The 228,854-nt window shown below is 72.5% G+C and carries 210 protein-coding genes, 1 tRNA gene and 1 pseudogene (2 of these 212 running past the window's edge); 142 read left to right on the top strand and 70 right to left on the bottom strand.

What is annotated here, in order from left to right:
* From JOD46_RS08255 to JOD46_RS08275, 5 genes are all read left to right on the top strand, one after another.
* Positions 1-4: the final stretch of a hypothetical protein gene (locus JOD46_RS08255; protein ID WP_204393266.1), read on the top strand. The gene continues 146 nt to the left of window position 1, outside the view; only the last 4 of its 150 coding nucleotides appear in the window; its start codon lies off the left edge, out of view; its stop codon occupies positions 2-4.
* 82 nt (positions 5-86) lie between these two features.
* Positions 87-1,055 carry a UDP-glucose 4-epimerase GalE gene (gene galE / locus JOD46_RS08260; RefSeq protein WP_204393268.1) on the top strand — a complete coding sequence of 323 codons (969 nt, stop codon included), beginning with the start codon at positions 87-89 and terminating at the stop codon, positions 1,053-1,055.
* A 163-nt stretch (positions 1,056-1,218) separates the two neighbouring features.
* Entirely contained in the window at positions 1,219-1,539 is a 321-nt protein-coding gene (locus JOD46_RS08265; RefSeq protein ID WP_204393270.1) for a WhiB family transcriptional regulator, read from the top strand.
* A 91-nt stretch (positions 1,540-1,630) separates the two neighbouring features.
* A complete protein-coding gene (locus tag JOD46_RS08270) occupies positions 1,631-4,648 on the top strand; it encodes a glycosyltransferase (protein ID WP_204393272.1) in 3,018 nt (1,005 codons plus the stop codon).
* Positions 4,632-6,068, top strand: a complete 1,437-nt coding sequence (locus tag JOD46_RS08275) for a DUF5719 family protein (protein WP_204393274.1) — start codon at positions 4,632-4,634, stop codon at positions 6,066-6,068. Before JOD46_RS08270 ends, JOD46_RS08275 begins: the two co-directional genes overlap by 17 nt.
* 10 nt (positions 6,069-6,078) lie before the next feature.
* Here the strand turns inward: JOD46_RS08275 and JOD46_RS08280 are convergent, their stop codons facing one another.
* The gene (locus JOD46_RS08280) at positions 6,079-6,447 is read right to left on the bottom strand and encodes a metallopeptidase family protein (RefSeq protein WP_239562649.1); all 369 of its coding nucleotides are present in this window, start codon (positions 6,445-6,447) and stop codon (positions 6,079-6,081) included.
* A 120-nt stretch (positions 6,448-6,567) separates the two neighbouring features.
* Here JOD46_RS08280 and JOD46_RS08285 point away from each other — a divergent pair, with 120 nt between their 5' ends.
* Genes JOD46_RS08285 through ahcY form a run of 3 tightly spaced genes read left to right on the top strand, consistent with a single transcriptional unit; the run spans position 6,568 to position 9,735 of the window.
* Positions 6,568-6,783, top strand: a complete 216-nt coding sequence (locus JOD46_RS08285) for a DUF3499 family protein (RefSeq protein ID WP_239562651.1) — start codon at positions 6,568-6,570, stop codon at positions 6,781-6,783.
* A complete protein-coding gene (locus JOD46_RS08290) occupies positions 6,780-8,216 on the top strand; it encodes a phosphomannomutase/phosphoglucomutase (RefSeq protein WP_204393280.1) in 1,437 nt (478 codons plus the stop codon). Before JOD46_RS08285 ends, JOD46_RS08290 begins: the two co-directional genes overlap by 4 nt.
* A 31-nt stretch (positions 8,217-8,247) precedes the next feature.
* Positions 8,248-9,735, top strand: coding sequence for an adenosylhomocysteinase (gene ahcY / locus JOD46_RS08295; RefSeq protein ID WP_204393281.1), 1,488 nt, complete (start codon positions 8,248-8,250; stop codon positions 9,733-9,735).
* 47 nt (positions 9,736-9,782) lie between these two features.
* On the opposite strand, the gene JOD46_RS08300 is transcribed toward ahcY, so the two are convergent.
* Positions 9,783-10,625 (bottom strand): RDD family protein, encoded by an 843-nt coding sequence (locus JOD46_RS08300; protein WP_204393283.1) that lies wholly within the window; start codon positions 10,623-10,625, stop codon positions 9,783-9,785.
* Between the two features lie 17 nt (positions 10,626-10,642).
* Here JOD46_RS08300 and JOD46_RS08305 point away from each other — a divergent pair, with 17 nt between their 5' ends.
* The gene (locus tag JOD46_RS08305; protein WP_204393285.1) at positions 10,643-11,638 is read left to right on the top strand and encodes a stage II sporulation protein M; all 996 of its coding nucleotides are present in this window, start codon (positions 10,643-10,645) and stop codon (positions 11,636-11,638) included.
* Positions 11,639-11,695: 57 nt separating this feature from the next.
* Here JOD46_RS08305 and JOD46_RS08310 read toward each other — a convergent pair whose 3' ends face one another.
* The 6 genes from JOD46_RS08310 to JOD46_RS08335 all read right to left on the bottom strand — a co-directional run bounded on the left by JOD46_RS08310 (position 11,696) and on the right by JOD46_RS08335 (position 18,064).
* Positions 11,696-12,475, bottom strand: coding sequence for an aquaporin (locus tag JOD46_RS08310; RefSeq protein WP_204393287.1), 780 nt, complete (start codon positions 12,473-12,475; stop codon positions 11,696-11,698).
* A 137-nt stretch (positions 12,476-12,612) separates the two neighbouring features.
* The gene (locus JOD46_RS08315; protein ID WP_204393289.1) at positions 12,613-13,947 is read right to left on the bottom strand and encodes a DUF58 domain-containing protein; all 1,335 of its coding nucleotides are present in this window, start codon (positions 13,945-13,947) and stop codon (positions 12,613-12,615) included.
* Between the two features lies 1 nt (position 13,948).
* Positions 13,949-14,920: an AAA family ATPase gene (locus JOD46_RS08320; RefSeq protein WP_204393291.1), complete on the bottom strand. Its 972-nt coding sequence runs from the start codon at positions 14,918-14,920 to the stop codon at positions 13,949-13,951.
* Positions 14,917-16,194, bottom strand: coding sequence for a DUF4350 domain-containing protein (locus tag JOD46_RS08325; protein ID WP_204393293.1), 1,278 nt, complete (start codon positions 16,192-16,194; stop codon positions 14,917-14,919). The genes JOD46_RS08320 and JOD46_RS08325 overlap by 4 nt, the downstream gene beginning before the upstream one ends.
* Positions 16,191-16,871: a DUF4129 domain-containing protein gene (locus JOD46_RS08330; protein WP_307834964.1), complete on the bottom strand. Its 681-nt coding sequence runs from the start codon at positions 16,869-16,871 to the stop codon at positions 16,191-16,193. Before JOD46_RS08330 ends, JOD46_RS08325 begins: the two co-directional genes overlap by 4 nt.
* Positions 16,862-18,064, bottom strand: coding sequence for a DUF7847 domain-containing protein (locus JOD46_RS08335; RefSeq protein ID WP_204393295.1), 1,203 nt, complete (start codon positions 18,062-18,064; stop codon positions 16,862-16,864). The genes JOD46_RS08330 and JOD46_RS08335 overlap by 10 nt, the downstream gene beginning before the upstream one ends.
* A gap of 126 nt (positions 18,065-18,190) precedes the next feature.
* Here JOD46_RS08335 and mtrA point away from each other — a divergent pair, with 126 nt between their 5' ends.
* The 6 genes from mtrA to secA all read left to right on the top strand — a co-directional run bounded on the left by mtrA (position 18,191) and on the right by secA (position 26,892).
* On the top strand, positions 18,191-18,871 hold the full coding sequence (gene mtrA, locus JOD46_RS08340) for an MtrAB system response regulator MtrA (RefSeq protein WP_204393297.1): 681 nt from the start codon (positions 18,191-18,193) through the stop codon (positions 18,869-18,871).
* A gap of 13 nt (positions 18,872-18,884) precedes the next feature.
* Entirely contained in the window at positions 18,885-20,588 is a 1,704-nt protein-coding gene (gene mtrB, locus JOD46_RS08345) for an MtrAB system histidine kinase MtrB (protein WP_204393299.1), read from the top strand.
* Positions 20,581-22,296 (top strand): LpqB family beta-propeller domain-containing protein, encoded by a 1,716-nt coding sequence (locus JOD46_RS08350; protein ID WP_204393300.1) that lies wholly within the window; start codon positions 20,581-20,583, stop codon positions 22,294-22,296. Before mtrB ends, JOD46_RS08350 begins: the two co-directional genes overlap by 8 nt.
* Before the next feature lie 123 nt (positions 22,297-22,419).
* Positions 22,420-23,100 carry a ComF family protein gene (locus JOD46_RS08355; RefSeq protein WP_307834965.1) on the top strand — a complete coding sequence of 227 codons (681 nt, stop codon included), beginning with the start codon at positions 22,420-22,422 and terminating at the stop codon, positions 23,098-23,100.
* 104 nt (positions 23,101-23,204) lie between these two features.
* Entirely contained in the window at positions 23,205-23,915 is a 711-nt protein-coding gene (gene hpf / locus JOD46_RS08360) for a ribosome hibernation-promoting factor, HPF/YfiA family (RefSeq protein ID WP_204393302.1), read from the top strand.
* Between the two features lie 169 nt (positions 23,916-24,084).
* Positions 24,085-26,892 (top strand): preprotein translocase subunit SecA, encoded by a 2,808-nt coding sequence (gene secA / locus JOD46_RS08365; RefSeq protein ID WP_204393304.1) that lies wholly within the window; start codon positions 24,085-24,087, stop codon positions 26,890-26,892.
* A 55-nt stretch (positions 26,893-26,947) separates the two neighbouring features.
* On the opposite strand, the gene JOD46_RS08370 is transcribed toward secA, so the two are convergent.
* Positions 26,948-28,204, bottom strand: a complete 1,257-nt coding sequence (locus tag JOD46_RS08370; RefSeq protein WP_204393306.1) for an adenylate/guanylate cyclase domain-containing protein — start codon at positions 28,202-28,204, stop codon at positions 26,948-26,950.
* Positions 28,205-28,255: 51 nt separating this feature from the next.
* Positions 28,256-28,708, bottom strand: a complete 453-nt coding sequence (locus JOD46_RS08375; protein ID WP_239562653.1) for an Rv3235 family protein — start codon at positions 28,706-28,708, stop codon at positions 28,256-28,258.
* A gap of 791 nt (positions 28,709-29,499) precedes the next feature.
* Between JOD46_RS08375 and JOD46_RS08380 the strand changes: the two genes are divergently transcribed.
* From JOD46_RS08380 to JOD46_RS08390, 3 genes are all read left to right on the top strand, one after another.
* Positions 29,500-30,459: a helix-turn-helix transcriptional regulator gene (locus tag JOD46_RS08380; protein WP_204393308.1), complete on the top strand. Its 960-nt coding sequence runs from the start codon at positions 29,500-29,502 to the stop codon at positions 30,457-30,459.
* Between the two features lie 1,478 nt (positions 30,460-31,937).
* Positions 31,938-32,306, top strand: a complete 369-nt coding sequence (locus JOD46_RS08385; protein ID WP_204393310.1) for a hypothetical protein — start codon at positions 31,938-31,940, stop codon at positions 32,304-32,306.
* Positions 32,303-32,731: a hypothetical protein gene (locus tag JOD46_RS08390; protein ID WP_204393312.1), complete on the top strand. Its 429-nt coding sequence runs from the start codon at positions 32,303-32,305 to the stop codon at positions 32,729-32,731. The genes JOD46_RS08385 and JOD46_RS08390 overlap by 4 nt, the downstream gene beginning before the upstream one ends.
* 458 nt (positions 32,732-33,189) lie before the next feature.
* Here JOD46_RS08390 and JOD46_RS08395 read toward each other — a convergent pair whose 3' ends face one another.
* The 3 genes from JOD46_RS08395 to JOD46_RS08405 form a co-directional block, all read right to left on the bottom strand.
* Positions 33,190-33,567, bottom strand: a complete 378-nt coding sequence (locus JOD46_RS08395) for a DUF2510 domain-containing protein (RefSeq protein WP_204393314.1) — start codon at positions 33,565-33,567, stop codon at positions 33,190-33,192.
* 212 nt (positions 33,568-33,779) lie between these two features.
* Positions 33,780-33,959, bottom strand: a complete 180-nt coding sequence (locus JOD46_RS08400; RefSeq protein ID WP_204393316.1) for a hypothetical protein — start codon at positions 33,957-33,959, stop codon at positions 33,780-33,782.
* 40 nt (positions 33,960-33,999) lie between these two features.
* Positions 34,000-34,281 carry a hypothetical protein gene (locus JOD46_RS08405; RefSeq protein ID WP_204393318.1) on the bottom strand — a complete coding sequence of 94 codons (282 nt, stop codon included), beginning with the start codon at positions 34,279-34,281 and terminating at the stop codon, positions 34,000-34,002.
* A gap of 121 nt (positions 34,282-34,402) precedes the next feature.
* Here JOD46_RS08405 and JOD46_RS08410 point away from each other — a divergent pair, with 121 nt between their 5' ends.
* The 4 genes from JOD46_RS08410 (at position 34,403) to JOD46_RS08425 (ending at position 37,164) form a co-directional block, all read left to right on the top strand.
* A complete protein-coding gene (locus JOD46_RS08410) occupies positions 34,403-35,155 on the top strand; it encodes a DUF3800 domain-containing protein (RefSeq protein ID WP_239562656.1) in 753 nt (250 codons plus the stop codon).
* Positions 35,156-35,355: 200 nt separating this feature from the next.
* A complete protein-coding gene (locus JOD46_RS08415; protein WP_204393320.1) occupies positions 35,356-35,559 on the top strand; it encodes a hypothetical protein in 204 nt (67 codons plus the stop codon).
* A gap of 9 nt (positions 35,560-35,568) precedes the next feature.
* The gene (locus tag JOD46_RS08420; RefSeq protein ID WP_204393321.1) at positions 35,569-36,042 is read left to right on the top strand and encodes a hypothetical protein; all 474 of its coding nucleotides are present in this window, start codon (positions 35,569-35,571) and stop codon (positions 36,040-36,042) included.
* A gap of 279 nt (positions 36,043-36,321) precedes the next feature.
* Entirely contained in the window at positions 36,322-37,164 is an 843-nt protein-coding gene (locus JOD46_RS08425) for a hypothetical protein (protein ID WP_204393323.1), read from the top strand.
* A 137-nt stretch (positions 37,165-37,301) separates the two neighbouring features.
* Here JOD46_RS08425 and JOD46_RS08430 read toward each other — a convergent pair whose 3' ends face one another.
* Positions 37,302-37,850 carry a hypothetical protein gene (locus tag JOD46_RS08430; RefSeq protein WP_204393325.1) on the bottom strand — a complete coding sequence of 183 codons (549 nt, stop codon included), beginning with the start codon at positions 37,848-37,850 and terminating at the stop codon, positions 37,302-37,304.
* A gap of 123 nt (positions 37,851-37,973) precedes the next feature.
* Positions 37,974-38,339, bottom strand: coding sequence for a helix-turn-helix domain-containing protein (locus JOD46_RS08435; protein ID WP_204393327.1), 366 nt, complete (start codon positions 38,337-38,339; stop codon positions 37,974-37,976).
* Between the two features lie 448 nt (positions 38,340-38,787).
* Between JOD46_RS08435 and JOD46_RS08440 the strand changes: the two genes are divergently transcribed.
* Positions 38,788-39,027 carry a hypothetical protein gene (locus JOD46_RS08440; RefSeq protein WP_204393329.1) on the top strand — a complete coding sequence of 80 codons (240 nt, stop codon included), beginning with the start codon at positions 38,788-38,790 and terminating at the stop codon, positions 39,025-39,027.
* Positions 39,028-39,106: 79 nt separating this feature from the next.
* On the opposite strand, the gene JOD46_RS08445 is transcribed toward JOD46_RS08440, so the two are convergent.
* On the bottom strand, positions 39,107-39,400 hold the full coding sequence (locus tag JOD46_RS08445) for a helix-turn-helix domain-containing protein (protein ID WP_204393331.1): 294 nt from the start codon (positions 39,398-39,400) through the stop codon (positions 39,107-39,109).
* Between the two features lie 551 nt (positions 39,401-39,951).
* On the opposite strand from JOD46_RS08445, the gene JOD46_RS08450 reads away from it, so the two are divergent.
* A complete protein-coding gene (locus tag JOD46_RS08450; protein ID WP_204393333.1) occupies positions 39,952-42,447 on the top strand; it encodes a DEAD/DEAH box helicase in 2,496 nt (831 codons plus the stop codon).
* 211 nt (positions 42,448-42,658) lie between these two features.
* On the opposite strand, the gene JOD46_RS08455 is transcribed toward JOD46_RS08450, so the two are convergent.
* Entirely contained in the window at positions 42,659-43,615 is a 957-nt protein-coding gene (locus tag JOD46_RS08455) for a type II toxin-antitoxin system HipA family toxin (RefSeq protein WP_239562658.1), read from the bottom strand.
* Positions 43,616-43,886: 271 nt separating this feature from the next.
* Complete coding sequence (locus tag JOD46_RS08460; protein WP_204393337.1) at positions 43,887-44,228, bottom strand: helix-turn-helix transcriptional regulator; 342 nt, start codon at positions 44,226-44,228, stop codon at positions 43,887-43,889.
* A 435-nt stretch (positions 44,229-44,663) separates the two neighbouring features.
* Between JOD46_RS08460 and JOD46_RS08465 the strand changes: the two genes are divergently transcribed.
* Positions 44,664-46,157, top strand: a complete 1,494-nt coding sequence (locus JOD46_RS08465; protein WP_204393339.1) for a sensor histidine kinase — start codon at positions 44,664-44,666, stop codon at positions 46,155-46,157.
* 170 nt (positions 46,158-46,327) lie between these two features.
* Here JOD46_RS08465 and JOD46_RS08470 read toward each other — a convergent pair whose 3' ends face one another.
* Positions 46,328-46,576: a WhiB family transcriptional regulator gene (locus tag JOD46_RS08470; protein WP_055859573.1), complete on the bottom strand. Its 249-nt coding sequence runs from the start codon at positions 46,574-46,576 to the stop codon at positions 46,328-46,330.
* Between the two features lie 289 nt (positions 46,577-46,865).
* On the opposite strand from JOD46_RS08470, the gene JOD46_RS08475 reads away from it, so the two are divergent.
* Positions 46,866-47,240: a hypothetical protein gene (locus JOD46_RS08475; RefSeq protein ID WP_307834966.1), complete on the top strand. Its 375-nt coding sequence runs from the start codon at positions 46,866-46,868 to the stop codon at positions 47,238-47,240.
* Positions 47,241-47,247: 7 nt separating this feature from the next.
* Here the strand turns inward: JOD46_RS08475 and bcp are convergent, their stop codons facing one another.
* Genes bcp through aroA form a run of 3 tightly spaced genes read right to left on the bottom strand, consistent with a single transcriptional unit; the run spans position 47,248 to position 50,149 of the window.
* Complete coding sequence (gene bcp / locus JOD46_RS08480; protein ID WP_204393341.1) at positions 47,248-47,721, bottom strand: thioredoxin-dependent thiol peroxidase; 474 nt, start codon at positions 47,719-47,721, stop codon at positions 47,248-47,250.
* A gap of 23 nt (positions 47,722-47,744) precedes the next feature.
* Positions 47,745-48,782, bottom strand: coding sequence for a ribosome small subunit-dependent GTPase A (gene rsgA / locus JOD46_RS08485; RefSeq protein ID WP_204393343.1), 1,038 nt, complete (start codon positions 48,780-48,782; stop codon positions 47,745-47,747).
* On the bottom strand, positions 48,779-50,149 hold the full coding sequence (gene aroA / locus JOD46_RS08490; RefSeq protein ID WP_204393345.1) for a 3-phosphoshikimate 1-carboxyvinyltransferase: 1,371 nt from the start codon (positions 50,147-50,149) through the stop codon (positions 48,779-48,781). The genes rsgA and aroA overlap by 4 nt, the downstream gene beginning before the upstream one ends.
* A 110-nt stretch (positions 50,150-50,259) precedes the next feature.
* On the opposite strand from aroA, the gene JOD46_RS08495 reads away from it, so the two are divergent.
* From JOD46_RS08495 to JOD46_RS08505, 3 genes are all read left to right on the top strand, one after another.
* Positions 50,260-50,907, top strand: a complete 648-nt coding sequence (locus tag JOD46_RS08495; RefSeq protein WP_204393347.1) for a sigma-70 family RNA polymerase sigma factor — start codon at positions 50,260-50,262, stop codon at positions 50,905-50,907.
* The gene (locus JOD46_RS08500) at positions 50,904-51,161 is read left to right on the top strand and encodes a zf-HC2 domain-containing protein (protein ID WP_204393349.1); all 258 of its coding nucleotides are present in this window, start codon (positions 50,904-50,906) and stop codon (positions 51,159-51,161) included. The genes JOD46_RS08495 and JOD46_RS08500 overlap by 4 nt, the downstream gene beginning before the upstream one ends.
* An 85-nt stretch (positions 51,162-51,246) precedes the next feature.
* A complete protein-coding gene (locus JOD46_RS08505; protein WP_204393351.1) occupies positions 51,247-53,619 on the top strand; it encodes an MMPL family transporter in 2,373 nt (790 codons plus the stop codon).
* A gap of 149 nt (positions 53,620-53,768) precedes the next feature.
* On the opposite strand, the gene JOD46_RS08510 is transcribed toward JOD46_RS08505, so the two are convergent.
* Positions 53,769-57,608 (bottom strand): multifunctional oxoglutarate decarboxylase/oxoglutarate dehydrogenase thiamine pyrophosphate-binding subunit/dihydrolipoyllysine-residue succinyltransferase subunit, encoded by a 3,840-nt coding sequence (locus JOD46_RS08510; protein WP_204393354.1) that lies wholly within the window; start codon positions 57,606-57,608, stop codon positions 53,769-53,771.
* Positions 57,609-57,742: 134 nt separating this feature from the next.
* Between JOD46_RS08510 and guaB1 the strand changes: the two genes are divergently transcribed.
* The 5 genes from guaB1 (at position 57,743) to JOD46_RS08535 (ending at position 63,191) form a co-directional block, all read left to right on the top strand.
* Positions 57,743-59,182 carry a GMP reductase gene (guaB1, locus tag JOD46_RS08515; protein WP_204393356.1) on the top strand — a complete coding sequence of 480 codons (1,440 nt, stop codon included), beginning with the start codon at positions 57,743-57,745 and terminating at the stop codon, positions 59,180-59,182.
* Between the two features lie 70 nt (positions 59,183-59,252).
* Positions 59,253-59,717 (top strand): ArsR/SmtB family transcription factor, encoded by a 465-nt coding sequence (locus JOD46_RS08520; protein ID WP_204393358.1) that lies wholly within the window; start codon positions 59,253-59,255, stop codon positions 59,715-59,717.
* A 628-nt stretch (positions 59,718-60,345) separates the two neighbouring features.
* A complete protein-coding gene (locus JOD46_RS08525; RefSeq protein ID WP_204393360.1) occupies positions 60,346-61,677 on the top strand; it encodes a hemolysin family protein in 1,332 nt (443 codons plus the stop codon).
* Complete coding sequence (locus JOD46_RS08530) at positions 61,674-62,711, top strand: hemolysin family protein (protein ID WP_204393362.1); 1,038 nt, start codon at positions 61,674-61,676, stop codon at positions 62,709-62,711. Before JOD46_RS08525 ends, JOD46_RS08530 begins: the two co-directional genes overlap by 4 nt.
* A 57-nt stretch (positions 62,712-62,768) precedes the next feature.
* A complete protein-coding gene (locus tag JOD46_RS08535) occupies positions 62,769-63,191 on the top strand; it encodes a VOC family protein (protein WP_204393364.1) in 423 nt (140 codons plus the stop codon).
* 12 nt (positions 63,192-63,203) lie between these two features.
* On the opposite strand, the gene JOD46_RS08540 is transcribed toward JOD46_RS08535, so the two are convergent.
* A complete protein-coding gene (locus tag JOD46_RS08540) occupies positions 63,204-64,328 on the bottom strand; it encodes an NADH:flavin oxidoreductase/NADH oxidase (RefSeq protein ID WP_307834967.1) in 1,125 nt (374 codons plus the stop codon).
* Positions 64,325-64,960 carry an HAD family hydrolase gene (locus tag JOD46_RS08545; protein WP_204393366.1) on the bottom strand — a complete coding sequence of 212 codons (636 nt, stop codon included), beginning with the start codon at positions 64,958-64,960 and terminating at the stop codon, positions 64,325-64,327. The genes JOD46_RS08540 and JOD46_RS08545 overlap by 4 nt, the downstream gene beginning before the upstream one ends.
* Before the next feature lie 23 nt (positions 64,961-64,983).
* On the opposite strand from JOD46_RS08545, the gene JOD46_RS08550 reads away from it, so the two are divergent.
* The 4 genes from JOD46_RS08550 to JOD46_RS08565 all read left to right on the top strand — a co-directional run bounded on the left by JOD46_RS08550 (position 64,984) and on the right by JOD46_RS08565 (position 68,865).
* Positions 64,984-65,856 carry an ADP-dependent NAD(P)H-hydrate dehydratase gene (locus JOD46_RS08550; RefSeq protein WP_204393368.1) on the top strand — a complete coding sequence of 291 codons (873 nt, stop codon included), beginning with the start codon at positions 64,984-64,986 and terminating at the stop codon, positions 65,854-65,856.
* A 23-nt stretch (positions 65,857-65,879) separates the two neighbouring features.
* Complete coding sequence (locus tag JOD46_RS08555; RefSeq protein ID WP_204393370.1) at positions 65,880-67,154, top strand: glycosyltransferase 87 family protein; 1,275 nt, start codon at positions 65,880-65,882, stop codon at positions 67,152-67,154.
* A 38-nt stretch (positions 67,155-67,192) separates the two neighbouring features.
* Positions 67,193-67,501: a thiamine-binding protein gene (locus tag JOD46_RS08560; RefSeq protein WP_204393372.1), complete on the top strand. Its 309-nt coding sequence runs from the start codon at positions 67,193-67,195 to the stop codon at positions 67,499-67,501.
* A gap of 89 nt (positions 67,502-67,590) precedes the next feature.
* Positions 67,591-68,865: an MFS transporter gene (locus JOD46_RS08565; protein WP_307834968.1), complete on the top strand. Its 1,275-nt coding sequence runs from the start codon at positions 67,591-67,593 to the stop codon at positions 68,863-68,865.
* 12 nt (positions 68,866-68,877) lie between these two features.
* On the opposite strand, the gene JOD46_RS08570 is transcribed toward JOD46_RS08565, so the two are convergent.
* From JOD46_RS08570 to JOD46_RS08590, 6 genes are all read right to left on the bottom strand, one after another.
* Positions 68,878-69,531: a response regulator gene (locus JOD46_RS08570; protein ID WP_307834969.1), complete on the bottom strand. Its 654-nt coding sequence runs from the start codon at positions 69,529-69,531 to the stop codon at positions 68,878-68,880.
* A gap of 1 nt (position 69,532) precedes the next feature.
* A complete protein-coding gene (locus tag JOD46_RS18550; protein ID WP_239562660.1) occupies positions 69,533-70,840 on the bottom strand; it encodes a hypothetical protein in 1,308 nt (435 codons plus the stop codon).
* Positions 70,837-72,000, bottom strand: coding sequence for a sensor histidine kinase (locus tag JOD46_RS08575; protein ID WP_204393376.1), 1,164 nt, complete (start codon positions 71,998-72,000; stop codon positions 70,837-70,839). The genes JOD46_RS18550 and JOD46_RS08575 overlap by 4 nt, the downstream gene beginning before the upstream one ends.
* A gap of 142 nt (positions 72,001-72,142) precedes the next feature.
* Positions 72,143-73,351 (bottom strand): homoserine O-acetyltransferase MetX, encoded by a 1,209-nt coding sequence (metX, locus tag JOD46_RS08580; protein WP_204393378.1) that lies wholly within the window; start codon positions 73,349-73,351, stop codon positions 72,143-72,145.
* A 134-nt stretch (positions 73,352-73,485) separates the two neighbouring features.
* A complete protein-coding gene (locus JOD46_RS08585; protein WP_204393380.1) occupies positions 73,486-74,811 on the bottom strand; it encodes a bifunctional o-acetylhomoserine/o-acetylserine sulfhydrylase in 1,326 nt (441 codons plus the stop codon).
* A 97-nt stretch (positions 74,812-74,908) separates the two neighbouring features.
* A complete protein-coding gene (locus JOD46_RS08590; protein ID WP_204393382.1) occupies positions 74,909-76,048 on the bottom strand; it encodes an acyltransferase family protein in 1,140 nt (379 codons plus the stop codon).
* A gap of 68 nt (positions 76,049-76,116) precedes the next feature.
* Between JOD46_RS08590 and JOD46_RS08595 the strand changes: the two genes are divergently transcribed.
* The 12 genes from JOD46_RS08595 to JOD46_RS08650 all read left to right on the top strand — a co-directional run bounded on the left by JOD46_RS08595 (position 76,117) and on the right by JOD46_RS08650 (position 86,777).
* Entirely contained in the window at positions 76,117-76,905 is a 789-nt protein-coding gene (locus JOD46_RS08595; RefSeq protein ID WP_204393384.1) for an SDR family oxidoreductase, read from the top strand.
* A complete protein-coding gene (locus JOD46_RS08600) occupies positions 76,902-77,696 on the top strand; it encodes a potassium channel family protein (RefSeq protein ID WP_204393386.1) in 795 nt (264 codons plus the stop codon). Before JOD46_RS08595 ends, JOD46_RS08600 begins: the two co-directional genes overlap by 4 nt.
* 10 nt (positions 77,697-77,706) lie before the next feature.
* Positions 77,707-78,228 carry a phosphoribosyltransferase gene (locus tag JOD46_RS08605; protein WP_204393388.1) on the top strand — a complete coding sequence of 174 codons (522 nt, stop codon included), beginning with the start codon at positions 77,707-77,709 and terminating at the stop codon, positions 78,226-78,228.
* On the top strand, positions 78,225-78,947 hold the full coding sequence (locus JOD46_RS08610; RefSeq protein WP_204393390.1) for a type 1 glutamine amidotransferase family protein: 723 nt from the start codon (positions 78,225-78,227) through the stop codon (positions 78,945-78,947). The genes JOD46_RS08605 and JOD46_RS08610 overlap by 4 nt, the downstream gene beginning before the upstream one ends.
* On the top strand, positions 78,947-79,639 hold the full coding sequence (locus JOD46_RS08615; protein WP_204393392.1) for a uracil-DNA glycosylase: 693 nt from the start codon (positions 78,947-78,949) through the stop codon (positions 79,637-79,639). Before JOD46_RS08610 ends, JOD46_RS08615 begins: the two co-directional genes overlap by 1 nt.
* A gap of 47 nt (positions 79,640-79,686) precedes the next feature.
* On the top strand, positions 79,687-80,265 hold the full coding sequence (locus JOD46_RS08620) for a GNAT family N-acetyltransferase (RefSeq protein WP_204393394.1): 579 nt from the start codon (positions 79,687-79,689) through the stop codon (positions 80,263-80,265).
* Positions 80,266-80,292: 27 nt separating this feature from the next.
* On the top strand, positions 80,293-81,720 hold the full coding sequence (locus JOD46_RS08625) for an amidase (protein ID WP_204393396.1): 1,428 nt from the start codon (positions 80,293-80,295) through the stop codon (positions 81,718-81,720).
* 46 nt (positions 81,721-81,766) lie between these two features.
* Positions 81,767-82,741 carry a siderophore-interacting protein gene (locus JOD46_RS08630; protein ID WP_204393398.1) on the top strand — a complete coding sequence of 325 codons (975 nt, stop codon included), beginning with the start codon at positions 81,767-81,769 and terminating at the stop codon, positions 82,739-82,741.
* Positions 82,738-83,799 (top strand): FecCD family ABC transporter permease, encoded by a 1,062-nt coding sequence (locus JOD46_RS08635; RefSeq protein ID WP_307834970.1) that lies wholly within the window; start codon positions 82,738-82,740, stop codon positions 83,797-83,799. The genes JOD46_RS08630 and JOD46_RS08635 overlap by 4 nt, the downstream gene beginning before the upstream one ends.
* Positions 83,796-84,836: a FecCD family ABC transporter permease gene (locus JOD46_RS08640; protein ID WP_204393400.1), complete on the top strand. Its 1,041-nt coding sequence runs from the start codon at positions 83,796-83,798 to the stop codon at positions 84,834-84,836. The genes JOD46_RS08635 and JOD46_RS08640 overlap by 4 nt, the downstream gene beginning before the upstream one ends.
* Entirely contained in the window at positions 84,833-85,654 is an 822-nt protein-coding gene (locus tag JOD46_RS08645) for an ABC transporter ATP-binding protein (protein ID WP_204393402.1), read from the top strand. Before JOD46_RS08640 ends, JOD46_RS08645 begins: the two co-directional genes overlap by 4 nt.
* A gap of 82 nt (positions 85,655-85,736) precedes the next feature.
* On the top strand, positions 85,737-86,777 hold the full coding sequence (locus JOD46_RS08650; protein WP_204393404.1) for an iron-siderophore ABC transporter substrate-binding protein: 1,041 nt from the start codon (positions 85,737-85,739) through the stop codon (positions 86,775-86,777).
* A gap of 24 nt (positions 86,778-86,801) precedes the next feature.
* On the opposite strand, the gene JOD46_RS08655 is transcribed toward JOD46_RS08650, so the two are convergent.
* The 8 genes from JOD46_RS08655 to JOD46_RS08690 form a co-directional block, all read right to left on the bottom strand.
* The gene (locus JOD46_RS08655; protein ID WP_204396435.1) at positions 86,802-87,209 is read right to left on the bottom strand and encodes a Fe-S oxidoreductase; all 408 of its coding nucleotides are present in this window, start codon (positions 87,207-87,209) and stop codon (positions 86,802-86,804) included.
* A gap of 5 nt (positions 87,210-87,214) precedes the next feature.
* The gene (locus JOD46_RS08660; RefSeq protein ID WP_204393406.1) at positions 87,215-88,678 is read right to left on the bottom strand and encodes a dihydrolipoyl dehydrogenase family protein; all 1,464 of its coding nucleotides are present in this window, start codon (positions 88,676-88,678) and stop codon (positions 87,215-87,217) included.
* Between the two features lie 54 nt (positions 88,679-88,732).
* A complete protein-coding gene (locus JOD46_RS08665) occupies positions 88,733-89,575 on the bottom strand; it encodes an arginase family protein (RefSeq protein ID WP_204393408.1) in 843 nt (280 codons plus the stop codon).
* A gap of 47 nt (positions 89,576-89,622) precedes the next feature.
* Positions 89,623-90,237, bottom strand: a complete 615-nt coding sequence (locus tag JOD46_RS19005; RefSeq protein WP_372432312.1) for a J domain-containing protein — start codon at positions 90,235-90,237, stop codon at positions 89,623-89,625.
* A gap of 78 nt (positions 90,238-90,315) precedes the next feature.
* Positions 90,316-91,062, bottom strand: coding sequence for a PspA/IM30 family protein (locus JOD46_RS08675; protein ID WP_204393410.1), 747 nt, complete (start codon positions 91,060-91,062; stop codon positions 90,316-90,318).
* Positions 91,063-91,114: 52 nt separating this feature from the next.
* On the bottom strand, positions 91,115-93,088 hold the full coding sequence (locus tag JOD46_RS08680) for a TPM domain-containing protein (protein WP_307834971.1): 1,974 nt from the start codon (positions 93,086-93,088) through the stop codon (positions 91,115-91,117).
* 187 nt (positions 93,089-93,275) lie between these two features.
* Positions 93,276-93,348: transfer RNA gene (locus JOD46_RS08685), tRNA-Arg, on the bottom strand.
* A gap of 56 nt (positions 93,349-93,404) precedes the next feature.
* Entirely contained in the window at positions 93,405-94,028 is a 624-nt protein-coding gene (locus JOD46_RS08690; RefSeq protein ID WP_204393414.1) for an iron ABC transporter ATP-binding protein, read from the bottom strand.
* A 39-nt stretch (positions 94,029-94,067) separates the two neighbouring features.
* Between JOD46_RS08690 and JOD46_RS08695 the strand changes: the two genes are divergently transcribed.
* From JOD46_RS08695 to JOD46_RS08735, 9 genes are all read left to right on the top strand, one after another.
* Positions 94,068-95,741: an arginine--tRNA ligase gene (locus JOD46_RS08695; RefSeq protein ID WP_204393416.1), complete on the top strand. Its 1,674-nt coding sequence runs from the start codon at positions 94,068-94,070 to the stop codon at positions 95,739-95,741.
* Between the two features lie 11 nt (positions 95,742-95,752).
* Positions 95,753-96,559 carry an LmeA family phospholipid-binding protein gene (locus JOD46_RS08700; protein WP_204393418.1) on the top strand — a complete coding sequence of 269 codons (807 nt, stop codon included), beginning with the start codon at positions 95,753-95,755 and terminating at the stop codon, positions 96,557-96,559.
* Positions 96,560-96,727: 168 nt separating this feature from the next.
* Positions 96,728-98,143: a diaminopimelate decarboxylase gene (gene lysA / locus JOD46_RS08705; protein WP_204393420.1), complete on the top strand. Its 1,416-nt coding sequence runs from the start codon at positions 96,728-96,730 to the stop codon at positions 98,141-98,143.
* Positions 98,140-99,450 (top strand): homoserine dehydrogenase, encoded by a 1,311-nt coding sequence (locus JOD46_RS08710; RefSeq protein WP_204393422.1) that lies wholly within the window; start codon positions 98,140-98,142, stop codon positions 99,448-99,450. Before lysA ends, JOD46_RS08710 begins: the two co-directional genes overlap by 4 nt.
* Positions 99,447-100,544, top strand: coding sequence for a threonine synthase (gene thrC, locus JOD46_RS08715; RefSeq protein WP_204393424.1), 1,098 nt, complete (start codon positions 99,447-99,449; stop codon positions 100,542-100,544). The genes JOD46_RS08710 and thrC overlap by 4 nt, the downstream gene beginning before the upstream one ends.
* Positions 100,541-101,503: a homoserine kinase gene (gene thrB, locus JOD46_RS08720; protein ID WP_204393426.1), complete on the top strand. Its 963-nt coding sequence runs from the start codon at positions 100,541-100,543 to the stop codon at positions 101,501-101,503. The genes thrC and thrB overlap by 4 nt, the downstream gene beginning before the upstream one ends.
* 308 nt (positions 101,504-101,811) lie before the next feature.
* On the top strand, positions 101,812-103,968 hold the full coding sequence (rho, locus tag JOD46_RS08725; RefSeq protein ID WP_239563535.1) for a transcription termination factor Rho: 2,157 nt from the start codon (positions 101,812-101,814) through the stop codon (positions 103,966-103,968).
* 3 nt (positions 103,969-103,971) lie between these two features.
* Positions 103,972-105,048, top strand: a complete 1,077-nt coding sequence (gene prfA, locus JOD46_RS08730; protein ID WP_204393427.1) for a peptide chain release factor 1 — start codon at positions 103,972-103,974, stop codon at positions 105,046-105,048.
* Positions 105,045-105,539: a GNAT family N-acetyltransferase gene (locus tag JOD46_RS08735; protein ID WP_307834973.1), complete on the top strand. Its 495-nt coding sequence runs from the start codon at positions 105,045-105,047 to the stop codon at positions 105,537-105,539. The genes prfA and JOD46_RS08735 overlap by 4 nt, the downstream gene beginning before the upstream one ends.
* Positions 105,540-105,579: 40 nt before the next feature.
* On the opposite strand, the gene epsC is transcribed toward JOD46_RS08735, so the two are convergent.
* Positions 105,580-106,173 (bottom strand): serine O-acetyltransferase EpsC, encoded by a 594-nt coding sequence (epsC, locus tag JOD46_RS08740; RefSeq protein ID WP_204393429.1) that lies wholly within the window; start codon positions 106,171-106,173, stop codon positions 105,580-105,582.
* A 31-nt stretch (positions 106,174-106,204) separates the two neighbouring features.
* Complete coding sequence (cysK, locus tag JOD46_RS08745) at positions 106,205-107,140, bottom strand: cysteine synthase A (RefSeq protein WP_204393431.1); 936 nt, start codon at positions 107,138-107,140, stop codon at positions 106,205-106,207.
* 86 nt (positions 107,141-107,226) lie between these two features.
* On the opposite strand from cysK, the gene prmC reads away from it, so the two are divergent.
* Complete coding sequence (gene prmC, locus JOD46_RS08750; protein ID WP_204393433.1) at positions 107,227-108,111, top strand: peptide chain release factor N(5)-glutamine methyltransferase; 885 nt, start codon at positions 107,227-107,229, stop codon at positions 108,109-108,111.
* Positions 108,112-108,132: 21 nt separating this feature from the next.
* Here prmC and JOD46_RS08755 read toward each other — a convergent pair whose 3' ends face one another.
* Positions 108,133-109,065 carry a TetR/AcrR family transcriptional regulator gene (locus JOD46_RS08755; RefSeq protein ID WP_204393435.1) on the bottom strand — a complete coding sequence of 311 codons (933 nt, stop codon included), beginning with the start codon at positions 109,063-109,065 and terminating at the stop codon, positions 108,133-108,135.
* A 110-nt stretch (positions 109,066-109,175) separates the two neighbouring features.
* On the opposite strand from JOD46_RS08755, the gene JOD46_RS08760 reads away from it, so the two are divergent.
* The 15 genes from JOD46_RS08760 (at position 109,176) to JOD46_RS08830 (ending at position 122,109) form a co-directional block, all read left to right on the top strand.
* Complete coding sequence (locus tag JOD46_RS08760) at positions 109,176-110,099, top strand: ATP-binding cassette domain-containing protein (protein WP_239562662.1); 924 nt, start codon at positions 109,176-109,178, stop codon at positions 110,097-110,099.
* On the top strand, positions 110,096-110,923 hold the full coding sequence (locus tag JOD46_RS08765; protein WP_204393439.1) for an ABC transporter permease: 828 nt from the start codon (positions 110,096-110,098) through the stop codon (positions 110,921-110,923). Before JOD46_RS08760 ends, JOD46_RS08765 begins: the two co-directional genes overlap by 4 nt.
* 101 nt (positions 110,924-111,024) lie before the next feature.
* Positions 111,025-111,864: an L-threonylcarbamoyladenylate synthase gene (locus tag JOD46_RS08770; protein WP_204393441.1), complete on the top strand. Its 840-nt coding sequence runs from the start codon at positions 111,025-111,027 to the stop codon at positions 111,862-111,864.
* Positions 111,861-113,138, top strand: coding sequence for an MraY family glycosyltransferase (locus tag JOD46_RS08775; RefSeq protein WP_204393443.1), 1,278 nt, complete (start codon positions 111,861-111,863; stop codon positions 113,136-113,138). Before JOD46_RS08770 ends, JOD46_RS08775 begins: the two co-directional genes overlap by 4 nt.
* Positions 113,135-113,614 carry a Cg1360 family ATP-synthase-associated protein gene (locus JOD46_RS08780; RefSeq protein WP_204393445.1) on the top strand — a complete coding sequence of 160 codons (480 nt, stop codon included), beginning with the start codon at positions 113,135-113,137 and terminating at the stop codon, positions 113,612-113,614. Before JOD46_RS08775 ends, JOD46_RS08780 begins: the two co-directional genes overlap by 4 nt.
* A 240-nt stretch (positions 113,615-113,854) precedes the next feature.
* Positions 113,855-114,652, top strand: coding sequence for a F0F1 ATP synthase subunit A (gene atpB, locus JOD46_RS08785; protein WP_307834974.1), 798 nt, complete (start codon positions 113,855-113,857; stop codon positions 114,650-114,652).
* Positions 114,653-114,698: 46 nt separating this feature from the next.
* A complete protein-coding gene (gene atpE / locus JOD46_RS08790; RefSeq protein WP_022888426.1) occupies positions 114,699-114,932 on the top strand; it encodes an ATP synthase F0 subunit C in 234 nt (77 codons plus the stop codon).
* A gap of 28 nt (positions 114,933-114,960) precedes the next feature.
* Entirely contained in the window at positions 114,961-115,530 is a 570-nt protein-coding gene (locus JOD46_RS08795) for a F0F1 ATP synthase subunit B (protein ID WP_204393449.1), read from the top strand.
* A 3-nt stretch (positions 115,531-115,533) separates the two neighbouring features.
* A complete protein-coding gene (locus JOD46_RS08800) occupies positions 115,534-116,325 on the top strand; it encodes a F0F1 ATP synthase subunit delta (protein ID WP_204393451.1) in 792 nt (263 codons plus the stop codon).
* 60 nt (positions 116,326-116,385) lie between these two features.
* Positions 116,386-118,023: a F0F1 ATP synthase subunit alpha gene (atpA, locus tag JOD46_RS08805; protein WP_204393453.1), complete on the top strand. Its 1,638-nt coding sequence runs from the start codon at positions 116,386-116,388 to the stop codon at positions 118,021-118,023.
* 90 nt (positions 118,024-118,113) lie between these two features.
* Positions 118,114-119,022 carry a F0F1 ATP synthase subunit gamma gene (locus JOD46_RS08810; RefSeq protein ID WP_204393455.1) on the top strand — a complete coding sequence of 303 codons (909 nt, stop codon included), beginning with the start codon at positions 118,114-118,116 and terminating at the stop codon, positions 119,020-119,022.
* A gap of 28 nt (positions 119,023-119,050) precedes the next feature.
* Positions 119,051-120,508 carry a F0F1 ATP synthase subunit beta gene (gene atpD, locus JOD46_RS08815; protein ID WP_204393457.1) on the top strand — a complete coding sequence of 486 codons (1,458 nt, stop codon included), beginning with the start codon at positions 119,051-119,053 and terminating at the stop codon, positions 120,506-120,508.
* A 2-nt stretch (positions 120,509-120,510) separates the two neighbouring features.
* Complete coding sequence (locus JOD46_RS08820) at positions 120,511-120,771, top strand: F0F1 ATP synthase subunit epsilon (protein ID WP_204393459.1); 261 nt, start codon at positions 120,511-120,513, stop codon at positions 120,769-120,771.
* Positions 120,772-120,781: 10 nt separating this feature from the next.
* A complete protein-coding gene (locus JOD46_RS08825) occupies positions 120,782-121,354 on the top strand; it encodes a P-loop nucleotide/nucleoside kinase family protein (RefSeq protein ID WP_204393461.1) in 573 nt (190 codons plus the stop codon).
* Complete coding sequence (locus tag JOD46_RS08830; protein ID WP_204393463.1) at positions 121,354-122,109, top strand: YaaA family protein; 756 nt, start codon at positions 121,354-121,356, stop codon at positions 122,107-122,109. The genes JOD46_RS08825 and JOD46_RS08830 overlap by 1 nt, the downstream gene beginning before the upstream one ends.
* A 14-nt stretch (positions 122,110-122,123) precedes the next feature.
* Here JOD46_RS08830 and JOD46_RS08835 read toward each other — a convergent pair whose 3' ends face one another.
* Together JOD46_RS08835 and JOD46_RS08840 are read right to left on the bottom strand one after the other, a co-directional pair.
* The gene (locus JOD46_RS08835) at positions 122,124-122,738 is read right to left on the bottom strand and encodes a DNA-3-methyladenine glycosylase I (RefSeq protein WP_307834975.1); all 615 of its coding nucleotides are present in this window, start codon (positions 122,736-122,738) and stop codon (positions 122,124-122,126) included.
* On the bottom strand, positions 122,735-123,226 hold the full coding sequence (locus JOD46_RS08840; protein ID WP_204393465.1) for a methylated-DNA--[protein]-cysteine S-methyltransferase: 492 nt from the start codon (positions 123,224-123,226) through the stop codon (positions 122,735-122,737). Before JOD46_RS08840 ends, JOD46_RS08835 begins: the two co-directional genes overlap by 4 nt.
* 188 nt (positions 123,227-123,414) lie before the next feature.
* On the opposite strand from JOD46_RS08840, the gene JOD46_RS08845 reads away from it, so the two are divergent.
* On the top strand, positions 123,415-124,599 hold the full coding sequence (locus JOD46_RS08845; RefSeq protein ID WP_204393467.1) for a DUF4192 family protein: 1,185 nt from the start codon (positions 123,415-123,417) through the stop codon (positions 124,597-124,599).
* A gap of 84 nt (positions 124,600-124,683) precedes the next feature.
* Here JOD46_RS08845 and JOD46_RS08850 read toward each other — a convergent pair whose 3' ends face one another.
* Entirely contained in the window at positions 124,684-126,156 is a 1,473-nt protein-coding gene (locus JOD46_RS08850) for an aspartate aminotransferase family protein (protein ID WP_204393469.1), read from the bottom strand.
* 28 nt (positions 126,157-126,184) lie between these two features.
* The gene (locus JOD46_RS08855) at positions 126,185-126,667 is read right to left on the bottom strand and encodes an Lrp/AsnC family transcriptional regulator (protein WP_204393471.1); all 483 of its coding nucleotides are present in this window, start codon (positions 126,665-126,667) and stop codon (positions 126,185-126,187) included.
* Positions 126,668-126,867: 200 nt separating this feature from the next.
* Here JOD46_RS08855 and JOD46_RS08860 point away from each other — a divergent pair, with 200 nt between their 5' ends.
* From JOD46_RS08860 to JOD46_RS08925, 14 genes are all read left to right on the top strand, one after another.
* Positions 126,868-128,298: an aminobutyraldehyde dehydrogenase gene (locus JOD46_RS08860; RefSeq protein WP_204393473.1), complete on the top strand. Its 1,431-nt coding sequence runs from the start codon at positions 126,868-126,870 to the stop codon at positions 128,296-128,298.
* 33 nt (positions 128,299-128,331) lie between these two features.
* Positions 128,332-129,480 carry an FHA domain-containing protein gene (locus tag JOD46_RS08865; RefSeq protein WP_204393475.1) on the top strand — a complete coding sequence of 383 codons (1,149 nt, stop codon included), beginning with the start codon at positions 128,332-128,334 and terminating at the stop codon, positions 129,478-129,480.
* 7 nt (positions 129,481-129,487) lie between these two features.
* Positions 129,488-130,309: a PP2C family protein-serine/threonine phosphatase gene (locus JOD46_RS08870; RefSeq protein ID WP_307834976.1), complete on the top strand. Its 822-nt coding sequence runs from the start codon at positions 129,488-129,490 to the stop codon at positions 130,307-130,309.
* 109 nt (positions 130,310-130,418) lie between these two features.
* On the top strand, positions 130,419-131,831 hold the full coding sequence (locus tag JOD46_RS08875) for a serine/threonine-protein kinase (protein WP_204393477.1): 1,413 nt from the start codon (positions 130,419-130,421) through the stop codon (positions 131,829-131,831).
* The gene (locus JOD46_RS08880; protein WP_204393479.1) at positions 131,831-137,704 is read left to right on the top strand and encodes an Ig-like domain-containing protein; all 5,874 of its coding nucleotides are present in this window, start codon (positions 131,831-131,833) and stop codon (positions 137,702-137,704) included. The genes JOD46_RS08875 and JOD46_RS08880 overlap by 1 nt, the downstream gene beginning before the upstream one ends.
* A 35-nt stretch (positions 137,705-137,739) precedes the next feature.
* A complete protein-coding gene (locus tag JOD46_RS08885; protein WP_204393481.1) occupies positions 137,740-138,711 on the top strand; it encodes an AAA family ATPase in 972 nt (323 codons plus the stop codon).
* Positions 138,708-140,030, top strand: a complete 1,323-nt coding sequence (locus JOD46_RS18925; RefSeq protein ID WP_204393483.1) for a DUF58 domain-containing protein — start codon at positions 138,708-138,710, stop codon at positions 140,028-140,030. Before JOD46_RS08885 ends, JOD46_RS18925 begins: the two co-directional genes overlap by 4 nt.
* Positions 140,027-142,369, top strand: coding sequence for a transglutaminase TgpA family protein (locus tag JOD46_RS08895; RefSeq protein WP_204393485.1), 2,343 nt, complete (start codon positions 140,027-140,029; stop codon positions 142,367-142,369). The genes JOD46_RS18925 and JOD46_RS08895 overlap by 4 nt, the downstream gene beginning before the upstream one ends.
* Before the next feature lie 23 nt (positions 142,370-142,392).
* Positions 142,393-142,998: a hypothetical protein gene (locus tag JOD46_RS08900; protein ID WP_204393487.1), complete on the top strand. Its 606-nt coding sequence runs from the start codon at positions 142,393-142,395 to the stop codon at positions 142,996-142,998.
* A 101-nt stretch (positions 142,999-143,099) separates the two neighbouring features.
* The gene (locus JOD46_RS08905) at positions 143,100-146,078 is read left to right on the top strand and encodes an FtsK/SpoIIIE domain-containing protein (protein WP_204393489.1); all 2,979 of its coding nucleotides are present in this window, start codon (positions 143,100-143,102) and stop codon (positions 146,076-146,078) included.
* A 127-nt stretch (positions 146,079-146,205) separates the two neighbouring features.
* Positions 146,206-147,420 (top strand): ABC transporter substrate-binding protein, encoded by a 1,215-nt coding sequence (locus JOD46_RS08910; protein ID WP_307834977.1) that lies wholly within the window; start codon positions 146,206-146,208, stop codon positions 147,418-147,420.
* Complete coding sequence (locus JOD46_RS08915; RefSeq protein WP_204393491.1) at positions 147,420-148,619, top strand: ABC transporter ATP-binding protein; 1,200 nt, start codon at positions 147,420-147,422, stop codon at positions 148,617-148,619. Before JOD46_RS08910 ends, JOD46_RS08915 begins: the two co-directional genes overlap by 1 nt.
* Before the next feature lie 3 nt (positions 148,620-148,622).
* Complete coding sequence (locus tag JOD46_RS08920) at positions 148,623-149,534, top strand: ABC transporter permease (RefSeq protein ID WP_204393493.1); 912 nt, start codon at positions 148,623-148,625, stop codon at positions 149,532-149,534.
* Positions 149,535-149,629: 95 nt separating this feature from the next.
* Positions 149,630-150,433 carry an ABC transporter permease gene (locus tag JOD46_RS08925; protein ID WP_204396449.1) on the top strand — a complete coding sequence of 268 codons (804 nt, stop codon included), beginning with the start codon at positions 149,630-149,632 and terminating at the stop codon, positions 150,431-150,433.
* Between the two features lie 69 nt (positions 150,434-150,502).
* Here JOD46_RS08925 and JOD46_RS08930 read toward each other — a convergent pair whose 3' ends face one another.
* Positions 150,503-151,492, bottom strand: coding sequence for an asparaginase (locus JOD46_RS08930; RefSeq protein WP_204393495.1), 990 nt, complete (start codon positions 151,490-151,492; stop codon positions 150,503-150,505).
* Between the two features lie 2 nt (positions 151,493-151,494).
* On the bottom strand, positions 151,495-152,883 hold the full coding sequence (gene gabT, locus JOD46_RS08935; protein ID WP_204393497.1) for a 4-aminobutyrate--2-oxoglutarate transaminase: 1,389 nt from the start codon (positions 152,881-152,883) through the stop codon (positions 151,495-151,497).
* 88 nt (positions 152,884-152,971) lie between these two features.
* Between gabT and JOD46_RS08940 the strand changes: the two genes are divergently transcribed.
* Positions 152,972-153,523, top strand: a complete 552-nt coding sequence (locus tag JOD46_RS08940) for an OsmC family protein (protein ID WP_204393499.1) — start codon at positions 152,972-152,974, stop codon at positions 153,521-153,523.
* On the opposite strand, the gene JOD46_RS08945 is transcribed toward JOD46_RS08940, so the two are convergent.
* Positions 153,454-154,377, bottom strand: coding sequence for a hypothetical protein (locus JOD46_RS08945; RefSeq protein WP_204393501.1), 924 nt, complete (start codon positions 154,375-154,377; stop codon positions 153,454-153,456). The two genes, JOD46_RS08940 and JOD46_RS08945, sit on opposite strands and share 70 nt — an antisense overlap.
* A 41-nt stretch (positions 154,378-154,418) precedes the next feature.
* Positions 154,419-155,180, bottom strand: coding sequence for a lysophospholipid acyltransferase family protein (locus tag JOD46_RS08950; protein WP_372432328.1), 762 nt, complete (start codon positions 155,178-155,180; stop codon positions 154,419-154,421).
* A gap of 88 nt (positions 155,181-155,268) precedes the next feature.
* Here JOD46_RS08950 and JOD46_RS08955 point away from each other — a divergent pair, with 88 nt between their 5' ends.
* The 6 genes from JOD46_RS08955 to JOD46_RS08980 all read left to right on the top strand — a co-directional run bounded on the left by JOD46_RS08955 (position 155,269) and on the right by JOD46_RS08980 (position 160,764).
* Positions 155,269-155,910: a 4'-phosphopantetheinyl transferase family protein gene (locus tag JOD46_RS08955; protein WP_204393503.1), complete on the top strand. Its 642-nt coding sequence runs from the start codon at positions 155,269-155,271 to the stop codon at positions 155,908-155,910.
* Positions 155,911-155,942: 32 nt separating this feature from the next.
* Entirely contained in the window at positions 155,943-157,028 is a 1,086-nt protein-coding gene (gene dxr, locus JOD46_RS08960; protein WP_204393505.1) for a 1-deoxy-D-xylulose-5-phosphate reductoisomerase, read from the top strand.
* Positions 157,029-157,104: 76 nt separating this feature from the next.
* On the top strand, positions 157,105-158,430 hold the full coding sequence (locus tag JOD46_RS08965; RefSeq protein WP_204393507.1) for a M50 family metallopeptidase: 1,326 nt from the start codon (positions 157,105-157,107) through the stop codon (positions 158,428-158,430).
* An 84-nt stretch (positions 158,431-158,514) separates the two neighbouring features.
* The gene (locus tag JOD46_RS08970; protein WP_204393509.1) at positions 158,515-159,681 is read left to right on the top strand and encodes a sensor histidine kinase; all 1,167 of its coding nucleotides are present in this window, start codon (positions 158,515-158,517) and stop codon (positions 159,679-159,681) included.
* Positions 159,678-160,340, top strand: a complete 663-nt coding sequence (locus JOD46_RS08975; protein WP_204393511.1) for a response regulator — start codon at positions 159,678-159,680, stop codon at positions 160,338-160,340. The genes JOD46_RS08970 and JOD46_RS08975 overlap by 4 nt, the downstream gene beginning before the upstream one ends.
* Positions 160,341-160,467: 127 nt before the next feature.
* Positions 160,468-160,764, top strand: a complete 297-nt coding sequence (locus JOD46_RS08980) for an SHOCT domain-containing protein (protein ID WP_204393513.1) — start codon at positions 160,468-160,470, stop codon at positions 160,762-160,764.
* 72 nt (positions 160,765-160,836) lie between these two features.
* Here JOD46_RS08980 and JOD46_RS08985 read toward each other — a convergent pair whose 3' ends face one another.
* Both JOD46_RS08985 and JOD46_RS08990 read right to left on the bottom strand, forming a co-directional pair.
* Entirely contained in the window at positions 160,837-162,075 is a 1,239-nt protein-coding gene (locus JOD46_RS08985) for a low temperature requirement protein A (RefSeq protein WP_204393515.1), read from the bottom strand.
* 25 nt (positions 162,076-162,100) lie between these two features.
* Positions 162,101-163,285, bottom strand: coding sequence for an acetyl-CoA C-acetyltransferase (locus JOD46_RS08990; protein ID WP_204393517.1), 1,185 nt, complete (start codon positions 163,283-163,285; stop codon positions 162,101-162,103).
* Positions 163,286-163,438: 153 nt separating this feature from the next.
* Here JOD46_RS08990 and JOD46_RS08995 point away from each other — a divergent pair, with 153 nt between their 5' ends.
* The 17 genes from JOD46_RS08995 to JOD46_RS09075 all read left to right on the top strand — a co-directional run bounded on the left by JOD46_RS08995 (position 163,439) and on the right by JOD46_RS09075 (position 180,816).
* Positions 163,439-164,641, top strand: coding sequence for a substrate-binding domain-containing protein (locus tag JOD46_RS08995; protein WP_204393519.1), 1,203 nt, complete (start codon positions 163,439-163,441; stop codon positions 164,639-164,641).
* 36 nt (positions 164,642-164,677) lie between these two features.
* Complete coding sequence (locus tag JOD46_RS09000; RefSeq protein WP_204393521.1) at positions 164,678-165,433, top strand: ABC transporter ATP-binding protein; 756 nt, start codon at positions 164,678-164,680, stop codon at positions 165,431-165,433.
* The gene (locus JOD46_RS09005) at positions 165,430-166,161 is read left to right on the top strand and encodes an ABC transporter ATP-binding protein (RefSeq protein ID WP_204393523.1); all 732 of its coding nucleotides are present in this window, start codon (positions 165,430-165,432) and stop codon (positions 166,159-166,161) included. The genes JOD46_RS09000 and JOD46_RS09005 overlap by 4 nt, the downstream gene beginning before the upstream one ends.
* A complete protein-coding gene (locus JOD46_RS09010; RefSeq protein WP_204393525.1) occupies positions 166,161-167,036 on the top strand; it encodes a branched-chain amino acid ABC transporter permease in 876 nt (291 codons plus the stop codon). The genes JOD46_RS09005 and JOD46_RS09010 overlap by 1 nt, the downstream gene beginning before the upstream one ends.
* A gap of 5 nt (positions 167,037-167,041) precedes the next feature.
* Complete coding sequence (locus tag JOD46_RS09015; protein WP_204396453.1) at positions 167,042-168,130, top strand: branched-chain amino acid ABC transporter permease; 1,089 nt, start codon at positions 167,042-167,044, stop codon at positions 168,128-168,130.
* The gene (locus JOD46_RS09020) at positions 168,123-169,688 is read left to right on the top strand and encodes a class I adenylate-forming enzyme family protein (RefSeq protein WP_204393527.1); all 1,566 of its coding nucleotides are present in this window, start codon (positions 168,123-168,125) and stop codon (positions 169,686-169,688) included. Before JOD46_RS09015 ends, JOD46_RS09020 begins: the two co-directional genes overlap by 8 nt.
* Positions 169,685-170,311 (top strand): TetR/AcrR family transcriptional regulator, encoded by a 627-nt coding sequence (locus JOD46_RS09025; protein ID WP_204393529.1) that lies wholly within the window; start codon positions 169,685-169,687, stop codon positions 170,309-170,311. Before JOD46_RS09020 ends, JOD46_RS09025 begins: the two co-directional genes overlap by 4 nt.
* Positions 170,308-171,072: a 3-hydroxybutyrate dehydrogenase gene (locus tag JOD46_RS09030; protein ID WP_204393530.1), complete on the top strand. Its 765-nt coding sequence runs from the start codon at positions 170,308-170,310 to the stop codon at positions 171,070-171,072. Before JOD46_RS09025 ends, JOD46_RS09030 begins: the two co-directional genes overlap by 4 nt.
* Positions 171,069-172,001 carry an alpha/beta hydrolase gene (locus JOD46_RS09035; protein ID WP_239562664.1) on the top strand — a complete coding sequence of 311 codons (933 nt, stop codon included), beginning with the start codon at positions 171,069-171,071 and terminating at the stop codon, positions 171,999-172,001. The genes JOD46_RS09030 and JOD46_RS09035 overlap by 4 nt, the downstream gene beginning before the upstream one ends.
* Complete coding sequence (locus tag JOD46_RS09040; RefSeq protein WP_204393534.1) at positions 171,998-172,789, top strand: CoA transferase subunit A; 792 nt, start codon at positions 171,998-172,000, stop codon at positions 172,787-172,789. Before JOD46_RS09035 ends, JOD46_RS09040 begins: the two co-directional genes overlap by 4 nt.
* A gap of 2 nt (positions 172,790-172,791) precedes the next feature.
* Positions 172,792-173,442 carry a CoA transferase subunit B gene (locus JOD46_RS09045; RefSeq protein WP_204393536.1) on the top strand — a complete coding sequence of 217 codons (651 nt, stop codon included), beginning with the start codon at positions 172,792-172,794 and terminating at the stop codon, positions 173,440-173,442.
* Positions 173,439-174,521 carry an alpha/beta hydrolase gene (locus JOD46_RS09050; protein WP_204393538.1) on the top strand — a complete coding sequence of 361 codons (1,083 nt, stop codon included), beginning with the start codon at positions 173,439-173,441 and terminating at the stop codon, positions 174,519-174,521. The genes JOD46_RS09045 and JOD46_RS09050 overlap by 4 nt, the downstream gene beginning before the upstream one ends.
* Positions 174,522-174,722: 201 nt before the next feature.
* On the top strand, positions 174,723-175,790 hold the full coding sequence (locus tag JOD46_RS09055; protein WP_204393540.1) for a YihY/virulence factor BrkB family protein: 1,068 nt from the start codon (positions 174,723-174,725) through the stop codon (positions 175,788-175,790).
* A gap of 257 nt (positions 175,791-176,047) precedes the next feature.
* Positions 176,048-176,635, top strand: a complete 588-nt coding sequence (locus JOD46_RS09060) for a hypothetical protein (RefSeq protein ID WP_204393542.1) — start codon at positions 176,048-176,050, stop codon at positions 176,633-176,635.
* A 94-nt stretch (positions 176,636-176,729) separates the two neighbouring features.
* Positions 176,730-177,860 (top strand): flavodoxin-dependent (E)-4-hydroxy-3-methylbut-2-enyl-diphosphate synthase, encoded by a 1,131-nt coding sequence (gene ispG / locus JOD46_RS09065; RefSeq protein ID WP_204396455.1) that lies wholly within the window; start codon positions 176,730-176,732, stop codon positions 177,858-177,860.
* Between the two features lie 10 nt (positions 177,861-177,870).
* Positions 177,871-179,007 carry a glycosyltransferase gene (locus JOD46_RS18930; protein ID WP_204393544.1) on the top strand — a complete coding sequence of 379 codons (1,137 nt, stop codon included), beginning with the start codon at positions 177,871-177,873 and terminating at the stop codon, positions 179,005-179,007.
* A gap of 42 nt (positions 179,008-179,049) precedes the next feature.
* On the top strand, positions 179,050-180,816 hold the full coding sequence (locus JOD46_RS09075; protein WP_204393546.1) for a proline--tRNA ligase: 1,767 nt from the start codon (positions 179,050-179,052) through the stop codon (positions 180,814-180,816).
* Between the two features lie 73 nt (positions 180,817-180,889).
* Here JOD46_RS09075 and JOD46_RS09080 read toward each other — a convergent pair whose 3' ends face one another.
* The 4 genes and pseudogenes from JOD46_RS09080 to JOD46_RS09095 all read right to left on the bottom strand — a co-directional run bounded on the left by JOD46_RS09080 (position 180,890) and on the right by JOD46_RS09095 (position 185,143).
* A complete protein-coding gene (locus JOD46_RS09080; protein ID WP_204393548.1) occupies positions 180,890-181,699 on the bottom strand; it encodes a DUF1206 domain-containing protein in 810 nt (269 codons plus the stop codon).
* Between the two features lie 112 nt (positions 181,700-181,811).
* Positions 181,812-183,315: pseudogene (locus tag JOD46_RS09085) on the bottom strand (alanine/glycine:cation symporter family protein).
* Between the two features lie 92 nt (positions 183,316-183,407).
* Positions 183,408-184,541: a glycosyltransferase gene (locus tag JOD46_RS09090; RefSeq protein WP_204393550.1), complete on the bottom strand. Its 1,134-nt coding sequence runs from the start codon at positions 184,539-184,541 to the stop codon at positions 183,408-183,410.
* Positions 184,542-184,552: 11 nt separating this feature from the next.
* On the bottom strand, positions 184,553-185,143 hold the full coding sequence (locus JOD46_RS09095) for a TetR/AcrR family transcriptional regulator (protein WP_204393552.1): 591 nt from the start codon (positions 185,141-185,143) through the stop codon (positions 184,553-184,555).
* Positions 185,144-185,297: 154 nt separating this feature from the next.
* On the opposite strand from JOD46_RS09095, the gene nusA reads away from it, so the two are divergent.
* The 4 genes from nusA to rbfA all read left to right on the top strand — a co-directional run bounded on the left by nusA (position 185,298) and on the right by rbfA (position 189,958).
* On the top strand, positions 185,298-186,296 hold the full coding sequence (gene nusA / locus JOD46_RS09100; RefSeq protein WP_204393553.1) for a transcription termination factor NusA: 999 nt from the start codon (positions 185,298-185,300) through the stop codon (positions 186,294-186,296).
* A gap of 54 nt (positions 186,297-186,350) precedes the next feature.
* Positions 186,351-186,596 (top strand): YlxR family protein, encoded by a 246-nt coding sequence (locus JOD46_RS09105; RefSeq protein WP_204393555.1) that lies wholly within the window; start codon positions 186,351-186,353, stop codon positions 186,594-186,596.
* A gap of 85 nt (positions 186,597-186,681) precedes the next feature.
* Positions 186,682-189,441, top strand: a complete 2,760-nt coding sequence (gene infB, locus JOD46_RS09110) for a translation initiation factor IF-2 (protein WP_204393557.1) — start codon at positions 186,682-186,684, stop codon at positions 189,439-189,441.
* A 55-nt stretch (positions 189,442-189,496) separates the two neighbouring features.
* A complete protein-coding gene (rbfA, locus tag JOD46_RS09115; protein WP_204393559.1) occupies positions 189,497-189,958 on the top strand; it encodes a 30S ribosome-binding factor RbfA in 462 nt (153 codons plus the stop codon).
* Positions 189,959-189,977: 19 nt separating this feature from the next.
* On the opposite strand, the gene JOD46_RS09120 is transcribed toward rbfA, so the two are convergent.
* Complete coding sequence (locus JOD46_RS09120) at positions 189,978-190,907, bottom strand: LysR family transcriptional regulator (protein ID WP_307834978.1); 930 nt, start codon at positions 190,905-190,907, stop codon at positions 189,978-189,980.
* Between the two features lie 130 nt (positions 190,908-191,037).
* Here JOD46_RS09120 and JOD46_RS09125 point away from each other — a divergent pair, with 130 nt between their 5' ends.
* The 3 genes from JOD46_RS09125 to JOD46_RS18935 all read left to right on the top strand — a co-directional run bounded on the left by JOD46_RS09125 (position 191,038) and on the right by JOD46_RS18935 (position 195,623).
* On the top strand, positions 191,038-192,408 hold the full coding sequence (locus JOD46_RS09125; RefSeq protein WP_204393563.1) for an MFS transporter: 1,371 nt from the start codon (positions 191,038-191,040) through the stop codon (positions 192,406-192,408).
* Positions 192,409-192,516: 108 nt separating this feature from the next.
* Positions 192,517-194,220, top strand: a complete 1,704-nt coding sequence (locus JOD46_RS18800; protein WP_204393565.1) for an NAD(P)/FAD-dependent oxidoreductase — start codon at positions 192,517-192,519, stop codon at positions 194,218-194,220.
* Positions 194,217-195,623: an adenylate/guanylate cyclase domain-containing protein gene (locus JOD46_RS18935; RefSeq protein WP_204393567.1), complete on the top strand. Its 1,407-nt coding sequence runs from the start codon at positions 194,217-194,219 to the stop codon at positions 195,621-195,623. Before JOD46_RS18800 ends, JOD46_RS18935 begins: the two co-directional genes overlap by 4 nt.
* A 12-nt stretch (positions 195,624-195,635) precedes the next feature.
* On the opposite strand, the gene JOD46_RS09140 is transcribed toward JOD46_RS18935, so the two are convergent.
* Positions 195,636-196,529, bottom strand: coding sequence for an HhH-GPD family protein (locus JOD46_RS09140; protein WP_307834979.1), 894 nt, complete (start codon positions 196,527-196,529; stop codon positions 195,636-195,638).
* Between the two features lie 89 nt (positions 196,530-196,618).
* Here JOD46_RS09140 and JOD46_RS09145 point away from each other — a divergent pair, with 89 nt between their 5' ends.
* Positions 196,619-197,224 (top strand): nucleoside/nucleotide kinase family protein, encoded by a 606-nt coding sequence (locus tag JOD46_RS09145; RefSeq protein WP_204393569.1) that lies wholly within the window; start codon positions 196,619-196,621, stop codon positions 197,222-197,224.
* On the opposite strand, the gene JOD46_RS09150 is transcribed toward JOD46_RS09145, so the two are convergent.
* Positions 197,221-198,225, bottom strand: coding sequence for a ketopantoate reductase family protein (locus tag JOD46_RS09150; RefSeq protein ID WP_204393571.1), 1,005 nt, complete (start codon positions 198,223-198,225; stop codon positions 197,221-197,223). The two genes, JOD46_RS09145 and JOD46_RS09150, sit on opposite strands and share 4 nt — an antisense overlap.
* 58 nt (positions 198,226-198,283) lie before the next feature.
* On the opposite strand from JOD46_RS09150, the gene truB reads away from it, so the two are divergent.
* Genes truB through JOD46_RS09170 form a run of 4 tightly spaced genes read left to right on the top strand, consistent with a single transcriptional unit; the run spans position 198,284 to position 200,956 of the window.
* The gene (gene truB, locus JOD46_RS09155) at positions 198,284-199,192 is read left to right on the top strand and encodes a tRNA pseudouridine(55) synthase TruB (RefSeq protein WP_372432340.1); all 909 of its coding nucleotides are present in this window, start codon (positions 198,284-198,286) and stop codon (positions 199,190-199,192) included.
* Positions 199,189-199,557: a hypothetical protein gene (locus JOD46_RS09160; RefSeq protein WP_204393573.1), complete on the top strand. Its 369-nt coding sequence runs from the start codon at positions 199,189-199,191 to the stop codon at positions 199,555-199,557. The genes truB and JOD46_RS09160 overlap by 4 nt, the downstream gene beginning before the upstream one ends.
* Before the next feature lie 26 nt (positions 199,558-199,583).
* A complete protein-coding gene (locus JOD46_RS09165; RefSeq protein WP_204393575.1) occupies positions 199,584-200,030 on the top strand; it encodes a hypothetical protein in 447 nt (148 codons plus the stop codon).
* Positions 200,027-200,956 carry a bifunctional riboflavin kinase/FAD synthetase gene (locus tag JOD46_RS09170; protein WP_204393577.1) on the top strand — a complete coding sequence of 310 codons (930 nt, stop codon included), beginning with the start codon at positions 200,027-200,029 and terminating at the stop codon, positions 200,954-200,956. Before JOD46_RS09165 ends, JOD46_RS09170 begins: the two co-directional genes overlap by 4 nt.
* Positions 200,957-200,974: 18 nt before the next feature.
* On the opposite strand, the gene JOD46_RS09175 is transcribed toward JOD46_RS09170, so the two are convergent.
* Complete coding sequence (locus JOD46_RS09175; RefSeq protein ID WP_204393579.1) at positions 200,975-201,658, bottom strand: hypothetical protein; 684 nt, start codon at positions 201,656-201,658, stop codon at positions 200,975-200,977.
* Positions 201,659-201,677: 19 nt separating this feature from the next.
* Between JOD46_RS09175 and JOD46_RS09180 the strand changes: the two genes are divergently transcribed.
* On the top strand, positions 201,678-202,895 hold the full coding sequence (locus JOD46_RS09180) for an MFS transporter (RefSeq protein ID WP_204396461.1): 1,218 nt from the start codon (positions 201,678-201,680) through the stop codon (positions 202,893-202,895).
* 25 nt (positions 202,896-202,920) lie between these two features.
* On the opposite strand, the gene JOD46_RS09185 is transcribed toward JOD46_RS09180, so the two are convergent.
* Complete coding sequence (locus tag JOD46_RS09185; protein ID WP_204393581.1) at positions 202,921-204,363, bottom strand: MFS transporter; 1,443 nt, start codon at positions 204,361-204,363, stop codon at positions 202,921-202,923.
* Positions 204,364-204,445: 82 nt separating this feature from the next.
* Here JOD46_RS09185 and JOD46_RS09190 point away from each other — a divergent pair, with 82 nt between their 5' ends.
* The 7 genes from JOD46_RS09190 (at position 204,446) to JOD46_RS09220 (ending at position 212,192) form a co-directional block, all read left to right on the top strand.
* A complete protein-coding gene (locus tag JOD46_RS09190; protein ID WP_204393583.1) occupies positions 204,446-205,042 on the top strand; it encodes a TetR/AcrR family transcriptional regulator in 597 nt (198 codons plus the stop codon).
* Positions 205,043-205,164: 122 nt separating this feature from the next.
* The gene (locus JOD46_RS09195; RefSeq protein WP_204393585.1) at positions 205,165-206,109 is read left to right on the top strand and encodes a sugar-binding transcriptional regulator; all 945 of its coding nucleotides are present in this window, start codon (positions 205,165-205,167) and stop codon (positions 206,107-206,109) included.
* 54 nt (positions 206,110-206,163) lie between these two features.
* Positions 206,164-207,171: a deoxyribose-phosphate aldolase gene (gene deoC / locus JOD46_RS09200; RefSeq protein ID WP_204393587.1), complete on the top strand. Its 1,008-nt coding sequence runs from the start codon at positions 206,164-206,166 to the stop codon at positions 207,169-207,171.
* 17 nt (positions 207,172-207,188) lie between these two features.
* The gene (locus tag JOD46_RS09205) at positions 207,189-208,748 is read left to right on the top strand and encodes an aldehyde dehydrogenase family protein (RefSeq protein WP_204393589.1); all 1,560 of its coding nucleotides are present in this window, start codon (positions 207,189-207,191) and stop codon (positions 208,746-208,748) included.
* Entirely contained in the window at positions 208,745-209,605 is an 861-nt protein-coding gene (locus tag JOD46_RS09210) for an aldehyde dehydrogenase family protein (RefSeq protein ID WP_204393591.1), read from the top strand. Before JOD46_RS09205 ends, JOD46_RS09210 begins: the two co-directional genes overlap by 4 nt.
* Positions 209,606-209,684: 79 nt before the next feature.
* Positions 209,685-211,178 carry an SDR family oxidoreductase gene (locus JOD46_RS09215; RefSeq protein WP_204393593.1) on the top strand — a complete coding sequence of 498 codons (1,494 nt, stop codon included), beginning with the start codon at positions 209,685-209,687 and terminating at the stop codon, positions 211,176-211,178.
* A 156-nt stretch (positions 211,179-211,334) separates the two neighbouring features.
* Entirely contained in the window at positions 211,335-212,192 is an 858-nt protein-coding gene (locus JOD46_RS09220) for a glycerophosphodiester phosphodiesterase (protein WP_204393595.1), read from the top strand.
* A gap of 13 nt (positions 212,193-212,205) precedes the next feature.
* On the opposite strand, the gene JOD46_RS09225 is transcribed toward JOD46_RS09220, so the two are convergent.
* Together JOD46_RS09225 and JOD46_RS09230 are read right to left on the bottom strand one after the other, a co-directional pair.
* Positions 212,206-212,757, bottom strand: coding sequence for an O-acetyl-ADP-ribose deacetylase (locus JOD46_RS09225; RefSeq protein ID WP_204393597.1), 552 nt, complete (start codon positions 212,755-212,757; stop codon positions 212,206-212,208).
* A 3-nt stretch (positions 212,758-212,760) separates the two neighbouring features.
* Entirely contained in the window at positions 212,761-213,039 is a 279-nt protein-coding gene (locus JOD46_RS09230) for a metal-sensitive transcriptional regulator (RefSeq protein WP_204393599.1), read from the bottom strand.
* A 125-nt stretch (positions 213,040-213,164) separates the two neighbouring features.
* Here JOD46_RS09230 and JOD46_RS09235 point away from each other — a divergent pair, with 125 nt between their 5' ends.
* Positions 213,165-215,072 carry a DUF2207 family protein gene (locus JOD46_RS09235; RefSeq protein WP_204393601.1) on the top strand — a complete coding sequence of 636 codons (1,908 nt, stop codon included), beginning with the start codon at positions 213,165-213,167 and terminating at the stop codon, positions 215,070-215,072.
* A 45-nt stretch (positions 215,073-215,117) separates the two neighbouring features.
* Here the strand turns inward: JOD46_RS09235 and JOD46_RS09240 are convergent, their stop codons facing one another.
* Positions 215,118-215,324 (bottom strand): hypothetical protein, encoded by a 207-nt coding sequence (locus tag JOD46_RS09240; RefSeq protein ID WP_204393603.1) that lies wholly within the window; start codon positions 215,322-215,324, stop codon positions 215,118-215,120.
* 269 nt (positions 215,325-215,593) lie between these two features.
* Here JOD46_RS09240 and JOD46_RS09245 point away from each other — a divergent pair, with 269 nt between their 5' ends.
* The 6 genes from JOD46_RS09245 (at position 215,594) to JOD46_RS09270 (ending at position 222,554) form a co-directional block, all read left to right on the top strand.
* Positions 215,594-217,717, top strand: coding sequence for a DEAD/DEAH box helicase (locus JOD46_RS09245; protein WP_204393605.1), 2,124 nt, complete (start codon positions 215,594-215,596; stop codon positions 217,715-217,717).
* 152 nt (positions 217,718-217,869) lie between these two features.
* Positions 217,870-218,901 carry a 6-phosphofructokinase gene (locus JOD46_RS09250; RefSeq protein ID WP_204393607.1) on the top strand — a complete coding sequence of 344 codons (1,032 nt, stop codon included), beginning with the start codon at positions 217,870-217,872 and terminating at the stop codon, positions 218,899-218,901.
* Positions 218,902-218,905: 4 nt separating this feature from the next.
* Entirely contained in the window at positions 218,906-219,427 is a 522-nt protein-coding gene (locus tag JOD46_RS09255; RefSeq protein ID WP_204393609.1) for an 8-oxo-dGTP diphosphatase, read from the top strand.
* An 83-nt stretch (positions 219,428-219,510) separates the two neighbouring features.
* Positions 219,511-220,689: an inorganic phosphate transporter gene (locus JOD46_RS09260; protein WP_204393611.1), complete on the top strand. Its 1,179-nt coding sequence runs from the start codon at positions 219,511-219,513 to the stop codon at positions 220,687-220,689.
* Positions 220,686-221,027: a peptidase gene (locus JOD46_RS09265; protein WP_204393613.1), complete on the top strand. Its 342-nt coding sequence runs from the start codon at positions 220,686-220,688 to the stop codon at positions 221,025-221,027. The genes JOD46_RS09260 and JOD46_RS09265 overlap by 4 nt, the downstream gene beginning before the upstream one ends.
* Before the next feature lie 15 nt (positions 221,028-221,042).
* Positions 221,043-222,554: an NCS2 family permease gene (locus JOD46_RS09270; protein WP_204393614.1), complete on the top strand. Its 1,512-nt coding sequence runs from the start codon at positions 221,043-221,045 to the stop codon at positions 222,552-222,554.
* On the opposite strand, the gene JOD46_RS09275 is transcribed toward JOD46_RS09270, so the two are convergent.
* Positions 222,541-223,881 (bottom strand): uracil-xanthine permease family protein, encoded by a 1,341-nt coding sequence (locus JOD46_RS09275; RefSeq protein WP_204393616.1) that lies wholly within the window; start codon positions 223,879-223,881, stop codon positions 222,541-222,543. The two genes, JOD46_RS09270 and JOD46_RS09275, sit on opposite strands and share 14 nt — an antisense overlap.
* 156 nt (positions 223,882-224,037) lie before the next feature.
* On the opposite strand from JOD46_RS09275, the gene JOD46_RS09280 reads away from it, so the two are divergent.
* The gene (locus JOD46_RS09280) at positions 224,038-224,352 is read left to right on the top strand and encodes a hypothetical protein (protein WP_239562666.1); all 315 of its coding nucleotides are present in this window, start codon (positions 224,038-224,040) and stop codon (positions 224,350-224,352) included.
* A gap of 49 nt (positions 224,353-224,401) precedes the next feature.
* Here JOD46_RS09280 and JOD46_RS09285 read toward each other — a convergent pair whose 3' ends face one another.
* The 5 genes in view from JOD46_RS09285 to JOD46_RS09305 are tightly spaced (at most 15 nt apart) and all read right to left on the bottom strand, a layout consistent with a single transcriptional unit that may run on beyond the window.
* Positions 224,402-225,226, bottom strand: a complete 825-nt coding sequence (locus JOD46_RS09285; RefSeq protein ID WP_204393618.1) for a FadR/GntR family transcriptional regulator — start codon at positions 225,224-225,226, stop codon at positions 224,402-224,404.
* Between the two features lie 9 nt (positions 225,227-225,235).
* Entirely contained in the window at positions 225,236-226,027 is a 792-nt protein-coding gene (locus tag JOD46_RS09290) for a 3-oxoacyl-ACP reductase (protein ID WP_204393620.1), read from the bottom strand.
* Positions 226,028-226,042: 15 nt separating this feature from the next.
* Entirely contained in the window at positions 226,043-227,404 is a 1,362-nt protein-coding gene (locus JOD46_RS09295) for an aldehyde dehydrogenase family protein (protein ID WP_204393622.1), read from the bottom strand.
* Complete coding sequence (locus JOD46_RS09300; protein ID WP_204393624.1) at positions 227,401-228,204, bottom strand: gamma-glutamyl-gamma-aminobutyrate hydrolase family protein; 804 nt, start codon at positions 228,202-228,204, stop codon at positions 227,401-227,403. The genes JOD46_RS09295 and JOD46_RS09300 overlap by 4 nt, the downstream gene beginning before the upstream one ends.
* On the bottom strand, positions 228,185-228,854 hold the 3' portion of the coding sequence (locus JOD46_RS09305) for a glutamine synthetase family protein (protein WP_204393626.1). It continues 698 nt past the right edge of the window; the window shows 670 of its 1,368 coding nt (coding positions 699-1,368); its start codon lies beyond the right edge, outside the window — the gene reads right to left on this strand; the stop codon is at positions 228,185-228,187. The genes JOD46_RS09300 and JOD46_RS09305 overlap by 20 nt, the downstream gene beginning before the upstream one ends.

Here is a 228,854-nt window from a genome sequence, read left to right on the forward strand (position 1 = left end):
CTGACCGCGTCATCCGACGGGCCCGACCCGTGCCCGCCCGCTAGCATCGTCCCGACGCCGGACGCACCGGCGGCGGAAGGCGGAGCATGAGCTGGCTGGTCACCGGGGGAGCCGGATACATCGGGTCCCACGTCGTGCGGGCGTTCCGCGCGCAGGGCATCGACACCGTCGTCGTCGACGACCTCTCGTCGGGCCGGCGGGCGTTCGTGCCCGAGGGCGTCCCCTTCGTGGAGGGCTCGATCCTCGACGGCTCGCTGCTCGAACGGGCCATGGCCGAGCACGACGTGGTCGGCGTGGTGCACCTGGCCGGCTTCAAGTACGCGGGCGTCTCGGTGCAGCGGCCCCTGCACACCTACCAGCAGAACGTGACCGGCACCGCGACGCTGCTCGGCGCGATGGAGGCGACGCGCGTGGACCGCATCGTCTTCTCCTCGAGCGCGGCGGTCTACGGCACGCCCGACGTCGACCTCGTCACCGAGGACACGCCCAAGCACCCCGAGTCGCCCTACGGCGAGTCGAAGCTCATCGGCGAATGGCTGCTCGCCGACCAGGGCCGCGCGACCGGCCTGCGGCACACGTCGCTGCGCTACTTCAACGTGGTCGGCTCCGGCACCGACGAGGTGTTCGACCCGAGTCCCCACAACCTGTTCCCGCTCGTGTTCGACGCGCTCCTGGCCGGGCGCACACCGCGCATCAACGGCGTCGACTACCCGACGCCCGACGGCACGTGCGTCCGCGACTACATCCACGTCGCCGACCTCGCCGACGCGCACGTCGCGGCGGCCCGGCGCCTCGATGCGGCGGAGCCGCTCGAGGCCGTGTACAACCTGGGCTCGGGCGACGGCGTCTCCGTCGGCGAGATCATGCGCGAGGTGGCCGAGGTCACGGGCATCGACTTCCGGCCCGAGCACGGTCCCCGGCGCGAGGGCGATCCGGCCCGCATCGTCGCGTCGGGCGAGCTCGCGGCGCGCGACCTCGACTGGCGCATGCGCCACAGCCTGTCCGAGATGGTCGCCAGCGCCTGGGCCGCCCGCCGCGCGGCATCCGGCGACTGAGCGTCACGAGTGGGACACGCCGCCAGCGTGTCGCGCGCGCGCCGAAGCCTCGACGGCGTATTGAGGGTTTACGATTCGCGACTTGACTTCCACCGAATTACACCGATGTAATTGGTCAAGACACACCCCTCGGGGATGTCGGTACAACTGGGTGGGAGACGATATGGGCAAGCCTGAATATCGTTCTGGGGTACCTGAGGATTGGTTCGTCGACCCCGTGAGGCTCGGCGTACCGGGGGTTCGCGGGGTCGCAGACGACGACAACCAACTGGCGTGGCAGAGCGATGCGCTCTGCGCGCAGACCGATCCCGAGGCGTTCTTCCCCGAGAAGGGCGGATCGACGCGCGATGCCAAGCGCATCTGCACGGGGTGCGAGGTTCGCGCCGAGTGCCTCGAGTACGCGCTCTCGAACGACGAGCGCTTCGGCATCTGGGGCGGTCTCTCCGAGCGTGAGCGCCGCAAGCTCCGCCGCCAGGCGGGCTGAGCACGGCGCGTCCGCGTTCGCGGCGGGCGCGATTCGAGGCACGCCCGGCCGGTGACGGATGCGGCGCGCGACGCCGCCTATGCTGGCCCCGATGTTCCCTGGAGTCACCGCCGTCCTCGTCGTTCAGCACGGCGGCGACCGTCTCGCGGCCACGCTGACGGCACTGCGCGAGCAGCGCCGTCCGGCGGACGCGCTGGCGGTCGTGCTCATGCGCAGCGACGAGGCCACCCGTGCGCTCGTCGAGGCCGCGCAACCCGACCACGTCGTGCGTCTCGAATCGGTGCGGCCCTTCGGCGAGGCGGTCCTCGCCGTGGAGTCGGCGCTGCCGGCGCCCGCCTCCGACGACGAGTCCATCTGGTTGCTCACCGAGGACAGCGCGCCGGAGCCGGGCGCGCTGGAGGCGCTCGCCGCGACGCTGACCACGGCGCCCTCGGCCGGCGTGGTCGCGCCGAAGCTCGTCGCCTGGGACGATCCATCCCGGATCCTCCGCTTCGGGCGATCCGTCACGCGCTCGGGTCGCAGCCTCCCGGTCGTCGAGGACGAACTCGACCAGGGCCAGCACGACGACCTCTCCGATGTGATGGGGGCCGACCCCGTCGGGATGCTCGTGCGCCGGACCCTGTGGCGACGCCTCGGCGGCCTCGACCCGGCGCTCCCGGTGCTCGACGACGGGCTCGACCTCGGCATGCGGGCCCGGCTCGCGGGCTACCGTGTCGTCGCCGTGCCCGCCGCGCGCGTGAGGTACGCCGACGGCGGCGTCGCGGGCCAGGGATCGCTGCCGGGCGGTCGTGCAGCGCGTCGCCGCGCGCGCGAGGCCCGGGCGGCGCGCCTGCACCGCCGGCTCGTGAGCGCTCCCGCACCGCTCGTGCCCCTCCACTGGGTCGCCTTCCTCCCGCTCGCCGTCGTGCGCTCGATCCGGCACCTGCTCGTGAAGACGCCCGGCCTGATCCCCGGCGAGTTCCGCGCCGCGGTCGAGGTGATGGCCACGCCCGGCCGCGTGGTCCGGTCCCGTCGCCGCGTCGCCGAGGCGCGCTCCGCGCGATGGTCCTCGCTCGCGCCACTGCGCATCCGCGGCGACGAGGTCCGCCTCCGACGGCAGCAGGCGGCCGAGGCGCGCCGCCAGCGAGCAAGCGGCCGGGCCGAGGAGCTCAGGTTCCTGCAGACCGGCGGCGGATGGGTGCTGCTCGCCGGCGTCGCGGCCTCCGTGGCGGTGTTCGCTCCACTCGCCGCGTCCGGAGGGATCGCGGGCGGCGGCCTGCTCCCGCTCTCGGACGAGGTGGCATCGCTCTGGCGGAACGCCGCCGCGGGCTGGCGCGACGTCGCCGGCGGCTTCGAGGGTGCGGCCGACCCGTTCGCCGGTGTGCTCGCCGTGCTCGGCAGCCTCTCGTTCTGGAACCCCTCCGCGGCGTTGCTCGGACTCTGGCTCGTCGCCATCCCGCTCGCCGCGCTCGGCGGGTGGTTCGCGGCGGCGCGGCTGACCGAGCGGGCCTCGCTCCGGGTGCTGGGCGGCATCGCGTGGGCTGCCGCTCCGCCGCTGCTCGAGGCGCTCGCGGCCGGGCGGCCCGGCCCCGTGCTCGCGCACCTCCTCCTGCCGTGGCTCGTCGTCCTGATGTTCGCGGCCGCGACCTCGTGGGCCGCGGCCGCAGGCGCGTCGCTCGTGTTCGCGGTCGTCGTGGCGTGCGCCCCGAGCCTCGCCCCCGCGCTCCTCGCCGGCTGGGTGCTCGCACTCGCGGTGAGCGGGCGTGCCGCCGTCCGCCTGGCGGGCGTCCCGCTCCCGGCGCTCGCGCTCTTCCTGCCCCTCGTCGTCCAGCAGTGGGGGCGCGGCACACCGCTCGCGCTCCTCGCCGACCCGGGACTCCCGCAGTGGTCGGCGGCGCCCTCGCCCGTGCAGGCCGCACTCGGCCAGGCGTCGGACGCGTGGGGACGGTGGGACGACATGCTCGGCGGCGCGATCGGCGAGATCGTGCCCGTCCCGCTGCTGCTCGCGATCCTGCTCGCGCCGCTCCTGGTCACGGCGCTGACCGTCGTCGCGGCGCCGCGGTTCCGCTCGGGCCTCGCCGCCCTCGGGCTCGCCGCGCTCGGCTACGCGACCGCGGTGCTCGTGAGCGGGCTCTCCCTCTCCGTCGCCGGCGACCGCGCCGTGCCGGTGTGGGCCGGCGCCGGGCTCAGCCTGATGTGGCTGGGCATCACGGGCGCGGCCGTGCTCGCGCTCGACGGTCTCCGCCGCGGCGCCGCCGCCGTCGCTGCGGCGATCGCGGTGCTCCTCCTCGCCGCCGTGGCCCCGTCGGTCCTCCTGATCGCCGTCGGGCGCACGCCGGTCGGGCCTGCGGCCGAGCGCACGCTCCCCGCCTTCGTCGAGGCCGAGGCGGCCACCGACCCACGGGTCGGGACGCTCCGCCTCGACCCGACGGCGGGCGGCGGCCTCCGCGCCACGATCGAGCGCGGCACCGGCGCGACCCTCGACATCCAGTCCACGCTCGCCGCGACCCGGCCGGAGCTCACGTCGACGACCGACGAGATCGCCGATCTCGCCGGCAACCTCGCGTCCCGCAGCGGATACGACGCCACCGAGGCGGTGGAACGGTTCGGCCTGTCCTTCGTGCTCGTCGGGCCGGCCCCCGAGGACGCGCGCGCGGCCGCGATCGAGCAGCGGGCGGTCGCCGCGCTCGACGGCAACGCCCAGGTCGTGCCGGTGGGCGACACCGGCTTCGGTCCGCTCTGGCGCTTCGTCGACGCCCGCCCGGACGCGCCGGGTGCGCAGATCCCGCCGGCCGGCCCGGTGGCGGGCTGGATCGTCGCCGGCCAGCTGGTCGTCCTCGGCTCGGCCCTGCTGCTCTCCATCCCGACCGGCGGCGGACGCGAACCCGACCGGCGCCCGCCGTCGGAGCGCCGCCGGCGTCGTCGCCGGCCGGCGGCGGCGCCGGCCGCGGCGGGCGATCCGGCCGCCACGAGCGCGACGGACGATGCCGACGAGGCGGCCGAGGCGGCCGAGGCGGCCCAGGCGGCCCAGGCGGACGCCGCGGCCGAGCCGGTCCCCGTTCCCGCGGGACGCGGCCCGCGAACCGACGCCGAGTCGAACGGAGGTGATCGCGATGCGCGTGAAGCGTGAGGTCCTCGTGGGGATCGGCCGCGCCGCGGCCGTCCTCGTCGCGGCGGCGGCTGCGGCAGGGCTCCTCGCCGCCGCCGTCGTCGTCCCTCGTCCCGGTGCCGCCACCGAGGTGCCCTCGACCATCGTCCAGCCGGCGGAGAGCCGGCAGCTCCGCGTGTGCCCCGGCCCGTTGCTCGAGCTCGCGGAGGACGCCGCGTCCGCCACCGCCGCGACTTCGTTCGGCCCGCCGACCGTCGCGATCGCCGCCGAACCCGCCGACGCGGTGGTCGAGCAGGCACCCGTCGCCGCGCCCGACAACAGCGCCGCCGACTCCGACGGCGGCCCGGTCTCGATCGCCGCGGAGCCGGGAGCCGTCGACGCGGGGATGCTCGCGGGTGCCCAGTCGCAGGAGGCCGACGCCGCGTCGGTGCGCGGACTGGCCGTCGCCGCGTGCGCCGAGCCGGCCGCGGAGTCCTGGCTCGTCGCGGGTGCGACCGACGTCGGCCGGTCGGGACTCGTGCTGCTCGCGAACCCCGGAAGCGTCCCGTCGACGGTGGACGTGCGGGTCATCGGCGAGTCCGGACCGGTCGACGCGCCGGGCGGGATCGGCGTTGTCGTGCCGCCCGGCACGCAGCGCGCCGTCTCGCTCGCGGGCCTGGCCCCGAACGTGCGCTCGACGGTGGTCCACGTGACGAGCACCGGCAGCCCCATCGCCGCCGCACTGCAGCACTCGGTGGTGCTGGGCCTCGAGCCCGCGGGTGTCGAGCTGTCCACGCCGGTCGCGCCGCCGGCCGTGGCCCAGGTGATCCCGGGCCTGGTCATCGCGGATCGACGCGGAATCGCCCCCCAGGAGGATCACGCCGAGGGCGACGACCATCCCGCGGTCCGCCTGCTGGCCACCGAATCCGCCACGCCCGTCGCGATCGAGCTCCGCGACGCGAGCGGCACGATCGTGTCGCGGATCGAGGCCGAGCTCGAGGCGGGTCGCGCCGTCGACATCCCCCTCGGCACCCTCGACCCGGGCGCGTACACCGCGCTCGTCACCGCGGACTCGCCCGTGGTCGCCGCCGCTCGTGCAACGGTGCTCGGCGAGGGCGACGACCCCGTCGTGGCCGACCTCGCGTGGACGGCCGCGAGTGCGCCGCTCCTCGACGGCGCGGCGCTCGCCGTGCCGCCCGGCCCCCAGCCGGTGCTGCACCTCGCGAATGCGGGCGACGTCGACGCGGTCGCGACCGTGGCCGTCGACGGCGATGCCCGGGAGGTCGCGGTGCCGGCCGGCGGAGCGGCATCCCTCGACCTCCGATCCGACGCGCGGGTGGTGCTCACCGGGGTCGAGGGGCTGTACGGATCGGTCTCCTTCAGCGGCGACGCCGAGCTCTCGTCGATGCCGATCTCGCCGCCCGGGCCGCTCGACGCGCCCGTGCGGGTCTACCCGCAGTGAGGCGGGGCCCTCAGAAGTGCCGGTAGCGGCCGGGCGCCAGCTCCCAGGGGTCGCGGCCGAGGAAGTCGGCGACGGCGCGGAACACGCAGCTCTCGATCAGGAGCTTCTCATCCTTCTCCTCGCCCTCCTGCGTGCGGAGGAAGCGCACGATGGGCAGGCGGAAGAACACGATGCGGCGCTCGTCGTGATCGACCTTCCAGCGGTCGACGTGGTCGTCGTGGATCGCCTCGGCGGGCGCGTCGACGACCTGGAAGGTCACGTGCTCGAGCTCGGGCCACAGCCCGCGGAGGTACGCGGCGGTCGAGGCGACCGTCATGTCGAACTCCTCGATGCGCGTGCGCAGGGGCTCGAGGTGCGGCCCGGTCACGGGCGAGCGCATGCCCCGACCGTGGCGATCCCGGGCGAGGCGCCGGGGTGAGGCGGGCGTCGCGGCGACACGGCGGGAACGGCGCATGACCTCCACTGTAGCGGGGCGGCGGATCGCTAGTCTGGGGTGGCCATGAGACGTTGTTCGCGCACCGCATGCACCGCTGAGGCGGTCGCGACCCTCACGTACGACTACGCCGACTCGCTGGCCGTCCTCGGTCCGCTCTCGTACGCACGCGAGCCGCATTCGTACGACCTCTGCGCCCGCCACGCCGAGCGCACGAGCGCTCCGAGAGGCTGGCAGATCATTCGGCACGTGACCCTCGGTGAAGTAGGCTTCAGCGCATGAATCCCCCCCTCCTTCCCGGCGCTCGCGCGCGCCTCGAGACCATCGTGAAGGCCTACGACGTCCGCGGCATCGTGGGCGAGGGCCTGACCGACGAGGTCGTCGAGGCGCTGGGTGCGGCGTTCGCCGACGAGGTGGATGCCGCGGGCGGTCGCATCGTCGTCGGCCACGACATGCGGGATTCCTCGCCGCGCTTCGCCGAGGCGTTCGCGCGCGGCGTCACGGCGCGCGGCGCCGACGTCGTGGCGATCGGGCTCTGCTCGACCGACGAGAGCTACTTCGCGTCGGGCTCGCTGCACGCCCCGGCGGCGATGTTCACGGCCAGCCACAACCCGGCCGCGTACAACGGCATCAAGTTCTCGCGCGCCGGAGCGCAGGGCATCTCGCTCGACACGGGGCTCGCCGCCATCCGCGACCGGGCCGGGGACTACCTCGACGCGGGCGGGGTCACGGGCGTCGGGCAGCCCGGATCGGTCGGGCGCGTCGACGTGCTCGCCGACTACGCCCGCCACCTCCGCTCGCTCGTCGACCTCGGCGGCATCCGGCCGCTCAAGATCGTCGTCGACGCGGGCAACGGGATGGGCGGGCTCACCGTGCCGGCCGTGCTGGGCGAGGCCGCCGGGCTGCCCGCGCTGCCGCTCGAGATCGTGCCGATGTACTTCGAGCTCGACGGCACCTTCCCCAACCACGAGGCCAACCCGCTCGACCCGGCGAACCTCGTCGACCTCCAGCGCGCGGTGCTCGAGCACGGCGCCGACCTCGGCCTCGCGTTCGACGGGGACGCCGACCGCTGCTTCGTCGTCGACGAGCGCGGTGCGGCGGTGGATCCGTCGGCCGTCGCCGCGATCGTGGCGCTGCGCGAGATCGCGCGCGTGCGAGCGCTCGGCGAGCAGGAGCCGACCGTGATCCACAACCTGATCACCTCGCGCTTCGTGCCCGAGACGATCGAGGCGGCCGGCGCGGTCGCCGTGCGCACGCGCGTCGGGCACTCGCTGATCAAGGACCGGATGGCCGAGACCGGTGCCGTCTTCGGCGGCGAGCACTCCGCCCACTACTACTTCCGCGACTTCTGGGGCGCCGACAACGGCATGCTCGCGGCGATGCACGTCCTCGCCGAGTTCGGCGCCCAGGCGGCGCCGCTCTCGCAGCTCGCCGCGCGCTTCACGCCCTACTCGCTCTCGGGCGAGGTGAACTCGACCGTCGAGGACGTCCCGGCCGCGTACACCCGGATCGTCGAGGCCTTCACGGGTCGGGCCGAGTTCGACGAGCTCGACGGGCTCACGGCCACCGGGCTCACGTCGGGCGACGAGCCGTTCTGGTGGTTCAACGTGCGCCCGTCGAACACCGAGCCGCTGCTGCGCCTGAACGTCGAGGGCGAGGATGCCGCGACGATGGCGGCGATCCGCGACGAGGTGCTCGCGCTCATCCGCGCGTAGTGCCGCGGGGGCGGGTGCGAGAATGGAGCCCATGACCCTCGCCACCTCGACCGCGACATCCGCTCTGCCCTTCAAGGTCGCCGACCTCTCGCTCGCCGAGGCCGGGCGCCACCAGCTCCGCCTCGCCGAGAACGAGATGCCGGGCCTGATGGCGCTGCGCGCCGAGTTCGGCGAGTCCAAGCCGCTCGTGGGCGCCCGCATCGCCGGGAGCCTGCACATGACGGTGCAGACCGCGGTGCTCATCGAGACGCTCGTGGCGCTCGGCGCGCAGGTGCGCTGGGCGAGCTGCAACATCTTCTCGACGCAGGACGAGGCGGCCGCGGCGGTCGTCGTCGGGCCCGACGGCACGGTCGACGAGCCGAGCGGGGTGCCCGTGTTCGCGTGGAAGGGCGAGACGCTCGAGGAGTACTGGTGGTGCACCGACCGGATCTTCGACTGGTCGGCCGAGGCCGAGGCGGCGGGGGCCGACTGGATCGGGCCGAACCTGATCCTCGACGACGGCGGCGACGCCACGCTGCTCGTCCACCGCGGCCGCGAGTTCGAGGCCGCGGGCGCCGTGCCGCCGGCGACGGATGACGCGTCGGCCGAGTACCGCGTCGTGCTCGACACGCTCCGCCGGTCGCTCGAGCGCTCGACCGACCGGTGGACCCGGATCGCCGCCGACCTCACGGGCGTCACCGAGGAGACGACGACGGGCGTGCACCGCCTGTACGAGCTGCACGCCGCGGGCGAGCTGCTCTTCCCGGCGATCAACGTCAACGACTCGGTCACGAAGTCGAAGTTCGACAACAAGTACGGCATCCGTCACTCGCTGCCCGACGGCCTCAACCGCGCCACCGACGTGCTGATCGGCGGCAAGGTCGCGTTCGTCGCGGGCTACGGCGACGTCGGCAAGGGCGCGGCCGAGGCGCTGCGCGGCCAGGGCGCACGCGTCATCGTCTCCGAGATCGACCCGATCAACGCGCTCCAGGCGGCCATGGACGGCTACCAGGTCTCGCGCCTCGAGTCGGTCATCGGCGAGATCGACCTCCTCGTCACGGGAACCGGCAACAAGGACGTCGTGCGCGTCGAGCATCTGCTCGGGCTCAAGCACCTCGCGATCGTCGCGAACGTCGGCCACTTCGACAACGAGATCGACATGGCCGGGCTCGAGTCGCTCGAGGGCGCCGAGCGCGTCGAGATCAAGCCGCAGGTGCACGAGTGGCGCCTGCCGAACGGCCGCAGCGTGCTCGTGCTCTCCGAGGGGCGCCTGATGAACCTCGGCAACGCCACCGGGCATCCCTCGTTCGTGATGTCGAACTCGTTCACCAACCAGGTGCTCGCGCAGCTCGAGCTGTGGACCCGGCCCGACGCCTACCCCGTCGGCGTCTACGTGCTGCCCAAGCACCTCGACGAGAAGGTCGCGCGCCTGCACCTCGACGCGCTCGGCGTCGAGCTGACCGAGCTCACGCCCGAGCAGGCGGCCTACATCGGCGTGCCGGTCGAGGGACCGTACAAGGTCGACCACTACCGGTACTGAGCCGGGACGAGCGGATGCCGCGGCGGTCGCGCCGCGCGGCATCCGCCCTATCGATCGGGGAACCCGTTCGGCCGTGCGTCGAGGACCGGCTCGAGCGCGCGCATCCGCCGCTCCTGCAACGCGAGCGAGGTGAGGTCGCGGTCGCGTCGCATCGCCGCGACGCCCGCGAGCAGCAGCTCGGGGTCGCCCGCGGGCACGGGTGAGACGTAGGGCGCCACCTCGGCGACGAGACGCTCGGCGACGCGGCGCCGGCTCGCTGGCGCGAGGTGCGGGGCGTTGCGGAAGAACGCCGCCACCCGCCGTGCGACGGGATCGGGCAGGCGCCCGACGTCGGCGATCGTCGCCCAGGCGGCGAGCGGCGCGGGCACGCCGAACGTCTGCGGCGCGTATCGCGGCACGCGCTCGACCTGCGCGTGCGTGCCCGCGAGCAGGTCGCCGAGGCGCTTGGAGTCGGGGTTGAGGAAGCCCACGAGCACCGCGAGGCCGCCGAAGGTCATCCAGATCTCCAGCACGCCGGTGAGCGCGCGGATGAACGCGTGGCGGACGCCGATCGCGCCGCCGTCGTCGCGCACCACCCGGAGGCCCATCGCGAGCTTGCCGAGGGAGCGCCCACGCGACGCGGTCTCGACCGCGGTCGGCAGCACCACGATGCATCCGACGACGAGCGAGATGCCCACGGCGCGCAGCGCGGCCTCGTCGAGGTCGAGTCCGGCGACGGCGAGGAACACGCCGACGCCGAGCACCACCGTCGCGGCGACGTCGATCGCCGCGCCGCCCGCGCGCATGACGGCGCTCGCGGGCCGGATGTCGAGCGCGACGGCCTCACCGGTGACCAGGGACTCGTCGTCGACACGGCCGGCGGGCGGGGCGGAGGCGGACGCGTCGGCCATGGCTAGTATTCAAGCAGATGGACCTCGACGCCCTCGCGACCGCCCGACACGATGACTGGGAGCGCCTCGACGCGCTCGCGCGCGCCCCGCGCCTCGACGGCGCCGCGGCCGACGAGCTCATCGAGCGGTACCAGGCCGGCGCCTCCGACCTCTCGCTCGTGCAGGCGACGGCCGGCTCGACGGCGCTCGGCGACCGCCTCTCGGTCTCGCTCGCGCGCGCCCGGCTGCGCTTCACGGGTGCCCCCGAGAACCCGCTGCGCCGGCTCGGGCACTTCGCGCTGGTCGGCTTTCCGGCGGCGCTGTACCGGGTGCGGTGGCTGACCCTCGCCGTCGCGGTCGCCACGTTCGCGGTCGCCGCGCTGTACGCGCTCTGGGTCGCCGGCGATCCGCGCGTGCTCGCGAACCTCGGATCCGAGGAGGAGCTGCGGGCCCTCGCCGAACAGGGGTTCGTCGAGTACTACTCCGAGAACCCGGCCGCCTCGTTCGCGGGGTCGGTGTGGACCAACAACGCGTGGATCGCCGCGCAGTGCGTCGCGTTCGGCATCACCGGGGTGTGGGTGCCGTACGTGGTGCTGCAGAACGCCCAGAACCTCGGCGTGACGGCCGCGATCATGTTCGCCTACGACGAGGCCGACACCTTCTTCCTCTACATCGCCCCGCACGGCCTGCTCGAGCTCACGTGCGTGTTCGTCGCGGCGGCCGCAGGGCTGCGCATCTTCTGGGCGTGGGTCGCCCCGGGGCCGCGCACCCGGGGCGCGGCGCTCGCCGAGGATGCGCGGGCGCTGTTCTCGGTGGCGATCGGGCTGGTGTTCTTCCTGCTCGTCGCGGGCCTCATCGAGGGATTCGTGACGCCCGCGCCGTGGCCGTGGCCGGTCAAGATCGGCATCGGGGCGCTCGCGCTCGCGTGGCTACTCGTCTGGATGCTCGTGCTCGGCCGCCGCGCGGCGCGTGCGGGGGAGACCGGCGACCTCGCGCAGTTCGACACGGGCGCCCGGCGGGTGGCCGCCGGATGACGACGGCAGCGGATGCCCGCGAGGGCACCCGCCGCCGATGATCGCGACGAGGACGCGTCAGGCCGCGACCTCGACCTCCGGGTTCGCGGCGCCCACGATGCGCGCGGGGCGCTCGAAGACCGCGCGGTAGACGAGGGCCGCGATGGCGGCGCCGGCGATCGGCGCGACGATCGAGCCCCACAGCTGGCCGAGCGCCTCGCCGCCGCCGAAGACCGCGGTCGCGATCGAACGGGCGGGGTTGAACGACGCGTTCGAGACGGGGATCGCCACGAGCGCGATCGCGGTCAGCGTGAGCCCGATCGCGAGCGGGGCGAAGCCGGCGGCAGCGCGAGCCGAGGTGACGCCGAGGATCACGAAGACGAACACGGCCGTCGCGATCGTCTCGACGAGCAGGAACGAGCCGAGCCCGAAGCCGGCGGGGGAGAGGGCGTCCCATCCGGTCGAGACCGAGCGGAACGCGAGCGCCTCGAAGAGCGGACCGCCCGAGAGGATGCCGAGCAGCGCGGCCGCGGCGAGCACGCCGCCGACGACCTGCGCGCCCACGTAGCCGGGCAGCTCGCGCCAGGCGAAGCGGCCCGCGACCGCCAGGCCGACGCTCACGGCCGGGTTGAAGTGGCCGCCTGAGATCGCGCCGAACGCGTAGGCGCTCACGAGCACCGAGAGGCCGAGCGCGAGCGCGACGCCGAGGAATCCGACGTTGAGGTTGCCCTCCCCGCCGCCGAATCCGGCGGAGTAGAGCGCGGTGCCGATGACGCCGAAGACGAGGATGAACGTGCCGATGAGCTCGGCGAGGAGCTTCTGCAGGGTGCTGGGCGTGGACGCGGGCGCGTCGGACATGGATGTTCCTTTCGAATGTGGAGGACGGCGCCACGCCCCCCTGACGGGCGCCGGTCCGACCATATCGACGCCGCGGTCGGCACGCCCACTTCCCGAGGAACCTTCGCGTCATGCGGCGTCCGCGGGGAGCACGCGGGTCAGAGCTGCCCGGCCGCCTTGAGCTCGAGGTAGCGGTCGGCGACCGCCGGCGGCAGCTCGAGGGGGCTCGCGCTGACCGTCGAGGCCCCGAGATGCCGGATGGCGGCCGCCACCCGATCGGCGTCGAGCCGCGACCGCTCCGCGGCCGCGGCCGCGTAGACCTCGGCGAGGTCGCCCCGCCGCGCGACCGCGTCGGCGAGCGACGGGTCGGCGACGGACGCGACGACCACGCGGTGCCGCGCGGTCAGCTGCGGCAGCACCGAGAGCAGCCCGCGTGCGCTGCCGGGCGAGTCCGCCGCGGTGAGGAGCACGATGAGCGCGCGCCGGCTCGTGACGCCGCGCACCTGGGCCGGCAGGGCGGCCCAGTCGGCCTCGATGAGCTCGGCCTCGATGCCCGCCATCGCGTCGACCATGCGAGCGAGCAGGTCGGGCCCGCTCGCGCCGTGCACGCGGCCGCGCAGGCGCCGATCCCAGGCGAGGAAGTCGACCCGGTCGCCTGCGTGCGAGGCGAGCGCGGCGAGCAGCAGCGCCGTCTCGAATGACGTGTCGAGCCGCGGCTCGTCGCCGACCCGAGCGGCGGCGGTGCGCGAGGTGTCGACGACGATCACGATCCGCCGGTCGCGCTCGGGCCGCCAGGTGCGCACCATGAGGCGCGTCGAGCCGTACGACTCGGGATCGGCGCGGCGCGCGGTCGCCCGCCAGTCGATCGAGCGCACGTCGTCGCCGCGCACGTACTCGCGCAGCGAGTCGAACTCGGTGCCCTGCCCGCGGATCAGGATCGGCGTGCGCCCGTCGAGCTCGCGCAGCCGCGTGAGCCGTGCGGGCAGGTGCGCACGCGAGTGGAACGGCGGCAGCACGCGCAGCCGCCCCGGTGCCGCGAGGGTGGCCTGCCGCGCCCAGAGCCCGAGCGGTCCGAACGAGCGCACGGTCACGGCCTCGGTGCGGCGGTCGCCGCGCCGGGTCGGCGTGAGCCGCAGCGCGAAGCGGCGCCCCTCGCCGGGCGGCACGTCGACCGCCGTGCGATTGGGGCCGTGCACGCCCGACGACGGCACCCACCCGTCGCGCACGACGGCGCGGAGCCGTCGCGGGCCGAGGTTGCGCACGACGAGCTCGGAGGTCGCCGTCTCGCCGAGCCGCAGCCGGGCGGGCAGCTCGCGGTCGAGCGCGAGCCGGCGCGGCGACGCCGCGAACGCCAGGTCGACGGCGCCCAGCGCGATCGCGAGCGCGAGCCATCCGCCCATCACCGCCCACGCCGTGCCCGCGTCGGCGCCGAGCAGCACGACGGGCACGACGCCGAGGGCGAGGAGGAGCGTGAACCGGCCGGTGAGCGTCATCTCAGAGCGGCACCTGCACCTGCTGCACGATCGAGCGCAGCACCTGGTCGACGGCGACGCCCTCGAGCTCCGCCTCGGGGCGCAGTTGCACGCGGTGGCGCCACGCGGGCAGGAGCATCGCCTGCACGTGGTCGGGCGTGACCTTCTCGAACCCGGTGAGCCACGCCCACGCCTTCGACGCCGCGAGCAGGCCGGCCGCGGCGCGCGGGCTGACGCCGAGCCGCATCGACGGGCTTCGACGGGTCGCGCGCGCGAGGTCGACGACGTACGCGAGCAGGTCGTCGGCGATCCCGACCCGGCCGACCGCGGCGCGCGCCGCGGCGAGCTCGGCCGCGCCCAGCACGGGTTCGACGCCCGCGGCCGCGAGGTCGTGCGGGTCGAAGCCGTTGGCGTGCCGGCGGAGCATCGTCACCTCGGCGTCGCGCTCGGGCACGTCGAGCACGAGCTTCAGCAGGAACCGGTCGAGCTGCGCCTCGGGGAGGGCGTAGGTGCCCTCGTACTCGATGGGGTTCTGGGTCGCGGCCACGAGGAACGGGTCGGGCAGCGGCCGCGTCACGCCGTCGACCGAGACCTGGCGCTCCTCCATGGCCTCGAGGAGGGCCGACTGGGTCTTCGGCGGGGTCCGGTTGATCTCGTCGGCGAGCAGGAGGTTGGTGAAGACCGGCCCCTCGCGGAACGCGAACTCGCCCGTGCGCGGGTCGTAGGCGAGCGAGCCCGTGACGTCGCCCGGCATGAGGTCGGGCGTGAACTGCACGCGCCGGGTCTCGAGGCGCAGCGTCCGGCTCAGCGTGCGCACGAGCAGCGTCTTCGCGACCCCGGGGACGCCCTCGAGCAGCACGTGCCCGTTGGCGAGCAGCGCGATGATGAGCCCGGTCACGGCCCCGTCCTGGCCGACGACGGCCTTGCCGACCTCGATGCGGACGCGGTCGAGGGCCTGGCGCAGCGGCGCGTCGTCGTGCTGGGGATCGGTCATGGTCGCCTTCCTGTCGGGTCGGGTTCGGTCGGGCTCGGGCGGAGCGCATCGCGCACCGCCCGCTCGAGGTCGTCGAGGTCGCGCGCGAGGCCGACCAGTTCGCGGTCGCCCGCCGGGAGCGCGTCGACGAGCACGGCGCGGACGGATGGCGCGGGCCGGCCGGTCGCGTCGGCGATGCCGGCCACGACGGCGTCGACGTGGGCGGAGCGCGGCAGTCGCAGCAGCTCCGTCAGCCGCCGGATCGCGCCCATGCGCAGCTGGTCGAGGGCTCGCAGTCGCGCCGACGACCGCGCGTAGAGGCGTGCGCGGCCCTCGCCGGTCTCGGCGGCGGGTACGTGCACGGGCAGGTCCTCGACGACGAGCGGGCCGAAGCGGCGCCCGCGCCAGACGCCGGCGGCGACGACGGCGAGCCCGAGCAGCACGGCGACGGGGCTCACCCATCCCGGTGTCAGCTCGGCGAGCGTGGGGGCACCCGAGGCGTCGACGTCGGCCGGGCCGGGCAGGTACCAGGCCAGCTCGTCGCGTGCCCCGAGCAGGCCGATCGCGAGCGCGGCGTTGCCCGCCTCATCGATGGTCTCGTTGGCGAAGACGGCCTCGGACGCGACGAGCGCGACCTCGGCGCCGTCGGGGGAGGGGCCCGAGACGACCGCGAACGCGTCGCCCTCGGCGAAGCAGCCCGCGAATCCGGATGCCGCGGCGTCGTCGTCGACCGTGAGCAGCGCCTGGCCCTCCGAGAGCGAGCCCGCGCTCCGTGCCGCGGGGAGCTCGCACGCCGCGCGGTCGATCGGGCCGCCGGCGGCGCCCGCGAGGCGGACGCCGGGGGCGAGCACCTCGAGCGCGGCGAAGTCGGGCCGAGCGACCACCAGCAGGTCGGCGGCGGCCGCCAGGCCGGCCACGCGCTCGCGATCGAGCAGGCCGGCCTCGTCGTAGAGGAAGACGGTCGCGCCGCGTGCGGCGGCGCGCTCGGCCTCGGCGAGCGTGCGCACGCTGCGCACCTCGACGCCCTGCGCGGAGAGCACGCGAACGAGCGCCTGCGCGCCCCCGGGCGCGGGGTTGTCGGCGCCCAGCGCGACGCCGGGAGGGCGCACGAGCCCTTGGATGAGCGCGAGCACGAGGCCGCCGAGCACGAGCGCGAGGGCGATCACGATCCACGCGCGCCGACGGCGGACGAGCGCGCGGACCCCCGGGGTGAGCGATCGGTTGGCGACGGGCGCGTCCGCGCCGCCGTCCGCGGGCCTCCGCTCGACGCGCTCCGCCGGGGGCGCCGCCGTCATGCGCCGTCCCCGGCGACGGCGGCCGCCGCGAGCCGGTCGTCCTGGACGGGCCGAGCCGCCATGATCTCCTCGTCGAGCGCGAGGAGGCGCCGGTGGGCCTCCTCCGACCCCGCCCGGGCGAGGTACCGGACGCCGTCGAAGTCGGCGGCGGCCGACTCGAGCGGCCCGGCCAGTGCGGGGAAGGCGCGGGACGCCGCATCCGCCATGCCGTGCGCGGTCGTGCCGGGGTGCACCCGGAGGAGCTCGCGCTCGACGAGGCCGCGCACGAGGGCCCGGAACCGCTCCTCGATCGCGAGCGGCCAGTCGCCGGCTCGTGCGGCGGCCGCGGCCGCCGCACGCAGCGTCGCGGCGTCGCGCACGTCGCCGTCGTCGAACAGCGGCGCCGCGGGCGCGGCGCGATGCCGGAGGCGCGGGAGGCCGAAGACGAGCAGCGCCACCACGACGAGCACCACCACGACCAGCACCACGAGCAGCCACAGGGCCGGCGCGGGCAGGCCGCCCGCTCCGGCGAACAGGCTCGCGATCCAGTCGCGCACCGCCTGCGCGGCGAGGTCGAACGCGGTCGGCTCGGCCGCCCGGTACTCGGGCTTGGCGAGCTCGTCGAGCACCCAGCGCCGTGCCTCGGGCGCGTCGGGATCGAGGGGCGGGTCGAGCCGCAGCAGGTCGCTCAGGACCACGTCGCCGCCGAGGCGCCGGCCTGCGGCGGGAGGTAGGGGTCGGCGACCGGCAGGCCCGACTCGCGTGCCTCCACGTGGCGCTCGAGCTCGAGGTCGAGGCCCTCGGTGCGCATGCGCAGGTCGATGTAGATGACGGCGATCAGCGCGGCCTGCACGACCGACGTGATCGCCCCGATCAGCACCGACAGCACGAGCGTCGCGACGGTGGTGGCGATCGAGATGCCCAGGTACGTGTCGCCCGCCGTCGGGTCGATGATCATCGCGAGGATGGTGCCGAGGAAGGACACGGGCTGCACGACCACCTGCGCCGCGGCCGAGAGGATGAGGCCGACCAGCAGGATCAGCCCGAACGTGCGCCAGAAGCTGCCGTTGGTCAGCGACCACGACCGGCGCATCGCGGTCGTGATGCCCGCGCGCTCGAGCACGATGGCGCTCGGCACGAGCGCGAGCTTGGTGCCGAGCCAGGCGCCGAGCACCGCGAGCCCGAGGAGGATCGCGAGTGCGAGCAGCACGACGACCACCACCGTCGCGGGATCGGGGAACAGGATCGCGACGGCGACGACGCCGCCGACGACGAGCGCGAAGACGGCGCCGACGACGACCCCCACCAGCAGCGTCCAGCCGATGAGCGGCCAGATGCGCGCGGCCGCGCGGCGCCACAGCGCGCCGAACGTGAGCCGTTCGCCGAGCGTACCGCTCGCGACCTCGACGACCATGACGCCCTGGAGGAAGGCGCCGGCGACGAGCGACACCGCGATGGGCACGATCGAGAGCAGCACGACCCATCCGACCGCGCCCGACAGGATGGCGTCGAGGTCGGCGGCGTCGGCGTTCTCGATGCGGCCGAAGATCCACACGAACAGCGGCACGAAGAGCGCCGCGCTCGCGATCGCCGAGGCGAGCTGCACCACGAGCCCGGTGCCGAACACCGGCGCCGGATTGCGTCGCAGCGTCCGGAACGGGGCCCACAGCAGCGTGCCGAAGCCCATCGGCCGCAGCGGCAGGAGGCCGGGCCGAGGCGGCGGGGTCCAGCCCTGGGGCCCTGCGCCGATCGGCGCGTGAGCGGGGCTCGGCGGCCCGTACTGCGGCGTGCCGTACTGCGGCGGCGCGGCGGGCGGCAGCGGGGGCGTGGCGGCTCCCGGCGGGAGCGGCGGCGGCACGGGCTGCACCCAGTCGTGATCGGACACCTGCATGTGCTCCTTCCGGGATGCCCCCATGCTGCCACAGGCCTCCCTCGGCGTCTCCCGGGCGCGAGCGACTACGCTGGTGGGCACTGGTTTCCGGTCCGGCACGCGCCGGCCATGACGGAGAAACAACGGATGACGCCACGCGTACTCGTCGTCGACGACGACACGGCCCTCGCCGAGATGATCGGGATCGTGCTGCGCACCGAGGGGTTCGACCCGGCGTTCTGCGCCGACGGCGCGGGCGCGCTCGCCGCATTCCGCGAGAGCCGTCCCGACCTCGTGCTGCTCGACCTGATGCTGCCCGGGATGGACGGCATCGAGGTGTGCGGCCGGATCCGCGCGGAGTCGGGTACGCCCATCATCATGCTGACGGCCAAGGGCGACACCGCCGACGTGGTGCGGGGGCTCGAGTCGGGCGCCGACGACTACATGGTCAAGCCGTTCAACCCCAAGGAGCTCGTCGCGCGGATCCGGACGCGCCTGCGTCCCGCGCCCGAGTCGGCGGTCGAGACCATCGCGATCGGCGACCTCGAGATCGACGCGGCCGGCCACGAGGTGCGCCGCGGCGACCAGCGCATCAACCTCACGCCCCTCGAGTTCGACCTGCTGCTCACCCTGGCCTCCAAGCCGCAGCAGGTCTTCACGCGCGAGATGCTCCTCGAGCAGGTCTGGGGCTACCACTACAAGGCCGACACGCGGCTCGTGAACGTCCACGTGCAGCGGCTGCGCGCCAAGGTCGAGCACGACCCCGACAACCCGCGCATCGTCATGACCGTGCGCGGCGTCGGGTACCGCGCGGGCGCGACGACCTGAGGCGGGCCGTGCGATGACGGCGGCGGCGACTCCGGCGGTCCCGGCGGTCCCGGCGACCCCGGCGACGCGGGCCGCGGGGTGGCTGCGGGGTCGCGCTCGTCGGCTCGGCACGTACTGGCGCCGGTCGCTGCAGTTCCGCACGGTGCTCATCACGCTGGTGCTCTCGAGCCTCGCGATCCTCGTCATCGGCTTCACCATCTCGTTCACGGTCGCCTCGAACCTCTTCCAGGCGCAGGTCCAGCGCTCGCTCGTCTCGTCGGCGACCGCGACCGCCGCCGCGAACGGCATCCTGGCCTCGTCGGATGCCACGGACCGCGCGTCGGTGCGGGCCGTCACGAACTCCGCGATCCAGACGATCGCCGGCGTCTCGGGGAGCGGGGACATCGCCCTGTTCCGCACGCCCGACACGACGCCGACCTCGATCGCCCCGCCCGACTTCCTCAGTCGCGACCTCGGCGGCGGCCGCATCTCCGAGGAGCTGCGCACGCGCGTGCAGGACAACCCGGGCGCGCAGTTCTGGCAGTCGGTCGAGCTGCCCAACGAGGATGGCGACCTCGTGCCGGGCATCGTGGTGGGCAGCGATCTGGTGATCCCGGGCGCGGGGCGCTACGAGGTGTACATCGGGTACGAGCTCGCCGCGGCCGCCCAGACCCTCTCGTTCATGCAGCTCACGGGGGCGATCGGCGCGGTCGCCCTGATCGCCATGCTGAGCGCGATCACGCTGATCGTGGTGCGCTGGGTGATCGAGCCGATCCAGGCGGTCTCCGCGACGAGCCGTCGCCTCGCCGCCGGCGACCTCGGCGTGCGCCTGCCCGTGCGCGGCGAGGACGAGCTCGCCGCGCTCGCGGCGTCGTTCAACGGCATGGCCGACTCGCTGCAGGCCCGCATCCGGGAACTGGCCGAGCTCTCGGTCATGCAGCAGCGGTTCGTGTCGGATGTCTCGCACGAGCTGCGCACGCCGCTGACCACGATCCGGCTCGCCGGCGACGTGCTGTACGGCCAGCGGGAGGACTTCGCGCCCGCGACCGCTCGCACGGTCGAGTTGCTGAGCGCCCAGACCGAGCGGTTCGAGAACCTGCTCGCCGACCTGCTCGAGATCAGCCGCTACGACGCCGGTTCGGTCGAGCTCGAGACCGAGCCGACGAACCTCGTGCACCTCGCGGGCGAGACGATCGAGTCGATGCACGGGCTCGCGCTCGAGCGCGGCAGCGAGCTGCGGCTCGACGCGCCGGGAGGGCACCTCGACGCCGACGTCGATCCGCGTCGCATCCGCCGCATCATCCGCAACCTCGTCGGCAACGCCATCGAGCACGGCGAGGGCCGCCCGATCATCGTCTCGGTCGACAGCAACGCGGTCGCGATCGCCCTGTCGGTCCGCGACTACGGGCTCGGCATGTCCGAGGAGGAGACGGCACGCGTGTTCGACCGGTTCTGGCGGGCCGATCCGAGCCGGCGCCGCACGCTCGGCGGCACCGGCCTCGGCCTGGCCATCTCGCTGGAGGACGCCGTGGTGCACGGCGGGACGCTCGACGTGTGGTCCTCGCCCGGACACGGATCGGTGTTCCGGCTCACCCTGCCGCGCCGGCGCGGCGGCACGGTGGGCGAGATGGACTCGCCGCTCGCGCTCGAGCCGCTCGATCCCGAGGCGGCCGGGCCCACCGCGCCGGAGCTCCACCGCGCCGACGCGTCCGCCATCGAGGAGGTGCGTGATGCGTGACCGGATGCCGCGGGCGACCCGGGCGACCCGCAGCGGTCTGGCCGTGCTCGCCGCCGGCCTGCTCGCGCTCGCCGCGGGCTGCGCGTCGATCCCCACCAGCGGAGCGGTCAACCCCGGGCTCGCCGACGCGCCCGACCAGACGGTGGACCTCGACGTGTTCGCGCGCGGGCCCCAGGACGGCGCGAACCAGCAGCAGATCCTCGACGGCTTCATCGACGCGGCAGCCAGCCCGAGCGGCAATTACGAGGTCGCCAGGCAGTTCCTGACCGACGCGTTCGCCGACGAGTGGACCGCGGCCGATGCGGGCGTGACGATCGACGTGCTCGCCGACCGCTCCTTCACGCCCGTCGCCGACGACGTCATCCGCGCGCAGGCCGTGCCCGCCGCGAACCTGGCCGAGAACGGCCAGTACCTCGAGTCGTCCTCGACCGCCCCGCTGCAGCTGGAATACCGCTTCGAGCAGGTCGACGGCGAGTGGCGCATCTCGAGTGCGCCCGACGGCGTGCTCATCGACGAGACCAACTTCGAGCTCGCCTACCGCCAGTACACGCTCGCGTTCTTCGACCCCCAGTTCCGGTTCGTCGTGCCCGACGCGCGGTGGTTCGCGGGCCGCGAGTCGGCGCAGACCAGCATCGTGCGTGCGCTGCTCGCCGGGCCGGCCGACTGGCTCGCGCCGGGCGTCGCCTCGGCGTTCCCCGAGGACCTCACGCTCGATCCGGCCACCGTCCCGGTCAGCGACGGCGTCGCCCAGGTCTCGCTCTCCGGCGCCGCCTTCGACAACCTCAGGACCGTCCAGCTCATGCAGTACCAGCTCGAGCAGAGCCTGCAGGGCGTGCGCAACGTCGACCGGGTGCAGCTCTCGTTGAACGGCGTCGCGCAGGAGGCGCCCGACCTGGCCGACCGGCCCGAGACCGCGCCGCGGATCGATCCGCGCCCCGTCGTCTCCGACGGGTCGACGTTCGGATACCTGTCGACGGCGGGCGACGAGGTCCTGCCGATCGAGGGCCTGACCGACCAGGTCATCGGGCTCCAGCCGACCGGCGCGGCGGTCGGGCCGGGGGGCACCACCGCCGCGGTGCTCGCCCCGGACGGCGTGTGGCTCGCCGACGCCGATGCCGGCGCCGTCCAGCTCGATCCCCGGAGCGGCCTCATCACGCCGGCGTTCGACGTCGACGGCATCGTGTGGTCGGTTCCCGGGAATGCGCCCGACGAGCTCGTGTGGTTCCCGTCCGAGGGCGGGGACGGCACCCAGATCGCCGTGCCGTGGACCGCCTCGCGCATCGTCGCCCTCGAGGTCTCGCGCGACGGCACGCGCCTGGTCGCCCTGCTCGTCGACGGCGGACGAACGCGCGTGGTCGCGGCCGCCGTCCAGCGCGACGAGAACGGGCTGCCGATCGCGCTCGGGGGCGACGCGCTCGAGGTCGCCGACACCGCGGCGGCCGCGATCGACGTGGCCTGGCTCGACGCGGGCACGGTCGGCACGCTGACCCAGTCCGCCGGCGGGGAGCCGCGCCTCGCCCTGCAGGAGCTCGGCGCGCCGTCCGAGCCGGGAGAGGCGCCGGCGGGCGCCGTCCAGATCGACGGCGCGAACAGCCTCCGCGACCTCCGCGTGCTGACGGCCGACGGCGAGCTCGTGACGCGTGCCGGCGTCGGCTGGCAGGTGCAGGCGCGCGACGTGCGCTTCGTCGCGACGCAGTCGACCGACTGACGCGTCGCGGGGCCGGCGAGCCGGATCGCGACCGGTCCTCGACAGTCGTCCGCCGGCGCGAGCCGTCCGGTGCCGGAGACCGCGTCCGGCGATGCGGCCCGTGCCTGCGCGAGCATCGGACCCGTGACGACGACGGGTTCCGCTGCGGGCGTGCTGCGCGAGGCGCTGCTCGACGCGCTCGCGCTCGTGCTGCCCGTGGCGTGCGCCGGGTGCGGCGCGCCCGATCGCTCGGTGTGCGGGGCCTGTCGCGCCGCGCTCGAGCCTGCGGCGGCACCGGTCGAGCGCCCCGGGATCCGGGCGTGGGCCGGGCTGTCGTACGCCGGGGCGGCGGCCCGCGCCATCCGCTCGTTCAAGGACGACGGGCGCACGGATGCCGCGCCCGCCCTCGCGCCCGCCCTACGCGCCGCGCTGGCCGCCGCGTGCGCCGAGCCGGTCCGCCCCGGCCGGCTCGAGGTCGCGGTCGTGCCCTCGACCGCGGCGGCGCGGCGTGCGCGGGGGTACGACCCGGTGCGGCTGCTCGTCCGCCATGCCGGCTTCAGATCGGCGAACGTGCTGCGGGCGCTCGACCGCGCCGACCAGGCCGGACTCGGACGGGCCGAGCGCCGGGCGAACGCGGCGCGCTCGCTGACGGCGGTGCGTCCCCTCTCCGGGGGCCGCTTCGTGCTCGTCGACGACGTCGTGACGACCGGATCGACCCTCGCCGACGCGGTCCGCGCCATCCGTTCCGCGGGCGGCGACGTCGCCGCGATCGCGGTCCTCGCGCAGACCCCGCTCCGGGTTCCCGAGCATCACCTGAACGGGTGACGAACGGCCCGTGACATCCGGCACCCCGGGGGCTACGGTGTCAGGACAGGCGTGGTCCAACCACCCTCTACCCGGGTGACACGCCGGTGGAGATGGAGGTCCTCATGGAACTGAACATCGTCGGACGCAACCTGGAAGTGACCGATCGATTCCGCGCCTACGCGGCCGAGAAGGCAGAGAAGGTCTCCCACCTGTCCGACCGTGCCATCTCACTCGATGTGAAGGTGAGCCGTCACAACGAGAAGAACGGCAACTCCGGGCTCGACCGGGTCGAGCTCACCCTCGTCGGCAAGGGCCCCGTGGTCCGCGCCGAGGCCGACGGGGCCGACAAGTACGCGGCGTTCGACGTCGCGCTCGGGCGACTGCTCGAACGCGTCCGCCGCGCGAAGGACCGCCGCAAGGTCCACCGCGGCGGCAACCGGCGCCCGACCTCGCTGCGCGAGGCGACCGACGCCGGGTTCAGCGACGTCGGCGTCCAGGCGGCCGACGTCGAGATCCTCGAGAAGGTCCGCACGGGGAACATCCCGATCGTGACCGGCGAGGCGCACGAGACCGAGGAGGCGGAGGCGTACTCGCCCGTGGTCATCCGCCGCAAGGTCTTCGCCGCCACCCCCATGACGGTCGACGACGCGCTCTACCACATGGAGCTCGTCGGACACGACTTCTACCTCTTCATCGATTCCGAGACCCACCGGCCGAGCGTGGTCTACCGCCGCAAGGGCTGGGACTACGGGCTGATCGGGCTCGACGAGCACGCCGAGGCCGACGCGACGAGCGAGACCGCGAGCGCGTCGCTCGCCCGCAGCGGCGCCTGATCGCCGCGAACGGCCGGTCCCGGCCGGGCGCACCGCCCGGCCGGGACCGACGCCCAGACTGCTGCCCACTAGCATGGCTATGATGACCGTCTGCACAGGCGGATCCTCCGGCGTGCGCGGGTGCCCCACCCCGACGTCGCACGCCTGAACGACAACGGGAGAGCAGTTCGTGGCTTCGATTCTGGAAAAGGTCCTCCGCGTCGGCGAGGGCCGGACGCTCCGGCGGCTCGAGAACTACGCCGCCGCGATCAACGCGCTCGAGGACGACTTCCGGGCGCTGTCCGACGACGAGCTCAAGCACGAGACCGTCGAGCTCCGCGAGCGGTACGGCAACGGCGAGTCGCTCGACGACCTCCTGCCCGAGGCGTTCGCGGCGGTGCGCGAGGCGAGCCGCCGCACGCTCGGCCTCCGGCACTTCGACGTGCAGCTGATGGGCGGCGCGGCGCTGCACCTCGGCAACATCGCCGAGATGAAGACCGGTGAGGGCAAGACCCTCGTGGCGACGACGGCCGCGTACCTGAACGCCCTGACCAGCCGCGGCGTGCACGTCGTCACGGTCAACGACTTCCTCGCGAGCTACCAGTCCGAGCTCATGGGCCGCGTCTACCGCGCCCTCGGCATGACGACCGGATGCATCGTCGCGGGCCAGACGCCCGCGGTCCGCCGCGAGCAGTACGCCGCCGACATCACCTACGGCACGAACAACGAGTTCGGCTTCGACTACCTCCGCGACAACATGGCCTGGCAGTCCGCCGACATGGTCCAGCGCGGCCACTACTTCGCGATCGTCGACGAGGTGGACTCGATCCTCATCGACGAGGCCCGCACGCCGCTGATCATCTCCGGCCCCGCCTCGGGCGAGGCGAACCGCTGGTTCACCGAGTTCGCGAGCCTCGCCAAGCGCCTCGTGCCCGGCGAGGACTACGAGGTCGACGAGAAGAAGCGCACCGTCGGCGTGCTCGAGCCCGGCATCGAGAAGGTCGAGGACTACCTCGGCATCGACAACCTGTACGAGTCGGCCAACACGCCGCTCATCTCGTTCCTCAACAACTCGATCAAGGCCAGGGCCCTGTTCAAGCGCGACAAGGACTACGTCGTGATGAACGGCGAGGTGCTCATCGTCGACGAGCACACCGGCCGCATCCTCGTGGGCCGCCGTTACAACGAGGGCATCCACCAGGCCATCGAGGCCAAGGAGGGCGTGCAGGTCAAGGCCGAGAACCAGACCCTCGCGACGGTCACGCTGCAGAACTACTTCCGCCTCTACGACAAGCTCTCGGGCATGACGGGCACCGCCGAGACCGAGGCGGCCGAGTTCATGTCGACGTACAAGCTCGGCGTCGTGCCGATCCCGACGAACAAGCCCATGGTCCGCAAGGACCAGCCCGACCTCGTCTACAAGAACGAGGAGGCGAAGTTCGCGCAGGTCGTCGAGGACATCGTCGAGCGCCACAAGCACGGCCAGCCCGTCCTCGTGGGCACCACCAGCGTGGAGAAGAGCGAGTACCTCTCGCGCCTGCTCGCGAAGAAGGGCGTGCGGCACGAGGTGCTCAACGCCAAGAATCACGCACGCGAGGCCGCGATCGTCGCGCAGGCGGGCCGGCTCGGCGCCGTCACCGTCGCGACCAACATGGCCGGCCGCGGCACCGACATCATGCTCGGCGGCAACGCGGAGTTCCTCGCCGTGCAGCGGATGCACGAGCGCGGCCTCAGCCCCGTCGACACGCCCGAGGAGTACGAGGCGGCGTGGGACGCCGTCTTCGAGCAGACCAAGGCCGAGACGGCCAAGGAGGCCGACAAGGTCCTCGCCGCGGGCGGGCTCTACGTGCTCGGCACCGAGCGGCACGAGTCGCGCCGCATCGACAACCAGCTCCGCGGCCGCTCGGGCCGTCAGGGCGACCCCGGCGAGAGCCGCTTCTACCTGTCGCTGACCGACGACCTCATGCGGCTCTTCAACGCGGGCGCCGCCGAGAGCCTCATGTCGCGCGGCGTGCCCGACGACGTGGCCATCGAGTCGAAGGTCGTCACGCGCGCCATCCGCTCGGCGCAGTCGCAGGTCGAGGCGCGCAACGCCGAGATCCGCAAGAACGTGCTCAAGTACGACGACGTCCTGAACCGCCAGCGCGAGGCGATCTACTCCGACCGCCGTCACATCCTCGAGGGCGACGACCTGCACGACCGCGTGCAGACCTTCCTCGAGCAGGTCATCGACGAGGTCCTCGACGAGCACACGGCCGACGGCAACCCCGACGAGTGGGACTTCGACGCGCTGTGGGCCGAGCTGAAGACGCTCTACCCGATCGGCATCACGATCGACGAGGTCGTGGCCGAGGCCGGCGAGAAGGGCCGGATCAACCGCGACTTCGTGCGCCGCGAGATCCTCTCCGACGCGAAGCTCGCGTACCAGCGCCGCGAACAGCAGCTCGGCAGCCCCGCCATGCGCGAGCTCGAGCGACGTGTCGTGCTCTCGGTGATCGACCGGCGCTGGCGCGACCACCTGTACGAGATGGACTACCTCAAGGACGGCATCGGCCTGCGCGCGATGGCCCAGCGCGACCCGCTGGTCGAGTACCAGCGCGAGGGCTACGCGATGTTCCAGCAGATGATGGGCTCGATCCGCGAGGAGACGATCGGCTTCCTCTTCAACCTCGAGGTCGAGGTCGCGCCGCAGGCCGGCGTGGCCGGCCCGCGCATCGAGGCGAAGGGGCTCGCTCGTCCGAGCACGCCCGCCGAGAAGCTCAGCTACACCGCGCCGAGCGATGCGGGCGGCGTCGAGGTGCGCAACCAGCGCGGGCAGGTGCAGCAGGCGGCCACGCAGCGCGCGCGTCGCGCGGTCGCGCAGGCGCAGCAGCCCCAGCAGCTCCCGCAGCAGGGCCAGCAGCCCGCCGCGCGCGGGGCGTTCGGCCAGCGGCCCGAGGGCGCCGCGCCCGCGCCCGCCAACCGGGCCGAGCGCCGCGCGCAGGACCGCAAGCGCTGAGCCACCCCTCGCGAGACGCACGACGGCCCGGGCATCGCCCGGGCCGTCGTGCGTCTCACGCGTCGTCGCGAGGCCCGTCGAGGAACCACGTGCGCATCGTGCCCATCCCCTTCACCTCGATGGTGCCGCGGGCGTGCATCGCGAAGACGCCGGCGAGTTGCTCGGCGACCGGGTCGGTGAGCTGGATCGACCCGTCCGGCGCGGTCGACTCCATGCGGCTCGCGGCGTTCACCGTGTCGCCGTAGACGTCCCACAGGAAGCGCGACTCGCCGATCACGCCCGCGACGATCGGCCCCGTGGCGATGCCGATCCGGAGCACGATGCCGCGCCGCCCGCCGATCGCGGAGGACGCGGCGATGGCGCGCAGCCCGAGCGCGAAGTCGGCGAGCGCGCGGAGGTCGCCCGCCTGATCCGGGCCGCCGGTGATCGCCAGGTACGCATCGCCGATCGTCTTGACCTTCGTGACGCCGAGCCGGGCCGCGAGCACGTCGAACGCGCCGAGCATCCGGTTGAGGTCGTGCACGAGCCGGTCGGCCGTGAGGGTCTCCGAGAGGCTGGTGAAGTCGACGATGTCGGCGACCAGCACGCCCACGCCGTCGTAGCGGTCGGCGATCGGATGCTCCCCGGCGACGAGGCGTTCGGCGATCGGTCCGGGGAGGACGTTGCGCAGGATGCGGTCGGAGCGGTCGCGCTCGTCGGCGAGGGCCGCCGCGAGCCGGTCGCGCGAACGGACGTAGGCGCGCATCGCCAGGAACATGATGATCGACACCGAGACGATGTTGATCGCGAAGAACATCGTCACGACCCAGGCGTCGATGGCGGGCGCGCGCGACTGCAGGACCCCCTCGAAGGGTGCGAGCCCGATGACGATCGCGACGAACGCCGCGAACACGAGGGCCGGCCGCCGCACGCTGCTGAACGACAGCGCGCCGACCGGCGCCGCCAGTGCGAAGAGGACCACGGCGCTGCTGTTGGCGAAGCCGCCGAGGGCCACGTGCACGAGTGGCGGCAGCGTCAGGAACATCGCGGTCTGCGAGAACCGGAACCAGCGGTCGTCGCGCGTGGCGCGCAGGTGCACGAGGCCGATGATCGAAGCGACGATGTAGACGGTCGGGATGGCCGCGGCGACCGGGAGGCCGATCGCGTAGTAGAACGCCGTCCACGGCGTGATGACCACGAGCGTGAAGACGGCCGTGCGGGTCAGGACGGACTTCTCCATCCGACGGCGGTCATCGTCGCCCGCTGCGTATCCGATCGAGCCGACGGTCGCCACGAGGTCGGAGACGCGGGCCGGCACCGCGAAGCGCTCCATCGCACGAGCGTACTGGGTGCGGCGCGCCGGGCGGGGTCCGGCGCGCGAGGGTCACAGCACGCTGATGACGCTCGCCCGCCAGCGCTCGTCGAGGCCTTCGAGCCGGATGGCGACCGCGCGCGACCTGGCCCGCTGGTGGACCATCACCACGGCCTCGACGATGCCGTCGGCGGGCTCGCCCATCACGATGCGGCCGACCGTGAAGGCCGGGCGCTGCGCGACGACGCCCTTGACCCGCCGTGCACGGGCAGCCAGCACGACGCGCTTGCCGAGGTTGCGGTAGACGTCGTCGGTCACCCAGCGCGCGAGCTGCTCGAGGTCGCGGGCGCCGGCGAGGACCTCGATGACGCAGTGCGTGAGGTTGCGCAGCAGCGGCTCGGGATCGGGCAGCTCGGCACGGCCGGAGCGGCGGCGGGCGAACTCGTCGTCGTCGAAGTCGAGTCGCCGCGCGGACGTTCCGAGGATCGCGGTGCGAGGCGGCGCGCTCTGCTGGCGTGCGGTCATGACGGCTCCAGTAGGGTGGGGCGGTCGTCGTGCTGCGACGACATCGTGCCCCCTGTTCGGGGGCCTGCGGGGGTCTTGAGTGAACCGTAGGGGCCCGGGCGGCGGGGTGTCAAGGAAATCCCAGCCATTGGCCAATGAGCGGTTCGGGTAGAGCACCATTCCAGACGCTCATGGCCCCCCGCTAGTCATCGATTGGCCACCAATCCCGGTCGCGATTCGATTGTCCAATCCAGACGGGTCCGTCCGAAGTACGGATCTCAATATGGCCGTTTGGTCCGGCGGACTCCACTGCGCGCAGTAGGTACTGAACGTCTGCCTCTGTTCCCTCGAGCGTGGAACCGTTGGAGAGCTTGATGTGCGCCATGGGGCGCACGGTACTCCTAAATGAGATACCAAAGTGGATCAAGAGCGTATCCGAGGAGGGCGAACGCTGCCACCACGATGAGCAGGACCCCAGATCGGCACTCCCCATCCGCCAGGCATTCCGCGGCTCCCCCCGCGGGGTTGACGGCCGCCGCCAGCAGGTGAATCATCCGAATAGGGGACGGACAGGCGTAGAGCACCGACGAGCACTCGCGTACTAGAACAGCAGCTCACCGAATGGGACGCCGAAGCGGGTCAGGGGGAACCGCGTGCCAATTAGTCTTGCTGCGTATGCCGACGCCGTAGAGCACGTGTACGTTGCCGCAACTGACCCTGATGCCTGGCCATCGGCTATGGAGGCGGTCCGGACGGGGTTCGACGCGCTAGTCGTCGCGTTCCTGGCGGCCGCCCCGGGCCATCGTCCTATCGTGGCGAATGCGGGGTTGCCCGCCGAGGCGATCGCGAGCTATGAGGCGTACTACGGGCGCTTGGATCATGTCGCACGCCATTTTCAACTACCTGGGACGGGGATCGACGTCGCGCTTCCAGCCGATGCGTTCGTGGGATGGGAGGACCGCCACCGCAGTGAGTTCTTCCACGACTGGGCCGAACCGATCGGCATGGGCGTGTTCATCGCAGGAACAGCTTTCTGGCGTAAAGATGCCGTCAACTGGCTGGCGGTCGTTGGTCGACCCGACCAGTCGTCGATCACCGACAACGACAGCATCCGGGCGTTTCGCGGTCTGTTGCCCCACATCCGCAGGGCGGCTGACCTCCACACTCGACTGGACGAGGCCGCGGCGCGCTTCGCCGGCGCGGCAGACGCCTTGTCGCGATTCCCGCACGCAGTCGCGCTGATCGGCGACGGCGGGAGGTTGTCGTACACGAATCCCGCCGGAGAGGCGCTGTTTGCGACACGCGACGGGCTATGGATTGACCGCGGCGGCGTCTTGCACGCTCAACGGTCGAGTGACGAAGCAGCCTTGCGCAGATTGATCTTGCTGGCCACCCGGGGCAACGACCTGGGTGTGCGATCGGGAGGACGCATCGTGATAGCCCGCGAGGCGTGCGGGCTCCCGTTGCTGCTGTTCGTCGTTCCGACCGGCAGAGAGAACAGCGTTTCCTCCGCAATTGTGGTTGGGATCGCCGCCGAGAAGCCCTCGACGGTATCGGTCACCGCGCTGCAGGAGTTGTTCGGCCTTACGCGCGCGGAGGCCGAAACCGCGCGACGAGTGGTGCGCGGCCTCGGTCTGCAGCACGCCGCAGAAGACGCTGGCGTCACACTTTCGACCGTCAGGGCTCAGTTGCAGCGCGTCTTCGAGAAAACCGGCACCCACCGGCAAGCGGAACTGGTCAGTCTCGTCGACTCTCTGCAGCTTCGTATCTGACCGCCTCAATTCGCCGCGACGAGGGGCGGCGAACGCCTGCCGCCGGCATCGCGCTCACGAGCCGGCGTGAGAACTTCATCCATTCATACGATGAGATACCCGTCGTTCCGGCACAGCATCAGAAGACGCCTCCGCGAAGTTGAACGGAGACCTAATTCATACGCTACCGATCTTGATCATGGGGGAAGATTGTGGAAGCTAAGACGATACGCGTCGTCTGGAGTTCGGCGTCGTCCGGCTGGAAGAACTTCAACTGGGATGGAGTAATCACGGCGAACTCCGTGGTCCATATCTCGGCAAGCGAGCTTGTCTTTCCAGGGAAGACTTTCAATCCGATCGGAACTTTCCGACACAGGGGCGAGGCACCCATTTGGGTGAAGAACGTCCGACCGCATGGTCCAAACCCAGGTGATTCGATCACTGGCGGCGTCGAGTTTTATTTGGTGGTGGAGTGGGGCAAGCCCTTGACTGTCGCGACCGATATCACAGTGCTGGGTGATCCGGACGACGTGGTCACCGTCTAGGCCGCATTGATGAATGCGGAGGGGCATCGCGACCTATTTCGACGGACCCGACAAATGGCTTGCCATTTCCGGCGACGGAATTCTTGTCGAGCGATCACCCGATTTGCTCGTAGTTGCCCCCGCCGCGGTGGGACAGCTCGATCAACCCGGGTTCGACTGGAGTCCGGCCGCGAGGGCGGGTGGGCATCCCCAGATTGGGGTGCACTCGGCTCCATGCGCTGGGACCCAAGAATGGCGGCATGCGGCGAGTCTGCTCAGGTATCAGGCGAGTGCCCGCTCGGACTTATTCCTCCGACGACACGCGCTCCGAAACATGCTCATGCCGTGATGTTCGGTGATGTCGGGATGTCACCCAAAATGGTCACACGGCGCGGGTTTCTGCGAGGGCGCCAACCCCGTACCGTTTGAGGAACGAATCCAGGGAGGGGGGAACCCGTGATCGATTTTCCGGTCGCGCTCCCCGTTGGAGTTCGCACATCATGCGACTTGCCGCGCAAGACCGGGAAGTTCCAGCACACTTGGCTCGATACGGACGTTCCCGAGCACGTTGACGAGCATGCGAAGCTCGTCAATGGAGATCTTCATCCCCGGCTGAAGAAGCGAGAGCACCTTGACGCCCTAGGCCAGCTTCGCTCGTTGAAGACGCGTGCGGCGCGAGGCCAGCTTCCAGTCAGCCGCGACAACACTGGACGGGCTCGCATCATGCAGAGCGTCCCGTACTTGCTCGAACTTCGTCCCGCGTTCAATCAGGGCAATCCTCCACCCCGACTGATACGTCTGTATTATGCAGAACCAGCCCAGGTTCAGGGAGCCCTGCTACCACTGGTACTGAGCACGAAGCCGAACGGTCCTGACCCACTCGGCGAGCAGAACGCGTCCCTTCAGGATGCGAAGGCGCGCAGCAGGCTCTGGCTGCTGACGCGGCAGTCATCACGAGCGACGAGGAGATAGCGCATGGGAGAGATGTACCGCGCGCGCGGAGTCTTCGACGACGAGAAGATTGCGCTGGCTGCCTCGAACTATGAGGCGCAGGAGTGGCTCGTTCGCGAGCTAGGTAAGGCCTTTCAGATGAGCCGGCTCTCCGTTGAGGAACTCGCCAGCGAGCTCGAACTTGAGCCAACGGAGGCCAGGGAATGGCTGGACGGCGAGGTTGATCTGACCCTGACTGAGCTACGGCACCTCGCCAACGCGATTGACGCACATGTCACGTACCGCGTCGGCGCACTCAAGACGCTCTACTCTGACAGGTTGCGCGAGGTCGAGAGTGACGCCCCTTGGATTGCTACCGCTCCTTGGGGCAAGGCGGAGTACATCGACGCATGAGCGATCACCCCGTCAAGTTCGGCGTCTCGCTCCACAGAATCGAACTTCACGCTGGTCCGCTACCCGATGAGGACCATTTCCAGTGGTCGCTCTGGACTCAGGCGGGTGCTGGCGACTCGGTTCTGGTGTGGGGCTATGTCCGCCGAGGAGCTCAGACCGGCTTCGGCCAAGCGCAGAGTTTCGGGGTGGTGCTGGATAGGACTTGGACCGAGATTTCCGCTTCGGAGGAGTCCAGAGCAGAGTTCAGCGAATGGGTAGCAGCCTACGCGTCAGAGCTTCTCTGGGATGCAGCGCGTCGGGCGCTTCAGGCACAGGCGGCACTGATGGACTTCCAGTTCGACCTCGACGTGCTCGCACCACCAGTCGAGCTTGAGTTCAGGGCCGAGCTCGAGAGCCCGTCGGTTGCGGCCGACGCCAGAAGATGATCTGAGGTTCGTAGTCACGCCACTGGAGAGCAGACGCGTCATCGCGGCGAGCGTCGCATTCTTTGAGCTCTGCTCACCATCCCGAGCGATGGCGCGAAAGATGTAGCGCGCCCCGAGGCTAGGACGACCCGGAGAAGGCGCGAGCCTTGACTCGGCGCTGAACCCCGCGGCCACGGCTAGGGCATGTCTGGCAAGTCCTAGACCCCGATGGCTTCTGCGAGACGGCTGCGCATCGCGTCATGCTCATCTTGTGACTCCCAGGGGTGACCCGGGTCCGCCCACTACCGCCGCAAGCAGATTGCCCTTTCCCTCATCCGGCTGCTTGCGGCCTTCGTCACGCTTGCTGTCGCGGACGATCCGAAGTGGTAGTCGCTCGCCGGGCATCTCGCGACCGCTTGCGAAGCGAGTGATGGGCTGCAGGTAAGTCGCCCACGACGCCGTGATCGCTTCGAAGGAAGTCACGCGAGGAAGAACGCAAGGGTCGCCGTGATGCCGGCTAACACCAGGCCATTCAGCACGAAACCAACGATCCAGGATGCACGTGCCACGGCAGAGTCTCGGTGCGACTGGACAGCGCCGCCGACCGCAAGTCCGAGGCCGACAAGCGCCGAGCCGATGGCCATCAGTGGGACCGGGACCAGGAACGAGGCGCCGGCGATCATCCCAGCTAGCACTGAGAAGGCACCGAAGATTCCGTTTCGCGTTCTCCTGGGCGATGCCGTTTGCTGCACTTGCGGAGCCCGCGGACCCCACGAGTCCCCGTCCCACCAGCGCTGCTGAGTCGGATCGTACGGGTCCGGGTACCAGCCCGCGGGCGCGGTCAGCTGCTCGCTCATGGGCGGAGTCTAACCGCGCTGTTGCGGCGGTGTCTCGGGGCTGTCCCGGAGGCATTGCACGAGATGCGCTGCGACCCAAGATCGCGTGAATCGTCCCCCATCGGCTTGGTGGTGCCTTATTTCGCAAGAGCTTTGGTTGGACCGTCCATCCGACGATGTCCGCACCGAATCACGCTCTAGTAGTCCAAAGCGGAGGCGGCATCGTGAACCGCTCAGTCCTCGACGAGTCGCCAGACCCGACCGCGGTTCGCCTGGCCGATCCTCACTTCACCGTCCGCGGTATTCAGCGTGACGTGCCCGTTCGGAACCGAGTCGATCACGTTCAAGATGTACTGCAGCTCCTCGGCGGTCAGCTGAACGATGTCGCCGTTGGCGAGTTCGATGTGCGCCATGCGCCCAAAGGTACTCCCGGCATCAGAGCCGGCGCGCTCGTCACGTCCCCAGGACGTACCCCCTCCCACCGTTCGGGGCACCGCCCGGCGCATGCGCGCGCACGAACGCCCCGTGTACAGCCTCGAGCGCGGCCCGCAGCGTCCGGTACCGGCCGATGAGATGCTCCCCGAGCTCGGCGACGTATCCCACCTCAGGGCCGACGCGCACGATGCGCACGCGGCCGTAGTCGCGGCCTACGGAGTCCACGAGCGTCCAGACACCCGGCTCACGCTCGTCGGCGGCGAGGAACGGGTGCCAGCGCGGACGATACTCAACGGCCAACCGGCTCGTGCTCCTCTCGTGAGGCGCGCCGGCCCACGCGAGTTCAGTCCATGCTACGAGCGCTGTGCGCATCGCCGCGAGCCGGACGGCGGTGTCAGGGGGCCCGCCTACGATTGTGGTGATGCTCTACGCGTACATCGACGAGACGGGCGACCGGGGGCTGGCCGGCAAGCCCGGATCCAGCCCTATCTTCGGTATGGCAGCGATCCTCCTGACGGAGGAGTCGGCTCGTGCTGTGCGCGCCGCTGTGAAGCAGCTGCGTGTTGAGTTCCGCGTCCCCGATGGCGTTGTGATGTCGTGGAAGGAGCACCTCAAGACGCATGCAAGGCGCATGCGGGCCGGGCAGGTTCTGAGCGCCATACCGGACGTATGCCTGATCTACGTGTACTGCCAGAAGGATGCCGTCACTGGGCGGTACGTGCAGGATCGGGAACTGTTCTACAACTATGTCGCCCTGAAGATGTACAAGAGCATCCTTTGGGCGGCTCGGGCCTGGAAGGGGCCCAATGAGCGAGTCAACACGCGCTTCGGCCATGTGCGAGGCCACGACCACAGGTCGACGGAGGAATACTTCCGTGCGCAGCGTCGGTACGAACGAACTGTCCCGTGGCACATGGAGAACGGGCTGCGGTGGGTGTCGGCCGACAGGTTTCTCGAGAGTCAGGCGGCAGATCTGTATGGCGGTTTTCTCCGGTCGGCGGTGTGGCCCGACGAGTTCGGCAACGTCGAGGGGCGGTTCATCCGCGATGTGTGGCATCAGATTCGCCGGGGGAATGGTAACTGTCCCGTGCCGCTGGGCCTCATGTCGATGCCTACGAACGAGCTTGTGAAGCAGTTTGAGTGGTATGAGTGTCCACACTGTGAGGCGGCATGACAAAGGCCCGGTGGGGCCTCCAAGGGCCGATCCACTTAAGGAGTGCGGTGGCAGCACCGCTGGCGATCCTTGGCAGGCTCCACTAGGCCCGTCCCGTATACGTTAACACCCCTCGCCCACATTCGTCTGTACCCAGCTCGGGTGGGCTCTCACCGCGAGGCCGCGCGGTGTCATCTCACCACCGTCGATAGAGTGCCCCCATGAGCGAACTCGAGAACATGACGCGAGCCGAAGCCCTTCAAGCCGCTGCGGACAGCTTCCTCCACGCCGAACGAGTTTGCCTCGATGCCTCGAGCGATGCCGCACCCCGGGATGGAGCGCTCTTCTACATGTCGGATGCGCTCGGCTCCATCGCCTACGGCCTGAAGATCCTGACCGCGGCGATCGCGAGCGAGGATCGCTAGTCTCCGTTCATGGAAGCCGCTGCGCTCTGGATCTCGTTTGTCTCCGCCGCCGCGACTATCGCGGCCGCCGTCATCGCTTGGTTCGCGCGCGCGGATTCTGTAAGGGCGGGCAACGATGCGCAGGCGGCGTCGGCGCGCGCGGCGCAGGCAACTGAGCAGATGGCGCAGATTCAGTCCCGGATCTTCGATGGACCGCCGTGGGAAGTCGAATGGTTCGGAGGTGACTCGTATCTGCTCACCAACAACAGTCCAGTTGACGCCCACGACGTCCGCATCGACGGATACCCCGACGATGTCGTACTTCAGGTGGGCGAGGACCTGCCATGGGAAATCGGAGCGAAAAGCGCCGTGAAGTTCATGTTCTCGGCGAGCATGGGCCATGGCTTCGTGCGGGATGTCATCGTCACGTGGCAACGGGAGGGATCCGACGATCGCCTCACGTGGCGGCACCCGATTCCTCCGAGACTGGCGTCTCCTCGCTGAACCGGTCGCTTCCCGGCACATTCCGTTCCTGGGCGCGGGGACCGTCGGCCAGCCGAACTCTATGCGCTGTGACCGGAGATTGGCAGCGCTCGCGAAAACCGCCGAATCACGCCATATTTTGCGGGAGCGCGGGTTCGGATCGTGCATCGGATGATCCGCGCACGGAATCATGCTCGAAGTTCGGGGCACACTAGCTTCAACGCGCACCGCAGCTGTGTGCCGAAGAGGTGCTCCGGGCGCTCGTAGCCTCGCCTCGTACGATCCCGTTACGATCAGCGGGTGCACAGCGAATCGGGGCCAGAGACGACACCTGAACAAGAAGAAGCGCACGCGGCTTGGATTGAACGGCTTGCGCGCGCGCTAACGTTCGGTGAACCGATTCGTGAGATGAGTGCGGACGTTGTCGCTCAGCTCGAAGCACACGTGGCCGCGAAGAAACCTGCTCGAGCGCGTGAGGAAATCGGCGCACCGCTCGGGCAGTTTCTTCTTGAGTTCACCCAGCTGGACGAAGCGATCAGCGTGGTGCTGGCCACGCTGCTGAATCGACATGAGCCCGACAAAGTTATCCGGGTCGTTCGCCAGATGACCACAAGTCAGAAGCTCGATGCTATGGAAGGCGCCTTTCCCGACACATGGGAAGACGGTCGAGACATCATTCGCCGTATCCGCGAGCTCAACACCTATCGGAACGTTGTGGCGCACGGGACGTTCACGACGTTCCGTGTTGAACGGGATCAGCTCTTAGTGGGTCAGTGGTTCGCCATCTGGCGGCGAGGCAAGCAGCACTGGGTACATACAAGTGCCGGCGAGCTCGATCATCGCCGCTGGGAGGTGAATTTCGCCGCCGCCGTGCTGTACACGCTCGTGCTGGTGCTGATTGAACCGGAGGCCAGCCTCGAGGACGTGGACTTGTTCCGTGTCGTCGGCGTCGCGATTGCAACCATGCCGCCAGCAGATCATGCCAAGGACAACCCTCTTCGCGCGGTATTCATGTTCGACTGGTTTACGCCAACGAAGGCGTACATGGATGCTCTTGATTCCGGGGCTAGCGATCTGGGACGGCCCAGCCCCAGTGAAGGCATACGTCAAGAACTGCGGAAGCGTGGCAGGACGCCACGGTAGGAGCGTGCGCGCAGGGGCGAATGGATCAGTTCGTCCGGCCTCCCGGAATCGGGGCGAAGAAACTAGCCGCTATGGCATGGTGCGACCCGTGCCCCGGCCACTGAATGAATTGAGGCTCGGTCCTTCCGGCGCCGCTCCTATTCTTGCGGGCGCCGCTCGTCGGGCTCCAGACTCGCGTACGCCGTCACCGAACCGTTCTTGTTTACCCTGAACTCGTCCCGCGCGACGGCAAGCCAGATCCCGTGAGTGTCAAGGTCGGGCATGCTGATCAGCTGGAACAAGATCGGGATGCGATGCCACAGCCGGTTGAGCCTCTCGAGCACTGACATAAACTCGGCTTCGTTCAAGGGGGCATCGCCTGGCATCTTGCGATCACCGCCGCTGGGAACGGCGGTCTCCTCGTCGACGAGCCACATCCAACGACGCAAGAGCAGCGCCCGGGCGTCCGAGAGAGTGGCTTCAGTGGCTGCGACCAATCCCAGCAGGTCGTCGCGCAGATCGGGTCGGGCCGAGGCGCGGACTAGATCAGGTACATCAGACAGCGGCGGCGGCTCCTCGGACATTGTCAGATGTGCAGCCCCATCACGGAGCGCTCCTTCGCACAGCGTCACCTTGTGATGAATTGCTCCGGTCAGATACAGGAGGCGTTCTGCAGAGGAAAGGCAACTGGGCAGCTCGATGGTCATGCGCTGCACGCTATCCCACCCCAACCACATGCCGATCGGTCGTCCAAACCACTCAGCTGCAGAATCGCGGTAGTCCGGTCCTCGGGCGCGCCTTCGGCCGAATCTGTCAGGCGTCGGGCTTAGTCACTCGGCGGCAGCAGCACGGCGCAGCATCTCGCGGGCGAGTTCGAGATCGGAGAAGTCGCGGAGCGAGGGCTGCGTCATCGGTATGGATGCTTCGTCCGCCGTCAGATAACCGGCCGCTATGAGTGCCTCGACCGGGTTCCGGTTGTACGCACGGGCAATGGTCACAACCTGGCGCGGATCGGGGACGCTATATCCGCTCTTCCAACGGCTGATGGCGGATTCAGAGCTGCCCGTCTTGAGCGCGACTTCACGGCCGGAGTCTCGGCCTGCGACGGCGCGAACGTACTCGGCCCACGAGTGCTGACCCGCGGAACCGTAAGGCTCCGGGAGCCAGCCCGCGGGCGCGTTTAACTGCTCGCTCATGCGCAGATCCTAGGCGCGGAGCAAGGGACGCGCCCCCGGGCTGTCCCGGAGGCGCGTCCGCAGCCATGCGCTGGGACCCGGGATTGTATATTCGGCCTCGATCCCGGTGAACAGGCCGCTTGTTCCGGCACGGCGAGCATGAATGTGCATCCGAGGACCTCGAATCGCAGCTCGACATCGAGCAGCAGCACGAGGAGCGCGCGCTCGCGCTCGAGACCGATCGCCTGCGGATAGCGCGTCTGGCCCCGCCCGGCCGGCTGTCGGCGATCGCGTCGTCCGCCGGCGACACCGAGAGCGTGCGCGTGGAACTGGTTGGCGGTCCCGTGGCCGACCTCCGGCCGGTGTCGTCCGGTCGGGCCCGGCGAAGCGGCCGCCTCGGCGAGACCCGCGGTGGCCCCGCTTCGGCGCGCGCCGTGCAGTGCATCATCGCGATCAGGCGATGGCGGCGGTGTTCCCTGGACGGCACCAACTTGAGTCGAGCCTCCTCGTGCGGCCCGAGTCGACGGCCGGACCGACCGAGCGCATCGGCCTCGCGCTCGCGCTCGCGCTGCGCGATCTCGGCCGACGACGCCTCGGCGTGGAGGCCGCGACGCTGTACGGCCACGTCACGGCACCATCGACCGACTCGGACTGGACCACCTCGACCTGGCGCTGCACAGGCCCGGCGTGCCACGGCGCTATCGTGTGACGTCGTTGGCTACCGGCTGATTCCGTTCGAACGCGTCGTCCGCGTCTGGTTCCAGTGATGGTCCGCAGAATGCGCGGCGTCAGTCGACGGGGCGAAGGCCACCGGCGCGCGCACCAGAGAGCTCGACGACGTTCGCGAAGTCTCCCTGGTGCCACGCCGAGTAGCGGCGCGTGGCCTCGTACTGCTCGTCGATCCAAACCTCGAGCTGAGTGCGCTCGATGCGCCACGGCCCGCGCTCGCCCACCCGGATCGCAGGCAGCTCGCCGGAACGGATGAGCCCGTGCACGGCCTCGATGTCGACGGCGAGCACCTCCGCCGCATCGGCGACGGTGAGGAAGCGGCCGATCGCATCGCCTGGGCCGTGTTCGATCATCACTCGATTATCGGCCCGGCCGATGGTGCCCGGAGGCGATGTGGATAACTTCACGGCACTCTCTCGGAGTGCCTCCACCATGGTTTGCGACAGACCCCCGAGACGAGGCGGTCATGGCGGTTCGGGGTGCGCAACGCGACCCGGGGGAGCGCGGTCGGATCCATGCTCATGATGGGCATCGTTCTTGTGGGATTTCAGCGCCCAACAAAAGTACCGAGGTGCTTGTCGCTGCCGAGGCCTCACGCCCAGAACAGGCGTCGCGTCGACCGATATGCATGTCGAGCGCGCCGGCCTCGGCGGTCCCGCAGCTTAGTGCGCGCGCCGTGGTACATTTTCAGGCTCCCAGACGGGCGATCGACCTCGTCGTTTCGGCGAATGAACATGCCGGCCGGCGCGCCAGAAAGCTGGCCACTACGCCCGATCCTGTTCCCCGGCCTGACGAACTGAGGCATCCAGATCGCCTCAATCTCGTGTTGGCTGTGTTCTTCCGAGAGAATGAGTCCGCGTGTCGTTCGCGCAAGCATCGACGGCGGCCGCAGACGGGGTGAGGGATGGTCGACTTTGGGGCGATGCTCGCGGACGCCAAGCGAGAGGCGCCCATCGAGCCGCGCGAATTGCACAGTCAGTTGAAGAAGCTGCCTGGATATGGGTATCTCCGCGATGTGCAGGCGCAGGTGCTCACAGCGTGGCATGCGCGCAGGGATGAACGCGACATCGTGATAAAGGTCAATACTGGCGGCGGGAAGACCATCGACGGGCTGATCATTCTGCAGAGCTACATCAACGAAGGCCTGGGCCCGGCGCTGTACGTCGCCCCGAGCAAGTACTTGGTCAAGCAGGTGATCGCCGAAGCCCAGAACCTGGGGCTCGCTGTCACGCAAAACGTGGACGGCGCGCAGTACCTCAACAGTGAAGCGATCGGCGTGATCAACGCCTACGAACTGGTCAACGGCCGCACAAAGTTCTCCGACCGTCGCACCTCCCGCGCTCCCGCTCCGATCGGCGCAGTCGTGGTCGACGACGCGCATGCGGCGATCGCTACCACCCGCAAGCAACTCTCGGTGACGATCGCACGGAGCAATCCCGTGTTCACAGAACTGATGGACCTATTCGCGGAAGACTTGAAGACGCAGTCCGCAGACGCATACCTTGATGTGCGCGACGACCGACGCGGGACACCGATCCGCGTCCCTTTCTGGGCGTGGAGGAACCGACTCGATCAGGCACGCAGCATTCTCCGCACGCAGACGGGTAAAGACCAGCCGCTGTACTTCGACTGGCCCGCGATCGCGGACGTGCTCGAACTGTGCCGCGTCGTGTTCAGCAACCAGGAGATGACGATCACTCCGCATTGCCCGCCAATCGAGAACATCACATCATTCGTTGCGGCGCAGCGACGCGTCTTCCTCACCGCCACGCTGGCCGATGACAGCGTCCTTGTCAGCGACTTCGGCGCCGTTGCGGCCAGCGTGGATCGTCCGATCACCCCGGTCACCGCAGGGGATATCGGCGAGCGAATGATCCTCGCACCGCAGGAAATCAACCCCGCCCTCGCTGCAGACGACATCCGGAGCGCGATCGTTGGTCTGAGCCGGGAGTACAACACTGTTGTACTCGTGCCCAGCGAGAGGTGGGCCGCCGTCTGGGCCCCTAACGCGGCCGCCGTCGCCATCGGCGAGGCGGTCGAGCCAGCGATCGAAAGGCTGCGAACCGAGCCGCACGTCGGCCTGGTCGTTCTCGTGAACCGGTACGACGGCATTGACCTGCCCGACGATGCGTGCCGTGTCCTGGTGCTTGACGGGCTTCCCGAGGCATTCAGCCCCGAGGAACGGTTAGACGCGATGCTGCGTATGGGACTCTCGGGAATCGATGACCGGCAGGTGCAGCGCATTGAGCAGGGCATTGGACGCGGCGTTCGCAGCAACGAAGATCACTGTGTCGTCTTCCTCATCGGTCCGCGACTGGCGCAGCTTACTGTCGACCCACGGACGCTGCCGCGATTCAGCCCGGCCACACAAGCGCAGCTCGCGCTTTCCCGGCAAGTCGCGACCCAGATGGACAATCTGCCCATGTCCGGCATCGTGCGAACCGCCAGACAAGCGCTCGAGCGCGACGAGAACTGGATCGCACTCGCGCTGCAGTCGCTGCGGAACATCCCGCCGCAGCCTGGCCACGTGTCGACGTCGGCCATAGCCCGCCGGAACGCGTTCGTTGCCGCCAGCACGGGCGATGCCGGCCGAGCGTGTTCGATTCTGCAGACCGCGATCGACGGCGAGGAAGATATCGCCACGGTAGGAACTCTGCTGGAGCTTCAGGCGACCTACCGCGACGCGTTGGACCCTCAGTTGGCTCAGCAGACACTCGCTTTGGCTCGCGCGAAGAACACGTACGTTACTAAGCCCTTGACAGGCCTGACATACACACCCCTCGTCGAACGGGCGCCGCAGACGGAGAGGTGCCTAGAGCGCCTCGCGAGTGCGTTCTCGACACCTGCGGCATTGCGACTCGAGTTCGAGTCGATCGTCGAAGACTTGGTGTTCGACGAACTCAGGACAGAAGAGTTCGAGGAAGCAATGCGCCGCGCCGCGCTCTACATCGGGTTGGGCTCGCAGCGCCCGGAACATGATGTGAACGTAGGACCGGACAACCTGTGGGCGCTAGGCGAGAACCGGTACTGGGTCATCGAAGCCAAGACTGGCGCTCAGAGTCCGGCCATCGGCAAGCGTGACATGGCGCAACTTTCACAATCGATGGTGTGGTTCGGGCAGCGATACGACCCGCAGGCAGTGGCTGTGCCGGTCATGGTCCACCGCTCGATCCTGGCGTACGCGAATGCGACCCCCCACAGCGGAATGAAGGTGATGACCGAACGAGGGCTCGGTGAGTTCGCCGCATCCTTGAGAGCGTTCGCTGCCGCTGTTGCAGATGCGGGATGGACGAATGCCGAGACGGTCGGGCGACTCCTGGCTGGCCACAACCTAAGCGCTGATGCGCTTCCGACCTTTCTGATGGACCAGCGCGGCGTCTACAACAAGGGCGGCGTGTAGGGCGCGATCGCGCCAGACTTCTCGCCCGCTTGTCCCGCCCGACCGTGTCCAGCGTGCCGCCCTGGCCATTGCGCCGGCATGCTCGGTCGCCGGTTGGCTGTCGACTCCGAGTTAACCCTCATGCCCAGCTCTGATGCTCCGATCCACGACGGGCTCGACGTCGAGGACCGGATGTCTACAACCCGAACTGCTGGACTCGAGCCTCAACTCGTCACAGCGGCTGCGGCTCGTACTCGAAGAACGCTGCCCTGGGCAAAACCTGCTTCGCGCGCAGCGTCCGCTTGTCTGCCGCGCTCAGGCGTGCGATTTCAGCGGCATCGTCCCAGTTTTCGCTGATGCTCGATACAAGCTGGTCGACGATGTCTCGACCTTCTGCTGCGTTAAGTCCGTAGGTCTCGGACTCACCGACGAGGGCGGCGAAGTTAGACACCTTCGCGCCACCGTCGCCTCGCCCGAAAGCCATCGCCTGTTCAAATGTGTCGCCGGACCGCTGCCCGGGTGCGAGATCGTAGGCGGGCGTCAGTTCCAGATGTGTTCCGTCCCAGAACGCCGCGTGATTGCGAGCATGGTCGTCGTTGTTGCTTATGGCGATGTTCATCGCTATGCGGCGGAACAGCTCGGGTCCTGGCCGCGTCGCGTCTTTCGCATACAGACGAAGCACGTCGAGGATCTGCGGGTATGACACGTACCGGGCGTACATCTCGTCGGTCTGCGCCATGGTCAGGCCGGAGACGACGTGGCGTCTACCGCCGCGGCCGTCTCGGTCGAACCGTCTGACCAGAAGAACTTCCTTGCCGAGAGAGGGCACGACTCTGCTGTCGGGGACGTTCATGCCAGCCCGGCGGGCGAGCTCAAGCATCGTCCCTTCGGCGTTGACCGCAGAGAACACGCGGTCGTCCGAGGATGAGAACTTCGCCAGCCATTCGCTGCCGTCCCTGTCCGTCAGGGTCGCCTTTGGACGGGCACCGCCAAGGCTCGTGCCATGAATCATGGCGGCATCGAGGCCAGGGGACAGTTCGCCGCCTTCGTCGAGGATGATCGCTGCTTCGTGCAGTTCATCGAGGGTCGCCGAGTCATCCCGGGAGACATAATCCTTACGGCTGACTTGGAAGTCCAACGCTCCGAAGCGGTTCGAGCTGGAGCTGAGCATGTAGTCGAGCTCGCTCAAGGAGTTCGGAGCGGCACCACTGCGGCGTTCGATGACACCGCGACCCCACCTGTCTGGGCTTCCGTCTCTAAGCACGCCCGCGATGGTCAGTCCGTCCACAGGCTCCTGGACCCCTGGGCGCAGCGGAAGCTCCGGGGCAAACAGGCTGATGGCGTCCGGTCGGGCCCGGTAACTCAGCCCGTAAATGAAGGTAAAGAGTGGTCCCGCCTTATCTACCCTCCCGGCGACCACTGGCTCGGAGTGGCCCGGCAGCCAAGTCCACACGTAGAGCTCAGAAGTCGTCATTGGTGCTTCCGCTCCTTGGCTGGCGTACACGGCTTGGAAGTAGGGCGAGCATCTCCTCGCCACGTTGACGACGGATCGCGATCTCGGACCGGTCTTCTACTCCGAAGATGGGAACGCCGACGAGGTCGGCGAGGTCCATCATCGTACCGACCGCCGTCCCACGGTTGCCGGCTTCAGCGGAGAGCACTGTCTGCTCCGAGACATTCGCCCGGGCAGCGAGATCCCTAGCCGTCCATGCTCGGCTAATACGACCCTGCCTGATGAGTTGGCCCCATACGGTGAGCGCATCTTGGACGTGGGGTCGTAATGGCACGCTACGCTTGGCCATCAGTTGCTCCTTTAAACATGTTTAAACGCCCTTAGGCATGTTTTATTATATCCACACTGCGTTGAGTTTCGACTTCGACTTGGTACACCAACTGGGCCAGGGCGCCGGACCATCTTGTTGGTCGACGTGATCGTCACGTGCGCGCGAGAGCCCTCGGCATCGAGGCGCACACCCAGATGCGACAAACGCTCCGTCGGTTCGCGGGTCTGTCCGACGGATGCCGCGATCCTCGCGGTTCGCACGCTCCGCGATGTCGCACCTCGCTCGCGGCTCCGCCCGGCGTTCTGCGACTACGACGACGAGCGGACCCTCCCCGTCCCCGAGCCGCGCCGCCGTCGCGCGTGCATCGACTCGTGGCGTCGCCGGTCAGCGGCCGCCTGAGCCCGAGGTGGCCGGCCGAGCGGCCCAGGCCGCGCAGGTCGCTACGCTTGACGGGTGTCGACCCTCAGTGACCTCGTCCTCGCCCAGGGGCGCAGCAGCCAGGCCGACGTCGACTGGCTGCACATGCTCGTCGGCGACCTCCAGCTGCTCGCCGACCTCGCCTTCGCCGACATCGTGCTGTGGGTGCCGTCCGGCGACGACGACTTCGTCGCCGTCGCGCATTCGCGACCGTCGAGCGCCGCGACGCTCTTCTACCGCGACTTCGTCGGGCAGGCGATCCGGGCGGAGTGGAAGGGCCTCGTCTCGCAGGCGTTCGAGGGTGGCGCCATCGTCGACTCGTCGGCGCCCGACTGGTACGAGGAGATGCCCACGCGCGTGCGCGCGGTGCCGGTCATGCGCCGGCTCTCGGTCACGGGCACCGAGCTCGCGCCCGAGCCGGTCGCGGTGATCACCCGGCACACGAACCTCGGCTCGACCCGCACGCCGAGCCGTCAGGAGCTCACGTTCAACGACTGCGCCGGCGAGCTGTTCCAGATGATCGCCTCCGGCGACTTCCCCGACCTCGGTGCGCCGACCGGGCCGCGCCGCGGTGCGCCGCGCGCCTCCGACGGCCTGATCCGCCTCGACGTCGACGGCATCACGACCTTCGCGAGCCCGAACGCGCTGTCGGCGTTCAACCGCATGGGCTTCGACGACGAGCTCGAGGGCGAGTCGCTCGCGGATGTCGCCTCCCGCCTGCTGTCGGGCAAGCTCGTCGTCGACGAGTCCCTCCCGCTGGTCGTGACCGGGCGTGCGCCGTGGCGCACCGACGTCGAGTCGCGCGGGGTGACGGTGACGCTGCGCGCCATCCCGATCCGTCGTCGCGGCGAGCGGATCGGCGCCATGGTGCTCACGCGCGACGTGACCGAGCTGCGCCACCAGGAGCAGGAGCTCATCACCAAGGACGCGACGATCCGCGAGATCCACCATCGCGTGAAGAACAACCTGCAGACGGTCGCGTCGCTGCTGCGCATCCAGGCGCGTCGCACGCACTCCGACGAGGCCCGCGAGGCGCTCACGCAGGCCATGCGACGCGTCGGCGCGATCGCGGTCGTGCACGACACGCTCTCCGAGGGCCTCAGCCAGAACGTCGACTTCGACCAGGTGTTCGACCGCGCCCTGCTGCTGGTCGCCGAGGTCGCGGCGGCGCACAACACGACGGCGCACCCGAAGAAGTCCGGGACGTTCGGCGTGCTGCCGAGCGAGTACGCGACCCCGCTCGCGCTCGCGCTGACCGAGCTGGTCACCAACGCGGTCGAGCACGGGCTCGCCGGACAGGAGGGCGACGTCGAGGTGATCGCCGGCCGTTCCGACTCGGTGCTCACCGTGCAGGTGCGCGACACCGGGTCGGGGTTGCCCGAGGGTCGGGTCGGCGAGGGGCTCGGCACGCAGATCGTGCGCACGCTCATCCAGGGCGAGCTCGGCGGCACCATCGACTGGCACACCGTCGTCGGCAGCGGCACGGAGGTCACGATCGAGGTGCCGCTGCGCTGGATCACGGCGTCCTGATCGCCGCCGCCGCATGCCGCGCGGCGGCCGCCCCGGCGGCACGAGAAACGGCACCCGCGTGATCGCGGGTGCCGTTTCCGTTCGGGTGCTGCGGGGAGTCCGCGCGTTCCGTGGGTCCCGGGGGACGGACGGCGGGCGGCCGGAGCCGCGTCGCGCGGTGGCGCGTCGGCTCAGCCGGCGCGGCGGGCGCGAGCGGCACGGCGCTTCAGGGCGCGTCGCTCGTCCTCGCTGAGGCCTCCCCAGACGCCCGAGTCCTGGCCGGTCTCGAGGGCGTACTGGAGGCAGATCTCCGTGACGGTGCATCGGGCGCAGACAGCCTTCGCCTTCTCGATCTGGTCGACGGCCGGACCGGTGTTGCCCACGGGGAAGAAGAGTTCCGGGTCGGCGGTGAGGCAGGCGGCTTTGTCACGCCAGTCCATGTAGATGCTCCTTGTGTTGTCGGTTCGCAGCGGACGCACGCGTGCGCCGCCGGAAACCGGCGAGTGCTGCAGGGGGAAAGCCGAATCTCGGGAAGTAGGATCGGGGAAGCGATCGGCTCACGTCCCTGTGAGCATCAATTCGGCCTCGTAAATGGTCGCATAGGCATGGAAGCGAATCAAGAGTGCACTTCGGGAGATCACTGTGAATCGGCGGCCCGGACCGGGCCCTGACGGGGCGGTCGAGCGGCCCGGAGACGCGCCCCCCGCCGGCGGCCTGCGCGCGGCGCTCGTGACCGTGACCGCCCTGCTCTTCGCCGAGGCGGGGGCGCTCATCGCCGTGCTCGTGTGGCTGGTCGTCGACCTGCTCGTGATGCGTCCGTCCTCGTTCGCGACGGCGATCGCGCTCATCGTCCTCGTCGCGATCGGCGCCGCGTGGGTCACGGCGGTCGCCGTGGCATCCGTGCGACGGGCGCCGTGGTCGCGCGCCGCGGCGATCGTGTGGCAGGTGCTGCAGCTGTCGGTGGCCGTGGGCGCGTTCCAGGGCCTGTTCGCCCGCCCCGACCTCGGGTGGGCGCTGCTCGTCCCGGCGGTGACCGTCATCGGCCTGCTGCTCTGGCCGCCGGTCCGCGAGGCGTTCTCGCGCCCCGAGGACCGGGCGGCCTGACCGGCGGCTATGCCAGCCCGAGCTCCTTGCGGATGCGCGCGACGTGGCCCGTCGCCTTGACGTTGTACATGGGCGTCGCGATGCGCCCCTCCTCGTCGATGACGAAGGTCGAGCGGATGGCGCCGGTCACGGTCTTGCCGTAGAGCTGCTTCTCGCCCCACGCGCCGTAGGCCTGCTGCACCGCGAGGTCGGTGTCGGAGAGCAGCGGGAAGTTCAGGCCGTCGCGCTCCGCGAACGTCTTGAGCGTCGCCACGTCGTCCTTCGAGACCCCGACGACGCGCACGCCGGCGGCCGCGAAGGAGTTGAGGTTGTCCCGGAAGTCGCACGCCTCGGTGGTGCAGCCGGGGGTCATGGCCGCGGGGTAGAAGTACAGCACCACCTTCTGTCCGCGCAGCGAGGACAGCGTCACGGGCGTGCCGTCCTGGTCGGGGAGGGTGAAGTCGGGGGCGAGGTCGCCGGCGGCGAGTCGAGCGTCGGTCATGCCTCGATCGTAGACCGCGCCGGTCAGGCGAACGTCGCGAGCAGGCGCTGCAGCGAGTCCAGCCGCACCCGGCCCGCCTCGCCGAGCTCGCCGGCCTCGACCGCCTCGATGATGGCGCAGTCCGGGGAGTCGGGCAGGTGGGTGCATCCGCGCGGGCAGTCCTCGGCGACCGCGGCGAGGTCGGCGAACGCGCCGAGGATGTTGGCCGGATCGACGTGCCCGAGCCCGAACGACCGCACGCCGGGCGTGTCGATGACCCATCCCGTGCGATCGCCGTCGCGGAGCCGGAGCGACACCGTCGAGGACGAAGTGTGCCGACCCCGGCCGGTGACCACGTTGACGTGCCCGGTGGCGCGGTTGGCGTCGGGGACGAGCGCGTTCACGAGCGTCGACTTGCCGACACCGGAATGGCCGACGAAGACCGTCCGGTGGCCGACGAGCCGGTCGGTGATCTCGGCCAGCGGCATGTCGTCGGCACGGCTGAGGATGACGGGCAGCTCGAGCCCCGCGAAGTTGGCGAGGAAGGGACCGGGGTCGGCCAGGTCGGTCTTGGTCACGCACACGATCGGCGCGATGCCGGCGTCGTACGCCGCGACCAGGTACCGGTCGACCAGGCGCACGCGAGGCTCGGGATTGGCCGCCGCGATGACGATGAGCATCTGGTCGGCGTTGGCGACGATGACGCGCTCGACCGCGTCGGTGTCGTCGGCGCTGCGGCGGAGCAGCGTGGTGCGCTCCTGGACGCGGACGATGCGCGCGAGCGTGCCCTCCTCGCCGGAGGTGTCGCCGACGAGGTCGACCCGGTCGCCGGTCACGACGGACTTCCGGCGCAGCTCGCTCGCGCGCGCCGCCGTGATCTCCCGCTCGTCGGGCCCGCCCTCGTCGACGAGCACGGCGTACCGGCCGCGGTCGACGCCGAGCACGACGCCGGTCAGGGCGTCGGCGTGCTCGGGACGCACCTTCGTGCGGGGACGGCTGCCGCGTCGGTTGGGGCGAATGCGGACGTCGGACTCGTCGTACTCGGGCTCGTCCTCGTCGTCCTCCGTCTCCCACCAGCTCATCCGAGCATCTGCTCCCAGAGCTCGGTGAACTGCGGCAGGGTCTTCGAGGTCGAGCCGACGTCGTCGACCACGACCCCGTCGACCGCGAGTCCGACGATCGCGCCGGACGTGGCCATGCGGTGATCGGCATACGCCTTCCACTCGCCGCCGTGCAACGGAGCGGGCTCGATGCGCAGGCCGTCCTCGAGCTCGGTCACGCGGCCGCCGAGGCCGTTGAGCTCCGCGGCGAGCGCGGCGAGGCGGTCGGTCTCGTGATGGCGGATGTGCCCGATGCCCGTGAACTCGCTCGGCCCGTCGGCGAACGCCGCGAGCGCGACGAGGTTCGGCACGAGCTCGCCCGCCTCCGAGAGATCCAGGTCGACCCCGCGGATGCCGCGGCTCCCGTCGGCCTCCAGCTCGGGCGCGTGCACCGTGAGGCGGTCGCCCTCGCGTTCGACGCGCGCCCCGAAGCGGGGAAGGAGCTCGGCCAGCCGGGCGCCGACCTGCGTGGTCTCGTCGGGCCATCCGGAGATCGTCACCGAGCCGCCGGCGACGAGCGCCGCGACGAGGAAGGGCGCCGCGTTCGAGAGGTCGGGCTCGATGTCGACGTCTCGCGCCGCGATGGGGCCCGGCGCGACGCGCCAGCGCCCGACGGCCGGCTGCTCGACCGCGACGCCACGACGCGCGAGCGTGTCGATGGTCATCTCGATGTGCGGCAGGCTCGGCAGTCGCTCGCCCGTGTGCGAGAGGTCGAGCCCGCGTTCGAAGCGCGGCGCCGAGAGCAGCAGGCCCGACACGAACTGGCTCGACGCCGAGGCGTCGATCGCGAGCTCGCCGCCCTCGACCCGCCCGAAGCCGTGCACCGTGAAGGGCAGCGTGCCGCGGCCGTCGTCATCGAGGTCGACCCCGATGCCGCGCAGGCCGTCGATGACGCCGCGCATGGGCCGGCGGTAGGCGGCCTCGTCGCCGTCGAACGTGGTCGGTCCGAGCGCCAGCGCGGCGACCGGCGGGAGGAAGCGCATCACGGTCCCGGCGAGGCCGCAGTCGATCGTCGTGGAGCCGAGCAGTTCGTCGGCCGGCGTCACGCGGAGGTCGTCGCCGAACCCGCCGTCGCCGGGGATCCGCTCGAAGCCCGTGCCGAGCTGCCGCAGGCCCTCGACCATGAGCTCGCTGTCGCGCGACCACAGCGGCGCGCGCAGCACCGACGGGCCGTCGGCCAGCGCGGCGAGCACGAGCTCGCGGTTCGTCAGCGACTTCGAGCCCGGCAGTGCGAGACGCGCCGCGAGGGGCGCGCGGGCGAGGGGCGCGCGCCATCCGCCGTCGCCCTCCACGGGGCGCTGGTCGCCGTACGGATCGAACTCCGGCGCGGAATACCTCGAGATCTGCATCGGTTACCAACAGTAGCGTCCGGCGAACGTGGAAGGAGATGGTGCGCGTGTCCGTTGCGGTGCTCGAACCCCCGGCTCTCACGCAGGCCGACGATCTAGGATGGCCCGTGATGACCGGCGATGAGACTGCGACCCCGGCCGAGGCGACTCGGTCCGACGACGAGACGCGCGACCTGGGTGCGCTGTTCGAGGAGCAGGCGCTGCCGTTCATCGACCAGCTGTACGGCGCGGCCCTCCGGATGACGAAGAATCCCGCCGACGCGCAGGACCTCGTGCAGGAGACGTTCGTCAAGGCCTACGCGGCGTTCGGCTCGTTCACGCAGGGCACGAACCTCAAGGCGTGGCTCTACCGAATCCTCACCAACACCTTCATCAACACCTACCGCAAGAAGCAGCGGGAGCCCTACCAGGGCACGATCGACGACCTGGAGGACTGGCAGCTCGGCGGCGCCGAGTCCACCACGGCGACCTCCAGCCGCTCGGCCGAGGCCGAGGCGATCGACCACCTGCCCGACTCGGCGGTCAAGGAGGCGCTGCAGGCGCTGCCCGAGGACTTCCGCCTCGCCGTGTACTTCGCCGACGTCGAGGGATTCTCCTACCAGGAGATCGCCGACATGATGAACACCCCCATCGGGACCGTGATGAGCCGCCTGCACCGTGGCCGGCGACTGCTGCGCGAGTCCCTCGCCGACTACGCCCGCGAGCGCGGCTTCGCCGCAGCGCAGCCGGCAGCCCGATCGACCAGGAGCACGAAATGACCGACTGCGGCTGCGAGAAGGCCAAGGCCGAACTCGAGGAGTACCTGCACAACGAGCTGTGCCGAGAGGATGCCGCCGACATCCGCGAGCACATGGACCACTGCGACGACTGCCGCGCCGAGATGCGGGTCGGTGTCGCGATCACGGAGGTCGTGCAGCGGGCCTGCCGGGAGAGCGCGCCCGAGGAACTGCGCGCCATCGTGCTCACGCGGATCCGAACCATCCAGTCGGGCCACGGCGCACTCGTCGACTGACCCGTCCGCGGCCCCGCCGGGCCTTTCGAGTTCCGAACTTTCGATTGACGCGGGCGGCGTCCCCCGCCTCGTAGCGTCGAGCACGATGAACACGAATGCCGCCACCAGACGGAGCACCGGGCGCGTCCCGGCCTGGCTCCGCGTCCTGATCCCCACCGTCCTGATCCTCGTCTGGTTCGCCCTGTTCGGCGCGGGCGGGGCGGCGTTCGGCACGCTCTCCGACGTGCAGCAGAACGACCAGGCCTCCTTCCTGCCGGCCTCGGCCGAGGCCACCGAGGTGAACGAGCTGCAGGAGGGCTTCCGCGACACCGACGCCGTGCCCGCGATCGTCATCGTCGCCACCGACGACGGCACCGACCTGACGGCCGCGCAGCTCGACGACGTCGAGGCGCTCCGCGCCGACCTGCTCGGGCTCGACGGCGTGATCGCCGACGAGAGCTCTCCCGTCATCCCCTCCGACGACGGCGAGGCGGCGCAGTTCGTCGCGTCGATCGCGCCCGGCGACGGCGAGGAGTCCGGCGCCGGCGCGACGGTCGAGGCGATGCGCGCCGCGATCGAGGAGAATCCGATCGAGGGCACGACGGCGGCCGTCACCGGACCCGCCGGGTTCACCGCCGACCTCACCGAGGCGTTCGCGGGTATCGACGGGCTCCTGCTCCTGGTGGCCCTCGCGGCCGTGCTCGTGATCCTCATCGTCGTGTACCGGTCGCCGCTGCTGCCGATCATCGTGCTGTTCACGAGCCTGACCGCGCTGACCGCCTCGGTGTTCACCGTCGTGCAGCTCGCCAAGGCCGGCCTGCTGCTCCTCTCGGGCCAGACGCAGGGGATCCTGTTCATCCTGGTCATCGGCGCCGCCACCGACTACGCCCTGCTCTACATCGCGCGCTACCGCGAGGCGCTGACCCAGCACGAGCGCAAGTGGGATGCCACCTGGGCCGCGCTCAAGGGCTCGTGGGAGCCGATCGCCGCCTCGGCGGGCACGGTCATCGTGGGCCTGCTGATCCTGCTCGCGAGCGAGCTGAACTCGAACAAGATCCTCGGACCGGTCGCGGCAATCGGCATCGTGTTCGCGCTCCTCGCGGCGCTCACCCTCCTGCCGGCGCTGCTGCTCTGGGCCGGGCGGGTCGCGTTCTGGCCGCGCCGGCCGGCACGCCCCGCGGCCGCGCCCGCGGTCGCCGCGGACGACGCCGCGCCGGGTGCCGAGCACGGCCGGCACGCCACCGTCGTCGACCCGTCGACCACGGGCGAGCGCGGCCTCTGGGGCGCCATCGGCCGACTCGTCGGTCGCCGTCCGCGCGTCGTCTGGATCCTCTCGACCCTGCTGCTGGGCGTCATGGCGTTCGGGCTCGTCCGGCTCGACGCCGACGGCGTGCCGGCGAGCGAGTTCGTGCTGGGCGAGTCGCAGGCGCGTGACGGTCAGGCCCTCGTGAGCGAGCACTTCCCGGGCGGATCGGGCACGCCGGCCGTGATCATCGGCCCGGAGGGCGAGCTGCAGGCCATGGCGGACGTCGCCCTCGCGACGCCCGGCGTGGACTCGGTCGCCGTGCTCTCGGCGGACTCGCCGGCCGGCAGCGCACCGGTCACCGAGGACGGCATCCAGGCGTTCGGCCCTCCCGGGACCCCCGCGCCGGAGCCGACCGTCGTCGACGGCGCGGTGCTCCTGCAGGCGACCCTCGACGATCCGTCCGATTCGGCGGAGGCCGAGGCCACGGTCGTCGACCTGCGCGAGCGGCTCGACGAGGTCGGCGAGGAGGTGCTCGTCGGCGGTCCGACCGCGGTCGCGCTCGACACGAACGAGGCCGCGGTCGCCGACCAGCGGCTGATCATCCCGCTGGTGCTGCTCGCGATCCTCGTCATCCTGATGCTGCTCCTGCGCGCGATCGTGGCGCCGATCCTGCTCATCGCGAGCGTGGTGCTCTCGTTCGCCGCCGCCCTCGGCGTCTCGGCCCTCGTCTTCGAGTTCGTCTTCGGGTTCCCCGGAGCGGACCCCTCGGTGCCGCTCTTCGGGTTCGTGTTCCTCGTCGCACTCGGCGTTGACTACAACATCTTCTTGATGACGCGCGTGCGGGAGGAGTCCGCCGCGCACGGCACGCGCGAGGGCATCCTGCGCGGCCTCCGGCTCACGGGCGGCGTGATCACCTCGGCGGGCCTCGTGCTCGCGGCCACGTTCGCGGCGCTGGGCGTGCTGCCGATCCTGTTCCTCGCGCAGATCTCCTTCATCGTCGCGTTCGGCGTGCTGCTCGACACGTTCCTCGTCCGGACCCTGCTGGTCCCGGCCGCCGCGTACGACATCGGCCGCGCCATCTGGTGGCCGAGCCGGCTCGCCCGCCAGGAGCGCGAGCACGGTGCGCACGCCGCGGCCGCGTCGGCCGACGCGCCCTCGCAGGGCGACGGACCCGGCGCCGGCGACGATGAGGCCGAGCCCTCCGAGGACCGGGAGCCGGTGACCACCGGCTGAGACCGGCCGGGCGCGGCGGAGCCCACGGCCGCGCCCGGTCCCGCACCCGGCCCTCTCGGGCCCGGGAGCGTGGGAAACGCGACGAGCGGATGCCCCGTGGGGGAGGCATCCGCTCGTCGTCTGCTGCGCCGCGCGATGCGGCGCTGGGGTTACACCGTCAGCGCGCGGCGGACCAGGTCGGCCTGCTCGATCGCGTGGCGCTTGGCCGAACCGGTCGCGGGCGACGCGGCCGCGGGCCGTGCCACGACGCGCACCTCGCGCGGGCCGAGCTTGTTCGTCTCGATGACGAAGAACGGCCAGGCGCCCTGGTTCTCCGGCTCCTCCTGCGCCCACACCAGCTCGGCGTTCGGGTAGGAGTCGGCGACCGCCTTGAGCTCGGCGGCGGGCAGCGGGTAGTACTGCTCGAGGCGCACGACCGCGATCTCGGGGTTGGGGTTCTTCTCGAGCTCGGCGATCAGGTCGTAGTAGAACTTGCCGGCGAGGAAGACCACGCGCTTGACGGCCTGCTTGTCGGTGATCCGCGCATCGTCGATCACCGGCTCGAACCGGCCCTGCGTGAAGTCGCCGACCTCGCTGGTCGCGCCGCGCAGCCGCAGCATCGCCTTCGGCGTGAACACCACGAGCGGACGGCGGGGTCGCGCGTACGCCTGGCGACGCAGCAGGTGGAAGTACGACGCCGGGGTCGACGGGCGCGCGACGGTCATGTTGTCCTCGGCGCACAGCTGGAGGTAGCGCTCGATGCGCGCGCTCGAGTGGTCGGGGCCCTGGCCCTCGTAGCCGTGGGGGAGCAGGAGCACCACGCTCGAGCGCTGGCCCCACTTCTGCTCGGCCGACGAGATGAACTCGTCGATGATGGTCTGCGCGCCGTTGGCGAAGTCGCCGAACTGCGCCTCCCACATCACGAGCGCGTCGGCGCGCTCGACCGAGTAGCCGTACTCGAAGCCCATCGCGGCGTACTCGCTGAGCAGCGAGTCGTAGATCCAGAACCGCGCCTGCTGGTCGGAGAGGTTCTGCAGCGGCAGCCACTCCTGGCCGTTCACGCGGTCGTGGAGCACGGCGTGGCGCTGCACGAAGGTGCCGCGGCGAGCATCCTGGCCGACGAGGCGCACCGGGGTGCCCTCGAGCAGGAGCGAGCCGAGCGCGAGCAGCTCGCCGAAGCCCCAGTCGATCTTGCCGTTGCGGCTCATGTCGACCCGCTTGGCCATCAACTGCTGGATCTTCGGGTGCACGGTGAAGCCGGAGGGCTTGTTGTTGAACGCGTCGCCGATCGCGTGGACGACCTCGGTCGACACGCCGGTCGTCTCGAGCTCGCCCGAGGCGACCTCGGGCGCGCGCGTCGACTCGGTCGCGCCGACCACCGGGATCGCGCCGGTCTGCACCGCGTGGGTCTCCGCGAAGGCGCGCTCGAGGCGGTCCTGGAAGTCGCGGTGCGCGTTCTCGTACTCCTCCTCGGTGATGTCGCCGCGTCCGACGAGCGCCTCGGTGTAGAGCTTGCGCACCGAGCGCTTCGCCTCGATGAGGTTGTACATGAGCGGCTGCGTCATCGACGGGTCGTCGCCCTCGTTGTGGCCGCGGCGGCGATAGCAGACGAGGTCGATGACGACGTCGCGCTTGAACTCCTGGCGGTACCGGAAGGCCAGCTCGGCGACCCGCACGACCGCTTCGGGGTCGTCGCCGTTCACGTGGAAGATCGGAGCCTGGATGGCCTTCGCGACATCCGTCGAGTAGATCGACGAGCGCGCGTCGCCGGGCACGGTCGTGAAGCCGACCTGGTTGTTCACCACGAGGTGGATGGTGCCGCCCGTGCGGTACGCCCGCAGCTGCGACATCTGCATCGTCTCGACCACGACGCCCTGGCCGGCCATGGCCGCATCGCCGTGGATGAGGATCGGGAGGGTCGAGAAGGTGCCGATCGGCTTGCGGTCCTGCTTGGCGCGGACGATGCCCTCGAGCACGCCGTCGACCGCCTCGAGGTGCGATGGGTTCGCGGCGAGGGTCACGGGCACCTGCTGCCCGTCGTCGGCCGTGAAGACGCCCTCGGTGCCGAGGTGGTACTTCACGTCGCCCGAGCCCGAGAAGTTCTTGGTGTCCTGGGTGCCCTCGAACTCGCGGAAGACCTGGCCGTACGTCTTGCCCGCGATGTTGGTGAGCACGTTGAGGCGGCCGCGGTGGGCCATGCCGATGGCGACCTCGTCGAGGCCCTCCTTCGCGGCGCCCTGCAGCACCTCGTCGAGCAGCGCGATCATCGACTCGCCGCCCTCGAGGCTGAAGCGCTTCTGCCCGACGTACTTGGTCTGCAGGAACGTCTCGAACGCCTCGGCCTCGTTGAGCTTGCCGAGGATGCGCATCTGCTCGTCGTGCGTGGGCTTCTCGTACTTGCGCTCGACCTGCTGCTGGATCCAGCGGCGCTGCACCGGGTCCTGGATGTGCATGTACTCGATGCCGATCGTGCGGCAGTACGAGTCGCGCAGGACGCCGAGGATGTCGCGCAGCAGTGCCGTGCGCTTGTCGCCGAAGCCGCCGGTGACGAACTCCCGGTCGAGGTCCCAGAAGGTCAGGCCGTGGCTCTCGATGTCGAGGTCGGGGTGCGAGCGCTGGACGTACTCGAGCGGGTCGGTGTCGGCCATCATGTGGCCGCGCACGCGGAACGAGTTGATGAGCTCCTGCACGCGCGCGGTCTTGTCGATCGCGCTGGCGATGTCGACGGAGATGTCGTGGTTCCACTTGATGGGCTCGTACGGCAGGCGGAGCGCCGCGAAGAGGTCCTGGTAGAAGTTCCGCTCGCCGATGAGCAGCTCGTGCACCTTCTTCAGGAACTCGCCCGAGCCGGCGCCCTGGATGACGCGGTGGTCGTAGGTCGAGGTGAGCGTGATGGTCTTGCCGATCGCGAGGTTCGCGAGGGTCTTCTCGCTCGCGCCCTGGAACTCGGCCGGGTACTCGAGGGCGCCCGCGCCGATGATGCAGCCCTGGCCCTTCATGAGTCGCGGCACGGAGTGGACCGTGCCGATGCCGCCCGGGTTGGTCAGCGACACCGTCGCGCCCTTGAAGTCCTCGGCGGTGAGCTTGTTGGTGCGGGCCCGGCTGACCAGATCCTCGTAGGCGGCGAGGTACTCGTTGAAGGTCATGGTCTCGGCGCGCTTGATGGCGGGCACGAGCAGGGCCCGGGTGCCGTCGGGCTTCGGGATGTCGATCGCGATGCCGAGTCCGATGTGCGCGGGCTTGACGAGGCTCGGCTTGCCGTCGACCTCGGCGTAGTACACGTTCTGGCTCGGGAACTCCTTGAGCGCCTGGATGAGCGCCCACCCGATGAGGTGCGTGAACGACACCTTGCCACCGCGCGTGCGGCGCAGGTGGTTGTTGATGACGATCCGGTTGTCGATCATCAGCTTGGCCGGGATGGTGCGCACGCTCGTCGCCGTGGGGACCGCGAGCGACGCGTCCATGTTCGCGGCGAGGGTCTTCGGCAGCCCCTTGAGGGTCACGACCTCGTCCTCGCGCTCGCCGCCCTCGGCCTTGGGCTGGGGGCTCGTGACGGGGACGTCGGCGGGCACGGGCGCGGTGCGCGGGGCGACCGACGTGGTGCGCGCCTCGGGCGCCTGGCCGATCACGGCGCTCGGCGCGGTGGCGGGGTGCGAGGTGGCGGGCGGCGCGGGCGCGGCGGGTGCCTGCGCCGGTGCGGCGGCCTCGGCTGCCGGCGCGGCGGGCGCCGCGAGCGGGGCGCTCGGGGCGCTCGGGGCCGCGGCGGCCGCGGTCTCGTTCGCGGCGCGGAGCAGCTCGGCCTCGTCGGGCATCGGCGCCGGCGCGGGCGGAGCGGTTGCCTCACCGGTGCGCACCTGGCGGTAGTGCTCGAGCACCGGTCGCCAGGTCTCGTCGACGGATTGCGGGTCGGCGAGGAATCGCTCGTACATCTCGTCCACGAGCCACTCGTTGGCTCCGAACTCCGCCGACGTCGTCTCGTCGGACCCCGACCCGGTCAATTGGCTCGACACAGCCTCTCGCCCACTCTCTCCGTTGATGGTTGCTCACCTTGGCGGCGTGGCGCGCGCAGCACGTCGCGGAACGCCCTCACAAGCCTAAACCCGTTCCGGGGAGAGCCGGGACCGCGCACGGTAGCGTGAACGGCATGCAGTTCTACCGCACGACGCCCCGGCACGATCTCACGTACTCCGACGTCTTCCTCGTGCCGAGCCGGTCGGGCGTGTCGAGCCGGCTCGACGTGTCGCTCGCGCCCGACGACGGGTCGGGCGCCTCGATCCCGATCGTCTCGGCGAACATGAACTCCGTCACAGGCCCCCGGCTCGCGGCGACGCTCGCGCGCCGTGGCGGGATCGGCGTGCTCCCGCAGGACCTCCCGCTGCAGGAGCTCGACGACGCCATCCGCTGGGTCAAGTCGCGGCCGGCCCGGTTCGACGTGCCGCACGCGTTCTCCGTCGACCAGACCGCGGCCGACGCCCTCGAGGTGCTCCCGCCGGTCGAGGGGCACGGCATCGTGCTGCACGACGACGACGGGCGGTACGCGGGCACGATCCCCGCGGCGCGACTGGCGACCGCGCTGCCCGACGCGCGGCTCGGCGACCTGGTGCACGGCGCCATCCCGTCGCTGGACGCCGACGACGTCGACACGCCGCGCCGGGCGTTCGACCTGATGGTCGATGCCGGGATCGACTTCGCGCCCGTGCTCGAGCACGGACGCGTGATCGGCACCCTGAGCCGGCGGAGCGCGCTGCGGGGCACGGTGTCCGAGCCGAACACGGATGCCTCGGGCCGGCTGCGGGTCGCGGCGGCCGTCGGCATCAACGGCGACGTCGCGGCGAAGGCGCGCGCGCTGGCGGCCGCCGGCGTCGACATGATCGTGGTCGACACCGCGCACGGGCACCAGGAGGGGATGATCCGGGCGGTGCGCACGGTCAGGGCGGCGGGTCTCGGCATCCCGATCGTCGCGGGCAACATCGTCACCGCCGACGCGGTCGCCGACCTCGTCGAGGCCGGCGCCGACGTGCTGAAGGTCGGCGTCGGACCCGGTGCGATGTGCACCACGCGCATGATGACGGCGGTCGGCCGGCCGCAGTTCTCGGCGGTGCTCGAGACGTCCGAGGCCGCCCGCGAGGCGGGCGCGGCCGTGTGGGCCGACGGCGGCGTGCGGTACCCGCGCGACGTGGCGCTCGCGCTCGCGGCGGGCGCGGCATCCGTCATGATCGGCTCGTGGTTCGCGGGCACGATCGAGGCCCCGGGCACGCTGCGCCGCGACGCCGACGGCCGGGTCTACAAGGAGAGCTGGGGCATGGCCTCGACCAAGGCGGTCAAGGAGCGGTTCGGACGCCTGTCGGCATACGAGCTCGCGCGCAAGGAGCTCTTCGCCGAGGGGATCTCGTCGTCGGCGATCTACCTCGACCCGCTGCGTCCGTCCCTCGAGGACCTGCTCGACATGATCACCTCGGGCGTGCGCAGCTCGTTCACCTATGCGGGCGCGCGCACGGTCCCGGAGTTCCGGGAGCGTGCGCTCGTCGGCATCCAGTCGGCCGCGGGCTACGAGGAGGGCAAGGCGCTCCCGGTCAGCTGGTGAGCGCGGCCGCCCGATCCCTGGCTGTGGACGGATGCCGCAGCACCGCGAGTCCGCTGGCTACGCTCGCCGCATGACGCAGCCGGTCCATCCATTCGCCATCCTGGCCGACCCCGTTCGGCGTCGCATCGTGGAGATCCTCGCGGTCGGCGAGCATTCCGCCGGAACGCTGGGCGACGTGGTCGCGACCGAGCACGGCATCTCGGCCAGCGCGGTCTCGCATCACCTGCGGACGCTTCGCGACCACGGCGCCGTGTTCTCGACCGTGGATCCCGTCGAGCCGCGGTCGCGCACCTACCGGCTCAGCCAGGAGTTCCTCGCCCTCCTCGACGATGAGGTCGAGCGGCTGTTCCGGCTCTGGGACCACCGGTACGGGACGACGGAGCGACGCGCGCCGCTGGTGGACCCGCCGCGGTCGCGCCCCTCCCGGCCGCACCGATTCGGCGTCGCCGCCGAGCGACGCGCCGAGGAGCGCGCGGTCGCGTGGGGTCGCCGGGACCACACGCCGGTCGCTGCCGATCCGCGATCCGTGCGCTGACGAGGCGGCGTTCGACCGCGCTCGGCGTGCCGAGAACGTTTCCAGTTCGCTCGTCTGAAGCCTCCCTCATTTGAGGCCCCGCTCAACCGGCGGTGCTTCGGCCGGGTTGCCCTGGGCGATCGACGCGGCGGGCCTCATTTGAGGCCCCGCTCAAGCGGCTGTGCTTCGGCCGGGTTGCCCTGGGTGATCGACGCGGCGGGCCTCATTTGAGGCTGCGCTCATCTCGCCGGGGGTGGCTGGGGCGGTGCCGTTCGGGGCGGCTGGCCTCATTTGAGGCGGCGTTCATGCGGTGGGCACTCGGGGGTGGGTTGGCGGGAGGGCGCTCGGTGCCGGGCCTCATTTGAGGCCGGGTTCAGACGAGCGAACTGGAAACAGTCGCCGCGGAGGATACGGGTGAGGCGGGGCGGCCGGGGCGGGGCGAGGCGGGGAGGTGACGCGAGGGGGGCGAGGCGGGGAAGGAGGCTGGGGTGAGGCGAACGACGCCACGGCGTCGCCACGGGTGACGAGGGTGTGACGGCTCGGCGGTGGAGCGGCAACCGCCGTTATACTGGATCGACCATGGATGATCCTCCCTCTGCGACCACCCCCGGCCATAGACCCTCGCCCGTGACCGAACGGGATGGTGCGGATGTCTGAGTGGATCCTCCTCGGCATCGGGCTCATCCTCACGATCGGCACGGGCTTGTTCGTTGCGAGCGAGTTCGCGCTCGTGAACCTCGATCGATCCGACCTCGAAGCCCGGCGCGCCAAGGGCGAGACCCGGCTCGGTCTCACGATCGAGGCGCTGAAGATCACCTCGACGCACCTGTCGAGCGCGCAGCTCGGCATCACGCTCACCACGCTGCTGACCGGCTACACGATGGAGCCGGCGATCTCGTCGCTGCTCGCCGACCCGCTTCGCGCGCTCGGGCTCCCCGACGGCGCCATCCGGCCGGTGGGCGCGATCACCGCGATGATCGTCGCGACGTTGCTCTCGATGATCATCGGCGAGCTCGTGCCGAAGAACTTCGCGCTCGCCCTGCCGCTCGCGACGGCGAAGATCGTGATGCCGTTCCAGACCGCCTTCACGTGGGTGTTCCGCCCCGCCATCGCCGTGCTCAACGGCAGCGCGAACGGGCTGCTGCGCGCGTTCGGCATCGAGCCGAAGGAGGAGCTCTCCGGCGCGCGATCGGCCGAGGAGCTCTCCTCGCTCGTGCGCCGCTCCGCGAGCGCGGGTGTCCTGGAAGAGGACACCGCGACCCTGCTCGGCCGCACCCTGCGCTTCTCCGAGCACGACGCGTCCGATGTCATGACGCCGCGCCCGCGCGTCGCGGCCGTGCAGCGCACCGAGCCGGCCGAGGCGGTCATCGAGCTCGCACGCCAGACCGGGTTCTCGCGCTTCCCCGTCTACGACGAGGACCTGGACGACGTCGTGGGGCTCGTCCACGTCAAGCAGGCCGTCGCGGTCCCCCGCGAGAAGCGCGGCGACGTGCCCGCGTCGGCGCTGCAGAGCGAGGCGCTCCGCGTGCCCGAGACGATCAAGCTCGATTCGCTGCTCGGCGAGCTGCGCGGTCGCGGCTACCAGATGGCGGTCGTGGTCGACGAGTACGGGGGCACGGCGGGCGTCGCGACCCTCGAGGACCTCGTCGAGGAACTCGTGGGCGAGGTCTCGGACGAGCACGACCGCACGCGCGCGGGGGTCGTCCGCCGCGGCGAGTTCGTGAGCTTCCCCGGCATCCTCCGGCCCGACGAGCTGCTGGATCGCACGGGCATCCGGGTGCCCGAGGGCGGCGCGTACGAGACGGTCGCCGGGTTCGTCATGGCGGCCCTCGGTCGCATCCCGGCCGTGGGCGACGAGGTCGAGGTCGAGGGCGGCCGGTTCCGCGTCCAGCGCATGGACGGCCGGCGCATCGACCGGATCCAGTTCACGCCCGCGACCGCGCGGACGCATGCCGACGTCGTGACGGAGGTCGAGCGATGAGCGACTGGGTCGGACTCGCCTGGCTGTTCGTGCTGCTGGCCGGCAACGCGTTCTTCGTCGGCGCGGAATTCGCCGTCATCTCGGCACGCCGGTCGCAGATCGAGCCGCTCGCGGAGAAGGGCCGGCGCAGCGCGAAGACCGCGCTCTGGGCGATGGAGCACGCGACGCTCATGCTCGCGATGAGCCAGCTCGGCATCACGATCTGCTCGCTGCTGATCCTGACCGTCTCGGAGCCCGCCATCCATCACCTCCTCGAGGCGCCGCTGCAGCTGACCGGGTGGTCCGAGGAGGTCGTGTCGACGATCGCGTTCGTGATCGCGCTCCTGCTGGTCTCCTACCTGCACGTCGTGCTCGGCGAGATGGTGCCCAAGAACCTCTCGTTCTCGCTGCCCGACCGTGCGGTGCTCGTGCTCGCGCCGCCGCTCGTGTTCATCGCCCGCGTCTTCCGACCGGTGATCGTGGCGCTCAACGCGACCGCGAACGGCGTGCTGCGGCTCTTCGGCGTGGAACCCAAGAGCGAGGCCACCTCGACGTACACGCTCGAGGAGGTGCAGACGATCGTCGACCAGTCGCGTCGCGAGGGCGTGCTGCACGACGCGAGCGGGACGCTGTCGGCCGCGTTCGAGTTCACGACGAAGCGCGTGAGCGACGTCGCGGTGCCGATGTCCGAGCTCGTGTGCCTGCCGGCGGATGCCACGCCGGGCGACGTCGAGCGCGCGGTCGCGCGCCGCGGCTTCTCGCGGTACGTGCTCGCGGGCGAGGACGGCGAGCCCGACGGCTACGTGCACCTCAAGGACGTCATCGACCTCGACGACGACGAGTTCGACGACCCGCTCCCGCCCAAGCGCATCCGCCGCCTCGTGTCGATCTTCGCCGGCACCGACCTCGAGGACGCGCTCGCGACCATGCGCCGCCAGGGTGCGCACGTGGCGCGGGCGTTCGACGACCAGGGTCGCACGACGGGCGTGATCTTCCTCGAGGACATCATCGAGGAGCTCGTGGGCGAGGTCGAGGACGCCACCCGGAGGGGGTAGCGCGGCGGGGCGGCGGGCGGCGTAGACTGCGCCCGTCAAGGAAGCTGAGGTGAACTCATGTTCGAGAACTCCATCGCGATGGCCTCGCTCGCCGCCTCCGATCAGGCGCGTGCCCGGACGTTCTGGAAGGACGTGTTCGGGCTCGACCCGGTGCGCAGCGACCTGGGAGGCGACTTCTACGTGATCGGCGGCACCGCCGTCCTCGTCTACGAGTCCCAGTTCGCCGGTACGAACAAGGCGACGGCGTTCTCGATCATGACCGACGATCTCGACCGCGACATGGCCGCACTCCGTGCGAAGGGCATCGTCTTCCACGACTACGACCTGCCGGGGATCAAGACCGAGAACGGCGTCGTGGAGATGGACGGCGAGCGCGGCGCGTGGTTCGACGACAGCGAGGGCAACATCATCTCGATCGCCCAGCCGACCGGCATGTCGATGGACGAGGCCAAGTCCATGCTCGCCGCCGTCCGGACCTGAGGCGACCCCGGGCTACCACTCGCCGTCGTTGAGCGCCGGCCGCGCGCGGAGGTACTGCAGCGGCCACATCGACGTGTCGGCGCCGAGTTCGTGCGCCGCGCGCATCGCGAAGTGCGGGTCGCGCATCATCGCCTTGCCGAACATCACCGCGTCGGCGGCACCGGATGCCACGAGCTCCTCGGCCTGCGCGGGCGTCGTGATCCGCCCCACCGCGGAGACCGACACGCCCGCGCGCCCGCCGACGAACTCGGCGTGCGCGGCCTGGTACGCCGGTCCGACGGGGATCCGCACGTCGCGGACGAGGCCGCCGGTGGAGATGTCGAAGAAGTCGGCCCCGAGCTCGGCGGCGCAGCGTGCGACCGTCGCGGTCTGCTCCTCGTCCCACCCGCCGGGTGCCCAGTCGGTGGCCGAGAACCGGACGAACAGCGGCATCCGCTCGCCGATCTCGGCGCGCACGGCGCGCACGATCTCGAGCAGCAGGCGAGCGCGGTTCTCGAGCGGCCCGCCCCAGCGGTCCTCGCGGAGGTTCGACAGCGGCGAGAGGAACTCGTGCACCAGGTAGCCGTGCGCGGCGTGCACCTCGACGAGGTCGAAGCCGGAGGCGACCGCCCGCCGCGCCGCGAGGCGGAACGCCTCGATGATCGCGAGGATGCCGTCCTCGTCGAGTGCGACCGGTTCGCGCAGGCCCTCGAACGCGATCGCCGACGGCGCGAGCGTGCTCCATCCGCCCTCCTCGAGGGGCTGCGAACCCGGTCGGCGCAGGTGCTCCTGCCACACCGAGGCCTTGCGGCCGGCGTGCGCGAGCTGGATTCCGGATGCCGCGCCCTGCGATCGGATGAAGCGCGTGATGCGCGCCCAGGCCTCCGCCTGCCGGTCGTTCCAGAGGCCCGTGTCGTGGTCGGAGATGCGGCCCTCGGGCGTGACCGCGGTCGCCTCGGCGATCACGAGCCCGGCGCCGCCCGCCGCCATCGCGCCGAGGTGCACGAGGTGCCAGTCGTGGGGCACGCCGTCGAGCTCGGTCACCGAGTACTGGCAGAGCGGCGGCACCCAGACCCGGTTGCGGATCTCGAGGCCGCGGATCGTGATCGGCCGGAACAGGGCGGGCGTCTCGGGCGCGGACGAGGATTCGGCGCTCACGCGGCGAGCTCCCGCAGCCACGCCTCGAGGCCCGCCGCATGCGTGAACACGTGCCCGTCGCCCCCGACCGCCCGCGCACCCTCGACGTTCACGGCCTTGTTGTCGACGAACAGGAACTCGGACGGCGAGATGCCGAGCTCGGCCATGACGTGGCCGTAGATCTCGGCGCCCGGCTTGACCATGCCGAGCTCGCCGCTGACGAACACGCGCTCGAACAGCGGCGCGAAGGACCCGTGCCGGAGCCACCCCCCGAAGTCGGCGCCCGCGTTCGAGAGCAGCGCCATCCGCGTGCCGCCGTCGTGCAGGGCGTGCAGCACGGCCAGCGTGGCGGGGTCGACGCTCAGCCAGCTGCGATGGTCGATCGCCCACAGCTCGTGCAGGTCGATGGCGGTCCAGGCCGTGCCGAGGTCGTCGGCGACGCGGCGCCAGTACGCCGCGATCGACAGCGTGCCCCGGTCGAGGTCGTCGCGATGCGCCCAGTACGCCGGCCAGAACGACTCGGGGTCGGCGCCGGCGCGGGCGAGGAGCGTGGCGCGATCCGCCTCGGAGGGCGCGTGCGAGATGACCTCGCCGTAGTCGAACACCACCAGGCGCGGGGACAGGCTGATCGGCGCGGAACTCGTCGGGGGCATGCTCTTCAACCTATCGTTGGGTCATGGCAACGGGGACGTGGCGGGAGTGGACCGCCGACGACGCATCCGAGTGGCTCAGCGCTCCGAGCGCCGACGACGACAAGTACCGCCGCGGCGTGCTCGGCGTGATCACGGGCTCGCCCGACTTCCCGGGCGCGGCGGTGCTCGGTGTCGAGGCGGCCCACCGGACGGGGGTCGGGATGGTGCGCTTCACCGGTCCGCGCGCCGTGCGCCAGGCCGTGCTCGCCGCGCGACCGGAGACCGTCGGCGTGCCCGGGCGCGTGCAGGCCTGGCTGCTGGGCTCGGGGATGGACACCGACCACCGGTCGTTCCTGCTCGCCGGCGACCTCCAGCACGCCCTCGCGTCGGGCGAGCCGACCGTGCTCGATGCCGGTGGGCTCGACCTCGTCGGGAGCCACACCGCCCCGACCGTCATCACGCCGCATGCGCGGGAGCTCGCCCGGCTGCTGAACGACCGCGACATCGACGCCACGGTCGAGGAGGTCGAGGCCGATCCGGCCGGATGGGCCGCCCGCGCCGCCGAGGAACTGCGCGTCGCGGTGCTGCTCAAGGGTGCCGTCACCCACGTCTGCGACCCGGACGGCACGCGCCTCACGGTGACGGCGTCGACCCACTGGCTGGCCAGCGCCGGCACGGGAGACGTGCTCGGCGGGATCGTCGGTGCCCTCGCGGCGACGCACCACGAGCGGCTCGCGACCCACGCGACGGCGATCACGTACCTCGCCGCGACGGCCGCGTTCGTCCACTCCGAGGCCGCGCGCCGTGCGAGCGAGGCGTGGGAGGGCGGCCCCGTCACGGCGATGGACGTCGCGCACGCCATCCCGCCCGTCATCGGCCGCCTGCTGCGCGGCGAGGCCCGATCCCCGCGTCCGTGACGGACCGGCCGGGTTCGGACCCGATGGCGGAGGACGTCGTCGACGCGGTCGATGGCCGGCGCCGGCCCGCTCGGCTGCGCCGGGCGCTCGGCGGACGCGGGGCGCTCTGGGCGGCGTTCGCCGTGGTGCACGTGGCGCTGGTGGCAATCAACCTGTCGGGCGCCGGCAACGCGCTCGGCGACGTGACCCTCGTGTACCGCGTGTGGGCCGAGACCGCGCAGCACGGCTGGGTGCGCATGGGCATCGACGTGCCCTGGGTGTACCCGATCCTCGCGTTCGCGCCCATGACCGCCGCGCTCGCCTTCGGCTCCGAGTGGTACGGAGCGACGTGGCTCGGCCTCGTGACCGTGCTCGACGCGATCGCGTTCGGCGTGCTGCTCGGCTCCGGGACGCTCTCGCGCCGCCGTCGCGCCGCCGCGTGGTGGTGGGTCGCGTTCCTCGTCCTCCTCGGGCCGATCGCACTCGGCCGCATCGATGCGGTGACGGTGCCGTTCGCCGTCGTCGGACTGCTGTGGGCGGCGGGGCGCCCGCGCGTCGCGGCAGCGCTGCTCACCATCGGGGCGTGGATCAAGGTCTGGCCGGCCGCGCTGGTGGCCGCGCTCGTGGTGGCCTCGCGCCGCCGCGGCGAGGTCGTCATCGTCGCGGCGGCGCTCACGGCCGGGATCCTCGGCGTGAGCGTGCTCGCGGGCTCGGGCGGAAACGCGCTCGGGTTCGTCGCCGAGCAGGCGGGCCGCGGGCTGCAGGTCGAGTCGCCCTTCGCGGTGCCGTGGCTGTGGTGGATCGTCGGGGGGACGAGGGAGGCGACGATCGCCTACGACCGCGACATCCTGACGTTCCAGATCGAGGGTCCGGGGGCGGACGCCGCGGCCGCCCTCACGACGCCGGTGATGGCGCTCGGCGCGGTGCTCGTCCTCGTGGCGGGCCTCCGCGCGGCGCGGCGCGGCGCGCACCTCGTCGCGCTCCTCCCGCCGCTCGCGCTCGCGTTCACCACGGTGCTCATCGTGGCCAACAAGGTCGGTTCGCCGCAGTTCGTCACGTGGCTGGCCGCGCCCGTGATCCTGGGGATCGTGCTCGGGGGCGGCCGTCACCTGGTGCCGGCGGGCCTCGCGCTCGCGATCGCGGTGCTCACCCAGGTGATCTACCCGTACTGGTACGGCTGGCTGCTGATCGCCAACCCGGGGTTCGTGGTGGTCCTCACGGTCAAGGTGGTGCTGCTGGTGCTCCTCCTCCTGTGGGCGGTGCGCGCGGTGTGGCAGGCTGGTTCTGCGCGCACGCCGTCGGACGAGTCCGCGGCCTAGCGGGCTGCGCGGCGCGCGTCGCGTGGGAGGAGGAACCCATGCTGGTCGCGTTCTCGGTCGCTCCGAGCGGAACGGGTCGCACGGACGGTTCGGTGCACGATGCGGTCGCCGAGGCCGTGCGGATCGTCCGGGAGTCGGGGCTTCCGAACCGGACGACGTCGATGTTCACCGAGATCGAGGGGGAGTGGGACGAGGTCTTCGCGGTGATCCGCGAGGCGTGCGAGGCGGTCGGCGACTACGGGTCGCGCGTGTCCCTCGTGCTCAAGGCCGACATCCGTCCGGGCTTCACGAACGAGCTGGAGGGCAAGGTCGACCGGCTCGAGGCCGCGCTCGAGAACGACGGCTGACACCGCCGGGGCGCCGGGTGGGTCCCGCCCGGCGCCGCGAGGGGTCGCGGCGATTCTCGAATCGATTCGATCCGTGGCATGATCGAACGGTGACCCACGCTCCCGACGGGCCGACGACGCTGTCGCCGGCCCGCATCCGTCTCGCCCTCATCGCCCTCGCGATGGGCGGCTTCGGCATCGGCGCGACCGAGTTCGTCGCGATGGGCCTGCTGCCCGACATGGCGGTCGACCTGCTGCCCGGGCTCGCGGCCGAGTCGGCCGACGCCGCGAACGCGGCGGCGGGCTGGATCATCTCGGCCTACGCGCTCGGCGTCGTGGTCGGCGCCCCGACGATCGCCGCGGCCGCCGCGCGGTGGCCCCGCAAGCGGCTGCTGCTCGCCCTCCTCGCGGCGTTCAGCCTCGGCACTATCGCGTCGGCGCTGCTGCCCACCTTCGAACTCGTGGTCGCCGCGCGCTTCGTCGCCGCGCTCCCGCACGGCGCCTACTTCGGCATCGCCTCGCTCGTCGCGGCGAACCTCATGGGTCCCGGCAAGCGCGCCCGCGGCGTGGCGCTCGTGCTCTCCGGCCTCACCATCGCGAACGTCGTCGGCGTGCCCCTGATCACCTGGCTCGGCCAGCAGGCCGGATGGCGCGTGGCCTACCTCGCGGTCGCGGGCATCTTCGTCGCGACCTTCCTCGCCGTGCTCGCCGCCGTGCCCTGGCAGCCGGGCGACCCGTCGGCGACCATGGTGCGCGAGCTGCGGATCTTCACGCGCGTCCAGGCGTGGTTCGCCCTCGCGATCGGCGCCATCGGGTTCGGCGGCCTGTTCGCGGTGTACAGCTACGTCGCGCCGCTCGCGACCGAGGTCACCGGGCTGCCCGCGTCGCTCGTGCCGCTCATCCTCGTGGTGTTCGGCCTCGGCATGACGATCGGCAACCTCGTCGGCGGGCGCCTCGCCGACTGGAGCGTCCGCCGATCGATGCACCTGTTCTTCGCCACGCTCGCCGGGGCGCTCGTGCTCACGGCGCTCACCGCGCAGCATCCGCTCGGCCTCGCCTCGGGGGTGTTCCTGGTCGGGGCCTCCTCGGCGGCGCTCTCGCCGACCATCCAGGCGCGCCTCATGGACGTCGCGCGCGACAGCCAGTCGATCGCCGCGGCGCTGAACCACTCGGCCCTGAACATCGGCAACAGCCTCGGCGCGATGGTCGGCGGGATCGTCATCGCCGCGGGGCTCGGCTACGTCGCCCCGGTGTGGGTCGGACTGCTCTTCACGATCGCGGGCAGCGCGCTCGCGGTGGCGACGTTCGCCCTCGATCGCGCGCGGCAGCGCCGCGGCATCCCGCTGCCGTCGGTCACCGGCGCCATCGGGGCCGTCGGGGACTGACGCCCGGCCGCGTCACTCCGACTGCAACAGGATCCCGTCGGCGATCGCGCGCTTGCGCAGCGCGACCTTCGTGCCGACGTCGTACCCCGCGAGGCGGTACTTCTCGCGGATGCGCTTGAGGTAGCTCTTCGCGGTCTCCTCCGAGATCCCGAGCTGGAACGCGACCGCCTTCACGGGCTGGCCCGCGCCGTACAGCGCCATCACCCGGCGTTCCTGCGCGCTCAGCCGCGGGGCGGCGCCGTCCCCGTCGAGCGCGTCCTCGAGCTCGCGGCTGAGGTACGACTCGCCGCGCTGCGCGGCGCGGATGGCCTCGACGATCGTCTCGACGGGTTCCGACTTCACGAGGTATCCGAGCGCGCCCGCGCCGAGCGCCTCGCGCACCACGGCGGGCTCGGAGTAGGTGCTCATCAGCATCGTGCGCACGCCCGCCGACTTCAGCGTCGACAGCTTGATGGAGATCGGGATGTTGTCGCGCAGGTCGAGGTCGAGCAGGACCACGTCGACGGGGAACTCGGGGTGCGCGAGCAGCTCGGACCACGACGGCACGGCCGCCACGAGCTCGACGTCGGACGCCGCCCCCCGCAACCACTCGGAGAGCGCACCCAGCAGCATGCGATGGTCGTCGACGATCGCGAGCCGGATGCGCGGCAGTTCGGTTTCGGGCACGTCATGCTCCCCTCGGGTAGGCGGCGCTGGGCGGCGCCGAGGTGCCTCCACGGACCGTGGGCTCGATCCGGCAGTCGACGTCGACCCGGAAGCCGTCGGGCTCCAGGGCGACCTCGTGTCCTCCGACACTATCGAGTGACTCCCACGTCGCGGCGTCGACCTTCCGCGCCGGGATGCCGGAGACCTCGAATCTGATGGCGACACGGGCGGCATCGGCGAGCGTGCGCGGCGGCTCTTCGACGTCGTCGGCCTCGGCGTCGCGGCAGGTGACCCTGACCTCGAGCGGCGGCTCGGTCGACGTGCGCCGGCGCTGGCCGGCGATGAGCCAGACGGCGAGCAGCAGCCCGTCGCGCTGCGACGGCGAGAGCAGCCCGGCGAGCCCGTTCGGGTCGTCCACCGTGACGCGGCGGCTGAGGTACGCGGACTCGGTGACCGCGTGGCGCAGCCACGTGTCGGTGCGGCCCTCGATGAGGCGGATGCGCAGGCGGGCCGCGAGCTGGCCCGCCCGTTCGGCGTCCTCGGGCGGCAGCGGGATGGCGATCCGACCCGACCCGACGTCGTCGAGCAGCGACTCGGCGTCGTAGTCGAGCTCCGCGAGCTCCTCCGAGGCTCGCATGCCGACGGCCGACCGGGGCGTGGCCACGGTGGACTGGACGAGCGAGAGGTCGAGCTCGCGGCCCACGAGCCGTCGGAACCCGCGGACCGCGACGGTCACGAGCACCACGGGCACCACGGCGCTCGCCGCGACGGCCAGCCCCACGACGGTCGTCGTCCCGGCCTCGGGAGCCTGCAGCAGCGCCGCGACGGCCAGCACCCCGGCGATGGCCGAGGCGGCGGCGACCGGTGAGCGCGTCTCGCGCAGGGCCGCGACCGGCATGAGCACCGCGGCGGCCGCGGGTGCGGCGGTGGGCGTGATCCCGAGCGGCAGCTGCGGCGCGGTCGCGGCGACGTCGAGCGAGACCGGCACGGCCAGCCCGACCAGCAGCCCCACGAGGACGCCGTCGGAGACCTGGCTGATGCCGCGCGTGGCGACGACCGCGACGATCGTGACGACCGCGAGCGCGATCCACGCCGGCACGGGGCTCGAGCCCGGCGGGTAGGTCGCCGCGAGGCCGATGGCATGCACGAGGTGCGCGAGGACGATCGCGGCTGCGGCGAGGCCGACGCCGGTCGCCAGGCGGCGCCCGCCGTGCGCGCTCCGGATGTCCTCGGCGGCGCGGGCCGAGCGCGTCGGCCGGCGGAACTGGCTCTCGTGCGTGGTGTCGCGCGCCGCCTCGTCCTCCGCGGCGGAGCGTCGGAGCAGGTTCACGGCTTGGGCACCTCCAGCATCACGGTGGTGCCCGAGCCCGGCGAGCTGAACACCCGGGCCCGGCCGCCGACGGCGTGCAGCCGGCCGACGACCGACTCGGCGAATCCGAGTCGGGCCGGGTCGACGGACGTCGGCTCGAATCCGGCGCCCTGGTCGGTGACCATGGCCCGGACGGTGCGCTCGTCGTCGGTGATCGTGACATCGGCCTCGTGCACGCCCGAGTGCCGCCGCACGTTCTCGAGGCACTCGCCGAGTGCGCCGAGCAGCGCGTCGAGCGTGTCCCGGGGCAGCACGAGCTGGCCGGCCCCGTGCCAGTTGACGTCGAGGCCCATCCGCGCGAATCGCTTGCGCACGGACTCGAACGTCGTGCCGAGGCCGCCGGCGCCCGCCGTGGATTCCGGGGAGAAGATCACGCTCGAACCGTTGTCGAGCGGAGCGCCGAGGCGCAGCTGCTTGAGCAGCCGCGCGTCGTCGCCGGCCTGCTGGCGCAGGGCGCTCGCACCGACGCCCACGCCCGAGTGGGCGAGCAGGCTGAGGGTCGCGAGCACGGTGTCGTGCAGCACGCGCGCGTCCTGGCGCTGCTGCGCCTCGGACTCGCTCGCGAGCCGCTCGGCCTCGTGCGCGCGCCCGACCTCGTCGATGCGGTCGGCGGCGCGCTGGATCGCCCGGGCGAGCCAGACGCCGGTCGCGGTGCAGGCGATCCAGCCCGCGAGGGCCGCCACGAGCACGAGCCCCATGTCGGCCCCGGTGGTCGCCGAGATGCCGATCGCGCCCAGCACGCCGGTCGCGGAGCCGATCATGAGCGCCGGGCCGCTGGGCCGGACGATCATCGGGATGGCGATCGCGGGGGTGGTGAGCGCGGCGGTGACGGCCATCGCCGTGGCCGCCGCGGGATCGACGACCGGATCGAGCCCGATCGCGAGCAGGAGCGCGACGGCCGCCAGGATCGTGGCGAGGGTCGGCAGCAGCGCGCCGCGCGAGGTCGCCACGACCGCGAGGACGATCACGAGCAGGTCGAGCGCGACGACGAGCGAGAAGCGGTCGGCGTCGAGCGCGCCGGGCACCACGAGGCAGGCGAGTGCGATGATCGCGCCGGTCAGGCTCCCGGCGCGCGCGAGACGTCGCAGCAGCCGGTCGCGTTCCTTGTCGATGCGACGCATGCCACCCCCTCCTGTGACGTCCGTTCGCACGGCGCTCCCACGCCGTCCCCTCGAAGATAACGCAGGAGGCCCCCCATACGTGGGCCATCGGTCCCGAAACGGACCATCCGGGCCGGAACGTCCGGCGCCGCGCCCCATCCGCTCACTCGGCGAGCAGGTGCGCGAGCGCCTCGCCGACCGCCTCGTCCTCGATGAGGAACGCGTCGTGGCCGTAGTCCGAGCGGAGCACCACCGGCTCGGAGCCGTGGGAGCTGCGGCGCAGGTGCCGGGCGATCTCGCGCTGCCCCTCGAGCGGGAAGTAGCGATCGCTGTCGATGCCGAGCACGAGGCTCCGGGCCGTGATGCGCCCGAGCGCCGCCGCGACGCCGCCCCGGCCACGGCCGATGTCGTGCGAGTTCATCGCCTCGGTGAGCACGAGGTAGCTGTTGGCGTCGAACCGGCGCGTGAACTTGTTGCCGTGGAAGTCGAGGTACGACTCGACCGCGAAGCGGCCGCCGCCGCCGAGCGGGTCGAGGCCGGACTGCCAGCTGCGCTCGAACCGGTGGTTCAGCTCGGCGGGCGTGCGGTAGTTCAGCATCGCCATGCGGCGGGCGAGCGAGAGCCCGCGCGTGGGGCCGTCGCCGTCGGGCGCGTCGTAGTAGGCGCCGCCGCGGAACGCGGGATCGCTCCGCACGGCCTCGAGCTGGACGGAGTTGAGGGCGATCTGGTCGGCGGTCGTGGCGGGCGGGGCGGCGAGCACCGCGATCCGCTCGACCGCGTCGGGCGCCGTGATCGCCCACTCGAGCACGTGCATCGCGCCCATCGAGCCGCCGACGACGGCGGCGAAGCGGTCGATCCCCACGCTGCGGGCGAACGCCAGCTGCGCGGCGACCTGGTCGCGGATCGTCAGGAAGGGGAACCGTGCGCCCCACTCGACGCCGTCGGACGCGAGCGAGGACGGCCCCGTCGAGCCCTGGCAGCCGCCGAGCACGTTGGGCGCGATCACGAACCAGCGGTCGGTGTCGATCGCGCGGCCCGGCCCGACGACGCCCGGCCACCAGCCGGGACTCGGATGCGCCGGGCCCGCAGGCCCGAGCACGTGGCTGTCGCCCGTCAGCGCGTGCAGCACGAGGATCGCGTTGTCGCGCGTGGGGGAGAGCTCGCCCCACGACTCGTACGCGATGCGCACGTCGGGCAGGGTCTGTCCGGACTCGAGCGCGAGGTCGCCGATGCGCTCGAAGCGGCGGTCGCCGACGGGGTCGCCCTCGCGCCACGCGCCGGTCGCAGGTGCCCGGCCCGCGAGCTGGTGGGCGGCGCGCGCCTCGGGCACGATGCTCGCCGGCACCGTCTCCGAGATCGTCTGCCAGTCCATGCCTCGATTCTCCCGGACGTGCGGCCCGTCGCGTCGACTGTTACGCCCGGCCCGTGCCGTCGCGCGTCGCGCCCCGGAGACGACGGATGCCGCGTCCCGGGCGGGACGCGGCATCCGGTCGGTGTCAGGCGCGGTCAGACGCGCGCGGCCTCGGTGGCCCGGCGGGCGGCGGCCAGTCCGGCCTCGAGGTCGGCCTTGAGGTCGTCGACGTTCTCGATGCCGACCGAGAGGCGGACGAGTCCGGGCGTGACGCCCGTCGTCAGCTGCTGCTCGGGCGTGAGCTGCGAGTGCGTCGTCGAGGCGGGGTGGATGACCAGCGAGCGCACGTCGCCGATGTTGGCCAGGTGGCTGAACAGCGAGAGGTTGTCGACCAGCGCGCGGCCGGCGTCCACGCCGCCCTTGAGCTCGAACGAGAGCACCGCGCCGACGCCCTTGGGCGCGTAGGTGTTGGCCGCCGCATACCAGGGGCTCGAGGGCAGGCCCGAGTAGTTCACGTGCGCGACATCGGGGTGGGAGTCGAGCCACTCGGCGATCTCCTGCGCGTTCTGCACGTGGCGCTCGATGCGCAGCGAGAGCGTCTCGATGCCCTGGATGAGCTGCCAGGCGCTCGCCGGCGCGATCGAGGCGCCGAGATCGCGCAGCAGCTGCACGCGCGCCTTGATGACGTACGCGAGCGCGTCGCCCACCGCGGCCGTGTAGCTCGCACCGTGGTACGAGGGGTCGGGCTCGGTCAGGCCCGGGAACTTCTCGACGTTCTTCGACCACTCGAACCGGCCGCCGTCGACGATGACGCCGCCGATCACGGTGCCGTGGCCGCCGAGGAACTTCGTGGCCGAGTGGATCACGATGTCGGCGCCGTGCTCGAACGGGCGGATGAGGTACGGCGTCGCGATCGTGTTGTCGACGATGAGCGGGATGCCGTTCTCGTGGGCGATGCCCGACACGAGCCCGATGTCGAGCACGTTGATCTTCGGGTTGCCGATCGTCTCGGCGAAGAACAGCTTGGTGTTGGGGCGCACCGCGCGGCGCCACTCGTCGGCGTCGTCCTGGTTCTCGACGAACGTGGTCTCGATGCCGAGCTTGGCGAGCGTGTACTTGAAGAGGTTGTACGTGCCGCCGTAGATCGAGCTCGACGAGACGATGTGGTCGCCGGCCTGCGCGATGTTGAGCACCGCGAAGGTCTCGGCCGCCTGGCCCGACGCGACGAGGAGGGCGCCGCTGCCGCCCTCGAGCGCGGCGAGGCGCTCCTCCACCACGGCCTGCGTGGGGTTCATGATGCGCGTGTAGATGTTGCCGAACTCGGCCAGCGCGAAGAGGTTCTGCGCGTGCTCGGCGGAGTCGAACACGTACGACGTGGTCTGGTAGATCGGGGTGGCGCGAGCCTTGGTCACGGGGTCGGGCGCAGCGCCCGAGTGCACCTGCTTCGTCTCGAAGCGCCAGTCGGCGGCGTGGTCGGCCATGGAGGACTCCTTCGGGGTCGGGAATGCGGCCCCGCCGCATCCGTCGCCCACCGTACGGGCAGTCGATCAGGCGATCAACGGATGCCGCAACACGGCGTCATGCGCCCGGGTCCCGCGGCGCAGGGGGCGGCGGGAGCGCCTCGGGCGGCAGCACGATCGTGCCGGTCGCCGTCATCGGCTCGGGCCGGAACAGCCATCGCGCGCGCGGCTCGACGAGCGGCCGGAACACGCGCCGCACGGGCTTGAGCGAGAGCACGATCGACACGAGCACGCAGAACGCGATCATGGCCGGCAGCATCCACCACGGCTGGGCGCCCTCGAGCATCGGCGTCTCGCGGAAGGGGAAGAGCACGAACGAGTGCAGCAGGTAGATGTACATGGTCGCGCTGCCGAACGCCGTGAACCAGGTCGTGCGGCGCGGCATGAGGATCAGGAACGCGACGGCCAGCAGCATCGCGAGTAGCAGCAGGAAGAGCCGGATGGCGCCCGACCAGGGCTCGTCGTAGCCGATCGCCTCGTAGGACTCGTCGTAGAGCATGAAGCGCCGCAGCTTCAGGTCGCGCCACGTCTCGATCGCGAGCGGCATGACCGCGAGCAGCGCGGCGAACAGGGCGATCGCGCCGGCGCGCCAGCGCCAGGCGACCGCCGTGGTCAGGTCGAGCCACCGGTCGGTGAGCCGCCACTGCCGCAGCTTCCAGCCGAACACGAAGAACGGCAGCATGCCGAACGTGCGCGAGAGGGCGAGCGTCGAGTCGATCTCGGTCGTGTAGCCGGCGCCGATCGAGATCGCGATCGCGATGAGCAGCGGAAAGCGCAGCAGCACGAGGTAGGGCAGCGCGATCCGCCAGATCGCCAGCGCGATGAGGAACCACAGGGTCCACGACGCGGTCGTGTAGTCGAGCACGAACTCCCCGCCGAGCAGGAACCGGATGACGGTCCAGATGGTCTCGAAGATGAGGTAGGGGAAGACAATGTCGGTGAGGATCTGGCGCATCGCGCGTGCGTTCGGCGGCCCGGACTTGGCGAAGTAGCCCGAGACGGTGACGAACACCGCGACGTGGAACGAGTAGATGAACAGGTAGACGCTGTAGGCCGCGTCGTCCTCGCCGATGAGCGGCAGGATGCCGTGCCCGATGACCACGAGCGTGATGGCGATCCACCGCGCGTTGTCCCACAGGGGCACGCGGCGCTTGCGGTGCGGCGGCCGGGGTGCTCGTTCCTGGGGCGTCGGCAGCATCCGCCCATTCTCCCGCACGCCGGGACGTCCGGCACATCCGCGTGGGCCGAGCGGTGGAGAATGTCCGCATGGACGGCATGCGCGCGGTGGTCACGGGAGCGAGTTCGGGCATCGGCGCGGCGACGGTGCGGGGGCTGCGAGCGGCCGGATGGGACGTGCTCGCCGTCGCGCGGCGCGAGGACCGGCTCGCGGCGCTCGCCGCGGAGACCGGCGCGACCACGTTCGTCGCCGACGTGACGAGCGACGCGGACGTCGCGGCGCTGCGCGACCACGTCGCCCGCTCGGGCGGCGCGCACGCGCTCGTGAACAACGCCGGCGGTGCGAAGGGGCTCGCGTCAGTCGAGGAGTCCGAGCTCGACGACTGGGCGTGGATGTTCGAGGTGAACGTGCTCGGCGTCAAGCGCGTGACGAGCGCGCTGCTGCCCCTGCTGCGGCGCGGCGCGCAGGAGCGCGGCGTCGCCGACATCGTCAACGTCACCTCCATCGCCGGGCATGTCGCCTACGTGGGCGGCGGCGGGTACAACGCGGCCAAGTTCGCGGCGCACGCGCTCACCGAGGTGCTGCGGCTCGAACTCAACGGCGAGCCGATCCGCGTGATCGAGGTCGCGCCCGGGATGGTGCGGACCGACGAGTTCGCGCTCGTGCGGTTCGGCGGCGACCGGGCGAGGGCCGACGCGGTCTACGAGGGCGTGCCCGAGCCGCTCGTCGCGGAGGACATCGCCGGCGTCATCGTCGACGCCGTCTCGAAGCCGCCCCACGTCGACCTCGACCTCATCGTCGTCAAGCCGGTCGCGCAGGCGGCGCCGTACCGGCTGGCGAAGGGGCCGCTCGCCGTCAGGCCGGCGGACCGCTCGTGAGGCGATGGGCCGTCGGCGCCGAGGGGCGCCGGGAACGGTGGGTCGAGGCGACGTCGCGGCTGCTCGCGGTGCTCGGCGTGCTCTTCGTGGTGTCGTACGTCGTGTTCGTGCTCTGGGTCGACCGGCCGCGCTGGGTCGATCCGATCCTCTGGGTCTTCCTGGCCGCCGGATGGGTCGCCTTCGTGACCGACGTCATCGTGCAGGTGTCCCTCACGCCGCGCGGCCAGCGGTGGCGCTGGGTGTGGCGCCATCCGGTCCAGGTGCTCTCGGCGCTGCTGCCGCTCTTCCGCGCCCTGCGCGTGGTCTCGCTCGTCCAGCAGCTGCCGGTCCTCGAACGCCGGACCACAGGTGCGGTGCGGGCGAGGTTCGTGTCCGAGGCGCTCACGTACGCGCTCGTGTTCGTGTTCTTCATCGCGCTCGTGACCTATCACGTCGAGCGCGACGCGCCCGGCGCGACGATCGTGACCTTCGGCGACGCTCTCTGGTGGGCGTGCGTGACGCTCGCCACCGTGGGGTACGGCGACATGGTCCCCGTGACGGTGCCGGGCCGGATCTACGCGGTCCTGCTCATGGCCGGCGGCGTGGCGATCCTCGGCACCGCGTCGGCGGCGCTCGTGTCGGTGCTGAACGAGCGCCTCCAGTCGGCGCGGCGCGCCGCCGGATCGCCGCCGCCGTTGGCCGAGCGCCCGGGCCTGGTCGACGACGCGTCGGGCCGGGCCGCCGAGGGGCTGCACGAGACCGGCCCGGGCGCGGCGGACGTCGGCGACGCCGAGGGCCCACGGACGCCCTAGCCTTGAGCGCATGACCTTCGACGCGAACGACGCGGCCGTCGACGACGGGATCCGCCGCGAGATCCTCACCTGGGACGACTTCTCCGACGCCGCACGGAGCCTCGCGGGCGACGTGCTCCGCTCGGGCTTCGCCCCCGACGTGGTGATCGCGATCGCCCGCGGCGGACTGCTCCTGGCCGGTGCGGTCGCCTACGCGCTCGGCACGAAGTCGTGCGGTTCGATCAATGTCGAGTTCTACACCGGCGTCGACCAGCGGCTGCCCGAGCCGGTGCTGCACCCGCCGATGCTCGACGCGCCGGCGCTCGGCGGCAAGCGCGTGCTGCTCGTCGACGACGTCTCCGACTCGGGCCGCACGCTCGCGAAGGTCGTCGACCTGCTCGGCGAGGCCGGCGCCGAGGTCCGGAGCGCGACGCTCTACGTCAAGCCCCGCACGGTGCTCGTGCCCGACTTCGCCTACCGCGAGACCGACGACTGGATCGTCTTCCCGTGGTCGGCGCTGCCGCCCGTGCGCATCGAGGAGGCGGCGCGATGAGCGTGCACCTCGTGGGCGGCGGCTGGAGCGCCGAGCACGCGGCATCCGTCTACGGGCCCTTCCTCGCCGAGGCCGCGGCCGAGTCCGGCCGTGACGGGCTCGAGCGTCCCCGCATCGCGGTGCTGCTCGTCGCGCCCGACGACGAGGCCGCCGGGCTCGCCGGCCGCTGGCGCGCGGCGCTCGCGTCGGTCGCCGACGTCGACGCGGCGATCACGGTCGTGCCCGAGGACGGGGGCTTCGACGCGGCGGCGCTCGCCGGAGCGCACGGCGTGCTGGTCGGCGGCGGCCTGACGCCCGCCTACCGCCGCGCGGTCGAGCCGATCGCGGGCGAGCTGCGCCGGCTCGTCGCATCCGGGCGGCCCTACCTGGGCTTCTCGGCCGGCGCCGCGATCGCGTCCGACACCGCGCTGCTCGGCGGGTGGCGCATCGGCGGCGTGCGCGTGGCGCCCGAGGAGACCGCCGAGGACCTCGACGAGGTGACCGTCGAGGCCGGCATCGGACTCATCGACCTGACGGTCGACTGCCACGCCGCCCAGTGGGGCACGCTGACCCGGCTCATCGCCGCGACCGAGGCCCGCCTCGTCGACGGCGGCATCGCGATCGACGAGGACACGCTGTTCTCGATCGGCACGAGCGGGCTGCGGGTCGCGGGCGCCGGCAACGTCTGGAGCGTCACCGCCGAGGACGACGGGGTGTCGGTGCGGAGCATCGCCGGCTGATGGCGCGCACCCTGCCCGAGCTCGCCGAGGCGGGCCTCATCGACGCGTCGTGGGCCGAGGCGCTCGTGCCCGTGGCCCCCGACATCGCCCGCATGGGCGAATTCCTCCGGTCCGAGGTCGCCGACGGCCGCCCGTACCTGCCCGCGGGCGACCGCGTGCTGCGCGCGTTCCGCCAGCCCGTCGGCGAGGTGCGGGTGCTCATCGTCGGGCAGGACCCCTACCCGACGCCCGGGCACCCGATCGGCCTGTCGTTCGCGGTCGAGGAGCACGTGCGTCCCATCCCGCGGAGCCTCGCGAACATCTACCGCGAGCTCGCGGACGACCTCGGCATCGCGCCGCCTGTGCACGGCGACCTCGGCGCGTGGAGCCGCAGCGGCGTCATGCTCCTGAACCGGGTGCTCACGGTGCGGCCGGGCGAGCCCGCGTCGCATCGCGGCATCGGCTGGGAGCGCGTGACCGACCACGCGATCCGCACGCTCGTCGCCCGCGGCGGGCCGCTCGTGGCGATCCTGTGGGGCCGCGACGCGCAATCGCTGCGACCGTTGCTCGGCGACGTGCCGCGCATCGAGTCGGTGCACCCGAGCCCGCTCTCCGCGAGCCGCGGGTTCTTCGGCTCCCGGCCGTTCAGCCGCGCGAACGAGCTGCTGGCCGAGCAGGGCGGGCGGCCCGTCGACTGGTCGATCCCCGGCTGAGCGGGCCGCGACATCCGCTCGCAACACGGCGCGCGTAGCATGGCGGGATGCTCGAGGAGGAATACCAGCAACGGCGGGAGCTGCCGCGGCACCTGCGCCGGACCGAACCCGAGGAACCGCCGTTCGCCTTCGAGATCCGCCCCGCCCGAGCCGCCGACCTGCCCGCGGTGCGCGAGATCTACAACTACTACGTCGCGAACTCCACGGTGACCTTCGACGAGGACGCCATGACCCTGCGCGAGTGGAAGCAGAAGTTCGCGCAGCTCGAGAAGCTGGGCCTGCCCTTCCTCGTGGCCGAGTCGCCGTCCGGCCAGCTGCTCGGGTACGCGCTCGTGGCGCCGTGGAAGCCCAAGCGCGCCTACCGGTTCACCGTCGAGGACTCGATCTACCTCGGCCCCGCGGCATCCGGCAAGGGACTCGGCCGCGCGCTGCTCGGCGCGCTCATCGACGCCTCGAAGGCCGCCGGCCTGAAGGAGATGCTCGCGGTCATCGCCGACCAGGGCGCCGACGCCTCGATCGCGCTGCACGAGAAGTTCGGGTTCAAGGAGATCGGGCGCATGGGCCGAGTGGGGTTCAAGTTCGACCGCTGGCTCGGCACCGTGCTGCTGCAGAAGACGCTGAAGTAGCGGATGCCGCGGGCATAGGCTCGTGGCGTGGTCGACGACCTGCACGAGTACACCGCCCTCGAACTCCACCAGTTGCTGCAGCGCGGCGACGTCACGCCCGAGGAGGCGACCGAGCACTACCTCGGGCGGATCGAGCGCCTCGATCCCGTCATCGGCGCGTTCGCGCACGTGACGCCCGACGCGGCGCGCGAACGGGCACGGCTCGTCGCCCGCGAGGTGCCGCATGCGGCGCCGCTCTGGGGCATGCCGCTGGCCGACAAGGACCTCCATCCCCGCGCGGGCGTGCCGACGGCCTTCGGCTCGCGCGTGCACGACGCGCACGTGCCCGACGCGTCCGACGACCTCGTCGCGGCGCTCGACGCCGCCGGCGCCGTGAGCCTCGGCAAGACCGCGACGCCCGAGTTCGGACTGCCCTCGTACACCGAGCCGCTCGCCGGGCGCCCCGCGCGCAACCCGTGGGACCTTTCGCTCGGTGCGGGCGGGTCGAGCGGCGGCGCAGCCGCGGCCGTGGCGGCGGGCCTGCTGCCGTTCGCTCCGGGCAGCGACGGCGGCGGCTCGATCCGCATCCCGGCCGCGTCGTGCGGCCTCGTGGGGGTCAAGCCCTCGCGCGGGCGCGTGCCGTCGGGGTCGGGGCTCGGCGGGCTCGCGGGCCTCGGCGTCGTCGGGCCGCTCGCGCGGACGGTCGCCGATGCGGCGCTGCTGCTCGACGGCATGATCGCACCGCTCGGGTACCCGGCGTCGCACCCGTTCGCGGTGCGCGCGCCGGGGGAGGACGGCCCGTACCTCGGCGCGGCGATCCGGGGCGAGGGTCGGTTCCAGGTGGGCGTGCTGCGGGACACGCCGTGGGACTCGTTCACCGACATCCGGGTCGATCCGGCCGCGGAGGACGCGCTCACGGCCGCGCTCGGGCTGCTCGACCGGCTCGGCCACGGCGTCGAGGAGATCGCCGCGTCGCCCGAGCCGGGATACCCCGCCGCGTTCCGGACGATCTGGCAGGCCGGCGCCGCGACGATCGAGGTGCCCGAGGGCCGGAACCACCTGCTCGAGCCGCTCACGCGGTGGCTCATGGGCCGGGGGCGGGAGCGCTCGGCGTCCGAGCTCGCGTCGGCGCTCTCGTGGCTCGCCGAGTTCGAGCGGCGCACCATCGCGCGCTTCGCCGCCTTCGACGCCGTGCTGACGCCGGCCCTCGCGCTGACGCCGCGGCCGGTCGGCTGGTACGACGCCGAGGACGGCGAGGAGAACTTCGCGCAGCAGGTGCGGTTCACGCCGTTCACGTCGTTCGTCAACGTGGCCGGGCTTCCGGCGATCGTGCTGCCCGTGCACGACACGGCCGAGGGGCTTCCCATGGGCGTGCAGCTGATCGGGCGGCCCGGCGGCGAGGCGATGCTGTTCGCCCTGGCCGCGCAGCTCGAGCGGGTCGCGAGGCGCGGACGGCGGCGACCGCCGGTCTGGTGAGCGGATGGCACGGTCGCGCCCGTGCGCCGTGTGCAAGACTTAGGTAATGCTTACCTCACCTGCCGCGACCGCGACCGCCGCGGCACGCCCGCGCCCCGCGTACCGATCGTTCCGCGCGACCGTGCGGCGCTTGCGACGGCTCACCCCGCACTTCACGCGGGTGACCTTCGGCGGCGAGGAGCTCGCCGGGTTCGGCACGGCCGGCCTCGACCAGCGCCTCAAGGTCGTGCTGCCGCTGCCCGGCACGGGGTTCGACGACTTCCCGGGGGGCGAGGACTGGTACGGCACGTGGCGCGAGCTGCCCGCCGAGCGGCGCAACCCCTTCCGCACCTACACGATCCGAGCGGTGCGCCCCGAGCTGCGCGAGGTCGACGTCGACTTCGTCGCGCACGGCGACGCCGGTCCGGGCTCGGCCTGGGCGTCCCGCGCCCGCCCCGGCGACGAGGTCGTGCTCGTGGGGCCCGACGAGCTGAGCGAGGGCCGCACGATCGGCATCGACTGGCGGCCGGGCGAGGTCGAGATCGTCCTGCTCGCGGGTGACGAGACCGCGGCTCCCGCGATCTGCGCGATCCTCGAGTCGCTGCCCGCCGACGCGTCCGGTGCGGCGATCATCGAGGTCCCGGGTGCCGACGACGTGCTCGAGGTGCGCGCGCCGGCGGGCGTCGAGGTGCGCTGGCTCCCGCGCACGCCCGACCAGGTCCACGGCGAGCGGCTCGTCCCCGCCGTGCGCGACTGGGTCGCCGGCACCTGCCGGTCGCGCGACGGTGCCGACCCCGCGGACGCGGCCGCCGGGATCGCGAGCCGCCCGCTCGCCGAGCTCGAGGCCGCGGCCGACGCCGACGGCGTCCTGTGGGACGTGCCCGAGGGCACGAGTCTCGACGGCGACTGCTACGCGTGGCTCGCGGGCGAGGCGTCCGTCATCACGGCGCTGCGCCGCTTCCTCGTCCGCGACGCCGGACTCGACCGCCGCCGGGTCGCGTTCATGGGGTACTGGCGGCGGGGCCGAGCCGAGCTCGCGTGAGCTCCCCGACGATCGCCCGCGCCGGCGGAACGGCCGCGCCGTCGCCCGTGCGCGGCCCGGCCCCGTCGAGGTCGCGCGGCGCGCGCGCCGTCGCCGTGCTCGCGGGGGCCGCGGTCGTGCTCGCCGTCGTCGTCGTCGCGAGCCTCGCGCTGGGCGTGCGCGCGATCGACCCCGCCGAGGTGTGGCAGGCGCTCGTCGCGCCCGATCCCGCGGATGCCGACCAGGCGGTGGTCCTGCAGCTGCGGGTGCCCCGGACGGTCGTCGGCCTCGCCGCCGGTCTCGCCCTGGGCCTGGCCGGCACGCTCATCCAGGGCGTGACGCGCAACCCGATCGCCGATCCGGGCCTGCTCGGGGTCAACTCGGGGGCCTCGCTCGCGGTCGTGCTCTGCATCTCGCTGCTCGGGATCGCCTCGCCGCTCGGCTTCGTCTGGTTCGCGTTCGCGGGCGCCGCGGCGGCCGCGGCGGTCGTCTTCGCGATCGGCGGCGCGCAGCCCGTGCGGCTCGCGCTCGTCGGGGCCGCACTCACGGCGCTGCTCACGCCGCTCATCGCGCTCGTGCTGCTGCGCGACACCGAGGCGTTCACCCAGTACCGGTTCTGGGCGGTCGGCTCGCTCACGGGTCGCGACCTCTCGACCGTCGCCGCGCTGTGGCCGTTCCTCGTCGCGGGGGTCATGCTCGCGGTCGCCCTCGCGCATCGCCTGAACCTGCTCGCGCTCGGCGACGACGTCGCCGCGGCGCTCGGCCAGCGCGTCGGCGTCACGCGCGTGACGGCGGGCATCGCGATCGTCCTGCTGTGCGGCACGGCGGTGGCGCTCGCGGGGCCGATCGCGCTCGTCGGCCTCGTGGTGCCCCACGCTGCGCGGCGGCTCGTCGGCAGCGACTACCGGTGGATCACCGCCCTCGCCGTGCTCCTCGGCCCGATCATGCTGCTCGCCGCCGACGTGATCGGCCGGCTCGTGGTGCCCAACGCGGAACTCGAGGCCGGCGTCGTGGCCGCCTTCCTCGGCGCACCCGTGCTCGTCGCGATCGCCCGCAGCCGACGGGTGGCGGGGCTGTGACGGCCGCGACGTTCTCGGGCGCCGACCGCGTCGCGGAGCTCCGCCGGGCCGACCGCCGCCGCCGCTCGCTCGTCGTCGCGGCGGGCGCGGCCGTCGCGGCCGCGATCGCGCTCGCCGCGCTGTCGCTCGGCGCCGCGGGCGTGAGCCCCGACCGCGTGGTCGGGGTGCTCCTCGGCGGCGGCGACCGGCTCGACCGGTTCGTCGTGCTCGACCTCCGGCTGCCGCGCATCGTCGCGGCCCTCGCGGTCGGGGTCGCCTTCGCACTGGCCGGCGCGGTGTTCCAGTCGACGCTGCGCAACCCGCTCGCGAGTCCCGACATCCTCGGCATCTCGTCGGGCGCGAGCCTCGGCGCGGTCTGGGCGATCCTCGGGCTCGGCGCGGGGGGCGCGGCCGTCGCGGGACTCGCGTTCGGCGGCGGGCTCGCGGTCGCGTTCGTCATCTGGGTCGCCGCGTGGCGGCAGGGACTGCACGGCGCCCGGTTCGTGCTCGTGGGCGTCGGCATGGCGTACCTCTGCGGCTCCACGGTCGCGTGGCTGCTCGCCCGATCCGAGGTCCGGGAGGCGCAGACCGCCCTGCACTGGACGGTCGGCAGCGTCGCCGATGTGCGCGGCGACGCGCTCGCGATCCTCGTCGCCGGGACCGCGGTGTGCGCGATCGCGCTGGCCGTCGCCGCCCGCGCGCTGCGGCCGCTCGCGCTCGGCGACGACCACGCGTCGGCGCTCGGGGTCGGCGCGGATGCCGCGCGCGTGGTGCTGCTCGTCGTCGCCGTCGCGCTCGTCGCCCTCGCGACCTCGGTCGCCGGGCCGGTGGCGTTCGTGGCGTTGATCGCCCCCGCGATCGCCAGGCGGCTCGTGGGCGGCGGGGGAGCGGCGATCGCCGCGGCCGGGGTGGCCGGCGCGGTGCTCACCCTCACCGCCGACGTCATCGGCCAGTTCGCGGTGCCGGGCTTCACGGCGCCGCTCGGCATCGTGACCGGCGTCATCGGCGCCCCGTACCTGCTGTGGCTGCTCGCCCGGACCGAGAGGACGCGCTCGTGAGCTCACTCCCCGTTCCCGAGGCCCGCACCGCCGGGCTCGCCGCCGAGGGCGTGAGCCTCGGCTACGACGGCCGCCGCGTGATCGAGGGCCTCGACCTGGTGGTGCCCGCGGGTCGGATCACCGCGATCGTCGGCCCGAACGCGTGCGGCAAGTCGACGCTCCTGCGCGGGCTCGCCCGGCTGCACCCGCTCGACGGGGGGCGCGTCACCCTCGACGGTCGCGACGTGTCGCGGATGCCGCGCCGCGACCTCGCACGCCGCGTGGGGGTGCTGCCGCAGTCCTCCGTCGCGCCCGACGGGGTGCGGGTCGCCGACCTCGTGGGGCGTGGGCGGTACCCGCACCAGGGGTGGTTCGGCCGCCACTCCAGTGACGACGACGAGGTGGTCGCCGAGGCGCTCGCGGCAACGGGGGTCGCCGACCTCGCCGACCGTCTCGTGGAGGAGCTGTCGGGCGGCCAGCGCCAGCGGGTGTGGATCGCCATGGTCCTCGCCCAGCAGACCGACGTGGTGCTCCTCGACGAGCCGACCACGTTCCTCGACGTGGCGCACCAGCTCGAGCTGCTCGACCTGCTCACGACGCTCAACCGCGAGCGGGGGACCACGGTGGTCATGGTGCTCCACGAGCTGAACCTCGCGGCGCGCTACGCGGACCACCTCGTCGTCATGTCAGGAGGGCGCATCGTCGCTGAGGGCGGGCCCGATCGGGTGCTCACCGAGGCGATCGTCCGCGAGGCGTTCGGGCTCGAGGCCCGGGTCATCGCCGACCCGGTCTCGGGCGGCCCGATGGTGGTGCCGATCGGCCGGTTCCACGCCGGGTGAACGGCGGCGTCACCGAGCCGCACCGAGACAGAAACATAGGTTAGGCTAACCTTAATTGCCCCAACCTCCCGAGGAGTCCTCCGTGCGTCTTCGACGTCCCCTCACCGCCCTTACCGCCCTCGCCGGCGCCGCCGTCACCGCGATCGCGCTGGCCGCCTGCGCGACCCCCGCCGCCGACCCCGCCGCGGACGCCCTTGCGTCCGGTTCGGCTGGGGGATTCCCGGTCACGATCGAGCACGCCTTCGGCGAGACCGTCATCGAGCAGGCGCCCGAGCGCGTCGCGACCTGGGGCTGGGGCTCCACCGAGGCCGCCGTCGCGGTCGGCGTCTACCCGGTCGCCATTGCCGAGCAGGCCTGGACGGTCGGCGAGGGCAACTACCTGCCGTGGGTCGAGGCCGCCTACGAGGAGGCCGGCGAGGACCTGCCCGCGCTCATCAGCGACCCGGAGGGCGGCGCGACCGTGCCCTACGAGGAGTTCATCCAGGCCGAACCCGACCTGATCCTCGCGCCCTACTCGGGCCTCACCGAGGAGCAGTACGACACGCTCTCCGAGATCGCGCCCGTCGTCGCCTACCCCGCGGCGCCGTGGACCACGCCGTGGGACGAGACCATCGAGATCACCGCCGAGGCGCTCGGCCGTGCCGGCGAGGGCGAGGCCGTGCTGCAGCGGATCTCCGCCGGGCTCGCCGAGCAGGCCGCGGCGCACCCCGACTTCGCGGGGACGACCTTCGCCGGCGTGTGGGACGGCGACGGCTTCGTCTTCGTCTACACCCCGGCCGACTCGCGCATCGAGGTCCTCACCGAGCTCGGGCTCGAGGTCGCGCCGAGCGTCTCCGAGCTCGACACGAGCGACGGCGGCTTCTACTACGAGCTCAGCTACGAGCAGCTGGACCGGCTCGACGCCGACGTCATCGTCAGCTACCACAGCACGACGGAGGAGGCGGCCGCCTTCCTCGCGAAGCCCGAGCTGCAGGCGATCCCCGCGGTCGCCGCGGGCCGGGTCGCCCAGGTCTCCGACCCCGTGACCGTCTCGTCGGTCTCGCCCCCCACCGCGCTCAGCTTCGACTGGCGGGGCGGGCTCCCCGCCCTCGTCGACGCGATCGCGGGCGTCGTCGAGCAGTGACGGCGGCCCGACGGCTCGACGTCGTCAGGCGGATGCCGCGTCGCGGCCCGGGCGCGCAGCGCGCCCGGGCCGCCGCACGTATCCGCCCGCCTCGAGCCCGGCCTCGATCTCGAACCGGTTCTGCAACGGGTCGAATCCCGACATCCAGTACAGGAACGGGAAGAGCATGCCGTAGCGCCGCCACTGCTCCCGGTGGACGGCCTCGTGGCCGAGCACGCGGTCGGACGCGTTGCGGTCGGTGAGGTAGCAGCCGCCGACGCACGACCCGCCGCGGCCGAACGTCCACGCCGGCATGCCGCGGAACACGATGAGGCCGCGACGCCGCTCGATCCGCCCGCGGCTCCACAGGAAGCCCCACGCGAATCCCACCGCGGTCGCCCACCAGTAGCCCGCGCGGCTGATGGGGGAGTCGGTGAGCCGGATGCGCACCATCCGGCTCACGCGCGGGCCTCCGGGCGGCCGTCGGCCTCGAGCAGGCGCAGCCAGATCTCGCTGAGGGTCGGGAATGCCGGCACCGCGTGCCAGAGCCGCCGCACGGGCACCTCGCCGACGATCGCGACGGTCGCCTGGTGCACGAGCTCGGCGACGCCCTGGCCGACGAAGGTCGCACCGACGAGCACGTCGCGCTCATCGTCGATCACCAGGCGCGCGCGGCCCTCGACGCCGTCCGCGAGGATCCACGCACCGGTCACGCTCGAGAACGGGGCGTCGGCCACGCGGACCGCGATCCCCGCCGCCTCGGCCGCGGCCGCGGTGAGCCCGACGGCGCCGACCTCGGGGTCGCCGAACACGATGCTCGGCACCGCCGTGCGATCCGCGGTCGCGACATGCACGCCGTACCGCCCGTCGTCGACGGGTCGCCCGAGCGCGCGGGCCCCGATCACGTCGCCGGCGGCGCGCGCCTGGTACTTGCCCTGGTGCGTGAACGTCGCCCGTCCGGTCACATCGCCGACCGCGTACAGCCACGGCGGCGCGTCGCCCTCGGCCGGCGCGACGACCGTCGCGACGAGCGTGTCGTCGACCTCGATCGAGGCTCCGGGCTCGAGGCCCACCGTCTCGACGCCGATGCCCGTGGTGCGCGCGCGGCGGCCGGTCGCGACGAGCACCTCGTCGGCCGTCACCGTCGTGCCGTCGTCGAGCTCGATCGACACCTCACCCGCGCCGTCACCCGCACGCTCGACGCGGACCAGGGTCGCTCCGAGTCGCACGGTCGCGCCGAGCGCCCGGAGCCCCGCCACGACCGCCTCGCCCGCGAAGTCCTCCATGCCGCGCAGCATCGTGCCGCGCGCGAGCACCGTGACCTCGGCGCCGAACCCCGCGTACGCGGCGGCCATCTCGGCGGCCACGACGCCGCCGCCGATCACCGCGAGCCGGGCCGGCACGGCCTGCGCGCTCGTCGCGTCGCGACTCGTCCACGGCGACGCCGCCGCGAGGCCGGGGAGGTCGGGGACGACGGGGTCCGAACCCGTGCACACGGCGACCGCGTGGCGCGCCACGAGCACCTCCTCGGCGCCGCCGCCCGCCGGCGACACGACCACGCGTCGCTCGCCGTCGAGGCGCCCGTGCCCGCGCACCAGGTCGATGCCGACGCTCGCGAGCCAATCCTGCCCGTTCCGATCGCTCCAGTCGGACACCATCGCGTTGCGCCGGGCGAGCGTCGCGGCCACGTCGAGCTCGCCGGTCGCGGCCTCAGCCGCACCCGGCACCCGCTGCGCCGCCCGCAGCGCCGAGCCGCTGCGCAGCAGCGTCTTCGACGGCACGCAGGCCCAGTACGAGCACTCGCCGCCGACGAGCTCGTGCTCGACGACCACGACCTCGAGGCCCGCGGCCCGCGCGCGGTCGGCGACGTTCTCGCCGACCGGTCCGGCGCCCAGCACCACGACGTCGACCTCCCGCACCATCCCGGCTCCTTCCCGGCGCGGGCGCAGCCCGGCCACCGCCAGCCTACGAGCGCCTCACGCGGTCCCGGACGTGAGCGCGCCGACCAGCCGGAGGATCGTCGGCAGGTCGTCGATCGCGGCATCCGCCGAGGACGGCGCGAAGCCCGCGATCGAGGCGCCGGCGAGGGGGAACTCGGCGACCACCGCGCGCACCAGCGCGCCCACCGCGTCGGGCTGCGCGCCGAACGGCAACGGGTAGGACAATCCCGAGATCGCGGACGGATCCAGTACGTCGAGGTCGACGTGCACGTAGACGCGACTCGCGCCCGTGGCGCGGATCGCGTCGAGCGCCGGGCCGGGGTCGGCGAGCTCGTCGACGCCGAGCACCCGCATCCGCTCGGCGTCGATGAACGCCTGCTCGCCGTCGTCGACCTCGCGCACGCCCGCCAGCACGATACGGGACGCGGGCACCCGGCCGTCGCCGTCGAGCGCGAGGCCCTCGGCGCCGTCACCCGCGATCGCGCGCAGCACCATGCCGTTGAAGGCGCCCGAAGGGCTGCTCTCGGGCGTGTTGAGGTCGGGATGCGCATCGAGCCAGAGGACCGCGAGGTCGCCCGGGTGCGCTGCCGATGCCGCCGCGACGGGAGCGAGCGCGACGCCGCAGTCGCCGCCGATCACGATGGGCGTGCCGTTCGCCGAGGCCAGCACCTCCGCCGTGCGTTCTCGCACGCGCCGCACCGCGCTGTACCGGTGCACCCCGGTGCCGAGCGCGTCGCCCGCCTCCACGGGCACCTCGACGAGCACGGTCGCGGACGAGGGCAGGTCGCCGTGGATCGCGAGGGCCCCGTCGGCGTGGCTCATGGCGCGCGCCGAGACGGAGCCCTGCCACTCGGGAACGACGAGGAAGGTGGCCGGCATGACTCCCAGTATGTTCCCCGGGGCCGCGCCGCGCGACCGCACGGGCGCTACTGGTCGGGGAAGCGCACGAGCCCGGCCTGGACGGCCAGCCCGACGCTCGCGACGGCCATGAAGCCGAGCCCGAGCAGGCCCGCGACCGTGGTCGAGGCGATCACGGCGGCGCCGCTCAGCACGAGCAGCACGAGCGTGGTCCGCCACACCCACGACCGTCGCGTGAGCGAGGTCGCGAGGGCGAAGCTGACGAGCAGGGCCAGTCGAAGCCAGAGGTCGAGCGGCGTCAGGATCGGGCCGGTCGCGGTCGAGAGCGCCGCGCCCGCGAGGAGCAGGAGGGCCCACGCCCCGAACACCCACCAGCTGAACCGCGGCACGGGCGTGGGGCGGGGCGCCGCGCCATCCGCGGCCGGCCGCTCGACCACGACGCGCCCGGATGCCGGGGCCGGACGGTTCGCGAACGCGACGAGCACCTCGCGCGCGTGCGCCACCTGGATGAACCGTGCCGCAGCCGCCGTCGACTCCTCGACGGGTCGGCCCACGTACCGGTCGGGATGCAGCTCGCGGGCGAGTCGCCGGTAGGCGCGATCGATGTCGGCGAGCTCGGCGTCGCGCGCGACCCCGAGCACAGCGGCGGCCTCGTCAGGGGACATGTGCGGCGGGCGCGCCACGACGACTCCTTCCCATGCCGAGCCGTCGAACGGTGCGGATGCCGCGGCGCTCGGCCCCGCCGCATCCGCCCCGTCGCATCAGGAACCGGAGATCTGGCCCTGGGCGGGCGAGGATCCGCCGGCCTTCAGCGCGGCGAGCCGCGCCTCGACCTCGGTCAGCTCGCCGAGGTCGTCGAGCTCGTTGAACTGCGCGTCGAGGCTCGACGCGGCGATCTCCGCCTGACCGCGGGCCTTGGCCTCCTCGCGGCGGATCTTGTCCTCGAACCGCCCGATCTCGCTCGTCGGGTCGAGCACGTCGATCGACTTGACGGCCGCGTGCACCTGCTGCTGCGCCTCGGCGGTCTTCGCGCGCGCGATCAGCTCGCTGCGCTTGTTCTGCAGGTCGACGAGCTTCTGCTTCATGCCGTTCAGGCCGTCCTTGAGCTTGGCCACGACCTCGGTCTGCGCGGCGATCTGCGGCTCGGCCGCCTTCGCCTCGTTCTCGGACGAGATCTGGCGGCTCAAGGCGACCTTCGCGAGGTTGTCGAACTTGTCGGCGCCGGCCGTGTCGCCCGCGGTGCGGAGCTCGTCGGCCTTGCGGCTCGCGGCGAGCGCCTTGTCGCCCCACTCGCGCGCGGCCTCCACGTCCTCGCGGTGGTCGTCCTCGAGCAGGCGCAGGTTGCCGATCGTCTCGGCGATCGCGGCTTCGGCGTCGGAGATCGAGTTCGTGAAGTCGCGCACCATCTGGTCGAGCATGACCTGCGGGTCCTCCGCCTGGTCGATGAGCGCGTTGACGTTGGCCCGCAGCAGCTGCGAGATGCGGCCGAAGATGGACTGCTTGGTCATCCTGTTTCTCCTTCGTGTGATGGTCGATGCTCGTCCGATGCGATGGTCCGGTTCAGAAGCGGCCCCCGCTCCCGCGCCGGCCGCGCGTGCCCGAGCCTCCGAAGCTGCCCGGCGAGAAGCCGCCGCCGAAGCCGCCGCCACGCCGGCCGCCACCGCCGCCGAACATGCCGCCCCCGCCTCCGCCGCCCCCACCGAGGACCGAGTTGATGAGGATGCCGCCGAGGACGGCGCCCATGATGTCGCCGCCGCCCCCGCCGGATCGGGGCTGCGGGCCGCCGAACCCGCCGTATCCGGCGCCGAACCCGCCGACGTCCTGCTGGGCGAGGCTCATGGCCTGCCCGGCGAGCTGCTCGGCGCGCTGCGCCGAGGCGAGGGCCCGCGCCGGGTCGGCGGGGGCGAGCGACTGCGCCTCGACGAGCAGCCGGCCGGCCTCGGCGAGCCGCGTGCGCGCCTCCGAGCCGACCGCGCCGCGGCGCGCGACCAGGTAGTCCTCCGCGGCCTGCACCTGCGCGCGTGCCGACAGCAACGTGCGATCGAGCTCGGCGCGCGCGCGCTGGGCGGCGATCTGCGCGTTCCGCGCGCCCTGCACCGCCTGGTCGATCTCGGCGTTGACGCGGTCGAGGCGGGCCTTGAGCTCGAGCGGCGACCGCCCCGGCCGGGCGAGTTCGGCGCGGATGGCGGTCGCCTCCGCCTCGACGCGATCCGCGAGCGCGGCGAGGTTCGCATCCTGCAGGCCGCGTGCCGTGCGCACATCGGTGTCGAGGTCGTCGACGCCTGCGGCGATCGCCCGGTCGCCCGCGGCGAGGTCGGCGGCGAGCCGGTCGATCGCGGTCGCGAGCAGCTTCGCCTGGTCGGCGGCCTCCTCGGCCGCCCGGATCTCCACGGCCGCCGCGCTCGTCTCGCCGCGGCCGAGCGCAGCGCGTGCCTGCTCGACGGCATCGCGTGCGAACGCGATCCGCGTGCGGGCCTGTTCCGGGTTGTCGGCGACGGCCGCGAGGGCGCCCGCGCCGTACTGCGTGCCCAGCGTCTGGAGGCGCTGCGCGGCCGGCGCGACCGCGGCCTCGGCGTCCTGCGCGAGCTGCTCGGCGCGCGCGAGGGCCTCGGGCGCGTTCTGCTCGAGCGCGCGCAACTGGTCGAAGCGGTCGGCCTGTTCGTCGAGGAGCCGGTCGGCCTCGCCGGTCAGCGCGAGGATGCGCTCGTACCATTCGCGTTGCTGGGCCTCCGTGTCGGGCTCGTGGTCGTCGAGCCGCTGCTGCACGCTGAAGGCCTCGCGGACCTTCGCCTTCGCCGTCTCGAGCGCGGCGCGGAAGTCCGCCGTCGCCTCCTCGCCGTACGCCGCGACGGCGAAGCCGAGCTCCTCGTCGCTGGTCCTCAACGCGTCATCGGCCTCCACGAGCGCGGTGCCGACCCGGCGGCGCAGCTCCTCGACGGGCACGGGCGGGGGTCCGGCCGGCGCCCCGGGGGTCCCGGTCACGGCCTTCCGGCGACGACGCGCGAGCAGCACCGCCGCGACCACGATCGCGGCGATGCCGATGAGCACGAACCAGATCCAGCCGAACCCGCCGCCACCGGCCCCCGCGCCGCCGCCGAGCGCGTCGGCGGCCGCGATGGCCGCGCCGGCCCAGTCGCCGTCGCGCAGCTTCGGCTCGACCACCTGCAGCGCGATCCGGTCGACGTCGGCCGCGGAGAGCGAGGCATCCTCCGCGGCGGAGAGGTAGTACGCGCGGCCGTCGATGGCGACGGCGAGCAGGTAGTCCTCGCTGCCCATGTTGTTCGCGTTGGCGGTGTCGGTCGCCCACGACGCTGCGTCGGCCGGGTTCGTGAACTCGTCGACGTACGCCACGAAGAGCTGACGGCCCGTGTCGTCGGCGGTGGCCCGGATCGCGGCCTCGACGTCGGCGACCTCGCCGTCGCTGAGCGCGCCGACGGTGTCGACCACCGGGCTCGCGCCGAACGACACGGGATCCTCGGCGTGCGCGACCTGCGGCAGCGCGACGAGCGCGAGCCCGAGCGCCACGGCCGTCACGATCGAACCCCTGCGTACCGACCGCATCTGCCCCGTCGCCTCCCCCTCGGACCGGATGTCTGGAGTCTATGGGGGCGCCGGAGAGCCCGTCCACGCTTTCACAGCGTGCATCCAGTCGCGGTGTCGGCGCCGGAGACGGAACGAGCCGGGCCCTCAGCTGGCTGAGTGGACCCGGCTCTTCACGACGTGCCCCCGGAGGGATTCGAACCCCCGACCTACGGTACCGGAAACCGGCGCTCTATCCCCTGAGCTACGGAGGCGCACAGCCAGCAACACTACCACCTGAGCGCGCCGCCCGATCACGCCCGCGAGGGCGTCAGCGCGCGGGCAGGTTCTCGAGCACCGAGGCGATGACGGCCTGCGCGTCGCCCGGTTCGACGAGCGCGGGGGACTCGACGACGACCCAGTAGTCGCCCGTGAAGACCTGCGCCTGGCCGACGCCGCCCGCGAGGAGGAAGAAGCCCTCGACCTCGGGCGGCGTGCCGTAGGTCGGCACCGCGTTGCTGTCCATCGCCGCGTGCCCGACCTGCAGGGCGAAGGCCTTCGGCGGCAGGGTCGCCACGGCGACCTCGAGCAGGTCGCCGCTCGTCTGGTTGGACCACCCGCACGCGGTGCCCTGGGCATCGGCGACCTCGAGGACCAGCTCGCCCGACGGCTCGTAACCCGGCGCGGCGCCGAAGTTCGGATTGAACGCGTACGCCTGGTCGGGCGTCAGGACGGCATCGCACGCCACGTCGAACGGGATCGGCTCCTCCGTCGGCTCGGGCGTCGGGACCGCCGAGGCGGACGCGTCGGGCCCGGCCGTGCCGGAGGGCGCGGAGGCGCCATCCGTCGGAACCGGCGTCGCATTCGGCGCGCACGCGGCGAGCAGCAGCGCGGCGGCGACCGCGGTGAGCGCGACCGCGCAGGGGCGGAGGGCGGGGGAGTTCGGGCGCGGCATGCCGCACACCCTACCAACGGCGCCGGATAGGATCTTCGAGTGACTCCCGCCGATCTCTCGCGTGCCCTGTACGACCTCGTCATCGACCTGGTCGCCCGACGCCGCGAGACGGGCGAGGAGGTCGAGTTCGAGCTGGCGCCCGAGGCGATCACGCTCGAACGGCCGAAGCTGCGCGAGCACGGCGATTGGGCCTCGAGCATCGCGATGCGCATCGCCAAGCCGCTCGGGACCAACCCGCGCGCGCTCGCAACGGAGCTCGCCGCCGGCCTCGCGGAGGTCGACGGCGTCGCGAGCGCCGAGGTGGCGGGCCCCGGCTTCATCAACATCCGCCTGGATGCCGCGGCCGCCGGCGCGCTCGCGAAGACGATCGTCGACCTCGGCGAGGCGTACGGGAGCGGCGACACCCTCGCGGGCCGCGTGATCAACCTGGAGTTCGTCTCGGCGAACCCGACGGGCCCGCTGCACATCGGCCACACGCGGTGGGCCGCGCTCGGCGACTCGATCGGCCGCGTGCTGCGCGCGGCGGGCGCGAAGGTCGCCAACGAGTACTACATCAACGACGCCGGCAACCAGATGGACAACTTCGGTGCGTCCGTGCTCGCGGCGGCGAAGGGCGAGCCGACGCCCGAGAACGGCTACCCAGGGCAGTACATCGCCGACCTCGCCGCTCGCGTGCTCGAGCGCGAGCCGCACCTGCTCGAGCTCGACGACGAGGTCGCGCTGCACACCGCGCGCGAGATCGCGTACGAGCTGCAGCTCGGCGAGATCCGCGAGTCGCTCGAGCGCTTCAACGTGCACTTCGACGTGTGGACGAGCGAGCGCACGCTGCACGCGAAGGACGACGACGGCGTGTCCGCGATCGACGCGGCCGTCGAGCGGCTGCGCGCGCAGGGCCACGTGTACGACCAGGACGACGCGGTGTGGGTGCGCACGACCGACTTCGGCGACGACAAGGACCGCGTGATCCGTCGTGGCAACGGCGTCTACACCTACTTCGCGGCCGATGCCGCGTACTACCTCGACAAGGGCGACCGCGGCTTCGAGCACAAGATCTACCTCCTCGGCGCCGACCACCACGGCTACGTCCACCGCCTCAAGGCCCTCGCGGGCGCCGCGGGGGACGACCCCGAGAAGGATGTCGAGGTGCTCATCGGCCAGCTCGTGAGCATCAACGGCGCGAAGCTGTCCAAGCGCGCCGGCAACATCATCGAGCTCGACGACCTGCAGGCCTGGCTCGGCACGGACGCGCTGCGGTACACCCTCGCGCGGTACCCGGCCGACTCGCCGCTGACCATCGACCCCGAGATCCTGCGCCGACGCACGAACGACAACCCGGTCTTCTACGTGCAGTACGCGCACGCGCGCACCGCCGCCGTCGCGCGCAACGCCCACGCCTCGGGCGTCGACCGCTCGTCCTTCGCGCCCGAGCTGCTCGAGCACGAGACCGAGTCGGCGCTGCTCGGAGCGCTCCAGGAGTTCCCGCGCATCGTCGGCCAGTCCGCCGAGCTGCGCGAACCGCACCGCGTCGCGCGCTACATCGAGGAGCTCGCCGGGCTGTACCACCGCTGGTACGACAACTGCCGGGTGCTGCCGCTCGGCGACGAGCCCGTGGGCGACCTGCACCGCACGCGCCTCTGGCTGAACGACGCGACCGGCCAGGTGATCCGCAACGGCCTGCACCTGCTCGGCGTGTCGGCGCCCGAGCGCATGTAACCTTCCCACCCATGGCCGCATCCGACGCCGAGACCGTCCGCATCGAGCCGCTCGCCGAGCCCGCTGGCCCGCGTCGCCGCACGTCGGGCGGCACGCGAACGCTCATCGTCGTCGGCATGGTCCTCGTGGTGCTCGCCGGGCTGGTCCTCCTGACCGAGACGGTGGGCCGCAGCATCGCCGAGCGCAACATCGCCGCCTCGATCGAGCAGGGCCTGCCCGAGGGGGTCGAGGGTCAGGTCGACGTCCAGATCCACGGCGTCTCCGCGCTGTGGCAGGTGCTCAGGGGCAGCATGGACGAGATCGTGGCCACCGCGCCCGAGCTCGACGTGCACGGCGTCCCGGTCGACGTGACCGTGACCGCGCACGGCGTGCCGCGCGCCCAGGGCGGCGACGTCGCCCGCGCCGAGGTCGTGGCGAGCGTCGACGAGGCCGCGATCGACGCCATCGCCGAGTCGCAGGGCGTGCCCGGCGGGCTCGAGCTGGGCGACGGCACGGTCGCGTACAGCGACGAGGTCGAGTTCCTCGGCATCCCGATCGGCTTCACGATCACCGCCGAGCCCGAGGCGGCCGGCGACCGCGTGCTGCTCACCCCGGTCGGCGCCGACATCCGCGCCGGCGGCGGCAGCATCGACGCCTCCGGGCTGGTCGACCGGCTGCTCGGCGGCGACCCGCTGCCCATCTGCGTCGCCGACCGGCTGCCCGAGGGCGTCGAGGTGTCCGGGCTCGACGTCACGACCGACGGCGCGACCGTCCGGCTCGAGGCGACCGACGTGCCCCTCGCCGAGGAGACGCTCGCCACCACGGGCACCTGCGACTGAGTCATCCGCGCGTCATCGGCGCGTCCGTCGATTCGGCCCGCGCGGTCGCGCTCGGTAGACTCGCCGGGTACCGCCCCACAAGGGCGGCCCGCACCGAGGCTTCAGGAACCGATCCGGGTTCGCTCGCCGTCCGAGTGATCCGTCGTTCCATCGTCCCGTGAGGTTCCCGTGTCATCCAGCGCACCCGTCCCCGTGCGTCCGGGCGCGCCCGACGACGCGAACGCGCTCGCGCCGCACGTGTGGCCCGAAGGTGCGCACCGCGACGCGGCCGGTCGGCTCGTGGTCGGCGGGCTCGACGCCGCCGCGCTCGCCGCCCGCTTCGGAACGCCGCTCTACGTCGTCGACGAGCGCGTCGCCCGCGCCCGCGCGGTCCGAGTCCGATCGGCGTTCGAGTCCGCCGCGGCCTCGATCGGTACCACGGCGACCGTCTACTACGCCGGCAAGGCGTTCCTCTCCGGCGCGATCGTGCGATGGATGAGCGCCGAGGGCCTCTCCATCGACGTGGCGACCGGCGGCGAGCTCGCCGTCGCGCTCGCCGCGGGCGCCGATCCCGCTCGCATCGGCTTCCACGGCAACAACAAGTCGGTCCGCGAGATCGACCGCGCGGTCGACGCCGGCGTCGGGACGATCATCCTCGACAGCGAGATCGAGGTCGGGCGCGTGGCCGAGGCCGCCGCCCGCGCCCGCCGCGTCCAGCGCGTGCGACTGCGCGTGAACTCCGGCGTGCACGCGTCGACCCACGACTTCCTGGCCACCGCGCACGAGGACCAGAAGTTCGGCGTGCCGCTGGCCGACGCGGTCCGCGTAGTGCGCGACATCCGCTCGCGCCCGTCGCTCGACTTCGTGGGCCTGCACTGCCACATCGGCTCGCAGATCTTCGACGCGGCCGGGTTCGCGGAGTCGGCCGAGCGGCTGCTCGCCGTGCACGCCGAGCTCGCGGCATCCGCACCCGTGCCCGAGCTGAACCTCGGCGGCGGGTTCGGCATCGCCTACACCGAGGCCGACGACCCCCGGCCCATCGAGGTCATCGCCGACGGCATCGCGACCGCCGTTGCCGACGCGTGCCGCCGCCAGGGCGTGCCCGTGCCGAGGCTCGCGTTCGAACCCGGGCGATCGATCATCGGGCCGGCTGGCATCACGCTTTACACCGTCGGCACCGTCAAGGCCGTGCCGACCGACGACGGATGGCGCCACTACGTCTCGGTCGACGGCGGCATGAGCGACAACATCCGCACCGCGCTGTACGGCGCGCAGTACACCGTGCGCCTCGCCTCGCGCGTCTCCGAGGCGCCGCCCGCCCTCGTGCGCGTCGTCGGCAAGCACTGCGAGTCGGGCGACATCGTCGTCGACCACGGCTGGCTCCCGCACGACGTCGCCCCCGGCGACCTCCTCGCGGTCGCCGCGACCGGTGCGTACTGCTGGTCGCTCGCCTCGAACTACAACCACGTGCCCCGACCGCCGGTCGTGGCCGTGTCCGACGGCGTCGCGTGCGTGATCGTGCGCGGCGAGACCGAGGAGGACCTCCTCGCCCGCGACGCCTCGCTCGACGACCACGACGATGACGCACGGGGAGCCACCGCATGATCGAATACCGCTCCATCCGGGTCGCCCTGCTCGGGGCCGGCTCCGTCGGCTCGCAGGTCGCCCGGCTCCTGCTCGAGCACGGCGACGAGCTCGCCAACCGCATCGGCGCCCGCCTCGAGCTGGCCGGCATCGCGGTGCGCGACCTCGACGCGCGACGCGACGTCGACCTGCCGCGCGAACTGCTCACGACCGATGCCGAGTCGCTCATCCTGGGCGCCGACATCGTGATCGAGCTCATGGGCGGCCTCGAGCCCGCTCGCACCCTCGTGCTGAAGGCCATCGCCTCCGGCGCCGACGTCGTGACGGGCAACAAGGCGCTCCTGGCCACGCACGGCCCCGAGCTCTTCGCGGCGGCGCAGCAGGTCGGCGCGCAGCTCTCCTACGAGGCGGCCGTCGGCGGCGCCATCCCGATCATCCGACCCCTCCGCGACAGCCTCGCCGGCGACCGCATCGAGCGGATCCTCGGCATCGTCAACGGCACCACGAACTTCATCCTCGACCGCATGGACACCACCGGCGCCTCGCTCGAGGACGCGCTCGCGACCGCGACCGAGCTCGGCTACGCCGAGGCCGACCCGACGGCCGACATCGGCGGCTACGACGCCGCGCAGAAGGCCGCGATCCTCGCGAGCCTCGCGTTCCACACGAGCGTGCCCGTCGAGGCCGTGCACCGCGAGGGCATCACCGGCGTCACCGCGGCGCAGGTCGAGTCGGCCAAGCGCGCGGGCTACGTCGTGAAGCTGCTCGCCATCTGCGAGCGCCTGACCGACCCCGAGACGGGGGAGGAGGGCGTCTCCGCGCGGGTCTACCCGGCGATGGTGCACCGCAGCCACCCGCTCGCCGCCGTGCACGGCGCCAACAACGCGGTGTTCGTCGAGGCGGCCGCGGCCGGCCCGCTCATGTTCTACGGCGCGGGCGCGGGCGGCGTGCAGACCGCCTCGGCCGTGCTCGGCGACCTCGTCGCGATCGCACGCCGGCACGTGCTCGGCGGTCCCGGCACCGCCGAGTCCACGCACGCCGAGCTCCCGGTGCTCGACATCGGACGGATCACGACGCGCTACGCCATCACGATCGAGGCCGCCGACGAACCCGGCGTCCTCGCGACCATCGCGCACGTCTTCGCCGACCACGGGGTCAGCGTCGGCGAGCTCGAGCAGACCATCAACGACGAGACGGGGCGGGCTACGCTGGTGATCGGCACCCACGAGGCGCGTGAGTCCGCGCTCGCCGAGACGGTGCGCGCACTCGCCGACAGCCCCGTCGTGACCTCCGTCGCATCAGTCATCCGAGTCGAAGGAGCAGAGTGAACCAGCAGGCAACGAAGGCGCCGTCCCGGCAGTGGCGCGGCGTCATCCGCGAGTACGCCGACCGGCTCGACGTGACGGATGCCACGCCCGTCGTGACCCTCGGCGAAGGCGGCACGCCGCTGCTTCCCGCACCCGCACTCTCGCGGCGCACCGGCGCCGACGTGTGGGTGAAGTTCGAGGGCATGAACCCCACGGGCTCGTTCAAGGACCGCGGCATGACCATGGCCGTCACCAAGGCGGTCGAGCGCGGCGCCGAGGTCGTCATCTGCGCCTCCACGGGCAACACGTCCGCGTCGGCGGCGGCGTACGCCACGCACGCGGGCATCACGGCCGCCGTGCTCGTGCCCGAGGGCAAGATCGCCATGGGCAAGCTCAGCCAGGCCATCGCGCACGACGCCCGCCTCATCCAGATCCAGGGCAACTTCGACGACTGCCTCGACATCGCGCGCGACCTCGCCGAGAACTACCCCGTGCACCTGGTCAACTCGGTCAACAACGACCGCATCGAGGGCCAGAAGACCGCGGCGTTCGAAGTCGTCGAGGTCCTCGGCGACGCACCCGACTTCCACTTCATCCCGGTCGGCAACGCCGGCAACTACACCGCCTACACGCGCGGCTACCGCGAGGACATCGCCGCGGGCAACGCCACGCGCCTGCCGCGGATGTTCGGCTTCCAGGCCGCCGGCTCGGCGCCGCTCGTGCGCGGCGAGGTCGTCCGGCACCCCGAGACCATCGCGAGCGCCATCCGGATCGGCAACCCGGCGTCGTGGCACCTCGCGCTCGAGGCGCGCGACCTGACCGACGGGTACTTCGGCGCCATCGAGGACGACAAGATCCTCGAGGCCCAGCGCATCCTCTCGGCCGAGGTCGGCATCTTCGTCGAGCCCGCTTCGGCGATCAGCGTCGCGGGCCTGCTGGAGCGCTCGGCCGCCGGCCAGGTGCCCAAGGGCGCGCGCGTGGTGCTCACGGTCACCGGCCACGGGCTCAAGGACCCGCAGTGGGCGCTCCGCCTGCCCGACGGCTCCGAGGTGCAGCCGACGGTCGTCCCCGCCGACGTGGCGCACGTCGCCGAGGTGCTGGGGCTCGGCTCATGAGCGCGGCGGCCGCCGAGGCGGCCACGGCGTCGGCGCCCTCGCTCACCGGACGCCGCGTGCACGTGAAGGTGCCCGCGACGTCGGCCAACCTCGGCCCCGGCTTCGACACGCTCGGCCTCGCGCTCGCCAAGTACGACGAGCTCGACGTCGAGGTCATCCCCGAGGGCCTCGAGATCGAGGTGCACGGCGTCGGCGAGGGCGAGGTGCCGCTCGACGAGTCCCACCTCGTGGTGCGCGCCATCGCGCACGCGTTCGCGCACCACGGCCTCGAGCGGCCGCCGCTGCGGCTCGTCGCGCACAACGCGATCCCGCACGGCCGCGGGCTCGGCTCGTCGGGCGCGGCCATCGTCGCCGGCGTCATGGCGGCGAAGGGGCTGCTCGAGCCCGAGATCGAGATCTCGCCCGACGAGCTGCTCGAGCTCGCCACCGAGCTCGAGGGGCATCCCGACAACGTCGCGCCGGCCCTCTTCGGCGGCCTCACGATCGCATGGGTCACGCCCGAGGGGCCGCGCCACAAGAAGCTCATGGTCCACCGCGGGGTGTCGCCGCTCGTCCTCGTGCCCGAGCACGAGATGTCGACGGCGCTCGCGCGGAGCCTGCAGCCCAGCTCGGTGCCGCACGCCGACGCCGTGTTCAACGTCTCGCGCTCGGCACTGCTGGTCGCCGCGCTCATCCAGAGCCCCGAGCTGCTGCTCGCCGCGACGGAGGACAAGCTGCACCAGAACTACCGCGCCGAGGCGATGCCCGAGACCGACCGCCTGATCCGCGTGCTCCGCGCGGCCGGGCACCCAGCCGTCGTGTCCGGCGCCGGTCCGTCGATCCTCGTGCTCGCGAGCGATCCGAGCGAGCGGGCCGACGCCATCCGTCTGGTCGAGGAGTCCGCCGACACCGCCTGGCAGGCGCTGCCGCTCGCGGTCGACTTCCTCGGCGCCACCGTCCAGCCCGTCAACGCGGGCTGAGGCCGGGCCGTCATCCCGCTCCCCGCCGCCAGCGCGGCGTGGCGCGTGGCGGGAGGGCCCTCGCCCGAGTGCTAGACTGGTCGCGCACCCGGCCGGTGCAGCGTTCGCGCCCCAGCCGCATCGTGCGATTCCCGGCATTTCATGCTTTCGCCCACCGCGCAGGTCTGCGCCCCGTGCGCAGCACCTCAACGTGCGCGACCCAGCTCTCCTCGGCCAACCCCATGCCTGGCGAGGGGAAAGGACTGAACCCAGTGACCAACGCAACCGACCACGCCGAGGGCGTGGCCAGCCGCGCCCGCCTGACCGCGATGAAGGTCGCCGAGCTCCAGGAGCTCGCCGCCTCGCTCGGCATCGCCGGCGCATCGAAGCGTCGAAAAGGAGAACTCGTGGAGCTGATCTCCACCCACGCCGACGGCTCCGCCACGCTCGAGCTCGACGAGGTCGTCGACGCCGCTGCGCCCGCCGAGGCCCTCGTGATCGAGGAGCCCGCAGCGCCCGCCGCCGAGGCGCCCGCCGCGACCGAGGCGCCCGCCGAGGCGGAGACCGCCGAGGCGGAGACCGCCGTGGAGGAGCCGGTCGCCGCGCCGGTCGAGCCCGCCGCGGGCGCGCAGCCCGAGGCATCCGCCGACGCCGTGGCGGGCACCGACGCCCCGGCCACGACGCAGCGCGAGCCGCTCCGTCGCGGACGCCAGCCGCGTCGCGCGACGAGCGCCACCACCGCGGCGCAGCACGCCAACGCGGGCCTCACGGGCATCGAGCTCGCGCCGGCCGCGTCCGGCGAGACCGCCGACGCGGCCCGCGAAGCCGCTCGTGCCGCGGTGCGCGAGGAACTCGCCGCCGCCACGGGCGAGGCCCGTCCGGGCCAGCGAGCCGAGGCGGAGACCGCGACCGAGGCGGAGGCGGAGGGCGCCGCCGCCGAGCAGCCCGCGACCGAGCCGCGCCAGGGACGCAGCCGCAACCGCGGCCGTCGCGGCGGAGACCGCGGTGAGCGTGGCGAGGCCCAGAAGGCCGAGCAGGGCGGCGAGCGCCAGGGCGGACGACGCACCGAGGAGCCGGCCGAGGCCGACCGCCAGGGCCAGGGCGAGCCCGACAAGGGCCGCCAGGAGCAGGGCGGCCGCGGCCAGCAGGCTCGCGGCGAGCAGGGTCGGGGCGAGCAGGGCCGGGGCGAGCAGGGCCGCGGCGAGCAGCCGCAGGCCGAGGGCGAGGGCGGCCGTCGCAACCGCTACCGCGACCGCAAGCGCCGCGGCCAGGGCGCGACCGACGAGATCGAGCCCGAGATCCTCGACGACGACGTCCTGATCCCGATCGCGGGCATCCTCGACGTGCTCGACAACTACGCCTTCGTGCGCACCACGGGCTACCTCCCCGGCCCGAGCGACGTCTACGTCTCGCTCGGCCAGGTGAAGAAGTACCACCTGCGCAAGGGCGATGCGGTCGTCGGCGCGATCAAGCAGCCGCGCGAGGGCGAGGGCAACAGCCGCCAGAAGTACAACGCGCTGGTCAAGATCGACTCGGTCAACGGCCAGACCGCCGAGGAGGCCGCCGCGCGCATCGAGTTCGGCAAGCTCACGCCGCTCTACCCGCAGGAGCGCCTGCGCATGGAGACCGAGCCCACCAAGCTCACCCAGCGCATCATCGACCTCATCGCGCCGATCGGCAAGGGCCAGCGCGGCCTGATCGTCTCGCCGCCCAAGGCCGGCAAGACCATCGTGCTCCAGCAGATCGCGAACGCGATCGCCATCAACAACCCCGAGGTCCACCTCATGGTCGTGCTCGTCGACGAGCGCCCCGAAGAGGTCACCGACATGCAGCGGACCGTGAAGGGCGAGGTCATCGCCTCGACCTTCGACCGTCCGGCCGAGGACCACACCACGGTCGCCGAACTCGCGATCGAGCGCGCGAAGCGCCTCGTCGAGCTCGGCCACGACGTGGTCGTGCTCCTCGACTCGATCACGCGCCTCGGTCGCGCCTACAACCTCGCCGCACCGGCATCCGGTCGCGTGCTCTCGGGCGGTGTCGACGCGTCGGCGCTCTACCCGCCGAAGCGCTTCTTCGGCGCCGCGCGCAACATCGAGAACGGCGGGTCGCTCACGATCCTCGCCACGGCGCTCGTCGAGACCGGGTCGAAGATGGACGAGGTGATCTTCGAGGAGTTCAAGGGCACCGGCAACTCCGAGCTGCGCCTGTCGCGCCAGCTCGCCGACAAGCGGATCTTCCCGGCGGTCGACGTCAACGCGTCGTCGACGCGTCGCGAGGAGATGCTGCTCTCGCCCGACGAGGTCAAGATCACCTGGAAGCTCCGTCGCGCGCTCGCGGGGCTCGAGCCGCAGCAGGCCCTCGAGGCCGTGCTCGGGCGCCTCCGCGAGACGCAGTCGAACACTGAGTTCCTGCTGCTGATGCAGAAGGCCTCACCGGTCGGCGGCAACGGCAACGGGCACGGTCACGACGCCGACCACCACCGCTGATCGATGTTCGAGTCCGTCCAGGCACTCATCGCCGAGCACGCGGCGCTCCAGGAGGAGCTGGCCGACCCGGCGCTGCACGCCGACGCCGCGCGCGCGAAGCGCGTGAACCGTCGCTACGCGGAGCTCAGCCGGATCGTCGCGGCCGACACGGCCTGGCGGCAGGCGCAGGACGACCTCGACGCGGCGCGTGAGCTCGCGAAGGAGGACGAAGCGTTCGCCGAGGAGGTGCCCGCCCTCGAGGCGCAGCTCGCGGAAGCGCAGGAGAAGCTGCGGCGCCTCCTGATCCCGCGCGATCCCGACGACGGCCGTGACGTGATCATGGAGATCAAGGGCGGCGAGGGCGGCGCCGAGAGCGCCCTGTTCGCGGCCGACCTGCTGCGCATGTACATCCAGTACGCGCAGTCGAAGGGCTGGAAGACCGAGCTGCTCGAGTCCGACGAGTCCGACCTCGGCGGGTACAAGAACGTGCAGGTCGCGATCAAGTCGAACGCGACCGACCCGTCGCAGGGCGTCTGGGCGCACCTGAAGTACGAGGGCGGTGTGCACCGCGTGCAGCGCGTGCCGGTCACCGAGACGCAGGGCCGGATCCACACCTCCACGACGGGCGTGCTCGTCTTCCCGGAGGTCGACGAGCCGGAGGAGGTCGAGATCAACCAGAACGACCTCAAGATCGACGTGTACCGCTCCTCGGGCCCCGGCGGACAGTCCGTCAACACGACCGACTCGGCCGTGCGCATCACGCACGTGCCGACCGGCATCGTCGTGGCGATGCAGAACGAGAAGTCGCAGCTGCAGAACCGCGAGGCGGCCATGCGCGTGCTGCGCGCCCGGCTCCTCGCACGCCAGCAGGAGGAGCTCGCGGCGGCCGCGTCCGACGCGCGCAAGTCGCAGATCCGCACGATGGACCGCTCCGAGCGCATCCGCACGTACAACTTCCCCGAGAACCGGATCGCGGACCACCGGACCGGCTACAAGGCGTACAACCTCGACCAGGTCATGAACGGCGCGCTCGACCCGATCATCGAGTCGGCCGTCACCGCCGACGAGGAGGCGCGGCTCGCCGATCTCGGCGACCAGTGAGCGAGACCGTCGTCCGGCCCATCCGGGATGAGGACTGGCCGGCGGTCTTCGCGATCGTCGACGAGGTGGTTCGCGAGGGCGAGACGTATGCCTACCCGCTCGAGCTCGACTCGGCGGGGGCGCGCGAGCTCTGGGTGGAGTCCCCTCCCGGCCTGACGGTGGTCGCCGAGCGCGGCGGACGGATCGTCGGGACCGCGAAGATGGGGCCGAACCGGCCCGGTCGGGGCGACCACATCGGCACGGCGTCGTTCATGGTCGCCTCCGACGCACGCGGCGCCGGCGTCGGGCGCGTGCTCGGCCAGTGGGTCGTCGACTGGCACCGCCGCGCCGGCTTCGAGGGGATCCAGTTCAACGCGGTCGTGGCGTCGAACGATCCGGCGGTCCGGCTGTGGCGATCGCTCGGATTCGAGGTCGTGGGCACGGTGCCGGGCGCGTTCCGGTCGAAGCGGCACGGCCGCGTGGGTCTGCACGTCATGTTCCTCGCGCTCTGATCGTCTGATGCGCCCGGTTGCCGGGCCGACGGCCGCGCGGTCAGATGTGCCAGTCGCCGTGCCAGTCGTGCTCGCCGCGCGCCGCGGCGGCCGTGGCGGGCGAGAGCGGCTTCGCGACGGCGGGCACGCCGACGAGCAGCGAGTTCGGCGGCGCGCCGCGCGTGACCACGGCGTTCGCTCCGATCGCGCTCCCGGCGCCGATCTCGATGTCGCCGAGCACCTTGGCACCCGCTCCGACGGTCACGCCGTCGCCGAGCGTCGGATGGCGCTTCGCCCCCCTCGGCGCGCCTCGCGGCGCCTTCCCGCCCAGCGTGACGCCGTGGTACAGCATCACGTCGTCGCCGACGACCGCCGTCTCGCCGATCACGACGCCCATGCCGTGGTCGATGAAGAACCGGCGCCCGATGGTCGCGCCGGGATGGATCTCGATGCCGGTGAGGAAGCGCGTGAGCTGCGAGACGAGCCGTGCGGGCAGCCGCAGCAGGGGCACCTGCCACATGCGATGCGCGAGGCGGTAGGCCCAGATGGCGTGCAGCCCCGAGTAGGCGAGGACCACCTCGATGCGGCTGCGCGCGGCGGGGTCGTGGGAGCGCGCCGTCGCGATGTCTTCCCTCAGCGTGCCGATGAATCCCACCCGTCCAGTCAAGCAGATGCGACGGGCGGGCTCAGTCGAGCAGGTCCTCGTACAGCACGGTCGAGAGGTACCGCTCGCCGTAGCTCGCGGCGATCACGACGATGGTCTTGCCGGCGTTCTCGGGGCGCTGCGCGAGCTGCGTCGCGGCGTACACGGTCGCGCCCGACGAGATGCCGCCGAGGATGCCCTCCTCGACGCCCAGGCGGCGCGCGGTGGCGACGGCCTGCTCGATGTTGACGTCGATGATCTCGTCGTAGACCTCCCGGTCGAGGATGGCGGGCACGAAGTTCGCGCCGATGCCCTGGATCTTGTGCGGGCCGGGCTGGCCGCCGTTGAGGATCGGGGACTCGAGCGGCTCGACGCCGACGACCTGGACCCCGGGCTTGCGCTCCTTGAGGACCTGGCCGACTCCGGAGAGCGTGCCGCCCGTGCCGATGCCGGAGACGAAGATGTCGACGCCGCCGTCGGTGTCGTTCCACACCTCCTCGGCGGTGGTCCGGCGGTGGATCTCGACGTTGGCCTGGTTCTCGAACTGGCGGGCGAGCACGGCGCCGGGCGTCTCGGACGCGATCTGCTCGGCGCGCGCGACCGCGCCCTTCATGCCCTCGGAGCCGGGCGTGAGCACGAGCTCGGCGCCGTAGGCGCGCAGCAGGGCGCGGCGCTCCTTCGACATGGTCTCGGGCATCGCGATGACGACCCGGTAGCCGCGGGCCGCGCCGATCATCGCGAGCGCGATGCCGGTGTTGCCGCTCGTGCCCTCGACGATGGTGCCGCCGGGCTTCAGCGAGCCGTCGGCCTCGGCGGCGTCGACGATGCCGATGCCGAGGCGGTCCTTGACGCTGGCCGACGGGTTGTAGAACTCGAGCTTGGCGTAGACCGTGGCCGCCGCGCCGTCGGTCACCTTGTTGAGCTTGACGAGCGGAGTGCGCCCGAAGACCTCGGTGATGTTCTCGTAGACCTGAGCCATGGTGCTCCCTCTCGTGACGCGGCGTCGTGCCGCGAACCAGCTTACGGAGGCTGGGAACCGCGGGGGAGTGCGTTACATTCCTTTGCGTGAATGCACCGCCCGCCGACGCCTCGTCGCGCCCCATCCGCGAGGTCCGCGACGACGTCGTCCGAACCCTGTCGGCGGCGGGCGTTCCCGATGCCGAGGTCGACGCCGACCTGCTCGTCGGTCATGTGCTGGGCCTCTCGCGGGGCGGCGTGCACGCGAAGCTGGTGGTCGGCGCCGACGTTCCGGCGGCGCAGGTCGCGGAGCTCGACGCGCTCGTCGCGCGCCGCGCCCGGCGCGAGCCGCTGCAGCACCTCACGGGTCGCGCGGCCTTCTGCTCGCTCGACCTCGCCGTGGGTCCGGGCGTGTTCGTGCCGCGCCCTGAGACCGAACTGCTCGCCCAGCTCGCGATCGACGCGCTGCGTGCGGCGGCCGAGCCCGAGCCCGTCGCGCTCGACCTGGGCTCGGGCAGCGGGGCGATCGCGCTGGCCATGGCGACCGAGGTGCCGCACGCCCGCGTCTGGGCGGTCGAGAACTCGCCCGAGGCGTTCCCGTGGACCCGTCGGAACGTCGAGGAGGTCGGTGCGCCGAACCTCGAGCTGGTGTTCGGCGACCTGGCCGACGCGCTGCCCGAACTCGACGGCCGCGCCGCGGTCGTCGCGTCGAACCCGCCGTACATCCCGGCCGGCGCCATCCCGCGCGACCCCGAGGTGCGCCTCTACGATCCCGAGCACGCGCTGTACGGCGGCGAGGACGGCCTCGACGTGGTCCGCGTGCTCTCCCGACGCGCGCTCGCGCTGCTGCATCCCGGCGGTGCGCTCATGATCGAGCACGGCGAATCGCAGTCGGCCGACATCGCGTCGCTGCTCGCGGCCGACGGATGGCACGCGGTCGCCCACCACCGCGACCTCACGGGGCGGGATCGGGTGACGACCGCGCGACGCTAGCCCGCGGCATCCGCTCGATGCTCAGCGGTCGTCGCGCCGGTGCCGCTCGACCGCCTCGCGCCGCGCCTGGCGCTCGACCTTGCGGGCGTCGCGCAAGCGCTTCTCGGCCTCGCGCACGGCCTTGCGCGCCTCGCGCACGCGCTTGTCGGCGGTGACCTCGGGGGCTTCGCGCGGGGTGGCGGATGCGTCGGCGGGGGCGCCCGCGGCGCGCTCGGCCATGTGCACCGCGACACCGTCGAAGACGCGCTCGAGCCCGAAGGCGAACGGGTCGTCGCCGTCGGCGAACACCCCGGCGTCGACCGCGCGGCGGAGGGCCGGGAACTCCTCGGCGGTGACGAACGCGGCGAGCATCGCGGACCGGCCGTCGTCGATCGCCTGGGTCTCGATGCCCGCCGCGTGGGCCGCGACCTCGTACGAGCGCTCGATGGTGCTCTGCCACTGGAGCTGGCCGGTCACGAGGAGGATCACGGCGACGCGCTCGCCCTGGTCGAGGGGCGTGCTCGAGAGCGCCTCGAGCATCGCGTCCATCCAGGCGAGGTTGTTGGGCGTGACGGGCGTGCCCTGGATGGGGATGTCGAGCAGCCAGGGGTGTCGTCGGTGCACCTCGAGCTGGGCATGGCCGATCGCGCGGAGCCGGCCCCGCCAGTCGGAGGGGTCGAGGGCGGGGTCGGGTTCGGGGGGCAGTCCGATGCCCTGTTCCTGCATGAGCACGAGCAGGTCGTCCTTCGCGGTGACGTACCGGTACAGCGACATGGTCGTGTAGCCGAGCGACTGCGCGACCCGGCTCATGGAGACCGCCGCGAGACCCTCCGCGTCGGCGATCTCGACGGCGGCGTCGACGATGCGCTCGATGCTCATCTCGCGCTTGGGTCCGCGCTGGGGGCTGGCGGCGACACCCCAGGCCAGGGCGACGCCTCGCGGCAGCTCGGGTTCGACGGGGGTCTCGGCGGTCATCCGGCTCCAATCGGCGGAAATGCTTGCGCCCAGTCTAGAACTGTGTATTACTTAAACCGCTGTCGACGGCATACACAGTTTAGACCATACGCAGAATGAAAGGCACGACCATGACCCTCGCGATCGACGCGCGCGGGATCGCCAAGCGATTCCGCGAGGTCGAGGTCCTCGACGGCCTCGACCTCGCCGTCGAGACCGGCAGCGTGTTCGCCCTCCTCGGGCCGAACGGCGCCGGCAAGACGACCACGATCAACATCCTCACCACGCTCGTCCGACCCGACGCCGGCACCGCCTCGGTCGCGGGCGTCGACCCGCTCCACGACCCCGACGGCGTCCGCGCCCGGATCAGCCTCACGGGCCAGTCGGCCGCGGTCGACGAGGTGCTTACGGGCCGGGAGAACCTCGTCATGCTCGGGCGGCTCTCCGGCCTGGGTGGCCGCGCCGCCGCCGCGCGCGCCGACGAGCTGCTCGAGCGATTCGACCTCGCGGATGCCGCCGGCCGACGCGTCGGCGCCTACTCGGGGGGCATGCGCCGCCGGCTCGACCTGGCGCTCAGCCTCGTCGTGCCGACGCGCGTGATCTTCCTCGACGAGCCGACCACCGGACTCGACACCCGCAGCCGGCAGGAGCTCTGGCGGATCATCCGGGAGGTCGCCGATGCGGGCGCGACGGTGTTCCTCACGACCCAGTACCTCGAAGAGGCCGACCGGCTCGCCGACCGCATCGCGGTCCTCGACCGTGGTCGGGTCGCCGCGGAGGGCACCGCGTCCGAGCTGAAGGCGCGCGTCGGCGGCGACGTCGTCGAGCTCCTCGGCCCGGAGGACGACGTGCTCGCCGAGCTGCCGACCGACGGCACCGTGCACGGCCTGCGCGCGGCCGTGGACGAGCTCGACCGGCTCGCGGCATCCGCCGTCGCCGGCGCCCGCGTCGCCGTCCGGCGTCCGAGCCTCGACGACGTCTTCCTCGCCATCACCGCTCGTCCCGCGGCACCCGCGCGCGGGGCCGAGCTCATCGCATCGAAGGAGCGGCCATGACCGCGACCACCACCACCACCGCATCCGACCGGGACCCGGCGGCGCTCGTCGCCCTGCGCTCGCGCCCCGCCGGGCTGACCGCCGAGGCGGTCCTCGTCCGGCGGAGCATCACGCATGCGCTCCGCGACGCCGAGGCGCTCACGATGGCGGTCATCCTGCCCACGATGCTCATGCTGCTGTTCACGTTCGTGTTCGGCGGCGCGCTCGACCCGTCCGGCGGCTACGTCGACTACGTCGTGCCCGGCATCATCCTGCTCTGCGCGGGCTTCGGCGCGAGCTCGACGGCGCTCTACGTCGCCCGCGACATGACCACGGGCATCATCGACCGGTTCCGGACCATGCCGATGCGCGCGAGCGCGGTGCTCACGGGCCACGTCGCGGCGAGCGTCCTGCGGAACCTCTTCGCGACCGGCGTCGTCGTCGGCGTGGCCCTCCTCGTCGGGTTCCGGCCGACGGCCGACGCGATCGAGTGGGTTGCGGCAGGCGCGCTGATCGCGCTCTACATCCTCGCGATCACCGCGCTCTTCGCCGCGATCGGGCTCGCGGCGTCGAGCCCCGAGGCGGCGAACGCGTACGGCTTCATCCTGCTCTTCCTGCCGTACCTCTCGAGCGCGTTCGTGCCGGTGGAGACGCTGCCCGACTGGCTCTCGTGGTTCGCCGAGCACCAGCCGATCACGCCGATCATCGAGGCCATCCGGAGCCTCCTCATGGGCACGCCCATGGGCGATTCCGGCTGGTTGGCGATCGGATGGTGCGTGCTCGTGATCGCCGTCGCGGCCGCGTGGGGGACGTGGCTGTTCCGTCGCAAGGCGGGCCGTCGCTGACGCGGGCGGCCACGACGAGCGGATGCCGCGGGGTCGCCGCACCCCGCGGCATCCGTCATGCCCAGCCCCGAGACGTCCGCCACGTCTAGAATCGAGCGGTCATGACTGTCATCCACGACTGCTCGGTCGAGTCCGAGCTCCTCGCCGGCATGCGCCTGGCTCGTCGCGCCATCGGCAGCGGCGAGCTCGTCGTCATCCCCACCGACACCGTCTACGGCCTCGCCGCCGACGCGTTCAGCCCCGCCGCCGTCCAGCGGCTCCTCGATGCCAAGGGCCGTGAGCGCACGTCGCCGCCGCCCGTGCTCGTCCCCGGCATCCCCACGCTCGACGCACTCGCCGTCGAGGTACCCGAGGCCGTGCGCGCGCTCGTCGCGGCGTTCTGGCCGGGCGGGCTCACGGTGATCCTGCGCGCGCAGCCCTCGCTCCAGTGGGACCTCGGGGAGACCCGCGGCACGGTCGCGCTGCGCATGCCCGACCACCGCATCGCGCTCGAGCTGCTCTCCGAGACCGGCCCGCTCGCGGCGTCGTCGGCGAACCTCTCCGGCATGCCGTCGGCGACGACCGCGCAGGCCGCGGCCGACATGCTCGGCGACCGCGTCTCGGTCTACCTCGACGGCGGGCCCGCGGGCAGCGGCTACGAGGCGATCGGCGAGCGGCCGGGCGACACGTCGTCGACGATCGTCGACGCCACGGGCCTCGACGCCGACGGCACCGGCACGCTGCGCATCGTCCGTGCCGGCGTGATCTCGCGCGAGCGGATCGCCGAGGTCGTGGGGGAGGAGCTGCTCGCGCCGGCCGCGCCGCCCGCCTCGGCGGTGGACGCCGGCGCCGGACGCGACGCCGACGCGGCGTCCGTGCCCGCCGACGCGCCCACCCGAGCCGGCGAAGCGGCGACCGGATCCGCCGACACGCCCGACCGGACGGACGCCGCCGCCTCATGACCCTGTTCGTCGCCCTCGCGCTCGTCGCCGCGGTCGTGACGTTCGTCGGTTCGGTCGTCGTCTGGAAGCTGAGCCTGCGGTACCGGCTCTACCCGAAGATCCGCGAGCGCGACGTGCACACGCGGCCGACGCCGCGCCTGGGCGGCATCGCGATGTTCGTCGGCGTGCTCGTCGCGGTCGCCGCCGGGGCGTGGATCTCCTCGCTGGGGATCGACCGGTTCGCGAACCTGCAGATCGTCTTCCAGGACCGGTGGCAGGTGCTCTCGATCCTGGCCGCAGCGGGACTCATCGTCGCGATGGGCGTCGCCGACGACATCTGGGAGCTGGACTGGATCACCAAGCTCGCGGGCCAGTTCATCGCCGCGGGCATGATCGCCTGGCAGGGCGTCTCGATCGTGTCGCTGCCCATCGGCGGACCGGACGGCGGCATCACCGTCGGATCGTCGTGGATGAGCGCGACCATCACGGTGTTCACGATCGTGCTCGTCATGAACGCGATCAACTTCATCGACGGCCTCGACGGACTCGTCGCCGGCGTCGCGCTCATCTCGAGCGGCGTGTTCTACCTGTACTCCTACCTGCTCGTGCAGCAGACCTCGCCGACGAACTACTTCAACCTCGCCTCGCTGCTCGCCGTGCTCGTCGTCGGCGCGTGCGCCGGGTTCCTGCCGCTGAACTGGCATCCCGCGAAGCTGTTCATGGGCGATGCGGGCGCGCTGCTGGTGGGCCTGCTCATGGCGACCTCGGCCATCGCGGTCACGGGCCAGGTCGACCCGTCGCTGCTCGGCACCGACGAGCTGTTCCCGGCGTTCATCCCGATCATCATCCCGTTCGCGGTGCTGGTGATCCCGCTGCTCGACTTCGGGCTCGCGGTGATCCGGCGACTGCGAGCGGGCAAGTCGCCGTTCGCGGCCGACCGCAAGCACCTGCACCACCGCCTGCTCGACATGGGCCACTCGCACCTCCACGCGGTGCTCATCTTCTACGGCTGGACCGCGGTCGCCTCGTTCGGGTGCCTGCTCGCGTTCGTCTTCCCCGTGTACTTCGGCATCGACTCGAGCTGGGCGTTCCTGGTCCTCGGCGTCGGCTTCGTGATCCTCGCGGCGCTCACCCTCGCACCGCTCGGCCGCCGCAAGCGCCAGACCGTGGCCGCCGAGGCCGACGCCGCGACCGCGCCGTACGCGCCGGGGCTCGACGAGCTCGCCGGCGCCGTGTCCGCGCCCGCCACCGACCGACCGGCCACGCCGGACGAGCACCCGACAGGAGCCCGATGACCGCCGCACCGCGCGATCCCGCCGACCGTACGCCCACCTCGAACCCGGTGCTGCGCCGAGCGCTCGCCTGGGGCGGCGTGCTCGCCGCCGGGATCGCCGTCGTCGGGGGGATCGTGGGCTTCGCCGTCGCCGGCGCCGAGGGGCTCGTGAGCGCCCTGCTCGGCACCCTCATCGCGGTCGTGTTCATGGGCATCACGGCGGCGAGCATCCTGCTGGCGAACCGCTTCGCCGGCTCCGACCTGTTCGTCGGCGCGTTCTTCGGCATCGTGCTCGGCGGATGGCTGCTGAAGTTCATCCTCTTCATCGTGCTCGTGGTGCTGCTGCGCGGCGCCGACTGGCTCGACCCGGTGGTGCTCTTCCTCGCGATCGTCGCCGGCGTGATCGGATCCCTCGTCGTGGACGTGCTCGTCGTCGCCCGATCGCGCCTTCCCTACGCGAGCGATACGCAGCTGCCGCCCCCGCCCTCCCACGACTGAGCGCGGCCGCGGCGGCGCCATCCGGAGGACCGTCATGCGCCGATCGGCATGCACCCCGGTCGTGGCGCACTTCTACACGCCGTAGCGATTCGGCGGAGGCCCGACTTCTTGCTAGAGTGGGGGAGATCCCCCACGGTTCCGCCCTGCTCCGGCATGTGCGTCGGGCCGTGTTCCATGTTCGTCGACGCGAGAGCTCCGCTCCACGCCCCGAAACAGGAGATAGCGCTGCTAGCTAACGCTGTGAACCTGCTGGTTCCGACCGCAACCGATGATGGTGAGTTCCACGGGCCGTCGATCGAGGAGTTCTTCCCCGGCCCGCTCCTGTTCGAGGGCACCGACTTCGAGATCAACCGCATCATCCTGGTGCGGTTCGTCGCAGTCGTCGCGCTCCTCCTGGTCTTCTGGCTCGGCACGCGCCGCATGCGCGTCGTCCCGGGCCGCTTCCAGAGCCTCGTCGAGATGGGCCTCGACCTCGTCCGCGTCAACATCGCCGACGACCTGCTCGGCAAGAAGGACGGCAAGCGGTTCCTGCCGATCCTGACCACGATGTTCTTCCTGATCCTCTTCATGAACATCACGGGCGTCATCCCGGGCCTGAACATCGCCGGCACGTCGGTCATCGGCGTCCCGCTCGTGCTCGCGATCGTCTCGTACGTCACCTTCATCTACGCGGGCATCAAGCAGAGCCCCGGCAACTTCTTCAAGAACTCCCTCTTCCCGTCGGGCGTTCCGTGGCCGGTGTACATCATCGTCACGCCCATCGAGCTGATCTCGACCTTCATCATCCGCCCCGTCACGCTGACGCTGCGACTCATGATGAACATGATCGTCGGGCACCTCCTGCTCGTGCTCTTCTTCGCGGCGACGCAGTTCTTCGTCTTCACGCTCGGCGGCTGGTACACCCTGCTCGGCGCGGGCACGTTGGCCTTCGGCCTCGTGTTCACGCTGTTCGAGGTGCTGGTCGCCGTCCTGCAGGCCTACGTCTTCACGCTCCTCACCGCGGTCTACATCCAGCTCGCGGTGGCGGAGGAGCACTGAGCCCGGGCATCCGCCCGAAGCGAACCCCAAGAAAGGAAACCCCAACGTGGACGCAACCACCGTTCTCGCTGAGATCAACGGCAACATCGCGACGGTCGGCTACGGCCTCGCCGCCATCGGCCCGGCCATCGGCGTGGGCATCGTCGTCGGCAAGACCATCGAGGGCGTGGCCCGCCAGCCCGAGCTCGCCGGCCGCCTCCAGGTCCTGATGTGGATCGGCATCGCCTTCACCGAGGCGCTCGCCTTCATCGGTATCGCGACCTACTTCATCTTCGTCTGATCCCCCCGTCCCAACTGAGGAGGCCAACGTGCTTCACGCACTCCTGAGTGCTGCAACGGAGGGCGGCGAGGAGACTCCGAACCCGGTCCTCCCGGCGACCTACGACATCGTCTGGTCGGCGGTCTGCTTCGTCATCATCCTCGTCTTCTTCTGGCGGTACGTGCTGCCGCGCATGCAGAAGCTGCTCGACGAGCGTGCCGAGGCGATCGAGGGCAACATCGCGAAGGCCGACGAGGCCCAGCGCAAGGCCGAGGCCGCTCTCGAGGAGTACACCGCCCAGCTCGCCGACGCGCGCGCCGAGGCGGGTCGCATCCGCGAGACCGCCCGCGAGGACGGCAAGAAGATCGTCGCCGAGGCCAAGGAGCAGGCCACGACCGAGGCCGCCCGCGTGACCGCGAGCGCGCAGGCGCAGATCGAGGCGGAGCGCCAGTCGGCGCTCGTCTCGCTGCGCTCCGAGGTCGGCACCATCGCGATCGACCTCGCGTCGGGCGTGGTGGGCGAGACCCTCTCCGACGACGCCAAGGCGAAGGCCGTGGTCGACCGCTTCCTCGCCGACCTCGAGGCGTCCGAGCAGGCCGCCGCAGGGGGGAAGAAGTAGCCCATGGGCAGCGCAACGAGAGGGGCCCTGGCCGGCACGCGAGCCGAGCTCGCGGCGCTCGGCCGAGCCGAGCTCCCGGTGGCCGGCGACCTCCTCGCCGCGACCCGGGTGATCGCCCAGACGCCCCACCTGCGCACCGCGCTCACCGACAACGAGGCCGAGCCGGCCCAGAAGCGCGCGCTCCTCGAGCGCGTCTTCGGCGGCAGGGTCGCGCCTGAGGCGGTGGCGCTGCTCGCGAGCGCGGCGTCGCAGCGGTGGTCCTCGGCCGCCGACTTCCTAGACGGACTCGAGGAGCTGGGCCTCCGCGTGGCGGCGGACGCCGCCGGCGACGCCGAGGTCGACGCCGAGCTGTACGCGTTCCAGCGCACCGTCGCCTCCGACGCCGAGCTCGAGCTCGCGCTCGGGTCGAAGCTCGGATCGACCGACGCCAAGGTGAAGCTGGTCGATCGCCTGCTCGGCCCCGTCGCCTCGCCCGCGACCGTCCTCGTCGTCCGGCACCTGGTGCAGTCGCCCCGGGGCCGCCGCATCGGCGGCATGCTCCGCGAGGCGGCGTCCGTGGTCGCCGACCAGCGCGGGTTCGACGTCGCGACCGTGACGTCCGCCGTGCCCCTGGGCGCCGACCAGATCGCCCGCCTCGAGCAGACGCTCGGGGCACGGGCCGGCCGCCGCATCCGCTTCGACTCCATCGTCGACCCGTCGGTCCTCGGCGGCGTGCGGGTGCAGGTCGGCGACGACGTCATCGACGGCAGCGTCGCCAGCCGCCTCAACGACCTGAGGCAGAAGCTCGCCGGCTGACGCCGGCCGACCACGACCGGCGTCCCGCGCCGCGACATCCCAGTAGCTAAGGAAATGGCAATGGCAGAACTCTCCATCAGCCCCGACGAGATCCGTTCGGCTCTCTCGGAGTTCGCCCGCGAATACGAGCCGGGCGCGGCGCAGAAGACCGAGGTCGGCTACGTGACCGACGCCGCCGACGGCATCGCCCACGTCGAGGGCCTGCCCTCGGTCATGGCGAACGAGCTCGTCCGCTTCGCGGACGGCACGCTCGGCCTCGCGCTGAACCTCGACGAGGACGAGATCGGTGTCGTCGTGCTCGGCGAGTTCACCGGCATCGAGGAGGGCATGGAGGTGACCCGCACGGGCGAGGTCCTCTCGGTGCCCGTCGGCGAGGGCTACCTCGGCCGCGTCGTCGACCCGCTCGGCAACGCGATCGACGGCCTCGGCGAGATCGCGACCGAGGGCCGCCGCGCCCTCGAGCTCCAGGCGCCGGGCGTCATGCAGCGCAAGTCGGTGCACGAGCCGCTCCAGACCGGCATCAAGGCCATCGACGCGATGATCCCGGTCGGCCGCGGCCAGCGCCAGCTCATCATCGGCGACCGCCAGACCGGCAAGACGGCGATCGCGATCGACACGATCATCAACCAGAAGGCCAATTGGGAGTCGGGCGACCCGACCAAGCAGGTCCGCTGCATCTACGTCGCGATCGGCCAGAAGGGCTCGACCATCGCCTCGGTGAAGGGCGCCCTCGAGGATGCCGGCGCGATGGAGTACACGACCATCGTCGCGGCCCCCGCGTCCGACCCGGCGGGCTTCAAGTACCTGGCCCCCTACACCGGCTCGGCCATCGGCCAGCACTGGATGTACGCCGGCAAGCACGTCCTGATCATCTTCGACGACCTGTCGAAGCAGGCCGAGGCCTACCGCGCCGTGTCGCTGCTGCTGCGCCGCCCGCCGGGCCGTGAGGCCTACCCCGGTGACGTCTTCTACCTGCACTCGCGGCTGCTCGAGCGCTGCGCGAAGCTCTCCGACGAGCTGGGCGCGGGCTCGATGACCGGCCTGCCGATCATCGAGACCAAGGCGAACGACGTCTCGGCGTACATCCCGACCAACGTGATCTCGATCACCGACGGCCAGATCTTCCTCCAGTCCGACCTGTTCAACGCCAACCAGCGTCCGGCGGTCGACGTGGGCATCTCGGTCTCGCGAGTCGGCGGCGACGCGCAGGTGAAGTCGATCAAGAAGGTCTCGGGGACGCTCAAGCTCGAGCTCGCCCAGTACCGCTCGCTCGAGGCGTTCGCGATGTTCGCGTCCGACCTCGACGCGGCGAGCCGTCGCCAGCTCGAGCGCGGCGCGCGCCTGACCGAGCTGCTCAAGCAGCCGCAGTACTCGCCGTACCCCGTCGAGGAGCAGGTCGTCTCGATCTGGGCCGGCACCAACGGCAAGCTCGACGAGGTTCCCGTCGAGGACATCCTGCGCTTCGAGCGCGAGTTCCTCGACTACCTCGGCCGCAACACCACGGTGCTCTCCGAGCTGCGCGACACCAATGTCCTCTCCGACGAGACCGTGGCGACGCTCGAGTCCGAGGTCGACAAGTTCAAGCTCGAGTTCCAGACCGGCGAGGGCAAGCCGCTCGCGTCGGTGGGCAAGGAGCAGTTCGAGGCCATCGGCGAGGACGAGGTCGTGCAGGAGAAGATCGTCAAGGGCCGCCGCTAGCCATTCCTCCGTCCCCCGGGGCTCACGGGGAACCGCGAACGCGGACGAACCGGGAGCCTCGGGGACAGGAAGCCAGGACACAGGAGAAACATGGGAGCGCAGCTTCGGGTCTACCGCCAGAAGATCAAGTCGGCGCAGACGACCAAGAAGATCACGCGAGCGATGGAGCTCATCTCCGCGTCGCGGATCCAGAAGGCGCAGGCACGCGTCGCCGCGTCCACGCCGTACTCCGACGCGATCACGCGCGCGGTCTCGGCCGTGGCGAGCTACTCGAACGTCTCGCACGTGCTGACGACCGAGCCCGAGCGCATCGACCGCGCGGCGATCGTGATCTTCACATCCGACCGCGGCCTCGCGGGCGCGTTCAACTCGCAGGTCCTCCGCGAGGCGGAAGAGCTCGCCGAGCTCCTGCGCAGCCAGGGCAAGCAGGTCGTGTACTTCCTCGTCGGCCGCAAGTCGGTGGGCTACTTCTCGTTCCGTCGCCGCGACTACGAGCGCAGCTGGATCGGCGGGACGGACAACCCCGAGTTCGACACGGCCAAGGAGATCGCGGACGCGGTGCTCGAGGCGTTCCTGCGCGACTCGGCCGACGGCGGCGTCGACGAGATCCACATCGTCTACAACCGGTTCGTGAGCCGCATCACGCAGGTGCCGGTCGTCACCCGCCTCCTCCCGCTCGAGGTCGTCGAGGCCGAAGCCGAGGCCGCGCCGTCGGGCCGTGCCGAGGTGTTCCCGCTGTACGAGTTCGAGCCCGACGCCGAGACCGTCCTCGACGGGCTGCTGCCCGTCTACATCGAGAGCCGGATCTTCAACGCCATGCTGCAGTCGGCCGCCGCGAAGCACGCGGCCACGCAGAAGGCCATGAAGTCGGCGACCGACAACGCCGACAAGCTGATCACCGACTACACGCGCCTGGCCAACGAGGCGCGCCAGTCCGAGATCACGCAGCAGATCGCTGAAATCGTGGGTGGAGCGGACGCGCTCTCCTCCTCCAAGTAGCTACAGATTCATCCAGAAGGAAGAGAACATGACTGACACCGCCACCGCGCCAGTCCAGAGCCAGTCGGGTTCCGTCGGCCGCATCGCCCGCGTGACCGGCCCGGTCGTCGACATCGAGTTCCCGCACGACTCGATCCCCGAGATCTACAACGCGCTCACGACCACGATCACCATCGGGGACGAGAGCTCGGCGCTGACGCTCGAGGTCGCGCAGCACCTCGGCGACGACCTCGTCCGTGCGATCGCGCTCAAGCCCACCGACGGGCTCGTGCGCGGCCAGGAGGTGCACGACACCGGCGCGCCGATCTCGGTGCCCGTCGGCGACGTGACCAAGGGCAAGGTGTTCAACGTCATCGGCGAGGTGCTGAACGCCGAGCCGGGCGAGCAGATCGAGGTCACCGAGCGCTGGCCGATCCACCGCAAGCCGCCGAAGTTCGACCAGCTCGAGTCGAAGACCCAGCTCTTCGAGACCGGCATCAAGGTCATCGACCTGCTCACCCCCTACGTGCAGGGTGGCAAGATCGGCCTCTTCGGCGGTGCGGGCGTCGGCAAGACCGTCCTCATCCAGGAGATGATCCAGCGCGTCGCGCAGGACCACGGCGGCGTGTCGGTGTTCGCCGGCGTCGGCGAGCGCACGCGTGAGGGCAACGACCTCATCCACGAGATGGAGGAGGCCGGCGTCTTCGACAAGACCGCCCTGGTCTTCGGCCAGATGGACGAGCCGCCCGGGACGCGTCTGCGCGTCGCCCTGTCGGCCCTGACGATGGCGGAGTACTTCCGCGACGTGCAGAAGCAGGACGTGCTGCTCTTCATCGACAACATCTTCCGCTTCACGCAGGCGGGTTCCGAGGTGTCGACGCTGCTGGGCCGCATGCCCTCCGCGGTGGGCTACCAGCCGAACCTCGCCGACGAGATGGGCATCCTGCAGGAGCGCATCACCTCGACGCGCGGCCACTCGATCACCTCGCTGCAGGCGATCTACGTGCCGGCCGACGACTACACCGACCCGGCGCCCGCGACCACGTTCGCGCACCTCGACGCGACCACCGAGCTCTCGCGTGAGATCGCCTCGAAGGGCCTCTACCCGGCGGTCGACCCGCTGACCTCGACGTCGCGGATCCTCGACCCCCGGTACCTGGGCGAGGACCACTACCGCGTGGCCACCACGGTCAAGCAGATCCTCCAGAAGAACAAGGAGCTGCAGGAGATCATCGCCATCCTCGGTGTCGACGAGCTCTCCGAAGAGGACAAGATCACGGTGTCGCGTGCGCGCCGCATCCAGCAGTTCCTCTCGCAGAACACCTACATGGCCAAGAAGTTCACGGGCGTCGAGGGTTCGACCGTACCGCTGAAGGACACGATCGAGTCGTTCGACGCGATCGCGCGCGGCGACTTCGACCACGTCGCCGAGCAGGCCTTCTTCAACGTCGGCCCGATCTCCGACGTCGAGGAGAAGTGGGCGAAGATCCAGAAGGAGAACGGCTGATCATGGCCGCCCTCAACGTGAGCGTCGTCTCGGCCGACCAGGAGGTCTGGTCGGGCGAGGCGTCAATGGTGGTGGCGCGCACGGTCGAAGGCGAGATCGGCATCCTGCCGGGTCACGAGCCGATGCTCGCCATCCTCGCCGGCGGCGAGGTGCGGGTCACCCTCCCGGGCGGTGAGAAGATCACCGCGAACGCGGAGGATGGCTTCCTCTCGGTCCAGTCCGATTCCGTCCAGGTCGTGGCCTCGCGGGCCGCACTCGCCTGAGAGGTCGCGGATGCCGGGGGAGCAGCCGTTCGACCGCCAGTTCGGTGACCTGAGCGTCACCCAGCTCATCGTCATGGCCGGGCTGCCGGGCGCGGGCAAGTCGACGATCGGTGAGATCGTCGGTGCCCGGCTCGGCGCCACGGTCGTGTCGGTCGACCCGATCGAGTCCGCGATCCTGCGTGCGGGGATCGACGCCGATCAGCCCACCGGGCTGGCCGCGTACCTCGTGGCGGAGCAGATCGCGCAGAAGGAGCTCGAATCGGGCCGGACCGTGATCGTGGACGCCGTGAACGCGGCCGAATCGGCACGACTCCAGTGGCGCGACCTCGCCGAACGCACCGAGGTGGGGCTCCGGGTGATCGAGGTCGTGTGCTCCGATGCGCGGCTGCATCGTCAGCGGCTCGAGAAGCGCGAGCGCAGGCTGCCGCATCTCGACGAGACGACGTGGCGCGCGGTCGAGCAGAGCCTCGACGGCTACGCGCCGTGGTCGGGACCGTCGTCGGCGCTCCCGCGCGTGACCATCGACAGCATCCAGCCCCTCGGCGTCAACGTCGAGGCCGCGCTGGCGTTCATCGCGTCGTAGTGCTGCTGCTGCTCCCGCCCTCCGAGACCAAGCGTGACGGAGGCGACGCCGCCGCGCTCGCGCTCGAACGGCTCGCGTTCCCGCGCCTCGGCGGGCATCGCGCGGCGGCGATCGAGGCCGTCGTGGCGCTCGCGGCGGACGCCGAGGCGATGATGCGCTCGCTCAAGCTGGGCCCGCGCCAGGCGGCCGAGGTCGAGCGGAACCGCCGGCTGCTCGAATCACCGACCCTGCCCGCACTGGACCGGTACACCGGCGTGCTCTACGACGCGCTCGACTCGTCGAGCCTCGACGCACGGTCGCGAGCCTACGCGGCCCGTCACGTGGCCGTGCACTCGGCACTGTTCGGGCTCGTGGGCTCGATGGACCCCATCCCCGCATACCGGCTCTCGCATGACTCGCGCCTGCCGGGACTGCGCCTGAAGCAGCTCTGGCGGGAGCCCGTCGCCGCCGAGCTCGTCGACGTCGGGGGTCTCATCGTCGACCTCCGTTCGGAGGGCTACGTCGAACTCGGTCCGGCCCCGCGGGGACGCGACGCCGTCTTCGTGCGCGTGGTCTCGGTCGACGAGGGCGGCCGGCGCCGTGCGCTGAACCACTTCAACAAGCGGGCGAAAGGGCTCTTCACGCGCGCGCTGCTCAAGGACCGACCAGAGCTCGCCGACCGCGACGATCTCCTCGCGTGGGCGCGGACGAGTGGGTTCCGGCTCGACGTCGGGGCGCCCGACTCGCCCGCGCACGAGCTCGAGCTCGTGGCCTGATCCCGGTCCGCCCCTCAGGCGACCGCGGACGCCGTGGTTCGCGCGGACCCGGAGCGGAAGCACGCCGCGAGATGGTCGTCGACCATGCCGGTCGACTGCATGAGAGCGTACATCGTAGTCGGCCCGACGAAACGGAAGCCACGGGCGCGCAGCGCCCGGCTCATCGCGGTCGATTCGGGTGTCGTGGCCGGTACCTCGGTGAAGGACACGGGCGCGCTCGTGCGCGGCTCGGGCGCGAAGCCCCAGAGCAGCTCGTCGAGGGGGACGTCGAGCGCGAGCGTGGCGCGCGCGTTGGCGATGGTCGCCTCGATCTTGCCGCGGTGGCGGATGATGCGCGCATCGGCGAGCAGTCGCTCGACGTCGGCGCCGTCCATGGCGGCGACGCGCTCGGGATCGAACCCGTGGAAGACTTCGCGGAACGCGGGCCGACGCCGGAGGATCGTGATCCACGAGAGGCCGGCCTGGAAGCCCTCGAGGCACAGCTTCTCGTAGAGGCGCACCGGATCGCGGAGGGGCGTGCCCCATTCCTCATCGTGGTACCTGCGGTACTCGGGGTCGGACGCGCCCCAGGCGCAGCGTGCGAGTCCGTCGTCGCCGACCACGACCTCGGGGTGCGCGGGCCCGCTCACGCGGCGAATCCGATGCGCTCGTGCGCCAGCAGCCAGAGCTTGGTGGGGATGCCCTCGCCGCCCGAGTACCCGGTGATCCGCCCGTCGGAGGCGAGGACCCGGTGGCAGCCGACGATGATCGGCACGGGGTTGGCGCCGACCGCGCCGCCGATCGCGCGGGCCGAACCGGGCCGGCCCACGGCGGCGGCGAGGCGGCCGTACGAGGTCGCCTCGCCCCACCCGAGTCGGACGAGCTCGGCCCACACGGCCTGCTGGAACGCGGTGCCCGTCAGGCGCACCGGGACGTCGAAGGCGGTTCGCGTGCCGGCGAAGTACTCCGCGAGCTGATCGCGTGCGGAGACGAGCACCGCGTTGGGGCGCTCGGGCAGGTCGTCATGGGGGAGGGCGCCCTCGCGCTCGATCGAGAGCGCGGTCAGCTGCTCCTCGTCGGCGAGGAGTTCGATGCGGCCGACGGGGCTGTCGAGCCGGAGGAGGTACGGGGAGGTCATGCTTAGAGGGTAGCCGCGTCCCCCGTCAACGACTGGCGGGAATCGGACACCGCGGAATGTCGGCGCGAGAGCGCGGCTGTAGAGGACGAGTGGCGAGACTGCTCCCCAACATCCGCCCACCGGCGACCGAGTTCCCCGAACGCAGCACGGCGGGCCGGGACGTGCACGGCGACCGTCAGGCTGCCGGCATGACGACAATCATCCGCGCCCATGCGGCGCACGACTTCCTGGCCCTCGTGCCCACACTCGTCGGGTATCAGCCCTCCCGGTCGCTGCTGTGCGTGGCGTTCGAGGGCAACCGCACCGCGGGCGTCCTCCGGCATGACCTCCCGACCGATGCGCCCGGTCGCGAGGCCGTCGTCGCGGCCGTCGTCGGCACCCTGTGCCGCATGTCGCGAGCCGACGCCGTGGTGCCGATCGTGTACGCCGACGCCGCCTTCGCCGACCACGGCATGCCGGAACGCGAGCTCCTGGCCGACGTCGTGCGTCGTGCCGAGGACGCCGGCTTCCTGGTGCGCGACGCCCTCTGCGTCGCCGCCGACGGCTGGGGTTCCCTGCTCGACGACGCGCTGCCGCCGGGCGGACGAGCCCTCGCCCTCATCGAGGAGAGCACGGTCGCGCGGCATCCGGAGGCCCTGCGCGACCCGGCCGACTCACCCGCTGCGCTCGTGCGGATCCCGCCGGCCGATCCCGCGCTCGCCGCACGGATCGCCGACGTGCTGGCGAGTCTCCGGCCAGCGGCGCCCGAACCGCACGAGGGCGACGACGGCGGCGGCGAGGCCGCGCCCTCGATGGAGGCGCTCGCCGCGCTCGACCCGGTCATCGGGGATGCGCTCGACCCGTTCGTCGCCGCGGAGCTGCTCGCGAGGGGCGACGCCGGCCGGCGTCCCGAGATGCTCGCCTGGCTCGTGCACCTCGCCGCGTGCCCGCCGTTCCGCGATGCGCTCATGCTGCAGGTGGCCTTCGGCGCCGTGGTCGGCGAGCTCGCCTTCGAAGCCGGCGGGCGGGCGGTCGACCGGGGTACGGGCGCCGGCGAAACGGAGCCGACCGACGAGGAGGGCGCGGAGACGACGGATGAGTTCCTCGCGCGGCTCCTCATGGGCCGTGCGGAAGCGCGGCCCGATGTCGGCCGGGTCGAGCGCGCGATCGAGACGCTCGCGGTCGCCGTCGCCAACGCACCCGACCCCGACCGGGCCGGAGCGCTGTGCGTGCTCGGATGGCTCGCCTGGGCCGTCGGCCGGGGCTCGTCGGCCGGGGCGCTCATCGAGCGCGCGCTCCACGCCGATCCCCGGCACACCATGGCCGGGCTCCTGCACGCGTACGTGGGCTCGGGCGCCCTGCCCGACTGGGCGTTCGGCCCGTCCGTCCGATGATCTCGGACGCGACGGCGAACGACGACGGCCGGGACGGGACGTCGGATGCGACATCCCGCCCCGGCCGGGCGGAGCAGCGTCGGGTCAGACGCGCGCGGGCACCAGCAGGTGCTCGCCGCCGTGACGGTGACCCGTGAAGCGCGACGCACGGTCGGCGGCCTCGGTGAGCACGCCGCGCAGGATCTGCTCGATCTCCTGGAACTCCGGCACGCCGATCGTCAGCGGCGGCGCGAGCTGGATGACGGGGTCGCCGCGGTCGTCGGCGCGGCAGTACAGGCCCGCGTCGAACAGCGCCTTCGAGAGGAAGCCGCGAAGCAGCTCCTCGGACTCCTCGTCATTGAAGGTCTCGCGGGTCGCCCGGTCCTTCACCAGCTCGATGCCGAAGAAGTACCCGTCGCCGCGGACGTCGCCCACGATCGGGATGTCGAGCAGCTTCTCGAGCTCGGCACGGAACAGCGGCGAGTTCTCGCGGACCCGCTCGTTCAGGCCCTCCTCCTCGAAGATGTTCAGGTTCTCGAGCGCGACGGCCGCCGAGACGGGGTGCCCGCCGAACGTGTACCCGTGGTAGAACGACGTCGTCCCCGTCTTGAACGGCTCGTAGATCTTCTCGGAGATGATCGTGGCGCCGATGGGGGAGTAGCCCGAGGTCATGCCCTTCGCGCAGGTGATCATGTCGGGCACGTAGCCGTAGGCGTCGCACGCGAACATGTGGCCGATGCGGCCGAAGGCGCAGATCACCTCGTCGGAGACGAGCAGCACGTCGTACTGGTCGCAGATCTCGCGCACGCGCTGGAAGTAGCCGGGAGGGGGCGGGAAGCAGCCGCCCGAGTTCTGCACCGGCTCGAGGAAGACCGCGGCGACCGTCTCGGGGCCCTCGAACAGGATCATCTCCTCGATCCGGTTCGCCGCCCAGAGGCCGAACGCCTCGAGGTCGTCGGCCGGCGCGCCGACGTCGGCGGCACGGTAGAAGTTGGTGTTCGGCACGCGGAACCCGCCGGGGGTGAGCGGCTCGAACATCTGCTTCATGGCCGGGATGCCCGTGATGGCCAGCGCGCCCTGCGGGGTGCCGTGGTAGGCCACCGCGCGCGAGATGACCTTGTGCTTCGTGGGCTGGCCCTTGAGCTTCCAGTAGTACTTGGCGAGCTTGAAGGCGGTCTCGACCGCCTCGCCGCCGCCCGTCGAGAAGAACACGCGGTTCAGGTCGCCGGGCGCGTAGCCGGCCAGGCGGTCGGCGAGCTCGATCGCCGCGGGGTGCGCGTACGACCAGATCGGGAAGAAGGCCAGCTCCTCGGCCTGCTTGGCCGCGACCTCGGCGAGGCGGCGGCGGCCGTGACCGGCGTTGACCACGAAGAGCCCCGACAGGCCGTCGAAGTACTCCCGCCCGTGGATGTCGTAGATGTGGTGTCCCTGACCGCGGGTGATGATCGGGACGCCGTGCTCCTCCATCGTGGACTGCCGCGCGAAGTGCATCCAGAGGTGGTCCTTCGCCTTCTGCTGCAGGGCGGCGTCGTCGAAGCCGGCCGTGCCGAGGCCCGGCGCTGCGTCGAGGGTGGTCATGGGGGATCTCCTTCCGGGCGGCCCGCGATCAGCGGGTGCCCCAGTTGTAGAACTGCTTCTGCAGCTTCAGGTAGACGAACGTCTCGGTGGTCTGCACGCCCGCGAGCGCGCGGATGCGCGAGTTGAGCAGCGTGATGAGCTGCTCGTCGTTCTCGCACACGACTTCGGCCATGAGGTCGAAGCTGCCGGCGGTGAGCACCACGTAGTCGATCTCCGGGATGTTCGCGAGCTCCTCCGCGAGCACCCGGGTGTCGCCCGTGGCACGGATGCCGATCATCGCCTGGCGCGTGAACCCGAGCTGCATCGGATCGGTCACGGCCACGATCTGCATGACGCCCGCCTCGGTGAGGCGCTGCACGCGCTGGCGCACGGCCGCCTCGCTGAGGCCGACCGCCTTGCCGATGTCGGCGTACGAGCGGCGCCCGTCGGCCTGGAGCTGCTCGATGATCGCCTTGGAGACGTCGTCGAGTTGCACCGGCCGGTGGTTCGCCGGACGGGAAGCGTTCGTCATGCGCTCGATCATGACAGTCGGCTACCACAAAGACAAGTGATTCCGTCGATTCGCAGCCGAATCGCAACGGATTCCATCGTGAAGGCCTTCCGTTGCGGTGCAGGCTGTGCGACCATGGTCGCCACCTGTGCCGCGTGCCGCCCCGCCGCGCCGACCGTTCGTCGCGAGCCGCGGCATCCCCCCGACCTCCGAGGAGCACCGTGACCGAGACCCTGCGCAACTTCATCGACGGCCGCTTCGTCGACGCTCGCGGCGACGAGGCGATCGACCTCGTCGACCCCGCCACCGAGGAGGTCTACGGTCGTGAACCCATCTCGACCGCGGCCGACATCGACGACGCCTATGCCGCCGCCGCGACCGCCTTCGCGTCGTGGGGGCAGACCACGCCCGCCGAGCGCCAGCTCGCGCTCTTCCGCATCGCCGACGCGATGGAGGAACGGGCCGAGGAGTTCGCCGACCTCGAATCGCAGGACACCGGGAAGCCGCGAGCGAGCCTCGTCGCCGACGAGATCCTCCAGTCCGTCGACCAGCTCCGCTTCTTCGCGGGCGCCGCGCGCAACCTCGAGGGCCGCTCGGCCGGTGAGTACCTCGCCGGGCACACCTCGTTCGTGCGGCGCGAGCCGATCGGCGTCATCGGTCAGGTCGCCCCCTGGAACTACCCGCTCAACATGGCCGTCTGGAAGGTGGCCCCGGCGATCGCGGCCGGCAACACCGTGGTGCTCAAGCCCTCCGACACGACGCCGCTCTCGACGCTGAAGCTCGCCGAGGTCGCCGCCGAGTTCCTGCCGGCGGGCGTCCTCAACGTCGTCACGGGCGATCGCGCGACCGGTGCGGCGCTCCTGCAGCACGCGACGCCGCAGATGGTGGCCATCACCGGCTCGGTCCGCGCGGGCATGGAGGTCGCGCGCGCCGCGGCCGCCGACCTCAAGCGCGTGCACCTCGAGCTCGGCGGCAAGGCGCCCGCGATCGTCTTCGACGACGTGGACCTCGCCGCAGCGGCGGAGGGCATCGTCTCCGCGGCCTACTTCAACGCCGGCCAGGACTGCACGGCCGCCACGCGCGTGCTCGTGCACGAGTCGGTGCACGACGAGCTCGTCGGCGCGCTCGTCGAGGCGGCCCGCGCGAACGCCCGGACCGGTGCACCCCGCGAGGAGGGCGTCTTCTACGGTCCGCTGAACAACGCGACCCAGCTCGCGAACGTGTCGGGCGTGATCGACCGGCTCCCCGACCACGCCGAGATCGCCACGGGCGGTCGCCGGCAGGGCGACCGCGGCTACTTCTGGGAGGCCACCGTGGTCACGGGCCTCCGCCAGGACGACGAGGCCGTGCAGCGCGAGATCTTCGGGCCCGTCCTCACGGTGCAGTCCTTCCGCGAGGAGGGCGAGGCGCTCGCGATGGCGAACGGCGTCGACTACGCCCTCGCCGCATCCGTGTGGACCCGCGACCACGGCCGCGCGATGCGGTTCGCGAAGCACCTCGACTTCGGCTGCGTCTGGATCAACACGCACATCCCGTTCGTCTCGGACATGCCGCACGGCGGGTTCAAGCACTCGGGATACGGCAAGGACCTCTCGCAGTACGGATTCGAGGACTACACCCGGATCAAGCACGTCATGAGCTCCCTCGGCTGACCCTGCGCCTGCGGTGGTGCCAGACTGGACGGCATGGTGGTCGGAGCGGTGCGCAGCAGGGTCGAACCGGATGCGCCGCAGTGGGACGCCGTCGTCGGCGAGCGCTTCATCGCCGCCGTCGCCGCGCCGGCCCGCGACCGCGTGCTGACCGCGCTGGCGGAGGCGGCCGCGACGGACGCGCTCGAACTCGAGGATCTCGTCGCGCGCATCCCCATCGGACCGCAGGGCGCCGACGACTTCGCACTCGTGTGGTGGCCGGAGTCGGGCGATCCGGTCACCGCGATCGTCCGCGGCGACGCGGTGATCGACCTCGCGTCGCCCGGCGGCGCCCGCCGGTTCGACTCGCGCGGCATCAGCCCGTGGCACCTCGCCGAGTTCACCGCGGTGACGCGCCTGCGCATCGCCGGGTCGGCGTCCTCGCTCGAGGCGGTGCGCCAGGCGGGGCTCCGCGGCGATGCGGTGCCGTCGCGCCGCGCGTCGTTCCGCACCGCCGCCGTCGAGTGGTCGTGGCGCGAGATGCCGTCCGGTCCGGGGCCGGTCGCGGGCGACCCCGACGCCGACACCGTGCTCGACGCGCATCCGCCGTCGGGCGGGCCGCGCCCGGGTGCCGCCGACGCGCGGCCGGGGTCAGGTCCTGCCACCGTGCCCATCGACGTCGTCGTCGGCGACACCATCCGGTACACCCGGGGCGATGCCGCCGACGCCGACACCGTCCTGTCGGCGGCGCTGCGAGCGGATGGCGCGGGCTCGGCGATCGCCGGCTACGACCCCGGCGGCGCCGCCCGTCCCGCGACGGACGGGCCGTCGCGCCGTTCGGGCGCCGCGCTCCGCGACGCCGTGCGCTTCCGCGTCGACGGAGGCGAGCCTCGGCCGATCGCGGAGCCCGTCTACGTCGGGCGGAACCCGAGCGCACCGCGCGTGACCCCGGGCCCGGTGACGCTCGTCCGCGTCGGGTCGCCGGCCGGCGTCGTCTCATCGACCCACCTCGAGCTGCGCGTCGAAGGCCGTCGCCTCGTCGCGACGGACCTGCGCTCGACGAACGGCACCGTCGTGCGCTCGGCCGCGGGCGTGCGCCGCCTGCGCCCGGGGGAGTCCATCGTCGTCACGCCCGGGACGACGCTGCAACTCGGAGGGGATACGATCGTCGAGATCCTCCCCGCCCTCGGAGGCGTCGACGCATGACCGGACAGTGGGGGACCAGGTGACGCAGATCGGCAACGGCAACAGCCGGCACCGCGTGGACCTGCCGGACGGCACCGAGGTCACGCTCTCGTGGGCCGCGGCCACCGACACGGGGCTGCGACGTGCGGTCAACGAAGACAGCTTCGTGGCCCAGGCGCCGCTGTTCGCCGTCGCCGACGGCATGGGCGGCCACGCCGCGGGCGACTTCGCGAGCGCTGCCGTCGTCACCCGGCTCGCGGAGCACGGCGGCAAGCCCGCGATCGGCACGGCCGACATCGACTCGGCGCTCCGGCTGGCCGTGCAGGACATGGGCCGCGGCGCCGGCGTGACCGATGAGGGCAGCGGCACGACCGTCACCGGTGTGGCGCTCGGCGTGATCGGCGACGAACCCGCCTGGATCGTCTTCAACATCGGCGACTCGCGCGTCTACCGCCTGGTGGGTGGGGTGCTCGAGCAGCTCACCGTCGACCACTCGATCGTGCAGGAGCTCGTCGACGCCGGCCAGATCACGCGCGAGGAGGCCGACACCCACCCCCACTCGAACGTGATCACGCGCGCGGTGGGGTTCCACGAGGCGCCGATCCCCGACTACCGGGCGATCGCGCTCGAGGAGGGGATGCGCCTGCTCGTGTGCTCCGACGGCCTCACCAAGGAGCTGACCTCATACGGCATCCGGCACTTCCTCATCTCCGGCCGCAGGCCCGAGCAGGCGGTCCGGCAGCTCGTGGAGGCGGCCGTGGGCAACGGCGGCCGCGACAACGTGACCGTCGTGGTCGTCGACGTGCTCCGCGTCGTCCGTCCCGGACGAGCGGACGCCGCCGAAGCGTGATCGCGCCGCCGGTGTGCGCGGCATCCGGCGACCCTACAATTGGGGGCGATGCACCCGGCGCCACCGGGACCCGAGCGGTGCGCCGCACCACGAGGACGCTGGGAGGAACGTGTCGAGGCGACTGCCGTCAACGCCGCCGAACCTGCCCGGCTTCTCGTTCATCCGCGTGCTCGGATCGGGCGGATTCGCCGACGTGTTCCTCTACGAGCAGAACATGCCCCGCCGGCTGGTCGCGGTCAAGGTGCTGCTGGCCGAGGTGGTCAACGACGAGGTCCGGCAGATGTTCCAGGCCGAGGCGAACCTCATGGCGCAGCTGTCGAGCCATCCGTCGATCCTGACCGTGTATCAGGCGAGCGTCGCGGCCGACGGCCGCCCGTACCTCGTCATGGAGTACTGCTCGGCGACGCTCGGGCAGCGTTACCGCGCCGTGCAGCTGCCCATCGCCGAGGTGCTCTCGATCGGCGTGCGCATCGCGAGCGCGGTCGAGACCGCGCACCGCCAGGGCGTGCTGCACCGCGACATCAAGCCCTCCAACATCCTGACGACCGCCTACGGGCACCCCGTGCTCTCCGACTTCGGGATCGCCTCGACCCTGGGGCAGGCCGAGTCCAGCGAGGCGGTCGGGCTGTCGGTGCCGTGGTCGGCGCCCGAGGTGCTGCTCGACGAGGTCGCGGGCACCGTGGCGAGCGAGGTGTGGTCGCTCGGCGCCACCGTCTACTCGCTGCTGGCCGGACGCAGTCCCTTCGAGGTGCCCGGCGGTGACAACGGCACGATGGCGCTCGTCGGGCGCATCGAGAAGGCGCGCGTGCCGGCGACCGGCCGCGCCGACGTGCCGGCGAGCCTCGAGGCGGTGCTCGCGCGCGCCATGTCGAAGCGTCCGTCGGCGCGGCAGGCCAGTGCGCTCGAGTTCATCCGGGACCTGCAGGCGGTCGAGGAGGAGCTCGCGCTGCCGCAGACCCCGCTCGAGGTGGCGATGGACGACTGGGCCATCGCGACCGCCGTCGACCTCGACGAGCGCACGCGCATCGGGGCGGGATCGACGGTCGGGACCCCGTCCTCGCGTCGACGCCGGCGCCGTGCGGGCCTCGCGCCCGGCGCCTCGACCGCGACGGCCGACCCGCACTCGCGCGGCTCGGCCTCGGGCCGCGGGCGCGGAGCGCCGCCCACGACCCGTCGCCTGCTCATCGGCGTCGGCGTGGCGGCCGCCGTGTTCGTCGCGCTGGTGGTCGCCGGGCTGCTCACGGTCGTGCGCGGGGCGGGCGCCATCCCGGTCGTCTCGGACGTCGAGGCGGTCTCCGACGGCGACGCCGTGGTCTTCGAGTGGGACGACCCGGCCGGCCTGCGACAGGGCGACACCTACGTCGTGACCGTCGACGGCCGCGAGTGGCCGCCGCAACGCGAGTCGAGCCTGTCCGTGCCGACCGACGGCGCCGCGCGGATGTGCGCGACCGTCACCGTGGCGCGCGAGGGCAAGTCGGGCCGGCCGAGCGCCGAGCGCTGCGAAGAGGTCGAGGCGCGGTGATGGACGTCCGGTCGCTCTGGCGCCGCCGCCGGTCCGCGCTGATCACCGGCGCGTCGATCGTCGCCGTCGTCGGCCTCGTGACCGGCGTCGCCGTGGCATCCGGCGGGTACACCGCGCAGCGGGTCGACCTCGGCGACGCCGCCGTCTGGGTCGCCAACGACGGGCGGCAGTCGGTCGGCCGCGCGAACACCGCGGTGCTCGAACTGAACTCGGTCGTCGAGACCGGCGGCACGCGCGCCGAGGTCGTGCAGCAGGGCGGCACGGTGCTCGTGCTCGACCGCGGGCGCGCGAGCGTCGGGATCGTCGACCCCGCGACCTCGACCGTGGTCGACACCGTCGCGATGCCGCCCGAAGAGCCCGCCGTCGCGCTCGCGGGCGACCGCGTCGTGGTCACCTCGGACGGCGGGCTGTGGGTGCAGCCGGTCGCGGAATTCGCCGACTTCGACAGCGATGAGGATCCCGCCCTGTCCTTCGGCACGGGCTCGGTGGTCTCGGTCGACGAGTCCGGCCGGATCTTCGCGTTCACGCCGACGACCGGCGTGGTCTCGCGCGCGTCGGCATCCGACCCCGACTCGCTCGCCGGGACCTGGCAGCTCGAGCCGCTCGACGACGGCGCCGAGGCGCAGGTCACCTCGGTCGGCGGCCGCTGGGCGGTGCTCGACCGGCGCGCCGGCGTGCTGCGCCTCGAGGGACGCACGGTCGAGCTCGCCGGTCTCGTCGGCGACCCGGGTTCGGCGGTGCTCCAGCAGGCGTCCGCCGACGGAGACCGGGTGGCCGTCGCGACCCGGTCCGGCCTGGTCGAGGTGCCGCTCGACGGGTCCGACCCGATCGTGCGCTTCCGCGACGCCTCCGGTACGCCGGCCGTCCCGGTGCGGCACGACGGCTGCCTGCACGCGGCGTGGGGGGATGGCACGGCGTGGCGGGCATGCGGCGGCGATGCCGGCGAATCGCACGAGCTCGCGCAGTGGGTGCGCGGAGCGGCCCTCGCGTTCCTCGCCAACGGCGACGCGGTGGTGCTCAACGACCGGCGCACCGGGCGCAGCTGGGCCGCCTCGGAGGACTACGGTCTCATCGACAACTGGGCCGACCTCCTCGCGATCGAGCGCGACGACCAGACCGTCGAGCAGAACGACCCCGATACGCCGCCGACCATCGAGAAGAGCCAGGTCGCCCCCGTCGCGGTCGACGACGAGTTCGGCGCCAGGCCCGGACGGGCGACCCTCCTGCCCGTGCTGCTGAACGACTACGACGCCAACGGCGACGTGCTCGTGGTCTCGGCGGTCGACGGCGACCTGCCGGCCGAGGCCGACGTCGACCTCGTCGCGAATCGCCAGCAGGTGCAGCTCACGCTCCCGGACGACGCGACGGGTGCGTTCGCGGTCCGCTACACCATCGACGACGGCCGCGGCGGCACCGCCCAGGCGGTCGTCTCGGTGACGGTCCGCGCGCCCGAGGAGAACTCCCCGCCCCAGCAGGTGCGCGCTGCGCGCTCGGTCGTCGAGGTGAAGGGGCGCGTCTCGGTGCCCGTGCTCGGGGAGTGGGTCGATCCCGACGGGGACCCCGTGTTCCTTCGCTCCGCCGGCGTGGACGAGCCGGACACCGTCACCTCGACCGCCGACGGCATCGTGGTGTTCGACGAGCGCGGGGGCGAGGGCGCGGAGCGGCCGGTGTCGCTCGTCGTCTCCGACGGTCGCGACGACGGCGCCGGCCTCCTGACGGTGTCGGTTCGCGCGCCCGGCGAGGCGCCGCTCGTGGCCGACGCGTTCGTCGCGCTCGCGACCGTCGGCGAGGAGATCGCGCTCGAGCCGCTCCGGCACGTCCGGGGCGGCTCCGGCGAGGCCCGGCTGACGGCCGTGCCCGCGAAGCCCGAGGCGCGCATCACGCCCGACTTCGACGGCGGCACCTTCCGGTTCGTGGGCGAGGCCGTGCGCACGCATTACCTGGAGTACACGGTGACCGACGGCGCCCAGACCGCGACCGGCCGCGTGCGCGTCGAGGTCTCGGCGCCCCCCGAGCGCGACACGACGCCCATCACGGTGCCGCACACGGCGTTCCTGCGGGCGGGCCATCCGACCGAGGTCGACGTGCTCGCCACCGACATCGACCCGACCGGCGGCGTGCTCGTGATCACCGAGACGGGTTCGGAGCCCGACGACTCGGGCGTCCGGGTCGAGATCGTCGAGCACCGGGTGCTGCGCGTGACGCTCACGAAGCCCCTCGAGACTGGCTCGGCCACGTTCGGCTACCGCGTGAGCAACGGGCTGGGCGACGCCGAGGGCGAGGTCACGGTGGTCGAGGTGCCCGAGCCCGACCAGCACCAGCCGCCGGTGGCCGTGGCCGACAGCGCCTCGGCGCGCACGGGCGATGTCATCGACATCCCGGTGCTCGACAACGACAGCCATCCCGACGGCGACCCGCTGACGCTCGCGGCCGAGCTCGTCGAGGCGCCGGCAGCGGGCCTGCTCTTCCCGTCGGGCGATCGCCTCCGCTACCAGGCGCCGGAGCAGCCGGGCGAGTTCGAGGCCGTGTACCGCGTCGAGGGGCCGGACGGCCAGTTCGCGACCGCGACGGTGCGCATCGCCGTGCGCGAGGCCGACGTCGCGACGAACGCCCCGCCGGTTCCGCGCACGGCGACCGCGCGCGTGCTCTCGGGCGACACCGTGCGCATCCCCATCCCGCTCGGCGGCACCGACCCCGACGGCGACTCCGTGCAGCTGCTCGGCCAGGAGTCCAACCCCGAGCGCGGCTCGGTCGTCGCGCGCGGAGCCGACTGGCTCGAGTACCAGGCCGGCGACTACTCGGCGGGCACCGACACCTTCTCCTACGCCGTGGTCGACGCGCTCGGCGCTCGCGCCACCGGGACGGTGCGGGTCGGCGTCGCGCCCGGCGCGGACGGCGCGCGCCTTCCGGTCGCGGTCGAGGACGTCGTCACCGTGCGACCGGGACGGACCCTCGCGGTGCGCGTGCTCGAGAACGACTCCGACCCCGACGGCTCGGCGCTCACGCTCGAGAGCGTCGAACCGGTCTCCGACGGCGTGAGCGCGGAGGTCGACGGGCAGGTCGTCGTCGTCCGCGTGCCCGATCGGGCCGGCGAGTTCGGGTTCATCTACACGATCGAGAACACCCGGCTCGGCACCGCCTCGGCGTTCCTCCGCGTGGTCGCCGACCCCGAGGCCCCGCTCGCCCGCCCCGAGGCCGCCGACGTCGTGCTGAGCCTCAGCGACGTCCTCGACGAGGAACGCGTCGACGTCGACGTGCTCGACGGCGTCTTCATCGCCGACGCCGACGCGCGCGAGGCGGACGTCGGGCTCGTCGACGGCTACGACGACGGCGCCCGCGTCATGGGCGACGGGTCGGTCTCGGTCGAGGTGCAGGACCGCCGCCGCATCGTGCCGTTCTCGGTCGGGCACCCCGACGATCCGCAGGTGCGCACGTTCGCGTTCATCTGGGTCCCGGGGCGCGACGACGCCCTGCCGCAACTGCGCCGCGATGCGCCCGAGGTGCGGGTGACGACCGGCGAGGAGGTCGTGCTCGACCTGGCGGACTACGTGGTGGCGGCATCGGGCCGGCCGGTGCGGCTGACGGATGCGGCGACCGTCCGCGCGTCGCACGCCGACGGGAGCGACCTCGTGGTCGACGAGGACACCATCCGGTACCGCAGCGAGGAGGGCTACTTCGGTCCCGCATCGATCTCGTTCACCGTCACGGACGGCGAGTCGCCCGACGATCCCGAGGCCCGCACGGGCACCATCGTCATCCCGATCGACGTACGCCCGGAGCCGGGCCAGCCCCCGACGTTCACCGGGGGCGTCATCGACTTCGAGCCCGGGCAGTCCCGCGCGATCGACCTCGAGCGGCTGACCAGCCGTCCCGACGAGGGCGGGCCCGACCTGCGGTTCCGCGTGGTCGGCGAGGTGCCCGACGGGTTCGAGGTCGTCCTCGACGGCGACGAGCTGCGCGTGCGCACGGCCGAGTCCACCCCGCAGGGCACGCGAGCGTCGGTCACGATCGGCGTCGTCGCCGGCGACGTCGAGGGCGTGCCGGGGCGGATCGAACTCCGGGTCGTCCCGTCGACCCGCCCGATCGCGCAGCCCGCACCGGATGTCGCGGTCGCGCCGCGCGGCCGGACCACGACCGTGGACGTGCTCGCCAACGACGCCGCGGGCAACCCGTTCCCCGGCACCCCGCTGCGAGTCGTGGGCGTGCGCGGCCTCGATGCCGGGAGCCTGCCCGCGGGCGTGTCGATCGTCCCGAGCGCCGACCGGTCGCAGCTCGCGGTGACCGTCTCCGCCGGCGCCCAGCCCGTGAACACCACCGTCCAGTACCAGGTCGCGGATGCCACCGGCGACCCCAGCCGCTACGCGTGGGGCTCGGTGACCATCTCGGTCCAGGACCGTCCCGACCCGGTCGCCGACGCCCGGATGACGGCCTTCCGCGACGGCGCGGTCGACGTCGCCTTCGCCGCCGGCGCGGCGAACAACTCGCCGATCGAGGGCTACCGCATCTCGCTGCTCGACGCCTCGAGCGGCGAGGAGGTGGGCGCGACCGACTGCGCCGCGACGACGTGCACCGTCCCGACGCCCGGCAACGGGCCCGGCGCCGCCGTCGAGGTCCGCATCCAGGCGCGCAACGGCATCGGCCTCTCCGACCCGGTGAAGCTGGCCGGACCGGTCTGGTCCGACGTGATCCCGCCGGCCCCGGCGGGCCTGGTCGCCCTGCCCCTCGACGGCCGCCTCCGCGTGGAGTGGCAGCCCTCGCCGACCGGATCGGGCAGCCCCGTCCAGTCGTACGTCGTCACGGTCGCCGGCTCGCCCGTCGAGGTGCCCGCGTCGCGCGCGTGCACCGCGTCGCTCTGCTCCGTGGAGTCGCAGGAGCTGGCGAACGGCAGCGCGGTCGAGGTCGTCGTGAGCGCCCGGAACGGCGCGTTCCCCGCACTGGCCGTGTGGACCGACGCCCGCACGAGCGGGACGCCCTTCGGCGCGCCGTTCGCCGGCGACATCGCGGTCTCCGCCGATGCCGCGGCGGGCTCGGTCGTCGTCTCGTGGTCGCCGTTCGACGGCAACGGCGATCCCGTCGCGGGCTACTTCGTCGAGCGCCTCGTCGAGGGCGAGTCGTCGGTGCCGACCGGCGCCCAAGCCTGTTCGGTCACGTCGCCGGCGCCCGGCACGGTCGTCGCGCCGTCCGTCGGCGGGACGGTCGCCGAGGTGGTCCGCGTCGGACCGGACGCCGCGAGCGTGCAGTTCTCGGGCACCGTCACCGAATCGGCCCGCTACTCCTTCATCGTCTGGGGATTCAACCGCGCGGGCTGCGTCCACACGGATGTCGCGAGCACCGTCGTCCGCCCGGCGCCCGGCGCGACCGGCGCCGTCAGCAGCGACATGGCCTGGCTGAACGCCGAGACCTGGGACCGCTACATCGACAACGTCGACGCGGGCACCCGACGCCTGCAGATCATCGCCATCGACGCCGGCGGCGCGCGGATCGGCTCGCCCAAGGACTTCAACGGCTCCGGATGGCTGCGACAGCTCCTGGCGCGGCCGTTCGGCGAGACCGCCCGGTTCCAGGTCCGCGCCTGCACGGTCTGGGGCTCCTGCGGTCCCTGGTCGGAGACCATGCCGACGGGGGAGTCGCCGACCCTGACGTTCGCAGTGCCGGGCCGGGCGTACGACGACGCGACGGCCACCTGGTCGTGGACGGCCGACCCGGCGAACAACGGGCTGCCCGCGGCCTACCGGTGCGGCGTCGACGGCGACCGCGTCGGCCGGGCCGCGCAGTCCGCGACCTCGTGCCAGATCCCGGGCGCCAAGTCGGGCGACCGGGTCTGGTTGGATGTCGAGGTAGCCGGCGTGACGGCGAGATTCGAGTCGCGATGAGCACGGGCCCAGACGGCACCGGGGGAGGAGCACGCATGACCATGACTCCGGAGGACGCGACCCGATTCGCCGCGAACCTCGACCGGCTCGTGGGTGCCGTCGAGGAGGTGCTGCTCGGCAAGAACCGCGTCATCCGCCTCGCCTTCACCGCGCTGCTCAGCGAGGGGCACCTGCTGCTCGAGGACGTCCCGGGCACCGGCAAGACCTCCCTGGCCCGGGCCATGGCCCAGTCGGTGGCGGGCACGAGCAACCGCGTGCAGTTCACGCCCGACCTCCTGCCCGGCGACATCACGGGCGTCTCCGTCTACGACCAGCGCACGGGCGCGTTCGAGTTCCATCCCGGTCCGGTGTTCGCCAACATCGTGCTCGCCGACGAGATCAACCGCGCGAGCCCCAAGACGCAGTCGGCACTGCTCGAGGTCATGGAGGAGGGACAGGTCACCGTCGACGGGCAGAGCCACCCCGTGGGCCGCCCGTTCATGGTCATCGCCACCCAGAACCCGGTCGAACAGGCCGGAACCTACCGGCTGCCCGAGGCGCAGCTCGACCGGTTCCTCATGCGCACCTCGATCGGCTACCCCGACCACGCGTCGACGATCCGCATCCTCGAGGGCACCGACCAGCGCGCCCACGACCAGCAGATCGAGCCGCGGCTGCGCGCCGACGAGATCGTCGAGATGGCCGGCCTGGCCCGCACCGTCTACGTCGATCCGACCATCCACGACTACGTCTCGCGCCTCGTCGACGCCACGCGCACCGCGCGCGAGGTGCGCCTCGGCGTGAGCGTGCGCGGCGCGCTCGCGCTCGTGCGCGCGGCCAAGACGCATGCGGCCGGCCGCGGCCGCCATTACGTGGTGCCCGACGATGTCAAGGCGCTCGCCGAGCCCGTGCTGGCGCATCGGCTGATCCTCGATCCCGAGGCGGAGTTCGACGGCGTGACCGCCTCCAACCTGATCGCCCAGGTGCTGATCGAGACGCCGCCACCCTCCGCGAGGCAGGCGGGGTGACCTTCCAGACCCGATCGACGATCCCCGAGGAGGCGGCCAAGGAGGGCCTGCTCGCGGTCGTCATCGCGCGCGCGGTCGTCGCCGGGCGGGCCGCGGCATCCGTCGCCGACCGATGGACCTCGGCGGTGCGCGCCGTCGTCACGCCACTCGGCTGGGGGGTCGTCGCGGGCGCCGTGGCGAGCCTCATCCTCGGCTACGGATGGGGATGGGGCGAGCTCGTCGTCATCGGGTGGGGTCTGGCGTTCCTCGTCGCGCTCGCATCGGCGTGGCTCGCCGGACGAGGCGCCGGCAGCCTCGAGCTCACGCTCCCGGTCGACCGGGTCGCGGTCGGCGAGGCGGCCGAGGCGAGCCTCGTCGCGCACAACGCCGGTCGCCGGCGGTTCGCGGCGGCGCGCCTCGAGCTGCCGGTCGGCACCCGGGTGCTCACGCGAATGATCCCCGCGCTGCCCCGCGGCGGAACCTTCGACGAGCGCGTCGCGATCCCGACGGAGCGGCGCGGCGTCGTGCCCGTCGGCCCCGTCCGGACGGTCCGCGCCGACCCCCTCGGGCTGATGCGCCGCGAGATCGTCTGGTCCGACGTCCGCACCCTGCACGTGCACCCCCGCACGATCGCCGTGTCACCGCTGACCACCGGCTTCCTGCGCGACCTCGAGGGCAGCCCGACGCGCGACCTCACGGTCAGCGACATCGCCTTCCACGCCCTGCGCGAGTACCAGCCGGGAGACGACCGTCGCTTCATCCACTGGCGCAGCTCGGCCAAGACCGGCACGTTCATGGTCCGCCAGTTCGAGGAGACCCGCCGCAGCCGCCTGATGGTGCTGCTCGACCTCGCCGGCGACGGCTACGAGGACCCGGACGACTTCGAACTGGCCGTGAGCACGGCCGCATCGCTCGGCGCACGCGCCATCCGGGACGCCCGCACGCTCAGCTTCGTCACCTCCGCCCCGGCACGCGCCGCCGGCGGAGCGACACGCGCCGCGATGCGCGAACTGCCCACGGCGTCGCGCGATCGCCTGCTCGACGCGCTGTGCCTCGTCGAGGCCGACGAACGGGCGACCGGGCTCGCCGAGACCGTGCGCGCCGCGGCCGAGTCGGTGACCGGCGTGTCGCTGGCCTTCGTGGTGACCGGCGGTGCTCGCGCCCTGCCCGACCTGCGCGCGGCGGCCGCGCGCCTCCCGCTCGGCGTCGAGGGCATCGTGGTGCGGTGCACGCACGAGGGCGAGGCCGCTGGGCGCGCGGTCGGCGGCCTGTCGGTGTTCGACATCGGCTACCTCGACGACCTGCGCTCGATGCTCGCCCGGACGGCGTCGGTCGCATGAGCGGCGCGCCGGACCCGCGCCGCGCGCCGGGATCGACGGTGCGGATGCTGCGCACCCGCCCGAACGGCCTGCGCGGTCGCAGCCCGCTCTCCGTGGCGCTCTCGGTGGTCATGGTCGCGGTGCTGTGCCTCGCGGCGATGATCCCGTGGTGGCCGATCTACGAGAGTCCGGCGTTCGTCGTCGCGGCGGTCGTCGCGGTCCTCGCCGGGTGCGCGATCGGGCTGCTCGGCGCGGCGTTCTCGTGGCCGTCGTGGGCCGTCGCGTCCGGCGTCGTGGGCGCCTTCCTCGTCCTCGGCGTGCCGTTCGCCGTCCCCACCCGCGCCTACCTCGGCGCGCTGCCCACCGCCGAGGGGCTCGTCGAACTCGTGGCCGCCACCGCCCTCTCGTGGAAGCAGCTGGTCACCATCACCGTCCCGGTCGGGTCGTACCAGGCGCTGCTCGTGCCGCCGTTCCTGCTCGGCCTGGTCGCCGGGGCCGTCGCAGTCACCATCGCGCTCCGCACGCGTCACGCGGCCGCCGCGATCCTCCCGCCCGCGGTCGTGCTCGTCGCGGGCATCGCGCTCGGCGTCGTGCACGACGACCTCGCGATCGAGGCCGGGCTCGCCTTCCTCCTCGCCGCGATCGCGTGGCTCGTCCGCGTGGCCATCGCCGAACGGCGTCGGGCCGCGGTCGACCGCCCGGTGGACGCCGCCCTGATCGACGCACGCCGCATCGTCGCGGCATCGGCGCTGACGGCGGTCGCACTGGCGGGGGCGACGGCCGCCGCCGTGGCGGTCCCGCCCGGACCGCGCGAGGTCGTGCGCGCGGAGCTGCAGCCGCCGTTCGAGCCGAACGACTACGACTCCCCGCTCGCCGGGTTCCGCTCGGCCTTCGACCCGCAGGCGGCCGCCGACGAGATGCTCCGCGTGCGGGGCCTGCCCGATGGCGCGGGCATCCGCGTGGCGACGCTCGACACGTACGACGGCGTCGTGTACTCGGTCGGCGGCGGGGACGGTGCCGCGGGCTCGGGCCAGTTCGTGCGCCTGCCGTACCGCCTCGACCAGTCGGCCACCCCCGGCGAAGGCGTCCGCCTCGACGTCGAGGTGCTCGGCTACGACGACGTCTGGGTCCCGGGGGTGGGGCGGCTCGAGGAGATCCGGTTCCGCGGGGCGCGGAGCTCCACGCTGACGGAGCAGTTCTACTACAACGACGTGACCGGAACGGGCGGGGTGCGCTCCGGACTGCAACGCGGCGACGGCTACGCGGCCGATTCCGTGGCCTCGCTCGAGCCGGTCGACCTCGCCGGGCTGAGCCCCGGCGGGGCCGTGCTGCCCGAGGCGCCGGACCTGCCCGAGGAGCTCGCCCGGCTCCTCGACGAGTGGGCGCCGGCCTCCGACTCGCAGGGCGAACGGCTCGCCGCCGTGATCGCCGGCTTCCATCGCGAGGGCTACGTCAGCCACGGGCTCGAGGACGAGGAACCCAGCCGCTCGGGTCACGCGCTGGACCGTCTGGCCGAGTTCGCGACCGTCAAGCCCATGGTGGGCGATGGCGAGCAGTACGCGGTGGCGGCCGCGCTCATGGCCCGGAGCATCGGATTCCCGGCCCGCGTCGTGGTGGGCTACCTCCCGCCGCGCGACGCCGAACCCGGCGACGGCGGCGTGCGGGTGTTCCGCAGCGGCGATCTGCAGGCCTGGATCGAGGTGCAGTCCGACCAGGGCGATTGGGTCCAGGTGGACCCGAACCCGGAGCGCCGCGAGATCCCGGAACGGCAGCCGGACGAGCCGACGGTCGTGTCGCGTCCGCAGTCCGCGCTGCCCCCGCCCGACGACCCCACGCCCGTGGACGACCTGGCCGCGGAACCCGACCCCGGCGCGGACGACCCGGACGATGCCGACGGATGGCTGCTCGCCCTCCTCGACGCGCTCCGCATCGCGGGGATCGTCCTGGCCGTCGTGGCATTGGTCGCGAGCCCCTTCATCGCGATCGTCGTCGCCAAGGCGCGGCGCCGTCGGCTCCGACGCCGTGCGGGCACGCCGGTGGAGCGCATCGAGGGCGGATGGCAGGAGTTCACCGACACCGCGAAGGACTACGGGTACCCGATCCTGCCGACCGCGACGCGCGCCGAGCAGGCCGCCACCGTGGGCGGACTGGCCCCCGCCGTGCTCGCCGCGGTCGTCGACCGCGCGGTGTTCGCACCCGACGGACCCGACACCGGCGACGACGAGCGCGTCTGGACGGCCGTCGACGAGCTCCAGCGGCGCCTCGCGGAACCTCGGTCGTGGCGCGAACGGCTTCGCGCCGCCGTCTCGCTCGGGTCGCTCGGAGGGTACGCTGGCTCGCGGAAGGGAGCCGGAACGTGAACTGCCGGATCTGCGGTGCAGCGTTGCCCGACGGCGCGATGTTCTGCGGCGAGTGCGGCAGCTCGACCTCGGCGACGCCCGAGTCGCGCCGGCCGGTCGATCCCCGTCCCGGCGATACCTACGTCCTGCACCGCTCCGAGAGCGGGGTCATCAGCGTGCCGCTGGATGGGGTCGCTCCCGTCGAGGCGGCCATCGCCGAGCCGGTCGCAGCCGAGCCGCTCATCGCCGAGGCGCCCATCGCCGAGCCTCCGGCACCGACCGCCGGAGGCGCTCCGTCGGGTCCGCCCCACGGCGAGGACGCGACGCCGAGGTTCGTCCTGACGTTCACGACCGGGGAGGTCGTGACCGTGTCGGGAACGGGGCTCATCGGGCGACGCCCGATGCCGCAGCCGGGGGAGGCCTTCACCCACCTCGTGCAGATCGTCGACCGGGGCCTGTCCGTCTCGAAGACCCACGTCGAGTTCGGCGAGCACGAGGGCGCGCTCTGGATCGCCGACCGGTTCTCGTCCAACGGCACGGTCCTGCGCCGCCCGGGCGAGGACGGCCTGCGCTGCGAGCCCGGCAGGCGGGTGCTCGCACCGCGGGGGAGCCGGGTCGAGATCGGCGAGCAGGCCTTCACCGTCGCCTGACCCCTCGGCATCGGTCCTCCACAGCCGGCTCGGGCCGCCCGAAGTCCACCATCTCGTGCCGGAGTCCCCCGTGCATGACGCCGGGGTGGTGCGCTCGGGACGTGCCCGAACCCGTCGTCGCCGCCGGCTCCCCGCCCCTGACCCTCCCGCCGAGCCCGCCGGAGCCCGCGCGCCCCGGGTTCCCGTGGATCGCGTCGATCGCGCCCGTCGCGGGCGCGGTCGTCGTCTGGGCCGTCACGGGCTCCGCGTTCGCGCTGCTGTTCGCGGCGCTCGGTCCGCTCGTCGCGATCGCGACCATGCTCGATGCGCGGCGGCACGGTGCTCGCGCGCGGCGTGCGGCGCTCGCCGCGCGGTCGGACGCGCTCGAACGCCTGCGCGCCCAGGTCGTGGATCGCCACGGGCTCGAACGCGAGGCCGCGTGGCGCAGCACGCCCAGTGCGAGGGAGGCGATCCTGCGCGCGGTGCCCGCGTGGCGCCACCCGGTTCCCCGACGCGTCGTGGTCGGTCGCGGGACGCGTCCGAGCGGCCTCCGCATCGACGGGGTCGCGACCGACGAGCACGATGCCGCGGTGCTCCGCGAGGCGGCGCGGCTGGACGACGCGCCGGTCGCCGTCGAGGCGGGCGAGGGCATCGGCTTCGTCGGTCCGGCCCACCTCGCCCGGGCCGCGGCCCGCGCGGCGGTCGTCCAGTGCGCCGACGCCGCCGCACCCGGCTCGCTCGCGGTCCTCCTCCCGGCCACCGGGTGGGAGTGCCTGGCCGCGCTGCCCCACCGGAGCGACGACGCCGGAGCGTCCACTGCGGTCCTCGCCGTCGTCGAGGCGGATCCCGCCCGCGAGGTCGGCGGTCGCGCCGCCTCGGCCTCGCCGCCCGCCGGCGCGATCGTGATCGCGGTGGCCGGGCACCCCGGTGCGTTGCCGCCCGGCCCCAGCGCGATCGTCCGGGTCGACGGGCCCCGGTCGGGCGCGCTGCACCCCGCGGGGGGTGCGCACGTCGAGCTGAGGCCTGAACTGCTCTCCGCCGCCGAGGCCGCGACGTGGGCCGAGGGTCTGGATCGCGCGGCGCGCCGGGCGGGCCTGGCATCCCCCGAGCGGGAACTGCCCGAGCGGGTGGCACTCGAGTCCCTCGAGGCCGAGCCGCCGGCGGAGCGGCCCGATCGTTCCGGGCTCCGCGTCGCCGTCGGCGAATGCGGCCAGGGTCGGTTCGAGCTCGACCTCGCCGCGGGGCCCCATGCGCTCGTCGCCGGCACGACCGGAAGCGGCAAGAGCGAGTTCCTGCTCGCGTGGATGACGGCGCTCGCGCTCGCGTACGGCCCCGAACGCGTCGCGTTCCTGCTCGTCGACTTCAAGGGCGGCGCGGCGTTCGAGCCGATCGCCGCACTTCGCCACGTCACGGGCATCGTCACCGACCTCGACGAGCACGAGGCCGCGCGCGCCGTCGCGAGCATCCGGGCCGAGCTGCGGCGGCGCGAGCACGTGCTCCGGGCGGCCGGGGCGCGCGACGTGTCCGTGCTCGACGACGGCATCGAGCTGCCGCGCCTCGTCGTTGTCGTCGACGAGTTCCAGGCGATGGTCGAGCGCTTCCCCGAACTCGGCGACGTGATCGGCGATGTCGCCGCTCGCGGCCGCTCGCTGGGCGTGCACCTGGTCCTGGCGTCGCAGCGCCCCAACGGCGTGGTCCGGGAGCAGGTGACCGCCAACTGCGGGATCCGGATCTCGTTGCGGGTGCTCCAGCGCGCCGACAGCCTCGCCGTCGTCGGGACGGACGGCGCATCGCGCATCCCGCCCGGCCGACCCGGACGCGCGGTCGGCGACCGAGGCGACGGATGCCCGGTGACCTTCCAGTCCGCGCTCGCCGGCGCTGCCGTCATCGAGGAGGCGCGGCGCCGTCACGCCGGGGCGTCGCCGCCGCGCCGGCCGTGGCTCGACCCCTTGCCCCGCATGGTCGGGCTGGATTCCCTCGAGGAGGTGCTCGCCCACGGCCGGCGCCGGGCCACGCCGTCGATCCCGCCGGTGGCGTCGTCGGTCGGGGCATCCGCCGGTGCGTGGCACGGCGGGCTGGCACTCGGCGTGGCCGACGACCCCGACCGGCAGCGGCGCGTCCGCGCCGAATGGCACCCTGGGCACGACGGACCGCTCGCGGTGCTCGGGGCGCCGGGCTCGGGTCGCTCGGCGCTGCTCGAGGCGCTCGCGGCGCAGGTCGCCGCCGTCGCGGGCGACGACGCCGTGCTGCGCCTCGAGGGACCGCGCAGCCGACGATGGGATGCGATCTCGTCGCTCCGCGACGCCGCGGGCCCCTCGCGCCGGCCCGCGCTGGTGGTGATCGACGATCTCGACACGGCGTTCTCGTCGTGGCCCGACGAGCACCGGTTCGCGGCCCTCGCCGGCCTCGAGCACCTGCTGCGGTCGTCGCGCGGCACCGGGGTCGCCGTCGTGGCCTCCGCCGCGCGTCTCGCGGGGCTCGGGGCGGGACTGCGCGACGCGTTCACCGCGACCGCGCTGCTCCGGCACGCATCCCGGGCCGACCTGATCCATGCCGGGGGAGCGGGCGAGCTGTGGCACGCCGAGGCGCCTGCCGGCGCGGGCCAGTGGCGCGGACTGCGCACCCAGTTCCTGCATGCCGCACCGGCCGCGCGCGACCACGGCGACGGTCCCGCGCCGCTCGACCTCGCCGGGCATCCCCTCGTCGCGGTGGCGTCCGCGACGCCGGCCGCCGACGCCGCCGTCCTGTCGTCCAGGTGGCCGGCCGCCACGCTCGTGCGGCTCGGGTCGACGCCGGACGCGGCGGCGGAGGCATCGGCCGCGATCGACGCCTCGCGCGTCGGCGGCCCGCAGCGCATCCTGGTGGGCGATGCCGATGCCTGGGCCGCCAACTGGTCCCTGACAGCCGCGGCGCGTTCCGCGGCGACGATCGTGGTCCACGGCGGCACGGCCGAGTTCCGCGCGCTCGCGCGCGGAACGGGGCTGCCGCCGTTGCTCGACGACCACTCCGCCCAGTGCTGGATCGGCCGACCGGAGGACCCCGTCGCACGACGTCGGTGGTTGGCGGCGGATTCGACGGATTCCGTTCGTCAGGCGCCCTGAACAGTGCGGATTCCGTGCGTAGCGTTCGCAGAAATTAACGATTCGGACATCAACTCGTGATTTCCGCCACGCAGTGTGTCATCATCTTCGCACCCCTGCACGTGCAGCACATCGATAGGAGCCCTTCGTGAGCAGCCGACCCCTTCCCCAGGACCCCATCGTCCGCGCGCTGATCGCGCAGGCCCGCCAGGCGCAGATGACCCGCCGCGGCCTGCTCGCCGGCGCCGGCGCCGGCGCCTCCGCGCTGGCGCTCGCGGCGTGCTCGACCGGTGGCGGCCAGGCCAAGCCGACCGCCGCGGCCGACAAGTCCTCGACCGACAAGACCCTCAACTGGGCGAACTGGGCCGCGTACATCGACGAGGATGACGCCGGCAACTACCCCACGCTCGTCGCCTTCGAGGAGGAGACCGGCATCAAGGTCAACTACGAGGTGGCCGTCGACGACAACAACACCTACTACGGCAAGGTCAAGGACCAGCTCGCGCTCGGCCAGGACATCGGCGCCGACACGGTCTGCCTCACCGACTGGATGGTCTCGCGCTGGATCCGCCTCGGCTACACGCAGGAGCTCGACCACGCGAACATCCCGAACATCACGAACCTCACCCCCTCGCTCGAGAACCCCGACTTCGACCCGGGTCGCAAGTTCTCCCTGCCCTGGCAGGGCGGCTTCGCCGGCATCTGCTGGAACGTCGAGAAGGTCCCCGGCGGCCTGAAGTCCGTCGAAGACCTCTGGAACCCCGAGCTGAAGGGCCGCATCGGCGTGCTGTCGGAGATGCGCGACACGATGGGCCTCATCATGCTGCAGAACGGCGTCGACATCTCGGGCGACTGGGGCGACGCGGAGTACGACGCGGCCATCGAGATCCTCGACGAGCAGGTCGCCAACGGCCAGATCCGCAACATCAAGGGCAACTCGTACCTCGAGGACCTCAAGAGCGAGGACACGCTCGCGGCGATCTGCTGGTCGGGCGACATCACGGTGATCAACGCCGAGGCGGGCGACAAGTGGCAGTTCGCCATCCCCGACGCCGGCGGCACGCTGTGGAACGACAACTTCCTCATCCCGATCGGCTCGCCGCGCAAGACCAACGCCGAGACGCTCATCAACTACTACTACGAGCCCGAGGTCGCGGCCGAGGTCGCCGCGTGGGTGAACTACATCACCCCGGTCGTCGGCGCCAAGGAGGCCGCCGCCGCGATCGATCCCGAGCTCGCCGACAACCAGCTGATCTTCCCCGACGAGGAGACGCTCTCGCAGGCGCACATCTTCCGCGCGCTGTCGGGCGCCGAGGAGCAGAAGTACCAGGCGCAGTTCCAGCAGATCCTCCTGGGTTCGTGATGTCGGGTCGTGAATTCGCCGAACGCGGCGCCGACCTCGAACTGGTCGGCATCCAGAAGCGCTTCCCGGGCTTCACCGCCATCGAGGAGCTCGACCTGACGATCCCGGCGGGATCGTTCTTCGCGCTGCTGGGGCCCTCGGGCTGCGGCAAGACGACCACCCTGCGTCTCGTCGCCGGGCTCGAGGAGCCCACGAAGGGCCGCATCCTCATCGGCGGGAAGGACGTGACCGACACCAAGGCGCATCAGCGCCCGGTCAACACGGTGTTCCAGAGCTACGCCCTCTTCCCGCACATGTCGATCATCGAGAACGTCGCCTTCGGCCTGAAGCGCCGCAAGATGGACGACCCGATGGGCAAGGCGCACGAGGCCCTCCGCCTGGTCGAGCTCGACCACCTGGCGCAGCGGCGCCCTGCGCAGCTGTCCGGTGGACAGCAGCAGCGCGTCGCGCTCGCCCGCGCGATCGTGAACCGCCCGGCACTGCTCCTCCTCGACGAGCCGCTCGGCGCGCTCGACCTGAAGCTGCGCCGGCAGATGCAGCTCGAGCTCAAGACGATCCAAGAGGAGGTCGGCCTGACCTTCCTGCACGTCACGCACGATCAGGAGGAGGCCATGACCATGGCCGACACCGTGGCCGTCATGAACAAGGGCGCGATCGAGCAGATGGGCGCGCCCGAGGAGCTCTACGAGCTGCCGCGCACGGCATTCGTGGCCAACTTCCTCGGCAAGTCGAACCTCTTCACGGGCGACGTGGTCGAGACCACGAGCACGGCCGTCACGGTCGACGCCGGCGGACACCGCATCACGGTTCCGGCCGCTCGTGCGCAGCGCCACCAGGGCCTGGTGACGGTCGGCGTGCGGCCCGAGAAGGTCGCGCTCCACCTCGAGGCGCCCACCGCGACCGCCGATCGCAACGTGCTCGGGCCCGGCCGCGTCATCGACGTGTCCTTCGCGGGCGTGAGCACCGAGTACATCGTCGCGATCCCCGGGGTCGGCACGATCTCGGTGTTCGCCCAGAACGTGGGCTTCGGGCCGGTCACGTCCGAGGGCGGCGAGGTGTGGGTGAGCTGGAACGTCGAGCACGGCTTCGGCTTGGCCGACGAGCCCGACGAGTCGAGCCGGTTCCCGGCCGACGCCGACACGCAGTCGATCGCGGTCCAGCGTCGCGAGGCGCTGATCTCGGAGCTCGAGGGAAGCTGAGCCATGGCCTTCGCAGCATTCGCGACGGCGGAGGTCCAGGCCCAGGCACCGAAGCGGAGGAGCCCCATCGCGCTCTTCCTGCTCCTGCCGGGCATCCTCTACCTCGTCCTCTTCTTCCTGACGCCGCTGATCTCGCTGGTGCTCACCTCGCTGCAGGCGCCGAGCGAGTTCGGCGACATCGGGGTGTACGACTACGCGTTCAACTGGCAGAACTACGTCGACGTCGTCCAGCAGTACTGGCCGCACATCCTCCGCTCGTTCGGCTACGCGCTCACGGCGACGGTGTTCGCGCTCCTGTTTAGCTATCCGATCGCGTACTTCATCGGCGTCAAGGCCCGGCCCTGGCCGCTCCTGCAGAGCCTCCTGCTCGTGCTCGTGATCGCCCCGTTCTTCATCAGCTTCCTGCTGCGCACCCTCGCGTGGAAGCAGATCCTGTCGGACGAGTCGATCGTGATCACCTCGCTGAAGGCCCTCGGGATGCTCGCGCCCGATGCCTACTTCGCGGGAACCCCGTTCGCGGTCATCTTCGGGTTGACGTACAACTTCATCCCGTTCATGACGCTCCCGCTCTACACGACGCTCGAGCGGCTCGACACCCGGTACCTCGAAGCGGGCAGCGACCTCTACGCGAACCCGTTCACGGTGTTCCGGAAGGTCACCATCCCGCTCTCCATGCCGGGCATCGTGGCCGGCACGCTGCTGACCTTCATCCCGGCGGCGGGCGACTACGTCAACGCGAGCCGCGACTTCCTCGGAGGTCCCGACACGCAGATGATGGGCAACGTGATCGAGGCGAACTTCCTCGTGCTGCTGAACTACCCGGCGGCCGCGGCGCTCTCGATCATCCTGATGGGCGCGATCCTCGTGCTCGTCGGCGTCTACGTCAAGCGATCCGGAACGGAGGACCTGCTGTGAGCGGTGAGGTGCAGGCCGCCGCCGTGCTCGGCGGATTCACGGAGAGCGAGGAGCTCGAGGACCGCCGCGGTCCGCAGCGCCCGCGACGTCGCCGAATCGGCCTCGGCGACTGGCTGCTGCCGATCTACGTGACGCTCGCGTTCATCTTCCTGCTGATCCCGATCGTGTACACGTTCGTGTTCTCGTTCAACGACTCGCTGAAGTCGAACATCGCCTGGCGCGGGTTCACCTTCGACAAGTGGCTGAACGTCTGCAACGTCGAGGGCGGCGCCGTGTGCGAGGCGTTCGGCAACAGCATCGTGATCGGCGTGGTCGCCACGGTCGTCGCGACCACGCTCGGCACCATGATCGCGATCGCGCTGGTGCGCTACCGCTTCCGCGCCCGCTCGGCGATCAGCCTGCTGCTGTTCCTGCCGATGGCCACCCCCGAGGTGGTGCTCGGTGCGGGCCTCGCGGCGCAGTTCCTCGCGGTCGGCGTGCCGAAGGACATGCTGACCATCATCCTGGCGCACACGATGTTCTGCATCAGCTTCGTCGTCGTCACGGTCAAGGCGCGCGTCTCGAGCCTCGACCCGGCGCTCGAGGAGGCGGGTCGCGATCTCTACGGCTCGCCGCGCGAGGTGTTCTGGCGCATCACGTTCCCGTTGCTGCTGCCCGGCATCATGGCGGCCGCGCTCCTCTCGTTCGCGCTGAGCTTCGATGACTTCATCATCACGAACTTCAACTCCGGCTCGGTGTCGACGTTCCCGAAGTACATCTACATCTCGGCGTCGCGCGGCATCCCGGCCGAGGCGAACGTGATCGCGTCGGCGGTGTTCATCGTCGCCCTCGTCATCGTGGTCGTCGCCCAGGTGTCCCGCGCGGTGCGCGCGAAGCGGTTGGCCGCGTCCCTCGGCTGACCGGCGAGACGACGAACGGATGCCGCGGCCCTCGAGGAGGGCCGCGGCATCCGTCGTTCGGGCGGCTGCTCAGACGGTCGCGCGGATGCGGCCCACCACGGCGCCGCCGCCGAGCACGTCGAGCCCGAGGTCGGGCTCGACCCCGTCGACCGCGGCCGTCTCGAGCGCGCCGGCGCCGGCCAGCAGGCGTGCGGCGACGATGGCGGAGGCACGCGGCGACCCGTCGAGCATCTTCAGCGCCACGGTCGTGCCGTCGGGGGTCGCCATGACCTGCACGCCCTCGGCGCCGAACTTCGAGAAGACGCCGAGGCGGTCGATCGCGACCGAGTCGGGGCGTCCGGGCCCGGCGACCGCCCAGCCGTTCGAGCGCACGCCCTCGGCCAGCGCGGCCGCCTCGCGGAACAGCGCGAACGGCGAGGACGTCGACGAGGACGCGATCTTCTGGATCCCACGGGCGAGTCCGGTGAGGCTCACCGCGTGCACCGGGGCTCCGCATCCGTCGATGACGCTCGCGACCGGTCGCTCGCCGGTGAGCCGTTCGAGCACGTCGAGCACTCGCTTCTGCAGGGGGTGCTCGGGGTCGAGGTAGTCCTCCAGCGACCAGCCATTGGCCCGGCAGGCGAGGAGCATCGCGGCGTGCTTGCCGGAGCAGTTCATCGTGATCGGCTCGGCCCGCTGGCCGGAGCGCACGAGCTCGTCGCGCGCGGCGCGGTCGGTCGGGTACTCGGCCGGGCAGCGCAGCGCCGAGGCGGGAAGCGACTCGCGCGCGAGCAGGCCCCGGACGAGGGCGACATGCCGCGTCGTGCCGCTGTGGCTCGCGGTCGCGATCGCCGCATCCTCACCGCGCAGGGTGACGCCCGACGTCATCACCGCGACGGCCTGGAAGGGCTTCATGCTCGAGCGGGGGAGGACGGCCGCGGCGGGGTCGCCGAGGGTGCGCACCACGTCGCCGTCGGGCGAGATGACGATCGCCGATCCGACATGGCGCGACTCGACGAAGCCGCCGCGCTCGACCACCGCGAGCTCGGCCGCGGCGGAGGCCGCGAAGGTGCCGCCCACGCTCAGGCGAGGGCCGCGAGGGCCTCGTCGAGCACGCCCAGGGCATCCTCGATGAGCGCGTCGGTCATGCGCAGGCTCGGCAGGAACCGCAGCACGTTCCCCCAGGTGCCCGCGCTCAGGAAGAGCACGCCCCGCTCGGCCGCGAACGAGACGATCCGGCCGACCGCGTCGGCGTTCGGCGCCTTGGTGGTCTCGGCCGTGCCGGGCTGGACGAGCTCGATGGCGATCATGGCGCCGTGCCCGCGGATGTCGCCGATCACGTCGTGCTCGGCGCGGAGGCGCTCGAGCCCCGCGGTCAGCGTCGCCTCGATCCGGCGGCCCTCGGCGAGGAGGTCCTCCTCGTCGATCGCCTCGAAGACGGCGATCGCCGCGGCGCACGCGACCGGGTTGCCGCCGAAGGTGCCGCCGAGCCCGCCGGGCTGCGACGCGTCCATGATCTCGGCGCGTCCGGTGACCGCCGCAAGCGGCAGGCCCGCCGCGATGCCCTTGGCGGAGAGGACGAGGTCGGGCACCCAGCCGAAGTGCTCGGACGCGTAGTACCGACCGGTCCGGGCCATGCCCGACTGGATCTCGTCGGCGATCATCACGACGCCGTTCGCCGTGCACCACTCCTGGAGCGCGGGCAGGAAGCCCTCGGCGGGCACCATGAAGCCGCCCTCGCCCTGGATCGGCTCGACGACGAGGCAGGCCAGGTCGGTCGCGCCGACGACCTTCTCGAGCCAGCCGATCGTGCGCGCCGCGGCCTCGGCGCCCGAGAGGCCGTCGCGGTAGGGGTAGGAGCTGGGGGCGTGGTAGACGTCGCCGGCGAGCGGGCCGAAGCCGGTCGCGTACGGCATGGCCTTGTAGTTCATGGCCATCGTGAGGTTCGTGCGACCGTGGTAGGCGTGGTCGAGTACCGCGACGGCGCGCCGGCCGGTGTACTTGCGGGCGATCTTGACGCCGTTCTCGACGGCCTCGGCGCCAGAGTTGACGAGCACCGACTTCTTGGCGAAGTCGCCGGGCGTGTGCTCGGCGAGCAGCTCGGCGACGCGCACGTACTCCTCGTAGGGCGTGATCGTGAACAGCGTGTGCAACACGTCGCGCGCCTGCGCGACGGCGGCCTCGACGACGCGCGCGGGGGTGTGGCCCGCGGTCGTCACGCCGATGCCGGCGCCGAAGTCGAGGAAGTGGTTGCCGTCGACGTCGACGAGCACGGCGCCGTTGGCGCGCTCGATGTAGACGGGCAGGACGCTCGAGACGCCCGAGGAGACGACCGCGGTGCGTCGGGCGTGCAGCTCCTGCGACCGCGGGCCGGGGATCGCGGTGACGATCCGTCGCTCCTGCGGCACGGCGGGCACCGCGGCGGCGGGGGGTGCGGGCAGGGGTTCGACAGGGGTCTGCGTGTCAGTCATGATCCGACCAGCTTATCCCCGCGGGTCCGCGGCGCCGGGGGCGGCGTGGTGCAGAATCGACGACGACGCACGCGAGGGAAGGAACGGCATGCTCGGCGAACACCACTACGCGATCGAGGTCGAATGGCAGGGCGACCGGGGCACGGGGACCTCCTCGTACCGGGCCTACGGGCGCGGGCACGCGGTGCGCGCCGAGGGCAAGCTGCACGAGATCGCCGGCTCGAGCGACCGGGCGTTCCACGGCGACCGCGAGCGGTGGAATCCCGAGGAACTCCTGCTCGCCGCGCTGAGCGAGTGCCACATGCTCTCCTACCTCCACGTCGCGACGCTGCACGGCGTGGTGGTCGTCGAGTACAGGGATGCGGCGACCGCGCGCATGCTCGAGGACGGCCGCGGCGGCGGGCGGCTCGTCGAGGCCGTGCTGCGTCCGCGGGTCACGGTCGCCGATGCGTCGATGCGCGAGCTCGCGGCCTCGCTGCACCACGAGGCGTCCGAGAAGTGCTTCATCGCGGCATCCGTGAACTTCCCGGTGCGCCACGAACCGGTCGCGCTCGTGCGCGGCGAGGCGGTTCAGCTCGCCGGCAGCGCGGCCGAGGCGGGGCCGTCGGGCACGGGCGGCGCGGCCGGCGGGCACGGGTAGCCGCCGACGAGCCGCGAGCACGGCGGGAAGTACGCCGGCAGCCGCTCGTCCTGCGGATCGCCGAACCACCGGTGCCAGAGCCGCCAGAAGTTGAGGTTGCCGTAGGCGGAGCAGTCGTCGCCGCCCGAGGGGTCGGCGAGCACGGCCGCGTTGGGCTGGTAGGGCGTGTAGTTGTAGAGGTTCGCCGTGGCCTGGTTGCGGATGCGCACGGTCGTGGCCCCGCACGCGGCCTCGGGGTTGAACGGCACGTCGATGCGGCCGACCTGGAACCGCCGGTCGGGCTCGGCGGTGTACTGCCGGAACTGCCATCCGGCCCGGTAGACCTGGTTGAAGAAGCCGAAGTACTGCGCGTCGCAGTCGGCCGTGTCGGGGCAGCCGTACCCGGTGGCGCGCTCGTAGCCGCGCGCGCTCGGCCGGGTCAGCAGCGACTGCTCCTTCTGCAGGAGCACGAGGAACGTGCGCGGGCTGATCCCGCACGCGTCGGCCACCTCGGCGATGATGCGGCTCGCGGGCAGGTCGCGGCCGCCCTCGACGGCGTCGCAATGGCGTGGGCCGACCGCCGGCACGTCCGGGACGTCCTCGACGTACTCGTCGAGGCACGGGACGTCGTCGACCGGGCGGCACTCGCGCGATCCGAGGAACTCCTGGATCTCGGTCTCGGTCATCGCCGCGGCGTCGTAGAACGCGTCATCGCTGACGATGAAGCCCGGATCGAACCGATCGGTCGAGGGGATCCGGCGGTCGCCGGGCGAGGCGTCGCCGCGCTCGAAGTCGGCCGGACCGCTGCACGCCGTCACGGCGAGTGCCGCGAACGCCGCGAGTGCGGCCATCCAGGTGCGCGCCGTCGTCCCCATCGGGCCGAGGATAGCGGCATCGCGTGGTCCGCGGCTGGGAATCAGACGCGCTCGCGCGGCACGACCCGGTCGGCGAGCTTCGCGAGCGTGCCCTGCGGGGGCACCTCGTTGTACGCGTTCGCGAGCTCCTGCCCCGACAGGGCGTGGATCGCGGCCATGATCTCGTCGGTCGCGGCCCGGCGCGCGCGACCCGACTCGGGTCCGCCGTGCCGGCTGACGTCGATGGGCGTGCCGAAGCGCACGGTCACCGGGCGCACGCGGGGGAGCTTGGCGCCCACCGGCTGGATCTCCTGGGTGCCGACGAGGCCCACGGGCACGACGAGCGCGCCCGTGGTGAGCGCCAGCCAGGCGACGCCGGTGCGGCCCTTGTAGAGGCGCCCGTCGAGCGAGCGCGTGCCCTCGGGGTAGAGGGCGAAGGCGCTGCCGGCCTCGAGGATCCGCCGGCCCTGGTCGAGCGCGGCCTGGGCTGCCGCCCCGGCACCGCGCTCGACCCCGACCGCGCCGATCGCGGTGAAGAACGTGCGCGAGAACCAGCCGGAGAGGCCCGTGCCGGTGAAGTAGTGCGACTTGGCGAGGAACTGCACGGGCCGCGGCGCCGCGAGCGGGATCACGATGCTGTCGACGAACGACAGGTGGTTCGACGCGAGGATGACGGCACCGTGGCGGGGCACGTTCTCGGCCCCGGTGATCGTCGGCCGGTAGATCATCCGGACGAGCGGTCGCAGGATGCCGCGGACCAGGCCGTAGACCGGACCGGGCTTCGACGGCGGGGCGGGCACGGCGTCGGCCTCGATCTCACTCACCCTCCGACGCTACGTCACGCGGTATGCGCGAGGCGGAATATTGCACCCTGCGCAGGGGACGGCGCCGGAGGTGCGCCATCATGGGCGCATGGAACTCACCGCCGGCGACGTCATCGAGCTCGGCGACACCGGCGTGCGCGTCGTCGCCGTGGTCGCCGGACGACGCTCGCCCGGCGTCGAGGCGGTCCTCCGGGCCCATCTGGCGGCGACGGCGGGCGTGCCGGCCGACGACGTCGAGCTCGACCACGCCTGCGCGGAGTGCGGGGCGAGGCACGGCAGCCCCACGGTCCGGTACCCCACGACCCCGTCGGGCGGGCGCTGGTTCGCCGACGCGGCGGTCGGCGGCGGGGTGGTGGTCGCCGCGGTGGGCACGCGCCGTCCGCTCGGCGTCGGGGTCGAGCCGGCCCTCCCGGATGTCGCGCCGATCGTCGACGAGGTCGCCCTGCACCCGGAGGAACGGCAGCGGCTCGAGGCGCTCGACGCGGCGGCCCGGCCGCTCGTGCGGGCCGCGCTGTGGGCGCGCAAGGCCGCGCTGCTGCGCGCCCTCGGTCACACGGGCGTGATCGAGCCGTCGCGCATCGCCGTGAGCCTGCCCGGCGAGGACGACGGCGTCGGCCGGATCGTGCGCACGGTCCCGGAGTTCGGCTCGCGCTGGGACGAGGTGCGCATCCACGACGTGCCGGTGCCCGGTCGGCTCGCCGCGTCGGTGGCCATGCTGCCACGCCCCTGACCAGCGCGCGGCCCGCGCCCTAGAGTGGTCGGGTGCGCAGCGTCATCATCCTCGGGTCCACGGGTTCCATCGGCACGCAGGCGCTCGACGTCATCCGCGCGAACCCGCACCGCTTCGACGTGGTCGGGCTCGCGGTCGGCTCGAACCGGGCCGAGCTCGAGGCGCAGGCCGCCGAGTTCGGCGTCGAGCACACCGCGGTGGGCATCGACGAGGCCGTCCAGCTCGTCCGGAGCGTCCAGGCCGACGTGGTCCTGAACGGCATCACCGGCTCGGTCGGCCTCGGACCGACGATCGCGACGCTCGAGCGCGGCATGACGCTCGCCCTCGCCAACAAGGAGTCGCTCATCGTCGGCGGTGATCTCGTCACCCGGCTCGCCGCCCCGGGCCAGATCGCGCCGGTCGACTCGGAGCACTCGGCGATCGCGCAGGCGCTCCGCTCGGGCACGCACGAGGAGGTGCGCCGGCTCGTGCTCACCGCCTCCGGGGGGCCGTTCCGCGGCCGCACGCGCGAGCAGCTCGTCGACGTGACGCCGGCCGACGCGCTCGCGCACCCGACCTGGGACATGGGGCTGGTCGTCACGACCAACTCGGCGACGCTCGTGAACAAGGGACTCGAGGTGATCGAGGCGCACCTGCTCTTCGACGTGGACTACGACCGCATCGACGTGGTCGTGCATCCGCAGTCGATCGTGCACTCGATGGTGGAGTTCGTCGACGGGTCGACGATCGCGCAGGCCTCGCCGCCCGACATGCGGCTGCCCATCTCGCTCGGGCTCGACTGGCCGCACCGCGTCGCCGCGGTCGGCACCCCGCTCGACTGGACCCGGGCGCAGCAGTGGACCTTCGAGCCCCTCGACGAGCAGGCCTTCCCCGCGGTGCGCCTGGCCAAGCAGGTCGGGCGCGCCGGAGGGGAGTACCCCGCCGTGTTCAACGCCGCGAACGAGCAGGCGGTCGCCGCGTTCCACGCCGGCCGGATCGGCTTCACCGACATCGTCGACACGGTCCGGGCGGTCGTGGAGGCGCACGAGGCGGGGCCGGGCCCCCTCACGGTCGACTCGCTCGCCGAGGCCGAGCGGTCGGCGCGTCGAGCCGCCGACCTGCGCATCGCGGCGCGCTGACGGTCGGCGCGCGCCGCGGCATCCGCTCACAGCGCGCGGCCAGCGCGCACCAAGGGATCGCCCCTACGATGACGGGGTGGATTCCGTGCTCGCATTCGTGATCGGCGTCGCCATCATCGTCGTCGGCCTCGCCGTCTCGATCGGCCTGCACGAGATCGGGCACCTCGTGCCCGCGAAGCTCTTCGGCGTCAAGGTGACCCAGTACATGATCGGCTTCGGGCCGACGATCTGGTCGCGGCGCAAGGGCGAGACCGAGTACGGGGTCAAGGCGATCCCGCTCGGCGGGTACATCGCCATGATCGGCATGTTCCCGCCCGGCAGGGGCGGTGCGGCCAAGGAGGACAGCACGGGCTTCTTCCGCTCGCTCGTGCAGGATGCGCGCGACTCGAGCGCCGAGTCGATCCAGCCCGGCGACGAGCCGCGCGCGTTCTACCGCCTGCCGGTCTGGAAGCGCATCGTCGTGATGTTCGGCGGACCGTTCATGAACCTCCTCCTCGCGATCGTGCTGTTCGGCATCCTGCTGATGGGCTTCGGCGTGTCGCAGCCGTCGACGACGATCGGCTCGGTCTCGGAGTGCGCCCTGCCCGCGACGAGCACGCGCCAGACGTGCGAGCCCGGGGACCCGGCGGCGCCCGGCGCCCAGGCAGGGCTGCAGCCGGGGGACACGATCGTGTCCGTCGCCGGCGAGCCGATCGACTCGTGGACCGAGTCGACCGCCATCATCCGCGACCACCCCGGCGAGCAGATCGAGATGGTCGTGCTTCGTGACGGGAAGCGCGTCGCGATCGCGGTGACGCCGCTGCTGAGCGAGCGCTACGAGACCGACGCGCAGGGCCAGGTGGTCACGGACGGCTCGGGCGACCCGGTCACGGTGCAGGCGGGCTTCGTCGGCATCGGGCCGGCCTCCGAGACCGTCCGCCAGCCGGTCACCGCCGTGCTGCCGATGGTCGGCGAGAACGTCCAGGCGGTCGCGGGGATCATCGTGAACCTCCCGCAGCGCATCGTGGATGTCGCGAACGCCGCCTTCGGGCCCGAGGAGCGCGACCCGAACGGGCCGATCTCGGTCGTCGGCGTGGGCCGGGTCGCGGGCGAGATCGCGAGCCTCGACGAGGTGCCGGTCGCCTCGAAGGCGGCCGGGCTCGTGGGCATCCTCGCGTCGCTGAACATCGCGCTGTTCGTGTTCAACCTCGTCCCGCTCCTGCCGCTCGACGGCGGGCACATCGCGGGTGCGCTCTGGGAGGCGATCCGACGCGGGTGGGCCAGGCTGCGGCGCAAGCCCGATCCCGGACCCGTCGACCTGGCCAAGCTCATGCCGCTCACCTTCGGCGTGGTCGTCGTGCTCGGCGCGATGAGCGCCCTCCTCATCTACGCCGACATCGTCAAGCCGGTCAGCCTCTTCTGACCGGGCCGTGTACTCCCTCGGGAGTACGCCGCGCCGCTCCCCGCGGCCGATCCGCCCCGCGCCTCGCGGCGCTAGCATCAGGGGATGCCCGCGCCTCCGTGGGACGGATCGTCCCACTGGGACGGACGACCCGAGCGATTCCGGCCCTCGCCGACCTTCACGCTCGTCGCGCCCGTCGTCGTGAGCCTGCTGGTGCAGGTTCCGGCCGCGATCGGCATCGCCGCGTGGCAGCACGCCGGGTGGTCCGCCGGGTTCGCGCAGGTCGCGCTGGCTGCCGCAGGTGCGCTGGCGCTGCTCGCCTCGCGGCGCGCGCCGGGCCCGACGGTCGCCGTCGTCTCGGCGCTCGCGCTGCTCGACGTGCTGTTCGCGCCCGACGTGGGCCCGCCCTACGTCGCGCTCGCGTTCGCGATCGTGCTCGGGGTCGCCCGCGGCGCGCTCGCCTGGTCGGTGGTCTCGGTCGTGACGGCGTGGGTCGCCGCGCTCGCGCTCGGGGCCGCGCTGGGGCTCTCGTGGCATCCGTTCCGCATCGCGCTCACGACGGCGCTGCTCGCGGCGTGCTTCGGCCTGGGCGCGTTCGTGCGCACCCGGCGCGAGCGGGCGGCGGCGTTCCGCGCCGAGGCGGCACGTCGTCGGCAGACCGCCGAGGAGCGCGAGCGCGTGCGCATCGCGCGCGAGCTGCACGACGTGATCGGGCACGCGCTCTCGCAGATCAACGTGCAGGCGAGCGTCGGCCTGCACCTCATGGACCGGGACCCCGATCAGGCGCGGACCGCGCTGGAGCACATCAAGTCGACCTCGAAGACCGCGCTCGAGGAGGTTCGGAGCGTGCTCGGCGTGATCCGCGGCGACGCCGAGGCGCCGCTCGCGCCGCTCGCCGAGCTCGCCGAACTGCCGCGGCTGGCGGCGGGACTCGCGACCCCGGGCTTCGAGGTGGAGCTCATCGACCGCCTCGACGAGCCGCCCGGCCGCGCGGTGCAGTTCGCCGCCTACCGGATCGTCCAGGAGGCGCTGACCAACGTGGTGCGGCACGCGCGTGCGACGCGCGCGGTCGTCACGGTCGAGCGGCTCGGCGACGAGCTCATGCTCACGGTCGACGACGACGGCGCCGGGATGCAGGGCGCGCCAGAGGGCAGCGGCATCCTCGGCATGCGCGAGCGCGCGGCGCTGCTCGGCGGATCGGTCGAGCTCGGCCGCTCGCCGCGCGGGGGCGCACGCGTGACCGCGCGGCTGCCGTGGGGGGCGACGGCATGATCCGCGTGGCGCTCGCCGACGACCAGGTGCTGGTCCGCGCGGGCTTTCGCGCGCTGCTCGAGGCCGAGCCCGGCATCGAGGTCGTGGGCGAGGCGTCCACCGGCGAGGACCTCCTCGCGCTCGTGCGCGCGACGCCGGTCGACGTCGTGCTCATGGACATCCGGATGCCCGGCGGCGACGGGCTCTGGGCGACCGAGCGCATCGCCGCCGACCCCGCGCTCGACGGCGTGCACGTGGTGGTCGTCACCACGTTCGAGCTCGACGAGTACGTCGCGCGCGCGGTCCGCGCGGGCGCGAGCGGGTTCCTCGTCAAGGACACGGAGCCGGCCGACCTCATCCGCGCCGTCCGGGTGGTCGCGAGCGGCGAGGCGCTGCTCTCGCCCGGGGTGACGAAGCGGCTGCTCGAGCGCATGGCGACGGGCCTTCGCGAGGCCCCCGACGCGTCGCGCCTTGCGGCGCTGACCGAACGCGAGCGCGAGGTGCTCCGGCTCGTGGGCCTCGGCCTGACCAACGACGAGATCGCCGAGCGGCTCGTGCTGAGCCCGCTGACGGCGAAGACGCACGTGTCGCGCATCATGTCGAAGCTGCACGCGCGCGATCGCGTGCAGCTCGTCGTGGTCGCCTACGAGTCCGGGCTCGTGACGCCCGGCTGGCAGTAGCCCGCACCCGCGTGCTCCCCGCGGAGTACGCCGAGTGACGTCCCCGGGCGGATTCGGCGGAACGGCGTGGGCGCGACCATATCCATGCCGGTCCGATCCGGGGCCGCATGATCAAGGAGCGACGCACATGCTCAGCACTCTCGCCACCGCCGCGATGGCCACCCACGTGGGCCCGTGGGCCGCCGGGTGGGGATGGGCCTTCTTCCTCATCCCCGTCTTCTGGATCCTCGTCATCGGCCTGGTCGTGTTCCTCGTCACGCGCGGCCGCCGGCGCGCCTGGGCGGAGGGCGCCTACGGGCCGCCGTGGGCGCGTCCGGCCTCGGCCGAGTCGACGCTCGCCGAGCGGTTCGCCAAGGGCGACATCGACGAGACCGAGTACCGGGCGCGCCTGGAGGTCCTCCGGGCGAACCGTCCGAGCGCCTGACGCGACGCGGCGCAGGGCGGATGCCGCGGGGCATCCGCCCGCCCGCGACATCCGGCCCCGTCGTGCCTGCCGTCAGGCGAGCGCGCGTTCGAGCGCTGCGGCCTGGTGGCGGTGCCCGGCGGTCTCGTAGCCGACGATGAGCACGACGGGGGAGAGCGCTGCGACCACGATGCCGGTGCCCATCGTCGCCCCGAGCGTCACGATCCACGCGGCGACCGCGAGCGGCACGAGGCTGGCGGCGAACATCGCGGCCCGGAACGCGTCGACCCGCCTCAGGAGCAGCGTCTCGAGCACGAACAGCACGATCACGAACACCGCGACCGGCACGGCGACGGCCACCACGGCCACGACGTCGTCGACCGTCGCGGTCTCCTCGACCACGAGCGCGGCCACGTGCAGCCCGGCGCCGGTGGCCGCGACCGCGCCGAACACCGGGATGTGCCCGTACCCCCACGCGAACGCCGCCCATCCCCTCCGCCGGGCCAGGAGGGGCGCGAAGGGCATGAGGAAGTACACCCACCACATGCCGAACGCGAGCAGGGTGCCCCCGAAAGCCGTCAGCACCGCCTCGAGGTCCCAGCCCTGCTCCTCGACCACGGCCGAGATGGCGAGGACCGTGCCGACCACGACCTCGCCGAGGGTGATGATCACGAGCAGGCCGTAGCGTTCGGCGATGTGGTGCGGATGCCACGGCGTCCCGCCGTCGCGCCGCTCGGCGATCACCGGCACGGCGAGCTCGCACGCCACGAGGATCGCCCATCCCGCGAAGGCGCCCTCGAGCGACGGCGAGGCCACGAGCAGGGCGACCCAGCCGACCTGCACGATCGAGACGAGCGAGGCGTAGGTGAGGGCGGTCCGCCGCCGGGCGGGATCGTGCCGAGCCGCGCGCAGCCAGAGCGCCACCACGGCCACGCGCATCACGACGTACCCGGCGATGACCACGCGGTTCTCGAGGTCGGCGCCCGCATCGATCGAGGCGTAGGTCTCGGGCAGCCCGAGCGCGAGCATGATGACGCCGATCATCTGCACCATCGTGGCGATGCGGAAGAAGACGTCGTCGTTGTCGTAGGCGGAGGCCAGCCAGGCGTAGGTGATCCACGCCCAGCAGATCGCGAACAGCGCGAACGTGAACCCCATGAGGGCCGGCCCCGTGCTGCCGGCCGCGAGCAGGTTCGCGGCCTGCGTGCCCGCCTGGCTGAAGGCGACCACGAACACGAGGTCGTAGAACAGCTCGAGCGGGGTGGCGGTGCGGTGGGGTTCGAGGGGGTCCCGTCCGCGCATCGGCCGGAGGCGGTGGGTGAGCTCGCTCATCCCACCACCATCCCACCGCCCGAGGTCAGCGCGACAGCAGCAGGGCCTCGCCCTGTCCGCCGCCGCCGCACAGCGCGACCGCGGCCTTGCCGCCGCCGCGCCGCGAGAGCTCGAGCGCCGCGTGCAGCGCGAGCCGCGCGCCCGACGCGCCGATGGGGTGGCCGAGCGCGATCGCGCCGCCGTGGATGTTGACCTTCTCGCGGTCGAGCGAGAGGTCCTTCATCGACTGCAGCGACACCGCGGCGAACGCCTCGTTGATCTCGACGAGGTCGAGGTCGCCGGCCTGCCATCCCTCGCGCTCGAGGGCAGCGGCGATCGCATTGGACGGCTGCGAGTGCAGCGAGTTGTCGGGCCCGGCGACCTGGCCGGACGCGCCGACGACCGCGAGCCACGGCAGGCCCCGTTCCTCGGCCCACGCGCGGCTCGCCACGACGACGGCCGCGGCCCCGTCGGAGATCGGCGAGGAGTTGCCCGCCGTGATGCTGCCGCCCTCGGTGAACGCGGGGCGCAGCCTGCCGAGGACCTCGGGCGTCGAGTCGGGTCGCACGCCCTCGTCGGTCGTGACCACCACGGGGTCTCCCTTGCGCTGGGGGATCTCGACGGGCACGATCTCGGTGTCGAAGAGGCCCTCGGCCTGGGCCTTCCCGGCGCGGACGTGCGAGGCCGAGGCGATCTCGTCCTGTTCGGCTCGGCCGAGGCCGTAGCGCGCGTTGAACCGCTCGGTGGACGAACCCATCGACTCGTGGTCGAACGCGTCGGTCAGTCCGTCGTGCGCGGTGACGTCGAGCAGCTCGATCGAGCCGTAGAGGTGGCCCTTGCGCGACGCGGGGAGCACGTGCGGGGCGTTGGTCATGGACTCCTGGCCGCCGGCCACGACGACCTCCGCCTCGCCGAGGCGGATCAGGCGCGCGGCATCCGCGATCGCGACGAGGCCGGAGAGGCAGACCTTGTTGAGCGTGATGGCGGGCACGCGCCACGGGATGCCCGCCGCGACGGCCGACTGCTTGGCCGGGTTCTGGCCGGCGCCGGCCTGGAGCACCTGGCCCATGATCACCGCATCCACGTCGTCGGGGGAGACCCCCGCCTTCTCGAGCGCGCCGCGGATGGCGACGGTGCCGAGCTCGACGGCCGAGCGCGCGGCGAGCCCGCCCATGATGCGGCCGAACGGGGTGCGGGCGCCGGCGACGATGACGACGTCGGGGAAGCTCATTTCGGTGGGACTCCTTCGTCTCGGGGTGCGCGGGGCGTGACGCATCCGCTTCGGGTTGCGCGTCGTGCGCGATCGACTCTAGTGTACGTTCCTGAGACCTGAACCAGCTGTCAGGTTCACCCGACACCGACGTCATCCAGAGAGGCTCACAGCATGCGAGTTACACCGAAGTACCTCGCGCCGGCGCTCGTCGCCGCCGCGGCCACGGCCATCACGCTGGCCGGTTGCGCACCGACCACCCCCGCGGGAGGCGACGCCGGCGACGGCGACGCCGCGCCCGTGGCCATCGGCATGATCACCTCGCAGACCGGGCCGCTCGCGGCCTACGGCGAGGCCTACACCGCCGGCTTCGAGGCCGGCCTCGACTACGCGACCGAGGGCACCGGCGAGGTCGACGGGCGCGAGCTCGAGATCACGTGGGAGGACGACCAGGGCAACCCCGACACCGCGGTCGCCAAGGCGAAGGACCTCATCGGCCAGGGCACCAAGGTCCTCGCCGGCACGGTCGTCTCGGGCATCGCCACCTCGCTCGCCGAGCAGGCCGAGCAGAACGAGATCCTCTACATCTCCGGCCCCGCCGCGACCGACGCGATCACGGGCGTGAACGACTACACCTTCCGCTCCGGCCGGCAGACCTACCAGGACGTCGCGACGGCCGGCACCTTCATCGGCGATGCCGACGGCAAGAAGGTCGTCGTCTTCGCGCAGGACACCGCGTTCGGCCAGGGCAACCTCGCGGCCGTCCAGGCCGTGCTCGGCGGCCAGGGCGCCGACGTGCAGGGCGTCCTCGTCGCGGAGGACGCGACGGAGTTCACGCCGTTCGCGCAGCAGCTGATCGACGCCCAGCCCGACCTCGTGTTCGTCGCGTGGGCCGGCGCCTCCTCCGGTGCCATGTGGACCGCGCTGCAGCAGCAGGGCGTGTTCGACGCGGCCCCGGTGGTCACCGGACTCGGCGACGTCGCGACGTACCAGGCGTACGGCGACGCATCCGGCGACATCTCGTTCCTGAACCACTACTTCGGCGGTGCCGCAGGCACCGACGTGGAGGAGGCGATGATCGCGTCGCTCGAGGAGAACGGCGCCGAGCCCGACCTCTTCTCGGTCGACGGCTTCGTCGCGGCGCAGATGATCGTGCGAGCCGTCCGCGAGGGCGGCGACGACGTCGACGCCATGATCGCCGCGCTCGAGGGCTGGTCGTTCGAGTCGGTCAAGGGCGAGGTCACGGTCCGCGCCGAGGACCACGCGCTCATCCAGCCGATGTACCAGGTGAAGCTCGTCGAGGGCGACGCCGGCTGGGAGCCCGAGCTCGTCGAGGAGGTCGACGCCGAGACCGTCGCCCCGCCCGTCGTCGAGTAGTCCGAACACCCGTCACCGCACCGGAAGCACCGCACCATGACCGACCACGTCGCGCTCGAGCTCGAGCACGTCACCCTCCGCATCGGCGGGGCGCACCTCCTCAAGGACGTGTCGCTCGCCGTGCCCGAGGGCGAGATGCTCGGCGTCATCGGCCCGAACGGCGCCGGCAAGACCACGCTGTTCAACGTCGCCTCGGGCGTGCTGCGCCCCACCGAGGGCGTCGTACGCCTCGCGGGCGCCGACGTGACGCGGCATCCCGTGCACCGTCGCGCCGCGGCCGGGCTCGGCCGCACGTTCCAGACCTCGAGCCTGTTCCCAGCGCTCGACGTGCTCGAGAACGTGCGGCTGGCCGCCCAGGCCCGCGAGGGCCGCGCGGCATCCGTGTTCCGCATCCCGCGGCGCACGGATGCCGCGACCCGCCGCGCGAGCGCCGCGCTCGAGGAGGTCGGCATGGGCCATCGCGCCGCCGCGACCGCCTCGGGACTCTCGCACGGCGAGAAGCGCAAGGTCGAGATCGCGATGCTCATCGCGATGGAGCCCCGCGTGATCCTCCTCGACGAGCCCATGGCGGGGGTCGGCTCGGCCGACGTGCCCGCGCTCACCGAGGTGATCCGCGGGCTCCACCGCGGCGGACGCACCGTGCTCATGGTCGAGCACCACATGGACGTCGTGCTCGGCCTCGCCGACCGGGTCGCCGTCATGCACCACGGCGAACTGCTCGCCGCCGACTCCCCGGAGGCCGTCATGGCGAACCCGATCGTCCAGTCCGCGTACCTCGGGAGCGCCGCATGAACGCGAGCGCCCCCGACGCGGAGCCCATCCTCAGCGTCCGCAACCTGTTCGGCCGGATCGCCGGCCAGCAGGTCGTCGAGGACGTCTCCTTCGACGTCCCCGCGACCGGGGTGACCGCGCTCCTCGGCCGCAACGGCGTCGGCAAGACGTCGACGATCAAGTCGGTCCTCGGCCTGATCGAGCGCACGGGCGAGATCCGGCTCGCGGGCGAGCGCATCGACCGGCTGCCGACGCACCGCATCGTGCAGCGCGGCGTCGCGTACGTGCCCGAGGACCGCGAGGTGTTCGGCACGCTGACGGTCGCCGAGAACCTCCGCCTGGCGGAGCGCGACCGGATGCCGCGGCGCGAGCTCGTGGCCTCGCTCTTCCCCGACCTGCAGGCCCGGCTCGAGCAGCGCGCCGGCACGCTCTCGGGCGGGCAGCAGCAGATGGTCTCGCTCGCCCGGGCGCTCGTCAACGACAACCGGCTGCTCCTCGTCGACGAGCCCACCAAGGGGCTCGCGCCGCGCATCGTCGACGAGGTCGCCGATGCGCTCGCCGAGGCCGCCCGCACCACGCCGATCCTGCTCGTCGAGCAGAACCTGCTCGTCGTGCGCCGGCTCGCCGAGCGCGTGGTCGTGCTCTCGTCGGGTCGGGTCGTGTTCACCGGATCGGCCGCCGAGCTGCTCGACGACCACGACCGCGTGCAGCGCTACCTCGGCGTGCACGACGAACGGGAGGCCGCCTGATGGACACGCTCGTCCTCCTGCTCGTCACGGGCCTCGGCCTCGGCGCGCTGTACTTCCTCGTCGCGAGCGGCCTCTCGCTCATCTACGGCCTCATGGGCGTGCTCAACTTCGCCCACGGCGCGTTCCTCACGATCGCCGCGTTCCTCGGCTGGGAGGCCGGGCGGCGCATCTCCGACGGCACGTGGACCGGCCTCGCGATCTCGGCGGCGGTGGGCATCCTCGTCGGCGCGACCGTCGCCGTGCTCACCGAGGTGCTCGTCATCCGCCGCCTCTACGAACGCCACATCGAGCAGGCGCTCGTGACCGTCGGCATCTCGCTCGCCGCGGTCGCGCTGTTCGAGGGCATCTGGGGCACCGACCCGATCTACACCGACCGGCCCGAGTGGCTCACCCAGACCACCGAGGTCCTCGGCGCGCGCATCTCCAACGACCGGTTCCTGCTCATTGCGTGCGCCGCGCTCGTGCTCGGCGGCATCGTGCTCTTCCTGCGGAGGACGCGGTACGGCCTCATCATCCGCGCGGGCGTCGAGAACCGGCACATGGTCACCGCGCTCGGCATCGACGTGCGGCGCTCGTTCACGCTCGTGTTCGCGATCGGCGGCGCCGCGGCCGGCCTCGGCGGCGTGCTCGCCTCGGTCTACTACGGCTACGTGTCGGCCCACCTCGGGTCGGTGCTGCTCATCTTCGCCTTCATCGTGACCGTCATCGGCGGCCTCGGCTCGCTCACGGGCGCCGCGATCGCCTCGGTGCTCGTGGCGGTGCTGCAGCAGTTCGCCAACTTCTTCCTCGGCGGCACCGGCGACCTCGTGGTCGTCGTGCTCCTGGCCGCCGTCCTGCTGATCCGGCCGCGTGGACTGATGGGGAAGGCCGCATGACCCGCATGAACGCCACGACGCTCCGCCTGCTCGTCGGCGGCATCCTGCTCGTCGTCGCCCTCGCGGCGCTGCCGCTGCTGGCGATCGACATCCCGGGCGTGCTGCCCGGCCCGACCTACACGCCCGGCACCCTGCAGCTGCTCGCGTTCGCGCTGCTCATCGCGGCGCTGGCGCTGAGCTACCGCATGATGTTCGGCCTCGCGGGCCTGCTCTCGTTCGGCCACGCGCTGTTCTTCGCCGCGGGCGCCTACGGGCTCGCGATGACGCTCGAGGCGTTCGGCCCGTCCGACTGGCCGAGCCCCGTGGTCTTCGTCGTCTCGATCGGCATCACGCTCGTGCTCGGGCTCACGCTCGCCGCGACCGTCGGCTCGCTGGCCCTGCGCGTCACGGGCATCTCGTTCGCGATGGTCACGCTCGCGTTCGCCCAGGCCGGCTCGGTGCTGATCCGCCGCAACCCGTCGGGCGCCACCGGAGGCGACGAGGGGATCTCGCTCGACACCACGCACGTGCCGGCCGAGCTCGTCGGCGTGGTCGACACCCGCAACCTGTACTGGACGGCGCTCGGCATCCTCGTGGTCGTCTACCTCGTGGTGCTCTGGGTCGAGAAGAGCCGCGCGGGCCACGTCGCCGAGGCGATCCGTGAGAACGAGCTGCGCGTGCGGGTCATCGGGCTCCGGCCGTACGACGTGAAGCTCCTCGTCTTCATCGTCGCCTCGGTGCTCGCCGCGGTCGCCGGCATGGGCTACCTGCTGCTGCAGTCGGGCGCCGCGCCGCGCATCGCCACGGCCGACTTCACGCTCACGCTCCTCGTGATCGTCGTGCTCGGCGGTGTGGGCGCGCGCTGGGGCGCGATCGTGGGCGGTATCGTCTACACACTGCTCGACCAGCGCCTCACGGCGCTCGCCGGATCCGACGCGATCGCCGCGCTGCCCGACGTGCTCCGCGTTCCGCTGTCCGAGCCGCTGTTCATCCTGGGCACGCTCTTCGTGCTCGTGGTGCTGTTCCTGCCCGGGGGCATCGCCGGGCTTCCCGGCCGCCTCGCGACCGGACGGAAGCCGCACCCGGTGGAACCGGAGGAGGCCGTCGATGCCTGACGGGCTGAGGGGGGCCGATGGGCCCGCCACGCTGGGGCGCTGGACCGCCGACCGCGCCCGCACGTCGCCCGGCGCCGTCGCCGTCGACGACCGAGGCGTGGTCGTGACCTACCGCGAGCTCGACGACCGCGCCGCGCGGCTCGCCGCCGCGTTCCGGGCGGCGGGGTACGCGGTGGGCGACCGGGTCGCGACCATCACGGGCAACAGCGCCGACCACGTCGTGCTCTTCTTCGCGTGCGCCAAGGCCGGGCTCGTGCTCGTGCCGCTCTCCTGGCGGCTCTCGCCGCGCGAGCTCGCCGAGCAGCTCGAGATCGCCGACCCGGTGCTGCTGCTCGTGGAGGAGGAGTTCCAGTCGCTCGCGCGCGCCACGCTCGACCGGCTCGCGCGCCGGCTGCCGGTCGCCGCCCTCGGCGCGCACGGCGTCGAGCAGCGCGTGCCGCACCCGGCCGTTCGCACCGAGGCGCCCGCGACCCGCCTCGAGGTGCACGACCACGACGCGCTGCTCATCGTGTTCACCTCGGGCACGACGTCGCGTCCCAAGGGCGCCGTGCTCACGCACGCGAACTGCTTCTGGACCAACCTCTCGCTCTCGAAGACCATCCCCGTGGCCGAGCACGACGTCGTGCTCGCGGTCATGCCGCAGTTCCACGTGGGCGGCTGGAACATCCAGCCCCTTCTGGCATGGTGGGCGGGCGCGACGGTCGTGCTCGAGCGCACGTTCGACCCGGGTCGCGTGCTGCACCTCATCGCCGAGCGCCGCATCACGACGATGATGGGCGTCCCCGCGAACTACCTCTTCCTCGCGCAGCACCCCGACTTCGCGCGGGCCGACCTGTCGAGCCTCGGCCATGCGGTCGTCGGCGGCGCGCCCATGCCGCCCGCGCTGCTGCGCACCTGGCACCGTCGCGGCGTGACGCTGACGCAGGGCTACGGGCTCACCGAGGCCTCGCCGAACGTGCTCTGCCTTCCCGACCGCGAGGCCACCTCGCGCGTGGGGTCCGCCGGCCTGCCGTACGCCCACGTCGACGTCGCGGTCGCCGACCCGGCGACGGGGGAGCTCCGCGACGGGCCGGCCGAGGGCGAGCTGCTCGTCTCCGGCCCCGGCGTGTTCGCCGGGTACTTCCGCGATCCCGATGCGACCGCCGCCGCCCTGCGCGGCGGATGGCTGCACACGGGCGACCTGGTCCGGCGCGACGCCGAGGGCTACTTCACGGTCGTCGACCGGCTCACCGACGTGTACATCTCCGGCGGCGAGGGCGTCTCGCCCGCCGAGGTCGAGTCGGTGCTGATCGGCCATCCCGCGGTCGCCGACGTGGCCGTGGTGGGCGTCCCCGACGAGCGCTGGGGCGAGGCGGGGTCGGCGTGGGTCGTGCTGCGCCCCGGTGCGATCACGGATGCCGCGGAGCTGGCCGAGTACGCCCGCGGACTGCTCGCGGGGTTCAAGGTCCCGCGCGACATCCGCTTCATCGACGAGATCCCGCGATCATCGGCGACCAAGACCCTGCGCCGGGTGCTCGCCGAGCGTGCCGCGCGCGAGCACGAGGGGGCCGACGCATGAGCGCGGCACCCCGCACCGCGCGCGGCGAGAAGACCCGGCGCAGGCTCCTCGAGGCCGCGGAGGACGTGTTCGCCGAGCTCGGCTACACCGAGGCATCCGTCTCGCGCATCACCGACCGCGCCGGCGTCGGGCAGGGCACGTTCTACCTGTACTTCGACTCGAAGCTCCAGCTCTTCGAGGAACTCGTCGAGGACCTGAACCGTCGCGTGCGACAGGCGATGAGCGAGGGCGCCGCGAGCGCGACGACGCGCCTCGAGGCCGAGCGCGCGGGCTTCGCCGCGTTCTTCCGGTTCACGGCCGAGCACCCGGCGCTCTACCGGGTCGTGCGCGAGGCCGAGTTCGTCTCGCCCGGGTCGCTGCGGCTGCACTACACGCGCATCGTCGAGGGCTACATCGACGGGCTGCGCCAGGCGCAGCAGGACGGTGACATCGGCGACATCGACCCGACCGTGGCCGCGTGGGCGCTCATGGGCATCGGCGAGATGATCGGCATGCGCTGGGTGCTCTGGGACGACGGCGAGGGCACCGGCGCGGTGCCCGACCACGTGCTCGACGAGATGATGCGGTTCATCGGCGGCGCCCTGGGGAGGGGCGCACGTCGCAGCGATGAGGAGGATTCATGACGGGACTGACCGGATCGACAGGACTGGCCGGACGTCGAGCGATCGTGACGGGCGGTGCGAGCGGCATCGGCCTCGCGTGCGCCGAGGCGCTCGCCGACGCGGGCGCGCACGTGACGATCGCGGACCTCGACGGGGAGGCCGCGGCATCCGTCGCGCAGCGCATCGGCGGCGAGGCGTGGACGGTCGACCTCGGCGACACGGCGGCGCTCGCCGACCTCTCGCTCGACGCCGACATCCTCGTGAACAACGCCGGCCTGCAGCACGTGCGCCCGATCGAGGAGTTCGAGCCCCAGCGCTTCTCGCTGCTGCTGCGTGTCATGCTCGAGGCCCCGTTCCTCCTCATCCGGGCGGTCCTGCCCGGCATGTACGAGCGCGGTTTCGGTCGCGTGATCAACGTCTCGAGCGTGCACGGGCTGCGCGCCTCGCCCTACAAGTCGGCGTACGTGTCGGCCAAGCACGGCCTCGAGGGCCTCTCGAAGGTGACGGCGCTCGAGGGCGGCCCGCACGGCGTGACGTCGAACTGCGTGAACCCGGGCTACGTGCGCACGCCGCTCGTCGAGAAGCAGATCGCCGACCAGGCCCGCGTGCACGGCATCCCCGAGGGCGACGTGGTCGAGAAGGTCATGCTCACCGAGTCGGCGATCAAGCGGCTCGTCGAGCCGGCGGAGGTCGCGAGCCTCGTGCGGTGGCTCGCGAGCGACGACGCCCGCATGGTCACGGGCGCGAGCTACACCATGGACGGCGGATGGAGCGCACGATGACCACCCCCGTCCCCTTCAGCGCGCCCGTGCGCGGCGGCGACCTCGCGGGCGGCCAGTGGCGGGCGGATGCCTCGGGCGTCCCCGTCCTCGCCCTGCACGGCATCACCGCGAGCCACCGCGCCTGGCACCACGTCGCCGACGCGCTTCCCGGGCGCCGGATCGTCGCGCCCGACCTGCGCGGCCGCGGGCGCTCGAACGCGCTGCCCGGTCCGTGGTCGCTGCGCGACCATGCCGACGACCAGGCGCGCGTGCTCGACGCGCTCGGCATCGAGCGCGCGTTCGTCGTCGGGCACTCGATGGGCGCGTTCGTGACCGTCCGCTTCGCCGCCGCGCACCGCGACCGGGTCGCCGGCGTCGTGCTCGTCGACGGGGGCCTGCCGCTGCCGCATCCCGAGGGCCTCGCGCCCGACGAGGTCGCCGCGGCCGTGCTCGGCCCGGCCCTCGCCCGCCTCGAGATGCGCTTCGCCGACGCGGACGCCTACGCCGACTTCTGGAAGGCCCACCCGGCGATCGGGCCCGCGTGGGACGACCGCGTCGCCGACTACGTCGCCTACGACCTCGTCGGCACGCCGCCCGAGCTGCGCTCGTCGTCGAGCGCCGACGCGGTCGCGCAGAACGTGCTCGAGCTCGACGGCAGCGACGGATACGACGACGACCTCGCGGCGCTGCCCGCGCCCGTCGACTTCCTCCGCGCCGAGCGGGGGCTGCTCGACCAGCCCGAGGCGCTGTACCCTCGCGAGCGGGTGGCGGCACTCGCACAACGGATGCCGGCGCTCCGCGTCACCGAGGTCGCGGGGCTGAACCACTACACGATCGTCATGACGGAGGCGGGCGCCGCGCAGGTCGCGGCGGTCGTCGCGCCGCGGCTCGCCGAGGCCGACGCCGCGGCATCCGTCATCGCCGGAGCTGACAAGGAGGTCACACGATGACACTGGACAAGACCGTCGCCTCGCCCGCCGAGGCGGTGGCCGACATCCCGGACGGCGCGTCGCTCGCCGTGGGCGGGTTCGGCCTGTGCGGCATCCCGATGGTGCTGATCCAGGCGCTGCTCGAGCGCGGCGTGGGGGAGCTGTCGGTCGTCTCGAACAACTGCGGCGTCGACGACTGGGGGCTCGGCGTGCTGCTGGCCGCGGGCCGGATCCGCAAGATGACCTCGTCGTACGTCGGCGAGAACAAGGAGTTCGAGCGGCAGTACCTCTCGGGCGAGCTCGAGCTCGAGCTGACCCCTCAGGGAACGCTCGCCGAGAAGCTCCGCGCGGGCGGCGCGGGCATCGCGGCGTTCTTCACCCAGACGGGCGTCGGCACGCAGGTCGCCGAGGGCGGGCTGCCCCAGCGGTACGCCGCCGACGGCTCGATCGCGGTCGCGAGTGCGCCGAAGCCGGTGCAGACGTTCACGGTGCGCGGCGAGGCGCACGAGTTCGTGCTCGAGGAGGCCATCACGACCGACTTCGCGCTCGTGCACGCCCTCAAGGGCGACCGGCACGGCAACCTCGTGTTCGACAAGTCGGCGCGCAACTTCTCGCCCCTGGCCGCGATGGCCGGCCGCGTCTGCATCGCGCAGGTCGAGGAACTCGTCGAGCCCGGCGAGCTCGACCCCGACGCCGTGCACCTGCCCGGCATCTTCGTCGACCGCATCGTCGAGGTCGGCACCGGCATCGAGAAGCGCATCGAACGGCGCACCGTGCGCCAGACCACCGAGACGACAGAGGGGAACTGAACATGGCGCTCACCCGCCTCGAGATGGCCGCGCGTGCGGCGAAGGAACTCGCCGACGGCGCCTACGTGAACCTCGGCATCGGCCTGCCGACCCTCGTGCCGAACTACGTGCCCGAGGGCGTCACCGTCGTGCTCCAGTCCGAGAACGGCATCCTCGGCGTCGGCCCGTACCCGACCGAGGACGCCGTCGACCCCGACCTCATCAACGCCGGCAAGGAGACCGTCACGGTCCTCCCCGGAGCCGCGTACTTCGACTCGGCGACGAGCTTCGGCATGATCCGGGGCGGCAAGGTCGACGCCGCCATCCTCGGCGCCATGCAGGTCTCGAAGGACGGCGACCTGGCCAACTGGATGATCCCCGGGAAGATGGTCAAGGGCCCGGGCGGCGCGATGGACCTCGTGCACGGCGCCCGCCGCCGGATCGTGCTCATGGAGCACGTCGCGAAGGACGGCTCGCCGAAGATCGTCGACTCGTGCTCGCTGCCCCTCACCGGCAAGGGCGTCGTCGACCGCATCATCACCGACCTCGCCGTCATCGACGTCACGCCCGACGGGCTCAAGCTCGTCGAGGTCGCCCCGGGCGTGACGATCGACGAGGTCGTGGAGAAGACCCAGCCGAAGCTCGACACCAGCTCCGTGGAGGTGCTCGCATGACCGACGTCCGTACCGCCTTCCCGTCCGTCTCGTCGCGGCTCGTGACCACGCCGCGCCTTGCGGCACAGGTCTTCGAGCGCCCGGCGGACGACGCGGCGACTCCCGACGCGACGGTCGTGCTCGTGCACGGCAACGTGTCGAGCTCGCTGTTCTTCCTGCCGCTGATGTCGTCGCTCCCGCCCGGGCTGCGCGCGCTCGCGGTCGACCTGCGGGGCTTCGGCGGGAGCCGGACGCTTCCGGTCGACGCGACACGCGGCGTGCGCGACTTCAGCGACGACGTGGCGTCGGTGCTCGATGAACTCGGCACGGGCCCCGTGCACATCGTCGGCTGGAGCATGGGCGCGGGGGTCGTGCTGCAGCTCCTCCTCGACCGGCCCGACCTCGTCACGAGCGTGACGCTCGAGTCGCCCGTCTCGCCGTACGGATTCGGCGGCACGCGGCTCGACGGCTCGCTCATGACCCCGGATGCCGCGGGCACGGGCGGCGGGGGAGCCAACCCCGACTTCGTGCAGCGGCTGGCCGACGGCGACCGCACCGAGGACGCGGGCACGTCGCCGCGCGCGGTGTACCGTTCGAGCTACGTCGCACCGGGGTTCACCTCGGAGTACGAGGACCTCTGGGTCGAGTCGATGCTGACGACCGCGACGGGCCCGGCGAACTACCCCGGCGACTCGGTCGCGTCGGAGTCCTGGCCCGGCTTCGCCGCCGGCGGCAGCGGCGTGCTCAACACGATGGCGCCGACGTACTTCGACGTCAGCGGCATCGTCGGCCTGCCGTCGAAGCCGCCCATCACCTGGATCCACGGCGAGCTCGACGCGATCGTCGGCGACGCGTCGTACTTCGACCTCAACATGCTCGGCAAGGCCGGCATCATCCCGGGCTGGCCCGGCGACGACGCCGCGCCCCCGCAGCCGATGGTCGCCCAGACCCGGGCCGTGCTTGACCGCTACGCGGCCGCGGGCGGCGAGTACCGCGAACTGCGACTCGAGGGCTGCGGCCACTCGCCCCACCTCGAGCGGCCCGACGAGTTCCGTGCCGCCCTCCTTGAGCAGATCGGCGCGGCGGTCGCCGAGGCCTGACCGAGACTGGTTCGTGCTGCGGTGGTGCGCCGTCCGGCGCACCACCGCAGACCTCGAGGCGTCGTTCGACGCGCCGCGGCGCGTGCCCTGCGGGGAACGCGGAGGATAGGCGTCGCATCGCGATGACGCCAGTCCCTCGCGGCACTCCGCCCGCTCGCCCAGCATGGGATGGAACGGGGGGCGGGTGCCGGAGGAGGCATCATGACCGACCGTGCCGTGCAGGACGACCGCATCGCCCCCGACCCGGAGGATCCGCGCAAGCCCGACAGCCCGCCCGAGGTCTCGACGCGGTCGTGGAAGTACATCTTCCGGAAGACCCTCCGCGAGTTCGTCGACGACGAGTGCCAGGACAGCGCGGCCGCGCTGACCTACTACGGCGTGCTGGCGATCTTCCCCGGACTGCTCGCGCTGACCTCCCTGCTGGCTCTCGTCGGCCAGGGCGGGAAGGCCATCGACGCGCTCCTCGGCGTGCTCGAGGGCGTCGCACCGCCCGAGGTCCTCCAGGTGCTCAGCGACCCGCTGCAGCAGTTCGCGGACTCGCCCGCGGCGGGACTCGGGTTCGTGACGGGTCTGGTGATCGCGCTCTGGTCGGCCTCGGGGTACGTCGGCGCGTTCGGCCGCGCGATGAACCGCATCTACGAGATCGAGGAGGGGCGGCCGTTCTGGAAGCTGCGCCCCGTGCAGTTGGGCGTCACCGTCGCCGCCGTGGTGCTCGTGGCGCTGGTCGCCGTCATCCTCGTCGTCTCGGGGCCGATCACGGATGCGATCGGCGAGGCGCTCGGACTGGGTGAAGCCGTGCGCATCGTCTGGGAGATCGCCAAGTGGCCGCTGCTCGCGATCATCGTGATCGTCATCATCGCGCTGCTCTACCACGCGACGCCGAACGCCAAGCAGCCGAAGTTCCGGTGGATCAGCCTCGGCGCCCTGCTCGCCATCGTGGTGCTCGTCATCGCGTCCGCCGCGTTCGCCCTGTACGTCGCGAACTTCTCCAACTACGACCGCACCTACGGCTCGCTCGCGGGCGCGATCGTGTTCCTGCTCTGGCTGTGGATCGCGAACAACGCGCTGCTCTTCGGCGCCGAGTTCGACGCGGAGGTCGAGCGAGGACGCGAGCTGGAGGCCGGTATCCCCGCCGAGGAGCGCATCCAGCTGCCGCCGCGCGACACGCGCAAGATCGACACGGCGGAGCGGAAGGAGCGCGAGGACATCGAGCTGGGCCGCAGGATCCGCGAGGCCCACTCCGAGCCGACGGTCCGCGGCGACGGATGAGCTGCCCGGACGGGAGCAACCCTACCTCGAAACGGATGGTGCACTCCGATACTCGATCGTTATGCGGCGCATCGGTTCCGTCCACCGGGTAGCTGCCAGTCTTCCGATGAGCACCACGAGATCGGAGTCGAATGCCCCGTCGCCTGCCCGCCGCAACCGCCGTCGCGGCCGCCATCGCCCTGCTGCTCGGAGGATGCGCCGCTGCCACACCTGACACGTCGCGGACGGCCGAACCTGCGGCGGCGCCGAGCGCCCCGATGACTCCGAGCGCCGAACCCGACCCGCTCGAGGGCGTCGTGGCCCTCGTCGCGCGCCCGGACGCGCTGGAACTCCGAGACGAGCAGGGTGCGACCCTCGCATCGCTGGCGTACGACTCGTCGACGACCGACGCGCTCGCGACGCTGACGGCACTCTTCGATGCTCCGCCCTCCAGCGAGTCGTTCGACGGCAACAGCCATTACCCGCCGTCGACGGCGCATCGCTGGGAGGGGTTCGAGCTCTGGGAGCAGCGGCACGTCGACCGGTGGGCGGAGGTCGAGCACTCACCCATTCGCCCGGAGTTCCTCATCCGGTTCACCGGCCCCGAGGCGCGCGGGTTCGAACTGGCATCGACCGACGGCCGTCACGTCGGCGACGACTGGTCGGTGCTGATGGCCGACCCGGCCGTCCGGACGGTGCCGTCCGGCTGCTCGGGTCCCTACCTGGATTTCGTCGAACTGGACGCCGTGCATTCGGGCGTCGAGGAGAAGCTGAAGATCAGCGTCGAGTTCCGCCCCACAGACGACCAATCGGCCATCGCGTCGATCGCTGCGCCAGTGCCGGTGTACGACGACGGCTGCGCCTGATCCGTCGAACGCCGCCGCTGAAGCATCCGTTCGATGGAGGAGCCGCCCAGCGCACCAGCCGTAGACTCGTGAGGTGCCTGCTGTGAATCTCGGAATGCCCAAGGTCCCCGAAGTCCTCGCGCCCCGGCGCAAGTCGCGGCAGATCAAGGTCGGCAAGGTCCTCGTCGGCGGCGACGCGCCGGTCAGCGTGCAGTCGATGACCACGACGCCGACGCCGAACATCAACGCGACCCTGCAGCAGATCGCCGAGCTCACCGCGTCGGGCTGCGACATCGTGCGCGTCGCCGTGCCGAGCCGCGACGACGCCGAGGCACTGCCGATCATCGCGAAGAAGAGCCAGATCCCGGTCATCGCCGACATCCACTTCCAGCCCAACTACGTCTACGCCGCGATCGACGCCGGATGCGCCGCCGTGCGCGTGAACCCGGGCAACATCCGCAAGTTCGACGACCAGGTCGGCGAGATCGCGCGTCGCGCCAAGGAGGCGGGCGTCTCGATCCGCATCGGCGTGAACGCCGGTTCGCTCGACCCGCGCCTGCTCCAGAAGTACGGCAAGGCGACGCCCGAGGCGCTCGTCGAGTCGGCTGTCTGGGAGGCGAGCCTGTTCGAGGAGCACGACTTCCACGACTTCAAGATCTCGGTCAAGCACAACGACCCGATCGTCATGGTGAAGGCCTACCGGATGCTCGCCGAGCGCGGCGACTGGCCGCTGCATCTCGGCGTGACCGAGGCCGGCCCGGCGTTCCAGGGCACCATCAAGTCGGCGACGGCGTTCGGGATCCTCCTCGGCGAGGGCATCGGCGACACCATCCGCGTCTCGCTCTCGGCCCCGCCGGTCGAGGAGGTCAAGGTCGGCCTGCAGATCCTGCAGTCGCTCAACCTCCGCGAGCGCAAGCTCGAGATCGTCTCGTGCCCCTCGTGCGGCCGTGCGCAGGTCGACGTGTACAAGCTCGCGAACGACGTGACCGACGGGCTCGAGGGCATGAGCGTGCCGCTGCGCGTCGCGGTCATGGGCTGCGTCGTCAACGGCCCCGGCGAGGCCCGCGAGGCCGACCTCGGCGTGGCCTCCGGCAACGGCAAGGGCCAGATCTTCGTCAAGGGCGAGGTCATCAAGACCGTGCCCGAGGCCGAGATCGTGCAGACGCTCATCGCCGAGGCCAACCGCATCGCCGACGAGATGGGCGCCGACGCCCCGGTGGGCTCGCCCACCGTCGTCACCTCGTAGGTCGCTCGCGGTGGCCCGGTTCCTGTCGGTGCTGCCGCTGGCGGGCGGGAACGTCCCGCCGACCCTCCTCATCCTGCGCGAGCTCGAATCGCGCGGGCACCGGGTGCGGATCCTCGGGCACGCCGCGCTGCGTCCGGAGATCGAGCGCGCCGGGCTCGATGCCGGGCGTCTCGAGCCGTTCGACCACGCGCGCCCGTGGAACCCGCGAGCCGCCGAACCCGGCGTCCGCAGCATGCTCGCCTGGCTGCCCCTCGCCTCCGATCGCGGGATCGCACGCGACCTCGAGGCGGCGATCGGGCGGGAGCGGCCCGACGCCCTGCTCATCGACTGCATGGTCCCGGGGTCGCTCGACGCCGCGCACCACAGCGGCATCCCCACAGCCCTGCTCCTCCATACGCTGCTCGGCTACTGGGAGGACCAGTGGTCGGCGAGAGCGCCGATGGGCCTCTGGCTCCGCGTGGCTGGCGCGCACCCACTGCGCGGCGACCGGACGCCGCGGACGCTGATCCTCACGACCGATCCCGAACTCGACCCGCCCGGAGAGGGTCGCATCCCGCGAGACCGCATCGCGCAGGTCGGCCCCATCATCCCGGACGCGAGTCCTCGCGACCTGGAGGGCGTCGGCGCCGGGCGCGTGCTGGTCGCGTTCAGCACGATCGGGTATCCCGGGCAGGTCGACGTGCTCGCGCGGGTGATGCGCGCGCTCGCCGACGAGGGGGTCGAGGCGCTCGTGACCACGGGTCCCGCCGTGGATCCGGCGCGCCTGCCGGCCATGCCCGGCATCGACGTGCGGGCCTGGGGCGACCACGGCGAGCTCCTCCGTTCCGCCCGGCTGCTCGTCGGCCATGGCGGACACGGAACGACCATGCGCGCGCTCGCGGCCGGGGTGCCGGTCCTGGTCGTCCCGATGACCCGGCACGCCGACCACCATCTCGTGGCACGCGCGGTCGAACGCGCCGGGCTCGGGGCGCAGGTGGCGAAGGATGCCGCGCCCGACCGCCTGCGCGACGCGATCCGTCGCGTGCTCGCCGATCCGGAGATGACCGTGCGGACCCGCGCGTGGGCCGATCGCCGGCACGGGTCGTCGGGCGCGCAGAGGGCCGCGGAACTGCTCGAGGGGCTCGCGTCGGGGCGCACGGCCGCGTAGCGGTGCAGCGGCCGCGGCCGCCGGCGTCAGTAGAATCTTCGGGTGCCCACACGCCTGACGAACTTCTTCCTCCGCACGCTCCGCGAAGACCCCTCCGACGCCGAGGTCACGAGCCACAAGCTGCTCGTCCGCGCCGGCTACATCCGGCGCCAGGCGCCGGGCGTGTTCGCGTGGCTGCCGCTGGGCCTGCGCGTGAAGGCGAAGATCGAGCGCGTCATCCGCGAGGAGATGGAGCGCGCGGGCGCCCACGAGGTGCACTTCCCGGCGCTGCTGCCGCGTGAGCCCTACGAGGAGACCGGCCGCTGGACCGAGTACGGCGACGCGCTGTTCCGCCTGCAGGACCGCAAGGGCGCCGACTACCTGCTCGCACCCACGCACGAGGAGGTCTTCACGCTGCTCGTGAAGGACCTGTACTCCTCGTACAAGGAACTGCCGCTCACGATCTACCAGATCCAGGACAAGTACCGCGACGAGGCGCGTCCGCGGGCGGGCCTGCTTCGCGGTCGCGAGTTCACCATGAAGGACGCGTACTCGTTCGACGTCAGCGACGAGGGGCTCGACGCGAGCTACCAGGCGCAGCGCGACGCCTACGAGCGCATCTTCGCGCGGCTCGGGCTCGACTACGTGATCGTGCAGGCCGACGCGGGCGCCATGGGCGGCTCCAAGAGCGAGGAGTTCCTGCACCCCACGCCCGTCGGCGAGGACACCTTCGTCCGTTCCGCGGGCGGGTACGCCGCGAATGTCGAGGCGTTCACGACCGTCGCCCCCGAGCCGATCCCGTTCGAGGGGCTTCCGCCCGCCGTGGTGCTCGACTCGCCGAACACGCCCACCATCGCGACGCTCGTCGACCTGGCCAACGCCGAGCACCCGCGTCCCGACGGGCGCGCGTGGACGGCCGCCGACACGCTGAAGAACGTCGTGCTCGCCCTGACCCACGTCGACGGCACGCGCGAGGTCGTCGTGGTAGGCCTCCCGGGCGACCGCGAGGTCGAGATGAAGCGCGTCGAGGTCGCGTTCGCCCCGGCCGAGGTCGAGGCCGCGACCGACGCCGACTTCGCGAAGCACCCGGGGCTGGTCAAGGGCTACATCGGGCCCTGGTCGCCGGACGGCGCGGTGCTCGGCGCGGAGTCCAGCACCGGCATCCGCTACCTGGTCGACCCGCGCGTGGTCGACGGCACCGAGTGGATCACGGGCGCGAACCTCGACGAGAAGCACGTGTTCGGCCTGGTCGCCGGTCGCGACTTCGTCGCCGACGGCACGATCGAGGCCGCGAACGTGCGCGACGGCGACCCCGCACCCGATGGCTCGGGGCCGGTCGAGCTCGCGCGCGGCATGGAGATCGGCCACGTGTTCCAGCTCGGCCGCAAGTACGCCGATGCGCTCGGGCTCAAGGTGCTCGACGAGCACGGCAAGCTCGCCACGGTCACGATGGGCTCCTACGGCATCGGCGTGACCCGCATCCTTGCGATCATCGCCGAGCTGCATAACGACGACAAGGGCCTGGTCTGGCCGCCCGCGGTCGCGCCCTTCGACGTGCACGTGCTCGCCACGGGCAAGGATGCCGCCGTGTTCGACGCCGCGGAGCGGGTCGTCGGCGACCTCGAGGGCGCCGGACTGGAGGTCCTCTACGACGACCGGCCGAAGCTCTCGCCCGGCGTGAAGTTCGCCGACGCCGAGCTCATCGGCGTCCCGAAGATCGTCATCGCCGGCCGCGGTGTCGCCGACGGTGTCGTCGAGGTCTGGGATCGCGAGACCGGCGAGCGCACGAGCGTGCCGGTCGACGGCGTGCGCGAGGCGCTCGGCCGCTGAGCGGGCGGTCGGCCCGCGCCGAACGTGGAACGCCCCCGGCACCCTTCCGGGCGCGGGAGCGTCCGCCGAGCGCTCACATCTTGGCGTATCGCGCCCGGGCGAAGCAGAAGATGCCGTACACGATCAGCCCTGCGCCGATGAGCCAGAGGATGAAGACGCCGAACGGCAGGCCCGCGAGGCTCTTCAGGGCGGCATCGAGGCCGCCCGCCTGCTTGGGGTCGGACGTGACGGCGGCGATCACGAAGAGCACGCCCACGATCGCGACGGCGACGCCCTTGGCGATGTAGCCGACGGTGCCGAAGGTGACGATGCCCTTGCGGGCGGGCTCGTTGCCGGGGAGCAGCAGGCGCTTCTCGAACGCCTGCGTCGCGCCGCGGTACACGAAGGCGACTCCCACGCCGAGGATGATCAGGCCGATCAGCACGAGCAGGAACACGCCGCCCGGCGCCGCGAGGAGCTTCGCGCTCAACGTCTCGCTGGACTGGTCGGGGTTCGAGCGCCCGCCGAGCGCGTAGACGAGCGCGGTCACGCCGATCGAGATGTACGCGATGGCCGTTCCCACGTACTTGACGCGGTAGCCCCACTTCTTCTTCGTGTCGGACTCGCGCACCAGGAACGCCTCGGCGACCTGCCAGACGCCGAGAGCGAAGAGGCCGATCGCGATGACCCAGAGCAGCACCACGCCGAAGGGCCAGCTGGCGACCTGTCCCATCGCCCCGCTCTGGTCGGCCTCACCGCCGGCGCCCTGGGCGACGGAGATCGCGATCGCGCCGATCACGATGTGGACGATCCCGAGGACGACGAAGCCGATGCGGGCCAGGGTCTCGAGGACGCGCGAGCTCTGCGCCGCGCTCGCGGCGGACTTGCCGGTAGCCGATGTCATGCGGCCAGCGTAGTGACGCAGGGGGAGGAGCGGCAGGTCCGGGGCGCCGCTTGCGCTCGGCCGTCCGACGGTGCTACGCGCCCGGGCGCCATGGCCGCGCCGCGCCCGCCGTTCAGCCCTCGTGGTGGAGGTGGTCGCGGTGCTTGGCGGCCTGGCGCCTCGAGACGCCCACGTCGATCGGCCCGGTGACCGAGCGCTCGTCGACCCAGCACTCGATGCCGGCGACGTCGGGGAGCAGGTCGCGGGTGAAGACGGGGTCGCGGCCCTGCCGCCGCTGGTGCGTGTAGTCGCGCAGCAGGCGGAACGCGATGCCCGAGAGCAGCGCGATCGCGATGAGGTTCACGAGCGCCATGAGGCCCATCACCCCGTCGGCCGTGTTCCAGATGAGGTCGGCGCCCGCGATCGAGCCCACGAAGATGGCGATCACGACGAGCGAGCGGTACGTGGTGAGCAGCCACGGCGCGGGCGAGATGAACTCGATGTTCGATTCCCCGTAGTAGTAGTTGCCGAGGATGGAGCTGAAGGCGAGCAGGAAGACGATGACCGTCAGCAGCACGCTCGCCCACGGTCCGAGGTTCGCCACCATCGCCTCCTGCGTCAGGCCGATGCCGCGCGTGGCGCCCGCGAGGTCGGGGTCGGACACGAGGATGATGAACGCCGTGATCGTGCAGACCAGGAACGTGTCGAAGTAGACGCCCAGCGTCTGCACGAGCCCCTGCTTGACCGGGTGGGTGACCGCGGCGCTCGCGCCCGCGTTCGGCGCCGAACCCAGTCCGGCCTCGTTGGAGAACATGCCGCGCTTGACGCCGGTGAGGATGATCGTGCCGAGCGTCGCACCGACCACCTCGTTGAACCCGAACGCCTGCGTGAAGATCGAGGCGAAGACCTCGGGCAGGCGGGTGATGTTCATCGCCACGATGACGAGTCCGACGAGGAGGTAGAGCAGCGCCATCAGCGGAACGACCGCCTGCGTGACGTGCGCGATGCGCCGGACGCCGCCGAAGACGACGAGACCCGTGAGCACCGCGAGTGCGAGCCCGACGACCCATGCGATCCACTCGCCGCCGCCGTCCGGGGCGACGGCGCCGGTCAGCGAGGCGCTGATCGTGTTGGCCTGCAGCGACGAGAAGGCGAACGGGAAGCAGACGATCAGGATCACCGCGAAGAGGATGCCGGCCCAGCGCGCGCAGGCCCCGCTCGATGTAGTAGGCCGGTCCGCCGCGGAAGCCGTCCGCGTCGCGCACCTTGAACAGCTGGCCCAGGCTCGATTCGACGAAGGACGACGCACCGCCCACGAAGGCCATGAGCCACATCCAGAAGATCGCGCCCGGGCCGCCGATCGCGATGGCCGTGCCGACCCCGGCGATGTTGCCGACGCCCACGCGCGACGCGGCGGAGATCGTGAAGGCCTGGAACGCGGACACCGACTGCGGTGCGCCCTCCTCATCGCGCGGCGTCCTGTCGGTGAGTGTGCGGAACATCTCGGGGATGAGCCGGAACTGCACGACGCCCGACCGGACGGTGAAGTACAGGCCGAGCACCACCACGACGGGCAGCACGATCCAGGTCCACAGGGTGTCGCCCGCGGCGAGCACGAGGTCGTTGACGGCGTCCATGCCGACAGCATGTCAATGGAGGCGAGCGAACCTCGGCAACCGCGTCGGCGCGGGGGACGTGCCGCCGCCTCCCGGGGCGCGGCGGCGACCCGTCAGGCGGCCGCGCGCCCGGGCCGCGCCGCGAGCACCCGCTCGATCGCGTCGGCGGCGGCGGCTGCCGCGTCGGCCGCCCGCAGGCGCTCGCCGAGGCGGGTCGCGCCGGCGCGGAGCCGCTCGTCGCCGAGGGCCGAGGTGACCGCCGCGGCGATCCGCGCCGTCGGCGCGGTGCGGGGGAGCGCCAGCCCCGCGCCCGCGCGCTCGACCGCGGCCGCGACCATGGGCTGGTCGAGCATCGGATGCATGGGCATGACGATCGCCGGCAGCCCGTGCGCGAGCGCGCGCATCGTCGTCGAGTGGCCGCCGTGGCCGATGACGACGGATGCCTCGGGGAGCACCTCGGCGTGGGGCACGAGCTCGCGCACCTCGACGTTCGCGGGCACGCGCAGCGCGTGGTCGGGTGCGAGACCGCCGAGGGTCACGAGGCCGCGCACGGGCAGCGACCCGAGCGCGTCGAGGATGCGCTGGTAGGCCTCGGTCTGGCCCGGGAACCACGTGGTGGACAGGCTCGCCAGGACGAGCGGCGGCCGCGTGGCATCCGGCGCCGCCGCGACGCCGTGCTCGACCGCACCGACCCACTCGGCGGCCTCGGCGACGCGCGAGCCGCGGCCCGAGGCGGGGTCGAGGGCGGGGTCGCTCGCGACGAGCCGCGCGTCGGCGTGCTGCCACTCGGCGAGCGGGTCGGCGCCGCGAGCGCGGGCGACGAGCCCCACGGGCCCGCGCCGGTAGGAGCGCTGCCAGTACTCCAGGAAGGTGTGGAAGAGCACCGCGGTCACGGCACCGCCCGTGCGCGCGCCCCGCGCGGAGGAGGCCATCAGGCAGTCGACGAGGGCCGCGTCGGCGCCGGCGAGCCGGATCGCCTCGCCCACCTCGTGCTCGAGCGCGCGATCGGCCGCGAGGCGCGCGGCCTCGCCGACCGCGGCCGGCACCGACCGCCGCACGCCCGAGTTCCAGAAGTCGAGCGCATCGAGCGCGCGGAAGCCATGGCCGCCGGCGGCGATCTCGGCGGCCTGGCGGCGGTGGCCGAGCACCTCGATCCGGTGGCCGCGCCGGGCGAGCTCGTCGGCGATCCGGAGCGCTGGCGGGACGTTGCCGCCCGCGTCGACGGTGACGACGGCGATGGTGGACATGGCGGTTCCCTTCAGGCGAGGTGGCGGGTGACGGCCGCCACGAGGGCGAGCATGCGCTCAAGCGTCTCGTCGCGCGTGCGCCCGGCGTCGCGGCGCCAGAGCTTCCACGCGCTCACGTCGGTCGCGGCCACGAGCAGGTCGAGCACCTGGTCGCGACGCGCGCCGTCGAGGGGCTCGAGGTGCGGTGCGAACACGGTCGCGACCCACCGGCGGTGCTCGGCCTTCCCGCGGCCCACCGCCGCGGCCGCGACGGGTTCCCAGGCCTCCTGGCCGAGCAGCAGCAGCACGCCGTCGCCGCGCAGCTCGTAGTGGTCGACGAGGGCGGCGACCGACGCGGAGGGGTCGTCGGGATCGGCCGGTCGCTCGGCGAGCACGTCGGCCGCGGTGCGCTCGATGGCCTCGGCGAAGAGCTCGTCGCGCGAGCCGAAGATGCGCAGCACCGTCTGCACCGAGACCTGGGCCCGCTCGGCGACGGACGGCAGCGTGCACGCGGCGAGGGGGCGCTCCATCGCGAGTCCGAGGACCGCGCCGACGATCCGCAGCCGGGTCTGCTCGGCCTGCTCGGCGCGGACGCGCATGGTGTACGGGCGCTTCGTCTTCATGACACCGTCCATTAACGCGAAATTCTGATTCCGTGTCAATACCCATTCACGCGAACATTCCGCACCCGGATGACCGGACTCCGCGTCATCCGCTACGCTTGAGTGTTCCGCCCACGAGGGGGAGCGGAAGAAGAGCTGAATAGAGGAGGCCGGAATGGACATCGACCTCAGCGTGCTCCGCATGATGGAGCGCGAGAAGGAGATCCCGTTCGACGAACTGGTGCAGATCATCGAGCAGGCGATCCTGATGGCCTACCTCAAGCACACCAACCCCGGCCAGCACGGCCACGCCAATCCCGCGGGCGCGCGAGCCCACCTCGACCGGAAGACCGGCCACGTCTCGATCTACGTGCCCGAGCACGACGAGAACGGCGACGTCATCGGCGAGGTCGAGGACAGCCCGAGCGACTTCGGCCGGATCGCCGCCTTCGCCGCCAAGCAGGTCATCAACCAGCGGTTGCGCGACCTCGCCGACGACGCGGTGCTCGGTGAGTTCCGCGGCCGCGAGGGCGACATCGTCGCGGGCGTGATCCAGCAGGGCCCGAACCCGCGGATGGTGCACATCGACCTCGGCGCCGTCGAGGCGATCCTGCCCCCCGAGGAGCAGGTCCCGGGCGAGGAGTACCCGCACGGCCAGCGCATCCGCGTGTACGTCACGAGCGTCGCCAAGGGCCCCAAGGGCCCGTCGATCACGGTCTCGCGCACGCACCCCGCCCTCGTGCGCAAGCTCTTCGCGCTCGAGGTCCCCGAGATCGCGTCCGGCGTCGTCGAGATCGTCTCGCTCGCCCGCGAGGCCGGCCATCGCACCAAGATCGCGGTGCGCGCCAATCAGCCCGGCGTGAACGCCAAGGGCGCGTGCATCGGCGAGCTCGGCCAGCGCGTGCGCGCCGTCACCGCCGAACTCGGCAACGAGAAGATCGACATCGTCGACTGGAACGACGACCTCGCGACCTTCGTCGCGAGCGCCCTCTCGCCGGCCAAGGTCACGAGCGCCTACGTGATCGACGAGAACACGCGCGCGGTCCGCGCTCTCGTGCCCGACTACCAGCTCTCGCTCGCCATCGGCAAGGAGGGCCAGAACGCGCGGCTGGCCGCCAAGCTCACGGGCGCGAAGATCGACATCCAGCCCGACTCGATCCTCGACCAGGCGTGACCCCGGCCCGCGCCGCGCAGCGACGCGGCGAGCGGCCGGGGCCGGAGGTGTAGGATGGAACCCGTCAGAACGTGCATCGGATGCCGTTCGCGCGCTCCACGGTCCTCGCTTCTGAGGGTCGTCGCCCAGCAATCCCGAGTCCTCGCCGATGAATCGGCGGTGCTCCATGGGCGCGGCGCGTGGCTGCATCCGACGCTCGAGTGCTTCCGACTCGCCCAGCGGCGGCGCGCCTTCGGGCGTGCGCTCCGCGTGACGGGCGAGCTGGACACATCCGATCTGGAGAACAGGCTGAACGGCTAATGGACAACTCATGAGCGGCTCGAAATGAGACCCGTCCGCCATTGATGGTCCCCCTGTTTCGGGGTGGACCCGGAACAGGAGAGAAGTGGCTGCCAAACCACGCGTACACGAGATCGCCAGCGAGCTCGGCGTCGACAGCAAGGTCGCGCTCGAGAAGCTGAAGGAGATGGGCGAATACGTCAAGGGCCCGTCGTCCTCGATCGAACCCCCCGTCGCACGGCGCCTGCGCGCCGCCCTCGAGGCGGCCGGCGGTGCCGCCAAGCCCGAGGCGGCCAAGCCCGCCGCGGCGAAGCCGGGCCCCAAGCCCGGCCCGAAGCCCGCCGCGCCCGCGCCGGCCCCGCAGGCCGAGGCGCCCCTGAGCGTCGCCGAGCGCCAGGCGCAGGCCGAGCAGAAGGCCGCCCAGGCGGCGGCCGAGAAGGCGGCGACGTCGAAGGCCGAGCAGGCCGCGCCCGCCGCGCCCAAGCCCGAGGCCGCCGGCCCCAAGCCCGGCGACGTCGCTCGTCCGGCCGGTCCCAAGCCCGGCCAGAACATCCCGCGTCCTGCGCCGCGCCCCGGCGCGCCGCGACCGGGCAACAACCCCTTCTCGAGCTCGCAGGGCATGGGGCAGCGCCCCGGCCAGCCGCGACCGGGCAACAACCCGTTCGCCAGCTCGCAGGGCATGGGCCAGCGGCCCACCCCGGGCAACATCCCGCGGCCCCAGCCGCCGCGTCCCGGCGCCCCGCGTCCGGGTGCGCCGCGTCCGGGCGGTGCAGGCCGCCCCGGCGGCGGCTTCCAGCGTCCCGGCGGCGCCGGCGGCGGAGCCCGTCCCGGCGGTGCCGGCGGCGGCTTCCGTCCGGGCGGTGCGCCCGGCGGCGGCTTCGGTGGCCCGCGTCCCGCGGGCGGCGGCGGTCGCGGTCGCGGTCCCGGCGGCGGCACGGCCGGCGCGTTCGGCCGCGGCGGCGGCAAGTCGAAGGCGCGCAAGTCGAAGCGGACGAAGCGGCAGGAATTCGAGATGCGGGAGGCCCCGTCGCTGGGCGGCGTGAGCGTTCCCCGCGGCGACGGCAACACCGTCATCCGGCTCCGTCGCGGCGCCTCGATCTCCGACTTCGCCGACAAGATCGACGCGAACCCCGGTTCGCTCGTCACGGTGCTGTTCCACCTCGGTGAGATGGCCACCGCGACCGAGTCGCTCGACGAGGCGACGTTCGAGGTGCTCGGCGCCGAGCTTGGCTACAAGATCCAGGTCGTCTCGCCCGAGGACGAGGACCGCGAGCTGCTCGAGGGCTTCGACATCGACCTCGACCAGGAGCTCGAGGACGAGACCGATGAAGACCTGCAGGCGCGTCCGCCCGTCGTGACCGTCATGGGCCACGTCGACCACGGCAAGACGCGACTGCTCGACGCCATCCGCAACGCGAATGTCGTCGCGGGCGAGGCCGGCGGCATCACCCAGCACATCGGTGCGTACCAGGTGCACACCGAGCACGAGGGCATCGACCGCGCGATCACCTTCATCGACACCCCGGGTCACGAGGCGTTCACCGCCATGCGTGCGCGTGGTGCGCAGGTGACCGACATCGCGATCCTCGTGGTCGCGGCCGACGACGGCATCATGCCGCAGACGATCGAGGCGCTGAACCACGCGCAGTCGGCCAACGTGCCGATCGTGGTCGCGGTCAACAAGATCGACAAGCCCGACGCCAACCCGGCCAAGGTGCGCCAGCAGCTCACCGAGTTCGGCCTCGTGGCCGAGGAGTACGGCGGCGACGTCATGTTCGTCGACGTCTCGGCCCGCGAGAACATCGGCATCCAGGACCTGCTCGACGCGGTGCTCCTGACCGCCGACGCCGGTCTCGACCTGCGCGCGAACCCCGACAAGGATGCTCGCGGCGTGGCCATCGAGGCCAAGCTCGACAAGGGCCGCGGCGCCGTGGCGACCGTGCTCATCCAGTCGGGCACGCTCAAGGTCGGCGACGCGATCGTCGCGGGCACGGCCTACGGCCGCGTCCGGGCGATGAGCGACGAGAACGGCGAGCCCGTGACCGCCGCGACGCCGTCGCGACCCGTTCAGGTGCAGGGCCTCTCGAGCGTCCCGCGCGCCGGCGACACCTTCCTCGTGACCGAGGAGGACCGCACGGCACGCCAGATCGCCGAGAAGCGCGAGGCCGCCGAGCGCAACGCCCAGCTCGCCAAGGCTCGCAAGCGGATCTCCCTCGAGGACTTCACGCGTGCGCTCGAGGAGGGCAAGGTCGAGGCGCTCAACCTCATCATCAAGGGCGACGTGTCGGGTGCCGTCGAGGCGCTCGAGGAATCGCTCATGAAGATCGAGGTCGACGAGTCGGTGCAGCTGCGCATCCTCCACCGCGGCGTCGGTGCCGTCACCGAGAGCGACATCGACCTGGCCACGATCGACAACGCGATCGTGATCGGGTTCAACGTCCGCCCCGACGTGAAGGCGCGCGAGCGCGCCGCCCGCGAGGGCGTCGACGTGCGCTTCTACAACGTCATCTACAACGCGATCGACGACATCGAGAACTCGCTCAAGGGCATGCTCAAGCCCGAGTTCGAAGAGGTGCAGTCGGGTGTGGCCGAGATCCGCGAGGTGTTCCGCTCCTCGAAGTTCGGCAACATCGCCGGTGTCATCGTGCGGTCGGGAACGATCACGCGCAACGCCAAGGCCCGCGTCATCCGCGATGGCGTCGTCGTCGGCGACAACCTCGCGATCGAGTCGCTCCGCCGGTTCAAGGACGATGTCACCGAGGTCCGCACGGACTTCGAGGCGGGCATCGGCCTCGGCAAGTACAACGACATCCAGGTCGGCGACGAGATCGAGACCATCGAGATGCGAGAGAAGCCGCGGGTCTGACGCGGCGAACCGGGGGCGGCGCTGCCGCCCCCGGTCCCATCCGGAAGGAGTCCCCATGGCCGACCCCCAGCGCGCCAGGAAGCTGGCCGACCGCATCAAGGAGATCGTCGCGCGGCGCCTCGACAAGGGCCTGCGCGACCCGCGCCTCGGGTTCGTGACGATCACCGACGTCCGCGTGACGGGCGACCTCCAGCACGCGAGCATCTTCTACACGGTCTACGGCACCGACGAGGAGCGGCGCGACTCCGCGCTCGCACTCCAGGCCGCGACCGGCATGCTCCGCAGCGAGGTGGGCCGCAACATCACGGCGCGGCTCACGCCCACGCTCGAGTTCATCGCCGACGCGGTGCCCGAGAACGCCCAGCACATCGAGGAGCTCCTGCGCGAGGCCCGCGAGCGCGACGCCGAGACCTCGGCCGTCGCGGCGACGGCCCAGTACGCCGGCGACGCCGACCCGTACGTCAAGCCGCGCGAGGCCGACGAGGAGGCCGAGGCCGCGGAGGACCAGCGCGCCTGAGCTCGCGACCGTCGATCGATCAGGCGAGGCGGCCGCGCCCGAGGAGGGCGTCGGCCGCCTCCGCCATGCGTGCGCGCAGCGCGGCGATGTAGGCCAGCGCCGTGGGCTGGCGGAGCGCCTCCGGTCGGCAGACCAGCCAGTACGGCAGCCGCTCCTCGATCTCGTCGGCGAAGAGCCGGACGAGGTCGTCGTGCGGGTCGGCGAGGAACGCCGGCAGCAGCCCGAATCCCGCGCCGCCGCGCGTCGCATCGACGTGCACGTAGACGTTGGTGCTCGAGACCGCATCGACCATCCCGCGTGTCGGGCGACGCGCCTCGTCGAGCGCGTCGACCTGGAGCATCGACTCGATGAAGTACACCAGCGGCGCGCCGGCGAGTTCCGAGGTCGAGCCCGGAATGCCGTGCCGCTCGAGGTACGCGCGGCTCGCGTAGAGGCCGAGCACGTAGTCGCCGAGGTGGATCGCCTCCGCGCGCTGCACGTGCGGCCGGCCGACCACGACCTCGAGGTCGACGCCGACGCGCTGCTGCGCGGCGCGGCGCGTGGCCGCGACGATCTCGAGCGTGACATCCGGATGCCGCTCGCGCAGCGCCGCCATCGCGGGCGCGGCGATGAAGCCGCTGAAGCCGTCGGTCGCCGAGAGCCGCACGACGCCCGCGAGCGCCGGGGCGTCGTCGGGGGAGAGCCGTCGCATCGCGCGCTCGACGTCCTCCGCGGCCGCGAGCGCGTGCTCGCCGAGCGGCGTGAGCACCCAGCCGGCCGCCCCGCGCGCGAGCACGCGACCACCGAGCGCCTGCTCGAGCGCCTCGATGCGCCGGGCGATGGTCGTGTGGTTGAGTGCGAGCCGCTCGGCAGCGCCCGTGTAGCGGCCCTCGCGCGCGACGGCGAGCAGCACGATCAGGTCGTCGGCACTCGGCGGGCGTCGCGGGCCGGTCGGAGCGGGGGAGGACACGGTGTGCAGTTTCGCACATCGCGGTCGCATATCTCGCCATTGGAATGCAGAAGGATGCACGCCAGACTCGGGCGATGACGCGAGAGCGTCCGACATCCCCCACCGTCGTTTCCATGCAAAGGAGCATCGAATGACCCAGGCACCCGTCCGGGACACGACCGACGCACCCGCCACCTCCGGACTGCGCCGCGTCGTCACCGCGTCGATGGCCGGAACCGTGGTCGAGTGGTACGAGTTCTTCCTCTACGCCTCGGCCGCGACCCTCGTGTTCGGCACCGCCTTCTTCCCGCCCTCCGACGACCCCTACGCGGGCATCATCGCCGCGTTCCTGACCTACGCGGTCGGGTTCATCGCACGACCGCTCGGCGGCATCGTCTTCGGGCACCTCGGTGACAAGTACGGCCGGAAGAAGCTCCTGCAGTTCAGCATCATCCTCATCGGCGTCGCGACGTTCCTCATCGGCTGCCTGCCGACGTACGCGCAGGTCGGGCTGCTCGCGCCGACGCTGCTGGTGGTGCTGCGCTTCCTGCAGGGCTTCGCGCTCGGCGGCGAGTGGGGCGGCGCGGTCCTGCTCGTCGCGGAGCACAGCCCGTCGAAGAGCCGGGGATTCTGGGCGAGCTGGCCGCAGGCCGCGGTCCCGGTCGGCAACCTGCTCGCGACGCTCGTGCTCTACGTGCTCTCCTCGACGCTCTCCGAGGAGGCGTTCCTCGGCTGGGGCTGGCGCGTCGCGTTCTGGCTCTCGGCGGTCATCGTGCTGATCGGCTGGTACATCCGTACGAAGGTCACCGACGCCCCGATCTTCCTCGAGATGCAGGCCGAGCGCGAGGAGGCGAAGGCCGCGAGCTACGGTGTGCTCGAGGTGATCAAGCGCTACCCGCGCGGCGTCGTCACCGCGATGGGCCTGCGCGTCGCGGAGAACATCCTGTACTACGTGGTCGTCACGTTCTCGATCGTGTACCTCACGCAGGTCGTCAAGGAGGGCACGGCCAACACGCTGCTCATCCTCGTCGGCGCGCACGCCGTGCACTTCGCCGTGATCCCGGTCGCCGGCCGCCTCTCCGACCGCTTCGGCCGCAAGCCCGTGTACGCCGCGGGCGCGCTCCTCGGCGCGACCTGGGCGTTCTTCTCGTTCCCGCTGATGAACACGGCGAACCCGTTCGTCATCTGGGCCGTGATCGCGCTCGGGCTCGTCTTCCACGCCCTCATGTACGCCGCCCAGCCGGCCATCATGGCCGAGATGTTCCCGACCCGCATGCGCTACTCGGGCGTCTCGCTCGGCTACCAGGTCACCTCGATCTTCGCGGGCTCGCTCGCCCCGATCATCGCCACGAGCCTGCTCGGCCAGTACGGCTCGAGCGTGCCGATCGCGATCTACGTCGCGGTCGCCTGCGCGATCACCCTGGTCGCCGTGGCGTTCGCCCGCGAGACCCGCGGCCTCGACCTCCGCGCGGTCGACGAGGCCGACCGCGAGCGCGTCCAGGCGGCCGCCACGGCCGGCTGATCCACGATCCGCGGATGCCTCGGGGATGGCCCCGAGGCATCCGCGCGTCCCGGGAGTACTGTGTCCCTGAGCGGCGGGTGGGCCCGCGTCCCGCCGGGGAGGAGTGGAATGTCGAGCGCACCGCCGGTCATCCTCGTGGTCGAACGCGACGCCGAGGGGCGTGCCGCCGTCGCGGCGGAACTCGGTCGGCGCTACGGCGCCGACTACCGCATCGACGAGGCGGCCGACGAGCACGAGGCCGCCGAACGGATCCGGGCGATCGCCGACGACGGCGGGCAGCTCGCGCTCGTGCTGGCCGACCGCGCCGGCGACCTCGACGGGCATTCGCTGTTCGCCGTCGCCCGCCGCGCCTTCCCCGACGTGCGCCGCGGCCGCCTGATCGCGTGGGGGCAGTGGGGCGACCCCGGGGTGCGCGAGGAGATCCTCCGGCTCATGGCGGCCGGCGAGCTGGAGTACTACGTCATCCGGCCGTGGCACTCGCCCGACGAGTACTTCCACCGCACGATCACCGAGTTCCTGCTCGAATGGGAGCGCTCGATCGGCCTGCGCCCCCGCGAGGTCGCGGTCGTCGGCCGCGACGGGCTCCCGCGCACGCACGAGATCCGGAGCCTGCTCGCGCGCGGCGGGGTTCCCCATGAATGGCTCGATCCCCGGTCGGATGCCGCGCGCGAGCGCCTCTCGGCGGTCGGCATCGCCGACGTGCCCGACGAGCCCGTCGTGCTGCTGCTCGACGGCCGGGTCCTGCGCAACCCCGACAACGCCACGCTCGCCGCAGCCTACGGGCTCACGACCGACCTCGAGGAGGACACCGAGGCCGACGTGGTGGTCGTCGGCGCCGGCCCCGGGGGCCTCGCCGCCGCGGTCTACGCCGCGTCGGAGGGCCTGGACGTGCTCGTCGTCGAGCGCGAGTCGATCGGCGGGCAGGCCGGGTCGAGCTCGCTCATCCGCAACTACCTGGGCTTCTCGCGCGGCATCTCCGGCTCCGAACTCGCCCAGCGGGCCTACCAGCAGGCGTGGGTCTTCGGCGCGCGCTTCGCGCATGCGCGCGAGGTGACGGGCATCGAGCCGACCGACGGCGGGTTCACGGTGCACGTCGCGCCCGACCAGGAGATCCGGTGCCGCTCCGTGGTCCTCGCCACGGGGGTCTCGTACCGGCGGATCGACGTGCCCGAGCTCGAGCCGTTCGAGGGCGCCGGCGTCTTCTACGGGGCCTCCGCGATCGAGGCGCAGGGCCTGGCCGGGCGGCCGGTGTTCGTCGTCGGCGGCGGGAACTCGGCCGGTCAGGCCGCACTGCACCTGGCGCGGTACGCGTCATCCGTGACCCTGCTCGTGCGCGGCACCGGCCTGGCCGCGAGCATGTCGCAGTACCTCATCGACCAGCTCCACGCCCAGGGCGTGACCATCCGCACCGGCGTCGAGGTCGTCGGCGGCGCCGGCGAGGACGCGCTCGAACGCATCCGCATCGAGGACCGCGACACGGGCGAGATCCACGAGGAGGACTGCAACGGGCTGTTCGTGCTCATCGGCGCCTCGCCGCGCACCGACTGGCTTCCGCCCGAGATCCTGCGCGACCGGTGGGGCTACGTGCTCACGGGGTCGGCCGTGATCGAGGAGGGGCCGCCCGGCTCGTGGCCGCTCGAGCGCGTGCCGTTCGCGCACGAGACGAGCATGCCGGGCGTCTTCGCCGTCGGCGATGCGCGGCGCCACTCGGTCAAGCGCGTCGCCTCGGCGGTGGGCGAGGGGTCCGTCGTCGTCTCCTCGGTGCACCGCCGCCTCGCCGAGACGGCCGGGGAGTCGACGGTCGGACCGTGACGTCGATCGCGCCCGGGACCGGGCCGACGGCGCCGCCGCCGACCCGGACCTCCCTCGCGCTCACCGCGGCGGCGCTCGCCGTGCCAGTGATCGGCCTCGTCATGCTCGTCGCGCGCCCGGCGCTCGACCTCCAGTGGGAGCACCAGCCGACGCACTTCTGGCTCGTGCTGGCGGTCGGCGCCATCAACGCGGCGCTCGCCTGGGTCGTGGGTGCCGCGGCACGCCTGCGGCGCGACGCGCGGCTCGTGCTCGTCTCGTTGTCGTTCCTCTCCGCCGCCGGCTTCCTCGCGCTGCACGCGCTCGCGACGCCCGGCGTGCTGCTCGCCGAGAGCAACACCGGCTTCGCGTTGGCGACCCCGGCCGGCCTGACCCTCGCGTCGGTGTTCGCGGCGTGGTCGAGCCTCGACCTCGACGGCGAGCGCGGCGCTCGGGTCGTGCGGCTCGCGCCGTGGCTCGTCGGCGGCGTGCTCGCGCTCATGCTGCTGTGGGGCGCGGTGTCGCTGCTGCGCCTGGGTCCGCTGGATGCCGCGGCGCCGCCAGAGCGCACCACCGTGCCGTTCGCGATCCTCGCCGCCGTGGGTCTCGCGTGCTACGTGTTCGCGGTGGTGCGCTACCTGCGGATGCCGCGCCACGCCGCGTCGCCGCTGCCGCTCGCGTTCGCGGCGGCGTTCACCCTCCTCGCCGAGGCCGAGATCGCCGTCGTCGTGGGCCGCAACTGGCACCTGTCGTGGTGGGAATGGCACGTGCTCATGCTCGCCGCCTTCGTGATCATCGCGGTCGCGGCGCAGCGCTCGTGGCGCGAGGAGCGATGGGCCGGGCTCTACACGCGCGACACGGCGGCGGGGGAGCGCGACGTGTCGGTGCTCTTCGCCGACCTGGCCGGCTTCACGCGCTTCTCCGAGACGCACGAGCCCGCCGAGGTCACCGCCATGCTGAACACCTACTTCGGCGATGCGATCCCTCCGCTCGTCGAGCGGTTCGGGGGCCGGGTCGACCGCCTGATCGGCGACGCGGTCATGGCGGTGTTCGAGACGGATGCCGGGTCCGGCGCGTCGCACGCGCACCGGGCCGCCGGTGCGGCCCTCGCCCTGCAGCAGGCGACGGGTGCGGTCGCGGCGGCGCACCCCGATTGGCCCCGCTTCCGGGTCGGGGTGAACTCGGGCGTCGCGAACGTGGGAGTCCTCGGCACCGGCGGGGGGCGGACGTACACCGTGATCGGCGACACCGTGAACGTGGCGTCGCGCATCGAGCACCGCGCGCCCGTCGGCGGCGTCGCGATCGCCGCGGGCACGCGCGAGCGGCTCGGGTCGGCCGCGATCACCGAACCGCTCGGTGCGCTCGAGGTCGCCGGGCGCGAGGCGCCCGTCGAGACGCACCTGCTCGTCGGACTCGCGGGCTCCTGAGCGACCGGCGCGTCACGCCTCGGGCAGGGCGAACCCGTCGGCGGTCGCGACGGCGAGCCCGTCGGCGACCAGGCCGTCGAGCGCGCGCGCCAGCCGCGCGTCGTCGGCGAGCAGCCCCGCGAGCACGTCGCGCGGCACGGGCCGGTGGGTCGCGCGCAGCTCGCGCATGACCAGGCCGCGCGCCTCGCGGTCGCTGCCCTCGAACCGTGCCTGGCGCGCGCGCTTCGGCCCGTCGTAGGCTGGGTATCCCGCGTTCCGCCAGGCGCACAGCTCCGCGATCGGGCACGCGTCGCACCGCGGCGCCCGCGCGGCGCACACCGTCGCGCCGAGCTCCATCGCGCCGGCGTTGAACCGGTGGGCGGCCTCGCGCTCGTCGGGCAGGAGGCGGTCCATCGCGGCGAGGTCGCGCGCGGTCGCGGGCGGCCCGGCCTCGGCGCGGCCGTCGACCGCCCGCGCGATCACGCGTCTCGTGTTGGTGTCGACGACCGGGTGCCGGTCGCCGAACGCGAATGCGGCGATCGCGCGCGCCGTGTACGGGCCGATGCCCTGGAGGGCGAGCAGCGCGTCGAGGTCGCGCGGCACCCGGCCGCCGTGGCGCTCGACGATCTCGGTGGCCGCGCGATGCAGCCAGAGGGCGCGTCGCGGGTAGCCGAGCCGGTCCCACGCGCGGACGGCCTCGGAGGCGGGCTCGGCCGCGAGCGCGGCGGGCGTCGGCCAGCGCCGCATCCACTCCTCCCAGCGCGGCTGCACACGCGCGACCTGCGTCTGCTGGAGCATGAACTCGCTCACGAGCACCGCCCACGGCGAGACGTCGGCCGCGCGCCACGGGAGGGGGCGCGCCGCATCGGAGAACCATGCGACGACCGCGGGCGCGATGCGGTCGCGGACGTCGACGGGCTGCGGCACGCATCCAGCCTAGGCGGGCGATGGGAGGCGAGCGGCGGGAGGCGAGGTCGCGCATCGACGCGCCGGCGGCCCCGCCGTACGCTCGGAGCATGCGACTGGTCACCACCCCGCGCACGACCTTCCTCCGCCGCGTCGCCGACGAGCTGCTCGCGCGCACCGGGCGCGGGCGGGTGATCGTCGCGATCGACGGCCCCGTCCGCAGCGGCAAGACACGGCTCGGCGACGACCTCGCCGACGTGCTGCGCGAGCGCGACCTCGAGGTGTTCCGCGCGAGCGTCGAGGACTTCCACCGATCGCGCGAGGCCCAGGCCGACTACGGGCCCGACACCTCGGCGCGCTACTACGGCTACGGCATCGACGAGTCGCTGCTGCGCCGGACGCTCGTCGAGCCGTTCCGCCTGGGCGGATCGACGGGGTTCGTGACGCGCGCGTTCGACCTCGTGCGCGACGCATGGGTCGAGCCGAAGTGGCGCACCGGTCCGGCCGACGCGATCCTCGTGCTCGACGGCCGCTTCCTGCTGCGCGACCGCCTCCGCGACCTGTGGGACGTCGCGATCGCCGTCGACGGCGACCCGCTCGATGCGGCCGACCGCGTCGCGTACGCGACCGCCGACCCGCGCGACGTCGCGGCGATCGTGGTCGACCTCGCCGACCCCGAGCATCCGCAGCGCGGACCGCGCGACGAGGCGGGCTAGCGCTCGACGCGGTCGAGCACCGCCGCCACACGCTCGGCGGGCAGCGGCGCGCCGGTGCGCTCGACCTCGTGCACGAGCGCGACGAGTGCGCGGTTCACGGGCGCATCGAGCCCTGCGGCCTCGGCCTCGCGCACGACCGCGCCGTTCAGGAAGTCGACCTCCGTCGGCTGGCCGCGGCGCAGGCTCTGCTGGGTCGAGCCGAGGTTCGGCACGCGGCCCATCCGCACGCGCATCGACCACGGCAGCACCTGGCCGAGCGCGAGCGGCAGGCGGGCGAACAGCCGCAGGCGCCGGTCGCCGAGTCCCTGCAGCGAGCCGAAGCGGATGCCGCGTGCCGCGCCGACGCGCACGGTCTCGCGCATCGACGCCGCGACGACCCGGCGCAGGCGACGGTCGTCGACGACCTCCTGCACGCTCCGGCCGACGATCGCGGGCACGGCGTTCAGCATGTTGACGACGAGCTTGGTCCACTGCGCCCCGCGGAAGTTCGCGATCGCGACGACGGGCACCGCCTCGGACAGCAGCGCGGCGATGCGCCGCACCTCGTCGTCGGGCGCGCCGTCGCCGCGACCGAGGTAGCTCGCCGCGGTCGTCGTCACGCGCACGGCGCCGGGTTCGGTGTAGTTCGCGGCGATGATCGAGAGCAGGCCCATGCACGACGCGCGCGGCAGCGCGCGCCGGGCGGTGTCGACCCCGTCGAGCCCGTTCTGCACGACGACGACGGGCACCCCGTCGATCGTCGCGCCGTTCGCGACGAGCGCGGCCGCGGCATCCTGCGCCTTCGTGCAGACGAGCACGAGGTCGGGGCGCACGGCGAGTCGCTCGCCGGTGGCGGGGTGAACGTGGGCGTCGCCGTAGCCGCCCGAGAGCCGGATGCCGCCCGACCGGATCGCCTCGAGGCCGGCACCGCGCGCCGTGACCTCGACCTCGTGCCCCGCACGCGCGAGCAGCGCGGCGAACGTGCCGCCCAGCGCGCCCGCGCCGATGATCCCGATCCTCACGGCACCAGCGTAGGACGCCCGGCGTGCGCCATCCGCCCGCGCTGTTAGCCTGTACGGCGTGAACAGCGGCATCCTCCTCGTCGACAAGCCGCAGGGGATGACCAGCCACGACGTCGTCGCCCGCGTCCGCCGCCTCGCCGGCACGCGCAAGGTCGGCCACGCGGGCACGCTCGACCCGATGGCGACGGGCCTGCTCCTGATCGGCGTCGAGTCCTCCACGCGCCTGCTGCACCACCTCGTCGGGCTCGACAAGGAGTACCTGGCGACCGTGCGGCTCGGCTGGGGCACCACGACCGACGACGCCGAGGGCGAGCCCATCGATCCGGCGGCCCCGGCCGACGCGGTGGCGGCCGTGAGCCGCGAGCAGGTGCTCGAGCGGATGTCGCAGCTCACGGGCGTCATCGAGCAGGTGCCGAGCGCGGTCAGCGCCGTCAAGGTCGACGGCAAGCGCGCGTACCAGCGGGTGCGCGAGGGCGAGGCCGTCGAGCTCGCGGCGCGCACCGTGACGGTCTCGGCCTTCGACCTGCTCGACGTGCGCCCCGGCGACGGATGGCTCGACCTCGACGTGCGGGTCGCGTGCTCGTCGGGCACCTACGTGCGAGCGCTCGCGCGCGACCTCGGCGCCGCGCTCGGCGTCGGCGGGCACCTCACCGCGCTGCGCCGCACGCGCATCGGTCGCTTCGACGTCGCCGAGGCCGGCGCGCTCGAGGGCCTGGACGCCGCCGCGGCGCGCCTCGCGCCCGCCGACGCCGCGCGTCGCGCCCTGCCCGCGGTCGCGATCGACGCCGACGCCGTGCGCGACCTGCGGCACGGCAAGCGGATCGATCCGCCGGCCGATGCCGCCGACCTCGCCGCCGGCGTGCCGGCTGCCGCGATCGGCCCCGGCGACGTGCTCGTCGCGATCGTCGAGCGCCGCGGGCCGCAGCTGAAGGTCGTCACAGGATTCCCCGCCGAGGAGGGCGCATGATCGAGTGGTTCGCCTGGGTGCAGGTCGCCGTGGCCGTCGTGGCCGGCCTCCTCTGCATCGTGCTGGGGTTCGCCGGGCGCGTGCCGAACGACCTCGTCTTCGGCGCGCTCGCGCTCGTCGAGCTGCTGCTGATCGCCCAGGTCGTCGTCGCGCTCGTGGCCCCTGCGGCGGGCAATCCTCCCACCGGAAGCCTGCTGGAGTTCTGGGTATACCTCGTCAGCGCCGTGCTGCTGCCGCCGGCCGCGGCGTTCTGGGCGCTCGTCGACCGCGGCCGCTGGGCCACCGTGGTGTGCGGCGTCGCCGCGCTGGCGGTCGCCGTGATGGTGTATCGCATGTTCCAGATCTGGACCGTGCAGCAGGCATGAAGCGGGTTCTGGGAGAATCGACCGACATGAGCACGCCCACCGCGCAAACGTCCCGCACGACGCGCCCCGGACGCCTGAGCGGCGTCGGCCGCGTGCTCGTCGCCGTGTACGGCGTGCTCGCGCTCGCCGCGACCGGCCGCTCGCTCGTGCAGATCGTGGAGAAGTTCGACGAGGCGCCGCTCGCCTACTCGCTCTCGGCGCTCGCCGCGGTCGTCTACATCGTCGCGACCATCGCGCTCGTCCGGCCGGGTCGTACCTGGTACCGGATCGCGTGGGCCACCATCGCGTTCGAGTTCACGGGCGTCGTCGTCATCGGGCTGCTCAGCGTCATCCGGCCCGACCTCTTCCCGCACGACACCGTGTGGTCGGCGTTCGGCCGGGGCTACCTGTTCATCCCGCTGGTCCTTCCGCTCCTCGGCATGTGGTGGCTCGCTCGGCATCGACCCGAGCCCGGCGCGGAGGGTGCCGAGTGAGGACCTTCACCGGGCTCGAGGCCGTTCCCGCCGGCTACGGGCCGTCGGCCGTCACGATCGGCAAGTTCGACGGCGTGCACCAGGGCCACCGCGCGGTCATCGCGAAGCTGCGCGAGATCGCCGAGGCCCGCCACCTCGAGGCCGTCGCCATCACCTTCGACCGGCACCCCGCCGCGTTCCACGCGCCCGACCGGTGCCCGCCCCAGCTCGTGAGCACCCGCCAGAAGCTCGAGCTGCTCGCGACGACCGGCCTCGACGCGACCGTGCTCCTGCACTACGACGGCGCGCTCGCCTCGAACAGCGCCGACGCGTTCGTGCGCCGCTACCTCGTCGAGGCGCTCTCGGCCCGCGTGCTGCTCGTCGGCCACGACTTCCGCTACGGCGCCGGCAACGAGGGCGATGTCGACCTGCTCCGCCGCCAGGGCGACGAGCTCGGCTTCGAGGTCGTCGTCGTCGAGGACGTCGTGCCCGAGGGCGGCCGCCGCGTGTCGTCCACCTGGATCCGGCAGCTGCTCGACGCGGGCGAGGTCGAGCACGCGGCGCAGCTGCTCGGCCACGTGCCGACCGTGAGCGGCCTCGTCGTGCACGGGTTCAAGCGGGGTCGCGAGCTCGGCTATCCGACCGCGAACCTCGCGCCCGACGCCGAGGGCTTCATCCCGGGCGACGGCGTGTACGCCGGCTGGCTCATCGACGGCGGCGTGCGCTATCCGGCCGCGATCTCGGTCGGGAACAACCCGACGTTCGAGGGTGTCGCCGCGCGACAGGTCGAGGCGTACGTGCTCGACCGCGACCTCGACCTGTACGACCACGTCGTGGGCGTGGAGTTCGCGCACCGGATCCGCGGCATGGAGAAGTTCGACGACATCGACGCGCTCATCGTGCAGATGGGCCGGGACGTCGAGCGCGCTCGCGACCTCGTCGGCTGAGGGACTCGCGCGGGCGCGTCAGGAGCCCGGCGTCGCGGGCGGCGGATCGCCCGGGCCCGGCGGGTGCGGCGCGACCGTGCCGATGCCGGTGAGGAAGCGCAGGAGCCCCGCGGCCGTGTCGACGAGCGGGCTGCCGTGGCCGAACTCCCAGCCGGCATCCGTGGCCCGCAGTGCGTGCCCGGCGATCACCGCGCGGATCTCGGTGGGGGCCGCGGCGGCGCGGCGCAGGGCCACGGCGCCCGACGCGACCGGCGACATCGGCACGTCGACGGATGCCGCGTCGCCGACGAGCAGCGCGGCGACCACCGCGTCGTCGAGCTCGGCCACCCCGGTCGGGCGGTCCCGCTCGCGGACGAGGCGCGCCCGCGTCTCGAGCGAACCGGCCGCCTCGGCCGGGCCGGGAGGTCGCGGCAGCTCGGCGAGCCGTCGCGCCTCGCCGCCGCGGACGAACCGCTCGGCCGACTCGAGCGCGCGCCGCGTGCGCGTGCGGTCGAAACCGTGGATCAGTTCGGCGACGACGTCGGCGACGCGCCATCCGGCCCTCGCCGTCGCAGCCGCCCAGAGCTCGTCGCCGCCCGCCCGGACGATGCCCGCGAGCGCGGCGAGCACGTCGGCCGATTCCGCACGCCGGTCGCCGGTGACGCCCGACTCGTCGACGTCGGGCCGGCGGCTCAGCGGCAGGAAGCGGGACAGGTCGGCCACGCGACCAGCCTAGACTCGGCTGGTGAGGATCGGACCGGCGCGCCCGCTCTGGGCCGGACGCGGCCTCGCGCTCGTCGGCATCGTCCTCGTCGCGTTCAACCTCCGCACGGCCGTCGCGTCGCTCTCGCCGGTCCTGCACCAGCTCGAGGCCGACATCCCGCTCTCGACCGCGCTCGTGGGGCTCCTCGGCATGCTGCCGCCGCTCTGCTACGCCGTGTTCGGCATCGCCACGCCGGTGCTCGCGCGCCGGATCGGGCTCGAGCCGGCGCTCATCGTCGCGCTCGCCGCGCTGGCGGTCGGGCTGGCGGGGCGCGGCCTCGCGCCGTCGGCGGGGTGGCTGCTCGCCGCGAGCGCGTTGACGTTCTCGGCCATCGGCGTGGGCAACGTGCTGCTGCCGCCGCTGGTCAAGCGCTACTTCCCGGATCGCATCGGGCTGCTCACGACGGTCTACGTCACCGCGATGTCGGTGAGCACGTTCCTGCCGCCGCTCGTGGCGGTGCCGGTGGCGGATGGCGCGGGGTGGCGCGTGTCGCTCGGCATGTGGGCCATCGTGGCGGCCACGGCGCTCGTGCCATGGATCGCGTTGATCGTCCATCCGCGCCGGGAGATCCCGGCGGAGCTGCCCGAGGAGGTCGAGCCCGGGCTCCTGCGCTACGCGTTCCGCTCGCCGCTGGCGTGGGCGCTCGCGGTCGTGTTCCTGGTGTCGGGGTTCAACGCCTACGCGATCTTCGCGTGGCTGCCCTCGATCCTCGCCGACACGGCCGGCACGACGCCGGGGCAGGGGGGCGCGCTGCTCGCGCTGTACGCCCTCATGGGCCTGCCCGCCGCGCTGGCCGTGCCCGTGATCGCCGAGCGCCGGGGGAGGGTGCGCACGCTCGTGGCGGTCGGAGCGGGATCGCTGATCGCCGGATATGCCGGGCTGATCGTCGCCCCGGCGGTCGCGACCTGGCTCTGGGTCGCGTTCGCGGGCATCGGACCGCTGTTCTTCCCGCTCTCGCTCGTGCTGATCAACCTGCGCTCGCGGACCCACGCCGGCGCGGTGGCCCTCAGCGGGTTCGTCCAGTCGGCGGGGTACCTCGTCGTCGCGCTGGGCCCGCTCGCGGTGGGCCTCCTGCACGAGTGGACCGGCGGGTGGACCGTGCCGCTCCTGCTGCTGCTCGCCTCGGCCGTGCCCGCGGCGGTCGCGGGGCTCGTCGTCGCGCGGCCCCGGTTCTTCGAGGACGAGCGAGCGGGATGAGCCCCGCGACCGCCGGGGTCGTGTCTCAGACGCCCACGGGCACCTCGGCGACGGGCTGACGCACCTCCTCTTCGCGGCGTGCGGGCTCGGTCGAGGTGCCGCGGCCGGCCGGCAGGAGGAACGCGAGGAGGAACGCGAGCGCCAGCACGGCCGCACCCGTGGCGACGGCGGGGACCGCCGCGTCGACGTACCCCGTGGGCGTGAGCTCGCCGCCGGCCCCCGTGAACACCGCGGTGATCACGGCGATGCCGAGCGCGCCGCCCACCTCGCGGAGCGTGGAGTTCGTGCCCGACGCCGTGGCGTGGTGGTGCTCCGGCACGTTCGCGAGGACCGCGGTGGCCATCGGCGCGAACACCAGGCCCATGCCGATGCCCGCGAGCAGGAACGGCGGGACCATCGAGGCGTAGGCGACGTCCTCGGCGAGCAGGCCCGCGATCCAGAAGAGCGCGGCCGACTGGGCGGCCAGCCCGGCGATCATGAGGGCGCGCGTGCCGACGCGCGGTGCGAGCGCGCCGGCGATCGGTGCGACGACCATGGGGGCGATGGTCCAGGGGCTGGTCATCAACCCGGCCTCGAGCGGCGAGCTGCCCTGGACGACCTGGAAGAACTGCACGAGCAGGAAGATCGCCCCGAACACGCCGAAGCTGAAGGTCAGGCCGACGGCGTTCGCGACGCTGAACCCGCGCTCGCGGAAGAGGGCGAGCGGCAGCAGCGGCGCCGCCGTCCGAGACTCCCACGCGATGAAGGCGAGGAGCAGCACGGCGCCGAGGCCGAGCGAGCCGAGCACCTCGGCGCTCGCCCAGCCCGCGTCGTTGCCGCGGACGATGCCGTAGACGATGCCGAGCACGCCGAGGCCCGCGAGGGCGACGCCCGGCAGGTCGAGCGGCTTGCGCTCGCCGAGCGTGTTCGGCAGGACGGCGCGGACGAGCACGATCGCGGCCACGGCGATCGGGATGTTGATCCAGAAGATGGACTGCCAGTTCCAGCCCTCGATGATGGCGCCGCCGACGAGCGGTCCGAGTGCGACCCCGAGGCCGGAGACGCCGCCCCAGATGCCGATCGCGGCGGGGCGGAGCCGGGGCGGCACCGCTCCGGCGAGGAGGGTCAGCGAGAGCGGCATGATCGCTGCGGCGCCGAAGCCCTGCAGGGCGCGCGCGCCGATCACCATCCACGGCTCGGTGCTGAGGGCCGTGAGCGCGCTCGCGGCGCCGAACACCGCGATGCCCGCGAGGAACACCGTGCGGCGGCCGACCCGGTCGCCGAGGGCCGCCGCGGGCAGCATGAACGTCGCGAAGGCGAGCGTGAACGCGTTGAGGAACCACTGGAGCTCCTCGATGCTCGCGCCGAGGTCGACGGCCATCACGGGCAGCGCGTTGGTGATGACGAGGTTGTCGAGCGTCGCCATGAACATGGGCAGCGACGCCGCGATGAGGACGAGCCACACGGGGGCCCGGCGGATGGATGACATGGAGGGGTCCGTTCGACGATCGGTTTGAAGTAATCGAATGATTACAACGGCAGAGTAGTAATCGACTGATAACATGTCAACCATGACCCCACGCACGACGCGCATCCCCGCCGATGAGCGGCGCGAGCAGATCCTCGATGCCGCGACCGCGGTCTTCGGCGAGTACGGCTACGTCGCGGCGACGACCGACCGGGTCGCGCGTGCCGCGGGCATCAGCCAGCCCTACGTCGTGCGGCTGTTCGGCACGAAGGAGCAGCTGTTCGTCGAGACCCTCCGGCACACGCTCGGGCGCCTGCTCGCGACGTTCCGCGGCGCCCTGCCCGAGGCGGTGCCCGAGGGCGACGTCGAGGTCGAGCGCCTGCTCGGGGCCGCCTACGTGCGGCTCGTCGAGGACCGCGGCGTGCTGCTCACGCTCATGCACGGGTTCCTGATGGGGTCCGATCCGGTCATCGGCCCCGTCGCTCGCCGGGGGTTCCTCCAGGTCTTCCGGATGCTGCGCGACGAGGCGCGGTTCTCGCCCGAGCAGGTGCACCGCTTCCTCGCCGACGGCATGCTCATCAACACCCTCCTCGCGTCGGGCCTCGGGCTCGCCGCCAAGGGCGATCCGGATGCCGCGCAGCTGCTCGACTGCACGACGAGCGCCGACGTGCTCGACGCGCTCGAGCGCGCCTCGGCCTGAGCTCGGAGCGCCGCATGGCGGCGCGTGCCATCCGCCACGACCTGCTCATCTGAGCAGAACCTCCCGCGCATGTTGCCGTGCGCGCATCGCCTGCCTACGCTGGATGCGGCGGAAGGAGGCGAATGGACGAGACCGACGAGCTCCTCTCGATCCGCGCCGCAGAGCTCTACTACGAAGAGAACAAGACGCAGGACGAGATCGGCCAGGCCCTCCGGCTCACCCGGTGGAAGGTCGGGAGGCTCCTCGCGCAGGCCAAGCAGCGCGGCTTCATCCGCATCGAGATCCTGCACCCGCGCGCGCGCCGACTGCCCATCGAACGACGCCTGCGCGAGGAGCGCGGGCTCGACGACGCCATCGTGGTCTCCTCAGCGGGGGTGACCGGTGCCGACGAGCTCCAGGCGCGCACCGCGCAGGCCGCGGCCGACTACCTCACCGCACTGCGCCCGGTGCCGCGCACGCTCGGCGTCAGCTGGGGTCGCACCCTGTTCGAGATCTCCCAGCACCTGCGCAACGGCTGGGCCACGGGCGTGAACGTCGTGCAGATCAACGGCGGCGTGAGCCTCAACCGCCGTCCCGGCACCGCGGCGGCCACCGCCGTCGCGATCGCGCAGAAGGGCGGCGGCAGCGCGACGCTGCTGCCGAGCCCCGCCATCCTCGAGCACCTCGCGACCAAGCAGGCGATCGAGTCCGACCGCGTGGTCGCGGGCGTCATCGACATGGCCCGCTCGGCCGACGCCTACCTTTTCAGTGCCGGCCCGGCCGACCACACCTCGGTGCACATCGAGAGCGGCTACCTCACCGACGCCGATGTCGACCTGCTGGTGCAGAAGGGCGCCGTCGGCGACGTGGTCGGCCGGTACATCGACTCCGACGGCAACATCGTCGACCCCGCGCTCGACGCGCGCACCGTCGGGCTCACGCTCGACGACCTGCGGGCCGGGTCGCTTCGGATCGCCGTGATCTCCGGCCGCGCCAAGCACGCCGTGGCCGACGCCGTCGTGCGCTCGGGCCTCTGCTCGGTCCTGGTCACCGACGAAGCCACCGCACTCCACCTCCTCGACGGCTGACGGCACGGGTCCGCCCGCGCCGACCGTCGCGACACGAAAGCCAGGTCACCACCCATGTCAGGCACCTCCCTCGTCACCGCGCGCGAGCGCACGCTCGCCGTGCTGGGCGGCGAGCCCGACGACGCCACGCTCCGGCGATACCTCCACGGCATCGCGGGCGTCGACGCCGTCGGCCTCGAACAGCGCGCCGCCGCGCTCGGCACGCGCTCCATCAAGACCACGTCCAAGCAGTGGGCGCTCGACCGCATCATCTCGCTCATCGACCTCACGACCCTCGAGGGTGCCGACACCCCCGGCAAGGTCCGCTCGCTCGTGGCCAAGGCCATGAACCCCGATCCGACGGATGCCTCGACGCCGCGCGTCGCGGCCGTCTGCGTCTACGGCGACATGGTGCCGTACGCGATCGACGCGCTGGGCGCGATGCACGGCGACCCCGACGACGGCCGCATCTCGGTCGCCGCCGTCGCGACCGCGTTCCCCTCGGGCCGCTCGTCGCTCGAGATCAAGCTCGCCGACACCGCCGAGGCGGTTGCGAACGGCGCCGACGAGATCGACATGGTCATCGACCGGGGCGCGTTCCTCGCCGGACGCTACGGCCTCGTCTTCGACCAGATCGCCGCCGTGAAGGAGGCGTGCCGGCGCCCCGATGGCACGAGCGCGTCGCTCAAGGTGATCCTCGAGACCGGCGAGCTGGTCACCTACGACAACGTCCGCCGCGCGTCGTGGCTCTCGATCCTCGCGGGCGGCGACTTCATCAAGACCTCCACGGGCAAGGTGCAGCCGGCCGCGACCCTGCCGGTCACGCTGCTGATGCTCGAGGTCGTGCGCGACTGGCACCGCATGACCGGCCAGCGCATCGGCGTGAAGCCCGCGGGCGGCATCCGCGCGTCGAAGGACGCGATCAAGTACCTCGTCACCGTCGCCGAGACCGTCGGCGAGGAGTGGCTCGTGCCGCACCTGTTCCGCTTCGGGGCGTCGAGCCTGCTCAACGACGTGCTCCTGCAGCGCCAGAAGCTGGCGACCGGCCACTACTCCGGCCCCGACTACGTGACGATCGACTGAGACGAGAGCACCGAACCATGAGCTTCCTCGAGTACGCACCCGCGCCCGAGTCACGGGCCATCCTGTCGCTGCGCGACAGCTACGGCCTGTTCATCGACGGCGCGTTCGTCGACGGCCGCGGCACCGCCTTCCAGACCTCCTCGCCCGCGACGGAGGAGCGGATCGCGACGATCGCCGCGGCGAACGCCGCCGACGTCGACGACGCCGTCGCCGCCGCCCGGCGCGCCTACGACCGCGTCTGGTCCCGGATGTCGGGCCGCGACCGCGGCAAGTACCTCTTCCGCATCGCGCGGCTCATCCAGGAGCGCGCCCGCGAGCTCGCCGTGGCCGAGTCGCTCGACAACGGCAAGCCGATCAAGGAGTCGCGCGACGTCGACGTGCCGCTCGTGGCCGCGTGGTTCTTCTACTACGCCGGCTGGGCCGACAAGCTCGACTACGCCGGACTCGGCGCGAATCCCCGTGCCCTCGGCGTGGCCGCGCAGGTCATCCCGTGGAACTTCCCGCTGCTCATGCTCGCCTGGAAGATCGCGCCCGCGCTCGCGGCGGGCAACACCGTGGTGCTGAAGCCGGCCGAGACCACGCCGCTCACGGCGCTCATCTTCGCCGAGATCGTGCAACAGGCCGACCTCCCGCCCGGCGTCGTGAACATCATCACGGGCGCGGGCGACACCGGTGCGGCGCTCGTCGCGCACGAGGGCGTCGACAAGGTGGCCTTCACCGGATCGACCGCGGTCGGGCGCGCGATCGCCAAGCAGGTCGCCGGCACCCGCAAGAAGGTCACGCTCGAGCTCGGCGGCAAGGCCGCGAACATCGTCTTCGACGACGCGCCGATCGACCAGGCCATCGAGGGCATCGTCAACGGGATCTTCTTCAACCAGGGTCACGTGTGCTGCGCGGGCTCGCGCCTGCTCGTGCAGGAGTCGATCCACGACGAGGTCGTCGAGCGGCTGAAGAGCCGGCTGTCGACCCTGCGCCTCGGCGACCCGCTCGACAAGAACACCGACATCGGCGCGATCAACTCGGCCGAGCAGCTCGAGCGCATCAACGAGCTCGCGGAGGCGGGCGTCGACGAGGGCGCCGAGCGCTGGAGCGCGCCGTGCGAGATCCCCGAGAACGGCTTCTGGTACGCCCCGACGATCTTCACCAACGTGCAGACCTCGCACCGCGTGGCGCGCGAGGAGATCTTCGGCCCGGTGCTCTCGGTGCTCACGTTCCGCACGCCGCAGGAGGCGATCGCCAAGGCGAACAACACGCCGTACGGCCTGTCGGCCGGCATCTGGACCGACAAGGGGAGCCGGATCCTCGCGGTCGCCGACCAGCTGCGCGCGGGCGTGGTGTGGGCGAACACGTTCAACCGGTTCGACCCGGCCAGCCCGTTCGGCGGCTACAAGGAGTCGGGTTACGGCCGAGAGGGCGGCCGCCACGGACTCGGGGCCTACCTCGCGCCCGCGTCGGTGACGCCTGGCCGGCGCACCGCCCCCGCGGTCGAGGCGTCGGCCGCGGCCTCCCTCGAGGAGACGCCGTCGCGCCGAACCCGTCGAACCGCCAAGCCCGCGAAGAAGGGAGCCGCGAAGTGAGCCGCCTCGCCGTGCCGAAGACGTACAAGCTGTTCATCGGCGGCGCGTTCCCGCGCAGCGAGTCGGGGCGCACCTACGAGGTGCGCACGGCCGACGGCGCGTTCCTCGCCAACGCCGCGAAGGCCTCCCGCAAGGATGCCCGCGACGCGGTCGTCGCCGCGCGCGGCGCCGTCGCCTCGTGGGCGGGCGCGACGGCCTACAACCGCGGACAGGTGCTCTACCGCATCGCCGAGCTGCTCGAGGGTCGTCGTGCCCAGTTCGTCGCCGAGATCGAGGATGCCGAGGGTGTGAGCCGCGCGCAGGCGACCGCGCAGGTCGACGAGGCCATCGACCGCTGGGTCTGGTACGCGGGGTGGACCGACAAGTTCGCGCAGGTCGCGGGCAACGCCAACGCCGTCGCGGGCCCCTACTTCAACATCTCGGTGCCCGAGCCCACGGGCGTCGTCGCGATCGTCGCGCCGCAGGACTCCTCGCTCCTCGGCCTCGTCTCGGCGGTCGCGCCCGCGCTCGTCGCGGGCAACGCGGTCGTCGTGGTCGCGAGCGAGCGGTTCCCGCTCTCGGCGATCAGCCTCGCCGAGGTCCTCGCGACGAGCGACGTCCCGAAGGGCGTCGTCAACGTGCTGACCGGCTCGCCGGCCGAGATCGCGCCGTGGCTCGCCGCCCACGCCGACGTCAACGCGCTCGACCTCGTCGGCGCGGGCGACCTCGACTGGATCGACCTCGAGATCGCGGCCGCCGACACGCTCAAGCGCGTGCTGCGGCCCGAGACGGGCTCCGATGCCGCGGCGCCGACGCCCGATCGCATCGCCGCGTTCACCGAGACCAAGACGGTCTGGCACACCAAGAGCCTGCGCTGAGCTCGTCCCCGGCCCGCGCTCGGGGGATTCACAGCGACGGCCCGGCCCCGTCCCGCACCTCGCGGGCTAGGGTCGGGCCATGCGCATCCTGGTGACCGGCGCGACGGGCTACATCGGCGGCCGGCTCGTTCCCCGCCTCATCGACGCCGGACACGACGTGCGCGTCATCGTCCGGCGTCCGGAGCGGTTGCGCGACGTGCCGTGGGCGGCCGACGTCGAGGTCGTCGAGGGCGACCTGACGGACGCGGCCGCCGTCGACCGCGCGACCAGCGAGATCGACGTGGTCTACTACCTCGTGCACTCCATGGGCGGGCGCGGCTCGTTCGAGGACGTCGAGGAGCGCATCGCGCGCAACGTGGCCTCCGCGGCGAAGTCGAACGGCGTGCACCGGATCGTCTACCTCGGCGGGCTCCACCCCGAGGGCGGCACGCTCTCGCGCCACCTCCGGTCGCGGGTGCGCGTCGGAGAGATCCTGCTCGCCTCCGGCGTGCCCACGATCGTGCTCCAGGCGGGCGTGATCATCGGCTCCGGCTCGACCTCCTTCGAGATGATCCGGCACCTCACCGAGGTGCTCCCGTACATGCCGGCGCCGCGGTGGGTCATGAACTTCATCCAGCCCATCGCGGTGCGCGACGTGCTGCACTACCTCATCGCCGCGGCCGAGGTCGCGCCCGAGGTGAACCGCGCCTTCGACATCGGCGGCCCCGACGTGCTGCGCTACGGCCAGCTCATGAACGGCTACGCCGTCGAGGCCGGGCTCCGGCAGCGGCCGATCGCGGCGCTGCCCGTGCTCACCCCGCGACTCGCGGGGCAGTGGGTGAACCTCGTGACGCCGATCCCGCGGCGGCTCGCGGTCCCGATCATCGAGTCGCTCCAGTTCGACTGCGTCGTGCACGACCACGACATCGACGCGGTGATCCCGCCGCCGGCCGAGGGGCTCGTGGGCTACCGGCGCTCGGTGCGCCTCGCGCTCGAGAAGGAGCGGCTCGGCGAGGTCGAGACCAGCTGGCGCAACGCCGAGGTCGCGGGAGCGCCGAGCGATCCGCTGCCGAGCGACCCGGACTGGTCGGGCCACACCGTGTACGTCGACCGGCGCGAGCGCGGCTCCTCCGCTCCCGTCGAGAGACTGTGGGCGGTGATCGAGGGCGTCGGCGGTGAGAACGGCTGGTACTCGTTCCCGCTGGCCTGGGCCGTCCGCGGATGGATCGACAAGCTGTTCGGCGGGGTCGGGCTCCGCCGCGGTCGCCGCGACCCCGACACGCTGCATCCGGGCGACGCGGTGGACTTCTGGCGCGTCGAGGCGATCGAGCGGCCCCGCTTCCTGCGGCTGCGGGCCGAGATGCGGGTGCCGGGTCGCGCGTGGCTGGAGATGTCGGCCGAGCCGGACGGCACGGGCTCGACGTACCGGCAGCGGGCCGTGTTCTTCCCCAAGGGCCTGGCCGGGCGCCTGTACTGGTGGGCGGTGTTCCCGTTCCACGGCGTCGTGTTCGCGGGCATGGCCAATCGCATCACCGCGGAGGCCGAGGCATCCGCGAAAAAAGGTAACGAAACGGTAACGACGTTGCTAGAGTGACCTGCACGGTCCGCGCGACGGTGCCCGGGCCGAGGAAGGTCCCCACCCGTGCGCCATGCCCCCGACGCGGCCGACCCAGCGACCGCGCCCAGCCGAGCACCCCTCGTCCGCCAGCGTTCCCGACTCGCCCGATTCACCCGGCCTCCCCGTCCCCCCGTGCGCATCGCGCTGGCCGGCGCGGGCATCGCGGCCGTCGCGTCGCTGCTCTGGACGGTCTCGACTCCGGCCGACGTGTACGCGATCGACGTGTTCGGCGCGCTCCGGAAGCCGGGGGAGGCCGCCGCGATCATCGGCCACCGCGGCGATCGCTCCCTCGCGCCCGAGAACACCATGCCCGCGCTCGAGCTCGCGATGGACGAGCTCGCGTACGTCGAGACCGACGTGCGCCTCACGCGCGACGGCGTGCCCGTGCTGTTCCACGACACCGGGCTCGATCGTGTCGCCGGTCGGGAGGGACGCATCGAGGACCTCGACCTAGCCGACGTGCGCCGGCTCGACGTCGGCTCCTGGTTCTCCGAGGACTGGGCGGGGGAGCGGGTGCCGACCCTCGACGAGTTCCTGGCCGCGCTCGCCGAGCGCGACGGGGCGCGCGCGCTCGTCGAGCTCAAGGCCGCCTGGTCGCCCGACGAGGTGCGGCGCGTGGTCGACCTCGTGGAGCGCCACGGGCTGCGCGGCCGCGTGGTGCTGCAGAGCTTCAGCGTCGAAACGCTGCAGTCGGCGCAGCGCGTCGCACCCACCATGCCGCGCATCATGCTCATCCGCGAGCTGCCCGCCGATCCGGTGCCGCTCGCCGAGCACCTCGGCGTGATCGGATTCGGCACGACCGCGGCCTCCGTCACGGCCGCTCCCGACGCGGTCGACCGGGCCCACGCGTCGGGCGTGGCGGTGCTCTGCTACACGCTGAACACGCAGGACACGTGGGAGCAGGTCAGCGCGCTCGGGGTGGACGGCATCATCACCGACCAGCCGAGCGACCTCGACGCGTGGATCGCCACGACCGCGCCCGGTACGTGAGCCGCGGCGTCGCTCACTCGACCACGTCGGCGTCGATGCCGAGGCGCCGGGAGGCCGCGGCGAAGGTTCGGTGCATCTCCGGCGAGAAGAGCACGAAGCGCACGAGCCCAGGTGCGGCCGCCGCGTCGGCCGACGTGCCGAGCGCGACCTCGGCCGCGTCGTCGGCGGGCCAGCCGTAGACGCCCGCCGACACGGCCGGCGCCGCGACGGACGCCGCGCCGATCGAGGCCGCGAGTGCGAGCGAATTCCGGTACGCGTCGGCGAGCAGCGCACGACGGCGTGTCAGCTCCGGGCCGTCGCCCGGCCAGACGGGGCCGACGGTGTGGATCACCCATCGGGCGGCGAGCCGGCCCGCCGTCGTCGCCACGGCCTGCCCGGTGGGCAGTCCGTCGGGCAGCGTCGTCGCTCGCAGCGCACGGCACGCCGCGAGGATCTCGGGACCCCCGGCACGGTGGATCGCACCGTCCACGCCGCCGCCGCCGAGGAGCGACGAGTTCGCCGCGTTCACGATCGCGTCGACGCGTTCGCGCGTCAGGTCGCCCCGCACGAGCTCGATGCGGGGCACCGGTCAGCTCCGGTTGTTCGACAGCTCGAAGATGCGCACGAGCTCGGCCACCGCCTCGTCGCGCTGCTCGCCGCCCTGCTCGTACATGTGCGACACGTGCGTGCGCAGGTGGTTCTCGACGAGGAGCTTGTTGAGCGACGCGAGCGACTTCTGCACGGCGAGCGACAGGGTGATGATGTCGACGCAGTAGTCCTCGTTCTCGATCATCTTCTCGATGCCGCGCAGCTGGCCCTCGATGATCTTCGTGCGGTGCAGGGCGCGCTTCTTGATGTCCTCGATCACCCAGTCAGGATACGCCCGAGTGACTGATACCCCGCCCCCTATCCTCGGCAGGTCGGCGCGGCCATGTCGGCAGGTCCGGGTCGCCACGGATGACGCGGGCGGCCCGGGTTCGCTAGCGTGATCGCATGCCCGCCCTGCGCCGCGTCCTGCGCGCGGTCGTGATGACCGCCTCCGCCTCCGCCGTGCTCGCCCTCACGGGGGCCCCCGTCGCGCTCGCGGCCGGCGTCCCGGCGTCATCCGCGCGCGAGGTCGCCTCCGGCGTGCCCGCCGTGCAGTCGGTGCCGGCCGGCGTCGACGACTTCACCTTCGCGAGCTTCGACGCGGTGTACGTGCTCGGCCGCGACGCCGAGCGGCGGTCCGAGCTGACGACCACCGAGACCCTCGTCGCCGTGTTCCCCGAGTACGACCAGAACCGCGGCATCCGCCGGGCGATCCCGCGCGACTACGACGGGCACCCGACCGACATCCGCATCACGTCGGTGACCGACGGCACGGGCGCGCCGCGCGGCTACGAGGTCGAGCGCAGCGAGGACGGTGAGTTCGAACTCGTCACGATCGCCGCCGACGACTACGTGCACGGCGAGCAGACCTACGTCATCACCTACGACCAGCGCAACGTCACCTTCCAGCCCGACGACGTGCCGCAGCAGGAGTTCTACTGGGACGTCAACGGCACGGGCTGGGCCCAGCCGTTCGGCCGGGTCAGCGGCGAGGTGCGGCTCGAGGACGACCTCGCCGCCACGCTCTCGGGCGACGCGGCGTGCTACCAGGGGTACGAGGGATCGACGACGCCCTGCGAGGCGCTCGAGTTCGACCCCGCGACCGACCCGGTGGCGGTCGCCCGGGCGAGCGCCCTCGGGCCCTACCAGAACCTCACCCTGGCCATCGGGTTCGTGCCCGGCACGTTCGAGCCGCGCGACGAGCGGTTCACCTCGTCGCCCGCGGCGATGACCTCGGCGATCGGTGCGCTCGCGGCGCTGGCCGTCGCGGTCGGTGCCGGCGTCACGCGGGCGGTGCGGTGGCGCGACCACCCGGGCCGCGGCATCATCGTCGCCGAGTACGACCCGCCCGAGGACGTCTCGCTCATGGAGGCCGCCGACCTCGTCGGAGCGGCCTCGAAGGGCATCACGGCGACCATCCTCGCCGAGGCCGTGGCCGGCCGGCTCCGGGTCGTCGAGACGGGCCGGAAGAAATACGCGGTCGAGGTCGCCGGTGCCGCGGGCACGCCCGACCGCGACGCGATCTCGATCGCGCGGGCGCTCTTCGGTCCGGTCCCGGTCATCGGGTCGCGTCGCGACCTGCGGTCGCGCGACACGACGCTCGGGACCAAGCTCATGAACCTGCGCCGCAAGGTGCACTCGCGCGTGGCGAGGGAAGGGCTGCGGCGCAAGCCCGCCGGCGGGCCGCGCGTGCTGCTCGCGCTCGGCGCGATCGCCGGGGCCGCGATCGCCGTGGCGTTCGGGTTCATCGCGCTCGACGACCGCATGGGCGGCGCGTGGCCGTGGCTGCCGATCCTCGGCGCGGGCGCCGCCGCGTTCGCGACCGTGGGGATCGTCGCGGACCCGCGACCGCTCACCGAACGCGGACGCACGCTCCACGACCACCTCGAGGGCCTGCGCGAGTACATCCGGCTCGCCGAGGCCGACCGCATCAGGATGCTGCAGAGCCCGAGCGGCGCGGAGCGCGTGCCGCTGCCCGGTGCGGCTCCCGCGCCGACCGCCGCGGCGGGTCCCGATCCGGAGCTCGTCCTCAGGGTCACCGAGCGGCTGCTGCCCTACGCCGTGCTCTTCGGCCACGAGCGCGAGTGGAGCGCCGAGCTCGCGAACCTCTACGCCGCGCGCGGCGAGCAGCCGGGCTGGTACTCGGGCCGCGGCGGATTCAACGCGGTCGCGTTCTCGTCGGGCGTGAACTCGTTCACGAGCGCCTCGAGCGCGAGCTGGTCGGGCTCGTCGTCGAGCTCGTCGTCGGGCGGCTCGGGCGGCGGCGGCTCGTCGGGCGGCGGCGGCGGCGGAGGCGGAGGCGGCGGCGTCTGAGGCGGCGGCGCCCGGGGCTGCGGCGGGGTCGTCGCCGCAGCGGCGTCAGTCCTCCTCGGCCCTGCCGCGCTCCTCGGGCAGCGGGACGCGCCGCTCGGCGTCGATACCGGTCACCTCGTCGTCCGGCTCGTCGCCCACCGGACGCGCATCGTCGTCGGCGGCCGGGGCCGCTGCCGGCGGCTCGCCGTCCTGTGCCACCTGGAACTCGTGATCGTCGGCGATCTCGCCGCCGACACCCGTCGACTCGTCCATGCAAGGAGCCTAGCGCGCAGGGTCGGGGCGCGCCCGGGGCGAATCCATTCGCGCTCGGGCCGCTACAGCGCGTAGAATGCCGGAGGCGCCCGACGAATCCGTTCTTCGGTCCGACGGCAGGGGGAACTCGCTCCCGCCATGCTCGGCTCCCGGATTCGGCGCACCGCGACGACGGCCTCGACGACCGATCCCGTCCGGGGCGGTGCCGGCCACCGTGCATCGGTGGCACGGGGGCCGCGTTCCCATCGGGCCCAGACAGGGGAGGACCATTGGCCCAGACGAGGCAGCGGCAGCGCACGCGCTCGCGTGACGACGACGCGCCCATCATCCCGATCCTCGCGCGCAAGGTGCGCGAGGTCGAGCAGAAGGCCCAGAAGAACAAGCTGGGTCCCACCAACCGCACCAAGTTCCAGGTCATCGCGCTGCTCATGCGCGAGGAGCGCGCCCGGGTCAAGGCCGACGCCGAGCTCGGCGACGCCGCCCGGGCCGAGCTGCTCAAGCGCCTCGACGGCATCGCGCAGATCCTCGCGAAGACCGCGGCGCGCGACACGAGCCTCATCACGCTGCTCGAGCCGGATGCCTCGATCTCGACCGTCGCGCAGCGATTCCGCCGCGACTGGCTCTTGGAGTCCGGCGCCGACCTCAGCGAGGACGAGCTCATCATCGTGCGCGAGCCCGCGCCGGCACCCGAGCTCGCCCTGAACCAGGTGATCCCGCGATCCGTGAAGTCCCGGCAGCTGGCCAACCCGTTCCTCGCCCCCGACTTCAGCCGCGGTACGCGGCCCGTGGTCCCCGTGCGGCGACTGGCCAACTGGGAGCTCCTCGGTCCGCTGTTCAAGTCGTTCGAGGCGGGGTCCGGCGGCCAGGCCGCATCCATGGACCTGCCCGAGGCGCCGCGCGTCGACCGGCTCGCGCCGCGCGGGCTGGAGCTCATGCCCCACCAGGCGCGCTTCATCGAGTCCGCCCGGCAGGGTCACCGCACCTTCCTGCTCGCCGACGAGCCCGGCCTCGGCAAGACGGCGCAGTCGGTGCTCGCGGCCTCCGTCGCCGACGCCTACCCGCTGCTGGCGGTCGTGCCGAACGTCGTCAAGATGAACTGGGCGCGCGAGGTCGAGCGCTGGACGCCCCACCGGCGCGCCACCGTCATCCACGGCGACGGCGACAGCGTCGACGCGTTCGCCGACGTCATCGTGGTCAACTACGACGTGCTCGACCGGCACATGGCGTGGCTGTCGACCCTGGGCTTCAAGGGCATGGTCGTCGACGAGGCGCACTTCATCAAGAACCTGCAGTCGCAGCGCTCGCGGAACGTGCTCGCGCTCGCCGACCGCATCCGCGTGAACGCGACGGGCGGCGACCCGCTGCTGCTCGCCCTGACGGGCACGCCGCTCATCAACGACGTCGACGACTTCCGCGCCATCTGGCAGTTCCTCGGCTGGATCGTGGGCGACCGCCCGTCACCCGAGCTGCTCGGCAAGCTCGAGGAGACCGGGCTCACGCCCGCCGACCCGGGCTTCTACGCCGAGGCCCGGCGGATCGTCATCGACCTCGGCATCGTCCGGCGTCGCAAGAAGGACGTGGCCGCCGACCTTCCCGACAAGCGCATCGCCGACCTGCCCGTCGAACTCGACGACGAGCTCGGCCGCTCCATCCGCGCCGCCGAGCGCGAGCTCGGGCAGCGCCTGGCCACCCGCTTCCGCGCACTCGTCGAGTCGCGCAAGCTCCGCGTGGGCGACCTCGACGAGCTCGAGCGCGACCAGTTCATCCGCGCCGTCGCGCTGTCCGAGCTCGAGGAGTCGAAGTCGGCGAAGTCGGGAGAGAACGTCTTCACGATGGTGCGCCGCATCGGCCAGGCCAAGGCCGGCCTCGCCGCCGACTACGCGGCGCAGCTGGCCCGCTCGGCCGGCAAGGTCGTGTTCTTCGCCAAGCACATCGACGTGATGGACCAGGCCGAGGCCGCGTTCGCGGCGCGCGAGCTGCGCACCGTGTCGATCCGCGGCGACCAGAACGCCATCGTCCGCCAGCAGGCGATCGACGCGTTCAACACCGACCCAGACGTGTCGATCGCGGTGTGCTCGCTGACCGCGGCCGGCGTGGGCGTGAACCTGCAGTCGGCCTCGAACGTCGTGCTCGCCGAGCTCAGCTGGACCGCGGCGGAGCAGACGCAGGCCATCGACCGCGTGCACCGCATCGGCCAGGACGAGCCCGTCACCGCGTGGCGGATCATCGCCGCGCACACCGTCGACGCCCGCATCGCCGAGCTCATCGACCAGAAGCAGGGCCTCGCGCTGCGCGCCCTCGACGGCAGCGACATCGAGCCCGGCTCGGCCGACTCCGTGCAGCTCGACGCACTGCAGCACCTGCTCCGGCAGGCGCTCGACGGGGCACTCTGATACCGAGCCCCGACGCCGCACCGCGGCATCCGCTCGCCCCCGGCACGTCACCGGCGCGAGCGGATGCCGCGACCCCCGCTAGACTCCCCACGTTCGCGCCTCGATGATGCGGCACCCCCGCGAACGTCCACTTCACGAGGAGTCAACCAGGCATGAAGATCGGCATTCTCACGAGCGGCGGCGATTGCCCCGGGCTGAACGCGGTCATCCGCGGCGCGGTGCTGAAGGGCGTCATCTCGCACGACGCGGAGTTCGTGGGCTTCCGCTGGGGCTGGAAGGGCGTCGTCGAGCGCGACATCATGCCCATCACCCGCCACGACGTGCGCGGCCTCTCCAAGCAGGGCGGCACGATCCTGGGCTCCAGCCGCACCAACCCGTTCGAGGGCGAGAACGGCGGACCCGACAACATCCGGCGCATGCTCGAGGCCGAGGGCATCGACGCGATCATCGCGATCGGCGGCGAGGGCACCCTGACGGCCGCGCGCCGACTGGTCGACGAGGGCGGCCTGCCCGTGATCGGCGTGCCGAAGACCATCGACAACGACCTCGCCGCGACCGACTACTCGTTCGGCTTCGACACTGCGGTCGAGATCGCCACCGAGGCCATCGACCGCCTGCGCACCACGGCCGAGTCGCATGGCCGCTGCATGGTGCTCGAGGTCATGGGTCGGCACGTCGGCTGGATCGCGCTGCACTCCGGCATGGCCGGCGGCGCGCACGCCATCCTCATCCCCGAGCAGCCGATGAGCATCGACGAGATCTGCCACTACGTCGACTCGGTGCGCGAACGCGGCCGCGCGCCCCTCATCGTCGTCGCCGAGGGCTTCAAGCTCGACACCATGGACGAGGCGCACTCGCACCTCGGCCTCGACGCCTTCAACCGCCCGCGGCTCGGCGGCATCGCCGAGAAGCTCGCGCCGATCATCGAGGAGCGCACGGGCATCGAGTCCCGCCACACCGTGCTCGGCCACATCCAGCGCGGCGGCGCGCCCTCGGCCTACGACCGGGTGCTGGCCACGCGCCTCGGCATGGCGGCGGTCGACGCGGCGGTCGACCAGGCGTGGGGGAGCATGGTCACGCTCCGCGGCACCGATATCGCCCGGGTCACGATCGCCGAGGCGACGGGCGGCCTCAACCGGGTGCCGCAGTCGCGCTACGACGAGGCCAGGATCCTCTTCGGCTGAGCCGATGGCCGAGCCGATGGCCGGTGCGACGGCCGAACCGCGGATGCCGCTGCCCCAGGTGTGCGTCTGCTACCTGTTGCGCGAGGCCGGCGGGCGCACCGAGGTGCTGCTGGGCCGCAAGAAGCACGGCCTCGGGCAGGGCTACTTCGTCGGCCTCGGCGGCAAGCTCGAGCCGGGGGAGTCGGCCGTCGAGGCGGCCGTGCGCGAGGTGCACGAGGAGTCCGGCGTGCGAGTCGAGGCGCACGACCTCGACCCGCGCGGGCGGCTGACCTACCTCTTCCCGCACCGCGAGGCATGGAGCCAGGAGTCGAGCGTGTTCGTGACCCGCCGGTTCGTCGGCGAGCCCGCGCCGTCCGACGAGCTCGACCCGGAGTGGTTCCCGCTCGACGCCGTGCCCCTGACGGAGATGTGGGACGACGCGCGACGCTGGCTGCCCGCCGTGCTCGCGGGCGGGCGCGTGCGGCGCACCTACGTGTTCGGCGAGGATCTCGCGACCGTGGTGCACGAGCGCGATCACGTCGCGTAGGATCGACGGGGTCCGGCGATCGCCGCACCCCACCATCCGTGAACAGCAGGCGAATTCCTCGCCGATCGCACAGAAAGACGCCGGTGGATCTCACCCTCATCGTCGTGCTGGTCATCGCACTGGCGCTCTTCTTCGACTTCACGAACGGCTTCCACGACACCGCGAACGCGATGGCGACGCCGATCGCGACGGGTGCGCTGCGGCCCAAGATCGCGGTCGCGCTCGCCGCGGTCCTGAACCTCGTCGGCGCCTTCCTCTCCACCGAGGTCGCCAAGACCATCTCGGGCGGCCTGATCCGCGAGGGCGAGGGCGGCATCCTGATCACGCCCGAGCTGATCTTCGCCGGACTGATCGGCGCCATCACCTGGAACATGGTGACCTGGCTGCTCGGCCTGCCGTCGTCCTCGAGCCATGCGCTGTTCGGCGGGCTCATCGGCGCGGCCATCGTCGGCTTCGGCGTCCAGGCGATCGACGGCGCGGTGGTGATGTCGAAGATCATCCTGCCGGCGCTGCTCGCCCCGGTCACGGCCGGCCTCGTCGCGTTCACCGCGACGAAGCTGGCCTACGCCATCACCCGCCGGTACGACGGCAAGCCCGACGGGCGCGACGGCTTCCGGCATGCCCAGATCTTCTCGAGCTCACTCGTGGCGCTCGCGCACGGCACCAACGACGCGCAGAAGACGATGGGCGTCATCACGCTGACCCTGATCTCCGTCGGCGCCCAGCCCGTCGGCTCCGGCCCCGAGACCTGGGTCATCGTCGCGTGCGCCATCGCCATCGCGCTCGGCACCTACATGGGCGGATGGCGCATCATCAAGACGCTCGGCACAGGCCTGACCGACGTGAAGCCCGCCCAGGGCTTCGCGGCCGAGACCTCGACCGCCGCGACCATCCTCGCGTCCAGCCACCTCGGCTTCGCGCTCTCGACGACGCAGGTGGCCTCGGGCTCGGTCATCGGCTCGGGCCTGGGCCGGCGCGGTTCGAAGGTGCGTTGGCGCACCGCGGGCCGCATCGGCGTCGGCTGGCTCCTGACCCTCCCCGCGTCGGGCATCGTCGGCGCGCTCGCCGCGTTCGTGGCCCTCATCGGGCCGGCCGGCGTGATCATCGACGCGCTCGCGGCCGCCGTCATCATCGGCGTGATCTACATGTGGTCCCGTCGCGACGAGGTGTCGCACCACAACGTGCTGAGCGAGGTCTCCGATGCGGGTCGCGCGGTCAAGATCAAGCGCAACCCGAAGCCGAAGCGGAAGGTGACCTCGTGATCGACTGGATCGCGTTCGTGATCGTGCTCGTCGCGTCGCTCGTCGGCGCGAGCGTCGTCGTCAGCCTGTACGCACTCGGCATCCGCCTGCTGACCGTCTCCGGACGCACGCCGGTCGTCGCGCCCGCGGAGTTCACCGACGCGATCACGGTCATCACGCCGGAGGAGGCGGCCAAGGCCGCCAAGCGCGCCGAGAAGGCCGCGCGCAAGAGTCCGCTCACCGCCGGTCAGAAGCGACTCGCGCACATCGGAGCGTGGTCGTGCTTCGTGCTCAGCGGCCTCGCCGTGCTGTACGGCATCTTCCTGATCGTCCCCGCCCTCCACGAGTTCCTCGCCTGACCCTGACTGGATGAGATGAGCCCCACCGAGCCGCAGCCCGAGACCGACACCCACTCGCACGAGGAGCCGCCGCCGGCGGCCGCTGGGGCCACCGGGCCTCGGCCTGCCTCGTTCCTCGACCGCTTCTTCGAGATCACCGCGCGCGGCTCGACGATCCCGGCCGAGGTGCGCGGCGGTGTCGTGACGTTCGTCACGATGGCCTACATCGTGATCCTGAACCCGATCATCCTCTCCAGCGGCACGGATGTCGCGGGCCAGAACCTCGCGTTCCCCCAGGTCGCGGCCGTCACCGCGCTCACCGCGGGCGTCATGACGATCCTGTTCGGCCTCGTGGCCCGGCTGCCGTTCGCGTTCGCCGCCGGGCTCGGCATCAACTCGTTCCTCGCGGTGTCGGTGGTCGGCCAGGTGACCTGGCCCGAGGCGATGGGCCTCGTGCTCATCAACGGCCTCATCATCGTGCTGCTCGCCGCGACCGGCCTGCGACGCCTCATCTTCGCGGCGGTGCCCATGGCGCTCAAGCTCGCGATCACGGTCGGCATCGGCCTGTTCATCGCGTTCATCGGGTTCGTCGACGCCGGATTCGTGACCGCCACGGGTGCGGCCTCGCCGCCGGTCGGGCTCGGCGTGAACGGCTCGGTCGCGACCGTGCCGACGATCGTCTTCGTCATCACGCTGCTGCTGACGGGCGTCCTCGTCGCGCGCAAGGTCAAGGGCGGCATCCTCATCGGGCTGCTCACGGGCACGGTGCTCGCGATCGCCCTCGAGTCGGTGCTCGACCTCGGCCCGAAGGTCGGCGCCGACGGCACCGTGAACCCGCAGGGCTGGGGCCTGTCGGTGCCCGAGCTCCCGGCGCAGTGGGTGAGCCTGCCCGACCTGTCGCTCGTGGGCCAGGTCAGCTTCGGCAGCTTCGAGCGCATCGGCGTGCTCGCCGCGCTCATGCTCGTCTTCACGCTCGTGTTCACGAACTTCTTCGACGCGCTCGGCACCATGACCGGGCTGTCCAAGGAGGCGGGCCTCGCCGACGCGCGCGGGGAGTTCCCGCGCCTGCGCTCGGCCCTGATCGTCGAGGGCGTGGGCGCCGTCGCGGGCGGCTTCACGTCGAGCTCGTCGAACACGGTGTTCATCGAGTCGGGCTCGGGCATCGGCGAGGGAGCGCGCACCGGCCTCGCGAACCTCGTCACGGGCGTGCTGTTCCTCCTCGCGATGTTCCTCACGCCGCTCACCTCGATCGTGCCGTCCGAGGTGGCCGCCGCGGCGCTCGTCATCGTGGGTGCGCTCATGATGGCCCAGATCCGTCAGATCGACCTCTCCGACTTCTCGGTGCTGCTGCCGGTGTTCCTCACGATCACGGTGATGCCGCTGACGTACTCGATCGCCAACGGCATCGGCGCGGGATTCATCGGCTGGGTCGTGATCCGCTCGCTCGCGGGCAAGGCCCGCGAGATCAGCCCGCTGCTGTGGGTCGTCGCGGCCGGGTTCCTCGTCTACTTCGCGCGCGGCCCGGTCGAGTCGCTCATCGCGGGCTGACCGGCTCGTCCGACGCCGGCGCCGGCGCCGGCTCGGTGGGGGCCGCCGTGCCGCGCAGGCGGGCGATGCCGCGCATGAGGTGGTAGATCACGATCGCGGCGACCGTGCCGAGGGCGATGCCGTTGAAGACCACGTCGCCGATCGTGAAGGCGAAGTCGGCGACGCCGATCACGAGCGCCGTCGCGGCCGTGAACTGGTTCACCGGGTTCGTGAAGTCGACCCGGTTGTCGACCCAGATCTTCACGCCGATGATGCCGATCAGGCCGTAGAGCGCCGTCGTCACGCCGCCGAGCACGCCCGGCGGGATGGTGTTGATCAGCGCGCCGACCTTGGGTGAGAGCCCGAGCAGCACCGCGAACGATCCCGCGACCCAGTACGCGGCGGTCGAGTAGACGCGCGTCGCGGCCATGACCCCGATGTTCTCACCGTAGGTCGTGGTGCCCGAGCCGCCGAAGAAGCCGGCGATCGTGGTGGCCAGGCCATCGGAGAACAGCGCACGACCGGTGTACGCGTTGACCGACGCATCCGTCATCTGGGCGACGCCGCGGATGTGCCCCACGTTCTCGGCGACGAGCACGAGCACGACGGGCAGGAACGCCGGCAGCAGCCCCCAGACGGCCGCGTCGGCGATGGGGTTCGCGGGGAGGTGGAACTGCGGCAGGCCGACCCATGCGGCCTCGCCGACGGACGAGAAGTCCACCTCGCCCTGCACCACGGCCACGACGTACCCGATGACCACGCCGAGCAGGATCGACATGCGGCCGAGGATGCCGCGGAACGCGACGCTCGCGACGATGACCACGGCGAGGGTCACGAGGGCGGTGAGCGGCGCGGCCTCGAAGTTCGCCTTCGCGACGGGGGCGAGGTTCAGGCCGATGAGGGCGACGATCGCGCCGGCGACCACCGGCGGCATGAGCGCGTCGATCCACCGCGAGCCGGCGAACTGCACCACGAGGCCCACGACGGCGAGCAGCACGCCCACGACGACGATGCCGAACAGCGCGGCGCCCATCGGGTCGGCCACGCCGTCGGCGGCCATCGCGGCCGTGATCGGCGCGATGAACGCGAACGAGGACCCGAGGTAGCTCGGCACCCGGTTGCGCGTGACCAGCAGGAAGAGGATCGTGCCGAGCCCCGAGAAGAACAGGGTCGTCGCGGGCGGGAAGCCGGTGATGATCGGCACGAGGAACGTGGCGCCGAACATCGCCACGACGTGCTGGGCGCCGAGCCCGATGGTGCGCGGCCACGAGAGGCGTTCACCGGGTGCGACGACCTCGCCGGGGGCGACGTGCGCGCCGTCGCCGTGCAGGGTCCAGGGCAGGGGCATGGGCGGTCCGATCGATCTGGTGCGGGGGTCGCACGGATGCTACCGGGTGCCGGCCGGTGGCGTCAGCCGCCCCGCCGATCGGGGGGTTCGCCCCATACCGGCGCGCGTCGCCCGTTCGTAGCGTGGAGGCATCCACACGAACAGGAGAACCAGACCATGACCACGTTCACCCCCGCACCGGCGCCCGCCACCTCCGCCTCGGCGCCCGCGACCGACCTGGAGCAGCGCGGCTTCGCGGTGTCGAGCCTCGTGCTCGGCCTCGTGTCGTTCGTCGCGGGCTTCACCTTCGTGGTGCCGGTCGCCGGACTCGTGCTCGGCATCCTCGCGCTGCGGCGCGAGCCGTCGGCGCGCACGATGGCGATCTGGGGCATCGTGCTGAACGCCGTGATGCTCGCCGGGACCGTGATCGTCGGACTGGTCGCCGCGGCGATCGGCCTCGCGGCGCTGCCCTTCCTGCCGTTCGTCGTCTGATCGCGACGCACTCGATGCCCCGGCCCGCGCGGTCGGGGCATCGTCGTGCTCAGCCGTAGAAGCCGCGCAGCAGCGCCTCGGTGCCCTCGAGGTGCTCGGCCATCGCGTGCGCGGCGTCGTCGCCCGAGCCGCGCAGGATCGCGCCGACGATGGCGCGGTGCTGCTCGTCGGAGTGGGCGATGTTCGGCGCGAGCAGCGGGATGCCGTCGAGGAACGCGTTCACGCGCATCCGCACGTCGGCCATCAGCGGGATCACGCTCGGCGCGCCGAGGAGCTCCGCGATGAGCAGGTGGAAGCGCGAGTCGGCCACGCGGTACTGCTCGGCGCCGACGTCGTGGCAGTCGCGGTACGCCTGCCACAGCCGCTCCCGGTCGGATGCCGCGAGCGGGCGCTCGGCCGCCCGCCGCGCCGAGCCGACCTCGATCACGGCGCGGAGCGCGAGCGTGTCCTCGAGCTCGGCCGCGAGCGCGGACGGATCGGCGGGCGGTGCGGGGGAGTGGGGCGTGGTGCGCTGCGGCGGCGCATCCGCCACGAAGGTGCCGCCGTACCGGCCGCGGCGCGCGACGACCCATCCGGCGTCGGCGAGCGAGCCGATCGCCTCGCGCAGCGTGTCGCGGCTGACCTCGAGCATGCCCGCGAGCTCGCGCTCGGGCGGCAGCCGCTCGCCCGGCGCGATGAGCCCGAGCCGGATCGACTGCAGGAGCCGCTGCACGGTCTCCTCGAACGCGTTCGCGGGCCTGGCCGGGGTGAGCAGGAGCCCGGCGCTCAGCACCTCGGCGGGCTCGGCGAGCGGCACGGGCGGGGGCGCGGTCGCGGACGGATCGGCCGCGGCATCCGCCACGGCCCGATCCGCGCCCTCGCCCGTCGCCCGCATGCCTCGAGCCTAGAGCGGCGTGACGTAGGCCGCGCTGATGCCGCCGTCGACGAGGAACGTCGACCCGGTGATGAACGATGCGTCGTCGCTCGCGAGGAACGCGACGGCCGCCGCGAGCTCCTCGGGCCGGGCGAAGCGCCCGACGGGCACGTGGACGAGGCGCCGTTGCGCGCGCTCGGGGTCCTTCGCGAACAGCTCCTGGAGCAGCGGCGTGTTGACCGGCCCCGGGCAGAGCGCGTTGACGCGGATGCCCTGACGGGCGAACTGCACGCCGAGCTCCCGGCTCATCGCGAGCACTCCGCCCTTCGAGGCGGTGTACGAGATCTGCGAGGTCGCCGAGCCGAGCACCGCGACGAAGGAGGCGGTGTTGATGATCGAGCCGCGACTCTGTGCGACCATGTGGCGCAGCGCCGCACGCGAGCACAGGTAGACCGACTTGAGGTTGACGTCCTGCACCTTCTGCCACGCCGGCAGTTCGGTGGTCTCGATCGAGTCGTCGTCGGGCGGGGAGATGCCCGCGTTGTTGAACGCGATGTCGACCGAGCCGTAGACGCGCGCGGCCTCGTCGAAGAGGTGGTTCACCTGCGCCTCGTCGGTCACGTCGACCTGCACGAACAGGCCGTCGACGGCGGATGCCGCGTCCTCGCCGGTCGCGACGTCGAGGTCGCCGATCACGACCTTCGCGCCCTCGGCGGCGAGCCGCTTCGCGGTCGCGAGGCCGATGCCCGACGCGCCGCCGGTGATGACGGCGACGCGGCCGGCGAGCCGCTGCGTGAGGTCGATGGGGGTGATCTCTGCCATGGTGCTCCTCGAGGGTCAGGCCGGGTCGACGGCGAAGAAGACGTTCTTGGTCTCGGTGAAGGCCAGCGGCGCGTCGGGCCCGAGCTCGCGACCGAGCCCCGACTGCTTGAAGCCGCCGAACGGCGTGCTGTAGCGGACGGACGAGTGCGAGTTGACCGAGAGGTTCCCCGACTCGATCGCGCGGGCCACCCGGATGCCGCGGCCCAGGTCGCGCGTCCAGATCGATCCCGACAGGCCGAACTCCGTGGCGTTGGCGAAGCGGATGGCGTCGGCCTCGTCGTCGAACGGGAACACCGAGACGACCGGCCCGAAGATCTCCTCGCGGGCGGTGCGCGCGTCGCGCGCGGGCGCGAGCACGGTGGGCGGATACCAGAACCCCGGGCCGCTGGGGGCCGTGCCGCGGAAGGCGACGTCCGCGTCATCCGGCACGAAGGACGCGACGCGCTCGAGGTGGGCGCGCGCGACGAGCGGGCCCATCTCGGTCGCCTCGTCGGCCGGGTCGCCGACCTTCACGCCCTGCACGGCGGGCTCGAGCAGCTCCATGAAGCGGTCGTACGCGCTGCGTTCGACGAGGATGCGGCTGCGCGCGCAGCAGTCCTGGCCCGCGTTCTCGAACACCCCGTACGGGGCGGTGGCGGCCGCGCGTTCGAGGTCGGCGTCGGCGAACACGATGTTCGCGCTCTTGCCGCCGAGCTCGAGGGTCACGCGCTTGACCTGCGCGGCGCAGCCCGCCATGATGTGCCGGCCGACCTCGGTCGAGCCCGTGAAGACCACCTTGCGCACGGTCTCGTTCGTGACGAAGCGCTCGCCGACCACCGAGCCCTTGCCGGGGATCACCTGGAACAGGCCGTCCGGGAGGCCCGACTCGAGGCCGAGCTCGGCGAGGCGCAGGCTCGTCAACGGCGTCCACTCGGCGGGCTTCAGCACGACCGCGTTGCTCGCCGCGAGCGCGGGCGCGAAGCCCCACGACGCGATCGTCATCGGGAAGTTCCACGGCGTGATGACGCCCACGACGCCGAGCGGCTCGTGGAACGTGACGTCGAGCCCGCCGGCGACCGGGATCTGGCGCCCCGAGAGCCGCTCGGGCGCGGCGGCGGAGTACTCGAGCACGTCGCGGACGTGCCCCGCCTCCCAGCGCGCCTGGCCGATCGGGTGGCCCGAGTTGGAGACCTCGATCGCCGCGAGCTCCTCGACCGCGCCGTCGACCGCGTCGGCGAAACGGCGCAGCAGCCGCGCGCGATCGGCCGGGGCCAGCGCCGCCCAGTCGCGCTGCGCTCGTGCGGCGCGCGCGATCGCGGCATCCGTCTCCTCGATCGTCGCGGCGGCGACCGTGGTCACGACGGTCTCGTCGGCGGGGTTGAGGATGGTGTGGGTCACTCGGAGCTCCTTCTGCTGCGATGCGTGCGTGCGGCCTCGACCAGGCCCGCGAACAGGCGGCGGTCGGCGGCGTTCTCCTCGGGGTGCCACTGCACCGCGACGCCGAATGCGGCGTCGTCGAGCTCGACGGCCTCGATGACGCCCTCGTCGGTGCGGGCCGTGACCGTGAGGCCGTCGGCCACGCGGTCGATGGCCTGATGGTGGTAGACGTGCACGGGCAGCGTGCCGCGCGGCTCGTCGGCGTCGCCGAGGACCGCGTCGAGCCGGCTGCCGCGCTCCACGCTCACCTGCGTCTCGCCGAAGACCGCCGGGGCCGGCTGGTAGCCCTCGTGCCCCACCACGTCGGGCAGGTGCTGCACGAGCGTGCCGCCGAGGGCGACGTTGAGCACCTGGGCGCCGCGGCAGATGCCGAGGAACGGCACGTCGAGCTCGATCGCCGCGGTCAGCAGCGCGTCCTCCCACGCGTCGCGGTCGGCGCGCGGCGCGCCGGTCCGCTCGTGCGGCTCCTGTCCGTATCGCCGGGGGTCGACGTCGGCGCCGCCCGCGACGATGAGCCCGTCGACCGAGCCGAGCACCCGACGGGCGATCCCGGCCGAGACCGGCTGCGGCGGCAGCAGCACGGCGATGCCGCCCGCGTCGGTCACCGCGTCGAGGTACACCTTCGGCAGGAACGACGCGGGCAGGTCCCACACGCCCGTCTGCGACCGCTCGAGGTAGGTCGTGACGCCGATCACGGGGGCGTCGGGCGTCGACGGGGGCGTCGCGCCATCCGCCGGCGACTCAGAAGCGCTCGAAGCCACGGACCCGCTCCCAGTCGGTGACGGCGGCGTCGTACGCGGCGAGCTCGACGCGCGCGTTGTTGAGGTAGTGGTCGACGACCTCGTCGCCGAACGCCTCGCGAGCGATCGCCGAGCCGGCGAACAGCTCCGCGGACTCGCGCAGGGTCGCCGGCACGCGCGCGACGTCGCTCTCGTAGGCGTTTCCGACGAACAGGTCGCCGGGTTCGAGCTCGTGGTCGATGCCGTGCAGGCCGGCCGCGATGAGCGCCGCGACGGCGAGGTACTGGTTGACGTCGCCGCCGGGCACGCGGTTCTCGACGCGCATGCCCAGGCCGTGGCCCACGACGCGGAGGGCGCACGTGCGGTTGTCGAGCCCCCACGCGATCGCGGTCGGCGCGAAGCTGCCCGCGACGTAGCGCTTGTAGGAGTTGATGTTGGGCGCCGAGAACAGCGTGAGCTCGCGCATCGCGGCGACCTGCCCGCCGAGGAAGTGCCGGAACATCGTCGACATGCCGTGCGGCTGGGACTCGTCGCTGAAGACCGCGGCGCCGTCCTCGCCGCGCAGCGAGATGTGGATGTGGCAGCTGTTGCCCTCGCGCTCGTTGAACTTGGCCATGAAGGTCAGCGACTTGCCGTGCCGGTCGGCGATCTCCTTGGCGCCGTTCTTGTAG

Origin of the sequence: Agromyces aurantiacus (assembly GCF_016907355.1) — a bacterium.
Taxonomy (GTDB): Bacteria; Actinomycetota; Actinomycetes; order Actinomycetales; family Microbacteriaceae; genus Agromyces; species Agromyces aurantiacus.

Excerpts from the sequence above, each read along its gene's own strand:
- galE (WP_204393268.1), top strand. The coding sequence starts at position 87 with ATGAGCTGGCTGGTCACCGGGGGAGCCGGATACATCGGGTCCCACGTC.
- JOD46_RS08265 (WP_204393270.1), top strand. The coding sequence starts at position 1,219 with ATGGGCAAGCCTGAATATCGTTCTGGGGTACCTGAGGATTGGTTCGTC.
- JOD46_RS08270 (WP_204393272.1), top strand. The coding sequence starts at position 1,631 with ATGTTCCCTGGAGTCACCGCCGTCCTCGTCGTTCAGCACGGCGGCGAC.
- JOD46_RS08275 (WP_204393274.1), top strand. The coding sequence starts at position 4,632 with ATGCGCGTGAAGCGTGAGGTCCTCGTGGGGATCGGCCGCGCCGCGGCC.
- JOD46_RS08280 (WP_239562649.1), bottom strand. The coding sequence starts at position 6,447 with ATGCGCTCGCCCGTGACCGGGCCGCACCTCGAGCCCCTGCGCACGCGC.
- JOD46_RS08285 (WP_239562651.1), top strand. The coding sequence starts at position 6,568 with ATGAGACGTTGTTCGCGCACCGCATGCACCGCTGAGGCGGTCGCGACC.
- JOD46_RS08290 (WP_204393280.1), top strand. The coding sequence starts at position 6,780 with ATGAATCCCCCCCTCCTTCCCGGCGCTCGCGCGCGCCTCGAGACCATC.
- ahcY (WP_204393281.1), top strand. The coding sequence starts at position 8,248 with ATGACCCTCGCCACCTCGACCGCGACATCCGCTCTGCCCTTCAAGGTC.
- JOD46_RS08300 (WP_204393283.1), bottom strand. The coding sequence starts at position 10,625 with ATGGCCGACGCGTCCGCCTCCGCCCCGCCCGCCGGCCGTGTCGACGAC.
- JOD46_RS08305 (WP_204393285.1), top strand. The coding sequence starts at position 10,643 with ATGGACCTCGACGCCCTCGCGACCGCCCGACACGATGACTGGGAGCGC.
- JOD46_RS08310 (WP_204393287.1), bottom strand. The coding sequence starts at position 12,475 with ATGTCCGACGCGCCCGCGTCCACGCCCAGCACCCTGCAGAAGCTCCTC.
- JOD46_RS08315 (WP_204393289.1), bottom strand. The coding sequence starts at position 13,947 with ATGACGCTCACCGGCCGGTTCACGCTCCTCCTCGCCCTCGGCGTCGTG.
- JOD46_RS08320 (WP_204393291.1), bottom strand. The coding sequence starts at position 14,920 with ATGACCGATCCCCAGCACGACGACGCGCCGCTGCGCCAGGCCCTCGAC.
- JOD46_RS08325 (WP_204393293.1), bottom strand. The coding sequence starts at position 16,194 with ATGACGGCGGCGCCCCCGGCGGAGCGCGTCGAGCGGAGGCCCGCGGAC.
- JOD46_RS08335 (WP_204393295.1), bottom strand. The coding sequence starts at position 18,064 with ATGCAGGTGTCCGATCACGACTGGGTGCAGCCCGTGCCGCCGCCGCTC.
- mtrA (WP_204393297.1), top strand. The coding sequence starts at position 18,191 with ATGACGCCACGCGTACTCGTCGTCGACGACGACACGGCCCTCGCCGAG.
- mtrB (WP_204393299.1), top strand. The coding sequence starts at position 18,885 with ATGACGGCGGCGGCGACTCCGGCGGTCCCGGCGGTCCCGGCGACCCCG.
- JOD46_RS08350 (WP_204393300.1), top strand. The coding sequence starts at position 20,581 with ATGCGTGACCGGATGCCGCGGGCGACCCGGGCGACCCGCAGCGGTCTG.
- hpf (WP_204393302.1), top strand. The coding sequence starts at position 23,205 with ATGGAACTGAACATCGTCGGACGCAACCTGGAAGTGACCGATCGATTC.
- JOD46_RS08370 (WP_204393306.1), bottom strand. The coding sequence starts at position 28,204 with ATGGAGCGCTTCGCGGTGCCGGCCCGCGTCTCCGACCTCGTGGCGACC.
- JOD46_RS08375 (WP_239562653.1), bottom strand. The coding sequence starts at position 28,708 with ATGACCGCACGCCAGCAGAGCGCGCCGCCTCGCACCGCGATCCTCGGA.
- JOD46_RS08385 (WP_204393310.1), top strand. The coding sequence starts at position 31,938 with ATGGGAGAGATGTACCGCGCGCGCGGAGTCTTCGACGACGAGAAGATT.
- JOD46_RS08390 (WP_204393312.1), top strand. The coding sequence starts at position 32,303 with ATGAGCGATCACCCCGTCAAGTTCGGCGTCTCGCTCCACAGAATCGAA.
- JOD46_RS08395 (WP_204393314.1), bottom strand. The coding sequence starts at position 33,567 with ATGAGCGAGCAGCTGACCGCGCCCGCGGGCTGGTACCCGGACCCGTAC.
- JOD46_RS08400 (WP_204393316.1), bottom strand. The coding sequence starts at position 33,959 with ATGGCGCACATCGAACTCGCCAACGGCGACATCGTTCAGCTGACCGCC.
- JOD46_RS08410 (WP_239562656.1), top strand. The coding sequence starts at position 34,403 with ATGCTCTACGCGTACATCGACGAGACGGGCGACCGGGGGCTGGCCGGC.
- JOD46_RS08415 (WP_204393320.1), top strand. The coding sequence starts at position 35,356 with ATGAGCGAACTCGAGAACATGACGCGAGCCGAAGCCCTTCAAGCCGCT.
- JOD46_RS08420 (WP_204393321.1), top strand. The coding sequence starts at position 35,569 with ATGGAAGCCGCTGCGCTCTGGATCTCGTTTGTCTCCGCCGCCGCGACT.
- JOD46_RS08430 (WP_204393325.1), bottom strand. The coding sequence starts at position 37,850 with ATGACCATCGAGCTGCCCAGTTGCCTTTCCTCTGCAGAACGCCTCCTG.
- JOD46_RS08435 (WP_204393327.1), bottom strand. The coding sequence starts at position 38,339 with ATGAGCGAGCAGTTAAACGCGCCCGCGGGCTGGCTCCCGGAGCCTTAC.
- JOD46_RS08445 (WP_204393331.1), bottom strand. The coding sequence starts at position 39,400 with ATGATCGAACACGGCCCAGGCGATGCGATCGGCCGCTTCCTCACCGTC.
- JOD46_RS08450 (WP_204393333.1), top strand. The coding sequence starts at position 39,952 with ATGGTCGACTTTGGGGCGATGCTCGCGGACGCCAAGCGAGAGGCGCCC.
- JOD46_RS08460 (WP_204393337.1), bottom strand. The coding sequence starts at position 44,228 with ATGGCCAAGCGTAGCGTGCCATTACGACCCCACGTCCAAGATGCGCTC.
- JOD46_RS08470 (WP_055859573.1), bottom strand. The coding sequence starts at position 46,576 with ATGGACTGGCGTGACAAAGCCGCCTGCCTCACCGCCGACCCGGAACTC.
- bcp (WP_204393341.1), bottom strand. The coding sequence starts at position 47,721 with ATGACCGACGCTCGACTCGCCGCCGGCGACCTCGCCCCCGACTTCACC.
- rsgA (WP_204393343.1), bottom strand. The coding sequence starts at position 48,782 with ATGAGCTGGTGGGAGACGGAGGACGACGAGGACGAGCCCGAGTACGAC.
- aroA (WP_204393345.1), bottom strand. The coding sequence starts at position 50,149 with ATGCAGATCTCGAGGTATTCCGCGCCGGAGTTCGATCCGTACGGCGAC.
- JOD46_RS08495 (WP_204393347.1), top strand. The coding sequence starts at position 50,260 with ATGACCGGCGATGAGACTGCGACCCCGGCCGAGGCGACTCGGTCCGAC.
- JOD46_RS08500 (WP_204393349.1), top strand. The coding sequence starts at position 50,904 with ATGACCGACTGCGGCTGCGAGAAGGCCAAGGCCGAACTCGAGGAGTAC.
- JOD46_RS08505 (WP_204393351.1), top strand. The coding sequence starts at position 51,247 with ATGAACACGAATGCCGCCACCAGACGGAGCACCGGGCGCGTCCCGGCC.
- guaB1 (WP_204393356.1), top strand. The coding sequence starts at position 57,743 with ATGCAGTTCTACCGCACGACGCCCCGGCACGATCTCACGTACTCCGAC.
- JOD46_RS08520 (WP_204393358.1), top strand. The coding sequence starts at position 59,253 with ATGACGCAGCCGGTCCATCCATTCGCCATCCTGGCCGACCCCGTTCGG.
- JOD46_RS08525 (WP_204393360.1), top strand. The coding sequence starts at position 60,346 with ATGTCTGAGTGGATCCTCCTCGGCATCGGGCTCATCCTCACGATCGGC.
- JOD46_RS08530 (WP_204393362.1), top strand. The coding sequence starts at position 61,674 with ATGAGCGACTGGGTCGGACTCGCCTGGCTGTTCGTGCTGCTGGCCGGC.
- JOD46_RS08535 (WP_204393364.1), top strand. The coding sequence starts at position 62,769 with ATGTTCGAGAACTCCATCGCGATGGCCTCGCTCGCCGCCTCCGATCAG.
- JOD46_RS08545 (WP_204393366.1), bottom strand. The coding sequence starts at position 64,960 with ATGCCCCCGACGAGTTCCGCGCCGATCAGCCTGTCCCCGCGCCTGGTG.
- JOD46_RS08550 (WP_204393368.1), top strand. The coding sequence starts at position 64,984 with ATGGCAACGGGGACGTGGCGGGAGTGGACCGCCGACGACGCATCCGAG.
- JOD46_RS08555 (WP_204393370.1), top strand. The coding sequence starts at position 65,880 with ATGGCGGAGGACGTCGTCGACGCGGTCGATGGCCGGCGCCGGCCCGCT.
- JOD46_RS08560 (WP_204393372.1), top strand. The coding sequence starts at position 67,193 with ATGCTGGTCGCGTTCTCGGTCGCTCCGAGCGGAACGGGTCGCACGGAC.
- JOD46_RS08575 (WP_204393376.1), bottom strand. The coding sequence starts at position 72,000 with ATGCGTCGCATCGACAAGGAACGCGACCGGCTGCTGCGACGTCTCGCG.
- metX (WP_204393378.1), bottom strand. The coding sequence starts at position 73,351 with ATGGACTGGCAGACGATCTCGGAGACGGTGCCGGCGAGCATCGTGCCC.
- JOD46_RS08585 (WP_204393380.1), bottom strand. The coding sequence starts at position 74,811 with ATGGCCGACCACGCCGCCGACTGGCGCTTCGAGACGAAGCAGGTGCAC.
- JOD46_RS08590 (WP_204393382.1), bottom strand. The coding sequence starts at position 76,048 with ATGCTGCCGACGCCCCAGGAACGAGCACCCCGGCCGCCGCACCGCAAG.
- JOD46_RS08595 (WP_204393384.1), top strand. The coding sequence starts at position 76,117 with ATGGACGGCATGCGCGCGGTGGTCACGGGAGCGAGTTCGGGCATCGGC.
- JOD46_RS08605 (WP_204393388.1), top strand. The coding sequence starts at position 77,707 with ATGACCTTCGACGCGAACGACGCGGCCGTCGACGACGGGATCCGCCGC.
- JOD46_RS08610 (WP_204393390.1), top strand. The coding sequence starts at position 78,225 with ATGAGCGTGCACCTCGTGGGCGGCGGCTGGAGCGCCGAGCACGCGGCA.
- JOD46_RS08615 (WP_204393392.1), top strand. The coding sequence starts at position 78,947 with ATGGCGCGCACCCTGCCCGAGCTCGCCGAGGCGGGCCTCATCGACGCG.
- JOD46_RS08620 (WP_204393394.1), top strand. The coding sequence starts at position 79,687 with ATGCTCGAGGAGGAATACCAGCAACGGCGGGAGCTGCCGCGGCACCTG.
- JOD46_RS08630 (WP_204393398.1), top strand. The coding sequence starts at position 81,767 with ATGCTTACCTCACCTGCCGCGACCGCGACCGCCGCGGCACGCCCGCGC.
- JOD46_RS08655 (WP_204396435.1), bottom strand. The coding sequence starts at position 87,209 with ATGGTGCGCATCCGGCTCACCGACTCCCCCATCAGCCGCGCGGGCTAC.
- JOD46_RS08660 (WP_204393406.1), bottom strand. The coding sequence starts at position 88,678 with ATGGTGCGGGAGGTCGACGTCGTGGTGCTGGGCGCCGGACCGGTCGGC.
- JOD46_RS08665 (WP_204393408.1), bottom strand. The coding sequence starts at position 89,575 with ATGCCGGCCACCTTCCTCGTCGTTCCCGAGTGGCAGGGCTCCGTCTCG.
- JOD46_RS08675 (WP_204393410.1), bottom strand. The coding sequence starts at position 91,062 with ATGACCAAGCAGTCCATCTTCGGCCGCATCTCGCAGCTGCTGCGGGCC.
- JOD46_RS08690 (WP_204393414.1), bottom strand. The coding sequence starts at position 94,028 with ATGCCGCGCCCGAACTCCCCCGCCCTCCGCCCCTGCGCGGTCGCGCTC.
- JOD46_RS08700 (WP_204393418.1), top strand. The coding sequence starts at position 95,753 with ATGGCCGCATCCGACGCCGAGACCGTCCGCATCGAGCCGCTCGCCGAG.
- JOD46_RS08710 (WP_204393422.1), top strand. The coding sequence starts at position 98,140 with ATGATCGAATACCGCTCCATCCGGGTCGCCCTGCTCGGGGCCGGCTCC.
- thrB (WP_204393426.1), top strand. The coding sequence starts at position 100,541 with ATGAGCGCGGCGGCCGCCGAGGCGGCCACGGCGTCGGCGCCCTCGCTC.
- rho (WP_239563535.1), top strand. The coding sequence starts at position 101,812 with ATGAAGGTCGCCGAGCTCCAGGAGCTCGCCGCCTCGCTCGGCATCGCC.
- prfA (WP_204393427.1), top strand. The coding sequence starts at position 103,972 with ATGTTCGAGTCCGTCCAGGCACTCATCGCCGAGCACGCGGCGCTCCAG.
- cysK (WP_204393431.1), bottom strand. The coding sequence starts at position 107,140 with ATGGCTCAGGTCTACGAGAACATCACCGAGGTCTTCGGGCGCACTCCG.
- JOD46_RS08755 (WP_204393435.1), bottom strand. The coding sequence starts at position 109,065 with ATGACCGCCGAGACCCCCGTCGAACCCGAGCTGCCGCGAGGCGTCGCC.
- JOD46_RS08760 (WP_239562662.1), top strand. The coding sequence starts at position 109,176 with ATGACCCTCGCGATCGACGCGCGCGGGATCGCCAAGCGATTCCGCGAG.
- JOD46_RS08765 (WP_204393439.1), top strand. The coding sequence starts at position 110,096 with ATGACCGCGACCACCACCACCACCGCATCCGACCGGGACCCGGCGGCG.
- JOD46_RS08770 (WP_204393441.1), top strand. The coding sequence starts at position 111,025 with ATGACTGTCATCCACGACTGCTCGGTCGAGTCCGAGCTCCTCGCCGGC.
- JOD46_RS08775 (WP_204393443.1), top strand. The coding sequence starts at position 111,861 with ATGACCCTGTTCGTCGCCCTCGCGCTCGTCGCCGCGGTCGTGACGTTC.
- JOD46_RS08780 (WP_204393445.1), top strand. The coding sequence starts at position 113,135 with ATGACCGCCGCACCGCGCGATCCCGCCGACCGTACGCCCACCTCGAAC.
- JOD46_RS08800 (WP_204393451.1), top strand. The coding sequence starts at position 115,534 with ATGGGCAGCGCAACGAGAGGGGCCCTGGCCGGCACGCGAGCCGAGCTC.
- atpA (WP_204393453.1), top strand. The coding sequence starts at position 116,386 with ATGGCAGAACTCTCCATCAGCCCCGACGAGATCCGTTCGGCTCTCTCG.
- JOD46_RS08810 (WP_204393455.1), top strand. The coding sequence starts at position 118,114 with ATGGGAGCGCAGCTTCGGGTCTACCGCCAGAAGATCAAGTCGGCGCAG.
- atpD (WP_204393457.1), top strand. The coding sequence starts at position 119,051 with ATGACTGACACCGCCACCGCGCCAGTCCAGAGCCAGTCGGGTTCCGTC.
- JOD46_RS08820 (WP_204393459.1), top strand. The coding sequence starts at position 120,511 with ATGGCCGCCCTCAACGTGAGCGTCGTCTCGGCCGACCAGGAGGTCTGG.
- JOD46_RS08825 (WP_204393461.1), top strand. The coding sequence starts at position 120,782 with ATGCCGGGGGAGCAGCCGTTCGACCGCCAGTTCGGTGACCTGAGCGTC.
- JOD46_RS08840 (WP_204393465.1), bottom strand. The coding sequence starts at position 123,226 with ATGACCTCCCCGTACCTCCTCCGGCTCGACAGCCCCGTCGGCCGCATC.
- JOD46_RS08845 (WP_204393467.1), top strand. The coding sequence starts at position 123,415 with ATGACGACAATCATCCGCGCCCATGCGGCGCACGACTTCCTGGCCCTC.
- JOD46_RS08850 (WP_204393469.1), bottom strand. The coding sequence starts at position 126,156 with ATGACCACCCTCGACGCAGCGCCGGGCCTCGGCACGGCCGGCTTCGAC.
- JOD46_RS08855 (WP_204393471.1), bottom strand. The coding sequence starts at position 126,667 with ATGACGAACGCTTCCCGTCCGGCGAACCACCGGCCGGTGCAACTCGAC.
- JOD46_RS08865 (WP_204393475.1), top strand. The coding sequence starts at position 128,332 with ATGGTGGTCGGAGCGGTGCGCAGCAGGGTCGAACCGGATGCGCCGCAG.
- JOD46_RS08880 (WP_204393479.1), top strand. The coding sequence starts at position 131,831 with ATGGACGTCCGGTCGCTCTGGCGCCGCCGCCGGTCCGCGCTGATCACC.
- JOD46_RS08885 (WP_204393481.1), top strand. The coding sequence starts at position 137,740 with ATGACCATGACTCCGGAGGACGCGACCCGATTCGCCGCGAACCTCGAC.
- JOD46_RS08895 (WP_204393485.1), top strand. The coding sequence starts at position 140,027 with ATGAGCGGCGCGCCGGACCCGCGCCGCGCGCCGGGATCGACGGTGCGG.
- JOD46_RS08915 (WP_204393491.1), top strand. The coding sequence starts at position 147,420 with ATGTCGGGTCGTGAATTCGCCGAACGCGGCGCCGACCTCGAACTGGTC.
- JOD46_RS08920 (WP_204393493.1), top strand. The coding sequence starts at position 148,623 with ATGGCCTTCGCAGCATTCGCGACGGCGGAGGTCCAGGCCCAGGCACCG.
- gabT (WP_204393497.1), bottom strand. The coding sequence starts at position 152,883 with ATGACTGACACGCAGACCCCTGTCGAACCCCTGCCCGCACCCCCCGCC.
- JOD46_RS08940 (WP_204393499.1), top strand. The coding sequence starts at position 152,972 with ATGCTCGGCGAACACCACTACGCGATCGAGGTCGAATGGCAGGGCGAC.
- JOD46_RS08945 (WP_204393501.1), bottom strand. The coding sequence starts at position 154,377 with ATGGGGACGACGGCGCGCACCTGGATGGCCGCACTCGCGGCGTTCGCG.
- JOD46_RS08955 (WP_204393503.1), top strand. The coding sequence starts at position 155,269 with ATGGAACTCACCGCCGGCGACGTCATCGAGCTCGGCGACACCGGCGTG.
- JOD46_RS08970 (WP_204393509.1), top strand. The coding sequence starts at position 158,515 with ATGCCCGCGCCTCCGTGGGACGGATCGTCCCACTGGGACGGACGACCC.
- JOD46_RS08975 (WP_204393511.1), top strand. The coding sequence starts at position 159,678 with ATGATCCGCGTGGCGCTCGCCGACGACCAGGTGCTGGTCCGCGCGGGC.
- JOD46_RS08980 (WP_204393513.1), top strand. The coding sequence starts at position 160,468 with ATGCTCAGCACTCTCGCCACCGCCGCGATGGCCACCCACGTGGGCCCG.
- JOD46_RS08985 (WP_204393515.1), bottom strand. The coding sequence starts at position 162,075 with ATGAGCGAGCTCACCCACCGCCTCCGGCCGATGCGCGGACGGGACCCC.
- JOD46_RS08990 (WP_204393517.1), bottom strand. The coding sequence starts at position 163,285 with ATGAGCTTCCCCGACGTCGTCATCGTCGCCGGCGCCCGCACCCCGTTC.
- JOD46_RS08995 (WP_204393519.1), top strand. The coding sequence starts at position 163,439 with ATGCGAGTTACACCGAAGTACCTCGCGCCGGCGCTCGTCGCCGCCGCG.
- JOD46_RS09000 (WP_204393521.1), top strand. The coding sequence starts at position 164,678 with ATGACCGACCACGTCGCGCTCGAGCTCGAGCACGTCACCCTCCGCATC.
- JOD46_RS09005 (WP_204393523.1), top strand. The coding sequence starts at position 165,430 with ATGAACGCGAGCGCCCCCGACGCGGAGCCCATCCTCAGCGTCCGCAAC.
- JOD46_RS09010 (WP_204393525.1), top strand. The coding sequence starts at position 166,161 with ATGGACACGCTCGTCCTCCTGCTCGTCACGGGCCTCGGCCTCGGCGCG.
- JOD46_RS09015 (WP_204396453.1), top strand. The coding sequence starts at position 167,042 with ATGAACGCCACGACGCTCCGCCTGCTCGTCGGCGGCATCCTGCTCGTC.
- JOD46_RS09020 (WP_204393527.1), top strand. The coding sequence starts at position 168,123 with ATGCCTGACGGGCTGAGGGGGGCCGATGGGCCCGCCACGCTGGGGCGC.
- JOD46_RS09025 (WP_204393529.1), top strand. The coding sequence starts at position 169,685 with ATGAGCGCGGCACCCCGCACCGCGCGCGGCGAGAAGACCCGGCGCAGG.
- JOD46_RS09030 (WP_204393530.1), top strand. The coding sequence starts at position 170,308 with ATGACGGGACTGACCGGATCGACAGGACTGGCCGGACGTCGAGCGATC.
- JOD46_RS09035 (WP_239562664.1), top strand. The coding sequence starts at position 171,069 with ATGACCACCCCCGTCCCCTTCAGCGCGCCCGTGCGCGGCGGCGACCTC.
- JOD46_RS09040 (WP_204393534.1), top strand. The coding sequence starts at position 171,998 with ATGACACTGGACAAGACCGTCGCCTCGCCCGCCGAGGCGGTGGCCGAC.
- JOD46_RS09045 (WP_204393536.1), top strand. The coding sequence starts at position 172,792 with ATGGCGCTCACCCGCCTCGAGATGGCCGCGCGTGCGGCGAAGGAACTC.
- JOD46_RS09050 (WP_204393538.1), top strand. The coding sequence starts at position 173,439 with ATGACCGACGTCCGTACCGCCTTCCCGTCCGTCTCGTCGCGGCTCGTG.
- JOD46_RS09055 (WP_204393540.1), top strand. The coding sequence starts at position 174,723 with ATGACCGACCGTGCCGTGCAGGACGACCGCATCGCCCCCGACCCGGAG.
- JOD46_RS09060 (WP_204393542.1), top strand. The coding sequence starts at position 176,048 with ATGACTCCGAGCGCCGAACCCGACCCGCTCGAGGGCGTCGTGGCCCTC.
- ispG (WP_204396455.1), top strand. The coding sequence starts at position 176,730 with ATGCCCAAGGTCCCCGAAGTCCTCGCGCCCCGGCGCAAGTCGCGGCAG.
- JOD46_RS09080 (WP_204393548.1), bottom strand. The coding sequence starts at position 181,699 with ATGACATCGGCTACCGGCAAGTCCGCCGCGAGCGCGGCGCAGAGCTCG.
- JOD46_RS09090 (WP_204393550.1), bottom strand. The coding sequence starts at position 184,541 with ATGTCCACCATCGCCGTCGTCACCGTCGACGCGGGCGGCAACGTCCCG.
- JOD46_RS09095 (WP_204393552.1), bottom strand. The coding sequence starts at position 185,143 with ATGAAGACGAAGCGCCCGTACACCATGCGCGTCCGCGCCGAGCAGGCC.
- nusA (WP_204393553.1), top strand. The coding sequence starts at position 185,298 with ATGGACATCGACCTCAGCGTGCTCCGCATGATGGAGCGCGAGAAGGAG.
- JOD46_RS09105 (WP_204393555.1), top strand. The coding sequence starts at position 186,351 with ATGGAACCCGTCAGAACGTGCATCGGATGCCGTTCGCGCGCTCCACGG.
- rbfA (WP_204393559.1), top strand. The coding sequence starts at position 189,497 with ATGGCCGACCCCCAGCGCGCCAGGAAGCTGGCCGACCGCATCAAGGAG.
- JOD46_RS09125 (WP_204393563.1), top strand. The coding sequence starts at position 191,038 with ATGACCCAGGCACCCGTCCGGGACACGACCGACGCACCCGCCACCTCC.
- JOD46_RS18800 (WP_204393565.1), top strand. The coding sequence starts at position 192,517 with ATGTCGAGCGCACCGCCGGTCATCCTCGTGGTCGAACGCGACGCCGAG.
- JOD46_RS09145 (WP_204393569.1), top strand. The coding sequence starts at position 196,619 with ATGCGACTGGTCACCACCCCGCGCACGACCTTCCTCCGCCGCGTCGCC.
- JOD46_RS09160 (WP_204393573.1), top strand. The coding sequence starts at position 199,189 with ATGATCGAGTGGTTCGCCTGGGTGCAGGTCGCCGTGGCCGTCGTGGCC.
- JOD46_RS09165 (WP_204393575.1), top strand. The coding sequence starts at position 199,584 with ATGAGCACGCCCACCGCGCAAACGTCCCGCACGACGCGCCCCGGACGC.
- JOD46_RS09185 (WP_204393581.1), bottom strand. The coding sequence starts at position 204,363 with ATGTCATCCATCCGCCGGGCCCCCGTGTGGCTCGTCCTCATCGCGGCG.
- JOD46_RS09190 (WP_204393583.1), top strand. The coding sequence starts at position 204,446 with ATGACCCCACGCACGACGCGCATCCCCGCCGATGAGCGGCGCGAGCAG.
- JOD46_RS09195 (WP_204393585.1), top strand. The coding sequence starts at position 205,165 with ATGGACGAGACCGACGAGCTCCTCTCGATCCGCGCCGCAGAGCTCTAC.
- deoC (WP_204393587.1), top strand. The coding sequence starts at position 206,164 with ATGTCAGGCACCTCCCTCGTCACCGCGCGCGAGCGCACGCTCGCCGTG.
- JOD46_RS09205 (WP_204393589.1), top strand. The coding sequence starts at position 207,189 with ATGAGCTTCCTCGAGTACGCACCCGCGCCCGAGTCACGGGCCATCCTG.
- JOD46_RS09215 (WP_204393593.1), top strand. The coding sequence starts at position 209,685 with ATGCGCATCCTGGTGACCGGCGCGACGGGCTACATCGGCGGCCGGCTC.
- JOD46_RS09235 (WP_204393601.1), top strand. The coding sequence starts at position 213,165 with ATGCCCGCCCTGCGCCGCGTCCTGCGCGCGGTCGTGATGACCGCCTCC.
- JOD46_RS09240 (WP_204393603.1), bottom strand. The coding sequence starts at position 215,324 with ATGGACGAGTCGACGGGTGTCGGCGGCGAGATCGCCGACGATCACGAG.
- JOD46_RS09250 (WP_204393607.1), top strand. The coding sequence starts at position 217,870 with ATGAAGATCGGCATTCTCACGAGCGGCGGCGATTGCCCCGGGCTGAAC.
- JOD46_RS09255 (WP_204393609.1), top strand. The coding sequence starts at position 218,906 with ATGGCCGAGCCGATGGCCGGTGCGACGGCCGAACCGCGGATGCCGCTG.
- JOD46_RS09270 (WP_204393614.1), top strand. The coding sequence starts at position 221,043 with ATGAGCCCCACCGAGCCGCAGCCCGAGACCGACACCCACTCGCACGAG.
- JOD46_RS09275 (WP_204393616.1), bottom strand. The coding sequence starts at position 223,881 with ATGCCCCTGCCCTGGACCCTGCACGGCGACGGCGCGCACGTCGCCCCC.
- JOD46_RS09280 (WP_239562666.1), top strand. The coding sequence starts at position 224,038 with ATGACCACGTTCACCCCCGCACCGGCGCCCGCCACCTCCGCCTCGGCG.
- JOD46_RS09285 (WP_204393618.1), bottom strand. The coding sequence starts at position 225,226 with ATGCGGGCGACGGGCGAGGGCGCGGATCGGGCCGTGGCGGATGCCGCG.
- JOD46_RS09290 (WP_204393620.1), bottom strand. The coding sequence starts at position 226,027 with ATGGCAGAGATCACCCCCATCGACCTCACGCAGCGGCTCGCCGGCCGC.